Source organism: Paenibacillus sp. J22P51 (assembly GCF_059692215.1).
This window is the reverse complement of record NZ_JCAUAZ010000003.1, coordinates 403,701-567,822: the sequence shown is the minus strand read 5'-3', so window position 1 is coordinate 567,822 and position 164,122 is coordinate 403,701. Positions and strand designations below refer to the sequence as shown.

Here is a 164,122-nt window from a genome sequence, read left to right as displayed (position 1 = left end):
TGACCAAAGCCCAAGCACAACAAGATATGTTCGAGTACATTGAACTTTTTTACAATCGTAAAAGGATCCATGGCTCTTTGGGTTACCTTTCACCAGTTCAATTTGAAAAAAGCTATTACAGAGTCGTTGGTTAATTCTCTTAGCGAGTGTCTACTTAGTTGACAGAGGTCCATTTTCATCCTTACAGCAAGGGTATCCATCATTTGCAGCTCATTTTGGAGCTGTAACGGTGTTTTTCATCCTTACAGCAAGGACATCTATCATTTGGAGCTCTTTCTAGAGCTGTAACGGTGTTTTTCATCCTTACAGCGAGGAAATCTATCATTTGGAGCTCTTTCTGGAACTGTAACGGTGTTTTTCAACGTTACAGCATTTCACAACTCTCCCAACAACATAAAAACCTGAGGCATCGCCCCAGGTTTTCCTCCTTATTCGCAAACCCTTCACATCCACGCTCAAAAATACCGCGAGGTAATCATTTTCTTCTTCGTATAAAATTCGACGCCGTCCTTGCCATTGGCATGCAAATCGCCATAGAACGAATCCTTCCAGCCTGAGAAGGGGAAAAAGGCCATCGGCGCTGGTACGCCAACGTTGACACCTAGCATTCCCGCTTCTACCTCCTCGCGGAATTGACGCACAGCCTTCGCATTCTCGGTGTAAATAACCGCTGAATTCCCGAAGCGCGATTGATTTACTAATTCCAACGCACTATTCAGATCCACCGCACGGAATAAAGACAAGACAGGCCCAAAAATCTCCTCTTTCGCAATCGTCATCTCAGGCTTCACATGATCGAAGATCGTCGCCCCGAGGAAAAATCCCTCGCCTTCACATGCTTCCACGGTTCTCCCATCGATTAGTAGCTCTGCGCCTTCAACTATGCCTTTCTCAATATAGCTCGCGATTCGCGTCCGCTGCTCGTCTCGAATAATCGGAGTCAGCGTGACCTGCTCCTCCATCCCACTGCCAAGCACCAACTGAGCAGCAGCTTCTTGCAGCCCGCTCACAAACGCCTCCCCATCCCCTACAACTACGACAGCTGAACAAGCCATACAGCGTTCACCTGCAGAGCCAAACGACGACATAACGATATTCTCGATCGTTTTCTCCTGATGCGCATCGGGCATGACGATGTGATAGTTTTTAGCGCCTGCTAAGGCTTGCACTCTTTTACCTGCCGCAGATGCTCGCTCATACACATACTTGGCGACAGGTTGCGAGCCGACGAAGGATACTGCTTTGACAGAAGGTAACGTCGTCAATGCATTGACTACATCATGTGCGCCATGCACGACATTCAGCACACCATCAGGGAGTCCCGCTTCTTGCATCAGCGAGGCTAATTTCATGGCGGTTAGCGGGGTGCGTTCCGATGGCTTCAAAACAAAGGTGTTCCCACAGGCAATCGCAAGAGGAAACATCCAGCATGGCACCATCATTGGGAAATTAAATGGCGTAATGCCCCCTACAACGCCTAGCGGCACACGAAATAACTCGGAATCCATTTCCGCAGAAATGTTTGCGAGCGTAGCTCCCATCATATGCGAAGGTGCACCAGCAGCAAATTCTACACATTCGATGCCGCGCAGCACTTCACCAAGCGCTTCCTTGTAGCTTTTCCCGTTCTCCTTCGTGATCAGCTCAGCAAGCTCGTGCTCATGAGTCTGCAGTAGCTGCCAGTAATGAAACAAGACTCGCGCACGTTTTGGAACAGGCGTTCTACTCCATGCGTCATAGGCAAGTTGAGCAGCGTCCACAGCACGCTCCACATCCTCAGCCGTCGATATTGGCACACGCGCGATCACTTTACCCGTTGCAGGATTGATGACATCACTCATTTCACCGCCTAATGAATCCACCCAAACGCCATTGATCAAATTTTGCAGGTTCGTCATCTTCGTTCATCTCCTGGGGCTAGAAATTTTCACCACAAGTCATTGGACACATTATATAATATAGTTCATTCCCTCATTGTGCATTAGTACGTCAACTTACCTTCCATGGAAGTGGTGATTCGGATTGGTACAGACTCTTTTACAATTAACAGTGCATGATATTTTGCAGCGCCCTCTCTTTCATAAGGCAGAGGCCATTGCTACAGAAGAAGCTTTAGCTCGTAAAGTTCGCTGGGTTCATATCATGGAAGTTACGCAAGTCGGTCACCTTTTGAATGGGAATGAACTTATACTAAGCACGGGGATTGGTTGGCAGGACAACGAGGAAACGAGTCTTTCATTCCTTCAGCAATTGATTGACAGCGGAGCTTCAGGACTGTGTATCGAATTGGGTACTTATACGAAGCATCCGCTAGAGAGTATGAAGACGCTTGCCCTTCAAGCGAATTTCCCGCTCATTTTTTTCCATGAGCAAGTTCGTTATATTGATATCACGCAGGATTTACATACGCATTTCATTCATCAGCATCACAAAATGGTGTCCGATTTAGAATCGCTTTCGACGAAGCTGAATCAGCTGCTTTTATCTGGCAAAGGCTTACAGCCGCTACTAAAGCTGCTTCAAGAGACGACACAAGCGCAAGTAGCCTTCTTCCCTTTCGATACGGATGCCGCGGTTTTCGTCCCTTCACTTCCGAAGGAGGAGGGTGCTGCATTTTATGAGAAATGGATATTTGGAGAAATTTTTCACTTATCCGATGTCAAAAACAAGCTAGCCCATCGACCCATCCTCGCATTAGAACATTTGTTCGCAGACCTGCTTTTATATGCCGAACAGGAGCTGAGTGAGTACCAAATACTCGCGCTGGATCGCTGCGCGACCGCCATTGCGCAAGAAATGATGCGTACCACCTATATCGAGGAGAAAACCCGCTACAAACAGGACCTATGGGTGACCGATTGGTTAGGTGGTAAGCATTCTCTTCAGGATATTCGTGAGTATGTCATGTCCGTCAAGCCTGCAGTGAAGCTGGGTCCAATCATCGTTTGCGTATTCGATAAGGCCGCAGGAAGCGAGAGCTTCAAATCGCAAGAAACGCTCCTTTTTCAGAAGCAAATGATCGCCCGCTCCCTTTTTGAAAGAGATGGCTTCTATTTGCTGCCAACGGTGTATGATCAGCGTATTGTCTTCATTCTCTTAGATCAAACGCCATCTAATATTTGTCACGAACGAGTTCTGCGAACGATCCAGCGCTTGCAAAAAACGCAAGAATCCCATCTATTTCCGACGCTAATGGGCATTGGCAGGGCAGTCAGCGACCCGCTTCACATTCACATCAGCTATGAATCCGCCTTAGAAACAATAGAGATCCAGAAGGATATCGGCGTGCTGCCGAAGCCCTTCTATCACGAACTCCACGTCTACAAGGTAATCCTGCTCCTGAAGCAAGCCGGTCAACTGACCGCGTTCATTGAAGAGTATCTCAGTGGTATTTTAACGTATGATAGCGAGAAAAATGGTCAGCTTCTGAAAACGTTGCGCATGTATCTAACGCTGTCCGGCTCGAAACAAGAAACAGCGAAGGAGCTGTTCATTGTTCGGCAAACGTTATACCATCGGCTGGACAAAATCGCCGCTATTCTTGGTGACGATTTCATGCTGCCGCAGAAGCGAATAGCGCTGGAGCTCGCCTTGCATGGCTATGAATATCTGAACGGAGCCATCCGTTAAGCCTTGGATTTGCCTTGCGACAACAACACGTTTACGTAATACTTTCTGGCGTTGGCCGTCGTCAAATGCAGCCTAGCCGTTTCACCGCCGGGGTGCTCGAGATCCAGCCATGCCCCTTCTAGATCTTCGAGCACGCCGACTATTTTGTATTTCTGTGCGACGTAGTCGTCAAGTTTTTGTTTTTCCGCTTGAAAGAGCTCAAATTCAGACATAGGGGGCACCTCCCTGGACCGTTTCCTTCTTCGCTTTGTTCTCATCCGATGCAAATGGAACATATGTTCTTCTCTTGATGTATTGACCATTTCCCGCTTCTCCAACGAATTGTTTATCCTGAATGACGAACTCGCCACGAGATAGAACCGTCACAGGCTCCCCCGTTATTTCAAGCCCTTCAAACGGATTATAATCCACATTCATATGGTGGGTTTCGACGGAAATCGTACGCTTCGCAGTCGGATCAAAAATCACAATATCCGCGTCCCCGCCAACCGCAATCGTCCCCTTTTTCGGAAATAGGCCAAACAGCTTCGCACTTCGCGTCGACACAATATCTACGAACTGATTCAGCGTGATCCGCCCTTTCCCTACCCCTTCAGAGAACAGAATGGAGAATCGGTCCTCGATGCAAGGCCCACCGTTGGGAATTTTACTAAAGTCATCAAGCCCTAAGTCCTTTTGACCGTTAAAATTAAACGAGCACTGGTCAGAGCCCAATGTTTGCAGCTGTCCTGTTTTCAAGGCATTCCACAGCACTTCTTGATGGAACTTCGGCCGAAGCGGCGGGGACCACACGTATTTCGCGCCCTCAAAATTAGGCTTTTCCAGGTACGTTTGATCGAGCATCAAATATTGCGGACATGTTTCACCCCAGATATCGACACCGCGATTACGTGCTTCCGTAATTTGCTGAACAGCCTCTTCGCATGTGACATGAACCACATAGAGCTGAGAGTTGGCTAACGCCGTGAGCTTGGCTGCGCGACCCGTAGCTTCCCCTTCAATCAGGGATGGCCGAGTCAGCGCGTGATAGATCGGTTCAGTATGTCCGACTTCGAGGGCTTCTTTGATTAAATACTCAATCACATCGCCATTCTCCGCGTGTACCATCACGAGTGCGCCATGCTTTTTCGCTTCCAGTAAAGTACGATACAGTGTACCGTCGTCCGCTTGGAAGACATTTTTATATGCCATGAAAACTTTAAGAGACGTGATACCTTCGTCATGGATCATGGCCGGCAGTTCCGCCAGCACCTCATCGTTGATTTCGGCAATCATTAAATGAAAGCCATAATCAATGACGGCTTTCCCTTTCGCTTTCTGATGCCACGTCTGAACAGACTGACTTAGCGGTTTCCCCTTATTCGTTAAGCAAAAATCGATTACCGTTGTCGTACCCCCAAATGCTGCAGCCATCGTGCCAGTTTCGAAATCATCAGCTGTAACCGTCCCGCCAAATGGCATATCCAGATGGGTGTGCGGATCAATCCCGCCAGGAAATACATATTTCCCCGTGGCATCCACAATTTCAGCACCATCTTGGGTCAGGCTAAGTCCGATCGCCTTAATGATACCGTCCTCGATGAGAATATCACCCTGATACTGATCCGATGCAGTGACAATTGTTCCATTCTTAATGAGCTTGGCCATGACTACACAGCCTCCTTCTTATCGGTATCTTTACCCGCTGACAGCTTGGCAACGGCCTCTTGACGTTCGTTCCACGTCATTGGCTCTTCTGCCCCTTCGACCTCAACCATCGAGATCGCTCCATCTACCGGACAAACAATAGCACATAAATTACACCCTACACAGTCCTCTTCCCTCACCTGCAAAAATGATTTCCCTTGATCATCCGTATGCCTCTCAATACATTGATGCGAGGTATCCTCGCAGGCAATATGGCACTTATTGCAGTTAATACACGTTTCCGTGTCGATCTTGGCAACAACGGCATAATTCAAATCCAAGTTCCCCCAATCTGAGTAACGAGGAACAGATTTTCCGATGAGCTCCGAGACGCTGGCAAGTCCTTTTTCATCCAAATAGTTATTCAACCCGTCGATCATATCCTCCACAATTCGGAAGCCATGATGCATGGCGGCTGTACAGACCTGTACGCCTGTTGCACCCATTAGCATAAATTCAACCGCATCGCGCCAATTAGAAATGCCGCCAATACCAGAAATCGGGATGCTCACTCCTGGATTGCGTGCACAATCCGCCACCATGTGGAGAGCGATTGGCTTCACAGCAGGACCACAATAGCCGCCATGTGAGCCTTTGCCGCCGACATGTGGAATTGTGTTCCACGAATCGATGTCAACACCAGCTAGCGAATTAATCGTGTTGATAAGTGAAATCGCATCCGCTCCACCACGAACCGCCGCTAAAGCAGTGCTCGTGATATCTGTGATGTTCGGCGTCAGCTTCACAATCACGGGTGTCTGTGCAGCTTCCTTTGCCCACATGGTCTGCGCCTCGACGAGGTCTGGCTGTTGACCAGATGCCGAGCCCATCCCGCGCTCAGCCATCCCATGCGGACAGCCGAAGTTTAATTCGAGTCCATCTACGCCGACGGCTTCGACTTTTTTGACGATCTCGTGCCATTTCTCTCGTTTGGGCTCAACCATCAAGGAAACGACCAATGCATGATTGGGGAAGCGCTTCTTCGTTTCATAGATTTCTTTGAGATTGACCTCTAGAGGACGATCAGTGATCAGCTCGATATTGTTGAAGCCAGCAACACGTTGCCCGTTAAAATGAACAGCTGCGAAACGCGAGGACGTATTAATAATCGGATCGCCGAGCGTCTTCCACACCGCGCCACCCCACCCCGCTTCAAAAGCCCGCTGAACCTGATACCCCGTGTTCGTAGGTGGAGCCGATGCCAACCAGAAAGGGTTGGGTGACGAAATTCCAGCTAGATTCGTTCGTAAATCAGCCATGCTGAATCCCTCCTGATTCTGTAGTAATCCTGCTTCCTCAGCCGAGTACCGGAAGTACGATCCTCTATTTCGGCTTTTATTAGCAAATTTATTCAGTTGCGGAACGTCAGGGCGCTACTTTTGCATATTACAGGTCCAAAACCTATCATCTCGCATCAATAGCGAACTCACGTTCCGTATCTCACGGAAATCGCATATATAACATCAAATAGCGGAACGACGTTCCACAACGGCGGAGTCTGATTGGAGCAACTCCTACCTCAAGCCGACGCCTCTTGCCCCTTCACTAGCTGCTTATAAATGGCATACGCCGTCAGTTTCCCTTGCTGGGCTGCCGATACGACCATCGCTTCGCCCTGACCATCGCCGAAAATAACATCGCCTGCCGCGTAAACCTTCGGATTCGACGTCATTCCTGTACCAGGATCCACCAATGTCACCGTACCTCGTGAATGCGCGAGTCCGAACTGCTCGATAAGCGAAATGTGCTTCGTCTGGCCGATGGCTTTGATTACGGCATCCACATCAATAACAAACTCGGTGTCTGCAACAGGTATCGGACGTTTGCGCCCACCATCAACTTCCACAAGCTCCATCCGCACACATTCAATTCCAACGACATTACCCTGCTCATCACCGAGGATCCGTTTCGGCGCTGTTAACCACTGAAAAGCAACGCCATCAAGCTTCGCGAACTCGTATTCAAAATCATACGCTGTCATTTCTTCTTGTGTTCGTCTGTACACGATTTGTACATGTTCCGCGCCAAGTCTAACTGAACATGTAGCCGCATCAATTGCGGTATTCCCAGCGCCAATCACGGCTACCCGCTTCCCAACGAGAAACTCATCGAGATCCGGAGCGATTTTCGTCGATTCTACGAAATCAATGGCGTCATAGACACCCGTCAATTCTTCCCCATCAATGCCTAGCATTGGCACCTTAGACATCCCAACGGCTAATACAACAGTATCGTATTCGCTCAATAGCTCCGCAGGACTAACTTCAACACCTACACGTGTGTTCATACGAAACTCGACACCGAGCTGCCGAACTTGATCAACCTCCCAGAGTGAAATTTCCTGTGGAAGTCGGAACGATACAATTCCGTAAGTATCCAAGCCACCTGCCTGTTCCTTCGCTTCGAACACTGTGACCTTAAAACCGAAGCGGGCTAGCTCCCGAGCTGCCGATAACCCCGCAGGTCCGCCTCCCACGATCGCGACCGTTTTGCCATTACTTGCACCTGCTTTAAATAATATCTGTTCATTCTTGATCGCCCAATCCGTCGCGTATCGCTGTAATTGACCAATCAGGATAGGCTTGGACGAATGATTGAGTACACAAGCCCCTTCACACAATTCCTCCGTAGGACATACTCTTGAACATGAAGCACCAATCGGATTGGCCTCCATAATCGTTCTGGCGGAGCCTTTTAGATTGCCAGAGGCAATCTTTTTGATGAAAGAAGGGATATCAATGCCTGTCGGACAGGCGTTTATACAAGGAGCGTCATAACAGAACAAGCAGCGGTTGGATTCTTCGATCGCCTCTTTGGGCTTCATACCCGCCTTGACTTCGGCAAAATTACGCTTCAAATCCGTTAAAGAAATAAATGTCGTACTCATCTTCGCTCCTCCTCCCTCATTAAAGTTGCGTGATTTGATCATAGGTTTCAGGTCTGCGATCTCGATAAAACTGCCAGACATTACGGACTTCACGAATCAACGATTTATCCATATCCCCAATGATGACCTCGTCATGATCCCGGTTACCTATAGCAACAATAGACCCACGCGGATCCACCAAATACGACTGTCCGTAAAATTCACCCATGTTCCACGGTGCTTCCACCCCCACGCGATTAATAGCAGCAACATAATACCCATTGGCTACTGCATGCGCAGGCTGTTCCAGCTTCCATAGATATTCTGATGTACCTGCAACGGTTGCGGATGGATTAAACACAATTTCTGCACCGCCGAGCCCCAGCGCCCTAGCCCCTTCTGGAAAGTGACGATCATAGCAAATGTAGACGCCTACCTTGGCAAAAGTGGTATCGAATACGGGATATCCGAGATTTCCCGGCTTAAAATAGTACTTTTCCCAGAACCCGCATGATCCGCCGCCTGCCGCAACGTGGGGAATGTGATGCTTCCGGTATTTGCCTAAATACGCCCCATCAGCATCGATGACAGCCGCTGTATTGTAATAGGAGGCAATTCCTTCACGCTCGTAGATCGGTAATATGATCACAATGCCTAGTTCCTTCGCCACATCTTGAAAAAGCTTCGTCGTCGGCCCATTCGGGATTTCCTCAGCTGCATCATACCATTTCGTTGTTTGCTCAGCGCAGAAATAAGGACCATAGAAAATCTCCTGCAAGCAGACGACTTGCGCTCCTTGCGCAGCCGCACTACGCACCAAGCCTAGATGCTTCTGGATGGCCATCTCCTTATGCTTCGCGATCGGTTCATCCCCATGCACGTCATGCGAAGCTTGGATCAAACCGATTCTGACGATACTCATGCTTGGAAGCCCCCTTTGTCTACAACGATCTGGCGGGCCGTTCGATAGAGAAGCTCCGTTCCCAGTGTAATATCCTCTGGGCTAGCATATTCCTTCGGATTGTGACTAATGCCCTCGAGGCAGCGCACGAAAATCATTCCGTAGTCGCATACGTAGGACATAGTCAGCGAATCATGGAATGGACCGCTCATGAGCTCTGGAGGCTTAACCCCCATTAGACCTGCTTCCTTGTGAAGCGTATGCTTGATCCACTCCGCACAGTAGCGAGGCTCACTGTTCGTATCCTCTCGAATTGTGTAGGTGAGTCCATGCTCACAGGATACATTCTCAATGACATTTAGTAACTCAGCTTCAAGCGCGTTTCGGCGACAAATATCGATGTCGCGTAGATCAATCGTGAAGCTGACTTTCTCTGGGATGATGTTCCGGGAATCTGGAAACACCGAGAGCGAGCCAACCGTCCCTACTGTAGGTACACCTGGTTCTCGACGTACAAGCTCGTTTAGTGCGACGATGATTTTGGCACTGCCGAGCAATGCGTCATGACGCATCGACATTGGAACGGAGCCAGCATGGCCAGCGAAGCCAGTCATCTCCACCGTGAGCCATAATGGACCGGAGATTCCGCTAACGATACCAATCGGCTCATTCATGGACTCCAGCACGGGTCCCTGCTCGATATGCAGCTCCAGAAAAGCTCCGATTCGTCCCTCTTGGAACGTATATCCTTCGAAATCCGCTGGATCACAGCCGAATTCCAGCAGTGCTTCACGGCGGGTGACGCCGTTTTTGTCCATCCTTTCCAACTCATCCGCTTCGAGCTTACCGGTCATCCCCCTAACCCCGAACAACCCTTTGTTAAAGCGGCAGCCTTCTTCATCACAGAAAGCGACAACTTCGATATTACAAGCGGGTTTCACGCCTTCCTCCACCATTGTTTGCACCGCTTCTATAGCGCCAAGCACACCGATCGCACCATCGAATCGCCCTCCATAGGGCTGCGAATCGACATGCGAACCGAGCATAAGAACTGGTGCCAGCGGATCACTCCCGCGCCATACGCCGATCAGATTAGCGAAGGGGTCGATATACGTTTCCATCTCTGCTTCCTCCATCCAGGATTTCACCAGCTCCACGCCTGCTCGATCTTCCTTGGATAGCGCGAGTCTGCAGACACCTGTTTCACCTATTTTCCCAATTTGCGCGAGATCATGAATGTGCTGCCCAAGTCGTTCTGCGTTGATTTGGATAAGTGGCATTGTCGACAAGACCGATCATCCTTTCTCTTGCTCGTTTCCAAACACGGCTAGTAAGGTTTCAATGATAAAATTCACATCTTCGTCTGTTGAGGATAATGGAGGACTTAGTGTCACAATATTGGCGTAGCCAGGAACGGTGTCCCCATTCTTACCGACGAGCAGTCCCTTGCTTTTGCAGGCTAGGATAATATTCGTTACCTTTTCTACCGAAGCGGGAATCTTCGATTCTCGATCCTCCACCAGCTCAATACCCATCGCCGATCCGAAAATACGAATGTCACCGACGTGCGGATGCTGCTTCAACGGTTCTAATCGAGTACGGAACGCCTGCCCAATGTCAGCCGAACGCACGACCAATCCTTCCCGCTCGATAATCTCTAGATTCGTTAACGCGACTTTACAAGAAACGGGATTGCCACCAAACGTATTGATATGTCTAAAATGGCTCGTCGCCTCTTTCTCTTTGAAAGAATCGTAGAGCTCGGCTGAAACAGCGGTCGCAGAAAGCGGTGAATATGCGCTTGTTAACCCTTTCGCCATCGTGACGATGTCCGGTCTCACCTCATAATTCATATGCCCGAAGGGCTTGCCCGACCGACCAAAACCACAAATGACTTCATCTACGATCAGCAAAACATCATATTTGTCACATATGCTCCTAACCATCGGTAAATAATCATCGGGTGGAACGATCATTCCGCCGCCAGTAATCGTTGGCTCCAGGATCACACCTGCAACGGAATCGGCTCCCTCCCAAACGATGGCATTTTCGATCGCTTTCGCACACTGTAAGCTGCAGGTATCTTTCGTCTGACCGAAAGGACAACGATAACAATAAGGCGGAGGCACATGCTGGAACCCGACACCAAGCGGCTCGTATTTCAACTTCCGTTGAGCTTGGCCCGTTGCTCCCAAGGCGCCCATGGAATTCCCATGATAGGCACGATGACGCGAAATGAATTTATGCTTGCTTGGCTTTCCATTTTGATGATGATATTGCCTTGCAATTTTGAATGCAACTTCATTGGCATCTGACCCAGAATTGGAGTAAAATATGCGATACTCTCCATCGAGCCACTCATTCAATTTCGCTGCTAATTCAATAGCCGGAATGTGGGACTGGACCAGCGTTGCATAAGCGATTTTCATCATTTGCTCAGCGGCTGCCTCGGCAATTTCCCTCCTGCCATGACCAACATTCACACACCATAACCCGGACATGCCATCCAGATAGCGATTGCCATCAATATCCGTCACCCAGCTGCCCTCGCCGGAGGCGATGATCATCGGATTCTCATTATGCGCGGTCATATGATGCCACACATATTTACGATCTTTCTCGAGCAGCTCCTCTTTTACCAATAATGGATCAACATCTCCATGAGCACTCATAAGCAGTCCCCTCCTGTTGATAAAGCAAGAATCACAAAACCAGATATCATCTACGATCCACGGATTTACCTGTTCGTCTTATATCTGTTGTCTCTTAATATATTTCTATGTTTGAAAAGAGGTTGTCATCCCTAGCTTTTACTATTATTTTCATTTGGTAGAGTTAGTTTGTAGTAGAAATTGAAAGTTTGGAGTTAGATCGTTCGATGGTGGATGAACCATTAGCAGATAACCAAGTTAGTTCTCAGAGGGTTCATTTCCCTCGTAAACACACTTTTGAACAGCAGCGGTTAATTCTTGAAAAAGTGGGGATTCTCGCGTTTGCAAAGTTCGATCACCTAATGGGACTTGGTGGATTGCATGCACACGACCTGGATTTGCGGATAATACGATGATCCTATTTGAGAGGAATACGGCTTCTGTGATGCTGCGGGTGACATAAACGATGGTTTTGTTCATTTTTTTCTTAATTTCTAGTAAGTCAAGCTGCAATTTGTCTTTTGTAAATGTGTCTAACGCGAAGAAGGGTTCATCCATAAAGAGTATGGGAGGATCGAGGGATAACGCACGAGCCATGGCTACTCTCATCTGCATACCGCCACTGAGCTGCCACGGGTAATAATCTTTGAACTTTGCTAAGCCAACTGTGTCAAGCAGCTGGTCCACGCGTTCCTGAAAGGAGTTGCGACTCAGCCCCATAACCTCAAGCGGCAGCTCGATATTCTCTCGCACCGTTCGCCATTCAAACAAGTTGGGTGTTCGAAAAATAATGCCGAACTTTCTACGCAACCGTACCTCTTGGGGGTGTTCCTTCTGAATCGTAATCTGACCACTGGAGGGCTGAAGTAGATCAGCCATCAGTCGAAGTAACGTTGATTTGCCACAGCCTGAAGGCCCTAGTAAGGAGACGAATTCATTCTGAACTACATCGAAGGTGATATCCTGAAGAACAGTCACTTGCCTCCCTTTCTTACCGAACACCATACCGACGCCTTCCAAGGAAATTTCCACTTTCTGACGGGAAAAGTCTGAATTCATCGGGTTCCTCCTTATTGAAACTTGCGGGAGCGTTACGTATCTGTAAGTATAAATAACCCTATATGTTATATTATATAACGAATTTTTGAATTTTCATTATACATAGTGTTCCTAAATTAGTAACGCCATTTAACACAGTGTTACATCGGATACCGATTGCGCTCTTTCATCCGTCACAGTGGATACATAATAAATATTATGTAAACAAATGACCCACTCCCGCTTCCATATCCATATTTTGTTCATTTTCTCTATTTCTTCAATTTGATAGAATGTGTAAGTAACCACATTAAACATCTAGGAGGAAAACGATGAGAAAGCTCATTCTTACAACCGTAGTCGCTACAAGTCTCTTGTTCGGGGGAATGGCGAATGCCGCACCTTCTAATTCATATGTCACTACTGATTCCGACACTTTCTGGTCCATTTCACAGAAGTTTAATGTGCCTCTTAGTGAGTTAATCGCTAGCAATCCGAAAGTTAACGCGCAAAATATTTATGAAGGCGTTATCATTTCAATTCCTGTAAAAGCTGCTCAAAAAGCAAGCTGGGAAGTAAAAGCAGATGCGATCATCGCAACTGGGATGAAGCAGCTTGGCGTTCCTTATGTCTTTGGCGGCAACACACCTTATGTTGCTTTCGATTGCTCAGGCTTTATTCAATATGCGTTTAATCAACATGGCTTTAATCTGCTTCATTCTGCAGCACTACAGAGTCAATTAGGAACACCTGTGGAGAAGAGTAATCTGCGTAAAGGAGACCTAGTTTTTCTACAAGGAACTTATACCACTGGTGTTTCCCATGTTGGGATCTATCTAGGCAATAACCAAATTCTTCAGGCAGGTACGATGGGAACGAGAGAAGTTAAAATAAGCACTCTTTTCGGCACTCCCTACTATGATGAGCATTATTGGGGAGCACGTCGTTTAATTAACTAATAAAGAAAAATAGCCGCGGTTCATGCCGTCGGCTCTTCTTTATTGGGATCAACTTACATGTGCTGCGTTAGACTGTTACAGTCGGCTCAATTACAGTAAGACTATTCGTATTCGTATCGAGGTCGACCATAGCCCCAATGGGAATCGCTGCTTTATATAAGCCATGAGCTGTACTCAAGTTGGTCATCAGTGGTTTTCCTAATGGAGCAATCAACCCGGCAATTAGATCATTGTACGTGGTAAAATACGACACAGAGCAATCCGTGCATTGGCCCATCACCACACCGATGCAATCTCGAAATTTACCAGCCATAATGAGTTGAGTCAGATACCGATAAATCGTATTTGTAGGCTCATGCGTCTCTTCAATGACGATTATTTTCCCCTTGGTATTGACTTCGAATGGCGTTCCAAGTGTACCAACAAATGAAGTTAGGTTACCGCCAACAATCGGCCCTCTTACATTTCCTTTTACGAGGCTGCTCAATTGCATGCCTGGTGGATTTTGAATCGTTCTCGGACTCACAAGTGTTGATGTTGCAGTATAAAATTGATCGAAGTTATAGGCAGGTGTATTCGAGTTGAAGTCAATTAGCAAGAGACTTTGAAACGTAATGAGATTTGCAAATTGGTAGAGGATATTTAGTAAAATCGTAATATCACTGTATCCCGTAACGATTTTGGGATTACTATTTATGATCCTAAAATCCAGAAGAGGCAAAATATCCTTGACCCCTGTTCCACCTCTTGTGGGCAGTATCATTTTCACATTCGGATTTATAAACATATTCATGAGGTCCTCTGCTCGCTGCTGAGCGGTAGCTGCAACGATTCCCCCGTAAGCATACGCGTATTTACCCACGATGACTTTAAACCCCATATTCTCAAGTGTCTGAATCCTTGCATCAATCGTGCTTGCGTCAAGTGGACTTCCTAACGTAACAATGCCAATCGTATCTCCACTTTGTAATATGGGGGGCCGTATTGCCATTATTCTGCCTCCTACCCAAGACATCATTGTGAACTAGATTCTCTCTCTGTTGCCTTATATGCAGAAAATTTACATATTAGTACACTTAGAACCCCATACCAGTAGGAATAAACGCTGATACGCGATTCATCGCATCCTGCTTTTGTTTATCCCCTACGTGCGTATAAATTTGCGTTGTTTGAATGCTCGCATGTCCGAGCAGCTCTTGCAGCGTCCTGATATCCGTCCCTGCAAGCACCTGCATCGTAGCGAACGTATGCCTCAGCTTATGGCTGGAAAACGACTTGCCTTGCAGCTCGATATACTTCCCTTTCAAGCTGCCGAAATGCTTCTCGGCAATCGTTTGAATCATTCGGATACTTATGCGCCGACCGAATTGTGATACAAAGAATGGCTGCTCCGCACCATTCCTCGCTTCCATGCGCTCTTCAAGCGCGCGCTCGAGCACTTGAACGATTTCGCCTGGAAGCGGGATCACACGCCACTTGCGTCCTTTGCCGAGGACCATCAAAGATTTCGTACCACGATTGAAATCGGACATATTCAAGCGGTGAAGCTCACTGACGCGCAAGCCGGCATAGCTCATCAATAGGAACATCGCCACATTGCGAATCTGGTATTTCCCTTCAATAGACTGCAAAAAGACAGAGAGCAGCTCCTCACTCAGAAAGGTCGGAACTGGATTCTTCTCCACCTTCGATTTCTTGACGGTTATCGAGGGATTGTGAACGACAATCTGCAGCTCAACGAGCGCTGCAAAAAAAGTGCGGATCGACGAGAGATAACGATTTCTCGCCGCATCTCCTGCCCCTCCCTGACGCATTCTCGTCAAGAATCGCATAATGTCAATCGCCTCGATTGAAGGCAAAGCTTTCTCTCCGAGGCTCGCTAGAAATAAACGAACATCACCAAGGTAGGCTTGCTGTGTTCGTTTCGTGAACCCCTGGTCCTTCATCCAGGAGTCAAATAGCTCCAAATACTCGTCATCATACGCTAGTCTAGTGTCCATGCTGTTAATCTCCGTCCGTTACAAGCTAAATTGCGTTAAATATAGATTTAGTGCAATTTTTTTATAGAAAAAATCGCTTATTCTCCACTCTTATAACCAGTCATGAAGCTGACGTGGTCTGCAGAAGCAAAGAATAAGCGTATTGTAAGTTTCATTTCCATTCACACAACTTAATCCCGCGGATACTCTACCTTCATAATATCCATAAAAGGCACCTTATCCAACTCGCCCTTACAATCCATATGTACTCTGCCCGTACGTGAATCCATCGTCGCGATCGTGCCCCGTACCGTTTCTTCACGTCCCCAAACGGTCAGCACAATCTCGGAATTTTCCATCTTCGCTTCCGACAACTGGTTCCCGATTTCTTCTAGCACGAATTCATCTCGCGTAGGCCGCTTCGCTACTTTTGCTTTTGCCATGCTCTGCTCTCCTCCATGATCCGTCAGTTAGACGGCGTAATAATTTCCTTCACGCGACCTACCTGGCCATCCGTGAGTCTTACTTTTATACCATGGGGATGTGTCGGTGAATTCGTCAATAAATCCTTCACGATCCCGCGTGTAAGTTTCCCGCTTCGCTGGTCTTGCTTCAACACAATGTTCACTTCTCTGCCGGGCATAACATCTTTCCGATTTTGTCCATTCATGCTGCGTATGTCGCCTGCTTTCATGCCATAGTGTGATTTATTATACCATAGTTTCCCCATCCACCCCATCTCGAGGGACATTTTTCCGTGAAATTATATTTAACCACATTAATTATTTATTCCATTAATTAAATACGTGCACATAAAAAAAGCGGGAATCTATGATTCCACGCCTTGTATAACACTCTTCACAGCTGAATCATCGCTTTTTCTAGAGAAATAAGGGATTAACAAGGCGCTTGAGAAACTAAAGATCATCACAGCCTTGAATACGAATCCATCGAAGTCCTGAATCCCGAGGATCAACGCCAACAGGAACATACGAGAAATAACAAGCATGAGCTCTCGCCATACCATCACTCTCGTTTGATGAATGGGTTCTAATTGATAGGTCGCAAGAAATTGTCTGGAGCTCCAAATCGTAGCGAAGAAAAACAATCCGATCGTCGTTAATATGTTGGATAGAATCAGAATCATTGGCGTCGGGAATAGCGCTAACAAAAAGCCTGCAGCCGCGGCCCCCATGCCAAAGGTTAACCATTTGTTGTCACTAATCTGACGAGTACGACTAAACCGACGATAGATGAACACACACGCAATAGTGAACGTTGTGTACATGATTTGCAGCAAGGCGATGTTAAGCTTATCTTGTGTAACTGAAAAGGTGAAGATCAGCGAGAAAATTCCCTGAAACTGAATAAAAAATCCGCCAGCAACAAGTGAAGGAATCATCCATTTCAACTGTGGAGTTGAGAATACTTGACCCAAGCGGAACTTACGAAACACGGGTTCATTCGCTTCTTTCAAAGAAATGGGTGGAACGAAATACGATGTAAAAATCATAAGTGCGATAAAGATGAACATAATGAAGAAGGATGCTGTAAAACTTAACCACTTAATGATCACTGCGAATAGTAATGGATTTAGGAAAGAAATCAACTGACCGATCACACTAACAGCTGAAAAAAAAGCGGTAAACTCCTTCCCTTTTCCGAAAAGGGAGAGCCCCATATTTTGCGCAGAGCCGTAAAGACCATTCGTAAGCCCAACAGGAATTGCGATCAAAGTAATATACAGGATTTTAGGCTCAAAATGCACCCAAGAAAGAAGGACGAAGGTGATCCCTGCACCGACGGCAGCCACTCGCATAACTGAGCCGATCGTGAACTTGGATAAAAGATTCGCACCATACATAAAGGCAACGCCCCAAGCTAGAAACATGATCAGGTTGAACCATGCGACGTCAAAGATTGAATTTCCCTTCTCCCATATGAAAAGGTTAATAAAAATACCCATATAGTTAAAAATAATTCCAGAACTCAGACTCATCAGTAATAATCGTTTTAGCGCGGGTGTCATGTGTTCTCACTTTCTGAACGAAATTTTGGTAAACTGGGTTACGAAGGCATGAATTCTCATTTATAATGATAATAGACGAAAGTTAATGCGTTTTAACTTTCAATATCATACCACGGAGTTAGCTCGGAAGGAATGTATGTTATGCCCAGGTTCATGGACGATACGATAAGTCCCTATCCACTTCGAATCATCACTTTACCCATTGATGCCAGTAAATTAAAGCTGCAATCCCTCCGTATTCTCCATGTTGGACATTTGCCTGGTCGGATTATGTATCGGAGCCATGCCACGTTCGAGAGCTTTGCTATTGTATATATCGCAGGAGGCATGGGAACATACCAAGTTAATGAAGGGCCAGTTCAGAAAGTCGAAAGCGGCAGCCTATTCTTCTTCCGTCCGAATACAGTTTATCATTATGGTCCTGATCCAGGCGGCTTTTGGGACGAGTATTATTTCACTCTCGAAGGCAGCCGCGTGAAAGAATGGCAGGACAGCTGGCTCACAGAGCTAGATCAAGTAAAACAGGTTGCGCTTGAAGATGCTGCACAGCATAATCGGATTGAACGCATTTTCATCGGGATGGAAAGTGGCATTCCCGCCAATATTGATCGGGCAGCATTGCTTGTGGAGTCATTGCTATTTGAATTTATCCAACGGGCCGAAGCCACAATTGAAACGACGAAGACGCAGACATTCATTAATCTCATCGATGAACTCAGCAATTCGTTATATCAGCCATTTGATGCGCACAGTATCGCCAAACGCCATCACATCTCACTTTCTACCCTTCGCAGAATCGTCAGCGAATATTCCGGATATCCGTTAAATACGTACATGCACAGAATGAAAATGGCCGAAGCCAAAAATATTTTGTTGAATACGACCAATTCCGTGAAAGAAATAGCCGATTCACTAGGTTACAAGGATGTATTCTACTTCTCACGTATATTCAAAAAATATGTAGGTGTGTCCCCTCTCATATTTCGAAATACGATGCATACCTAGCCGCAAAAATTTCCGACTACATAGCACGACTTGTCACATTGCTGCATATGATAGATTGAAAGCAAATCTTCGTATGTGGAGGTGAATCAGACATGGCACTTACACTATCGGGTTTAATGCTTTATGCAATGTGGCTTGTCTTAGGGGTCATGGGTCTTAGTTTTGTAGTAGATTTGTTCAAATCGTTTGCATCTGGAACTTTTTCCGGCTCTACGGTTACGTCTTACTTAAAAGACCTATTGTACTTTGTTTTCCCTTTATTTTTGCTTTCCAACATGATGCCGCTTGATCATACCGATTTCATTCTGAAAATCGCGTACTATCTCGGTGCACTTGGCGTCGTATACCATTATGTCGGAGGCTATTTTAAAAAATAATGTGCAAACGCATTCAAAGCTGCTGAGTCCACTCAGCAGCTTTTTTTAATGCACAAAAAGCTGCTTACCCGAAACACATTGGTAAGCAGCAGCTTTTTAACCAAACGGTTTTAAAACCGTGGTAAATTCGATAGATTATTGCTTGGATCTCCATCGGGATAAGAACGCAAGGTTTTCTCTCCTTTTCGATTCACACCTGTATTCGCATCTTCGATTAGATCAGCTTCCGTCATCTCAATCGCAGTCTGAACATCCACCACTTGCCCATTTTGAAATTGAACAGCTTGGATACTCCCGTCTTCATAATGCACCGATTGAATCATCGCTTTATTCGGATCAATCGTATGTGGACCACTTTTACGTCGCGGCATAAAGATTTCCTCCTGTTCTATTGCGCATTTGAATAACCCCACGAAAGTGGGGCCTCAGCTTCTATGACTGCGTAGACTCACTCTGCGTCTTCATTTCTTGCTTTAAATCTTCCGTCTTCTGCTGCGCTTGCTTGATTTGGGTTTGAAGATCCTCCAACTGCTGCTCAGCCTCAGTGAGAGCGGCAGCCGTAGCTTGCGAATAGATTTGCTGTGCAACTTGCAGCGTTTGCTCTGCTGCTTGTTCTGCCTTTTGGGCAACTTCCTTAATTTGTGCTAAGCCAAGTTCCTTTTGTTGCGGCATGGTAATACCCCCAGCTGTTGTTTTGCATACCCAATTAATGTAGGCAACAATGTCCCATTTTATTCGGGAGAAAGATAAGCATGTGTGCTTAACAGATCAGTTAGAAGGTTGGTCGGTATGATGAATTCAGGTCCACCCATGTAGCCAGGCGTAACTTCATATTTCTGAAACACAATGACAAGCTTGCCATCCTTATTGATATAGAAGCTATGATCCTTTTTGATCGTCTTAAAGTAAAAATTCACGTTATTCGGAACACCCTCCACCCAATAGATTTTGGCAGGGTCATCCTTCATCCGTTGGACCATTTGTTGCTTAATGTACTCACTAATGATTTGAATATAACCCTCATGCTTAAATAAGCTTGGCAATGAAATAAGCAATTGGTTTTTCTTATCAATCGTGTCATATTGGAACGTCGTTGAGGAGGAACCTACCGTATTAACGACATATCTCCCCACTGCAAGGATTTGATCATTGTCTGTTTTAACAACATAACCACTATCTACCCCAAGATGTCCCTCTAAGCCACTTGCCTTCATTTTCTCGATATCTACCATAAAATCCGTGTAGAGCTTTTTACTTTCCTCCAAATACTTCGCATTTAAGGATTCCTCTAGCTCTTTATTTTCCATATCCGTAATAACAGGAACTTCTATTTTCGCTTGGTGCGCACCATCATCATACTGATATTCTCGAAAAGTCAGTACTTTCATCCATTTGCCAACTATGGGCATTTCGGATAAGGTTTGGGCCAACGCTGGGCTCGTATTAAGACCTGCTACCAGTACAATAACCGCTGCCGCGACAGCCGCTGATGACCACTTCAAATTAGTTCTCGGCTTTTTTCTATGTTGTTTAATGGCTTGATTGACAATGAAATCGAGTTCTGCAGGGATCGGAATTTCCATATAGTTTTGTTTCATTTGCTCTAATTTCTCGTCCATGGTTAGTTTACCTCCACTAGCTTATCATCGTCCATTTTTATCCGTAAAAGCTTAAGTGCCTGGTAGAGCCGCGTTTTGATCGTACTCGTATTTTCCTTTAACACCTCAGCGATTTCATCGATCTTCAAATCTTCAAAATACCGAAGCGTAATGACACTGCGATACATCGTCGGCAAATCCTCCAGTGCCCTTTCCAAATCAATATTCGTATAGGCATCTTCACTGCCAGGCGTGATTGCTTCCATCGTTACATCATCCATAACCGTAAGCTTCTTATGCTTTCGTAGGAAATCCAAGGAGGTGTTGACGACAATTCGGTAAAACCAGCTTTTGATCGATGCATTGTTTTTCAAAGAATTAGAGGCTGCAAAAGCCTTCTGAATCGCCTCTTGCACAATGTCGAGTGCATCCTCCTGATTTTTCACATAGCTGTAAGCAAGTCGATATACGTTCTCCTTGTGTTCCGTTATGCAAGTTATTAATTCGGTTTCTAGCTTCCTATTCATACTCATGTGGTTGATGACGCTCCTTTTACCGCGCGGTTTTGAGAACTGAATCTTGTTGTAGCTAAGACGTATCAGGGTCAAGAATAGTTTGATTGTCGTGCCTACCAATTTCATGATTCCACTGGTATACTTACAGCAAGACGCTTATGAGGTGAACTGCTATGAATATTATTAAAGTCAAAGATCGCCATGAGTTAGATCGACGCGTTCCTTCGATGCCGTGGTATATTGAGAAATTTATTAATTATAAGCTGCCAGACCTCTCACCCTCATCGCTACTTGAATATGTACGTGATTATGAAATCTTCCTGTCTTGGCTGCTAGCGGAGGGCTTAAGCACAGCAACTGTCATGAATCAGGTTCCACTTGAGGATTTAGAGAAGCTGCATATGGACAGCATCAATAATTTTCGCATGTTCCTTGCCACCCGTAAAGTACAAGCTAATGGTAAAACAACGATTAATCGCAAGCTTTCCGCACTTCGTTCCTTATTTCATTATTTGAGTCAAATTGCTGAGGATGATAACTTCTACCCGCTCCTGAAGCGGAATGTAATGGCTAAAGTGGAAATTAAGCGTTCACACAAGGCGAAAGACAGCGCGGCGAAACTCGAAGGCAAGCTGCTGCAAGAGGAAGAAATCGTGGAGTTTATTGCTTATGTGAAGGAAGGCTATGAGCACGATGTTGCGAAGAATAAACAGGCGCTTTACGCCTATGAATTAAATAAGGTTAGGGATGCTTGCATCGTTACACTCATCCTTAATTCAGGGTTGCGTGTTTCTGAGGTGTTCAACCTGAACGTTGATGATATTGATTTGAAAATGAAGCTCGCCCATGTCTATCGAAAAGGTAAAAACGACGATACGTTCAAAACGCCGGTATACTTTCGTCTCGATGCAATCCAAGCCCTCACGGACTACCTGGCTATTCGCTCCTCGCGATACAAGCCAGCCAAAAAAGAAAAAGCCCTCTTCGTTGCCATGGCAAATGGCAAAAAAGAAGGCGAACGTATGACGAAAAGAGCGATTCAAGAACTTGTGATCAAATACGCCAAACGCTTTGGCAAGCCGTACTTATCCGTACATAAACTGCGACATTCCTTCGCCACCGATTATTACTTACAGAACGACTTGTACAAAACACAAGAGCAACTCGGCCACGCCTCACCGGAGACAACGCAAATCTATGCGCATCTTACGGATCGAACGATGTCCGAGGCTATTGATAAACGACTGGAATCCTGAAGATTACTTCAGGATTTTTTCGATTGCAGCTAACTCTTCCGGAGCAAACTCCAGGTTTTTCAATGCAGCAACGTTTTCCTCGATTTGAGATACACGGCTTGCACCAATTAAAGCTGAAGTTACGCGCTCGCCGCGAAGCACCCAAGCAAGCGACATTTGCGCCAAGCTTTGACCACGGGAGCTAGCCAATTCATTCAATTGGATAATTTGGTTTAGCTTTTCTTCCGTAATGTCTTTTTCTTTCAAGAATTGGCTTTTACCGCCAGCTCTCGAATCTGCCGGAATGCCGTTCAAGTATTTATTTGTCAGTAAGCCTTGAGCAAGCGGACAGAATGCGATACTTCCTGCGCCGAAATCATCCAGTACATCCTGCAAACCACCCTCGATCCAGCGGTTCATCATGCTGTATGAGGGTTGGTGAATAAGAAGCGGTGTACCCAAGCCCTTAAGAATGGAAGCAGCTTCTTTCGTTTGCTCAGCTGTGTAGTTGGAAAGCCCAACGTAGAGTGCCTTACCTTGACGAACGATTAGATCCAATGTCGCCATTGTTTCTTCGAACGGCGTATTCGGATCTGGTCGGTGGGAGTAGAAAATATCAACATAATCTAGACCCATTCTTTTTAAGCTTTGGTCTAAGCTAGACACCATGTTTTTCTTGGAGCCCCATTCGCCGTAAGGACCTTCCCACATGTGGTAACCCGATTTTGTCGAGATGATAAGTTCGTCGCGATAAGCGCCTAGGTCACTCTTGAGTACACGCCCCATCAATTCCTCTGCGGAGCCTGGTGGCGGTCCATAGTTGTTTGCTAAATCAAAGTGCGTAATCCCCAAATCAAAGGAACGAAGAAGCATAGCTCTCCCGTTCTCGTGTAGATCTAGACCACCGAAATTGTGCCACATGCCCAAAGAAATAGCTGGAAGCTTAAGCCCCGATTTCCCTGTACGATTATATTTCATTTCTGCATAACGAGTTGAACTAGCTTGATAGACCATGATTGTCCTCCTTCACATTTCTAAGAAAACTTTCTTAGGTAAATAACTTATGTATTTACTAAAGTTTTCACAAGTATCCTGTAACCTATGTACTAGTATAGTTGAAGCCTTACAACAAAAAAAGAGCTGAAAAAAACGTGTCTTACTAACCAAAAGGTTAGTAGGACACGTTAAAAGGACTATATTTGTTCAAAACGAAGCCATGCGTTATGCTCTTGCAGCCATTTCGTTTTCTCATACGTATTTCGAATAATATCTACCAATACGCCTTGAGGATCCACCCCATCTAAGTAACGTCCCAGAAAATGAATAAAGACATCCAGTCGGCGGAGCTCAATTAACAATGGTAAAATGCTTATTTCTTCCTCTGACAATCGAACAAACTGACGATACCCTTCATAGAAAGCTCTGCTATTCGCATTGAGTCTCTCTTCCGCCAATGTTGGATCAACTAAATCCGACAAACATACGGCTAGCTCCATGACACGCGCATCAATCGTTACAAATTCAAAATCGAGAATGGCTGCTATACGCCACTCGTCATCCACCAGCATATTTGAGCCATTAATATCGCCATGAACGAGCTGATGTGGCAGCTGTCTTATCGTTGGAATCGCGGCATATATGGCCATATAGCGATTAAATATATAAGCAAGTTCATCCTGCTGATCCATGAAAGGTTCGGGCGGTTGCAGCGCAAACACGCGAATCGCATCCGGATTACAGCTTGGATGAATATGTTCAATTTCATAATAAGGTGCATATTCTGGCTTATCTCCAATAGAAATCCTAGCTAAGCTGGAAGATAATTGTCCTACCGCTTTCCCCATGTCTTGCAGCTGAAGATAACCTAATTCAATCGGATTATGGCCCTCCGTATAAGTAAATAAGGCCGCAAGCTTGCCACCATCATCCCCCAGTGTCACCACCGTTCCTCCCGTTGGCAGCTCTAGAGGCATAGGAATTTCGAAAGGAAGCTCATCTTTCATTTCAGCTAACCGAAGCAAGACGTTATGCTCAAACCTTATTTTGTTCCGGTCCCGGTGCGTTTCATATAACCGTAGAACATAAGTTCGATCATTCACTTCGACGAATCGTGTTGTATTATTCATCCCGCCTGCACCAACACGAAGCGTCCACGTTTGAGATGGAAACCAATTGGCGGGAAGTAACGCTAATTGTTCCTCTTGTTCAATGACTCGCATAATGCCTTGACTCAGCTCCTCTACTTATACCTGATTGTCGCCTTCTACTGCGAACTCAAAATCCTCCACATCGAATGCTTCTACAGGTATTGCAAACTCCACTAATCGCTCAATAAAATCAAACTGATCTGTTAGTAGAACAGATTGTTCCTTGATCGCGGTTAAAATTAATTCCGTTTCGATCGGGTCAAATTGATCCCCATAGGCCTCATTATCTATCGCATATACGATCTTCAGCGTCACATGCTCATTAATCGGTAACGGAGGGCTTTTCCCCCATGGAATGGACAATGCTTTTTCTATTTTTTTCTTATTAAAAGATTCCTCAAAGAACGCAATGAGCTCACCAATCATTTGTTTGACAAAACCATCATCCTCATGCTCTAACATAATGGGTTCAGGACTGCTGTGAAGTTCATATAGCTCTTGTATGGTCGTATAAGGAATCAAATAAGTCACAGGCTTTGATGGCAGCATGAGCTGGCCATGCACGGCTAACATCACAGCTTCGATAATAAACGTTTTGCTCATGGAATTCCCCCCTTATGCTACAATCATCATTCAGCAATACTTCGCTAGAAAGATCGGAAATCCTTTTTTCAGGCAGGTATGTATATCAACGCTCCAATAAAAATAAAACCGCTAGCTCCCTAGATCGCTTTGACCATCCGAGCTAACGGTTCTCTAAGCTGTTTATAAACTGCCATCAAACACCTCGTTGTCCTCATACAGGGGGCGAAATGGTTTCTTGGAATAGCGATTCGCATACGCTGACGCGACATAACAATCAGGTTTAATGACCGGAACCATTCCGACCGATTCCACACGTCGTACCATCTCTTGGACGAATTTTGCCGTCCGATTTCTATTCTCGTCATCTCCCGCATCAATATGAATGAACATATCGAAAGTGGCTCCTTGATACAGATGAGGAAGAACAATATTTTCCATATCTAATCGCTTGTTTTCGTCAAAATACATCGCAATCTCTTCACTTAAAGAGGTTTCCATAGAAAGTTTTTCTTTGATTGAGTGAAGGGCTCTTGGTACGATCACTTGACGATAACATGCCCACGCTCCTTTCCCTAGCCGCTGGATCACTACGCCGGTAATGAATTTCGTATGACCTGTGTGCACCTGACAATCCGTACCAATAATGAATTTATAGGTTGCCACGGGGTCAAGACGCATGAAATGAAGAATACGCTCGTGCACGGTATCCAGGTTAAGTCCTCTTTCCGATGTGTTCCTAAATTCCAGTGGTTGGTTCGTCGTCGAAGGTTTCAAGGATAAGGCTCTCCCTTTCTCCATAATCTATAGAAAAAGGCGGATGCTCAAGGCAGCACCCGCCTCTTCTATAGTATATGGCAAACCTTGCCTGTTCGAACCATCAACTTATTTTAAAACTGACCCACCGTACAAAAATCGATTTTCCCACTGCTTGCCATCAATTGTATCCACACGAACGCCGCCTGATTCAATGGAATAGGTGTGCAGCATTTGACCGTTGCCTAAGTATAAACCAACATGGGTAACCGGCTCGGTTAGTACATTGATACCATCGTAATCAGAAGCTTTGGATCCTTTATAGCTGCTGAAAAATAAGAGATCCCCGCGTTTTAAATTCGTCCATTCCTTCACAATCGGTCCCAATGATCTCACATAGCTGCCTTGAGCAGCAGAATCACTTGGCAAGGACAGACGAAGTGCCTCCCAGAACATCGTTTGAACAAAGTCAGAGCAATCGAATGTAGAGGGATCATTACGTTCGGAACCAAATTCATAGGGAGTCCCCATGTAGACTTCTCCCGCGTCAATCACAGCTTCGATCTCATCCGCTACTGGCATGTTAGGTTTGATAACGGAGAAATCCGCTGTTATGTATTTACTGCTGCTGCTCATATATCCACTGACGCCGTTAGCATCTTTCACTTTATACCAGTTATCATTCACTTTATCGGTGACGAGAACTTCTTCCCCTTTGCTCAGCATTCGAATCACCTTCGAACCTGAACTTGCATCTGATGACGGCAGCGTACGGAAATTAACGCCATAAATGATTTGAGCATTGCTGACAATCGTTATGTATTTGCTGTTTGTTGATACGTATCCGTTTACACCTTGCGCATCCTTAATTTGAAACCAATTCACAGTTGTATAGTCTGTCACGGTAACAATTTCATTCGCTTTCAGCATGCGAAGTACATTACTGGAGGTTGTTGGTTGATCTCGAAAGCTTACACCAGCAACGATCCGAGCCTTGGTCGTGACTCCCTCTTCAGCATGCGTTTCTTTGGGTAGTATAGTTGTCAATGCCACCATCAATACCGCAATAACCATCGTCCACTTTCTCACTGTATTTCCACCCACCCCATATGTTGTTAAATTCTTGAATCGTATCCTTATTATAGTTTGAGGGGGCCAAGCACGAATATAGGTGAATGGTAGGGTTTATTGCCAAATGGTGTATGGCGATTAGCCTATTGACGCCACGGTTTAATTTTCCAATTTGCGAACTTCAGCCTTTCTTGTTAATACAGACCAAAATAACTGCATCTGAGAGGAATTCTTTAGCTTTACATTCCCTATTTTCATCTCATTTTCTTCCAGTTCGATAATATCCCATTGGCTTGTATGACTAACCGACTGTGATTCTAAAAAAAGCAGTGCCTGCTCATTCGCTTCATCCTGCTCTGGCCAAAACTTCACACCATAATAAGCTAGACCATAATGATTAACTAGCATACACGTATAGATTTGTTCGGTTTCTTTGTTCTGCAAGACATAAGGCATTTCCTCTCTACCTCCAATGAAAAAGGCACATTCACCACGAGGGGAATGTGCCTTCGTTTGTTTGCTAATTACAAATACGCATTCTCATGCTTGGCTTTCAACATATTCCAACGACGCTCTACTTCCGTCTCAAAGGATTTCAGCGATCCCTCATACTCTGGTTTCGTGAGATGCTTCGTTTTACCCATCGTTTTCAGCCAGTCGGATAAAGGAATCTTCTTACTCTTATCTTCCGGATTGTACGTGATAGACGTGACACCATGCTCTACCTCATAGAGCGGGAAGAAACAAGAGTCAACCGCAGCCCCAACAATGTTAGAGCCTTCTTGATCATCCGACAGCCAGTTCAGTGGGCAAGCAATGAGGATTTTCCCATATACTAATCCCTCATGCTGCGCATACCACTGTGCCTTTGCTGCTTTCTTAACCAGATCCTGCGGGTACGCCTCGGAACCGGTAAATACATATGGAATATGAGTGGCAGCCATAATTTGGGCCGTATCTTTGTGATGGAACACTTTACCACCCTGATGCTTCCCAACGTTGGACGTGGATGTCCGATGTCCCATCGGCGTTGAATAGGACAGCTGAGCGCCTGTGTTCATGTAACCTTCATTATCGTACTCTAGAATAATCATTTTATGATTCCGTAAGGCAGCCCCAATAGCAGGACCCATCCCGATATCCATACCGCCATCGCCCGTAATCATGACGAAGGTGAAATCATCCTTCAATCCCAGATGATCAAGTTCACCGCGACGCTTGCGCTCCCAGAACATCTCTACAACGCCTGACAGCGTTGCTGCGCCATTCTGGAATAGATTATGGATATATGTAGCTTTATGCGCTGAATACGGATACCCCGTCGTAACAACCATCGCGCAGCCTGTATGGAAGATGGAAACAATGTCGCCTTCTATCCCTTTGAAGAACAGCTCAAGCCCAGAGAAAATACCACAGCCAGGACATGCGCCATGTCCCGGAGCTATCCGCTTCGGCTTCTTCGTTAAGGAGCGGAGTGGCGGAATGCGTACATTCAGTTTCCCCGTATTCTCGTCCGGTGTGACCGTGATAAGCCCTGTATTCAAATCCTCATACTTCATTGGTGTCAAAACCCGCTTCGGTGCTTTCGAGGGATCCCCCGGCGTGTGGCCGTAGTAATCGAAAGGCACGTCCACCTTGCCGCTCTCCATCGCGTCAATGGCGAATTGGAACAGATTATGCCCATCCTCGGCATAAAAGTCTTTGCCACCTAAGCCATAGATTCGGCTTATTACAAGCGTATCTCTGTTCCCATTCGTGAACAGCGCCGCTTTAATTTCGTTGACCATATTGCCGCCATGCCCGCCATAGGAATCCGCGCGATCGCCCACGGTGATCGCTCTGACATTCTTCAGCGCCTCTGCGATCTGCTTCGCTGGGAAAGGTCGGATCAGGTTCGGTGCGATCGAGCCTGCTTTAATTCCCTTCTCGCGGAGCTGGTCGACGACATCCTTGATGATTTCGGAAGCCGAATTCATCAGGAATACCGCGACTTCCGCGTCCTCCATCCGATATAGCTCAAGAATCGGATAGTCACGGCCTGTCAGATCGGCATATTCCTGCCGGATGCGATCATACACACCCTCAGCGTTATACATGGCCATCGACTGCTGGTAGCAGTTATTAATATAATCCGGTTCATTCATATACGGTCCAACCGTTATCGGATTATTGCGATCTAAGGTGTCTGGGAAGCCCTGTGGCTTCTCACCTACGAATGCTTGCACATCAGCCCGATGTGCGAAGGTTTGCACTCTGCGCTTTTGGTGAGAGGTGAAATAGCCATCTGAAGCGACCATAACTGGCAAACGCACCTCAGGATCCTCGGCTAATTTGAGCGCCATAATATTCATATCATACACGGCTTGAGGATCACGACACATTACGATCGGCCATCCCGTATTCAAGGCATAATAAAGGTCTGAATGATCGCCGTGAATATTCAGAGGTCCTGAAACGGAACGACAAACCAAATTCATAACCATGGGGAAACGGGTTCCGGATTGAACCGGCATTTGTTCCAACATGTACAAATAACCGTTAGCGCTCGTCGCGTTAAATACGCGGCCGCCAGCAGTTGAAGCGCCATAGCATATGCCTGCTGAACCGTGCTCACCGTCTGCAGGAATTAAAACAATGTCATGCTGTCCATTGGACTTCATGAGATCTAGAAACTGAGCTACCTCCGTTGATGGTGATATCGGAAAGTATCCCATGACATGATAATTAATTTGATGCGCCGCATAGGCCGCCATCTCATTCCCTGATTCATACACAATGCGCTGCTCGACTTTGGCTTGCCCTAATTCCTGTTTGATATCAATGGACATGCGAGTAGTTCCACCCTTCTCCCTAAATACTCTCTAAGAGTTTATAGCTAGATTGAATCGATGAGGCATGCGGTTTAGATCTGCATAACCATCTTCTTCCCGCTCACTGGAGAGCGCATCGGTTGGACAAGCCTGTACACATTTAAGGCAACCCTTACAGTACTGATAGTCTATGCCTTGCAGGAACATTTGGGGACGCCCCTTCTTGTCGGGTAGCTCATCCCATACAAAACAAAAATCAGGACACACATTATCACACGATGCGCAGTGAATACATTTATCTTCATGAAAATGCGGCATCATCCCTGCACGGGATATACTCAAATCTTTTAGAATACTATTACCAGGATTCGTAACGACACCGCCGATTGGCTGCGTAGCAAAGCCCAGAACTGGTGTATCATACCGTACAAAATCTGGCATGGATTCCCCTTCTGGAAGCGCATACGTTTGGAAAACCACTTCGTTATAGCCCCGATCGAATGTACGTAAGGCTGGAGCAACCGCAAGCGGGTATTTCTTCTCTAACGATTTCCGAATGACACCTCGCATGACGTCTGGATCCAGAAAATCACACAATCGGAACATCGCTCCTAGCATCGCCATATTCACGCGATTCTTCTCTTCGAGTGAAATACCAATGGCATCAATTACTGCAATCGTTCCCCCTCTGAGTTTCATCTTCTCCTTCAACTCATCAGGCGTTTTGGTTGAATTTACTAACACTGTACTATCCTCGTAGATGCCACTGATAACGTTTACAGTTTTGGAAAGCGATTCATGAAAAACACCTACAACATGCGGTCGCTCAACGGGCGAGGTATCCCGAATTTTCGTTTCCATGTCACAAAATCGAATATGTGCTTTTACTGCTGATCCTTTCTTCTCAGACCCATAGGAAGAGAAACTGACACCGTTTAAACCAACGCCAACGACTCCTGCTTCTGCCAGCATCTTACCCGCTAGATTAGCGCCTAGACCGCCGATGGATTCCAGTCTTATCTCGAAAAATCCGAGATCGTTCAATTTAGGTAAAGTTACCATGCTTGGTCTCCTTTCAAAAATGAACTGCATAAAGAGTGAATAGAGTGAATAGTAAATCTACTATTATTGTAACAAGAAATGGCTGGTAATCAACCTTTTTTTGAAGCAGCCATTTAAAGCAAATAATCAATGATCAGACCGCACTTCCCAAGATAAAAACATAAAGATTCTGGATCGGCTTCAACATCCATCTTTCGTTCCTCACAATCCTCACAAACGTCTACATAATCGTCTTCAATCGGATTAAACACTACACCGCAAACCTGTGAGCACGTCCGCATTCACATCTCTCCTCGGCTTCAAATCCCCCAAAATTGTAAACGTTTGCAAATCATGTTTTCTTTATTATACAGTGGTTTATACGCCCTTGACCATAAGTCTTTATGAAATCTTTAGCATTCTAATAAGCCCATTTCTCTTGATTCAAATCGCTTTTGTGAGATAATGTAGAAATAATTAGCAAATTGTCGAATTATGGAAAGGATGTTAGGATTGCTTCATTTCATAGTTTCCAATGAACTGCACAACCTGTTCTACATCATGAGTGCTGTGCTGCTTCACCTTATTCTTGCTCCACATTTCATTCATAAAGAACTGCATTTGAATTTCTTTTTCTCGTTGATTCTAAGTGTCTTCTTACTACTTTACTGGAACTTTGCGGACATCGACCCTCTGATTTACTCACTTCAATTAGTGCCTGTCTGTTTACTCTTCGTGACGTTAAGCGTTGGCATTGTGCCATCCATCATGACATGGCTCATTTTCAATTTCGGTTGTATGTTCGTTCTTCACTATTACTGGGAACCAGCCTTGCTAAGCAGCACCTTCCTGCTTATTTTCGGCTTTCTAATTCGAAATCGCATAGCTCTCGTATCTTTGCGGATAAAACTTGCTTATGCAACTGGCATACTCATCGTATATGAACTATTGTATGCTCCGCTTGCCCCTTATGTCTTAGCGCCAATTTCCTTATATACAGGGTACGTTGTATGCTTTGCCTTCATCTCACTATGGATCATGATCTCATTACTTTTTTATATTAACAAATATGAAATACAGAGAACGCAAATTGCTCATTTAGAGAAAAATCGCATGCTTGCTGAATTATCCGCAACGATCTCACATGAGATCCGAAATCCGCTTACCTCAACACGCGGTTTTCTACAATTACTGCTGAAAGCAGATTTGTCGAGTTCGGATCGTAGTCGTTATGTCGATCTTGCATTATCCGGTGTAGACCAATCAATTAACATTCTGACCGATTTCCTAAACTATGCGAAGCCATCACTCGACTTGAAAGAACATCTTGATATTAAAGAGGAATTAGATCATACCGTTCGCTTTATTACACCGTATGCCTTAGATTTTCAAGTTGCAATCGATATTTCACATGAATGTGAAGCTCCCCTTTATATTCTTGGTGAATCCCAAAAACTGCGCCAATGCTTACTTAATCTGATCAAGAATGCGATTGAGTCTATGCCTAATGGCGGAAGGTTATCCTTACGCACCTGGAAGCATCCTAGTGCGGTTCAGATCTCGATCACGGACACGGGTGTAGGAATGACGAATAAACAATTGAATTCCTTGGGTAGACCCTTCTATACAACCAAAGAACATGGCACTGGGCTTGGGCTTGTTGTTGTGATGAGTCTAATTAAGAAAATGAACGGCAAAATTACATTTTCAAGCAGCCTCAATCGCGGCACGCAATGCTCCATCATTTTCCAACAAAAGTAAACATACCAAAAAAGCAAGCTAGACAAGAGACTACTCTTTTCTAGCTTGCTTTTATTAATTTCTAATGAATTATGTAGCTAATTTTTCCTTCTCAACGATAAATGCGAGTAATCGGCTGCAGCTTTCCTCAACCATCTCAAACACTTCTTGAAACTTCCCGGTATAATACGGATCAGGCACGTCGGTATGCTCCTGATTACCTGAGAAATCCAACAATTTATGAATCGATGCTCTCTTCTCATCTCCCGCTAATTCAGGAGAAAATGTGGCTAGATTCACAATATTACTTTCATCCATCGCAATGATATAAGTAAATTGGGTGAAATCATCCGGCCTTACTTGTCTGGCCTTTAGGCCTTCATGACCAATTCGATAACGGTCAAGAATGTCCCTAGTACCTTGATGAGGTGGATGACCGATATGCCAATCCCCTGTGCCTGCCGAATCAATGGCAATGACACCTTCGAGACCCGCTTCCTTGACTTGATGACGAAACACAGCTTCCGCCATGGGGGAACGACAAATATTACCTAAGCAGACGAATAAGACCCTAATCATATTTGACCAAAAACAAGCATCTTTTCATTTAAAGTGAGCGGTCGAGCTGGAATATCCAATACAATACGGCCTTCCGACACACCCCAAATACGTGTTGCGAAACGCTCAGCTAGTTCAACCTTATGCAGAGTTGCGATGACACTCATGTTGCGTTCTTTACACAAGGACTTCAAATCTTGCAGGATGTACTCTGTAGACTTAGGATCAAGGCCAGAAACAGGCTCATCTGCGACGAGTACCTTAGGTCCAAGAATCAAAGCTTTGGCAATCGCGACACGTTGCTGTTCGCCACCGCTAAGCTGACCAACCTTTTTATCCCCTTTATCCAAAAGGCCAACCTTTTCTAGGAAATCCATACTATCCACATGTTCATTTCTGGACGTCATGCCTGTAAGAATACGTAGTGGGGCTTGATACACTCTGCCCATCAACACATTTTTGACAGCGCTTTTATTCCGATTTAGAAAAGGCTTCTCTTCCAAGTAAGCGAAATCCTTCCCTAATTTAAATCGATCCCAAGCACCTGGCTTCGTAATATCATTCGAGTTATAAATGAGCTGACCGCTTGTCCATTTCTCTTGATGACTAATACATTTAAGCAGCGTAGTTTTCCCGCTTCCACTGCTGCCGATCACCGCGATAAATTCTCCTGCATCTACCTGAAAGCTTATTTGCGATAGTACCTGATTGTCCGGAGGAAATACTTTACTTAAATTTCGAACTGTCAGCATGACAACTCTCCTTCACGTAAGTCCATATAAATGCTTATATTTCGGAAAAAATCGCCACTCAAATCAAGCCTACTCTGCTCGTTGAGGGCGATTTCCTTCTCTTTTACAAGATAACCTTAATCGCAAGAAGTCGGTGCTTCTGCCGCGCCTGCTTCAACATTAATTTTATCCGAAATTGTATCTCTGACTACCGACATAACTAATTGTAGCAAATAGTTGATATCTTCTTGCGTTTGCTTGAACTCGTTAACGATCGGAATTCCATCTAACTCATCCTGGAGAACTTCGATTTCATTCTCGATTTTTTCCACCATTTTCTTGTTCTGGAACGTTTCAAAAGCGACAATCTCTTTTTGCTTTTTCTTAATAGCACTAATAAGGGATTGAATATCGGGATTCGTTGCAATTTGCTTTTCAGCTTTTTGATAGAACTGAACTTCATTGGAAGTGGTTAGCAAATTAGCTAACTCCTTTGCTTTCGCCAAAATATCTTGGCGAACGATCATTTCTGTATTCGTAAATTCCTCTACTTTGAATGCATGAGGCAGGTTATCATCATGTGCATGATCACATTGGGACATTTCTAAACACGCTCCTATTTATCCAGTTCATAATTTATACGGACATTTGAAGAGGCTTGGGTACGATCTCGCCTTTCAAAATCCACGTTTGTGCATGTGTGACTTTAACATTAACCATTTGGCCAATTAAGGATGGGTCTCCTGTGAAGTGGATGAGTTTATTCGTCCGCGTACGGCCGGCAAGCACATCCGTATTGTTCTTACTTTCACCTTCAACCAACACTTCGACGGTTTGATGTAATAAGCGCTCATTGCTGTCTTTACTTAGCTTATTAACCAGCTCATTCAGTCGATATAGACGCTGCTTCTTCACTTCCATCGGAACATTATCCTCCATCTCAGCAGCAGGCGTACCTACTCTTGGTGAATAAATGAAAGTAAAAGCAAAATCAAACCCAACTTCCTCGTACAGCGTCATCGTATCCTCGAATTGCTCATCCGTCTCGCCTGGGAAACCAACGATAATATCCGTTGTCAACACAACGTCAGGCATTGTCGCCTTGATTTTACTCGCAAGCTGCAAATAATGATCTCTCGAATACTTTCGGCTCATCCGTTTTAAGACTTCTGTATTACCAGCTTGCACTGGCAAATGGATGTGCTCAACGAGATTACCACGTTTGCCTAATACCTCGATCAAGCGGTCATCGAAATCTCGCGGATGCGAAGTTGTGAATCGAATACGTGGAACATCAATTTTACGTATATCGTCCATCAAATCAGCGAACGTGTACGTTATATCTTCAAAGTCTTTGCCGTAGGCATTGACATTCTGTCCAAGTAGCGTAATTTCCTGAAAGCCTTGACGAGCCAAGTCTCTGACTTCAGCCAAAACGTCCTGGGGTCTACGGCTTCGCTCTTTCCCACGTGTATATGGAACGATACAGTAGGTACAGAACTTATCGCAGCCGTACATAATGTTAACCCAAGCACGGATACCTTCCCGTTTTTTGGGGAGATTTTCTACGATATCGCCTTCCTTTGACCATACCTCCACAACCATTTCTTTGTTGAAAAAGGCATCCTTCAAAAGGCTTGGCAAGCGATGAATATTATGCGTTCCGAATATCATATCGACAAACGCATGCTTTTGCATAATGCGATTGACAACGGATTCTTCCTGCGACATACATCCGCATACACCAAGAATAAGTCCTGGCTTTTGTGCTTTCAAGGTCTTCAAATGACCAAGCTCACCGAACACTTTATCTTCGGCATTCTCACGGATTGCACATGTATTCAGTAAAATGACATCTGCGATCTGTTTGTCTTCCGTGGCTGTATAACCCATCTGCTCGAAAAGACCCTTCATGACTTCGGTATCGTGCTCGTTCATTTGACAACCATAAGTTGTGATTAAATAATGTTTGTCCTTACCAAATTGCTGCATATCTTCCGGAATGGCAAAATCGTAATGAACCTGAATGTCCTCTTTACCACGTTGCTTCTCATCCTTATAGTTGGGTGCAGAATTAATTTGGATATTCCTACCTTTAATTCGATAAGTCGTTTTGCCCTCTTCTTGGCTTAACACTTTCGCATCCGAGAAGTCAAAGTATTTGGAGTAATCCTTAACCTTGTCGGATTTTAAGTCCGATGTATTTTGGTTCTCCTTCGACATGATGAATTCACTTCCCTTTATCTATAAATATAGCTCTAACTTGTATTAACCCAATATCAAATTATAGCACAAATGATACCTGTATATCCATATTAGCATCTTCAACACAATGAGGACAAAAAAACCTTCTCCTAAGAGAAGGCTCTGAAATCATTTTTAACCATACGTGTATTGCCGTTTGATAAGACCCGTCATTTCTTGTGCAGGAATTGGGCGGCTAAACAAGTAGCCTTGTGCTTCATTACATTCCTTTTGTAATAAGAACTGAAGCTGTTCCTCCGTCTCCACGCCTTCTGCAATAACCTTCAAATCTAAATTATGAGCCATTGAAATAATCGTATGTACAAGTGCAGCATCCTTGGCATCCTCAAACATATTCCGAGTAAAAGATTGATCAATTTTTAAACTGTCGATAGGAAAAAGCTTCAAATAATTTAAAGATGAGTAGCCTGTTCCAAAATCGTCGATCGATAAAAAGATACCCATCGTTTTTAGCTTATGCATGGTCTCAATCGCGTACTTCGAATCTTGGATTATACTTTCCGTTAGCTCAAGTTCAAGGTATTGAGAATCTAGCCCGGACTCTTTCAATGCGTGGCTAACCGTTTCTATTAGATTATTCTGCTTGAATTGCCTTGAAGAAATATTAACTGCCATTCGAAATGGCTCATAGCCTTGATTCTGCCATTCTTTATTTTGACGGCATGCTTCATTCAGAACCCACTCTCCGATGGGTATAATTAAGCCTGTTTCTTCAGCTAAAGGGATGAAATCAGCAGGAGGAATTTGACCCCACTCCGGGTGATGCCAACGAATAAGTGCTTCTACACCGATAACCTTACCTGAATTCACATCAATCTGCGGCTGATAATAAACTATAAATTCATTTCGCTCCAAAGCTTTACGCAGTCCAATTTCCATCTGCATTTTTTTGGTTACCGCTTCGTTCATCTCCGGTGTATAAAACTGAAAATTATTTTTACCATGTTCTTTCACACGATACATCGCAGTGTCTGCATTCTTAATTAATGTCTCAATATCCCCACCGTCGGATGGATAAAGACTGATTCCAATCGAAGGTGTCACAAATAGCTCGTGTTCAAGAATGGTAAAAGACCGTGAGAATATACGAACAATTTTTTGAGCATTTTTTATCATCTCATCAGCGTTGGTATGCGTCCATAATACGATAAATTCATCGCCGCCTTGCCGAGAAACCGTGTCGCCTTTCCCAATGCTAGCTTCGAATCGACTCGCAACCTCTATCAGTAGTTTATCGCCCATCGCATGACCAAGCGTGTCATTAATATATTTAAAACGATCCAGATCAATAAACATGATCCCGATGCTTTGTTGGTTTTCATGGGCTTGAACAAGAGCGAGCTCGAGGCGATCATTCAATAAGAGCCTATTTGGTAGACCTGTTAACGGATCGCGATATACCATCTGATTGATCTTTTCTTCAGCCCGCTTGCGCTCGGAGATATCTCGTATAATGCAGCTAAAATATGTGTTTCCTTCTTCTTTCCAAACTGCGATCGAAAGTTCGACAGGTAACTCGCTTTGATCTTTTCTTAATCCTTGTAATTCATGCATTTTGCCTAGCTCATTCGCTTCCTCAGTGGTAAGGAGAACTTCAAAACGTTCTTGATGAGTTGCTAAATAGCGATCAGGGAAAATAATATGTAATTTTTCACCGATTAGCTCCTGTTCTTCGTATCCAAAAATGAGCTGAGCACCTTTATTCCAAGTGATAATAGTCCCTTTGTTATCTGTTAAAATAATAGCATCATGAGCTGATTCTATGACGGATCGAAATCTTTTCTCTGACATCAACAATTGCGATTCAAATCGTCTATCGATGAAGGTGCTAATGAACGCTAATCCTAAAATGAATAAAACACCAAAACCAATCAAGTATGCTAATAATGACGTGTCAAATGTAAGCTCTGAAACCATGTTTGCATGATCGTGCTTAAAGGTTGCAGCTGCCATACCCGTATAGTGCATCCCGCATATGGCAATCCCCATAATTAACGAGCTGACTAGCTTACGTAACAAAATACGAGGTGAGGTCGCGTTCTGCTTTATGGAGAATAACAGCAGGAGTGCTACTAATGAAACAACATAGGCAATGATGGCAGAAAGAGCCCATAGAAAAGGGTTATATACAATGGTTGCACCCATCACCATCGCTTCCATACCGATGTAATGCATGGAAACAATCCCAGTGGCAATAAATGTAGCTCCAATAAAAACATGAGGCTTCCGCATGACAGGTCGACTGATGATATGTAAGGCTAACCACGATGCCAGCAGCGCTGGGATAATTGAATAAAACACCGTAGATAATTGGTAAGTGACGGATATATTTAAATGAAAGGCCAGCATAGCGACAAAATGCATCGACCAAATGCCCATCCCCATTGCAAATGCGCCGCCAGCTAACCAGGCTTGCCTTGCTGAACCTTTGGCCTTATGGATTCGAATGCCAAGATCCAATGCTGCAAATGAAGCAATGATGGCAATGAGGATTGAAAAGCCGACGAGTGGGATGTGATAAGTACTTGAAATAGTTTCCACAATGATGTCTCCTAACTTTAGAGGCATTGATAGTTACAAACCAAAGGAGTCACTGGTTCAGATATATTTGCCTATCCATACATTTAAATATGTATCTATTGAAAACTATTTTACCATGATTTACATGGAGCCTCTATATGTTTATGTCGAATGTACTCGAAAATATGCAAAAGTTACATCTTCACGTAATTTTCATGCAAAAGATGCAAATAAAAACATCCTTTACATGTCCGAGTAAAGGATGTTTTTATTTGCACAATTAGCCCGTTAAATAATTAATGACATTAACTTTAGAGAAGAAGTTCCGCTTCGTCTCCCGTTTTAACACCTGCAGCATTTCCTTCATCCGTATCAATATGCATGTCCAAAGCAAATTGGTCAGATACACGCGCAATCACATCTTCAAAAATTAAAGGGCGTTCTCCACGTAATAGAACTCGAAGACGTTGTTTATCTTGTATCCCCCATTGATTTGCATCAGAGGTATGGAAATGAATATGTCTCGCTGCAACGATGACGCCTTTTTCTAAGGTAACTTCCCCTTTTGGTCCAATCACACGTAATCCAGGTGTATCTTGAATTTGACCTGATTCACGTACTGGTGGATGGATCCCTAATGAGAAGGCATCTGTTCGCGAAACCTCGATTTGTGTTTGTGGTCGTATCGGACCTAATATCCGAACTTTATCAAATTGACCCTTTGGCCCTACAATGGCAACCGTCTCCTGTGCCGCGAATTGTCCTGGCTGTGAAAGGTCTTTGAATATAGATAGCTCATACTCATCACCGAATAATGTAACCAAATCAGACTGGGAAAGGTGGATATGCCTTGCTGAAACACCGATTGGGACCATGGGCATGGTGGGAATCTTCCTCTCATATAGATCATATTTGTCAGTATTACCGCTCATCAAAAAAGGCATACGGAATTTCACCGTATGCCTTCGTAGGAAATTGCTTATTTGAACTCAGTAAGCATTTTGCTGAAGTCAGCTTCGGAAAGCTTAAGGTCTTGTTTGCTAAGACCTTCTTTAGCAAAGCTAGGAATGGAATCTTCATAGCTCTTTTTATCTTTGTTTTGGTAGATGATACCCGTCAACATGGAGTTTGTTTCCATGATCTTCGTCATCGCCATCACACGGTTTGTGTAATCATAGTCTGGAATTTCATCCAAATCTACGATATTCTCTTTGAACCAGTCATACGTGTTTACTTTATTGAAAGTAACACATGGGCTGAATACGTTGATCAAGGAGAAACCTTTGTGGTTCAAACCAGCTTCAATAACAGCTGTTAACTGTTTCAAGTTACTGGAGAATGATTGTGCTACGAAAGAAGCACCAGCAGCCATTGCGATTTCTAATGGTGAGATTGCTGACTCAATTGTACCTGAAGGTACACTTTTCGTTTTGAAACCTTCCGCACTACGTGGGGATGCTTGACCTTTCGTCAAACCGTAGATTTGGTTATCCATTACAATGTAAGTAACGTCAATGTTACGACGAATAGCATGAACAGTGTGCCCCATACCAATTGCAAAGCCGTCTCCGTCTCCACCGGAAGCAATAACTGTCAAATCGCGGTTAGCCATTTTCACGCCTTGTGCGATAGGCAGGGATCTTCCGTGAATACCGTGGAATCCGTATGCATTGATGTATCCAGAGATACGTCCAGAACATCCGATACCTGAAACGATTGCTAAGTTTTCTGGCTCCAATCCAACGTTTGCTGAAGCACGTTGAATTGCTGCTTGTACGGAGAAATCTCCACATCCAGGACACCAGTTAGGCTTTACATTGTTACGAAAGTCTTTTAATGTTGCCATGCTAAAGTCAACTCCTTACATTTTTGTTCAATTTCTGCTGGCAAGAATGGGTTACCGTTATATTTAAGAACGTTTTTGATTTTATCTGCATGACCAACATGAAGTTTGATTTGATCTGCTAATTGACCAGTAGCGTTGTTTTCAACAACGATAACTGTTTTCGCTTTTTCAACAAGCGGTCTTAGTTGATCTGCTGGGAACGGGTGAATCAAACGAACTGTAGCATGGTTGGTTTTGATGCCTTCCAATTCAACACGACGTCTAGCTTCATCGATTGTTCCACCAGTTGAACCCATACCAATAATAAGAAGGTCAGGATTTTCATGAGGCGCATCGAATTTGATCGCGTCTGTCACTTGAATGTGTTTCAACTTCTCAAGACGCTTATCCATCATACGTTGACGGTTTTCAGTGCTTTCCGAAGGACGACCTGTTTGGTCATGCTCTACACCTGTTACATGGTGAATACCATGCTTAACGCCTGGAATGACACGTGGTGAAACACCGTTTTCAGTGAACTCATACCGTTTAAACAATTGATTAGGTTCTTGTTCAGGAGCTTCTGATACGAGTGCGCCGCGGTCAATAACGATGCGGTTGTAATCCAGCATTTCTGCAGATTGTTTACCAAGGGAAAGCTGAAGATCTGTCATAAGAATTACTGGTACTTGATATTTCTCAGCAAGGTTGAAGGCTTCAATTGTATCGTAGAAGCACTCTTCGATCGTGCTTGGGGATAGTACGATTTTCGGGATTTCTCCGTGTGTTCCGTAAACCATTGCGTTCAAATCGGATTGTTCTTGCTTCGTTGGAAGTCCTGTACTTGGACCACCACGTTGCGTATCAACGATAACAACTGGCGTTTCTGTCATACCTGCAAGACCGATTGCTTCCATCATCAAGGACAAACCAGGACCTGCAGAAGCTGTAAGAGCACGAGCACCTGCGTAGTTAGCGCCGATTGCCATTGTACATGCTGCAATTTCATCTTCCGTTTGAATAACAGTTCCACCCAATTTAGGAAGTACTTTTTGCAAGTATTCCATTACTTCAGACGCTGGTGTGATTGGATAAGCCGGCATGAAGCGGCAACCTGCAGCAACAGCTCCAAGAGCGATTGCATCATTACCGATCATGAACAATTTTTGTTGTCCATCAGCAGGCTCAAGTTGGAAGTCAGCGATAGGTCCGCCAGCAAGTTCAAGTACGGATTCTGCACCTTTACGAACTGCCTCGATGTTCTTCTCAACAACCGCTGCGCCTTTACGTCCAAATTCTTCTTCAACTGCTTTATTAAACACGTCAATCGGCAAGCCAAGTAGAGCCCATGAAGCGCCTGACGCGGCCATGTTCTTAAATAGGGAAGTTCCTAATTCCTCAGCGATCGCAGTGATCGGTACTGGGAACAATCTAGCTTTAATGCCTTCTGGTAAAACAGGGTTAAATTTAGCATCCGCAACAATAACACCATTGTCGCGAAGTTCGTGTGCGTTGAAATCGATACTTTCTTGGTCAAAAGCAACAAGAATATCTAAGTCGTCTGAAATTGCGCGAATCGGCTTGGTGCTGATGCGAATCTTGTTATTTGTATGCCCCCCCTTAATCCGTGAAGAGAAATGACGGTACCCATACAAATAGTAACCGAGACGGTTCAATGCAGTAGAGAAAATGCGGTCTGTACTTTCGACCCCTTCACCCTGCTGACCTCCGATTTTCCAAGATAACTGACTAATCACCGTACGTCCACTCCTTTTGATTGTAGCTGCATGAAGAAAATTTGATAAGCTTATTGTTTAGTATTTTAAGATGCTGCAATAAAAAAATTCTTTCACTTGTCATCCAAATTCTATGCCTTTAAAGAGTAAATTGCAAGAGGTTTCATCGTTTCTAAAAGATAGAGTTTTTAGATTGTATCCATATCAATATTAGATCGATTCCTTTCTATCATTGCGGAAGGTTCACCAACATGAAATTGCGCCAATTCCCATACAAAAATGCCTCTACTTGCGACTCCGTATAGTTTTTACACAAAGCTTCTATAATATTTCCGTATTGTCCAACATGTCTTAAATCTTTCACCCACTGCTCGATCCCATCAAAATCCGAACCAAAACCAATTTGGGACTCTCCACCTAATGCACAGATATGATCAATGTGTTTCAGGATCGATGGTATCTGAACCGTCGTATTCGAGTTATCCAGAAAGTATGGAACAAACGTAATTCCCATCAATCCATTACATCGTATGATAGCTTTAATTTGATCATCTGATAAATTTCTTGGATGGGGGCAGATGTGATAAGCATTGGAGTGCGATGCTATGAATGGTTTTTTGTAAACTTCAACGAGTTCCCAGAAGGCTGCAACGGAAAGATGGGACACATCGACTATTATACCCATAGTTTCGATTTCTTTTAACATCAGCTTCCCTTTTTTTGTAAACCCGCCTTTTCTCGGCTCCATGACTCCGTCCGCAGCCCAATTCGCGTAGTTCCACGTCAGCCCAGCGCAGCGTACACCTAAATGCGCGAGAATCCGTAAATGTGTTAAATTTCCCGCGAGCGCATCCAACCCTTCTAACGTCAAAATAGCCCCAACCTGCTGAGTCTGCTCCAACGCAACCCAGTCCGAAGCCGATTGAATAAACCTCATTTGTGGATGACTTATGATTTTCCGGTGGAAAACATCAACCATTTGCAAAATATGCTCAAAGCTTGGATTAGAGATGGAATCAGACAGATAGATTGCGAAATATTGTACCTTAACCCCTGCTTGCTGGAGCTTAGGAAAGCTTACATCGAGTTCTAGCACATCCTGATTGAAATCCAACTTATCGTTCATATACAGCTTCGTTAATGCGTCACAATGTCCGTCTACAATTTTCATCTCATAACCGCCTCTCGACATCGAAATTAGGTGTCTAAACAGCACAAAAACCTCTATACAGAGGTTTCTTAGGCAATGTGATAACATTTCGTTTTAACTTACTGTTAGTCATGAAAGTCAAATCTTATACTTTGCTTTGCCTTCTACCGAGGCTCGACAATCAATTTAATAGCTGTCCGGTCCTCCCCATCAATAACGATATCCGTGAAGGCTGGTACACATATTAAGTCGACTCCACTAGGCGCCACAAATCCTCTTGCGATAGCTACTGCTTTGATGGCTTGGTTCAACGCACCTGCACCTATCGCTTGAAGCTCAGCGGCTCCACGCTCACGCAATACGCCTGCCAATGCACCTGCTACGGAGTTTGGATTGGATTTTGCTGAAACTTTTAACACATCCATGAATAGTACCTCCTCGGAAATGATGGATAGCTTCCAATACCCATCATATTCGCAAGGTTGACTAAACATGCTAACTCATCCCATTATTACTGATTACTGATTACTGATTACACCAGAAAGCTCATCTAATCCATGAATACCTGATCTTCATCATATCGAATCAAGTTAATTCCTTTGGCGAAGCCTGTCTGATCATTTAAGTCTATGACTACCGCATGGAAATGCCATTTCCCCTCATCCGTAATGAAACGAACAGGAAGCTGTGTTTTGAACTTCTGGAGTACTGCGTTACGTTCTACCCCTAGAATGCCATCACGAGGCCCTACCATCCCCACATCTGTCACATACGCCGTCCCTTGAGGCAACACACGGTTATCATTCGTTTGCACATGTGTATGCGTTCCAACCACAGCAGAAACCCTACCATCCAAATGCCAACCCATCGCGATTTTCTCTGAAGTTGCTTCCGCGTGAAAATCGACAAAAACAAATTTATGTTTTTTCTTATCGCCTTCCAAAATTTCATCCACTTTACGGAATGGACAATCAATCGGCGGCAAGAATGTTCGTCCCTGTAAATTAATAATTAGAAGCTCTTGATCCTTCACTTTAATAATTGTATGGCCTCTTCCGGGAGTCCCTGGCGGGAAGTTCGCTGGACGTACCATTTTATCATCACGATCAATGAAATCGAAAATTTCTTTCTGATCCCATGTGTGATTCCCCATCGTAATCGCTTGAATGCCCATTTCATAAATTTCTTTCGCGATTGCTGCTGTAATCCCCTTGCCTGCCGCCGCGTTCTCCCCATTAGCAATGAACACAGCATGTGGATGTAATTGCTTAAGTCTAGGCATGATATTCTTCAATGCTTTTCTTCCAACAGAACCTACGATGTCACCGATAAATACAATTTTCATAACGTGAAACTAGCTCCTTTATGACCGAAAATGTTCTAATTAGTAGCACTTGAAGTTTACATTCGGCCTTGAAAATAAGGAAAAGTGGCTATGATAGCCACTTTTCGCATTTGGTTCTTATTTAGCGTATTCAACTGCTCTTGTTTCACGAATGACCGTAACCTTAATATGTCCTGGATAATCGAGTTCACCCTCGATTTTCTTCGTAATATCACGGGCTAAACGGAACGCTTCAGTGTCATCCACTTTCTCTGGCTGCACCATAACGCGAACTTCACGGCCTGCTTGAATGGCATATGATTTCTCAACACCTTCAAACGACTCTGAAATCTCTTCCAGCTTCTCAAGACGTTTGATATACGTTTCTAGCGTTTCTCTACGAGCACCTGGTCTCGCAGCTGACAATGCGTCTGCAGCACCGACTAGCATGGCAATAACAGAAGTTGCTTCCACGTCACCGTGATGTGAAGCAATACTATTAATAACGATTGGATGCTCTTTGTATTTCTTACCTATCTCAACACCGATTTCGACGTGAGACCCTTCAACTTCATGGTCTAACGCTTTACCAATGTCATGAAGCAGCCCGGCACGTTTCGCCAAAGTTACGTCTACCCCGAGCTCCCCGGCCATTAATCCAGCCAGATACGCTACTTCCATGGAATGTTTCAACACGTTCTGTCCGTAACTTGTTCTGAACTTCAGGCGCCCCAAAATTTTGATCAAGTCAGGATGCAATCCGTGTACCCCAACTTCAAACGTCGCTTGCTCCCCATATTCGCGGATACGTTCGTCCACTTCTTTGCGGGACTTCTCAACCATCTCTTCGATACGTGCTGGATGAATACGTCCATCCGCCACAAGTTTCTCAAGTGATGTGCGAGCAATTTCACGACGGATTGGGTCAAAACCTGATAAGATTACTGCTTCAGGCGTATCATCAATAATGAGGTCAATACCTGTCAATGTTTCCAATGCACGGATATTTCTACCTTCACGACCAATAATGCGGCCCTTCATTTCTTCATTAGGCAACGAGACAACTGAAACCGTGGTTTCAGCTACGTGATCTGCCGCACATCGCTGAATAGCAAGTGTGATGATCTCACGCGCTTTCTTATCGCCTTCTTCTTTGGCTTGTTGTTCGATCTCTTTGATAAGCTGCGCAGTTTCATGGCGAACTTCTTGCTCTACATTAGTAAGGATGATGCTCTTAGCTTCTTCCATCGTAAGACCAGAAATTCGTTCCAATTCTGAAACTTGGCTCTTATAAAGCTGATCAATCTGTGTTTGTGTATCTTCGATACGCTTCTCTTTGTTGGCTACTAACTCTTCTTTACGCTCGAGAGATTCTAATTTTTTATCCAGCGATTCCTCTTTTTGCAACAATCGTCTTTCTTGTCGTTGAATTTCATTCCGACGCTCACGAATGTCTTTTTCAGCTTCGGACCTAAGCTTGTGCACTTCGTCCTTTGCTTCCAGAACCGTTTCTTTTTTCAGTGCTTCTGCTTCCTTTTTGGCAGATTCTCTAATCTGCTCAGCGGCTGTTTCAGCACTGGAAATTTTCGCTTCTGCAAGAGATTTACGGATAAAATAACCAATCCCTAAGCATGCAGCTCCAACAACGAGAATGATCGCGATCCAGATGGCAGTCATCTTGTTCACCTCCTCGTTGGTTTCTCCAAGGTGTTAGCCTGGGGTACCTTCGGTTTTTTAATCCGATTTAATTGTTTGACTAGTCATACATACCCTTAACAATGTAGAGTATGGCTTTTAAATGAATGCGCACAGTGCGTTAGGGCACTATAGTGCTAATAATCCATAATCAACAGTGTAAAAATTGGCGGTTTTTACATCTGCCCTCTCAAAATCAATGAATTTAGTATGATTTTGAATACATTATGAAAATATACACTGTTATTTTATCTTTTGTCGAAGAAGCTTGTCAAGCGAATGTCCAAGAGATGATTAATTAGGCCCAATATTCACGAGGATATAATTAATGTCATTAAATAATATAAAATTAATTAATGTCATTAATTATCATCAAACTCATCTCCACTATAATCCATTTCCTCATCATCGGTTTCATTGCTGATCAATCCCAAAACCTTAGTAACAATTGACCCTGTATAACCTCTTCGCATTAGAAATGCCGCAGTCTTACGCTTTCTATCCATCAGTTTTCCTGACGTTTGCTTCCATTTCGTTCTGGCTATTTTAATTGCTCCCGCATATTCATCTTCTGGATTTATGGACTCCATGGTACTTTTAACCACATCTTGATGAATCCCTTTTTGTTGAAGTTCTTGTCGAATCAGGTTACGCCCTTTGCGTTGAGAAATCACACGATTGTCTGTCCACATCTTCGCGAATTCTTCATCATTGACGTACTTGTTCTCAATCAGCTTCTCACTCGCCCAATCTATGATTGGAGCTTCAAATCCCTTCTCTTTCAGTTTACGTTTCACCTCTGATAGAGAATGAGGACGTCTTCCAACCATATGCAGTGCCTTCACATAGGCCAAATTTCGCTCTTCATCCAAGATAATCGCTTCAATCGCTTGTTGATATAAGGATTCGCCTTTATTTAGACGATGTTTGATCAGAATATCCTCATGTACTGAAAAAGCGTACTCTTCATTTAAATAAATGTTAAAGCGATGTCTTCCTTGTTTTTGTTTTTCCACCTTGGTTATTACCTGCGATTGTTCTTCTTCGTGATTCATCTACAAACCCCCAATAATGGAGAAAAAGCACCCCAACACAAGGTTAAGGTGCTTCTTTCATCCTATCTTACAATCCTATTCGAAAGCTGTTTCCAACTCATCTTCATCATCATCCGCATTTGGACCAACCACTTTAATCAAGTTGCTGTTTTCTCTAATTCTTAGTTCAATCGTTTCAGAGATCGCTTTGTTATCTTTCAAGAATTGCTTTGCGTTCTCGCGACCTTGACCAAGACGCTCACCTTCATATGAATACCAAGCGCCGCTCTTATTCACGATATCCAGCTCAGTTCCGATATCAATAATGCTACCTTCGCGTGAGATGCCTTCACCGTACATAATATCGACTTCAGCTTGCTTAAATGGAGGCGCTACTTTATTCTTAACGACCTTAATTCTCGTACGGTTACCAACCATGTCATTTCCTTGTTTGATGGTTTCAATACGACGAACATCCAAACGAACAGAAGAGTAGAACTTCAATGCACGACCACCCGGAGTTGTCTCAGGGTTACCGAACATAACGCCAACTTTTTCACGCAATTGGTTGATAAAAATAGCGATAACTTTGGATTTATTGATTGCACCAGAAAGCTTGCGAAGAGCTTGTGACATCAACCGTGCTTGAAGACCTACGTGAGAATCACCCATGTCGCCTTCGATCTCCGCTTTAGGAACTAGTGCAGCAACGGAGTCGATAACAATAATATCTACCGCGCCACTACGTACAAGTGCTTCCGCGATCTCAAGTGCTTGCTCACCCGTATCTGGTTGGGAAAGCAATAGTTCATCTATATTAATACCAAGCTTACTTGCATAGGAAGGATCCAACGCATGCTCAGCATCAATGAAAGCAGCTTGTCCGCCTACTCTCTGAACTTCAGCAATTGCGTGTAGAGCTACAGTTGTTTTACCTGATGACTCTGGTCCGTATACTTCAATAATTCTTCCGCGTGGGAATCCACCTATTCCAAGTGCGATATCAAGGGCAAGAGCACCCGAAGAGATCGTTTCAACTTGCATATGTGTAGATTCTCCTAGCTTCATAATGGAGCCTTTTCCGAACTGTTTCTCAATTTGACGTAATGCGTTATCAAGTGCGGCACGACGATCTGACAAAACGACCACTTCCTTCTATCATTATAGGTATATGATAACTTGTTTTGGCATGTTTGCCAAGCATTTTTTCGAACATACATTCGTTTTTCTGCGAACAAACAAAAAACCGTAACAAAGTTATCGCTTTGCTACGGTTCTTCCGTTAACTATTTCTGATTATAGAGGATTTCTAGTTTTCTTTCAACTGTTTCCACAATTGATAGAGTGCACGCTTAGCGGCTCTTTGTTTGATAAACTCTCTATTCCCTGATAGTTGGAGAGTAAACACCTCTGTCTTCGCTTGCTTTTGTGCCAATCCAACATAGACAAGTCCCACAGGCTTCCCTTCAGACGGGCTTGGACCCGCCACACCGGTCACCGAGATGCCAAAGTCACTACCAGTCCTAACTAGCAGCTGTTCGGCTAAAATGACTGCTGTTTCGCTGCTTACAGCACCTGGAGCACCTTCTCCCTCTAAAACATCCATCGGAACACCAAGTAGTTTATGTTTTAAAGTGTTGGAGTACACGATAATTCCGCCAAGGAAAGATTCAGAGCTGCCCGGCACTGCCGTTATTAAATCACTGAGCAAGCCCCCTGTACAGCTCTCAGCCACAGCAAGTGTTTTCTTGCTCGCTGAGAGTAACTGCAAAACGATCGTCTCAATAGGGACGTCTTGATCCGCGTAAAAATACTCCCCTAACCGATTCGTAATTTCAGTTTCCGTAGCAAGTAATTTCTGCTCGCCTTCTACAGCCGAATGTGCACGCGTAGTTAAGCGAATTGTTACTTCACCCTCTTTTGCGTAAGGGGCAATCGTCGGGTCAGATTGCGCTTGGATCAAATCCAACAATTGATGCTCCAAATTGGACTCTCCAATACCTGCAAACTTCAACATTTTCGAATATAGCGGCACTTCATTTGTCATTAATAATTTAAGCCAAGGCACAGCATAATTGGTGAACATCGGCTTCATTTCCTTAGGAGGACCTGGTAAAAGTATAAAATGCGTCCCTTCGAACGTGATCGCATTTCCGACTGCCAAACCTGTATCATTATGTAAGGGATCGCTGTCTTCAAGCATTAGAGCTTGGCGTCGATTGCTTTCCACCATATGAATCCCTCTTGAAGCAAACAGTGATGTAATAGCCTCCATAGAAGGCTCATGAAGTACCAATTTACGCCCCGTAAACGCCGCTAATACATCCTTGGTCAAATCATCCAGTGTGGGCCCTAGCCCTCCAGTACAAATTACTACATCAGCTCGTGATGCAGCTAATTTAAGGCTATCTAACAGGCGCTGATCGTTATCTCCGACCACAGTTTGAAAGTAAATATCAATCCCTTGTGCAGCACACTCCCTCGATAAAAATTGCGCATTGGTATTCACAATTTGACCTAGCAGCAATTCCGTTCCAACCGCGATGATTTCAGCTTTCATCTACTGAACCCTCCTTAAAATGAGAAAACCTCTAACGCGATCGCTCAATTGATCGACTGCGTTAAGAGGTAAGTTTCGCTCTATTATGACTTTTCCGAAAAATCTATGACATGCTTATTTTTGACGAAATACTCCACACCTGAATAAACAGTAATAATTGCTGCTGCCCAACTAGCTATTACATCAAAGGGGAAATCTAGAAACGTAAATGGAAAATTATTAATTAACAGTGCAATGATGGCTGTAATCTGAGCCGCCGTCTTCGCTTTACCCCATTTGCTGGCCGCCATAACAGTACCCTCTAAGAGCGCAATTTGACGAAGTCCAGTAACTGCCCACTCTCTGCTAATAATAACAATAACGATCCATGCATCAACTTTATCCATTTCTACTAGTGAAACAAGTACAGCGGTAACAAGCAGCTTGTCTGCCAAAGGATCCAATAGCTTGCCCAAATTCGTGACAAGATTACGTTTCCTTGCAATGTAACCATCTAAGCTATCTGTACTCGCAGCAACAATAAAAATTAAAGCAGCAATAATTTGATTATACGTTATGCTAAACTCCTCTATCCGTATTTGAGGAAATTTCACCTTAATCAACAAAAAGAACATGATGATAGGTACTAATAAAATTCTCGCTACGGTGATGCGGTTAGCTAAGTTCATGCAATTACCTCCCCGGATAAGTCAAACTCATAGGAGTGGGTAATACGAACTTTGGCTAGCTCTCCAATGTTCAATTTCGCATTCGAAACGAACACTTCACCATCAATTTCAGGTGCGTCGAATTGGGAACGACCGATATAAACATCGCTTCTGCCATCGTATCTTTCAATAAGTACGTCAATTTCTTGTCCAATACGGCGACCGCCGCGGATATTCGAAATTTCACGTTGAATTTCCATAATAGCATTGGCACGGTATTCTTTGACATCATCCGGCACTTGATCCGGCAGTCTTGCTGCTGGCGTATCATCTTCCTTGGAGTAAGCAAATACACCAAGACGATCAAATTGAACATCTCTCACAAATTGTTTCAAATTCTCAAAATCTTGTTCGGTTTCGCCTGGGAAACCAACAATAAGAGACGTACGAAGGGCAACATCCGGAATAGATTCGCGAATTTTACGAACGAGCTCGCGAGTATCCTTTTGGCGTCCTGGTCTACGCATACGTTTAAGAATAGAATCTTCACTATGCTGCAACGGCATATCAATATACTTGCACACTTTAGGATTAGTTGCCATCACTTCAATCAATTCATCACTGAAGAAGCCTGGGTATGCATAGTGCAGACGCACCCACTCAATACCTTCAACTTCACTTACTTTGTTCAACAAAGTAGGAAGCATAAAGCTATCATATAGATCCGTACCATAGTTCGTAGAATCTTGAGCGATTAAGCTGATTTCTTTAACCCCTTGTGCAGCAAGGGTGGCTACTTCTGCAACAATAGATTCCATACTTCTACTTTTGAAGCTGCCGCGCATAATTGGAATTGAGCAGAATGTACAAGCGTTATCGCAGCCTTCCGCAATTTTCACGTACGCTGTATAACGAGGTGTCGTCATCAGTCTAGGAAGATCCGCGTCATAGTTAAATACCGGATTCCCTACTAGAACTGGTTTCTTTCCTCTGAGCGCTTCATCAACAATATGATTAATTTTATCAAAATCGCCCGTACCGACAATGCCATCAATCTCTGGCATTTCATCCATTAACTGCTTCTTGTATCGTTGTGTTAAACAGCCCGAAACGATAAGCGCCTTGAGATTCGCTGTTTGCTTCAGCTCTGCCATATCCAAAATTGTATTTACGGATTCTTCTTTTGCAGCATCAATGAACCCGCAAGTGTTCACGATAATGACTGTGGCATCTTCCTTGTTCTCTACAAGTTGAAAACCACGGCCATGAATTAAGCCTGACATAATCTCGGAATCGACTAAATTCTTCTCACATCCGAGAGTAACTACTTTAACCTTTTCTGTCATGAAAGAAACAACCTCCAATAGTCCTAAAAAACACTCCCTACCAGTATAATACAAGCCCAATGGGGTGTCAAAATGTAAAAACCCCCTGCATCCAGGGGGTTTTCCTTACTGTAACCTTATTTTCCTGATTATTTCATATTAACAAACTGCAAGTCCAATGGAATATCTGCTTTCCGAAGCAGAGCAATGACGGCTTGTAAATCGTCGCGACTCTTACCAGTTACGCGAATTTGATCTCCTTGAATTTGCGTTTTTACCTTCAGCTTTGAATCACGAATCAATATATTAATTTTCTTGGAATTGTCTTGATCGACGCCTTGCTTCATGCTAATTTTCTGTCTAACCGTGGAACCAGCGGCTGGCTCTACTTTGGAATATTCGAGATTCTTAATCGATATTCCGCGCTTCGTCATTTTCGCATGCATAATATCAAGGACATTTTGAAGCTTAAACTCATCATCGGATGTGACAACGAGCTGATCCTTATCCAATTTAATGCTGCTTTTACTTCCTTTAAAATCAAAACGGGTCAAAATTTCTTTCTCCGCTTGTTGAATCGCATTATTTAGTTCCTGCATATCCACTTTGGATACAATATCAAACGAACTCTCTGTACTCATCTACATCCCAACATCCCTTCCATCAAATTACATTAGCATTATAGCAAGAACGCCAAAAAAAAGAAATATCCTACCGCCAATGGGCTTCGAATATTTCCTAATAAGCTATTTTAATTACCCGGGAAAGCGCAGGAACTGCCAAATTGCTAGCTTTTTTGCAAATTGAGTTGTACCCGCTTCGGATTCGGCGTATCTCCAACAGGAACGAGTGTGCCATTGACCATGAGCTGCAACGCACTAGCCGCGCCAACATTCAAGAATGCTGAGGTTGCTAGATCAAACGTATCGGTTTCACCGGCATTATACAATTTCTGTCTTAGCAAGGCTCCCTTCTCACCCTCAGGAGTTAAAGCATTAACAGCAATCCAGCAAGAGCCGGTTATCTTGAATTGAATATTTAAATTTGCAGTTCCTGTAATGATGTAGTTGTCTACACCTTTTTCATTGGAGCTAAATTTAACCTGAACCGCTGGCGGCGTTGGTGTCGGAGCTGGTGTAGGGCTTGGCGTTGAAAGAACCGTAGCTTTACCATCCCCCGTAGCATTGACAGATGAGCTCGGCGACGGATTCGTGGAATCCGTTATCCGCGGCGATTGCGTTTGCGTCGGCTTCTCGTCTGCAGGTGTTCCCTTATAATTCTTATATGTATAGTAGTATACGATCCCAAATATAAGCAAAATAAAACAGACAAACATTAGGCTGGATGCCCAGCGGCTCATCTTTTCTGTGTTGCGAACGCTTGATCTATTCTTGCGAATCGCTTCGACAACAGGCTTCTCTATCGTTGGGGCAGGAAGCGTAGACTGATACATATTCAGAACTTCATTTGGATCAAGCCCCAATGCTTCCGCATAACTTTTAATAAAAGCCCTTACGTAGAAACTCCCCGGCAACACCTTGTAGTTTCCTTCTTCAATGGCTTCTAGATAGCGCTTGCGTATCTTTGTTACTTCCTGAAGATCATCCAGCGATATCTTTTTTTCCTGTCGTGTTTTGCGCAAAATATAGCCTAAGTCAGACATATGGTCACCTCCCCGAAGGAATTATGAATCCTGTTATTGACGTTTGAAATCTCAAAAAGGTTCGGACGTATACGTAAATGAATCATAATTAATTTCTTCATCCGGGCTATTCCGAAGCTCAATGATATAATCAAAGTGATTATAGGTGTATTCCGATTCACGAATAAAAATGTCTGGATGTTCGATAACCTTTGTTGAAGGCAGACCCATAATATCTTGTAACAAACTATAGTGCTTCTCATTGGAACGAATCGTTGAAACGATTCCGTCAATGATATACACATTGTTAGGGGCCATTTCATCCTCGGAAAGCTGGCTGCGAACGGTTTGTCTCAATAAGGTTGAGGAAACGAAAGTCCAACGTTTGTTTGCGCAAACACTGCCGGCAATGATAGACTCTGTTTTACCAACTCGCGGCATACCCCGAAGTCCAACGACTTGGTTTCCTTCACGCTTGAAAATTTCACCTAGAAAATCAACTAATAAGCCTAGCTCGTCTCGTGTAAAACGAAACGTTTTGCGATCATCAGAATCGCGTTCAATATACCTGCCGTGACGAACAGCCAGAATATCAACTAATTTAGGGGGTCTTAAAGCAGTAATAGTAATATTATCTACTTTTCTCAACATTTTACCCATTAAATCAATTTTTTCTTCATCATTTGTTTGAAGCAGCATACCGCGCGTACGATCTTCAACCCCATTAATCGTCACGATGTTAATATCCAGCATCCCCATCAAAGAAGCTATATCACCTAATAAACCGGGACGGTTCTTGTGAATTTTGTATTCCATATACCATTCTTTAACGTCCAATTCTTCCACCTCATCATTATCTCTGTCACACTTGTCAACAAATGAACTAGACAGTTCATGTCCATTTAATTAATTTCTACAAATTCCGCCATTTTCCTTCTCTAAAACCAAGATAAACTGACATTATTTCATCTTTAGTTCTTTTAGCTCTTGCGAATTGTAATTTTGGATCCCTTTTTGCCAAGCATGCGTTTTCATCATTGCGAGCCGGTTATCAAAAATTTGTTTCCAATTGAGATCAGCGGTTAACGTCCCCGTAAAGTCCATAACTGACACACCTAACGATTTCACTTTCTGAAGCTGCGCTTCTTCAACAGGACTATAGAAAATAACCCAAGCAGCGTGATGTTGATGTATTTGAAATGTCAGTTGCTGAAGCCACTGGCTATTGTTCAGCAATACAATGTGATCAGCTTCTTCTGAAGGTGCCCAAGCGGAGGGAATTGGACGATCGCTTTGTGTTACCCATTCTATGATCGCATTTTGAAATAAGAGATCCTGAATCGCTTTGGTTTTCATTGTTTCCATCTGTTGCGTATCCAATTGGAGCAAGGCTGCCTGATCATTCACAGCAATTGTGCTGCCCTCTGGGAAAGGCTGACTTTGTAAAAATGTCCATTTGCCCGATGAAAGTCCTAACGCAATCGTCTCATTAGCTGAAGGGAACAGTTCATTGCCGACAACGTATATGTAATCATATGATTTCGTTTTCAGTGTCGAAACCACGCTCTCATCCAATGCATTCAAATCTTTAACCCAGTCGAACGCAATCGAGTTTGCATCGCGCCAACCCTTTAATGTTTGTCCTAGAGCTTCCTTCGCTGATGCCGTTAACCCTGCACTCGAGATCATCAATACGGACATTTTCTGATTAAGCACTTCTTGTTTAATGACTGGAATTCCACGATTCCCGCACCCAGCAAGTAAAAATATTAATAGGATTAAAATAAGTAAGAATCGATTCTTATGCATACAATTATAATTCCTTTCCAGCTTATAAAGCATGCAAAAGCCTCCGAAAGAGGAGGCTTTCACATCATACCCTATTGAATTGTAAAACGGTTATTAGCCTTTGTCTACTAATTTTACCATCAGGCGGGCAAGTGTATGCTTTTCTTGATCATCGCCAGCGTCCCACAACTCTTTGAGAACTCTTTCTTGCTCATTTTGAGGATCTACTTTGTCTGCCAAAAACTCCCCAATTTGAAAAGCGAGCTTGGAGATGGTTTCATCATTCATCCCTGCTTGTCCCGCCTGACTCACGCGTTCAGCCAAAAACTCTTTCCATTTGTCGAACACCTTAAGTACAGTAGCCATTGTAAGAAGCCTCCTTCGAGTTATGAGAAATGGTCATTACATACGTAATATGCACTTCCCAAAACAGAATTATGCGTGGGCTTCGTTGCCAAGAAGACCTGCAATTAAGTTAGCCAGCCGCCATTAGGTGAGATGATTTGGCCCGTAATGTACCCAGATTCAGGCAAAGCTAGAAAATAGACTAGTGATGCAACCTCATGTGGGGACGCTAGTCGCCCAACGGGTATTTCGTTCGTAATGGCATCGATCTCCTCTGACTGAAAGCCAGCCATCATATCTGTCTGAACGGCTCCAGGTGCCACGGCATTAACCGTAACACCTGATGGAGCTAGTTCTTTGGCTAGAGCCTTCGTAAAGGCATTTAAGCCACCTTTTGCAGTCGAATATAAGACTTCGCAAGAAGCGCCCGAAATCCCCCAAATCGAGGATACGTTGATAATACGCCCATATTTTTGCTTAACCATTGCCGTCATGAAAGCCTGCGTGCAAAGAAAGGAGCCCTTCAGGTTGACATTCATGACACGATCCCAATCTTCTTCTGTCACATCAGATAGCATCCCATAATGGGAGATACCTGCATTATTAACGACGATATCTGGTATCATATTCATCTGCTCCAGCTTATCTCGCATTTTGAGAATCTGATCATGGGATTGAATATCCGCAGATACAGTCATTACAGTCGACCCTTGCTTCATGCAAGAGCGGGCTATTTCATTAGCTGCTTCATGTGAATCGCGATAATGAATCACAATCTGCATACCTACCGCGGCAAATCGTTGTGCTATGGCAGCTCCAATTCCTCTGCTTGCGCCCGTAATAAGCACGGTCTGTTCACTAAATGGCTTTACAACACTCACGACTTTTCACGACTCTGTACGATGGACACTGCGAGCTTACTCCAATCAAAATGCTCACGGAATCGACGATTAACATCTTCTAGAGTCAACTGTTCATAGACAGGCAAAATATCGAAGAGATCAATCCCTTTGAATCGATATTTCGTGTACTCATTGGCAATCGACTCAGGCGAATTCATCATTCGAAGGAAGCTGCCAATCTTTTTCTTCCTGCTGCGTTCGAATGTAACCTCATCGAGTCCAGTCGCTTTTCTTTTTTCAACCTCTTCACGAATCCTTGCAATCAATTGGTCTGGATCTTTGGTATCCCCTCCAACAATGGAGAAAGCATAGCCGTCACTGCAATTATATTCATGACCGAAATTATCAGATATAAGCTGATCATCATAAAGTGTTTGATAAATATCCGAGCTGGAGCTAAATAAAATATCTAACATTAATTTCGTGGTTAGTTCTCTTACTAATAAGGGTTTGCCAGTAATGTCTGGGGCTGTTTCCTTGAAGCCCATTAAACATTTGGGTAACGAAACTGGTAGTAAAATAAGCCTGCGTGCTTCCTTGACATCAACGGGCTCTTCAGGGAAAAACCTTTGGATATCCCCTTGCGGCGGAAAGGTTTTCGCTGCTTGATTTTCTTTTACCAGAGAAATAACCTCTTGTGGATCCACGCCGCCAACAACGAATAAGCTCATGTTGCTCGGATGATAAAACGTGTTGTAACACTCGTACAACGTCTCTTTGGTAATTTCCGCAATAGACGCTACAGTACCCGCAATATCAATATGAATCGGATGCTTCGCATACAGGGATTCGATCAAGCCATAATAACTGCGCCAGTCCGCATTATCCTCGTACATTTTAATTTCTTGCCCAATAATCCCTTTTTCTTTTTCTACATTTTCATCTGTAAAATAAGGATTTTGCACGAAATTAATTAATGTCGTTAAGTTTTCCAAGTACTGATTAGTTGAGGAAAATAAATAAGCCGTTCGATCAAAGCTTGTAAAGGCATTGGCCGATGCACCATTCGTAGCAAACGTCGCGAAGATGTCACCTTCGGGCTCCTCAAACATTTTGTGCTCTAAGAAATGCGCAATACCATCTGGTACTCGCACTGCTTCTTTTCCATGAACCTGGAAATGGTTATCGATGGAGCCATATTGGGTTGTAAAGGTAGCATACGTTTTCTGGAAACCTTCTTTGGGTAACACAAACACATGCAGCCCATTATCAAGCTTTTCATGATAAATGGTTTCACCGAGATGTGGATATGGAATACTCTGCATGGTCTACTCCCCCTTCTGATCCCGTAAAAAGTATATCGTGTCCAATTGTACCTTCTTCGCCGCTTCGGCGATGGCAGGTATATCTACTTGTTCAACAGCTGAGATCAAGCCCGCAACTGAGCGTTCTTTTCCTGATAAAATGGCATTAAAATCAAATGAAATCAACTCAAACGCAGAGTCTTGTATTTCACGTAATTGATTGGAAATCATAGCTCTTGTTTGACTCCATTCAATATCTGTTATTTCTCCTTGTTCCAATGCTTTAAGTTGCTTACGTATGATATCAACGGCTTTCTCATAGTTGGCCATCTCAATACCAGACTGAATCGTTAAAATACCTTTATGCCCATCAAATCGAGATGAGGCATAGTACGCGAGACTCGCTTTCTCCCGAACATTGGTAAATAATTTGGAATGTGGATATCCGCCTAGGACCCCATTGTACATGAGTGCAACCGGGTATTGATCATCGCTGTACGAAATATTCGTACGCAGACCCATATTCAACTTGCCTTGGTTAACATCCAACCGTTCGACGATCGTTTTCACTTCACCTGTTACACCTCGCGGCGCCGAAGTGACATAGCTTACGTCAGCATTACGCTCGATAGCGAACGATTGCTTCACGATTTCTTCTACCTCGCTAAGCGTTGTGTTGCCAACGACATAAATGTCCATTGGTGAAGTTTGGAGCCATTCTCTATATTGTTCGTAAAGCTTCTCCGCATTCATGCCGTCGAGGTCTTCAATTTTGCCTAATGGATGAAGACGGTAAGGTTCCCCGCTGCACATCTCTTCCATACAACGCTCTGCAGCATAGCGGATTTTATCATTGATGACGGATTCAATTCGTTTACGAAGTGTTTGCTTTTCTGCATCCACATATTTCGTACGAAAATGCTGATCTTCTAGAGCTGGACGAGTTAACGTTTCACCCACAAATTCAAGCCCCTGCTTCAGTAAGGAATCCGCCGATTTCACGAAACGATCATTAATAATGTCCATTCTTAATTGAACGATTTGGTAATCCCCACGCTTATAAATATCAAACCCAAATCCAGCGCCGTATAAATCATCTAAATACTCACGGAACTGCTTTGTCTCAGGACGCAATTCTGTACCTCTACGGAGAATAAATGGTGTTAACGCGGTGCTTGTGACCGTTTCCTCATCTAACTGACGGCCTATGTAGACGGAAATGGCAAATGTTTTGAAACGGTCTGTCGGCAGAACATGCATTCGGATATGCTTCCAACTGCTGCGCTCAAATTGATTAGGCTTCAAAGGTCAGTCTCCCTTCTATGTCCGTGTAATAAATCCATTATATTCCTATACGAAGAGGAGAAGCAACCAATGCTGGTTCCTTCTCCTTGTCCTTCTCTAAATTACACACAGAAAATGTGTTTACCGATTTTTTTAATCTGTTTTCTAGTCCAAATCCATTTGGACGTTGCCGTTTCGGGATTAAAGTAATAAATACAACCACCCGTTGGATCCAAACCATTCAAAGCATCCCTTACGGCTTTTTTGGATGATTCATTCGGTGTTAACCATATTTGACCATCGGCTACGGCTGTGAAAGCACCAGGTTGGAAAATAACACCGGAAACTGTATTCGGAAAACTCGCCGATTTCACTCGGTTTATGATAACTGCCGCTACAGCAACTTGTCCAATGAACGGCTCCCCGCGCGCTTCTCCATTAACGGCATTGGCCATTAAATTGATATCTTGCTCCGAATAACCAAGATTATTGGAAGGAGTTAGATTAGCGGGCTTAGAATCTGTTCCTGTACCTTTATTGTTAGCACCTTGATTATTGGAGGCTGTTTCTGGCGCTGAAGGTTTCCAGCTTTTCGTAGCTTCCCAGAGTTTCAGCTTAGTTTTCGGTCCAACAATGCCGTCTACCTTCATTCCAAACTCACCTTGGAATCGCTTCACTGCTGTTAATGTCTTGTAGCCATAATCGCCGTCTATACTGCCGTTATAAAAGCCAATGAATTTCAATCTGCCCTGCAGTTCATTCACATCTGAACCTGTGGCGCCATATCGAACTTCATTTTTGCTAAACGTTTCTTCCGTCGGCGGGTTTAACCTTCCCTTCAATTGAAAGGAAACTACCAAGACAAATACGATACAAAATGTAATGACGATTAGTCGTTTATTCATTCCCCTACTCAACCTCACTTTTCAAATTACAGCCTTTTCTTGCTTATTATGAGAAAGCGAGTCAATGATTATACAAATAAAAACACTCTCCATCGGAGAGTGTTAATCTGACCGGATTAGGAGCTAATCCGATTATGATGATATTGTTCAAGCGAGAGGAGTACTTCTCGCGGCTTACTGCCTTCATAGGGACCAACAACGCCCTTGGCCTCCATGGCATCTACAAGTCTGGCTGCACGTGTGTAGCCGACTCTCATTCGCCGTTGAAGCAGTGAAACCGAAGCTTGTTTCGCTTCCAACACAATTTGAACAGCTTGATCGTAAAGCTCGTCCTCAAATTCATTCTGCTGCTCTGGCATTTCCTCGACCTGTGGAACTAGCTCCTCGCGATAGTTTGCTTGTTCTTGCGTACGTACGAAGCCGACAACCTGCTCCACCTCACCATCGGAGAGGAATGCCCCTTGAACACGTACTGGCTTGGATGCACCTACAGGCAAGTAAAGCATATCTCCACGACCTAGCAGCTTCTCAGCTCCTACCATATCCAAAATTGTCCGTGAATCCACTTGCGACGAAACACCGAATGCAATACGGGAAGGGATATTGGCCTTGATAACACCGGTGATGACGTCAACAGAAGGTCGTTGTGTTGCAATAATTAAGTGAATTCCTGCTGCCCGCGCCATCTGAGCAAGTCGACAAATCGAATCCTCGACATCATTTGCCGCAACCATCATTAGATCTGCCAACTCATCTACAATAACAACATAATAAGGTAGAGGCGCTGATGTACCGCTCTCTGTCAACAGGGCATTATAGCCTTCAATATTCCGCGTTCCGCTCTTGGAGAATAACTCATAACGTTTCTCCATTTCGACAACGATTTTCTTGAGCGCTAAAGATGCACGACGCGGATCCGTTACGACAGGTGCTAAAAGATGTGGGATACCGTTATACACGTTCAGCTCAACCATCTTCGGATCGATCATTAAGAATTTCACTTCATTTGGCTTCGCTTTATACAAGATACTCGTAATAATCCCGTTGATACAAACAGATTTACCTGATCCAGTAGCACCGGCAACAAGTAAATGCGGCATTCTTGCAAGATTGCCAACAATCGGTTGACCAGAAATATCTCGTCCAAGCACAACGGATAAACGTGAGCTAGACTCCTGAAAAGCTGAAGTTTCCATTACTTCACGCATCGTAACAATGGAAACTTCCAAGTTAGGTACTTCGATACCAATCGCAGATTTACCAGGGATCGGAGCTTCCATCCGGATATCCTTCGCTGCAAGTGCAAGTGCGATATCATCCGTCAACGAAACAATTCTACTGACTTTCACACCAACATCAGGTTGAATTTCATATCGTGTAACCGCAGGACCTCTAACTACCTCTAAGACCTTAGCTCGAACACCAAAACTTTCTAATGTCGCTTCAAGCTTTCTTGCATTAGCCTTATAATCCGCCATCTCACTTCCCTTGCCTAAAGCAGGTCTTGCTAATAAATCAAGCGAAGGGATCTCATACGGACGTGACACAATAACGGGTGTATCTTCTTGAAACTCAAGTGTGACCGGCTCACTCTCATTGTCATTCCCAGTAGTAGCCGCTGTCTGTACATTTGTTGCCAAAGGCGTAGGTACTGCTGACGGTCTAACCACTTGTTGTGCTTCTTGAATAACCTGTTCTTGAAAATCACGAATAATTGGCGCACCAGGCTGATCACCTGAATTATGTATAGGTTCATCCGTTGTTAGTACCGGACTCGAGTAAACGACTTCCTCTTGGACTACATCATCTTCTGTAGCTGACATGTTGTCCTCGATATCATCTCGATCTCTTGCAACTGACTTCTTGCGACTCTCCTTGATTGGACGAAGGAGTTCCATGAACAGAGGAGATTTCTTTGCCCTCTTCACTGGTTGGAAAACCTCTTCATCAAACTCATCATCGATAGGCACATAGGCTGGCTTTTTCACTTTAGTCGGTGCATTCCCAGCTGAAGCTGTCTGCGGCCCACGACCTTCTCGGTCCTGCAGCCATTCCTTCATTCTGTCTTTGAAATTTTGCCCAACATTGCTGAAACGCCCCTTCACGATGTTACCTAAATCCACATAGGAAATACCAGTTGCTAGAATAAAACCCATCACAAAAAGCATATATTGGATTAATCTTGCACCAAGATAATCAAACAGGAAATAGAGTATGCTGTATAAAAATGCACCTACCATTCCTCCACCAATGCCGTGCTCTAATGAAGCCCTGCCAGCTTCCGTTGGATGCAACCCCTCTAGCATGGCAGACCAGGTTGAAGAAATCACTTTCCCTGACGTAAAATCGTTGTTTGGGTATAGCTGAGCGAATAAATCAATATGATTCTTGATTAATAATCCAAGAATGAATAATAAAATGCCCGCTTTCTTGGGAGTCACCATTTGCGGCCATGCTCGTTTGATCATCGCATACAGCGCCACATAAATGAATATGAGAGGTATGAGTGAATACCAAGTTCCCACAAAAAAACGAAACAAATAAATCAATGAATTCCCTACATGTCCTTGATGTGCAAGAGCAATGACAGAGAAAATCAAGATGAGGATTCCATACAGCTCGAATAATAAGCTGGTTTTTACAGCCTTCGTCTTTTTCCTGCGTTTCGCCAAAATTGTCACCCCCAAGTCCACATTATACCATAATTGACTTGAGGGATGATAGAGAACACGACTTACCGAGTTGAAATCGTCTCGATCTGAGGACGGTAGGAAATAATGCTTCCTGGGGCATATTGTTCATTCAAATAGTCCTGTGGATTGCAGCTGTATAGCCTTACAATACGCGCTTGATAGCCGCTTAGAGGTTCAATTTGCATCATGAAGCCATCCTGCTCGATATCTACGTATTGAGGAGCAAATGAATCGAATCCTTCAAATATGATTTCCATCGGAATCACTGAATAATGGATCATTGAACAAGCCCCCCAGAATTCGTCGTTTTCTTGGCTTCTATTCGGCTGTTCAGCTCCTTGATGGCATCACCTATACCTCCAACTTGATTGATTAATCCATATTTAACCGCGTCGATCCCAATCACCGTGGTGCCGATATCTCTCGTGAGTTCACCGGTTTTAAACATCAGCTCTTTAAACTTCTCTTCGGTAACGTTGGAATGCTTAGTTACAAAACGTACGACGCGCTCTTGCATTTTATCTAAATATTCAAAAGTTTGTGGCACCCCAATGACCAAACCATTCATACGAATCGGATGAATCGTCATCGTTGCGGTTTCGGCGATGATCGAATAGTCAGCTGAAACCGCAATCGGAACACCGATACTATGTCCACCTCCTAAAACTAAAGCAATGGTCGGTTTCGATAATGTCGAGATCATTTCGGCAATTGCAAGCCCCGCCTCCACATCGCCGCCAACTGTGTTTAAAATGATCATAACCCCTTCAATTTTGGGATTCTGCTCAGCAGCTACGAGTTGCGGAATTAAGTGTTCATATTTGGTTGTTTTATTCTGAGGAGGTAGTACGATATGACCCTCTACCTGCCCGATTATCGTTAGACAAAAAATATTCGATTCGCCAGAAACTGTGTTGGTTTGGCCTAATTGTTGAATATTCTCGAGAACGGCATTTTTCTTGGTTTCCTCTGTTCCCTGTTCTTGTTCCTTCGAGCCTGGTGCTGACGCCACTCCAAAATCCCCTTTCAAATTATGCTGCAAAGACAAGTTGTTCAATATCTCCCATAGTATGAATAAATTTGTATATATTCATGCATACTTCACTTGGCAGTAACAAGAAAAAGCTCCCTCCAATTGGAGAGAGCTTTACTATTTGCATAGGCTCAAGTGACTTGTTCGAGTACCTAAACTTCCATAATGATAGGAAGAATCATTGGTCTTCTTCTGGTTTGTTCATATAAAAAGCGTCCGAGAACATCTTTCACATTAGTTTTTAAAGATGCCCATTCATTTACATTTTCATTCATAAGTTTAGTTAACGTATTTGTTACGATACGATTGGCTTCTTCGAGAAGTCCTTCGGATTCACGAACATAAACAAATCCGCGTGAAATAATATCTGGGCCTGACAAAATTTTGCCATCTTGTTTACTAAGTGTAACCACGACAACTAGAATTCCATCTTGCGACAGTAATTTACGGTCACGCAATACGATATTGCCTACATCCCCAACACCTAGTCCATCAATTAGGATGTTACCGCTTTGAACTTTTGATCCTTTGCGTGCAGCACCATTTTGAATTTCAACCGTGTCCCCAATATCGCACATAAAAATATCTTCTTTAGCAATGCCGACAGACTCGGCAAGAATGGCATGTTGACGCAGCATTCGGTATTCGCCATGAATCGGAATAAAGTATTTAGGCTTCATTAGGTTCAGCATCAGCTTTAATTCTTCCTGACTACCGTGACCTGAAACGTGAACACCAGTTACTGATCCTGGTCCGTAAATCACGTGGGCACCGATACGCATGAGTTCATCAACTGTTCTGCCTACGTAACGCTCATTTCCTGGAATCGGAGTTGCCGCAATAATGACCGTATCCCCTGGTAAAATATCAATTTTACGATGAGTGGAACGCGCCATTCTTGTAAGAGCAGACATTGGCTCGCCTTGACTACCCGTGGAAAGAATAACTACACGATCGGCTGCAAGTTTATTAACTTCCTCTGGCTCAATCAACATGCCATCTGGAATGTGCAGGTAGCCTAATTCGCTAGCAATCGAAACAACGTTCACCATACTGCGACCAATAACCGTTACTTTGCGATTCGTTGCTGCAGCTGCATCAAACACCTGTTGAACACGGTGAATATTCGATGCAAAAGTCGCAATGACAACTCTTTGCTTCGCTTTACGGAACACTTCTTCAATCTCAATACCTACACCACGCTCTGAGCCTGTGTAGCCTGGACGTTCTGCATTCGTACTGTCTGAAAGCAAGGCAAGAACGCCTTTCTTTCCGATCTCAGCCATACGATGCAAATCTGCATATTGTTCATTAACTGGAGTTTGATCAAACTTAAAGTCTCCCGTATGGACAACAACACCTTCTGGCGTATCAAGTGCGACACCCACAGAATCCGGAATACTATGATTGGTTTTAAAGAATGTTGCCGTAAGTACGCCCAGGGGAAGAACGGATTCCGAATTGATTAGAATTCGGTTCGTCGTTCCGAGCAAGTTCGCTTCCTTCAACTTAGCTTCGATAAGTCCCATCGTTAACTTCGTTGCGTAGAGGGGAACATTAAGGTGCTTAAGCACGTAAGGTAAGCCACCAATGTGATCTTCATGGCCGTGAGTGATGATAATTCCGCGTACTTTATCCCGATTCTCCGTTAAGTAACCAATATCTGGGATGACAATGTCAATTCCGAGCATGTCCTCCTCAGGAAATTTCAAACCACTGTCAATGACGATAATATCGTTCGCATACTGAACGCAATACATATTTTTTCCGATTTCGCCCACGCCGCCAAGAGCGAAGATCAAAAGTTTATCAATATTTTTTTTGGACAAGAATATACCTCCTTCATAGATTGGACGACGAATTTTAAATGAAAAAACCGAACTAGTCACTTGCAACCATTATACATGAAAAAAAACAGCAAATACAAGTTAATACTGAATACGTCTAGATTTCCCAAAAAAAGAAAACCGATGCCGGAAGCACCGATTCATTAGGCCTGATCATACAAAAAGTGATTGAATGAATTGTCCCTCTTGCTCGGATACACGAACTAATGGAAGTCGAACGCCGCCTGTTTCAATGCCCTTGAGAGCCAGAGCATGCTTAATTGGCGCAGGGCTCGGTGCACAAAAAATACCAGTAAATACAGGATGAAGCTTACGATGAAGCTCTGCAGCTTGCTGAATGTTGCCTTCTAGATAATACTTTATCATAGTTTTCATTTCTTTTCCAATCACATGACTCGCAACACTGATAATTCCTTCGCAACCAATAGCTAAAGCTGGCAAAGTATTACTATCATCACCACTATAGACGAGGAAATTAGGAGCAGCATGCGTCAGAATCCGCGTCATCTGATCCGTATTCGAGCAATCTTTGGTTGCGACTATATTCGGAATCTGAGAAAGACGAATCGTTGTGTCGGCATCCAAATTAACACCTGCTCGACCTGGTACATTATAGAGCATGACTGGCGCCTTAACAGCCTCAGCGATCGCTTTAAAATGCTGGTACAACCCTTCCTGTGACGGACGATTGTAATAAGGTGTAACAAGCAGTAAAGCATCAACACCAAGTTGCTCAACTTTACGTGAAAAAGCGATTGTATGCTCGGTGTCGTTACTTCCAGTACCTGCAATGATCTTGCAACGACCAGCCGCAACTCGAACGGAAAGCTCAATAAGTCTCAGCTTCTCATCTTCTGATAATGTCGGCGACTCCCCTGTCGTCCCACAAATCACGAGACCGTCCGAATGTTGTTCTTCAATTAAATAATTAATTAGGGGCTCTACTTGATCCCAATTGACCTGTAACTGCTCGTCAAATGGTGTAACCATTGCTGTGACTACTCTTCCAAAACTCACTGGTACGCCTCCTGATTTACACATTTTTATTTATATAAATTAAATTTTCGATGAAGTGCTCGAACGGACTTGATCATATCCACACCTTGTACAAGAACCCAAATGGTAGTGTTCGAATCCGCAGATTGCAGAATTCGAATATCTTCCACGGTCAACGCTTCAACAATGTGTGCCATAATGCCAGGTACACCATTCATTCCGCCACCAATCACGGAAACCTTCGCACAGCCGCTCGTGAACTTTGGCTCGTAGCCCTGCACCTTGAGTAATTGAACTGCACGTTCTGCTTCGTGATCGAAGACGGTATATACCACGCCTGAAGGATTCACGTTAATAAAATCTACACTAATCTGATGCTGGGCCATTGTTTTGAATACACGTAGCTGAAGATCGAATTCTCCATCTACGGCTGCGACCTGAATCTGTGTAATATTCGTAAAATGAGCAATCCCTGTAACAAAGCGATCTTTAACATGGTTAACTTCTGATAACGTGTTGTCAGAAGCCGTGACAAGCGTACCTTCTTCTTTGGTGAAGGTTGACCTCACGCGAATCGGGATATTCGCTTGCATAGCAACTTCGACTGCTCGCGGATGAATGACTTTTGCACCATTATGGGCCATATTGCATATCTCACTAAAACTCACGCGCTGTAACGGTTTAGCGTCTTCAACGATTCTTGGATCCGCTGTCAAAATACCATTTACATCCGTGAAGATATCCACAATTTCTGCTTTGACTGCAGCGCCAAGAGCAGTTGCTGATGTGTCACTGCCACCGCGGCCCAGCGTTGTCAACTCATCAGAACTCGTTTTCCCTTGAAACCCTGTAACTATGACAACTTGGTCCTGTTCTAACAATTCAAGGATCCGATTGGGCTTCATCGCAATGATCTGAGCATTGCCATGATTCTCATTCGTGATCAGACCAGCTTGCCCACCAGTCAAAACTGTAGCACGAATACCTGTTTTGTGTAATAAACTGCACAAAAGTACTGCAGATATTAATTCACCGCAGCCCATTAACATATCGAGTTCCCGCGCGGGCAGCCCTTCCCCGTTCTTACGAACAAGGTCTAGGAGCGTGTCAGTCGCATAGGGTTCCCCTTTTCTTCCCATCGCAGATACAACAACAACTAATTTATAATGTTGGATTAGTGCATCTTGAATATGTCCAATAACGTGTTCTCTAGCTTGTGCGGTGGAAAGCGAAGTACCTCCGAATTTTTGTACAAGAATTCGCATGAGTTTCCCCCATTTTCACTGCTACAAGTAAGCAGTATGCTGATTATTGCTCTATAGCAATATATTCAGCAATTTGCACTGCATTCCAAGCAGCACCTTTTAACAAATTATCTGAAACAATCCACATGTTAAGCGCTTTAGGGTTACTCAAATCGCGGCGTACACGCCCAACGAAAGTTTCGAGCTTACCTGCAGCATCTGTAGCAAGTGGGTACTGTTGTTCTGCCGGATTGTCAACCAGGACAATGCCAGGCGCATTTGCAAGCAGAGTTTTCACTTCTTCAATATCAAAATCTTCTTTCAATTCTACATAAACGGATTCCGAGTGTCCGTAAACAACAGGAATACGCACGCATGTAGCAGTAACTTCAATGGACTCATCGCCCATAATTTTCTTCGTTTCAAGAATCATTTTCATTTCTTCATTCGTAAATCCATTGTCAAGGAATTTATCGATTTGCGGAATCGCATTGAAAGCGATTTGGTGCTTAACTGGCAAGGAACCGACTGGTAGAATATCCGGGTTCGCCTCATTACCTGCTAGTACTTCTTTGGACTGTCTAAGCATTTCATTAATTGCCTTAGCGCCAGCACCGGAAACGGCCTGATAGGTTGAAACGATAATGCGGGAAATACCAAAACGGTCATAAAGCGGCTTAAGCGCTGCAACCATTTGAATGGTGGAGCAGTTCGGGTTCGCGATAATCCCTTTATGTTCATTGATTTTCTCAACATTTACTTCAGGAACAACAAGTGGTGTTTCTGGGTCCATCCGATACGCACTTGTATTATCAATACAAATCGCACCTGCTTCTACCGCATGCGGAGCCAATGCTTTCGTAACATCGCCACCAGCACTGAATAGCGCAATTTCAACGCCTTGAAAGCTTTCAGGAGTTGCTTCTTGCACGACAACTTCCTGACCTTTAAATGAAAGCTTTACCCCTGCAGAGCGAGCGGAAGAAAGTAATTTCAATTCCTTGATGGGGAAATTCCGTTCTTCTAATAGACGGATGATTTGTTCGCCAACGGCGCCTGTAGCACCTACAACTGCAACGTTGAATAGCTTCTGGTTGGACATATGCTGGTCTCTCCCCCTCAAGTTGTTATCTATAAGTTAGTATTGAAATCTCTCAATAATCATAGGCTGCAATTGTTTACCTTCAAGGGCAGCTTCACAAGCTTCCATAATCAAGTCCATCCGAGCCACCAGCGAATTTGGTTTAGCTCCCGGCGCATCTTGACCATAGGGTACAAAATAAATATTCTTCGTTATCAACAGTTTCGCAATATTCATCGCATTTAAACCCAAACCATCATTCGTTGAAATCGCTAATACTAGCGGTCTCAAGTTTCTCATTTGTGCTTTAGCTGCCATAAGAACGGGACTTTCCGTCATTGCATTTGCTAGTTTACTAGTTGTATTACCCGTACAAGGAGCAATTACCATCACATCCAATAGCTTGGATGGACCTAGCGGTTCTGCATCTACAATCGTAGAAATAATCTTATTCCCCGTAATATCCTTCAGCATTTGCTGCCAATCGGCTGACTTACCGAATCGTGTGTCGGTCGTCATAATTGTATTCGATACAATCGGAATAACCCGAGCACCCGCATCTACGAATCTCTTAATTTGAGGCATGACCTCTTCAAGTGTACAGTGAGAACCGGTTAATGCATAACCGACTGTTTTCCCTTGCCAATTCATTCCACATCGCTCCTGTCTTTGAAGTCTTCCTCGATCAGCTGACTTAATGTGTTAGCCATAATTCGGCCAGCTGTTTTGGGGGCGACGATTCCAGGTAAACCGGGCGCTAGCATCGCTTTAATGCCTCTCTTCTCGGCAAATCGAAAATCGGTTCCGCCGGGTTTGGAAGCTAAATCGATAATAAGCGCGCGATGTGGGATATTGGTAATAACTTGCGCTGTGACTATCATAGTCGGAATTGTGTTAAAAAGCAAGTCAATATTCCCCACTTCCGGGTACAGATCCTTCGTATAAAAAGGCTGAAAACCCATCTCCCACGCCCTTGCATAATGCTCCGGCTTCCTGACGCCAACCTTAACGGTTGCCCCTAATCCTTGCAAGGTTTTGGCCATTGTAAACCCTGTTCGACCAAAACCCAAAACCATACAAACGGATCCATGAATTGTAATATCGGTGTTCTGGATGGCCATCATAAGCGCACCCTCTGCAGTTGGAATCGAATTATAAATAGCAATGTCATCACGATCTAGCAGCTCCACAAGTTCAATCCCATGTGCCAAAACGAGCTTCTTCAAGTAGCTCTTCGCCATACCGGTATACACCTTGGCATGCTTCGGCAGAGAAGATATGTGTTCATCCGTCAGAATCATTTCTTCGCTTGAGAATATTGATTCCACTTGTCCTGTCTCATCCGTACCTACAACTGGCAAAATAAGTGCATCCACATGTTGAAACAATTCCGGTTCTAGTTTCACATTCGTAACACCGTGAAATTGCCTCCCGAGATTGTCAAATCCGAGTAATATAACGGTAGCGTCTAGCTCAGTAAATTTCTGAATTACTTCTAGTTGCCGGGCGTCTCCCCCCATAATAGCAACCGAAATCCCAGTAAGCATTCTTGCTTACACCCCTTCCTCGGTCCGTTTCGATAAGTTATAGTATGCGTTCGCCTAAGGATGGGTGACTTCCGACTTTGCATCCTCGAAAACAAGAAAGAACCCCTTCCTAAGAAGAGGTTCTTTCTTGTACCTGTTATGTAACCGTCAGACTTACCGCCCTGTATGGCCAAAACCACCAGATCCGCGCACAGTTTCTGACAACTCACTAACTATGTTCAATTGAATTTGTGGAACAAGTTGGAAAACCATCTGAGCGATCCGTTCATTTCGCTGAATGACGAATGGCTCTTGCCCATGATTAATCAGTAATACTTTAACCTCACCGCGGTAATCTGCATCGATGGTCCCTGGTGAATTAAGCGTTGTAATGCCATGTTTAAAAGCAAGCCCGCTTCTTGGGCGAATCTGTGCTTCAAGTTCTGGCGGCATGCTAAGCGCGAAGCCTGTAGGAATCAATTGACGCTCACCAGGTGCAAGCACGACTGGTTCATTAACAGCAGCATGCAAATCAAAGCCACTGGCAGCTTCGGACATTTTCTGCGGTAACAGGATGTCTTCCTGACCCACCATGCGTTTCATTTGAACTTCAAAATCAAAGCGAGACAAGCTGATCCCTCCTGAAGCCGCTAATTACATCATCCGCATTTCCAACCATGGACAAAGCAAAAGGTGTCGAGAACAGCGTTTTCGTCAATTGCCGAATATGTTCCATATTCACACTTTCAATGCGTGCGATCATTTCGTCCAAGCTGTAATGCTTGCCTGTCATCAATTCATTTTTACCAAAACGGTTCATCCGACTGCTCGTGCTTTCTAAGCTAAGAATCAAGCTTCCTTTCAACTGCTCTTTCCCCTTCTTCAACTCAGAATCTGTCATGCCATTAACAGCAATGTCATGAAGCAGCTCCATCGTCACTTTCAGCACTTCTTCCGTCTGTTTGGGGGCTGTTCCCGTATAGATCGTAAACATCCCGCTATCAATATGTGAGGAATGATACGAATACACCGAATAGGCTAATCCGCGTTTCTCCCGAATTTCTTGGAAGAGTCTTGAACTCATGCCTCCGCCAATGGCATTATTCAACAATACCATCGGATACAGATTTTCCTCCTGAAGCGATAATCCAGGTAACGACAAACAAATATGATTTTGTTCTGTTTTCTTTGCATGGAAAATCAACTCGCTAAGGAAATCTGGCGCATCATAGCTCGTTTCAACACCAGACTGTGAAAACTCGCCGAAATGCTTTTCAATCAATTCTTTCACACTATCATCAATATTCCCAGCAATACTAAGTACAGTGTTCTCCGTATTATAATTTTGCTTCAAGTAAGAACGCAGATCATCAGATTTCATTTTGGACAAATTATCTTGCGTTCCTAGAATCGTATATCCCAGCGCATGAGTGCCATAAGATGCTTTCGCTAACAAGTCATGAACAAGATCATCAGGCGTATCTTCGTACATTGAAATTTCTTCATAAATGACATTCTTCTCTTTTTCTAACTCACCTTCATCAAAAGTCGAATTGAAAAACATATCCGATAGTACATCCATCGCTAAAGGCAGATGTTCATCCAGCACTTTGGCATAATAGCACGTGTATTCTTTGGATGTGAAGGCATTTACATTTCCGCCAATGCCATCAAAAATCTCCGCAATATCTTTCGCCGAATGACGTTCCGTGCCTTTGAACAGCATATGCTCAATGAAATGTGAAATACCATTATCCGTTTGCGACTCATTACGCGAGCCTGTCTTTACCCAAATTCCGAATGTTACCGATCGAAATGTAGGGATTTGTTCCATGACGACTCTCAAGCCATTATGTAAGCGATATTTGATCACCAAGGTTCCTCCTCGAAATGGTACACCTAAAAGTCCAATTCTCCTATTATACTTCCTCAGTCTAACAAAAATGTGCCTAGGACTCAAATTAGCGGCATTAATTCATGACTAATTCGTAATTTGCCCCTGCCCAGTGACCCTTTTTGAGGAAAGAAGGTCGGAAACTGTGCCAAGCACTAGCCCTTTTTTCTTAATCAGACTAATCATCCCTGGCAATGCATCTCGAGACGAAAAAGTTGGATGCATTAGGATGAGAGTACCGGGTTCAACATTGCTTGATAGGCGTTCAAGAATGCGACTGGCGCCTGGATTTTTCCAATCGATGGTATCAAAGGTCCAAAGTACCGTTTGCAGCTTGAATTCTGAGGCTACCTGAATCGTTTCTTGATTGAAATAGCCTGAAGGCGGTGCGAACAATGTATTTTTTACACCGAGCAGTTTAAGTAAATCTTCGGTTTTCGAAATCTCCTCAACCGCTTTGCTCCGCGAGATACTCCGCATGTCTTTATGAGAATACGCGTGGTTCGATATTTCGTGACCTTCACTCTGAATTCGTTTGGCCATATCTGTATTTTTCTTCAGCCAAGAACCATCAAAGAAGAATGTCGCATGGACATTTTCTTTACGAAGCGTCTCTAACATACTAGGCAAAAATTCATTGCCCCATGCGACATTTATCATAAAAGAAACCATCGGCTTCTTCGGATTGCCTTTATATACAGGATTAGGACCAAGATCATTTAATTGAATACTTGGCTCAACTTCCTTCATAACATAATTAATTTTATTAGGCGTTAATTGGTGCTCTGCTAACTTCAAAGTCTCCTCAATATCAACCTCTATGCCATTGTAACCAGGGATCGCTTTCCACACGGAATCTACCTTGGCATTAATAGGCGCAATTTTACGCTTCTCTGCTTCTTTGGTTATCGTCTCTAATAAGGTAGATTGCTTAGAAGACGCAAAAACAGGACGCGCTTCTTCCCTCGTCCAATCTTTCTCATCGACGATTAGAGCATGATCGTATTTCACACTTTGTATATAGGTTCCTATACTTGGGATCGAGTTCACTGTTATTAGAACCATAGCAAAAAAACTCCCAATCAGAATCCATTTTTTATGGCGCATACACAGGCCCCCATTCTTCATCTCCTGATTCTATGAAGGTTGGGACAAGAGTAGAACCTGTGCATGTCCTTCCATGCTGTGAAAAGCAAAAAAGAGACAGATAGCTCTGACTCTTTATCCTTTAACTATGAATGAAACGACTTCAAGAATTGAATTCTCTAGCTTTGGGCAGAGACTTGTGAAGTTAACGTTGCTTTGCGTGAAAGATTAACTCTTCCTTGTTGATCAATTTCCGTTACTTTAACTGTAATTTGATCGCCAACGTTCACAACATCTTCAACTTTTGCTACACGCTCTGTAGAAATTTGTGAAATATGAACGAGACCTTCCTTACCAGGTAAAATTTCAACAAATGCGCCAAATTTCTCAACGCGTTTAACTGTACCAAGATAAGTTTCACCAACGATAACTTCACGCACGATGCCTTCAATAATGGAACGAGCTTTCTCATTCATTTCTTGATTCGACGATGCAATGAATACGCGACCGTCTTGCTCGATGTCGATTTTCACGCCAGTTTCCTCAATGATTTTATTGATGATTTTACCGCCTGCACCAATAACATCGCGGATTTTGTCCGGATTGATGTTCATGGTAAGAATCTTAGGCGCATATTGAGATAGATTTTTGTTTGGTGTGGAAATACGGGATACCATTTTGCCCAAAATGTGCAAACGGCCTTCTTTGGCTTGTTGCAAAGATTGTTGCAAGATGCTGCGATCGATGCCATCAATTTTGATATCCATTTGTAAAGCCGTGATCCCCTCAGCTGTACCTGCAACCTTGAAATCCATATCGCCAAGGTGATCTTCCATACCTTGAATATCTGACAAGATGGAGAAATGATCGCCGTCTTTGATTAGTCCCATTGCAATACCCGCAACTGGAGCTTTAATCGGAACACCAGCATCCATAAGCGCAAGTATACTTGCACAAATACTTGCTTGGGATGTTGAACCGTTTGATTCCAACACTTCAGACACAAGACGAATTGTGTAAGGGAACTCAACTTCGTTCGGGATGATCGGCTCAATAGCTCGCTCACCTAACGCACCATGTCCAATCTCACGACGGCCTGGCGGACGCAATGGTCTTGCTTCCCCAACGCTGAACGGCGGGAAGTTATAGTGATGCATGAAACGTTTGGTTTCTGTCAGATCTAAACCATCCAAGATTTGAACATCACCTAACGCACCTAGTGTACAAATGCTTAGTGCTTGTGTTTGTCCGCGTGTGAACAAGCCAGAGCCGTGTGTACGCGGCAGCAAGTTGATATCGCATTCAATCGGGCGAATTTCTTCAGGTTTACGTCCGTCTGGTCTTACTTTATCATGTGTGATCAAGCGACGAACTTCCTCTTTGACGATATCATAGAGAGTTTCTTTCACGTCACCTAGAAGTCCTGGCGTTTCTACGTACAACGCAGTGAAATGTGCTACAGCCTCTGCATTCACAACATCGATAGCATCTTGTCTTGCGTGCTTTTCAGGGATTTTAATCGCATCAACTAATCTAGCTTGGGCAAATTCGCGAACCGCGCTATTTACTTCAGCATCAACCGCATGGAGTTTAACTTCCATTTTCGGCTTACCAACCTGCTCTACCAGTTCTTCAATTGTCGCAACGATCTTGCGAATTTCATCATGACCGAACATGATCGCTTCAAGGACAACTTCCTCTGAAACTTCTTTCGCGCCTGCTTCAACCATCATTATAGCATCTTTGGTACCAGCAACCGTCAGATGAAGATCACTTTTCTCCGCAACATCACCAGTTGGGTTAATAACGAATTGACCATCTACACGACCAACAATTACGCCACCTACGGGTCCATTAAAAGGAACATCAGAGATCGCAAGTGCCGCGGACGTACCGATCATTGCTGCCATTTCTGGCGGGCATTCCTGGTCTACGCTCATAACGATAGACACAATTTGAACATCATTACGGAAGCCTTCTGGGAAAAGAGGACGAATCGGACGATCCGTTAAACGGCTCGCAAGAATCGCTTTCTCACTCGGACGTCCTTCACGCTTAATAAATCCACCTGGAATTTTACCAACCGCATATAATCTTTCTTCGTAGTTCACTGTTAACGGAAAGAAATCTAAATCTTTCGGTCCGCTGGAAGCCGTTACTGTGCTAAGCACAACCGTATCGCCATAACGAACAGTTACTGCTGCATTGGCTTGTTTGGCTAGTCGGCCTGTTTCAAGAATGAACGGCTTACCGCCAAGTTCCATTTGTACCCTTGTCTCCATAAAATCCTCCTAAGGCGTGGTTTGAATTTCAATTCATATGTGTTGATTAACAAGTACAGAAATCATAAGATCCAGAGACCAATCCGAATCTACTCCGTATGTATGCAAATGGGTAGCTGTGGAGTTATCCTCTATTTCTGCGTTATGTCTAGTATTTCCTTCTTTTCCCGTTTTAAAAATACAAGAAAAAGCAACCTTTTGCTGCTCTCTGCCAGAGCTTTATCAAGCCTAGCAAAGGAGCAACAGGTTGCTTCTCATTGTCGGTTTTATCGACGCAAACCAAGCTTTGCAATCAAAGCACTATAGCGGCTTACATCTTTGTTTTTAACATATGCTAGCAACTTACGACGTTGTCCAACCATTTTAAGCAAACCACGACGGGAGTGGTGATCTTTCTTGTGCGTACGAAGGTGGTCTGTAAGGTTAACAATGTTTTCTGTAAGGATTGCTACTTGTACCTCAGGTGAACCTGTGTCGGTATCGTGTACCTTGTGAGTTTGAATCAGTTGTGTTTTGCGCTCTTGCGTAATTGCCATAATCGTTCATCTCCTAAATTCTATTAGTATCCCCGCTAGCCTAGAAAGCGCCGATGAAAACGTCAATCCAAGCTAAGGTTCATGCCAAAGGAACACGTCCATTTGACAACGTTAATCAGTATATCACAATTGACTAGTAGAAGTAAATGTATGATTACGCCTCTAAGGTCAATTTATGCTTAGCTTCTTCTGAGTCACGCTTAATTTGAGTAACTAATTCATCTAACGAGGAAAATTTACGCTCTGGTCGAAGGAAAGAAATAAGCTCAACCATCACAGTTTCTCCATAAATTTGCTCAGAAAATTCAAATAAATGCGCTTCAAACGACGGTTTTAATTCCCCTGTCTCGAAAGTTGGTTTCACACCAATATTCATGACACCTTGATAAACTTCCCCGCGAACAGTAGCTTTAATCGCGTAAACACCGTTTGTTGGACTGACATAAGGTTCGTCCAATTGAAGATTAGCTGTAGGAAAACCAAGCGTTCTTCCTCTCTTCGCTCCATCAACCACTATGCCGCTTAAACTGTATGGACGTCCTAGCAGCCTAGTCACAGTTTCAATTTCTCCTAGCTGCAATGCTTCACGTATACGCGTACTGCTTACTTTTTCACCATTCATATGAAAAGGTCTCACCACTTCAACAGAGAATTTCCCGTGACTCAACTCACAGAGAGAATCCGGAGTACCTTTACCTTGAAAGCCAAAGGTAAAATCAAAACCGCAAATGACACTGTCAACACCAAGTCGATCAAGGACTTGATCCACGAATTGTTCTGGAGATAATCGCATTAGGGAAGCATCAAACGTTACAATGTACGTATGATTCACTCCCATGCTCTCAAAAATCTCCATCTTCTTTTTCATTGGTGTCAGAAGATCCACGTATTTATCTTGACCCATTACGGCTCTAGGGTGTGGATAGAAGGTCATAATGGCTGTCTTCAGACCAAGCGACTTAGCCGTATGTAAGGCCCGTCCTATAACCTCTTGGTGCCCTAAATGTACGCCATCAAAGTCACCAATGGCCACCACTTGTTTGCCCACAAACTGGGTAAACTGATCCAGTTCCATCGGATATGATATTGGTATTATTTTCATATAAGTTCGTTCACCTATCCATTTCAACCCGTCCCGCGACGTTATGATTAAAGGAAAACTTTGGCCGGGACCAAGACGTGGCTAGTGCTTTTCCATTCAAACAGACCAAGAAATCGTTCATCAGGTGAATAGGCCCGAAATATGGTTTGTGAAGCATCTGCATGAGCCACCCGATTCGCAGCTAGAGCTATTTTCTTACCTTGTAATGAATGAACAGCTTCTTGATCAGTGAGTGCTATAGATGGAATATGCGAGATGGCAATGTCCATAGGAATCATATGCTGCTCTAATGTACCTGCTTCTTTCATTTGAACAATTTGCTCAAACGTTAAACATTGCTCTTCGCGAATATTCCCTGTCGACGTACGTATCAAACTTACCATGACGGCAGGATATCCAAGTGCTTTCCCGATATCTACACACAACGTTCTGATATATGTGCCCTTGGAGCACTTGGCGCGGAAACGAATTTCAGGATGCTTCTGATCTAAGTTGAGCTCGAGAATTTCTAGTCCAAAGATCGTTGCTTTCCGTGATTTCCGTTCAACTTCTTTACCTTCTCTAGCCAATTCATAAAGACGTTTGCCATCTATTTTGACAGCTGAGAACATAGGAGGAATCTGCTCGATGTCCCCGACGAAAGTTGCAAGAACTTCGCGCACTTGACCTTCCTCGAGTGAAACATGTGAAACTTCTTCCAACACGGTTCCCGTCATATCTTCTGTATCCGTAGATAAGCCAATACGTAATACAGCTTCATATTCTTTCGGAAGTTCTTGAATATATTCAACCATCCGAGTTGCCCGACCAATGCAAAGTGGCAGAACACCTGTCACTTGCGGGTCAAGTGTACCGGTATGACCAATTCTTTTAATACTCAAAATCCTTCTAGCTTTGGCGACAACATCATGCGATGTAAAGCCCGCTGGTTTCCAAACAGGCAAAATGCCTTCTAGCGTCATTTCAGCTTGTCCCCTACTTCCTTAACCATTCTAGCTATAGCTTCGTCTAGCGTACCATGGATTGTGCATCCTGACGCCCGAACATGCCCTCCACCGCCTAGCGATTGAGCAATAGCAGCAACATCAACTAGCCCAGAGGAGCGAAGACTTACTTTAATGACACCGGCTGCCTTCTCCTTAATCAGCATGCCCACTTCGACACCTTCAACATTACGCGGATAATTGACTAGTCCATCCAAATCATCACTCGACGCCCCCGTTAACTCTAAGTCAGCAAGTGAGACAGCTAGCCAAGCCAGTTTTCGATCATACGCAAAGGAAAGTGTGGATAGCGCTTTTTGGAGAAGTACAATTTGCGCATACGTCATTCGTTCAAGAACATGCTCTGCGATTTCGGCACCTTTGACACCTAACTCCAACATCGAAGCTCCGATTTTCATGACCTCTGATGTGGTATTGGAGTATCGAAAGCCGCCTGTATCCGTCAGCAATCCGGTATAAATGCATTCACCAAACGTAATGTCAGGTTGCAGCTTCATATGTATCGCCAAATCGAACAATATTTGAACAGTTGCCGCGGCGTCATGCTTAATTAAATGACAGGAACCAAAATGATCATTCGTTGGATGATGGTCAATATTGAGTAACTGTACCCGCTCATCAAAAAGAGTGCTGATCCTACCCATTCTGGAGAAATCAGCACAATCTACACTTATGATGGTTTGATAAAGTCGATTCGGTGCCAATTCGCTATAATCAATGGTTTGTTTACTTCCTTCTAAATAGGAAAATTTAGAGGGCATTGCGCCCTCATTAATCATAGTGAATGACTTCCCAAGTTGACTTAGAATCCAACCCGTTGCATACGTTGAACTGGCAGCATCTCCATCCGGTTGGATGTGAGACACGACCAGGAAATCATCATGCTGCTCGATAAATGCAGCTGCTGCTGCCAGCTGCTGACAGTATTCGGTGGCATGGATCATTCCGTTATTCATACGTTTGTATTTCCTTCCTGATTGAGCTTATACAACAATTGGTCGATGTGAGACCCATAGTCGATAGAAGCATCAAATTTAAACTGAAGCTCTGGAATTTTCCGCAAACGAATTCGTTTGCCTAACTCAGAGCGAATATATCCTGAAGCAACAGAAAGCGCCTTAAGGGTGGCAGCTTTCTCTTCTTCAGTTCCCATTACACTTAGATAAACACGAGCCAGGGATAAATCATTCGTCACTTCAACGCCTGTAACGGTCATGAAACCAATACGTGGGTCTTTCAGCTCCGCTTGAATGATTTGACTTAACTCTTTCTTGATTTGTTCACCAACTCGACCTACACGAACTCTAGCCATTTATTATCACCTCTCAACGGACTCCATGATAAAGGCTTCAATGATGTCGCCCTCTTTAATATCATGATAACGCTCAAGAGATATACCACATTCGTAGCCTTGTGCAACTTCTTTTTGATCATCCTTGAATCGTTTCAAGGAATCAATTTTGCCTTCATGAACAACGATTCCACTACGAACTAAGCGGGTTTGCGCATTACGAGCAATTTTGCCTGAAGTTACATAACAACCAGCAATCGTTCCTGAACCCGTAATTTTGAAAACGTTACGAACTTCGGCTTGACCAAGAACAACTTCTTTGAAGATTGGATCCAGCATGCCTTTCATAGCTTGCTCGATTTCTTCAATGACATTGTAAATGATGTTATGCAGACGGATATCAACTTTCTCTTGATCAGCTGTTGCTTTTGCAGCAGGCTCAGGACGAACGTTAAATCCAATAATAATCGCATTTGATGCAGAAGCAAGAATAATATCAGACTCTGTTACTGCGCCAACGCCATTGTGAAGAATTTTAACGCGAACACCCTCAACTTCAATTTTCTCAAGAGAGGATTTCAGCGCTTCAACAGATCCTTGAACGTCACCCTTGATAATGACATTCAGATCTTTCACTTCACCCTCTTTAATATGTTTAAAGAGATCTTCAAGTGTAACGCGAGAATTAGCTGTCATCTCGGATTGACGAAGTGCAATCGCACGACGGTCAGCAATGTCTCTTGCTTTACGCTCATCTTCATATGCCAAGAATGGATCCCCTGCTTGAGGAACTTCGGTCAGACCGGTGATTTCAACTGGTGTTGAAGGACCCGCTTCTTTCAATCGTTTACCTTTATCGTTCACGATCGCACGAACACGACCGAAGCATACACCGGCAACGAAGCTATCTCCAACTTTCAAAGTACCATGCTGGATTAGGATTCTAGCCACTGGCCCTCTTCCTTTATCCAATTCAGCCTCAATGACAGTCGCTCTAGCACGCTTGTTCGGGTTAGCTTTGTACTCTTGTACTTCAGCCACGAGCAAGATCATTTCAAGCAAGTTTTCGAGACCGATACGTTGTTTTGCGGAAATTTCGCAGAAAATTGTATCGCCGCCCCACTCTTCCGGAACTAACTCGTAAGCCGTAAGAGCTTGCTTGATTTGATCAGGATTAGCGCCTTCTTTATCAATCTTGTTCACAGCGACAATGATTGGTACACCAGCCGCTTTAGCATGACTAATCGCTTCTACGGTTTGTGGCATTACACCGTCATCTGCTGCAACAACGATAATCGTAATATCCGTAACTTGAGCACCGCGGGCACGCATGGTTGTAAACGCTTCGTGACCAGGTGTATCCAAGAACGTAATTTTCTTATGATTAACTTCAACTTGATAAGCACCAATGTGCTGTGTGATTCCGCCTGCTTCGCCTTCTGTTACACTCGTTTTACGAATGGCATCAAGCAAAGTTGTTTTACCGTGATCGACGTGACCCATGATCGTAACAACAGGTGGACGCTCTAGCAAATCAGCCTCGTCATCGATTTCTTCGAAAGTTTCGAAGTTATCTTCTTCGACTTTGATCTTAATTTCAACTTCAACGCCAAATTCAGTCGCAATCAATTGAATGGTTTCCAAATCTAGCTCTTGGTTGATCGTTGCCATTGTTCCAAGGAACAAAAGCTTTTTAATCACTTCAGAAGCATCTTTGTGAAGCAATTTCGCTGTTTCACCAACAGTCATATTGCCACGAACAATGATTTTCTTAGGTGTGTTATCCACTTTTTCTTTCTTAACCATATCTTGTTGGTAACGACCTCTGTTGTTTCCGCGTTGATTGCCTCTGTTGTTGCCACCAGGACCACGATTGCCGCCAGATCTGTTATCATCAAAACGTTTCGGCGTTGGTTTGGATTTCTTTGTTGTAATGATCCCAGCTTTTGCTGCTGCATCGTCCAACTCAGCTGCAGTTGCGCCTACATGGAATTGCGGCTTCGCTTCTTGAACAACCGGTCTTCCGCTTTGGTTATTGTTGCGGTTCTCAAATGGCTTGGACTGACGATTAGGGCCAGCACTGCGGTTTGGACTGGATTGAGGACGTCCGCTGTTCGCGCTTTGACCACTAACTGCTCCTGGGCCTCCTGCACCTTGATTAGGACGGGTACCTGCATAGTTACTATTCGTACGTGGCGCTCCGCCTTGTCCTTGTCCTTGGCTATAGCCTTGGCTAGCTGGACGGCTGCTGTTGTATCCACCACTGCTACCACCTGCTGGACGTTGTCCACCTGGGTTGGAACCCTGGTAACCCGTACGTTGTCCGCCTTGGCTTGAACCTTGGCCAGCTGGACGTTGTCCACCCGGATTGGAACCTTGGTAACCCGTACGTTGTCCACCTTGGCTGGATCCTTGACCATTTGGACGTCCACCATTCGGATTGGAGCCTTGATAGCCCGTACGTTGTCCGCTTTGGCTGCTAGGACGATTACCGCCCTGGTAGTTGCTGCTTTGACCACTTGGACGTGACTGTGGTGGGCGACTTGATGTGTTTTGTGTAGACTGACCTTGCGCTGGAGTAACTGCACCCGTTGTAGTCGTTGGTTGACTACTTGATTGTTCCGAAACTGCTGACGGCTTAGCCGCCGGAGTTACTGCACCTTTATTCTCTTGTGCTGGAGCCTGCGATGCAGGATTCTGATTCGTCGTAGATGAACTCACATTTCCTCCGTCCGTAGCTGCTCGTTTGGCAGCCGCATTAGCTTTAATATCTCTAAAAAACTTTTCCACACTGCTAACCGCGTCATTCTCCATTACACTCATATGGTTGTTAACAGGTATATTTAATCGTTTGAGAATGGTAATAATTTCTTTGCTGCTCATATTGAGCTGCTTCGCGTATTCGTACACGCGTGTCTTGTCTTTATTATCTTGTTTATTGGTCAATATGTTTCACCTCCGCAGGATTTTCTTGACTCTTCTGCAGCATCTGCGCGAAGCCTCCGTCCAATACACCTATGGTGACACGCATTTCTTTCCCAATGCTGCGGCCCAATTCATACTTTGTACCGATTTCCATGAGTTTCACCCCATAAAATTGGCATTTATCTTGAAATTTCTTACGTGTATTAGCTGAAGCGTCCTCCGCCATGATAACAAGCTTGGCTTCACCCGCGCGAATTGCTTTGAATACACCTTCATCGCCCGTTACGAGCTTTCCGGCTCTCATTGCCAATCCTAATTGATTAAAAAATTTAGGATTCATCTTCCGATTCCTCCTCTTTCGAAGATAGGAATTCATCTTCCACACGAATGAAATCTTGTTCCAGTTGGTCATAAATATCTGCGCCTACGGCATGCTTCAGAGCTCTATCCAGGGCTTTGCTTTTCTTTGCCAATTTAAAACAAGAAACTTTACCGCACAGGTAGGCACCGCGCCCAGACTTCTTTCCCTTGAGATCAATGAGAATGTCATCCTCAGGCGTTTTGACGACGCGGATCAAGTCCCTCTTCGGCATCATTTCCTGACAGGCAACGCATTTTCTCAGAGGGATTTTTCTCTGCTTCATTCCGATCACCCCTTGTTCCTAACAAAAACTTAATCGATGCTAATCGAATCCTGATGCATCTCTTCCGAGTAAGTTTTCACTCTACCATATTCTTGTTCTGCTTGTGTTTCGCTCTTGATATCGATTTTCCAGCCAGTTAGCTTAGCCGCTAACCGTGCGTTCTGCCCTTTAATCCCAATTGCCAAAGAAAGCTGATAATCAGGCACAATGACGCGCGCCATTTTTTCATTTTCATGAATTTGAACTTCAAGCACTTTAGAAGGGCTAAGGGCATTCGCCACGTACTCTTCAACGCTCTCCATCCAGCGAACGATATCAATTTTCTCACCGCGCAGTTCAGTAACGATCGTTTGAACACGTAATCCTTTAGGACCAACACAAGAACCTACTGGATCAACCTCAGGATTGCGAGAATGAACAGCAATCTTCGAACGGAAGCCTGCTTCACGTGCAACGGAACGAATCTCAACTACACCATCAAAAATTTCAGGCACTTCAAGCTCAAATAAACGCTTTAACAAACCTGGATGTGTTCTTGACAAAATAATTTGAGGACCCTTGGTCGTGTTCTCGACTTTTGTGATATACGCTTTAATACGATCTCCCTGCTTGAACTTATCCGTAGGCATAAGCTCCGTAAGAGGAAGAACAGCTTCTACTTTACCCAGGTCAACATAAATATTACGTTGATCTTGACGCTGTAGGATACCTGTTACGATATCTTCTTCTTTATCGATAAAAGCATTATAAATTAAGCCACGCTCGGCTTCGCGGATACGTTGCGTTACGACCTGTTTAGCGGTTTGTGCTGCAATACGTCCAAAATCACGAGGCGTCACTTCAATTTCAACAATATCATCCAATTGGTAGTTTGGATTAATTTCACGCGAAGCATGCACAGAAATTTCCAATCTCGGATCCAATACTTCCTCTGTAACGGTTTTTCGTGCATATACCTTGATAAGACCCGTATGTCGATTGATATCCACACGCACGTTCTGTGCCGTGTTGAAATTACGTTTATAACTTGAAATCATCGCCGCTTCAATAGCATCAATGAGTAGCTCCTTGGAGATACCCTTCTCACGTTCAATTTCCGACAGCGCTTCAATAAAATCCGTGTTCATTTGAACTGAGTCCCCCCCTTCAATAAGTAACGATCACTAAAATACGATAGCTAGACGTGCGCTTGCGACTTTAGCCACCGATATGCTGATTTTCTTTTTACCAATCTCAATCACGAGAACTTCCTCGTCATAAGACAGCAACAATCCTTCAAATTCCTTAGAACCATCGATCGGCTCATACGTGGTAACAAATACGTGACTATTCACGGCTTTATAAAAATCTTGTGTTTTCTTGAGCGGACGTTCTGCCCCTGGTGAAGAAACTTCCAAGAAATAAGCATCAGTAATCGGATCTTTCTCATCCAATTGAACACTTAAGTATTCACTGATGCGGCCGCAATCATCTATATCAATTCCGCCTTCTTTGTCAGCATAGACACGAAGGAACCAATTGCTGCCCTCTTTGACATATTCAATATCAACGATTTCAAACCCATTTTGTTCAACAAAATCCTTCAGCATGTCCTCAATGATGGATTTGATTTGCTCTTGTGTAGCCACAGATATGTGTACCTCCTAAATTGACTTCTCCTAGTCGTAACCGGAAAAGTCCTATATCAAAATGTAAAGAGTGGGTTTCCCCACTCTTTAATCACAAGATGATATCCTCATTATTGCCAATAAAAATTATACCATAACCATTCTTTGCATTACAATAGCAAACTTGTTAATCATTTTCACTTGACAGCTAAAAGTTTTTCAAAGAAAAACTGACTTCGTAAGCATCTACTTTAAAGTTTTTCGCGGAAAAACTGGCTTTGAAAGCATCCATTTTAAGGCATCCTTTAGGAAACTTGCTTCGGAAGCATACATCTCACTAGAACAATGAAAGTTGATTGGATTCAGGCAACCCGCGGAAGCATCCCATTTGACTCAACAATTCAATCACCGTTTTGGAAGCTTTGGAACGATTCTGGAAATCCTCAATAGATAAGAAATCCCCTTCATCCTTAGCGGCAGCAATGTTTTTCGCAGCACTTTCACCTATCCCCGACATCGCAGCAAAAGGAGGAATTAAGGAAGTACCATCGATGATAAACTTTGTGGCGTCAGAACGATATATATCAATTGGCTTGAAGCTAAACCCGCGTGATGTCATTTCTAATGACATTTCAAGAATGGAAACCATAGCTTTCTCTTTCGGAAGTGCTTGGAAACCTTTTTCCTCAATCTCGATCAATTTTCTAAGAATAGCCTCATAGCCTTGGCAAAGCAGTTCAAGATCAAAGTCCGCCGCACGAACACTAAAGTAAGTAGCATAGTAAGCGATTGGGTGATATACCTTGAAGTAGGCCGTTCGAACAGCAGAGATTACGTAAGCGGCAGCATGCGCTTTAGGAAACATATATTCAATCCGTTCGCAGGATTCAATATACCACGCAGGAACATTACAGCGTTTCATCTCATCTTTCCACTCGTCGGTTAGCCCCTTCCCTTTACGAACGCTCTCCGTAATTTTAAAAGCAAGACCTGCATCCATACCCGCTTTATAAATCAAATAGAGCATGATATCATCCCGACAACCGATAACTGTCTTAATGTTACAAATTCCTTTTTTGATGAGCTCCTGTGCGTTCCCTAACCAAACACCCGTTCCATGTGACAACCCTGAAATTTGCAATAAATCGGCAAAAGAAGAAGGCTGTGTTTCTTGAAGCATCTGACGAACGAATTTGGTACCCATCTCGGGAACCCCATACGTAGCAACCGGGGAACGGATCTGATCAGGTCTTACTCCGAGAGCATCCGTAGAATTGAAAATACTCATGGCTTTCGCATCATTCATAGGAATGGTAGTCGGATCGATACCTGTCAAATCCTGAAGCATCCTCATCATCGTCGGATCGTCGTGTCCTAGAATATCTAATTTAAGCAAGTTCGCATCGAAGGCGTGATAGTCAAAATGAGTCGTCATCCATTCCGAGTTTTTATCATCGGCCGGAAATTGAACCGGCGTGATATCATCAACCTCAATATAATCCGGAACTACGACAATACCCCCTGGATGCTGCCCTGTACTTCTTTTTACTCCTGTACACCCTGACGCCAATCGTGCAATTTCTGCTCCGCGCCATTTCTGACCTTGTTCTTCTTCATACTTCTTTACAAATCCGAAAGCGGTTTTCTCTGCGACAGTACCAATAGTCCCTGCCCGGAATACATTCTTAGGTCCAAAAATCTCCTTCGTGAAATTATGAGCAACGGGCTGATAAACACCGGAGAAGTTCAAATCGATATCGGGAACTTTATCCCCTTTAAAGCCTAGGAACGTTTCGAACGGAATGTCATGTCCATCCCCTTTTAAATTTCCGCCACAGGAAGGACATACTTTATTAGGTAAGTCGAAACCACTCGGAACGCTTCCGTCAAGGAACCACTCACTATGCCTACAGGAAAGACAAATATAGTGAGGAGGCAATGGATTAACCTCGGATATCCCCAACATCATCGCAACAACAGAAGACCCAACCGATCCCCGTGAACCCACGAGATAGCCGTCCGCATTCGATTTTTTCACGAGACGTTCAGAAATCAAATAGTTGGCAGAGAATCCGAATTTAATGATTGGAACAAGCTCTTTCTCTAATCGAGCAATAATCACTTCTGGCAGCTCTTCCCCATACATACTTTTCGCAGTATCATAGCATGTTGTACGAATCTCTTCGTCAGCACCTTCGATTATAGGTGTGAAAAGCTTATCCGGGAAAAGTTCGATGGATTCAAAACGATCTGCAAGATCATTCGTACTGCGAATGACCACCTCAATTGCCTTCTCTTCACCTAAAAACTTAAACTCTTCCAGCATCTCCTTGGTTGTGCGGAAATGCGCATCCGGCTTCTTCATCGCTTTCAATGGACTAAAACCTGTTATCCCATTAATCGTGATGTCACGACATACTTTTTCCCGCGGATTGAGATAATGAACGTTACCTGTCGCAATGACTGGTTTACCCGTTTTATAACCAATTTCACATACGCGCCGAACGGCATTCTCGAGATCTTCGACAGATCCTACCAGCCCCTTTTCAACGAGATGCATGTTATAGCTAACTGGCTGAATTTCTAGGATGTCATAAAATTCCGAAACTTGCTCGGCTTCTTCAATTGATTTATTAAGAACAGCTTCGAAAAACTCCCCTTTTTCACAACCAGAGGTAATCAATAGCCCCTCTCTATGCTCAACTAACACACTCTTGGGAATCGTCGCCGCTCGCTGTAGATAAGTTGTATGGGACATCGAGATCAGTTTGAATAAATTCTTCTTACCTACTGCATTTAGTGCATATACACAGCAATGAAATGGACGTTGATTGGACAAATCTTTACCTACATAGTCATTCAATTTCGCTAGGCTCGTAATCTGACGATCATTAGCCTCATTAATTAAATGATAAAGCACATAACCCAAAGCAATCGAGTCATCAATCGCACGGTGATGATTATCAAGACCTACTTTAAATTTATCTGATAGTGTATTTAAACGATGATTTTTCATGGATGGGAAGAGAAATCTCGCAAGCTCCAGCGTATCAAGCACCGAATTCGTAACCTCTGGCAGGTTCATCCGCTTTAAATTCGTTTGAAGAAAGCCCATATCGAATCGCGCATTATGCGCAACAAGTACGCAATCCCCAATAAACTCAACAAACTTAGGTAGCTCGTCCTCAATGTCCGGAGCATCCTTCACCATATCATCATTGATATTCGTTAATTGCTGGATGTTATACGGGATCTTTTCATGCGGATTAATGAAGGTGGCGAACCGATCGATTTCTTTGCCATCCTGCATTTTCACACCGGCTAGCTCGATAATGCGATTATTGGTTACCGATAGACCCGTGGTCTCCACGTCGAAAATAACATAGGTCGCTTGTTTCAAATCGATATCTCGACCATTCATAACAATCGGTACTGAATCATTAACAACATTCGCTTCAACGCCAAAAATCACTTTAATACCATGCTTTTTGGCCGCTTTACCCGCATCAGGAAAACATTGAATATTACTATGATCTGTCACAGCGATCGCTTTATGTCCCCATTTGGCCGCCATCTTCACATAATGATCTATAGGGGTCAACGCGTCCATTGTACTCATCGTAGTGTGCAAATGGAACTCTACACGCTTCTCAGCAGCATCATCCATACGATCCCTTGGAGCCATAACTTCATAGAGATCATTCGGGATCATCACTAGCTCAGGAATAGGCATGAAACGATCATACTCTACTTTCCCTCTAGCTCGAATCCAAGTACCATTAGCAAGAAGGCTCATGATCTTCACGTCATCTTTGGTCTTGGCAAAAACCTTCATAGCGAGTGAATCGCTGAAATCCGTAATGTTAAACGTAAATAGGGTGTTCCCATTTCTTAATTCCTTAACATCCAGCCCAAAAACAGTTCCTTGTACCGCAATTTTCTTCTCTTCTTCTTGAATATCCTTCAGAGGCGTTGGAACTTCCTTTATATCAATACCCATGACTAGCTTCAAATCACCCTCTGGCAAAGAGGACTCTTCTTCCTCCATGTCGATGGACATCATGATTTCTTGGGTGTATGTTTTCTCACCTTGTTCACGTTGCTTCGCAAATTTCTCATACTCCGCAACGATTTCAGTCGAATCACTCATAGCATATTTGATAGATAATTCCGTTTGGAAAAAATTATGGAAAAAGTTTCGAATAAACATATCGATATTTTTTTTCTTCGCTAGCTCAAGACCAATTGCATCCAGCATAACCAATGAAAGTGCATGCCCCTGTACATCGAACTTTGCCTTCGACATCCAGCCATTTACAGAGGGTACTTCCCGCTGCAGCCATTCCATAAATAAACCCCAGTACTCTTCAACAAGATCGGCTGGTTCAGCCTGCTCGAACTTCCAAATAAAGCGAATTTTTGCGATTTGCGCGAATTTCTCTTGAATCATTTTACAAAATGAACGATAAATGTTCAGAGGCACAAGGTCATTTTTAACCAAATAGAACGTCCAATCGCGATTTTTTCGACTAATTTCTACTTGATCAATGTACCCTTCTGCAAAATATGACCGTACAACATCGGCTGGAATCTCGGCTTGCTGCATCAAAAGCTCAAAGCGATTCCGTTTATCAGCCAAATTACTCATGAACAGCCTCCCCATAAACATACCAAGGGCAATGGAGTTAGACCTCCATATGCCCTTGATTGTAATTAATAGCTTCGACCAAAGACAACCGTATGTTTAGCAGCTTCGCCGCACACAAGACAAGTCGATTTGGTTTCGGATGGTGTGAACGGGATATTACGACTTGTTGCTCCTGTTTCTTCCTTCACTTGCGATTCGCAAGCGTCAGATCCACACCAGCCAGCCAAGGCAAATCCGCGTTTCGTCTCCAAAAACGTCTTAAATTCATCGATCGTATCTACCGCAATATAATGCTCGTCACGGAATTGCTTCGCTTTATCATACATCTGCTGATGAATCTCAGCAAGCATATTTTGAACTTCTTGCACGAAGTCAGCTTGTTGAACGATTTTCTTCTCTCCACTTACACGAGAAACAAGAACAACTACCCCATTTTCCATGTCACGAGGCCCTAGTTCAACACGAATCGGAACACCGCGCATCTCGTACTCGTTGAATTTCCAACCAGGACTTTGATCCGCACGATCATCTACTTTGACGCGAACGCCGGCTTTTTTCAACTCGGCAAAAAGCTCGTCCACACGCCCAATAACCTGTTCACGCGTCTTTGGAGGTCCAATTGGAATCATGATGACTTGCGTAGGTGCAACCTTCGGAGGTAGAACTAGGCCGCGATCATCCCCGTGAACCATGATAAGAGCACCGATTAATCGTGTACTAACTCCCCATGAAGTTGTGTGAGCAAATTGATGTTGATTCTCACGATCTAAGAATTTGATATCAAAGGCAACAGCAAAATTCGTTCCGAGGTAGTGTGACGTACCGGCTTGAACCGCTTTCCCATCTTTCATCATCGCTTCAATGGAGAACGTATCGATTGCACCCGCAAATTTCTCGGATGGCGTCTTTTGACCTACAATAACTGGGATCGCTAGGAAATCTTCTGCAAACTGACGATACACATCAAGCATTTGCATGGTTTCGCGGCGAGCATCCTGCTCGTCCTCATGAGCTGTATGCCCTTCCTGCCACAAAAACTCAGTTGTACGAAGGAATGGAAGCGTCCGCTTCTCCCAACGAACCACGTTCGCCCATTGATTAATCAGCAACGGTAGATCACGATAGGAATTAATCCACTCGGCATACATATGACCGATCATCGTTTCGGAGGTTGGACGAATTGCCAGACGCTCTTCTAACTTCTCTCCACCAGCTTCAGTTACCCAAGGCAGCTCTGGATTAAAGCCCTCAACGTGCTCTTTTTCCTTTTGGAAAAAGCTCTCCGGGATAAACAACGGGAAGTATGCATTGCGATGTCCCGTTTCTTTGAATTTGCTATCTAGCTCACGCTGAATATTTTCCCAAATCTCGTAACCATCCGGTTTAAATACGATACATCCACGTACCGGAGAATAACTCATCAAATCTGCTTTCTTAATGACATCTATGTACCATCGGGAGAAATCTTCTCCCTGCGGTGTAATTTCTTTGACAAATTGCTTATCGTTTGACATAAACCCTCCCACAAATTAGGACTAGCCCTTAATCAATCGTAAAATATCATTGTACGTAACTGCTACCATTAGCAGCATTAGCAATGCAAACCCGACAAAGTGAACCATACTCTCTCGATTCGGATCAATCGGTTTACCTCTCAATGCTTCTAAGCCCATAAAGAGTAGACGACTTCCGTCTAGAGCTGGAATTGGCAATAAATTGAAAATACCAAGATACAAGCTTAATGTAGCTGCCCAAGAAATTAAGTAGGTCAGTCCCATTTTGGCAAATTCAGCTGATACCTGAGCAGTTCTAACCGGACCGCCGAGATCATCAAGTTTGAACTGCAGCATGACAAGCTTCTGCAAGCCCGTTACAATTCCTATGGTTGTACCTACAACTTGGTCATACGTCCCAGTAAATACTTCACCAAGCGTTGCACTTCTACGATCACCGCTAATGACAACACCAAGCTTGCCTGCTCCTGCTTCCATTTCAGGTGTTACTTGGAGTGTAATTGGATTGCCTGCACGATCAATGACCCATGTCATGGGTTTCCCTGCAGAGGATTGTATCGCGGTAACGAGTTTCTCGCGATCATCCCCGATAGGCTGCTTATCAATGGACATGATAATGTCGCCCTTCAGTAGTCCAGACTTCTCACCTGCTTTGCCAGCAAGTACGGAATCCAGCTTCACATTCGTGAAAACTCCTGACATTATCACTACAATGAAGAATAGGACAATAGCCAAAATGAAATTCATCACAGGTCCCATAACGATTGCGAGTGCTCGCTTCCCTACCGATTTGGATCCAAATTGACGATCGTAAGGAGCGATTTGTGTTTCGGTACCTTTCGTAACCATCATCGCTTGAGGATCAATCGGGTAGGTCACTTTCTCTCCGTCGACATCAAGTGATAATCGAAGAGCTCTCTCTAAATCAATTTGTTCCACGACACCAATGATGACATTGGAACGTCGATCTAATTGATCAAGATATAAGAACGTTACTTGATTAAGTTTGTTTAATTTAATGGCAACCGTCTGTCCAGGATTTACTTGCACAATCTCCGGGTCTTCTCCAGCCATACGAACAAAGCCACCAATCGGTAAGATTCGTAACGTATATCGGGTCTCCCCTTTTTTATATGAGAAAATTTTGGGACCGAAGCCAATTGCAAATTCACGAACTAAAATACCTGCTCGTTTTGCAAAGTAAAAATGACCCCATTCATGAATCGTAACAAGAACGAAAAACAACAAAATAACCTTTAACCCAACTTCTATGGCCGACAAGTCGTATTTCCTCCTTCGGGTTTTCTTCAGAAAACTATCCTATGTACCAATGACCAGATGCTTTCAGTTAAAACCTACCTTCTAAGCATCAACTTAAGATCAGCTGTTCTTGTTCTTAGATTACCACTATTGAACTGCTGAATACAAGCTATGCCCGCTCAGGTCAGTATACGAAATCAGAGAAATAATTAGACTTCACTTACCAGTCCAGGTCTGGGAAATTGAAAAAAAAGAGCTGAGCCACGTAACTGACCTTAGCTCTTCCTAACATTTAGAAGCGGATTGATGCAGCAAATGATCTAGCCCATTGATCTTGCTCGTGAATGAACTCGAGTGTAGGATTCGCATAGACCTCATGTTTGTCCAACACTGCTTCAATAATATCTTCAATTTGTAAAAATGAAATGTCTCCCTTAAGAAAACGGGCCACCGCAATCTCGTTGGCAGCATTATAAACGGTAGGTGTTATTCCACCTTGTTTACCACTTTCAAACGCCATACGCAAACATGGGAATCGAGTGTAATCCATTTCACGGAAATGAAGCTTACCAATCGTTGCAAGGTCCAGTCTTGATGTTGGTGTCGGATAACGATCAGGATAGGTTAAAGCATATTGAATCGGAACCCTCATATCGGGATTACCTAATTGTGCAATGACACTATTATCCACAAATTCAACATAAGAATGAATGACGCTTTCTGGATGAAGTATGACATTGATATCTTCATATGACAACCCGAAAAGCCAATGTGCTTCGATCACTTCAAGTCCTTTGTTTACCATCGTAGCGGAGTCAATTGTAATTTTGGCACCCATGGACCAGTTCGGATGTTTGAGTGCGTCCTCCACTGTTACTCCCACTAATTGTTCCCGTGTACGATCACGGAAAGAACCGCCAGACGCTGTAATAGTAATCTGAGCGATTTGGGAAGACTTTTCACCATTCAAGCATTGAAAAATAGCAGAATGCTCACTATCAATAGGCAGCAACGCAACACCTTTACGAGCCACGGCTTCTGTTACGATATGACCAGCGCTTACTAATGTCTCTTTGTTGGCAAGTCCAATATCTTTACCTGCTTCAATCGCGGCTAAAGTAGGTTTTAAACCTTGACTACCAACGAGTGCACTCACAAGTAAATCTGCATCTGTGGAAGCAGCAACTTCTAATAGCCCTTCTTCACCATAAAGAACTTTGATACCTGAAGGTAGTTGACATGCAACCTCATCTGCCAATTCCTTTGTGGCAACCGACACAAGTTTGGGACGAAATTGTTTGGCCTGCTCAATAACGAGATCACGGTTATAACCAGCTGATATCGCTTCGACTTGAAACTTTTCAGGCGAATGTTGCACAATATCCAAGGTTTGAGTCCCAATGGATCCTGTTGATCCCAGGATGGCAATTTTCTTCATATGTTTCAACCCCGCTTATGAGAATTAGTTAGGAATTAAATCGAGCAGATAGATAAAAGGAAAAACGATTAACCAACTATCCATCCGATCGAGTACGCCGCCATGTCCTGGCAACAGTGTTCCCGTGTCTTTAATCCCTTTTACACGTTTATACGCGGATTGAATTAAATCACCAATTTGTCCTACTACAGCTATGACAAATCCTAATAATAATGCTTTCCCTACAGTAAGAAGATCTGGGGAATACCAGGCGAATCCTAACGCCAAAATCATTGCGATGACTACACCACCAATGGCGCCTTCAATAGACTTCTTAGGGCTAATTTGAGGCCACAGAGGGTGCTTACCAATCTTAGAACCGACAAAATACGCACCGGCATCAGATGCCCAAATACAAACGAATACCATAATCGTCCAAAATAAGCCATTTTCCGCCAATCGCGCCTCAATCATATAGTTAAAGCCAAATCCAATGTAAACGACACCAAGTAAAATCACGGATACTTGATCGATCGTAATTTTGTTTTTGGAGGCAACCGTGATAAAGAGCAGTAAAAACATGGCAAGCCATATAACTGCAGTAAACGACAATGTGAAGGTTACGCCTAACAGACCCCATGGAATCGTTAAACATAAAAGTGCTATGAGCCCTACAGCAGCTGTAAGTTTAAACGGCATATACCCATTCATTTGTAAATACTCGCGATATCCAATAATCGAAACCAGTACAATTAAACCTGCATACCACAAATTGCCGAGCACTAGAAGTGTAATAAATGCGAGACCGGCAATAACGCCTGTGATGATCCTTTGTTTCAAGTTGAATCCCCCTAGATGAACAACGTTTATCTCTAAGCCATCCTTTTTTAGTGACAAAACGATTACACAATCAGATGTCAAATACCACCGTATCTTCTCCCGCGGCGCTGATATTCAGCAATGGCTTGCATAAATAAGTCCTCTGTAAATTCTGGCCAATAGGCATCTGTGAACCATAATTCCGAATAAGCTAATTGCCACAACAAAAAATTACTTAAACGTAATTCCCCGCTCGTTCGAATTAACAAATCTGGGTCTGGTAAATCCGACGTTAACATGTAGGAAGAAAAGAGTGCTTCGTCCAATTCATCCGGCTTCAAGTTTCCACTTTGCAGGTCTTTCATCATATCCTGAACACCTGCCATGATTTCCTTACGTCCGCCATAATTTAAAGCAAAATTCAGAATGAGACCCGTGTTATCCTTCGTCCGCTCGATCGCACCTTCTATCGCTTTCAATGTATAGTCAGGTAAACCTTCCTTCCAACCGGTCATACGAATACGCACATTGTTCTGAATTAATTCTTCTATTTCCAATGGGAAAAATTCTTGTGGCAGCTTCATCAGAAATTCTACTTCATCTTTCGGTCGCTTCCAATTTTCCGTGGAGAAAGCATACATCGTCAATACTTTGACACCAATGTCATTGGCTGCCATCGTAATTTTCTTTACATTTTTCATGCCCGAATGATGACCTGCAACGCGAGGCAGGCCTCTCTGTTTGGCCCATCGGCCATTACCATCCATAATAATCGCAACATGTGCCGGGACTTTGTCCAGCTCTATCTCAAGGGCTGCCGCAGTTGCAGGCTTACGCGTTTGTTTTAACCATTTCTTAAATAGCTTGAGCACAATCGTTCCTCCCAACAGGGAAAGATGAAAAACCCCCAGCGAATGAATACCCGGGGGCATATCTATCTTATACTTCCATGATTTCTTTTTCTTTAGCAGCCAAAACTTTCTCAACTTCAGCTACGAATTTATCAGTGAATTTCTGAATATCCTCTTGATGCTTACGGGATTCATCTTCAGAAATACCTGCTTTCTCAAGCTTTTTAATTTCGTCGTTCGCGTCACGGCGAATGTTACGAATAGCAATTTTGGCTTCTTCGCCAAACTTTTTCGTCATTTTCACCAAGTCACTGCGACGTTCTTCTGTTAATGCGGGAATAACAATACGAATAACGATACCGTCATTCGATGGTGTTAAGCCTAGGTCAGACTTCATAATTGCCTTCTCGATAGAAGACATAGAGCTTTTATCCCATGGTTGAATGAGAAGTGTACGTGAATCTGGTGTAGTTAAATTAGCTAGTTGATTAACAGGGGTCATCGCACCATAGTATTCCACTTGAATGCGATCCAATAAAGATGGCGTAGCACGTCCCGCACGAAGGGAAGTTAAATCTCTTCTAAGCGCTCCAATAGCTTTGTCCATCCGATCTTCTGCGTTCTTCTTCACTGATTGCGGCATGGTTTATACACTCCCTTTAACTGTAGTCCCAATTTTATCGCCAAGGACCACTCGTTTGATATTCCCTTTTTCCGTGATGTTAAACACAACCAACGGAATGTTGTTATCCATACAAAGGGAAGATGCGGTGGAGTCCATGACACCAAGATTGTTACTAATAACTTCCATATAGGTTAACGTATCGAATTTCTTAGCTGTTGGATCTTTGAAAGGATCGGCCGAATAGACACCATCCACTTTATTTTTGGCCATAAGAATAACTTCAGCTTCAATCTCAGCAGCTCTTAAGGCAGCTGTTGTATCCGTGGAGAAGTAAGGGTTACCAGTACCCGCGGCAAAAATAACAACTCTACCCTTTTCAAGATGGCGCATAGCTCTCCTGCGTATGTAAGGTTCAGCGACTTGTTGCATAGTAATGGAGGACTGGACTCTTGTGGGTACCTCAATGTTTTCCAATGCATCCTGCAAAGCCAGTGAATTCATGACAGTTGCAAGCATCCCCATGTAATCCGCTGTTGCACGATCCATACCTTTCTCACTACCTGCGATTCCGCGCCAAATATTCCCGCCGCCAACAACGATAGCAACCTCAACATTTAATTCTACAACATCCTTCACTTGTTGAGCAATGGAGGTGATTACTTCTGAATCAATGCCATATCCCTGCTGTCCTGCTAAAGCTTCGCCGCTCAATTTAAGAACTATTCTTTTATAAAAAGGTTGACCCAACTTGTATGACCTCCGTTTCCATGCATAACTCCATGTCTTTAAGGGCTAAAAAAGAAGGAACACCAAGTGTTCCATCTTTTTGAATACCTATTATAGTTTAACTTGGGACATAACTTCTTCCGCAAAGTTTTCTTGTTTTTTCTCAAGACCTTCACCAAGACCGAAACGAACGAAACGACGAATGGAGATGTTCTCACCGATTGCAGCGACTTTCTCATTCAACAATTGGTCGATTGTTTTGTCTGGATCTTTAACGAATTGTTGCTCCATCAAGCAGAATTCTTCGTAGTATTTTCCAATACGACCTTCAACCATTTTATCAATGATTTTCTCTGGTTTACCTTCATTCAAAGCTTGGTTGCGAAGAATTTCTTTTTCTTTTTCCAAAGCTTCAGTTGGTACTTCTTCACGACGGACATAAATTGGGTTTGCTGCTGCAATGTGCATAGCAATGTCTCTGCAGAACGTTCTGAATTGCTCTGTTTTACCAACGAAGTCTGTTTCACAGTTGATCTCAACTAGAACGCCAACTTTACCGCCAGCGTGGATGTAAGATTCTACAGCGCCTTCTGTAGCGATACGTCCAGCTTTGTTAGCTGCTGCAGAAAGACCTTTTTCACGAAGAATTTCACCAGCTTTAGTGATATCGCCGTTTGCTTCTTCAAGTGCTTTCTTGCAATCTAACATTCCTGCACCTGTTCTTTCACGTAATTCTTTTACTTGTGCTGCTGTAACTGCCATTTAAGTAACCTCCTGAGAAATAGTTATTGTCTATATGTAACACCAGTTTATTCTTTAAAAAAAGGGTGGTGACAGGCTGTTACACCTTCCAACCACCCTTTTCACATTGCTATAATTTAAGCTGTTGTTTGCTCGCCTTGGTGTGCTTCGATAACTGCATCAGCAATTTTCGCTGTTAACAATTTAACTGCGCGGATTGCATCATCGTTACCTGGAATCACGTAATCAATTTCGTCTGGATCGCAGTTTGTATCAACGATACCAACGATTGGGATACCCAATTTACGAGCTTCTGCTACAGCAATACGCTCTTTGCGAGGATCGATAATGAAAAGTGCACTTGGCAAACCTTTCATGTTCTTGATTCCGCCTAGGAATTTCTCAAGACGCTCTTTCTCTTTGCGAAGAATGATAACTTCTTTCTTCGGAAGAACTTCGAAAGTGCCATCCTCTTCCCATCTTTCAAGAGTTTTCAAGCGATCGATACGTTTTTGAATCGTTTGGAAGTTAGTCAATGTACCACCCAACCAACGTTGGTTGATGAAGTACATGCCACAACGTTCTGCTTCTTCAGCAACGGAATCTTGGGCTTGTTTTTTAGTTCCTACGAAAAGGATTGTACCATTGTCTTCAGATACGGATTTAACAAAGTTGTAAGCTTCTTCAACTTTTTTAACCGTTTTTTGAAGATCGATGATGTAAATACCGTTTCTTTCAGTAAAGATATACTTGTCCATTTTCGGGTTCCAACGACGTGTTTGGTGACCGAAATGTACGCCAGCTTCTAAAAGCTGTTTCATGGAGATAACTGCCATCCCCAATCCCTCCTCTAAGTGGTTTATTTGGTATCCGCCGCCCCTCGCATCTTTGCATAAAACCTACAAAAGTAAGCACCATTATGCAAATTGACGGGCGTGAGTTTTTAACACCGTGAATAAATATACCACAACTGAAAACAAGGTGCAACCTTTTATCCTGAATGTCATTCTACCCTTGAAATGGATAGTTTATGTATAAGAATACAAACAAAAGATCTCTGTGAAAGATCCTTTTGGTCGTCGAACTATTGTTTTGTAATCAGATTCGCTACAATGGATTGCACATCCATTCCACCAACAAACTCATGGTAGCCAACTTGAATTTTGGTGTTACCACCCTGTTTCTCAAGTTCAGTAACAAATGCTTTACGATCTGAAATCACTCCAGAATTAACAAGGAGTTCCGCAACAGCCGTTGCATCAAGGTTTGGCTGCACATATATAACGATCTTTGTCAGCGCAGCTGGCGAAGTCGCTTTAGGTTGATCTTGTGGCTTATTCGCTGCTAACTTATCTGCTTCCTCTTTAAGTTTCTTCTGGATCGCTGCATCCAATTCCGCTTGCGTATATACCTTTACATTTTTCTCTAAAACTTGATAGTATTTGGATGCTTCTACCTTTAGCTTCTGAGGATCCATTTCTTCCAACGATATACCTGTTTGACTTGGTGAGGTAGGCCGAATTAGCATCACTTGTAGAAGGATTGCTCCCACAATAATTCCTATACCTATACCCGAAACTAAAGCTCTATTTTTAAACACGAGTCCGTTCCTCCTGTCTTGAAAGCTGAAGGATCAAACTTACCTCGCCTTTATTCATACTGAGTTTTTTGGCAATAGCCTCGACGCTTTTACCCTGATCATGCAAAGTAAATAATTCGGTATATCTGCTTTTCATACTTAAGCCTACATAGACCGGTTCCTCTGCGATAGGATCTGGAACAATCGAATCTACATTTGTAGTTGTATGAGTTTCTTGTTGATTCGGCATACTCAAAGCACTAACTATCTCGCTTGGGGCAGCTGTTGGATGCTGGTTGACATGAATAGTCGTAATTTCTTTCGACAGTTCATGCTTTTGTCTCTCCAATGTCTCCAAACGTCCAGCTAATTTGGCGAGCTCCACTTCATAATCTTGCTTAGTTTTTGAAAATAGATCAAGCATCGCTTGATTTTGTTCATCCATTTCAGTCGCGAAGTGTTCAATCGTATCTTCGATTTCTTGCACAACTGTAGCTTTAGCGGATGAGGCCGTCGTTAGATCCTTCGGTATAAATCTTGCATAGACAATCAATACAAGACCAAGAAGGATGACGTATAACACCGGCTGCATAACCATGAGGTTCACCTTTTTCTATAGCAAGTTAGAGAGATAAGTCGATATGATGACCTTTATAGGGATGTCCCGGCTGGTGTGCAGTGTCCGTTGAAGCACTCTCTACTGGCCCTCTGGTCTTACTTTTGACCAATTGCGTTTTCTTCTGTTCACGACGATCCAGGATATCTGAACGCCCACTCTCTTCGAGTTTGCTAGTCCGCCCCCGATCACGTTCCGTTGATTGTGTGGCTTGATTTTCTAAAATGATGCCATCCTGCCGCGGTTTCTGCATCAACTGATTTTGCTTAATACCCGCCTCATCGTTCTTGTGTACAGCGAATTGTAAATCGATGGCTTTGAAACTCATCGTTTACTTCCTCCTCACTTACACGTTTGCACTCATGGTAATATCGCCATCACTTAATCGGAATGTCATTCGGTTCGTTGGATCTTTAATGAATTTCGTGTAACGTCCAATTACTATTTTCGTCCCACCATAAATAGTAGATACAACCTGAACCTTGGCATTCTCAGAATCCTCAAGAGATTTCTCGATTTCCAAAATACGTTCCTTAATTGTGACTTGTTCGTCTATAGATTGTTTATTAGTATTATTGAGTTTAATTCGCATTGCGAGCTTATCAGGACTTAACTGACCCGCAGCAGCCAATTGATCTAACAAAGAAAGCGCTTTACTTGACTTTTCCATATTCTCCATCAATAACTTTAGTTGGTTACGAAGTTGAATCATTTCATTACGAAGCTCAGGCAGCACGCCTACTTCAATAACCGTTGTCGTTGACATTGAATTTCCAATTGTTCTAGCCGTAACACGTTCTCCAGCTTGAATAGTCCCCCCTACGATTAGACCTTTTGCTCCTACACAATTGACATTTTTACCTGCTCTCACCGTAGAGTGCATGATACTTTGAGACACGGTAAGTTCACCTGCAGCTTCAATCGTTGCGTCTTGAATGAAGGAGCTCTTCACATTTTTACCTGCTTTTATGAAAGCTTTGTTCTGTCCTACAATGCCTGCAGATATTTCAATCGATCCTTCGGCCTCAAGTTCCGCGGCTTCTACACCGCCTGTTACACGAATGTCTCCAGCTGCCCTTATTTTGAAACCTGGAAGAACATTGCCTCTAATAACAACAGTACCGATAAAATCAATATTCCCTACATTATAATCAACATTCCCATTTATCTCATAAACGGGGAAAACATTGATTTTGTCCCGATCAGTTCGAACCACCATGCCATCAATGGTAGCATAAAGCCCCATTTGCTCAGCATCCGATACGACATTTTTACCTAATTTGAATCTAGCTTCTTTGCCTGCTTTTGTAAAAAGCGTCTCGCCAGTAACTGCACGACCTGGAGAGCCAGCTGTAGCTAAAAATCGTTGGCCGATTAATTGACCTTTTCTAACGTTATGCAGTGATACGACTTCTTTATAATTGACCCGGCCGTCTTCCAGCTCCAGCGGTTTTTTTTCATTTTCATCAAAGTCAAAAGATAATTTAATATACCCATTTTGACCTTCAACCGGTTTAGTTCCCGTCGCAATTAATGTCTTTATAAGAGAAAAAGATCTTGGGTTTGCAGCAATTTCTGCAAGAACAACTTGATTTACACCATGAATAATTCGGCTTTTTTGAACTAAATCCAATAATTGCCCAATTGAGACTTTAAACGTATCATCCGTATTACTAATCAGTAAATGAGCAGATAATTTGTCATCTGACACAGTAATACTAATGAAGTAATCCAAAGGCATGTTCCCTTCACTCACGGACATACCACCTTTCCATACTTTCAGAATAAGTTTAATTATCTTGAAAAAGTTGATTTTTAAAGCGTCCGAGTACACCTTTAAGTCTTAAGATCGCTTTGGAATGAAGCTGTGAAATGCGTGATGGAGATAAACACATTACTTCAGCAATTTCACTTAAGGATAATTCTTCGAAATAAAATAGGGAAACAACCGTTCTCTCTTTTTCAGTCAATCGGTCTATCGCTTTCGCTAACGATTCTTTGAGATAAAACTCATTCACTTGAGCTTCTGGATTTTTGGCTTTCTCGTCAACAATAAGGGAAAGTCTTGTTTCCGATTCTTCTTCTCGAATAGGATCATCAATCGAACAAATCGTCGTAATGGAAATATCCTGTAGCATTTGCTGAAAATCCTGCTCACTGATTTGCAGATAAGTGCTAATCTCTATATCCGTAACAGATCGAAGATATTGCTGTTCGAGCTTTTGATAGGCTTCTTCTACTTTTTTGGCTTTTTCCCTAACGGACCTAGGAACCCAATCCCCTTGTCGTAAACCATCAATAATAGAACCACGAATTCTCCATGAAGCATAGGTTTCAAATTGTAAGCCGCGTGCATAATCAAACTTCTCGATGGCATCAATTAATCCCATGACCCCAAAGCTAGATAAGTCGTCTTTAGAAACACTTTTAGGGAGTCCAATAGCTAATCTACCTGCAACATACTCTACTAATGGCAAATAGTTTTCAATAAGTGCTTGTCGAGCTGCAATTATGCCCTGTTCCTTCCAATGTTTCCACAATTCAATATTCGCAAGTTGAACTTGCTTTTGATCAATCATGATTTAAGATTCACCATCCTTAATCTTCAGACATACGCCTCAAGGCACCCGCCAGTTGTTCAGGGTCCAAATTATTCTTGGTGACTAGCTTAGGTGGATTCAATGGTGAAAATTGCATTTCATTTGAATGTGCATCTTTAGTATTGTTCGTGTGGTTTGCTTTCATCATTTCCCGTGTTTCCTCATCCTCATCAGGTGTGCTCAAATCCAGGTTTTGACCAACCGCGGATGAGGAGTTCTCATGTGATGAATCATCTATTGAAGTAACAGGTCCAATTAATAAACCTAACACCCATCTAAAACCAAATGTTATTACGAATAAAATAAGAAAGCTGTATCCACTTTTGATGCAAGATGATAAGAATAAATTATTACCAATCGACAATGCAAATGTGAAGATTCCTGCTAACAAAGCAACGATGAGATTTATTCGTATAGTTCCAATCATCATTAAATTTCCTTTACTCCCAATTGGACACTACGGATCAGTAAAATGCCAGTCGCACTAGAAAATTCAATCGTACGACCATAATTAGCTCCTGTATCCTCAGCTAGAATTGGAATCTTGTAACGATTCAACATTTCCTTACAAGATTCTACATTCCTCGGTCCGATTCTCATCGTATCATTATTTCCTGCAAATGCAAACATTTGAGCGCCGCCAGCAAGCTTGGCTTCTAATTTGTTAATATTTGCTCCTAGCTTTTCCATTCTAGAAATTAGTTCAGGAATCGCCGTATCTGCATACTTGGCTATGTTCAAAGAGCCTTCCCTAGCTATTTCGGATGAAGGCAGCATGACATGTGCCATTCCAGCTACTTTTGATCGGCTATCGTATAGCGTAACCCCTACACATGAGCCCAAACCTGTTGTCTTCAATACACCGACTTGATGAGCAACATTTAAATCAGCCATACCTACTTTAATTAAGTTTTCTTGCGTCATGGAGAGACTACCCCTAATGCCGAAAAGATTTTACCAAACGATTCCGGATCAGGGATTAGGAAGAAGTGCCCTTGCACTTCGTTCTCCCCTTCCAAAAATTTAGTTTCAATGAGAAGAGCCTGGTCTCCCATCTGACCAAATTGCAATAAACCATAGCTTAAAATTGCACCAGCCATGTCGATCGCCAGCGCTGGAACCGTCGGCTGCATATTTAAATTCGTAAAATCAGCAAGTGAGGATAAATAAGACCCGGCAAGAATGTTGCCAATTTCATTCAATGCAGATAATTCAAGCTCTGAATATTCTTCTTGATCAGGAAGTGATAAACCGACCAAATCTCGAAGCATATTTTTGGCTGCATACAAGTCAAGGATGAAAAACATATTCCCTGGAGCATCCCCATCAACACGTAAGAAGATGGCCAAGACCACAGTCTCAGCACCGCCAACACTCTCGCAAATTTCTTCGAAAGGCAGCATTCTTACTTTCGGCACAAGCATATCGATTGGCTTATCCAGTAAGGTAGAAAGCGCAGTTGCTGCATGCCCCGCGCCAATGTTCCCTACTTCCTTAAGTACATCTAATTGAAAATCCTCTAATTGGCTAAAAACGTCCACGAGCTATTCCTCGAATCTTTCTAGTTGCTGAATTTCGCTGCGATTCAAGACTTGCTCTAGGTTAAGGAGTACCAACAATCGATTATCGCCTACACGCGCAATGCCATCCAAGTACTTGGCTTTTATACCACCTACAACTTCAGGCGGTGTATTAATATTATCCGTATCGACATCAATAACATCATTTGCAGAATCAACAATCAGTCCTACTTCAAATTCTGCAGCAGAAACGATAATAATCCGAGTTGCATCCGTGCTTGATACCTCTTCAAGTCCAAATCTTGCACGTAAATCAATAATCGGAATAACGACACCACGCAAATTAATAACACCTTTAATAAATTCCGGTGCTTTGGGCACACGTGTCATTGGCTGCATTCTTTCTATTGTTCTAACTTTTTCTACCTCAACACCATACTCTTCCGATCCAAGTGCGAAGACAATTACTTTTTTTTCTTCTCCCATTTTGAAATCCTCCTTAACGAATATGGTTTTATTTAATCAATGCATTCGGATCAATGATCAAAGCAACTTGTCCATCCCCGAGAATGGTTGCTCCTGAAATTGCGAAAATTCCAGTTAAGTATTTGCCTAACGTTTTTAACACGATCTCTTGCTGACCGATAAATTCGTCCACCATGAGCGCTACTTGCTTATCACCTTTGCGAACGACAACGATTTCTGTTTCTTCTTCCAAATCCTCATTGAAATCAGGAACCTGGAATAAGGTGCTCACAGATACTAATGGAATGACTGATTTGCGATAATCAATCATTTTCGTTCCTTGGATGTTACGGATCTGAGACTTCTGAATAGCAGATGTTTCAACAATTGAAGATAAAGGAATTGCATACTTCTCACTACCCAGACGCACTAGCATCGCAGAAATAATAGATAGAGTCAGTGGTAGCTGTACGGAAAATTTGCTCCCGAAGCCAGGCTTCGAATCAACTTGTACATGTCCACCTAGCATTTGAATCTTCGTCTTAACTACGTCTAATCCAACACCGCGACCAGAAATGTCAGAAATTTTCTCAGCCGTACTAAAGCCGGAAGCGAAGAGCAAGTTATAAACTTCATGATCCGTTAATTTTGCAGCCTGTTCGGCCGTCACAAGACCATTCTTCAAAGCAGTTTTCAAAACCTTCTCACGGTAAATACCTCTGCCATCTTCCTCAATCTCAATAAAGACATGGTTTCCACTGTGGAATGCACGAAGCTGAATTGTTCCTTGCTCTGATTTGCCTACTGCTACACGATCACTGATTGACTCAATACCGTGATCGACCGCATTTCGCAATAAATGAACTAGCGGATCGCCGATTTCATCGATAACCGTACGGTCTAATTCAGTATCAGCACCTGTGATCACAAGATCTACTTTCTTATCCAAGGATTTCGCTAAGTCTCTAATCATCCGAGGGAATCTATTGAATACCGAATCTACTGGAACCATGCGAAGCTTCAAAACGATATTTTGCAAATCGCTGCTAACACGCGACATGTGTTCAACGGTTTCCGTCAAATCATTTCGTTTCACTTCACTCGCTAATTGCTCTAAACGAACACGGTCAATCAATAGCTCACTGAATAAATTCATAAGCGTGTCTAAACGCTCAATATCTACACGTATCGTGCGACTCGCAACCGGTGCTCCGCCTGCAACTGGTTTAGCAGCAGTGACTACTGCATCGGCAGCTTTTGGTACTTCTACATCTGGAGTCGTCACAGTTGCCACAACGGCAGCTGCAATTTCTTTGTGTGCTGATTCAATTTCCGTAATCGGTCGTGATAATTCTGCAAGAGATTCTGTATCTACGGTAATAATAACGGCAGATGCAATCTCCGAAACATTTAAAATCTCTTTCTCTAGCGTTGCTTGATCTACTTTTGAAATAAAGTAAAGTGAGAACGAGCGGTCAAATTTCTCTTGCTCAATTTCTTGCACGGAAGGCGTTGACTTAATGATCTCGCCCATTCGTTCCATTGCTTCGAATACCATGTAAGCACGTGCAGCTTTCAACACACAGTTTTCATTAACGCTGACTTCGATATAGAAAACAAGAAACCCAGAATCGATAGACTGTTGGAGTATGGAGTACTGAAACTCATCCACTTCAATACCTTTAGCAGGTTCTTTTACAGCAATAGCAGTTGTAGGGGCCTGTGTTTTTTTGTAGTCACCTGTCACGATGGATCTCAGAGAAGCGACAATCGGACTAACGTCCGCTTTGCCTGTACCGCCTTGAATGATATCTTCCACCATGGATTCCAAGGAGTCCAAGCTTTTGAAAATACAATCGAATATGTAGGAGTCCATCTCAATTTTACTATTACGTACGAGGTCAAGCACATTTTCCATATCATGTGTAAGTGCAGCGATGTCCTCAAATCCCATCGTTGCGGACATCCCTTTTAACGTATGAGCTGAACGAAAAATATTATGTACTATACTTATGTCTTTTGGATTACTTTCTAAATTGAGAAGATTTTCATTCAATGATTGCAAGTGCTCTTTTGATTCATCGATAAACATCGACAAATATTGACTAAGTTCCACTACCACACACCTCCAATAGAATCATCCAGTACCCTAGTTTGCTTCAGTTTACTTCATTCACTACACACCTAGATAATCGAACTGCAATATCCTGTTGGGGTAAAACATGCATCGCAGCTTGGTTTTCTACAGCGGCTCTTGGCATCCCATATACGACACAGGTTTCTTCCGCCTCGGCAATTGTTGTTGTTGCACCTGATTGCCTCAGAGAAAGCATTCCTTTGGCTCCATCACTTCCCATTCCAGTCATCAAAACGACATGTCTCTTTAATTCATGCATGTTGAGTAAGGAATCAAACATCACATCAACAGATGGTCGATGACCAGAAACAGGTTCATCTTTGGTTAGTCGGATTTTGTACGTTCGGTTCGGATCTTTGTAGATAACCATATGCCATCCTCCCGGAGCCACATAAGCAGTAGCGGTTTGAAGGACTTCGCCATCCTCCGCTTCAACAACCCTAATTTGAGAAATATCATTCAAACGCTGGGCTAGTGATTTGGTGAAATTGGGTGGCATATGCTGCACAATTAAGATTGGAGCTGGGAAACCTGCGGGAATATTGGAAATAACCTGATGTAACGCTCGCGGACCTCCGGTAGAAGTACCTATCGCAACTACATGATTAAAATTCGTAGTAGCTTGGGTAACCGGAACATTCGCGTCTGAGTGTTTCAAAGTCTCTTTAATCAGCTTTGATCTTAAAGACAATGGATTAACCTTTATCAATGGTGACTGAACGAGTGAAGGTTGAATAACTTTCATTTTCGAACGAACTGCCATTAGCAGTTTCTCATGCAGTAAAAGTTTAACTTTAAACAGATCCAGAGAGATGGAACCCGAAGGCTTTCGAATAAAGTCTACTGCTCCCAACTCCAAAGCTTTAATCGTCTCAGCTGCCCCCTCTTGTGTCAGGGAGCTTAGCATGATGACAGGGGTTGGTTGCTCATCCATGATGTGTTTAAGCGCATCCAATCCATTCATTACAGGCATTTCTATATCCATCGTAACAGCATCTGGTCGAAGCAGCTTAACTAGTTCAATTGCTTCTTCGCCATTTTTGGCAGTACCAATGACCTTAAATTGTTGATTTTCAGAAATTAAATCACTAACTATTTTTCGCATAAAGACGGAGTCATCTACGACAAGAATGTTATATATTGCCAAGCTGCTTCCCCCCTCTATCTGCTTATTCGACACGATTTTCAAAAATCCTATTTCAATAGCTTCAACATTTTATTTAGAAAGCTCTTGACACCAGTAGAAGGTGCTTCAATAACTCGATATCCTTTTATATAGTTATCCGTAAGCGTTTTGATACTTTTCGTAGCTGCGGAATAAGGAAATGCGAGAGAAAAAGGAATTTGCCTCTTCACTGCTTTCGAAACAACCGGATCATCATCAACAAAACCTAAGGTTGGGATATGAATATCCAAGAATTGTTTGGCTACTAACGAAATTTTGTCAGCCGTCTGCTTCCCTTCTCTTGCATCAGTTACGCGATTAATAACTAGTTTAAATGATACATCGTGTCCCATTGAATTCACCATCTTGATAATGGCATAAGCATCTGTAATCGATGTTGGTTCAGGAGTTGTAACGACAATCGCTTCTTCAGCTGCAAGAATGAACTTTAACGTCTCTTTGGATAAGCCTGCTCCTGTATCGAAAATGATAAAATCTACATACCCGTTCAGTTGCATAACTTGCTCTGCAAAATAATCTAACTCTTCTTCGCTTAATCGCAATAAGTCATTAAAACCAGAACCGCCAGCGATAAACTCTAAATCATTGGATCCCTTTTGGATGATTTCCCAAATCGTCTTGTCCTTCTTTAACAAGTGATAAAGACTGTACGTTGAGGATACGCCCATTAAAACGTCAATGTTAGCTAGCCCAATATCTGCATCGAAGACAAGTACCTTATAACCGAGAGACTGCAGTGATAAAGCGAAGTTTAGCGTAAAATTGGATTTACCTACCCCACCTTTTCCACTAGTCACGGTAATGATCCTGGTTGTTCTTGTGCCTTTATCAACCTGCGTCTGAACCAGATTCCGTAACCCTTCTGCTTGATCCTTCATGTTCTAGGCTCCTCCAATAACATATCAATGATTTGCCACTCGTTCATTTCCGCAATATCATCGGGAACACTTTGCCCAGTTGTAACATATGAAAGTTTGAGAGAAAACTCATGAACAACATTCAAAATGGCTCCATAGGAATCTGTTTCATCCATTTTGGTAAAGAGTACTTTATCTAGCTTAAATTTACTAAAGTTATTCGTTATCGCCCGTAAATCACGATATTTGGTCGTTAAACTAAGTACGAGTATTGTTTCACTGTTTCCTTGGGTCTTCAACAATGAGTTCAATTCTGAAACATACATTTCGTTCCGGAAATTACGCCCTGCTGTATCCATGAAAATGATGTCGCATTCTGCTAAATTCTGAAACGCTTTCGTCAAATCCTGCGGAGAAAACACGACTTCGAGCGGCACATTTAAAATAGTAGCATACGTTTTTAACTGCTCAATTGCAGCAATTCGATATGTGTCAGAGGTAATAAAACCAACTTTACGGTGATATTTCAAAACTTGCTCTGCTGCTAGCTTGGCAATCGTTGTTGTTTTACCAACTCCGGTTGGACCAACAAAATGAACAACACGAGTTTGTGCAGAAATATGCTTACTTTGATCAGTTTGAAAAATTTGACCAAGCTTCGAACGTACTAGCTGGTGAGCTGACTCTTCGGTAACTGGTTCATCCGCAAGTTGAAAATCCGCCATGACCTCATCCATAATTTGACGAACCAGTGTAGGATTTACTTCTTGATCATATAGTCGCTGTTCCAGCTTTTGTAAGGCTTCTGGAAGCTTACCCTCATCAGTCACTTGCGTAAGCTTCTTCATCATTTCTTTCATTTGTTTGAGTTCATCCATTAATTGCTCATCTTTAACCGAAGCTCTAGTAGAAGTTTGAACAGATGAAGGTGAGTAAGCTTGATGCTGTGCGGGATTCATGATTATCTTCTCAGGTACAGGAACGGCATTTACCGCTACTGGCTCGTTCTTCTTTGCCACAGGTACAATAACATCAGGAACATCAGGAAAGTCAGATTGGTGCATATTATTCTTGAGCTGATTAGCCGAGCTACTTACATTAGGCTGAAGTGCCAGCTTTGCAGATACCCGTTGCGGAGCTGGAGCTGGTTTTGCATTTGCGCCATCTATCGCTGCAATAACTTCAATCTTTTTCTTCCCAAACATGCCAAGAAAGCCGCCTGTGCGAATTTCCTTTGTGTTTAGGATTACGGCATCCTTGCCAAGATCCGAACGAATTTTTTGCAAAGCGTCAGGCATGGAATCAACAACATATCTTTTTACTCTCATAAATTGACTACCCCCATGCTTTGGATTTCAACGCTAGGCTCTAATTCACTGTAAGATAAGACAGGAATATCTTGTAGCGTTCTCTCTAAAAGCTGTCTAACATACATCCGAATCGTAGGTGAAGTTAAAATGACGGGCTGTTGCCCGGATTGGATTAATTTCGTTACTTGCTCGGTAACACGATGATAAATGATTTGTGAAGATGATGGATCCAGCGCCAGATAGCTCCCTTGATCTGATTGTTGCACGGAATCTGCAATTTTCTTCTCTACTGACGGGCCTACCGTAATTACTTTCAGCGAATCACCTTGTGAAGTAAACTGCTGAGTGATTTGTCGAGATAATGACTGTCTCACATACTCTGTTAAGATCTCAGGATCTTTCGTGTAGGTGCCATAGTCGGCTAGTGTCTCTAAAATTGTGACCAAGTCACGAACAGATATTTTCTCACGTAAAAGTTTGGATAGAACTTTCTGAATATCTCCAACAGCTAATACGGAAGGAATTAAATCATCAACAAGAGCAGGATACGATTCCCTTACATTTTCGATAAGCGCCTTCGTTTCCTGACGACCCAGAAGCTCATGAATATGTTTCTTAATAATTTCAGTTAAATGTGTGGCCACAACTGATGGTGGATCTACGACAGTATAGCCTGATAGCTCTGCTCTCTCTTTGTTCATTTCATCGATCCAAATAGCTGGTAACCCGAAAGCAGGTTCCGTTGTCTCAATTCCTGAAATAGAATCATCATCAAATCCAGGACTCATCGCCAGATAATGATTTAGGAGTAGTTCGCCGCGCGTAACCGTGTTGCCTTTAATTTTGATGATATACTCATTCGGTCTTAATTGGATATTGTCACGGATTCGTATAACGGGCACTACAACACCAAGCTCCAAAGCACATTGACGTCGGATTAAGATAATACGATCCAATAAATCGCCGCCTTGCTGTGTATCAGCTAGAGGGATAAGCCCATAACCAAATTCAAATTCAATCGGGTCTACTTGCAGTAAGGAAATGACACTTTCAGGACTTCGTACTTCCTCAATCTGTTTCTCTTCAACCAACTGCTCTTCTTTAATCGCTTCACGGTCCAAATTCTTTTGCATTTTAAATGCAGCAAATACTAAAAGACCAGCTATCGGAAAAGTTGTAAACCAGTGGATCGGTGTGAACGTTCCTAAAACAACTAACGTTCCTGCAACGATATACATGAGCTTAGGTTGTGCCGTTAATTGTTTCGTTACATCATGACCTAAGTTACCTTCAGACGATGCCCGAGTTACAATGATACCAGCTGCGGTTGAAATTAATAGTGCAGGGATTTGGCTTACCAATCCGTCACCGATTGTTAGGATCGAGAAGGTTTGAAGTGCCTCTTGAAAATCCATCCCTTTCATTGTCATCCCAATAATAAATCCGCCGATTAGATTGATAACAAGAATAATGATCCCGGCAATCGCATCACCTTTTACAAACTTACTGGCACCATCCATGGCACCATAGAAATCAGCTTCTCGTTCAATCTTTTGTCTTCGTTCTCTAGCTTGAATCTCATTGATCAAGCCCGCATTCAAATCAGCATCAATACTCATTTGCTTACCTGGCATCGCATCCAAGGTAAATCTAGCTGCAACCTCGGCAACGCGCTCAGAACCTTTGGTAATAACAATAAACTGAACTAAGACAAGGATGAGAAACACGACGAATCCCACAACGATATTGCCTTGCGCTACGAATGAACCAAAAGTTCTGACTACGTCGCCTGCTTCAGCATGCGCTAAAATATTACGAGTTGTTGATACGTTTAAAGCTAATCGGAAGAGCGTGGTAATCAATAACAAGGAAGGAAAAATTGAAAATTGGAGCGCTTCTTGCGTATTCATTGCAACCAAGATAATCATTAAAGCTATTGAAATATTAATAATTAGTAAAAAGTCCAGCAAAGGGATAGGAACAGGTACAATCATCATCAACACGATGCCAATAATACCGACTAGAACTAATAAATCTTTGATTTTCATCAGATTGCACCTCCCTCTACGTTAATTCGTCTTACCCTTCATCTTATATACATACGCTAGTACTTCTGCCACAGCCTGGAATAGGTCCGCTGGTATCGCTTCACCAATTTCCACCTGTGCAAAAATCGCTCGAGCAAGCGGCTTATTTTCCATTGTCATGACGCCATTTTGTTTGGCGACCTCTTTAATTTTTAAGGCTACATAGTCTGCCCCTTTTGCAATTACAGTAGGAGCCTGCATATTTGTCGAATCATATTTAAGTGCAACTGCAAAGTGAGTTGGGTTTGTAATGATGACATCGGCCTTAGGAACATCCTGCATCATTCGTTGCATGGCCATTTGGCGTTGTTTGGCACGGATCTTCCCTTTAATTAGAGGATCGCCTTCACTTTTCTTATATTCATCTTTGATATCCTGTTTGGACATCTTAAGACTTTTCTCATGTTCATACTTTTGATAAATGTAATCAAAAATAGCTAAAACAATTAAAATTGCACCTATTTTAATTCCTAATCTCAATGTAACCGAAGCAATAAACGAAAATGTATTCTCTAAGGGTGCATGTCCTAAGCCAAGAAGCCTGTCCTTCTGCCCCATTAAAGTCGTATATACGGCATAACCGATAATCAACATTTTCAATGTTGACTTTAAAAAGTCAATCACTGTTCGCAAGGAAAAGATTTTCTTGAATCCAGCAATTGGATTAATTTTGTCAAACTTCATCATTAAAGGTTCACCGATAAACATAAAACCAACTTGTGCATAATTCGCAATAAAGGCGACGAGGACTACAAAAAGAAAGATTGGCGCCATAATTATCAACCCTTGTTGAGTTAAATCCACAAATAACACTTGCACATTCCCTATTGTAATGTCCATTCCAAGTTGATTCTCATATACATTACGAAAAATATGAATTAGCTTTCCTTTCATAAAGGAACCAAACATTAGAAAAGCTACGAAGGAAAAAAGTAAAATGGAAGCCGCGGGCAAGTCCATACTTTTTGCAACTTGACCCTTTTTTCTGGCATCCTGTCTCTTCTTCGCTGTAGCAGGCTCCGTCTTTTCCCCAGCAAACCATTGTAAATCTAGCTGTATACGAAGTTGTTGGGACACGGTACTCCTCCTACTTAGGTGATGTCTGCGATGTTCCAGCTATAATTTGAAGCATTTTCTCCATGTAGTCAAAAATGATTCCGAATAATTGTTGGAATTGTGAAATTAACTCTGGAAATACAATAACGAGTAGAAAAAAACCGAGAATCATTTTAAGAGGGGCACCTATTACAAATATATTGAATTGCGGTGCGACCCTTGTCAAAAGGCCTAAACCTAAATCTGTTAAAAATAACGCTGCTACTATTGGTGCTGCCAGTTGGAAGGACAAATAAAACATTTTGGAAAGCGAATGAAATAAAAAATCTGATATTTGTCCGTCATAAATGCGGCTAAATAAATCGTTATCGATCGGCACCCATTTATAACTTTCAATAATTGCCCTGAGCAAGTAATGATGTCCGTCGAAAGACAGAAATAACAAAACAGCAATCATATATTTCAGATTTCCTAGCATCGGCGTTGATGCACCTGTTAAGGGATCAATTACACTCGCCATACTAAATCCAATTTGCATATCCATAAATGAACCAGCTGTTTGCACAACTGTGAAAAACAAATATGCGAGAAATCCTAATAAAACACCGATTAGCATTTCACGAATAATCAAAAGCACGTAGACGCCATCAATCGGTACGGACTTCTCCATTCCCATCGTCGCGAAAATTATTAAAGAAATAAAAACGGAAAGTCCCACCTTGAACATCATGGGAACATTTCTGGAAGAAAAAATAGGAACCACGACAAAAAATGATGTAATTCGACAAAAAATAAGCAGAAAGATAGGGATCGCTTGAATAAATGTTGGCATTTCACTCACAACCTAACCAACGAATTTGTAAAGATTGTTGAGTAGATTAAAGGTAAAATCAACCAAAGTATTCATAATCCACGAACCAAAAATGAGGATGGAAAGCAGAACAGCAACAATTTTCGGAACAAAGGCCAATGTTTGCTCTTGAATCTGAGTCGTTGCTTGAAAAATACTTATGGCAAGACCAACGATTAAACCTATAAGAAGCATTGGCGCACTAGCTTTAAGAACGGTGTAAACAGCCTCGCCAGCAATTCGTATTACAAATTCCGAACCCATCTAGATTCCCTCCGATATCTTGGTCATTAACCGTAGCTTAAGAGTAACGATCTCACCACAAGATACCAACCATCTACAAGAATAAAAAGAAGGATTTTAAATGGGAGTGAAATCATTACGGGCGGGAGCATCATCATCCCCATAGCCATTAACGTACTGGATACAACCATATCAATAACCAAAAACGGAATAAATATCATGAATCCCATTTGAAATGCTGATTTTAATTCACTAATCGCATAGGCAGGCACTAATGAAGTGATGGGTATGTCTTCAACCCCTGTAGGCGCTTTTGCTTTGGAATAGTCAAGAAACAGCTTCAAATCCTTTTGGCGCGTATGCTTAAACATAAACTTCTTCATGGGTAGTGACGCAGTCTGAAAGGCCTGCGTTTGGTTGATTTCACCCTTTAAATAAGGCTGAAGTGCTGTTTGATTAACTTCCCCTAAAGTTGGAGACATAATAAAAAAGGTTAAAAACAGAGCGAGTCCGATTAAAACCTGGTTAGGTGGCATTTGTTGAGTTCCTAAAGACGTTCGAACAAAACCCAGCACAATAACAATTCTTGTGAAGCTTGTCATTAAAATTAGAAAAGAAGGAGCTAAACTTAACACAGTAAGCAACAAAAGGAGAGTTACTGTATTCGATGATCCCCCTGTTGCCGTACTTGTACCGATATTGACATTCAAACCTGGAATCGGATTCGTAACATCCGTTTCGGCAGCAGAAGCAGTTAAAGATAATAGGAAAATGGATATCACGACAAGCAGCAGTACACCAACTAGTTTATTTCTTTTCATTCTTCATTCAACCGATCTGTTTGTTTTTGATCAGACAACCATTCTTCTACATTCTTATTGCGATCCGTTACTCGCCGTAATTTATCATGGAACACTTGTTGAAAAGAAGTTGTAAATTCTACTTCCTCTTCCACGTCGTTCTTTTTTAGAGGCAGCTTGTTGAACCATTTACTAATTGTACTGAACCCCATTCGATCGTCTTGTGACGAATTTAGAAGTTCTGAGATATAGGCTACTTCATCGGCGTCAATGATTTTATCCAATAATTGAATGTTCTCACCAACGCCAACTACGAAGAGCGAATGCCCAATTTCAACAATTTGAATAGATTTGTTTTGTCCAAGGGGAACTCCACCTAAAGAGCGAATCGAGTTCCCAAACAATGTACCTTTATTTTTCTTCGCCACATACCTCATCAATACATAAAAGAGAATGATAATGAATACAAGGACTAAAATAACCTTCGCAACCATAAACAATGAGTCCGCCTGGCCCAATGAACCCGGATAGTCTGAAATTGGAATCTCTTGATTTGGTTCTGTTTCAGCATATACAACTTGGCTTGTAAAGAGTAAAGCGATCAAACTAAGTATGTATAAGCAGGTATTATTCGATTGACGTCTTTTCATAAGAACAACCCTTTCGGTTTATGTAAGACTCAACCGAATTCGGACGGTTTAACCTAGAGTCTTTTTGATAGCTTCGATAACACGGTCAGCTTGGAATGGTTTAACGATGAAGTCTTTCGCTCCTGCTTGAATCGCATCAATAACCATGGCTTGTTGTCCCATCGCAGAACACATAATGACTTTCGCGTTTGGTTCAATCTTCTTGATTTCTTTTAGAGCTTGAATACCATCCATTTCAGGCATCGTGATATCCATAGTAATTAGATCAGGCTTTAACTCTTTATATTTTTCGATAGCTTGCGCTCCATCATTCGCCTCGCCACATACTTCGTACCCATTTTTAGATAAAATATCACGAATCATCATTCTCATAAAAGCTGCATCATCCACAATTAGAATACGGTTAGCCATTGAAAATATCCCCCTAAAATTAAATTATTGTAATTTTTGAATTCGTTCCCATTGATTAACAATGTCAGTAACACGAACCCCAAAATTCTCATCGATGACTACAACTTCACCTTTGGCAATCAACTTATTATTTACCAATATGTCTACTGGTTCACCAGCAAGCTTGTCCAATTCAATGATCGAACCCTGAGACAGCTCTAAGATGTCTTTAATCACCTTGTTTGTTCTGCCCAACTCTACGGTTACCTTAAGTGGTATATCGAGAAGTAAATTCAAGTTCGTATCATCCGCTTGCGCGTATGCACCTGATTGCAAATTACCAAACTGTACAGGCTGAACATTCACATTTCGATTAGGCATGCCACCAAACGCAGCTGGAGGCTGTTGATACATCGGCTGCTGCGGAGGATACATCGGTTGTTGTGGTGGATACATCGGCTGTCCCATCGGAGGCTGCTGATACATCGGCTGTTCATACATCATCGGTTGTTGGTATACAGGTTGCTCATACACTGGTGTTGGCTGCGGTTTATGAGTTTCTTGCACTGGTGTAGCTGCTACTGGTGGTGCTTGCGCAGCCGGTGCAGCTTCCATTGCTGATTCAGTATCACCACCACCCAAAAGGATCGATACCATTTCTTTGGCGAAAGGAACAGGCAATAGCTGCATGATGTTGGAATCAATTAGATCGCCAATGGCAAGTCGGAACGATATCTTTATAAATACGTCCTCGTCAGGCAGTTTTCCTTCTCCTTTCGACAAATTTAATATGTCGATTCCTGGAGGAGAGATATTGACAAATCGATTAAATATGGTAGACATGGATGTTGCTGATGAACCCATCATTTGATTCATCGCTTCTTGCACAGCGCTGATATGTATTTCGCTTAGATTTTCATCACCGCCAGTACCGTCTCCACCCATCATAAGGTCAGCGATAACTTGTGCATCCCGCGTTTGAATGACTAGCAAGTTAATGCCATCAAAGCCATCAACATAGTTGACATGAACGGCAACATGAGGTCTTGGAAACTGTTCTTCCAATTCTTCTTTGCCAATCACTGACACCTTAGGAGTCGTAATATCAACTTTCTTGCCTAGTAGCGTCGATAACGCTGTCGCCGCGCTTCCGAACGTAATATTACCTATTTCCCCAAGTGCATCCTGTTCGAGCGGGGATAAAAAATCTTCAACTTGCGGAGGCCCATGAAAAGAAGACACAGAGCTTTCTTCAGATGATTGTCTCAATAAAGCATCGATCTCTTCCTGCGACAAATAATCTCTGTTATTCATCATATTCTTCTTCTCCTTCATTAACGATTTCTGTAATTTGTACAGCCATCTTCCCTTTTACGGTACCAGGGCTTCCGAGATATTTCAGCTTCTCGCCCACTCTGACTTGAAGCGAATCTTCGACGGATTTATGCAGAGGGATTACATCGCCTATTGTTAATCCTAAGAAATCTCGGATAGAAATCTCAGACGATCCCAACTCTGCAATGAGAGGTAACTTGGTTTTCTCCAAGCGGGATTGAAGTGCTTCCACTTCTTCAGGAGCTCTCGTCTTCTTCTGGGAAACAAACCAGTGATGTACAGAAAGTCGAGGCATGATTGGTTCAATAACAACATGAGGAATACATAAGTTGATCATTCCTGTTGTGTCCCCGATTTTGGTGCTCAGCGATATTAATGCAATAGTTTCATTGGGAGAAACAATTTGCATAAACTGCGGATTCGTTTCTAGTGCCTCTAAGCGAGGTTGTATATCTATAACGGTCTTCCATGCTTCCTGCAAGCTATCGAATGCTCTACTGAAAATTCGTTCCATAACAATCGTTTCAATCTCGGTTAATGCATTAATTTTGGTTGGCGTTGTACCTGCTCCGCCAAGTAGTCGATCCAACATGGCAAAAGCAACATTGGGATGAACCTCAAGCACCATTCGACCCTCTAAAGGCTCTGCTTCAAAGATGTTCAAAATGGTCATTTTCGGGATCGAACGAATAAATTCATCATAAGGCAATTGTTCAACCTGGACTACACTAATTTGAACGAACGTACGCAGCTGAGCTGAGAAATAAGTCGTTAAAAATCGCGCAAAATTTTCATGAATCCGGGTTAAGCTACGAATATGATCTTTAGAGAAGCGTACTGCTCTCTTAAAATCATAAGCCCTTACCTTCTTCTGAGTATCCTCCTTCTTAAGCTCATCTGCATCCATTTCGCCAGAAGACAAAGCTGCCAACAAGGCATCGATCTCATTTTGCGATAAAACATCAACCATTCGAGTCACCTCCTTTAAGCAAAATCATTGACGAGTTACTGCAGTACTTTATCAGTTATCCAAATTTGTTTAATTTTACCTTCATGCATTAATTCGTTTAGTTTGTTCATAATTGAAGAAGTTAAACTGTCCGAACCTTTACTTCCTTCGATTTGTTCTTTCGTCATATCACCCAAAATTTTGACGATCGTTCCTTTAACAGCAGAATCGAGTAAGCTATCGAACTCAGATTTAGCTTTTGAATTTTCCATCTCAAATGCAAAGCTGATTTTTATGAAATTCTGTCCGCCTGATAAATTCGTCAAAACATCTTTGATAATGGATGTGTTAGCTTTCACAGTTTCTGCGGAAGGTGGTTTCGCTGGCTTCACACTTGCAACAGCTTCCTGAGCCTTCATAGCAGGATCCGTGGATTGATTGTTCTTCTCCATAAAATTCCACAACACAAACGCTGCAGTGAGAATGAGTGTGATTGCAATAAGTATGGAAACAATGAGAATAAATATTTTGTTCTTAAACACTTACGAACCCTCCGTATCCCTGGACTGTATTGTCGCTCGTACGGAACCAATGTCTTGCATGTAGGTCCGCACTAAGCTTACCACAACCTCTGCCTTTTCGAGAACTGTGATTTTCTTGCCTGTCGTCAATGTAATCATCGTATCCGGAGTTTCTTCGATAAGCTCTATTAGAATTGCATTCAAGATAAGCGGTCTACCATTTAAACGAGTGAGAGAAATCATCTTTCTCCTCCAGAATCAGGGTTAGGGGAGCTTAGCCCCCCCTTCTTTTCATTCAATTACTCATTATTGCTTAAGATTTACAACCTCTTGGAGTATTTGATCTGAAGTTGTAATAATTCTGGAGTTCGCTTGGAATCCACGTTGCGCAATAATCATTTCTGTGAATTCTCCGGTTAAGTCTACATTAGACATTTCCAATTGGCCTGAGATTATAGTTCCAGTACCTGTCTCTGGATTACCAGCGGCTCCAACTTCAATGTCTTCTCCTACTGGATTCGCATTCGCGGTCATTTGATACAAATTTCCACCGATTTTTGCAAGACCAGCAGGGTTGATAACTTTCACAACCCCAACTTTTTGACCTGTATTGACCGTTTCACCATCGGCATTTACACCAATAATGTCACCATTTTGAGAGATAGAGAAAGAAACAATATCCTCTGGAATAACAATTGGACCTGCACCCTCTGCGCCCATGACATGAAGCCCTTCCGAATTAACAAGATTTCGATTGGCATCTACTGTAAAGTTACCCGCTCTTGTCAAATAAGGAGCATCTACTTGCTCAGCTGTTCCAACTGCGAAGAATCCATCACCATTCACGCGCAAATCGGTTACAACATTCGTAGTCATCGCACTGCCTGCCGTATGTACAGTATCAATAGCAGACAAACTAACACCTAAGCCAACTTGCTGTGCGTTCACTCCACCACGGTTCTCATCGGCCGCACTCACACCAGACACTGTCTGACTAAGAATGTCTTTAAACATAACACGACCACCCTTAAAGCCGATCGTATTAACGTTAGCAATATTATTACCAATAACATCTAGCTTCGTTTGAAAGCCACGCATACCTGAAACACCTGAGTACAAAGATCTTAACATGAAATTGGCCTCCTAAATCGGATGTAAGTAATAAAAAATTTGAGTTGCTTCATTCGTTCCACAACTCCAGGCTTCCTAATCGGTCGAGCCCTATACTTATGAGATTATCATTGCGCTATCGATCTGAGTAAACACATGCTCATTCATAGCTTGGCCATCAAGCGCTGTCACAACGGTACGGTTAGGTACATTAACGATATACCCATTCCCTGCTAGAATCAGCAGCGCATCCTTGGCACCTTTAGAAGCAGCTTTATCAATGGCTTTGTTCATTTTCTCAATTTGTTCAGGTTTGAGTTGAATGCCACGCTCTTTTAACCTTACCTCAGCATGATGGCTAAACCGAACGAATTGATCTTGAAAAATCTTCTGAAAGCTAGGATTTCCGGTAGATGGTAACTGCTGCTGCGATGGTGATCGTCTTGGTGAACTAGGAGAAACCGCACTAGGATAAAGTTGACCTATGGATATTCTCTCTGTCATTGTGATTCTCCAACATTCTCAATTTTCTTTAACTTATCTAGTGCAACTTCCACACCATTTACACTGGCAAATTGATTTCCATCTTTAAAGGTTATGGAATCTACTACGCCAGATTTGTCTGTAACAACACCTGATGAATCTGTATCTGTCCATGAAATGGACTTACCAATTAATCCTGACACAAAACCAAGAGACTGTCTCATTAGCTTCATTTCACTTGCCATATTCGTCAATTGCTCAACGGACGTAAATTGAGCCATTTGAGCAATGAACTCTTTATCTTGCAAAGGCTGTGTTGGATCTTGATTCTGAAGTTGCGTTATCAGGATTTTCAGGAAATCATCCTTGCCTAGGGTTGTACTATCCTTATCCTTGGATTTCGCGTTAGTCCCTGTGTTGATCAGGTCAGAAACATTACCTACAATTGGGCTTGTAGCCATACGTTCACCTCCAACAACTTCTTTAATAAATCAGATTAAGCCGTAACATCGAAGGAATTACCATTTGCATTGTTGCGAATCTGTGCCAGTTGTTCCATGTCCTCTTTAAAATCAAGCGCATCCATTTCAATCTCATTCGACCGATTTTTGGGTTGACGTTGTGATTGATTAAAGCCTTGCGGCTGACGCTGTTCCTGGAACATGCTAGAAGACATATTTTGACTTTGTGTAACCTCGAGCTTTTCAACTTGTAAGCCCTGTGTGAGTAAAGCTTGACGTAATTGCGGAAGCTGACTTTCTAGCATTTGCTTTCCTACTAAAGTATCCGCTTCGAACTGTGCATACAGTTGTCCATCATGCATCGAAATTTTCACATCGACGTGTCCTAAATTCTTTGGAAATAAAGAAAGTTTAGCCTCAGAGAAGCCTTCGGACATCGTAATCTTCATGTATCTCAATACATGAGAAGTCATCTCATCCGTGAAATTTGCCGCTGTTAAAACTGGCGCTGGCGCCTTCTCAGCCGCAATCGTTACTTGCTGTACTTTCTGTAAATCACCAATTGTTACAATCGGATTCGAACTCGCATTGGCTTCAATTGGAAGATCAACAAGCGGTCGAGCCAGTGTTTCAGAAATGCTACTAGATTGTTCAATTACCGCAGTTGGAATATGCTTAACAGCAAATTTCTCTTGCTTTGGTTGAAACGATTGTTGAATCGTATTCGTGAGTTCTGAATTTAAATAGTTAAGAATCGGATTGTCAGGCTGCTGCTTAGATAAAGCTGACAGAGTTAACAACGTATTCTGGGCTTTCAGACTCTGAGATTCACTGGTTGGTTGTTGCCAAGAAACAAGTAGTCCAGCAGATGTGGTACTTGGCGTGTTACTAAGAGCATCTAACATAGCATCAGCGTTTTCGAACCATTTTTTCACTTTTGGATCTTGCAATAATTGGTCAGCAAGAGCAGGATTAGTATTCATCGCTTCTAAAAGTAATTCTGGAAGTGAATGATCTTCCGAACTCACTTTCGTTTCTTGATTTACTGTTGATTGAATCGGCATAACCAAGGTTTGCAGCATTTGAAGCATCATGTTCATAGAAAGCTCAGTCTCAGACGGTTGTCCATCAACCATAGGTACATTCTCTTGAGCGGTTTGATCTGAGAGAACTGCTGAGAAGGTATCCGTTGAAGCAGTTCCTTTGGATGTCCCTTTACCTACAACTGTTGAATTAATTGTGCCAGATTGCGTCACTGGTACTGAAGTCATTTGTACGTCCATTTTTTCCACCTCCCTTCAAAGAATCAACGCATATTAAGGTACAAGTTTTGCAGTTATGGAAGCTGCGATTTCCTTATTGGCATCTGAGAGGGCGGACATTACCTTAGAGCGAGAAGCATTATCCATTCCGCTTAAAATATTTAAAACCTTTATCTGATTTGTCTTATTCATCTCAAGTAAGACATTAGCGGCACTTTTTGGCGTCATATTCGCAAATGTTTGACCAAGATCCGAAGAACTGACAGTGCTTGTTGTCGCCTTAGCATCCTTCGTGTTATTCGTTGCTAATCTTTCTTGCAAAGCAGCAATTTCTTTATCTCGTACGGGTACGAGATCTTTCAAACCAATGGATGCAGCAGCTGCCTTGGCAGCGTCCATTTTTTCAAGAATGGCTCCTCGGCTATCAGCCTTCATCATAGAAAATACTAGGACCATTTCATTTGGAGTTAATGCCTCAATGATCGGTGCAACTTTACTAGGAGTCATTTTTGCGTACATATTTGCAAGCTGTGTGATTTGATTCGTATACTCTTCTTCCGATTGTGTTTTATCTTTTAACTTCTCCTCAAGTTCAGCAACCTTCGCTACAACTTCCTTCAGAGAATGATCCTTTTGCTCTGTCGTCGAGTCCGCCTTTTGAAGCGCTGTTGTTAGTTCAGTTACTCTGGCATTCAGCTTCGCAATCTCATCTTCTTTCAGCTTTACACTTTGTTCGGAAGTAGTTGCTTTACCCTCAGCTGTCACGGGAGCACTTTCTTTTGGTGCTGGAACAATTAATCCAATGACAGGTGTATTGTGCAATGCTTTTTGAATACTACTTTTGATATCATAATCAAAAATTGAAAGCAGCACGAAGAGTAGAACCGCCGTAAACACAAAGGGGATGACAAACCATATCAAAAATCGCTCCAGTGCACTATAAGATGCACCCTCTACGCTTGTATCGGCCATCTCTTCGTCCCTCCTTTTCTACCTTAATACGAAAGTCGCTTGAAACGATTCGTTGCCATTTCATCAAGAGCATCCTGCTCTTTTTTCGCGACCATGATCCTGAATTGGTTATGTGCCTTCTCTCTAGCCTTTGTCCAAACCTTTTCATCGATCATTTTCACTGATAAATGCTCTTGCTTCTCCGTCACAATATGTCTAGCTTGATTCACATCTTGGTTCTTACGAGCGATTTGTTTATCCACATGATTCATATAGCTTTGCATCATGAGCATGTTTGAAATCGTAACGGAATGGCTACTCGCTTGTACCATTTCATTGTGTAAGCTTTCTTTCTTCTCAAACAATCCATGTAAGCTCGTTTCTTCATTCCTTAATTGACCCATTGCCTCAGATAAAATCCATTCTGCTTGAGTTCTTTCATTATTTTTCAAATCGACAATTTGCTGGAAAGAATATCGAAAACTCATCTAGGACCCTCATCCCTTATAAAATTCTTGGATTAAACGTGCTTGAGCTTCTTCATATGTTAGTTTTTCACTCGTTTTTTGTTTCGTAAAATTCCAAATGGCTTCAATATTTTCCATCGCAATATCAATATTTGGATTTGAACCTTTCTGATACGCCCCAATATTAATAAGATCTTCCGAATCTTTATATATAGAGAGAAGACGCTTAAGTTGATCGGCAGCTTCCATATGTTCTGAAGGAACAATTTCTTTCATGACTCGACTTACACTGGATAATACATCGATTGCTGGATAGTGACCTTTGTTCGCAATATTACGATTAAGGACGATATGACCATCCAAGATTCCTCTAACGGCATCAGCAATTGGCTCATTCATATCATCACCGTCGACTAGCACAGTGTAAAATGCGGTAATTGAGCCCTTTGCTCCAGTACCAGAGCGCTCCAAAAGCCTTGGCAGCATGGCAAATACAGATGGTGTGTAACCACGTGTAGCTGGTGGCTCACCTACAGCTAGTCCAACCTCACGCTGTGCCATGGCAAACCGTGTGACTGAATCCATCATCATCATGACATTTAAGCCGCGATCTCTAAAATACTCAGCAATACTAGTTGCTATCATAGCGCCTTTAATCCGAATTAACGCAGGTTGGTCAGATGTTGCCACAATGACAACCGATCTTGCCAGACCCTCTGGACCCAAATCTCGCTCAATGAAATCCAATACCTCTCTGCCACGTTCACCAATGAGCGCAATGACATTGACATCAGCCGACGTATTTCGAGCAATCATTCCCATTAACGTACTTTTCCCAACACCGGAGCCTGCGAAAATACCAACGCGCTGACCTTTGCCAATTGTCAATAATCCATCAATACAACGAACACCAACAGAGATTGGGTTGAGAACACGCGGACGTGTCAATGGATTGCTTGGTTTATTGTTTGTAGAATACTGTGCCATCCTAGAAGGTAGAAATGAACCATCTAATGGCTGACCCAACCCGTCAAGAACCTTGCCTAGTAACTCATGCCCAACTTGGACGGTTAACGGTTTCCCCGTACCTACGACATCACAACCAGGTCCAATCGAGTCGAGATCACCTAGCGGCATCAAAATAACTTTATTGCTTCGGAAACCAACCACTTCGGCTTTTAACGGTTTGTTCGACTTGTGTGGATAGATGTAGCAAAGATCACCAACACTGACGTCGGGGCCTTCAGACTCCACGGTAAGTCCTATTACTTGAGTAACTTTTCCATTCACCCTAATCGGATCAATGGTTTGTAATACTTCTTTGTATTTATCCGCCTTCGGTATGGATGCCCGTGTCATTAAGTTTCCTCGCTTTGTAAGGCCAATTGCTGTAGCGCTGATTTGATTTCTTTCAGCTGTGTATCAATTCTGGCATCAATACTACCGTATGAGGACCGAATCACACATCCTTGATCTTGTACTGATGAGTCTGGGATAATTTCGAGTTCTGCCTGTGAATCAATAGAAGTAATTAATTCTTCTCTCGCATCCTGGATATACGCAAATTGGGATGGTGCCACACATAAAGTTATGATTCCCTTTTCTCGTCTACGTGCTAGAACTTTTTGAACGAGCTCTACCACCCAGACCGGTTCCAAAGATAATTGCCGTACAACAATTTTTTCTGCGATGGAAGTGCTTAACTCAATGAGAAAAGGCTCTGATTCTTGAATGATTTGCTGCTTTAGCTTATAAGATTGTTCGAGAATGGAACTAGCTTCGGCAAGCATATCGCTGTATTCTTTTCTCAATGCACTTTCCGCTTGTTCAACACCTTGTCGATAGCCTTCTTCGAATCCTGCTTGCTTAGATAGGTTGACTAGCTCTTCATCCTCAGCTCGCCTACTTTCCCACCAACTCGCAATATCTGATTCCGCTTGTTGGCGGACTAATGCACACTCCTGCATCGCTTGATCGATTTGTTCACTCGCAAATGCTTCAGCGTCTCCTATGATCCGATTCTTCAACGTTTTTGCATCATTGATCTCATTCTGCATTTCCTCTGTCAAACCACCATCGTCGATTTGCACATTAGCTTGTATATCAGAACGATGGGAAAGTGTTTCAACAATCTTTTTATCTTCAAGGGGATAATACGCGAATGATTTAATGACATTAGACAATAATATCATCTCCTCCACCACGTGCGATGATGATTTCACCCGACTCTTCTAAACGACGTATAGTTGCAACGATGCGAGTTTGAGCTTCTTCCACATCACGTAAACGAACAGGTCCCATGAATTCCATTTCTTCTTTGAAAGTGTCAGCCATACGTTTGGACATATTCTTGAACAACACATCGCGGACTTCTTCACTGGCAACTTTGAGAGCCAGCTGTAAATCAGCATTTTCAATATCTCGAATAATTCGTTGGATGGAACGATTATCGATATTAACAATATCCTCGAATACAAACATCCGTTTCTTGATTTCTTCGGCCAGTTCTGGATCTTGAATTTCTAAGGAATCGAGAATCGTACGTTCAGTACCACGGTCAACACCGTTCAAAATTTGAACGATAGATGCGATACCACCTGCATTTGTATAATCCTGTGTAACTGTAGAGGAAAGCTTCTGCTCTAACACGCGTTCAACCTGTGAAATAACCTCAGGCGACGTACTATCCATAAGTGCAATCCGCTTCGCAACATCTGCTTGTTTCTCCTGTGGGAGAGACGACAATATGATTGATGCTTGTTCTGCTTGCAAATATGACAACACGAGAGCTATCGTCTGAGAATTCTCATTTTGAATGAAGTTGAGAATTTGTGCTGGATCTGCTTTTCTAGCAAAGTCGAAAGGTCTTACTTGAAGTGTGGCAGTCAAGCGATTAATGATATCAAGCGCTTTTTGAGACCCAAGTGCCTTCTCCAAAATATCTTTGGCGTACGCAATACCACCTTGAGAAATAAATTCCTGTGCTAAACAGATTTGATGGAATTCTGCTAAAATCGCATCCTTTTCCAGCGAATCGACTTTACGCACATTCGCTATCTCAAGAGTTAATTGTTCAATTTCTTCTTCACGTAAATGTTTGAAAATTTGTGCAGAAACCTCAGGGCCTAAACTGATCAAAAGAATCGCTGCCTTTTGCCGTCCGGTCAACCCTTGTAAAGCGGCTCTGGCCATACAAGTGCACCTCTATTCATCTACTAACCAAGTACGCAGCAGGTTGACGAATTCTTCTGGCCGCTTTCTCGCGAGCGTTTCGAGCTGCTTACGCACTTGATTGTCATTCGTTACATTTTCGATATCGATCGTTGGAAGCTCTGCCTTTTGGGAAATGTTCATTTCCTGATCAATTAGTTGTTGCGCAGCTGCTTTCTTGCGTCTTCTAATTGCCAGTCCGATAAATGCTCCAATGGCTAGTGCCGCTAGAGCTAATGCTCCATAAGTCAAGTACGTTGTTGTTTTAGCTGCACTCGCATCTGATGGTCTCGCAAAAGAATGTGCAAACACGGTAACTCTTTTCTGTAATTCTTCGTCTGTATAAGTAGTTTTATTATCAGCAAGTGCGGTTCTGACGATATTCACGAGTGCATTCTGAACGGCTGTTTTCGTTTCTGCCGTTAATGAGTTCGGATCATCTCTAACGGGAGGCTCTATGCCGACATTAATACTTACATCCTTCACTACATAAGGCGTTGAAATGATGTCATTTGTTATACGATCCACTTCGTAATTGACGGTTTTGGTATTTTCCTCTGAGGTGGACTTCCCTGATGTTGATGATCCCGGATAACCCGGAACGTCCGTTCCACCCGTACCTGGAACACCACCTGTATCCGTGCCATTATTTTGATAGGACTTGCTAGCTTCCTGCAAAGAGATTTCTAACCCTTTTTGATCAGCTTGATTAGGAGCTCGGACAAGCTGTTCATGGGTTTTCTTCTGATCAAAATTCATTGTTGTAAACACACTGACACTAACCTTATCTCGTCCAAACATCGTGCCAAGCATGGAGTTGATATTCTTCTGCAAATCATTTCGGAACTGGGTATTGATATCCGTATTATTTCCCGTCGTTGCGTTTGAATTTCCATCATTAAACTTATATGACACTAAATTTTGATCCGAAATGGTGATGTTTTCAATCGGCAGATTCTTTATGCTATGTGAGACTAAATTATAAATCGTATCCACTTTAGGTTGATCCAATGAATAACCCTGCTTGATTTGCAGAACAACAGATGCAGTTGCCTTCTCTGCCTGTTGCTTTAAGAAGGGACCTTCTTCAGGAAGAGAAATGTTAACCTTGGAACTTGAAATGGCTTGGTTGGAATTAATAAGCTGTTGAAGCTCTCCTTGAATGGCGCTCAAGTATTTCACTTTAAATTCATTATCCGTGATACCGAATGAACTGCTACCGCTAAAAACCTCAAAGCCCAAGGAGCCGTTCTTATTCAAGCCTTGTGACTCTACGGCAAGTTTTACATTCGCGACTTCACTCGTCGGCACTTCTATACTTTTGCCGTCCTGACTCAAATGATAAGGAATTCTTGCTGTATCGAGATATGATTTAATATTTGAAGCATCGCTTGGCTGCAGTTCTGTAAACGCCAATGAATATTCTGTCTTCGACAAATTAACACTTATAATTGCAGCAGTTAGAATCAGTAAGAACACGGTTGCTAAAAAAATAATTTTCGTTGTTCGATTATAACGATTCCAGTATTGCTTCACCTTTTCCCAGTACTGGAGCAGGTTCTCGTTCACTCTGTCACCTCATTGACCCAAATTTAGCAGCATCTCTATACTTACAGCTGCATTCTCATAATTTCTTGGTACGCCTCTAACACTTTATTTCTGACTTGAACAGTAAGCTCAAGTCCTAATGAAGCTTTCTCAGAGGCAATTGTCAATTGATGAACATCGGAAAGTTCCCCTTTAATGAAGCTTTCGTTCAACTGATCAACTTGCTTTTGCTGTGCATTTAAATTGGTCATGGCATCGTTCAGAAATGAACCAAATTTCTTGCCAAGATCATCTGCTCCCTCACCCGTGTTATCCTTTGGCCCAATGGAACTCATTATATTTATCGGACTATAACTAATTTTGTCAATCATCCCGCAACCTCCTATAATTACTATCTACCAATTTCCAACGCTTTTGAAATCATCGATTTGCTAGCATTTAAAGCGGTCACATTGGCTTCGTATGATCTAGTAGCTGAAATCATATCTACCATTTCTTTGGTAATATCCACGTTCGGCATGTAAACAAATCCATTAGAATCTGCATCAGGATGCGAGGGATTATAAACTTGCTTTAATGGAGACTTATCTTCAAATATTTTGTTTACTCTTACTCCCTCGCCAGTCCCATCAGCCATCGCCGTATTCAGCGATTGAGCGAAACTTGGTTGAGACTTCGTCTCGAATGAAACTAACTTCCTCGTATAAGGCATCCATTTACCATCAACAAACTTTGCTCTCGTAGTATCCGCATTGGCAATATTGGATGACACAACATCCATACGCAGTCTTTGTGCAGTTAATGCGGATGCACTGATGTCAAATCCGTTTGTAAGTCTCATCGTTTATTACTTGCCCCCAATAACCATACGCATTTTTTTGAAGTCGTTGTTCATCTGTTGAATCATTGTATTGTATTTAAGCTGATTTTTTGCCATTAATGACATTTCATAGTCCATATCCACATTGTTCAAGTTGGTGTTAATTGCTGTTGAATTATCTGATTTAATTTCAGAATTTGGCAATTTCGTAGATTTACCAATCACAAAATGCCTTGGGTCTGTTCGAAAGCCATCTATGGAAGGTGTATTCGCATTCATTTGTCCTTGTAAAAGCTCTTCAAATGCAACATCGGAACGTTTAAAGTTTGGAGTATCCACATTGGCAATGTTATTCGCTACCACTTTTTGTCTTAGCGTCGATGCATCCAGCGAGCGCTCCATCATATTCCAACTTGGTTTGTCTAAAAAAGACATAAACGATTCCCCTTCACTCAAAAAATATTCAGTTACTACTTCAACATCGCGAGAATTGATTCCTTCTTATTTCGACATTATTCTCGATTTCCGATACAAAGTAGTTCTATATGTAGAATTATGTAAACCTGTGACTTATACTCTTTATCATCTAAGATATTGCGTTAAGTTACAATAAGAAAAAAGCCCTATCTTTTAACCAGATAGGGCTTTCCTATTTATTTACAATTTCGACTTCATTTGTTCAATGCTTTGCATTAATTGTTCATTTAATATACGGATATAAGTGCCTTTCATACCTAGAGATCGCGTTTCAATCACACCAGCACTTTCCAGTTTACGTAGGGCATTTACAATTACTGAACGTGTTATGCCCACACGATCAGCAATTTTACTCGCCACAAGCAATCCTTCTTTGCCATCCAGCTCCTCGAAAATATGTTCGACAGCTTCCATCTCACTGAATGATAAAGAGCCTATTGCGACTTGAACAACTGCTTTACTACGGGCTTCCTCTTCAATTTCTTCCGCACGTTCTCTTAATATTTCCATCGCAATTACTGTCGAACCATATTCCGCAAGAACCAAATCATCATCGATAAAGTGACCTTCACTTCGACTTAGGATTAAGGTCCCGAGACGATCACCACCGCCAATAATTGGTACCAGGGTCGTATGCGTTGAAGGAAACATATCTTTCATCTGATCCGTGTAATAAAAATACGGGCTGTCTGGCTCCGATGTTGAAGAAGTTTCCTCAATTTTTAACAGTAAATTATTAGACTCTATTGGGAACCTGCGTTCAATTAGAATGGTTTGATTCATTTCTGGCGATACAGGATCATTCGTAACCGCATAGCCTAAAATCTTACCTTTACGGCTGACTACATAAATATTAGCGATTACAACATCTCTCAGTACTTCTGCCATATCCATAAAGCTAACCGCATTACCCGCTTCTTTTTGGAGTAACCGATTCAGCCTTCTTGTTTTATTTAATAAACTCATGTAACTGCCTCCTACTAACTGCAACCTGCATGTTTCTTATAAAATATACTGACTTAAATCTCGATTTTGAACAATACTGCTTAGCTTCTCGCGTACATAAGCTGGGTTAATCACAATAGATTCTAATGTGATTTCTGGTGCCTCAAAAGATAAATCTTCCAGCAATTTTTCTAAAATCGTATGTAAACGACGAGCTCCGATATTTTCCGTTTGTTGATTTACTTCAACTGCAATGCGAGCAATTTCATGAATAGCTTCCTCCGCAAACTCAACAGTTATACCTTCTGTTTGCAATAAGGCTGTGTATTGTTTGGTTAATGCATTCTTGGGTTCTGTTAAAATAGATACAAAATCCTCTAAAGTTAAATCACTTAGTTCAACGCGAATCGGGAATCTTCCTTGCAGCTCTGGAATGAGGTCAGATGGCTTTGCAATATGGAATGCCCCTGCTCCAATGAATAACACATAGTCAGTTTTAACAGGTCCGTATTTGGTCACAACAGTCGAACCTTCAACAATAGGTAGAATATCTCTTTGTACACCTTCGCGCGAAATATCAGGTCCACTGCCGCCGCGGCTGTTACTTGCTATTTTATCAATTTCATCTATGAAAATAATGCCGCTTTGTTCCGCACGGTTAACCGATTCCTGGATGACATCATCCATATCAATTAATTTTTGCGCTTCTTCTTGCGTCAAAACTTTTCTTGCTTCTTTCACAAGCAATTTCCGTTTTTTCGTCTTTTTCGGGAGGAGACTCCCAAACATTTCTTGCATATTCATTCCGGCTTGTTCATTGCCCTGACCACCAAGCATATCTAGCATAGAAGGAGCCGTGTCTTCTACCTCTATCTCAACGTGATCATTCTCTAATTTACCATTGGATAATTGTTCGGCGACCTGAGCTCTTTTCGAAGCCAGATTAGGATCAGGCGTCGTCTCTTCTTGCTCCTCTTTGTTTTGCCCGCCAAACAGCATCTCAAGCGGATTACGCTGTGTTTTGGCGCGCGTAGGACTTGGTGCAAGCAAAGATACTAATCGCTCATTAGCAAGCTTCTCTGCACGATCCTTGACCTTCTCCATTCGCTCTGCTTTGACCATGCGTACAGCAGTCTCAACCAAGTCGCGCACCATTGACTCCACATCACGGCCAACATAACCGACTTCTGTGAATTTGGTGGCTTCTACTTTAATAAAAGGTGCGCCAACCAACTTCGCTAGTCTACGCGCAATTTCCGTTTTCCCGACTCCTGTAGGTCCAATCATGAGAATGTTTTTCGGCACAATTTCATCTCTCATGCTTTCATCGACAAGGTTTCTCCGATATCGATTTCGCAAAGCGATAGCAACGGATTTCTTTGCTTTTTTCTGTCCCACAATGTATCGGTCAAGTTCATGCACGATTTGTTTAGGTGTAAGAGAGCTGTTTGCCATATGTGATACCCTCCTTAAATTTAGGCTAAAGCTAATTGATCAATTGAGAGCGTGTGCGAGTTAGTATAAAGAAACATACGTTCTAGACTATTCAATCTCTTCAACAATAATATTATGGTTGGTAAACACACATATTTCAGCTGCAGTCGTCAACGCCGCGTGAGCGATTTCCTTAGCGCTAAGCTGAGGCGCATGTCGATGAAGCGCTCTGCCCGCCGAAAGTGCGAAGCTCCCGCCAGAACCGATAGCCAATATGCCATCATCCGGCTCAATGACTTCCCCGTTACCAGAGAGCAGCAATAGTCCCGAGGCATCCATCACAATCATCATGGCTTCCAATCTGCGGAGCACACGATCTTGACGCCAATCCTTGGTTAGCTCAACAGCTGCACGCTGAAGGTTACCATGGTGTTCTTCCAGCTTCCCTTCGAACTTCTCAAAGAGTGTAATCGCATCAGCGACGGAACCAGCGAAACCAGCAATGACTTTCCCTCTATGTAAACGCCGTACTTTTTTGGCCGTGCTTTTCATGATCATACTATTGCCAAATGTCACTTGACCGTCGCCTGCAATAGCTCCTTTACCTTGGTGACGGATCGCAAAAATCGTTGTCGCATGAAACGTTGCTTGATTGGGTTCCATTTCGATTCACCCCTCTATAAGAATCATATCCGTTAAAGAGATCTCACTTTGCATATGAGTCGCAAAAATGAGAGAAACCTCTAGCGAGGTCCTTTATGTTGAGAAGACCGCATCTAGAGGTAAATGTATGATCAAACGAATGAAAAATGCAATAAAACATTAATTTATAGTAACACAGCGGATCATCTTATGACAACTTATTCAACAACTGTTTTCACAAAATTCTGAATACTCTCTAATGCGCGGCTAGCCAGCTTTTCATATTTTTCTTTTTTATTACGAATACGCTCTGGCAGCGCTGGTAGAAGACCAAAATTTGCATTCATCGGTTGGAAATGTTTGAAGTCTGCTGTCGTAATGTATTGAGCCATACTGCCCAACGTTGTTTCTGCGGGTAAAACAACGCAATCTTGGCCTTTCGCCATACGACCTGCATTAAGACCAGCAATCAGCCCTGAAGCAGCAGATTCAACATAACCCTCAACACCAGTCATTTGACCAGCAAAGAATAAATTCTCGCGGCGTTTGTATTGGTAAGTAGGCTCAAGCAGCCTAGGTGAGTTGATAAACGTATTGCGATGCATTACGCCATAACGGACGAATTCCGCTTGCTCTAACCCAGGGATAAGCTGCAGTACGCGTTTCTGCTCTCCCCATTTCAGATGCGTTTGGAACCCTACTAAATTGTACAAGGTACCTGCGGCATTATCTTGACGAAGCTGTACGACCGCATGTGGCATTTTACCGGTATGCGGGTTAATCAAGCCAACAGGCTTCATTGGTCCAAATAACACCGTTTGTTTACCACGCTTAGCCATAACCTCAAGGGGCATACAGCCTTCGAAATAAATTTCTTTCTCGAATTCCTTTAATTCGGCAACCTCAGCTGTAATGAGCGCCTCATAGAAAACGTTAAACTCTTCTTCTGTCATCGGACAATTCAGGTAAGCAGCTTCCCCTTTGTCATACCGGGAAGCCAAATATACCTTATTCATATCAATTGAATCTTTCTCTACAATCGGTGCAGCAGCATCATAAAAGTATAAATACTCCTCACCCATTAATGCTTTGAGTTCTGTAGCTAAATCAGGCGACGTCAGTGGACCTGTAGCTACTACGGTAATCCCCTCTGGAAGCGTTTGAAGTTCTTCATTGCGAACCTCAATTAAAGGGTGATTGCGCAAGGTATTCGTCACCGCTTGAGAGAAACCGTCGCGGTCAACCGCCAAAGCTCCTCCAGCTGGTACTGCATGCTCGTCAGCACAAGCTAGAATGAGAGAATCCATACGTCTCATCTCTTCTTTTAAAACACCAACGGCATTCGTGAGGCCATTAGAACGTAATGAGTTGCTGCACACGAGCTCAGCGAACTGATCCGTAATGTGTGCTGGTGTTTTTCGTTTGTTACGCATTTCATATAAAGTAACAGGAACGCCTTGGCGTGCAATTTGCCACGCGGCTTCACTACCTGCCAATCCTGCGCCGATGACTGTTACTCTTTGATTTTCTGGCAAAATCAGACACCTCTAATCTTTCATATCATCTGTGTTTTCGGAATCATCAACAGCTTCTTCCTTAAAATCACATTGTGTACATTGTATCATTACCCCATTTTTGCTGCGCTTCTCAATCATCATCGAGCTGCAGGATGGGCATGGCTTATTGACTGGTTTATCCCAAGAGACGAAATCACAGGTTGGGTATTGATCACATCCATAGAATACACGACCTTTTTTGCTTCTGCGTTCTACAATTTTACCCGCATGGCAAGTCGGACAAGTAACACCAATATCCTTAATAATTGGTTTCGTATTACGGCAGTCTGGGAAACCTGAGCAGGCTAGGAATTTACCAAAACGTCCCATTTTATAAACCAGATGCTTCCCGCATTTCTCACAGATCTCATCAGAAACCTCATCTTGGATCTCAATTTCTTTCATTTCCTCTTCAGCAAACTCTAAACGCTTTTCGAAGGACGTGTAAAAGGTATCCAGTACTCTGACCCAATCCTCTTTCCCCTCTTCGACAAAGTCCAACTCTTCTTCCATATGAGCCGTAAACTCAACGTCCAGAATTTCCGGGAAAAATTCTTGCATTAATTGGATGACGAGCTCGCCTAGCTCCGTTGGCACGAACTTCTTCTCTTCAATTGCCACATAGCCACGCTTCTGAATCGTTTCTAATGTAGGTGCGTACGTACTTGGTCGCCCAATCCCCATCTCCTCAAGTGCACGGACTAAACGTGCTTCTGTGTATCGTGGAGGCGGTTGCGTGAAATGCTGCTTCGGTTCAACACTCTGCTTAGGCAATGAATCGCCCTTAGATAGAGGCGGCAGTAACTTATCCTCTTCTGTCGTGCCGTCATCATTACTTTCAACATACACCTTCATAAATCCAGCAAACTTCATTTTAGAGCCATTTGCTCTAAAAATTGTTTCTCCCGCATGCAAATCGATCGTCATCGTGTCTAGGATAGCAGATGCCATTTGACTCGCAATAAATCGATCCCAAATCAGCTTGTACAATCGGAACTGATCTTTACTCAAGAATTCCTTCATTTGATCTGGTTCACGAAGTACTGAAGTCGGTCTGATCCCTTCATGCGCATCCTGTGCATTAGCATTCTTCTTAAGATACTGACGCGGCGTCTCCGGATAGAAGGTCGGGCCATATTTCGTCATAATTAACTCTCTAGCTTCTTCTTGGGCAATAGGAGAAATCCGCGTAGAATCCGTACGCATATACGTAATTAAACCGACGGTACCTTCTTTTCCTAAATCGATACCTTCATATAATTGCTGCGCCACGGACATAGTTTTGGATGCACGGAAATTAAGCTTTCGCGCTGCTTCCTGTTGCAAGGAGCTTGTAATAAAAGGAGGGGAAGGATTACGTTGACGCTCTTTCTCTTTCACTTCTTTCACAATAAACGCATCGTTACCCATTGCAGCAAGAATCAAATCGACATCTTCTTGAGAGTGCAGTTCTTTTTTCTCACCATTGTGGCTATGATACTTAGCTTCGAAAACGGTTTTTCCCGCATCAAGAACGGCTGTAATAGACCAGTACTCTTCTGGTTCAAACGCTTTAATTTCATTCTCACGGTCTTGAATTAATTTAACCGCTACGGATTGTACACGGCCAGCCGATAGCCCTTTCTTCACTTTTTTCCAAAGCAAAGGACTGATTTTGTAACCAACAAGTCGATCCAATATTCGACGCGCCTGCTGTGCATTCACTAAATCTTGATTGATACGTCGAGGCGTCTTAAAAGCATCCTTAACGGCTTCCTTCGTAATCTCATTAAAGACTACGCGACAAAGCTCTTCAGGACCTACAGCCAAATAGTGAGCTAAATGCCAGGCGATCGCTTCACCTTCACGATCCGGATCCGCCGCCAGATATATTTTTTTCACTTTTTTGCTTGCGTCTTTGAGTTCTTTAAGGATAGAACCTTTTCCACGTATCGTTATGTATTTAGGCTCAAAGTTATTATCGACTTCTACGCCAATTTGGCTTTTCGGAAGGTCGCGAATATGACCCATCGAAGCTTTTACGATGTATTTACTGCCTAAATATTTGCCGATGGTTTTGGCTTTTGCTGGTGACTCAACAATGACTAACGAATCTGCCATGGTTCGTCCTTCCTCCCCTCTTGGTTTCAAGGTAAGTTTACTTGGCGAGAAGCAAAACTTCGTGATTAGCCTATGCTCGAATGTAAGTTGAACCTGGAAGCTGTTTAATCGCCTTTTTCAATAGTAAAGATAACAGAACTGCATGCAAATGTCCAAACGTAAATTGACTGTCTTCTAATATAGTATCTATTGAGATCGGTGTATCTGACATCTTTCGAACAATTTCGACCTCATCTTCAGTGAGTATATATGCCGGTTCGTGCTTTAAAGCAAGCCGTATTTCATCCGCATTTATGATGTGTTTATAATCTTCGACAATTTCCTCGACGCTGGTGACTAATTTCGCGCCATCCTTTAATAGCTTGTGAACACCGCTGCTTTGGCGAGAGTTAATTGGACCAGGAACAGCGAAAACATCCCGCGAGGCGTCTAATGCAAACTCAACAGTGATTAGTGATCCACTATCCTCCGCTGCCTCCACTACCGTAACTCCCAGAGATAATCCAGCAATGATACGATTCCTCTGCGGAAACATACCAGGGTGCATACCTGTGCCAATCGGATATTCCGAAATAATGACACCTTCTTGTTCAATGTGTCGATATAACAGGGCATTCTCGCGTGGATATATCGAGTTGATCGCACATCCAAGCACAGCCACTGTCTTTGCCTTCCCTTGCAGTGCTCCTATATGAGCTTTACTATCTATTCCTCTTGCTAGCCCGCTTACAATCCCAAACCCTGCTCGAGAAAGCGCAGCCGCCCACTCTTCGGCAATTTTCTTCCCGTACAGCGTTGGAGTTCGTGTTCCCACGATGCCAAGTAAGTGACCCTTTAAAAACGAAGGATCCCCTTTCACATATAACACCCAAGGAGGCTGCGCTATTTCCTTAAGAATAGCTGGATAATCCTCGTCGAACCGAGTCAAAATCTGAATGGCATGTCTTCTATACAGGTGTAGCTTTTGTTCAATGAACGAAGGGGTCAATCGTGTCGCTATTAGTTCTGCAACGGATGCACGGATTCCACATGAGGCGATCTCACCTGCTGTTAGCCCCACTAATACGCTCAACTCAGGGAATCGGCCTAAAAGCTGATCCATCGTTTTCCATCCAACACCCTCAAGTTCATGAAGCCCAATTAAACAATGACGATTATCCATTAGTATATACACTCCTTTCGCGAATAACAAATTTATGCATCAATATGAATAAAAAAAAAACCTTCCAAATCCCCATAAAGGGAGATGGAAGGTTGCTTACCTTCGTTAAAAGAAGCTTATTTTTTTGTGATAACTTTATCTAGCATACCTTTTTCTTCAAGTACGCTAACTAGTGTTGAACCCATTTCGGACGGCGTAGCCGCTACACGGATACCGCATCTTTCCATAGTTGCAACTTTCTCAGCTGCTGTACCTTTACCACCGGAAATAATGGCACCAGCATGGCCCATACGTTTTCCTGGAGGCGCTGTTTTACCGCCGATGAAGCCAACAACAGGTTTCGTCATGTTTGCCGCAACCCACTCTGCTGCTTCTTCTTCAGCCGTTCCGCCGATCTCACCAATCATGATCACAGCGTACGTATCTGGATCTTCGTTAAAACGTTTAAGGATGTCGATAAACTCGGATCCTTTAACTGGGTCTCCACCGATACCAACTGCGGAGGATTGTCCAATTCCACGAGTTGTCAATTGATGAACAGCCTCGTAAGTCAATGTTCCGGAACGCGAAACAACACCTACGTGACCTGGCGTATGAATGTAACCTGGCATAATACCAATTTTGCACTCGCCTGGTGTAATAACACCTGGACAGTTTGGTCCGATAAGAACGGTATTTTTACCTTCTAGGTAACGCTTAACGCGTACCATGTCAAGAACAGGAATACCTTCAGTAATACAGATAACCAATTCAAGTTCTGCTTCAATCGCTTCGATGATGGATTCTGCTGCAAATGCTGGTGGTACATAAATAACGGATGCTGTTGCACCTGTTGCATTTTTAGCTTCTACAACTGAGTTGAAAACTGGCAGCTTAACAAGCTCACCATTTTCCAAAGTAATATCTACTGTCGTGCCGCCTTTACCAGGAGTTACGCCACCCACCATTTGCGTGCCGTAGTCCAGACCGCCTTTGGTATGAAACAAACCCGTAGCGCCGGTAATCCCTTGAGTAATGACTTTTGTATGTTTATTGACCAAAATACTCATGATCGATTGTTCACATCCCTTATATATTTTTCAAACCGCTCAGGTTTGATTATTTAACAAGTGCAACGATTTTTTGTGCGCCGTCCGCCATGGAATCAGCAGCAACAATGTTCAAGCCGGATTCGTTAAGAATCTTTTTACCAAGCTCAACGTTAGTACCTTCTAGACGAACAACAAGCGGACGGGAAAGTCCTAGCTCTCTAGCAGCAGCTACAACACCTTCAGCGATTACGTCACAACGCATGATACCACCGAAAATGTTAACGAAAATCCCTTTTACTTGCTCATCAGACAAGATGATTTTGAAAGCTTCAGTAACTTTCTCTTTCGTAGCACCGCCCCCTACGTCTAGGAAGTTAGCAGGGTCTCCGCCGTAGTGCTTGATAATGTCCATAGTGGCCATAGCAAGTCCAGCGCCGTTAACCATACAACCGATGTTACCATCAAGAGCGATGTAGCTCAGGTCATATTTGGAAGCTTGGATTTCTTTCGCATCTTCTTCTTCAAGGTCACGAAGCTCAACGATGTCTTTGTGACGGAAAAGAGCGTTAGAATCAAAGTTTAATTTCGCATCAAGTGCCATAACGTCGCCAGAACCAGTTACAACCAAAGGGTTGATCTCAGCAATGGAAGCGTCTTTCTCAACGAATGCTTTGTACAATGCAAGCATAAATTTAACAGCTTTGTTAACAAGCTCGTTAGGAATGTTGATTGAGTAAGCAAGTCTACGTGCTTGGAAGGATTGAAGACCGATTGCTGGGTCAACAACTTCTTTGAAAATTTTCTCAGGAGAGTGCTCAGCTACTTCTTCAATCTCCGTACCGCCCTCTTCAGAAGCCATCATTACGACGCCACCTGTTGTACGGTCAACAACAACACCTACGTAATATTCTTTCTTAATGTCACAGCCTTCTTCAATCAAAAGGCGTTTAACTTCTTTACCTTCTGGACCTGTTTGGTGAGTGACAAGTACTTTACCTAGAATTTCGCTAGCATATGTACGAACTTCATCAAGGCTTTTAGCTACCTTAACGCCGCCTGCTTTACCGCGACCTCCGGCATGAATTTGCGCTTTTACTACGACAACGGATGTTCCAAGTTCTTTTGCTGCCTCAACAGCCTCATCAACTGTGAAAGCAACCTTTCCGTTAGGAACGCTGACTCCGTACTGTCTCAGGAGCTCTTTGCCTTGGTACTCATGGATATTCATTTCCTAAATCCTCCTATCAGTATGGACTTTCTATACGTGCTATACAGGGAAAAGTGTAATTTCCAATTGACGTTGTGCACGAGAATATATCTTGCTACCGGAATTAGTATCACACTTCTTCGCAAGCCCTAACCATTGTATCACATTATTTTCGACAGTTTCTTTATTTTTTTCGTGAATCCATTCAATTTTTCCTTTCACACTGAAAAAATTTAACTATCACGTCACAAATTAAAAAAACGTATTTTCCAAGAACAGAAAAATACGTCATGCTTCAAAACTTGATTAATTGTACGAAGTTGTTGGTGAATTTACCCTCGGCTCGCGCTCTGCTTGCTTAATAAAACGCATTTCATTCGCTGAAAAGTTACAGATCAAGCACTGAATCGTTGGCTCAGGCTCAGGAATGACGCCAGGATCATGGAATTCGGTAATATTCCCGGAAAGTGCATCCTTTAAAAAAGACTGCGAATAGCTCGTGATTACATTAAATTTAATGCGATTTGAACGGCAATTGGGACAAAAATATGGTTTTTCCTGCATATCATCACCTCATCTTCCAGTATGTGCATGTCGCACATTTTTAAAACGTAAAAGTTTATCGACAATATTTGCGTAATTTTACCAATTGCGATTATAATTAAGAACATATATCGGACAATAAGGAAGCACCTTTTATCCAATTCGAACACTCAGTCTAGTGGCTGTGAATTCCATGGAGAAGAAGGTGCTTTTTATGTATGGCAAGGTTATGAGTGCTTGTTTACAAGGAATTGAAGGGCGACCCATTGAAGTAGAGGTCGATATTTCAAGCGGCTTACCTCAAATCAATCTGGTTGGACTCCCAGACTCAGCGATTCGAGAATCCGTTGAACGCGTTCGTTCATCGATAAAAAACGGTGGTTTCACATTCCCCATGGATCGTATTACGGTTAATCTTGCTCCAGCTGATTTGCGCAAGGAAGGCTCATCGTTTGATCTCGCCATTGCTGTAGGAATTCTCATCACCACAGGACAGGTACATGTGGAAGGTTTTGCTTCCACATTATTTCTTGGAGAACTTGCTTTAGATGGTTCGCTACGTCCGATCCCAGGCGTACTGTCGATGGTACATGCGGCCAAAAAGATAGGAATTAAGCGAGTTTGCTTATCAACAGCTAACGCACCTGAAGCCGCATTAATCGAAGGTGTTGACGTATATGTCATTTCGAATCTTTCCGATTTCAAGACTTGGAACAAAAGTTCGTATCGTGAATTTCTTTATCAAATTCCTGATCGAGAAAGAAATGAGCCCTCGACCAAACTCAATCAACATGCTAGTTATTCGGAAGATTACGCCGATGTTAATGGGCAGCATCAGGTTAAACGGGCCATGATGATTGCTGCTGCAGGCATGCATAATTTGCTCCTCCTAGGTCCTCCAGGGACTGGAAAAACGATGTTAATTAAACGTTTACCTTCGATCCTTCCACCTTTGACAGACCGCGAGGCATTAGAGGTTACAAAGATATACAGCGCTTCAGGCAAGCTGACTGACCGGTCCACTCTTATGCGCGCTAGATCGTTTCGGGCACCGCACCACTCCATTTCAGCCGCTGGTCTCGTCGGCGGAGGCACCATCCCCAAACCTGGTGAAGTGAGTCTATCACACCGAGGTATTCTTTTCCTAGACGAGCTTCCGGAGTTTACACGCAATGCACTGGAGGTTCTCAGGCAGCCGCTTGAGGATCGCTATGTGATGATAGCCAGAGCAAGAGCCGTGTATACATTCCCTTCTCATTTTATTTTAGCTGCTGCTATGAATCCTTGTCCTTGCGGCTATTATGGCGCTGAAACTGAGGCTAATGCTTGCATCTGCAGTCCTGCAAAAATCGTCCAATATCGCTCCAAAATTTCAGGTCCACTTCTTGATCGAATCGATCTTCATGTTGAAGTCCCTAAACCAAGCTATGCCCAATTAAAAGACACTGCTTCTAATTTGTCTTCCGATGAAATGAGAGCCAAGGTGATGCAAGCCCATTTAAGACAGCAGAAACGTTACGCAGGAACAGACATTCAGCATAATAATGAATTAAGTGGAAGATTGATAAGGGAAATTTGTCGGTTAACGCCCGAAGGTGATCAACTTTTGCGGATTTCTTTCGAGGCATTGGGATTAAGTGCACGAGCGCATGATCGGATTTTGCGGCTCGCACTCACAATTGCGGACTTAGACGGTTATGATTCCATTCTCCCCGCCCATCTAGCTGAAGCCATCCAATATCGGAATCTGGATAAAAACCAACGTATGGAAGAGATTGAGATTTAACCAATTATCAATAAAGGGTCATGATGAAAATAAAAGCCTCTTGACTCGACATTATGTTAAATGACTGTCAAAAGGCTCCTTGTATATGTACAATCTTCGGTTCCGCGTTAAGGTCGGTCATTTCAACTGTAATGACATCGAATTGTATGGATTGTTCGTATTTCTGATAGCGATGCATATAAAATTGTGCAATGTCTCTGACCTTCGCCTGCTTGCGATAATCTACGGATTCTTTGGCTGTACCGAATCGGCTAGAAGGACGTCTCGTTCGAACTTCAACGAAAATGAGTTTATTCGCTTTGTCAGCTATGATATCAATTTCACCGGAACGACAGCGCCAATTTCGCTCGATAATCTGGTAGTCTTGTTCAACAAGGTATGCGAACGCCAATTCCTCACCCTGTCTCCCCAACAGCTTACGATCATCCTTAGGCTGATTACTCATCTATTCATGCCTCGAAGGTCTCATCCGTTGATCGGACCGATATATAAAGCTAAGTACCTCAGCTACCAATTGATACAGCTCTGGAGGAATTTCTTGATCCAGATCAAGTTTAGATAATACCTCAACTAATGATTTATCCTCTTGAATTGGAATGCCATTTTCCTTCGCTTTTTGTAAAATCGCTTCAGCCATATGCCCTTTCCCTTTGGCAATAAGGGTTGGGGCTTTCTGTACTTCAGGTGAATAGCGGAGCGCTACCGCCTTCTTTATCGGGGTTAGTTGTGATTCCTCGAGTGTTTTTTTGGGAGGACTCATGCGCGAACGTCAACCCCTTTATAGGTTCTCGGTCGATAAAGTTCACTTAAATCTACCCTTCCATCCAAAGATCCTATTTTACCAACCTCTTCCTTACCCTCCTGAACTTCAAGCGGCTTAGGATATGGCGAACATTTTAATGAAATGAACTGATAGCCGACACTGTTCATGGCAGCGGCAATTTCTTCTTTTGATGATTCCATCAAGCCTGTTAAAGCTGGATGATCATTATGAATGTTCAACGAAACAATTTTATTAACGACTTGAACATCTAGCAATGTATTGCCCATGACTTTCATTTGAAGATCAAACAAAAGCCGACAGTTGCTGGCATCTACCTCGCCACGGCTTCCTTTACGGGATTGAATATGAATAGCTGCCGTTTGCTGACCTGAACTGTCCAAGAATGGGACAAACATAGTCATCTGGGTAAACATCGCATTCTTGTCATTCGTCAGCATGAGCTGCTGCCCCGTGATTTGGCTTACAGCTTGTTGCGCGGCTTCTTTAAGTGGGGCTGGGGTATCGTCCGACGCTGTAAGCTGAAGTAATAGGCTTTTCAGCGTTTCCGTAGATGGCTTAACGGTATCGCCTTGTTGATCTTCAGAAGTGTTGATGCTAAAAAGCGAAAAGGCGTTATCCGTGGCTTGTTGGCGCACCGGCATAGGATTGCCGCGCTCGTCCAACTTGGCGGCGACATGAGATTCATGCTCAACGCCAACGGCTTTGAGCATCTTGCTGATCCAGTTTGTCTCTGGATCAGCCGGTTCGCCTTGCTTCACAGGCTCAGCGCTGCGCGCCTGAGCCTCCTGCAGGGCCGCCGGCTTCGCCGAGGCGGCAAGCGATCCCGCGCCAGCAGCTGGCGGCGCGGGAGGTACCTCGCCCGCTGCTGATGCGGCGGGCGGAGCTGCACCGGCAGCGGCCGCAGGCTCGCTGCCACGCGGCGCAGCCGCGTTACTGCCACCAGCCTGCGAAGCAGCTGGTGCACTAGCTGCCTGCGGCGGGGCTGCCGCAGGCTCGTCCACGGCGGAGGCTGGCGCAGCCGGCTCCGCAGGACGCACAGCTGCGGCCGTCGCGCGCAGCTCCTTCAGCAGCGACACAACCTGCTTGGCGGTATCCGCCGCAGGGTGTGTCGGGTCTTGCTCAAGCAGCGCGGTCGCCTGCTGCTCGAGCTGTTCTAACACCTGGCCCGCCGAAGGGCCGGTCGTCACTTGCTTTATAGCATCCACTGTCGTAGGTGTAAGCGGCAGTCCCTTTTTCGAGGCTAGTACAGCCGCTTGCAGCCATTCCTCTTTAGCCACTCCCTGTGGCATCTCACGCATGACAGACTCGAATGCTTTCACATTTTCTTTGGACACAGGAACGCCTTCCTGCTGTAATTGCTGAACCATTTGACGATTGCCAGCCGTATCCTTGACATCAAAAGCTTTGAGCAGCTCTCCAAGTGAGTCATCCGCAATCTGCACATCCGAAGCGACAAGCGGTTTTAATAGAATTTGACCGCCCTTGGATTCCGGCTGAACCTGCAGCATGGTAACATCACCTTGCTTTAGAGGTGTTTCCAGCTTTGCACGAACTAGCGTACCACCTATATTCACTAGTGCTTCCTGATCACTTAGGAGCTGAAGTACAACGCCTTTGACGATCTGTCCAACCTTTAATTCGAGCATCTTCGGATCAGCTGCTGTTAAATCCCCAACCAGGCTACGAATTAATCCACTAATATTCAAAAAGCTCACCTCAAATCTGATTACACGTATGTATATTATCGGCGTCTAATACCATTTTCGTTACTTAAGATTGTTTATATAAAGTCAAATATGAGTTGTTCTGTTTGCAAATCATTCTCTTGCGCTTCGAGCTGCGCCATAATATTGCGAATAAATAATTTCCGGTGTAAAGGCGTAGGACCATACCTAAGCAACATCTCTCTATGATGTTTCGTTGCATAACCCTTATGTACTGCAATTCCGTACTCTGGATACTGCTCGTCCCACTCCGCGCACATGCGATCTCTCGTCACTTTGGCGATAATTGAAGCAGCTGCGATTGATTGACTTAACGCATCCCCGTGTATAATCGCTGATTGAGGTAGGTCTATTTCCACATTTTCTGCGTCAACGAGCAAATAATCCGGCATGATATGTAGTTTTTCAACTGCTTGTTTCATAGCTAATCTTGATGCCTGCTTGATATTTAATGTCTCGATGCCATCGACATTTACAATGCCAATCCCCACTGAAATGGCCTCATCCATAATCTGATCAAAAAGCAGCTCACGCTTCTTTTCGGAAAGCTTCTTGGAATCATTGACCCCTTCAAGAACATATCCCTTTGGAAGAATAACTGCAGCAGCCACAACATCCCCAAACAAACACCCGCGTCCAACCTCATCAATACCAGCTATTGCTGTGAAGCCTTGTTGCCATATATCTATCTCATGTTCTAGCATGATATCCGCCCCTTTCCATCATTTCATTATAAAGGAACGGCGCTTCGTCAAGCCAGACCCATTTTTTACTACGTCCTATCCGCACAAAAAGAAAAACCCAAGGCTTGCGCCCCAGGTTCTTCCTGATTCTTCTGATTAAAATGGTCTTTCCAAGGAAATACGTCCCATTTTCCCTGCTCTGAGATCACGAATAATGATGAGGGAGGCTTTGTCCAAATCCACTTTACCCCCGCTCACAATAGCGCCGCGCTTACGCCCGATCGCCTCCATGACCTTCACCATTTCCTGAATATTATCCATATCCTCTGGCAGCTCCTGAACCCCGAAGCGTTCTTGGATGCCAGCTCCATAATGCTGAACCATATATTTAATGGTAAACAAAGCTACGTCATCCAAATGCAGAAGCTCTTCCTTGATAGCCCCAGTTGCAGCCAAACGCATGCCAACCATCTGGTCTTCGAATTTAGGCCACAAAATCCCCGGTGTATCCAACAGATCCATTTCGGTACCGACCTTGATCCATTGCTGACCTTTGGTCACACCTGGTTTATCTCCGGTCGCAGCAATTTTCTTGCCTGCTAACTGATTAATCAGTGTGGATTTACCGACATTCGGAATCCCAACAATGAGGGCTCTAATCGCACGAGGATTAATCCCTTTGCGCAGCATCGTCTCAATTTTATGGGCCCAAAGCTGTTTGACTCTAGGCAAAATCTCTTTGACATGCGTTCCGTTCGCAGCGTCAATCGGCAAGGCTGGCAAGCCTTGGTCCGCAAAGTATTTCACCCATTCAGCCGTCACTTGCGGGTCGGCTAGGTCATTCTTGTTCAGCAATACGAGACGGGGCTTGCCTTTTAAAATCTCATCAACCATCGGGTTCCGGCTGGAAAGCGGGATGCGGGCATCCAAGAGCTCAATCACGACGTCAATCAGTTTAAGCTTTTCTTCGATCTGTCTGCGAGCCTTGGTCATGTGACCAGGAAACCATTGAATGGTCATTTCTCTTCACCTCAAAAATGTATGAAACTAATTTTGTTCAGCGGCCAGAAAATCACTTCTGCGCGGCCTACGATTTTATTGTAAGGCACAAACCCAACACTTTTGGTTCTGCTATCCTTGGAATTCGGTCTGTTATCACCCATAGCGAATATCTCGCCTTCAGGTACTTTCGTTTCAGGGAAATCCAATAACGTATTATACGGATGCCCTTCTTTCACTGCTTGATCAATTGCTTCCTGAATATAAGGTTGGGCCAGTTCTTGACCGTTAATGTACACCTTGTCCCCTGCTACCTTGACGGTCTCTCCAGGGAGTGCGATGACACGCTTGATATAATCTTTGCCTTCAGGTGCATGGAAGACGATGACTTCGCCGCGCTTCGGATCACGAATATCGTACACTATTTTATTGACGATCAATCGCTCACCCGTAAAGAAATTCGGATGCATCGAATCTCCATCAACAATAAATGGGGAGAAGAGGAACCATCGAATAATAATAACAAGTACTCCTGCAATTACTAGCGCTTTAATCCATTCCCACGTTTCACTTTTTGTTTGCACGGTCTTTGCTGGTGTAGCACTGATCGGCTGATTAGGTTGCATTTGATCGTTATGTTCCATCACTGACGGCCTCTCTTCCAGTTTTGGTATGATCTCTATTATGTCCTATTATGTACAGAAAAAATGAAAAGGAGACTTGACTGAACAAGCCCCCCATTTTACTATCGAATTTCTTTAATTCTTGCTGCTTTACCACGAAGACCACGCAGATAATAAAGTTTCGCACGACGAACTTTACCACGGCGAGCCACTTCAATCTTGTCAATCTTCGGAGAATGGAATGGGAAAGTTCTTTCCACACCCACACCGTAAGAAATTTTACGAACTGTAAACGTTTCGCTGATTCCACCGCCGTGGCGTTTAATAACAACACCTTCGAACAGCTGAATACGCTCACGTGTACCCTCGATAACTTTTACGTGTACTTTAAGTGTGTCTCCTGGACGGAAATTAGGAATATCCGTACGGAGTTGCTCTTTCGTAATCTCTTGAATAAGATTCATAGTTGACTCCCTCCTTCCACACAGGTGTTCATTCCGCTAATAGTTAGTACATCTAAGTTGTTATGCGTAGAGGACCACCAGACTCGAACTGTTGAAAAAATCACAACAGAATATATAATATCATAGTCCAAGGATTAATTCAATAGAGAAGATTCCTAGGACTTATATATCTTGCGTTTGCTCTTGCTTCTGCTTTTTCCATTCGGCTACCCAGATCTTCTCTTCTTTAGACAGTGCTCGACCCTCAAGCAAATCTGGCCGACGCTCTAACGTCCGGATGAGTGACTCTTTAAGCCGCCATTTCTTCACATTGGCATGGTGTCCAGATAAAAGCATTTCTGGAACTTCCCAATCTCTGAACTTCGCAGGTCTCGTATAATGAGGATACTCCAGAAGTCCTGTCGAGAAAGAATCGGTCACAGCTGACATCTCATTCCCGAGCACCCCAGGCAATAGCCTCACTACGCTGTCTATAATGACCATAGCGGGTATTTCACCGCCGGTTAGTACATAATCACCGACTGACAGTTCGTCCGTCACTAGGTGCTGTCTAATCCGTTCATCATAGCCCTCATAGTGACCGCAAATAAAGACGAGATGCTCTTCACCGGCTAGTTCCTCCGCTTTCTTCTGCGTGAAGGTCTCACCTTGCGGACATAACAGGATGACCCGCGGCTTTACCGCTTCTCCCTCAGCTGTTAGATGCGGTGGCAAATCCTCGACCGCTCCAAAGATAGGTTCTGGCTTTAATACCATGCCCCCGCCGCCACCGTACGGGTAATCGTCAACCGTATTATGCTTGTTCGTGGAATAATTCCGAAAATTAACCGTGCTCAGCGAAACGATTCCCTTATCACGCGCTTTTCCTAATATACTAGAAGAAAACACGCCCTCAAACATTTCTGGGAACAAGGTTAAGACATCAATTTTCATTCCATTAACCCTTCCATCAGATGAATCCGAATCGTTTTATTAGGAATATCCACATGAAGAATCACATCATCTATAACGGGGAGTAACAGCTGTTTACCTTTTGGCAAAGAAACAACCCAAACGTCATTTGCTCCCGGTGTCAATACTTCAGAAATAAGGCCTAATTCTTGGTCTTCTTCCGTAACGACTTTACATCCGATGATTTCGTGATAATAATACTCTCCCTCTTCGAGAGGCTTTTGATTCTTCGCTTCGATCTTGAGCAGGGAGCCTTTAAATTTCTCAACATCATTAATATTCGAAAATTGATCAAACAGGACGATAAACACGTTTTTATGTAAGCGGGACGTTTTCACTGTCACCGACGTTTGCTTATTTTGAGAGTCTACAATGATCAAAGAATTTCCCACATCAAATCGTTCAGGAAAATCCGTTTCCGGTACTATTTTTAGTTCTCCACGAATTCCATGGCTATTTACAACTTTACCAACCGTCACTAATTTTTCCGTCATATGCGCTTGCCCAACCTCCACATTAAATTACCTACTTGTCTATATGCGAAAAAAGGCTAGGAATTAAATCCTAACCTCATTTCTTATGAAACGATTTCAACGGCTACCCGTTTCGTTTCTTTCACAGCTGCCGACGTGACTACCGTGCGGAGCGACTTCGCAATCTTGCCTTGCTTGCCAATCACTTTTCCGACATCGTCGGGATGAACAGAAAGCCTGTACTCGATCTTGTCCTCTTTCTCCACCACAGCGACACGTACCTCTTCCGGATGATCGACAAGAGCCTTAGCAATTACGGTGATAAGATCCTTCATGAACCCACCCTCCGAAAGATAACAGATTACTTCTGTAATTTCAGCTCGTGAAACTTAGTCATCAAACCTGCTTTTGAGAACAGGCTGCGAACTGTATCGGACGGTTGAGCGCCAGTTTGAAGCCATTTAAGCGCTTTTTCCTCATCAAGAACCACAGCTGCTGGTTCAGCAATTGGATTATAAGTACCGATTTCTTCGATAAAACGACCATCACGCGGGGAACGGGAATCCGAAACCACGACACGGTAGAAAGGAGCTTTATGAGCGCCTACACGTTTAAGACGAATACGTACTGCCATTGAAAAATCACCTCCTACTTAGAATAAACAACCTTATTTAAAAGGGAAATTTAAATCCCTTGCCTAACTTTTTCATGCCTTTGGCGCCTTTCGGCCCCATCATGCCTGAGAACTGCTTCATCATTTTGCGCATATCATCGAACTGCTTGATGAAACGATTGACTTCCTGCACCGAATTTCCGCTGCCCGCTGCAATCCGTTTGCGACGATTCGCATTCAGCAGCTCCGGTTTACGTTTCTCTTCAGTCGTCATGGACTTCACGATCGCTTCCACGCGAGCCATTTGCTTCTCGTCAACCTTCATATCTTTCATACCTTTAATCTTGTTCGCACCAGGCAGCATCTCAAGAATTTGGTCAAGAGGCCCCATCTTCTTCACTTGCTCCATCTGCTCAATGAAATCCTCGAAGGTGAATTCGGCGTTGCGCATTTTGCGCTCCATCTCTTTCGCCTTATCCATATCGATGCCGGCTTGTGCCTTCTCAATTAAGGAGAGCATATCGCCCATGCCGAGAATTCTTGAGGCCATACGGTCAGGGTAAAATGGCTCTAACGCATCCATCTTCTCGCCGCTGGCTACGAACTTGATCGGACAACCTGTCACCGCTTTGACAGAAAGCGCAGCACCACCGCGTGTATCTCCATCTAGTTTGGTTAACACAACGCCTGATAATTCAAGCTGTTGATGGAAGCTTTCCGCAACATTGACAGCATCCTGCCCTGTCATTGCATCGACGACTAGCAAAATCTCATCAGGACTCGTTGCTTCACGGACATTTTTGAGCTCGTCCATGAGGTTTTCATCAATGTGCAAGCGACCTGCTGTATCGATAATCACATAGTCATTGCCGTTATCCTTCGCATGTTGAAGTCCTGCTTTCGCAATCTCGACAGGATTCACTTTATCACCAAGGGAGAAAACAGGCACTTTCAGTTGCTCTCCGAGCACTTCCAACTGCTTGATCGCCGCGGGACGGTAAATGTCACATGCAACTAGAAGCGGTCTGTGATTCTGTTTCAACAACATTTTAGCTAATTTACCTGAGGTCGTCGTTTTACCTGCCCCTTGCAAACCCGCCATCATAATAACCGTCGGCGGTCGATTCGAACGCGCAAGCTTACTTTGTGTGCCGCCCATCAGAGCTGTAAGCTCTTTGTTCACGATATCAATAACAACCATGCCTGGCGTGAAAGATTTCAGAACTTCTTGTCCGATTGCTTGCTCTTTCACCTTCGCAATAAAATCTTTAACGACTTTAAAGTTAACGTCCGCTTCAAGCAGTGCCAATCGTACCTCGCGAAGCGCTTCGCCTACATCTTCTTCCGTCAGCTTACCTTTGCTTCTCAGCTTGCCGAACACATTCTGCAATCGGTTTGCTAATCCTTCAAATGCCATGCGCTTCACCTCCTGCTTCTAACTACGGTTTCAATCAATCCCCACTATTGTATCAAAAAGCTCTGTCACTTTCCTCTTTAGCGCCGGATCACAGTCATTCAATCCAACAACCAAATCTTGACGCAGCTTCATGCGTTGTTCGTGCTTATGTAGCAGCTGTAATTTATTCTCATATTCCTGAAGTGTCAATTCCGCACGCTTAATATGCTCATAGACCGCTTGGCGGCTAATTGTGAAGTTCTCCGCAATCTCCCCGAGGGAGTAATCATCATGGAAATACAATTCAAGGAATGTTCGCTGCTTATCGGTCAACAATGGTTCATAGAAATCAAACAGCAGGTTAATGCGGTTCGTTTTCTCCAACATAGGATCGACAGTCATAATCTACCTCCGTAAAGGTTGCACACTTGACAGCAGCACAACAGAACCTATCATACTGAATTCCAAGATGATTGTCAAGCATTATACCTTGTCAGTCTGATCGCCTATCCATTTGCCAAATAACGCATGCACAAACTGCTCGGAATCGAACGGCTGCAGATCATCCATTTTCTCACCAAGGCCTACAAATTTAACCGGCAGAGAGAGCTCTTGACGGATCGCCACGACGATTCCGCCTTTGGCTGTACCATCCAATTTGGATAATACTAAGCCCGTAAGACCTGTTTTATCACCAAAAAGCTTGGCTTGGCTGAGTGCATTTTGTCCAGTAGTCGCATCCAGAACGAGAATAACCTCATGAGGGGCGTCAGGCACTTCGCGTTGGATAACTCGATAGATCTTGTTAAGCTCCTCCATCAAATTCACTTTATTCTGCAATCGACCTGCTGTATCGCATAACAGTATATCAACACCACGCGTTTTGGCCGCCTGAACGGCATCGTACATGACCGCGGCAGGATCTGCCCCGGATTGTTGTTTAATTACATCGACACCAACGCGCTCTCCCCAAGTCTCGAGCTGTTCAATGGCGCCAGCACGGAACGTATCCCCAGCGGCCATCAACACCTTTTTACCTTGAGATTTGAACATATGAGCCATTTTACCGATTGTCGTCGTCTTACCTACGCCATTAACACCAACGAATAAGATAACCGTTAAGCCATTTGGATTTATGTTCAACCCCGCGTCTGCATCACCTTTCAGCAACTCAATCAATTTCTCAGAAAGGATCGGCTGAAGCTCGGCGGGATCTTCTATTTTGCGTTTCTTGACCTCTGCACGAAGCTCATCTATCAACTTCAGCACTGTATTCACGCCGACGTCCGCGCCAATAAGGATTTCTTCCAGTTCTTCGTAAAAATCTTCATCTATTTTCTTACGACGGCTAAATAAATCATCGACACGGTTCACGAACGCATCACGCGTTTTCGTTAACCCCTCTTTAAATTTATTCGTTACCGCTTCGGCCTTACCTGAGATACTTTCTTTTAATCGCTTAAAAAAACTCATAGTTCCTCCTAAATAAATCCTTTGATTTCACTTTAAGATGCTGTCATTGTCGCTTCCTCATCCTCTAAACGGACAGATACGAGTTTAGAAACGCCGCCTTCTTGCATAGTGACGCCATATAACACATCGGCCTCTTCCATCGTCCCTTTACGGTGTGTAACTACGATAAATTGTGTCATTTCCGAAAACTCTCGCAAATACTCGGCAAATCGAGACACGTTTGCCTCATCTAACGCGGCTTCTACCTCATCTAGTACGCAGAATGGCACTGGTTTCACGCGAATAATGGAGAACAAGAGCGCAATGGCAGTCAGTGCGCGTTCGCCACCGGAAAGCAATTGAAGATTCTGAAGCTTTTTGCCTGGCGGTTGAGCTACAATCTCAATGCCAGTATCCAGCATATTCTCTGGCTCGGACAGAATCAAATCTGCGCGACCGCCGCCGAACAATTTAGCAAAGACGACGCCAAAGTGGGAACGAATCGCATCGAACGTTGTTTTAAAGCGTTTGGACATTTCTTGATCCATTTCACGAATGACCTGATACAAGGTTGTTTTCGCTTCGATCAAATCATCCTTTTGCGAGCTCAAGAACTCAAAGCGTTCTGACACGCGCGCATACTCTTCAATAGCACCTATGTTCACATCACCTAGCGAAGCAATTTCACGTTTGAGCTCACGAACCTTACTTTGCGTACCTTGAATATCTTCAGGGACAGGGTACCGCATTTTCGCCAGCTCATAGCTAAGTTCATATTCTTCAGCAAGCTTTTTGAGCAGGTTCTCAAGCTCAACATCTAGGCGCGTCACGCGCACTTCGGTTTGATGGAGATTTTCTTCAACCTGCTTCAGCTGGATACGTTGCGTACGTGTCTCATTTTCACCGTGTTCTAGCTTCTGCAGCCAGTCTGCACGTTCTGCACGTTTGAACTCAATGCTCTCAGAGCATTGTTGCTTTCTCAGCTTCAAATCGTTCATCAGCTCGATTTGCTGTACCGTTTCCTGTTCGAGTGTTGCCATATCGCCATCCAATTGCGCAAGCAGGTTACGATTGACTTCAATCTCACGTTCAACTTCACTTAGATCCTGCTGTAAGCGCCTTTGTTGATCTTGAAGGGATTGCTTTTCTTGTGATGTAGATGCCACCTTCACTTTCAAATCCGTCAATTGACTTTGCAGCTCTTCTTTCTCTGATTCACTTGCTTTACGAGAGCTCTCGGCATCTCGAATCGCTTGTTGAAGTGAGGCTTCCTCTTCTTGAAGCTGAGCAAGTGCTGCTTCGCTTTCGACTTTTTTGCGAGCAAAATCCGCCCGTTCTTCCATCAAAGAGCCTCTGTCCTGACTATCCAGCGCAAGCTGCTCCTCCACAGTACGGCTTTCCGACTCCAGCGGATTTAATTCCGCACGAATTTGCTGCTCCGTAATACGCTGCTGCTCACCCAGTTGTCGAAGCTGTTCTACTTTCAACATTTCATCGGTGATCTCACGCTTCAATGAACTGGATTGGCTGCGTAAACCACTAAGCTGACCCTCAGAAGTAGCGATTTCTGCATCAAGCTCTTCGATTTGACGTTGGCGACCTAATAAATTCGTCGACTTCTTCTGCAAGCTTCCCCCTGTCATGGAGCCGCCTGGATTGACAACATCGCCTTCCAGCGTCACAACGCGATAGCGATATTGCGCTTTCGCTGCGATATGATTGGCATCTTCTAAACTTTCTGCTATAACAACGTTCCCTAATAAGCTAGAGAAAATATTGTGATAGGTAGATTCAAAGGAAACAAGATCAACCGCAATCCCGACAAAGCCCTTCGAAGCTTTCAATGTCTGACTCTCATGGTCAGAGATCGAACGCCCACGAATAACGTTCATTGGCAGGAACGTGGCCCGTCCCATTTGACGACGCTTCAAGAAAGCAATCGCTTCACGGCCGTCTGCTTCAGTCTCAACGACGATATTTTGCAGGGCGCCGCCTAGTGCTGTTTCAATCGCCACTTCCACATTGGCAGGTACTTTGACAAGTTCAGCAACTGCCCCGCGAATGCCCCGCAAATCCTTACGCGTTTTCGCTTTAAGTACTTCCTTGACACCTTGCTGGAAGCCATCGTAATCATTGGCCATTTCCTTCATGGTGTCGCGGCGGGAAATTAAGCCATCGAGTTTTTGCTCCCATTTGCGCACCATAGCCTGTGCTTCATCCAGCAGTCCTTGCTTACTTTTCAGAGCTTGCGTTAATTGGACATATTCTTGTCTAGCACGCTCAATGTCTCCAACCGTTTCTTCCAATTTAGTTGAAAGCTCTTGCTTACGGCGCGTAATACTTTCACGTTGATCCGCCCATTTCTGACGTTCTTCATCGAGTCTGTCCAAACGGCGTCCAATGCTTTCGATTTGCTGCTCGGCGTACCGAATTTCATTGCGAGACTGCGCCATACGATTGAGCGTTTCCAGCAATTCACCCTTCAACTGATCCTCAGGCGAAGAACTGATCCCTCCGCTTACCCCTTGCAAACGCTGCTCTTCCGCAGTCAGCTTGGCTTGGAATTCGAACAACTGCGCGCCAATTTGAATGATTTTCTCCCGTTGTTCGCTCAAATCAGCTTCTTTATCTAATTTACGCTGCTCTTGCATAGCGATTGTAGTACTTAGCTGTTGATGATTCGTCACATAGTTCTTTTTCCGTTCTTTGAGAACCTCACCGTGACCCTCACATTTCTCAAACTCTTCGCTCAGACCTAGCAAACTTTCTTGCAGCTTTTCTAGTTCTTCTTCTAGTCTGCGCGTTTCCCAACGATGCTTCTCCAAATGCGCATCATGCTGGCTCACAATCGTAGAGAGCTCCGTTTGCTCTTTCGTTAGCTTCTCTAACAGCTGTGTAGCGTCATTCCAAGCGACATAGATCTGATCGATCTGATGAACATACATGGAAATCTCGCTGCTCTTGAGCGTTTCTTTCAGCTCTTTGAACCGAATCGCTTTCTCCGACTGCTCACGAAGCGGTTCAACTTGATCCTCGAGCTCAGAGACTAAATCGTGGATCCGCAGCAAATTTTGCTCGGTATCATTCAATTTCTTCTCCGCTTCGCGCTTACGCGATTTATATTTAACAATCCCCGAAGCTTCTTCAAAGATACCTCGACGATCTTCCGATTTCGTACTCAAAATTTCTTCAATACGACCTTGTCCAATAATGGAATACGCTTCTTTTCCGATCCCCGTGTCCATAAACAACTCCGTGATATCCTTTAAGCGGCAAGGCTGTTTGTTTATCAAATACTCGCTATCGCCATTGCGATGAACTCTTCGTGTCACTGTAACTTCATTAAAGTCCAGCGGTAGCGACTGCGATGAATTATCTAATGTTAACGAGACTTCACCATAATTCACTGCACGACGTGCATCGCTGCCAGCGAATATGACATCTTCCATTTTACCGCCACGCAAAGACTTCGCGCTTTGCTCCCCTAATACCCAACGGATCCCGTCCGAGATATTACTCTTTCCACTCCCGTTAGGACCTACAACCGCGGTAATGCCTCGCACAAATTCGAGTTCCGTCCGGTCCGCGAATGATTTAAACCCGGATAATTCGATCCGTTTCAAAAACATGGTCTCACCTCAAAAATTATTGTAACATATCGCATGTCAAAATAAGAGAAAAATACAAAAAAGGCAGCAGCTGCCGCCTCTTCTGGTTTTTCACTATCGTTGTACCGTTACGTTTAATTTGGATAGCGCACCAGCAGCAGCCTGCTGTTCCGCTTCTTTCTTAGAACGACCTGCACCCGTTCCCAAAAGCTCGCTATCCATATGCACTTCAGCAACGAACTCTCGCTCATGTGCAGGACCCCGTTCATTCACAATCCGGTATTCCAAGGAACCCATATTGTGATGCTGGGTATGCTCTTGTAATTGCGTCTTGTAATCAATCACGAGCAGCTTGCCTTCACTGGAAATTTTGGGGAATACATGCTTCTGAAGAAAAGCTTTAACGGTGTCCAAGCCTTGGTCTAGGTATAAAGCGCCAACAAAGGATTCAAACACATCTGCCAACAAGGCTGGCCGTGATCGTCCTCCTGTTAACTCTTCCCCTTTACCAAGCAAGACAAAGGCACCGAAATCCAAATCTTCGGCAAAAGTCACGAGCGAGGGCTCACAAACAATGGAAGCCCTCAGCTTCGTTAATTCACCTTCAGAACGCCCAGGATAAGATTCATATAAAAATTCCGAAACTGTTAATTCAAGTACGGCATCTCCAAGAAACTCAAGCCGTTCGTTATCTTTATGTCCAGCAATACGGTGTTCATTCACATAGGACGAATGTGTAAAAGCTTGCTTCAGCAGCTCCGTTTTGCGAAACGAGACACCTATCTGCTTCTGTAAGTCCTTAATATCACGGTTCACGCCTTACTTCACCACCCGGAGAGAATGATATTCCGTTATCTTTCGTCGCAGGCATGGGAATTATGCTTCAAACTTTTTCATGATGATCGTTGCATTATGACCGCCGAAGCCGAAGGAGTTCGACATCGCAATTCCTACGTTTGCTTCACGAGCCGTGTTCGGCACGTAATCCAAATCACACTCAGGGTCTTGATTGTCCAAGTTGATTGTTGGTGCAATGAGGCTATTCGCGATTGTTAATCCACAAATTACAGCTTCCACACCGCCAGCAGCGCCAAGTAAATGACCTGTCATTGATTTCGTCGAGCTAACAGCAACCTTGTAGGCATGCTCGCCTAACGCTTTCTTGATAGCAATCGTCTCTGACTTATCTCCTACAGGTGTCGATGTACCGTGAGCGTTGATGTACGAAATCGCCTCAGGTGCAATGCCTGCATCCTTAATCGCTTTCACCATACAACGTGCAGCGCCATCTGGGTCTGGATCTGTCATGTGATACGCATCGCCGCTCATGCCGTAGCCGATAACCTCAGCATAGATGCGTGCACCACGCTTCTGAGCGTGCTCTAGGGACTCCAGAATGAGTACACCAGCGCCTTCACCCATGACAAAGCCATCACGGCCTGTATCAAAAGGACGACTTGCCAAATGCGGCTCTTCATTGCGAGTTGACATCGCGCGTAGTGCGCAGAAACCAGCTACACCAATCGGAGTAATCGTTGCCTCAGCACCACCGCAAATCATTACGTCAGCATCGCCACGTTGAATCATTTTGAAAGAGTCACCGATGGAATGCGTACCTGTTGCACAAGCCGTTACGGCTGTGGAGTTCGGCCCTTTCGCACCCGTGACCATCGATACGTGACCAGAAGCCATATTCGCAATCATCATCGGGATGAAGAAAGGTGATACCCGTTTAGGTCCTTTTTCCAACAAAATGCGATGCTGCTCTTCCCATGTGTTCAAACCACCGATACCTGATCCTACAGAAACGCCCACGCGCTCTGGATCGGCATCTTCCTTCACGTTCAAATTCGCGTCCTTGAGCGCATTGATAGCACCTGCAACCGCGAATTGAACGAAACGGTCCATACGGCGAGACTCTTTGCGATCCACATAATCCTCAATGTTGAAATCTTTGATCTCAGCCGCAATCCGTGTTGGGTATTCGCTTACATCAAAATTCTCGATCATTCCCACGCCGGATTTACCAGTAGTCAGGTTACCCCAGAATGTTTCTAAATCTTGACCAAGGGCAGTAACTACGCCCATACCTGTAATTACAACTCTGTTCATTTGTACCACCTTCTATGTAGTGTTTCATATTTTTTATTGGTGAGAATGGAGAGAAGTCCCGTCTTTATTAGAAACGGGACTCTGTAGACTATTACGTATGAGATTTTATGTAATTCGTAACTTCTCCTACTGTCGTAATCTTCTCAGCATCTTCATCTGAAATTTCTAAATCGAACTCATCTTCTAATTCCATTACTAATTCAACTACATCGAGAGAATCAGCACCTAGATCTTCTTTGAAAGATGCTTCGAGGGTGACTTCAGCTTCATCAACCCCTAGACGATCGACTACAATTCGTTTAACACGATCCAATACGTCGGACATCCGGTTCACCTCCTCATTTGGTATTATACGAGAATCTTTGACAGATTGCCAGTAGTCAATTTTACGATTCTCAATTTTCCAGAAACTTACATGTACATTCCGCCATCTACATGGAGCGTCTGCCCTGTCATGTAAGAGGCATCGTCAGATGCCAAGAAGCGAACTACCTTCGCAATTTCCTCTGGCTGCCCAAGGCGCTCCAGTGGGATTTGCTTCAGCATGTGTTCACGCATCTCAGCAGACAATTTGTCTGTCATATCGGTTTCAATAAAGCCTGGCGCGACGGCGTTTACGGTAATACCACGCGAGGATAGTTCTCTCGCAGTAGCCTTCGTTAAGCCGATTACACCTGCTTTTGCTGCTACATAGTTAGCTTGACCCGGGTTACCGAGCACGCCAACTACAGAAGATATATTGATAATTCGACCAAAGCGCTGCTTCATCATTGGACGTGTAACAGCTTTGACACAATTGAACACGCCTTTGAGATTCGTAGCGATAACTTGATCGAATTCTTCTTCTTTCATTCGCATGATTAAATTGTCTCTTGTTATGCCCGCATTATTCACGAGAATATCAATTTTACCAAAAACTTCTAACGTTTGCTTCACAAGATCGTCAGATTCTTGATAGCTGCTTACGTCTGCACGCAATTTAATCGCTTTGCGGCCCATCGCCTCAATTGCCGCTACAACCTCACCAGCAGCAGCTTCACTCCCGGCGTAGTTCACAACAACATCAGCACCGTGTTCAGCCAAATGCAAAGCAATTGCACGGCCAATACCACGCGATGCTCCGGTAACTAGCGCTACTTTACCCGTTAACATGATTGTGCACCTCCTGCGTGTACTTGTCCAGTGCTTCAAGGCTGCCAATCGACACGGTTTTCACCGTTTTGTCGACTTTTTTGATCAAGCCAGCAAGCACCGTTCCCGAGCCCAGCTCGATGAACGTATCCACGCCTTGGCTGATCAGGTACGTGATCGTGTCTTCCCAAAGTACAGGGGAATACACCTGCTCCACCAGCAAGCCGCGAATATCGCTCGGCTGGGTCACAGGACGAGCCGTTACGTTGGCGACAACGGGCACGGCTGCATCCCTCATCTCGATGGATGCGAGCACCTCTGCGAGGCGCTCCGAGGCTGGCTTCATGAGGGAAGAGTGAAACGGCCCGCTCACCTCGAGCGGGATGGCACGCTTCGCGCCAGCTTCCTTGCAGCGTTCGACAACCGCTGCAACGCCTTCCTTACTGCCCGAGACGACAATCTGTCCCGGGCAGTTCACATTGGCGAGCTCCACGACAGAGCCGCCGCTTGTGATAGCCGCGCAAAGCTCCGTCAGCGCTCCGCGCTCGGCTCCGAGCACGGCTGCCATGGCTCCCAGGCCGCCTGGGACGGCCTGCTCCATGAACTCGCCACGGGCCCGCACAGTGCGGACCGCGTCTTCGAACGCGAGCACGCCCGCTGCGACGAGCGCGCTGTACTCGCCAAGACTATGTCCTGCGACATAGTTTGGCGTGATGCCAGCAGCCTTGAACGCCTCCAGACAAGCGATGCTTGTCGTCAGTAGCGCAGGCTGCGTGTGGTACGTGATCTTCAATTGGTCCTCTGGACCTTGGAAGATCAGATCAGACAAGGAAAAGCCCAGCGCTGTGTTCGCGCGGTCAAAATAATCTTTGGCCGCTGGCAGCGATGTGTATAGGTCTTGTCCCATACCCACGGACTGTGAACCTTGACCAGGAAATACAAATGCTATTTTACCCATACGAGAAAAGGATCCCCTTCCACGGTATATTCAGTCATTTTTTTCTCAGAAATAAGTCCATCTAACGATTTACCAAACTAATGCTGTCGCACCCCAAGTGAGTCCGCCGCCAAAGCCAACTAAGACAAGGCGATCACCTGCGCTTAATCTGCCTTGCTCGGAAGCTTCTGCTAGTGCTACTGGAATCGAGGCAGCCGACATATTACCATACTTGTCCAAGTTAATCATACATTTATCTTCGGACAACTCCAAGCGATTCAGTGACGATTGAATAATTCGCATGTTGGCTTGGTGTGGGACAAGCAGATCGATGTCTGTTTTCTCCCAGCCCGCTTTACGCAGAGCTTCATCCGCAGCATTCCCCATAATGCGAACTGCAAACTTGAAGACCTCGGCACCGGCCATGTAGATGTAATGCAAACGCTGGTCAAGCGAGTTCTGTGAAGCAGGATTACGGGAGCCGCCGCCTTCTATTTTCAGAAGAGGACCTCCGGTACCGTCCGCACCTAGTTCAAAGGATTTAAAGCCTCGTTCTTCAGGCACCTCGCCAATCACAACAGCTCCTGCCCCATCACCAAATAGAATGCAAGTATTGCGATCTGTGTAATCCGTGATTTTGGACAGACAATCTGCGCCGATGACGAGCGCGTATTTATATGTACCTGTGGCAATAAAATTGGCCGCATTCGCTAGTCCATACACGAAGCCTGAGCAAGCCGCCGATAAGTCGAATGCCGCAGCTTTCTTCGCTCCCAATTTTTCTTGAAGAATACAGGCCGTAGACGGAAATGACATATCCGGTGTGATGGTAGCTACAATAATTAGATCAAGTTGATCCGCTGTAATGCCAGCGTTAGACAAGGCAACCAAGGAAGCTTCATAGCAAAGATCGGACGTAGCTTGTCCTTCTGCTGCTATTCTTCTTTCGCGGATACCTGTTCGAGTTACGATCCACTCATCATTCGTTTCGACCATTGTTTCTAGTTCTTGATTCGTTAAAATACGTTCTGGTACATATTTACCCGTTCCGAGTACCCCAACTGGTATTAAGTTCATGTTGTTATATCTCGCTTCCCGCGGCTAATTTCGGCAGATATGGTGCCAACCAAATCATTTTGTAACGCAATTCTTGCTTGACGAACGGCATTCTTAATGGCATTTGCATCTGAGGAGCCGTGACTTTTGAGTACCAATCCATCGATACCCAGGAATGGAGCTGCCCCATGTTCATTATAGTCCAATTTCTTGCGAAATTGCGTCAACCCTGGCTTCAAAACGGCTGCTGCAAGCTTCGAGAAGATGGATTTCGTGAATTCTTGCTTTAATGCTGAGAAAATGGCGGATGCTGCGCCCTCTAGTGATTTCAACATAATATTTCCAGCAAAGCCGTCGCAGACAATCACATCGCATTTCGCGCGAAGCACCTGTGAAGACTCCACATTGCCAACAAAATGAATCGGAGCTTGTTCCATTAAAGGATATGCTGTTTTGGTTAATTCATTCCCTTTGGTCGATTCCGTTCCGACATTCAATAAACCTACGCGAGGCTTGGTAATACCATGCACTTTGGAACGATAAATGCTGCCCATAATCGCGTATTGGATCAATTGCTCTGGGGTTGCATCCATGTTCGCTCCTAAATCTAATGCAAGTACACCATGACCGTCCATAGTAGGAATCATCGGTGCTAATGCTGGACGTTCAATACCGGGAATTCTTCCTACGATTAGCAATCCAGTCGTCATCAAGGCTCCTGTGTTGCCTGCAGAAATCATGGCTTCGGCTTCCTTCTCCCGCACCAGTCTTCCTGCCACGACCATGGAAGCGTCTTTCTTGCGACGAACTGCTTTGACAGGCTCATCCTCGGCTTCGATGACTTCTTCCGCATGATGGATCGTTAGGTTATCCGGCCTCTCTGTGAGGTGAGCTTCTATCGCGGCGCTGTTACCGACTAAAATAATATGTACGTCCTTCCACTCTTTGGCCGCTGCGAGAGCACCCTCAACTACGATCTTAGGCGCATGATCTCCGCCCATTGCATCAATCGCGATCCGCATGGAGCTTGTCCTCCCTATCTAGATGTTGCTCTTTCTTCGAATGAAAGATGACAAAGTTGCCTCGAAACACCGTTTCTTCTCCCACATAAGTGAACACCTCAACACGTGCTTTCCCTTTGGATACAGATCGCACATAAGCTTTGGCGACACATTTCTCTCCCAGCTTCACTGATCGTACAAATCGGATATCTGCCGAAGCTGTTAATGCAATCGGATCGTCGATGACAGCAACAGCCAATGAGTTGGCTTGTGAGAAAATATGATGGCCTCTGGCAATTTTAGTTCTGGAAAAAATATGGTCTTCTTTAATTTCAAAAATCGAAATACCGCTCTGATCCAACTGCAAATCAATAACTTCTCCAATCACTTCATCTATTGGAAGTGAACGCACAGGATCATACGTTTTGACGGCCATATGCTTCATGCGTTCCCGCAGTTCAGGAATACCAAGCTCTAATCGATCCAAGCGGACAGTTTGGATACTAACCCCAAACGTTCGCATCAATTCCTCATCCGTCATAAAAGGGTTCGCTTCAATGGCTTGCAACAGCTGCTGCTGCCTTTGTCGTTTAGGAAGGCGTTCGATGGTAAGCACCACCTTATCTCGTGAGATCTCATCTTATTACCAGATACTAAACTGTAGTATATTAAATTTACAACTAAAAAGAAAGCAAAAAAAATAGCACCTCACCTAGGATGAAGTACTATGTCTAATCTTATGCTTTTACGATCTCTCTGCTTTTGTATGTTCCGCAAGATTTACAAACGTGATGCGCTAGCTTAAGCTCTGCACATTGTTCACATTTCACCATGCCTGGAACTTCCAATTTAAAGTGAGTACGGCGCTTGTCGCGACGAGTTTTGGACGTTCTTCTTTGAGGTACTGCCATATTCAAAACACCTCCTTATACGAATTTCGGCGTTGCCTTATTCTTTGTTAAAAAAGTCCGCGAGACCTGCAAGCCTTGGATCAATCCGATCCTGCTTACAGCCGCAATCACGATCATTGCGGTTTTCTCCACACACCGGACAGAGACCTTTGCACGCTTCGTCACAAAGTGGTATGTACGGTAAACCGACCACTACATTCTCTACAACGTAAGGCTCTAAATCGACTTTATCCCCAACCACCAGATGAATATCCTCGTCAAGCTCTGGATCTTCTTCTTCCGGCTTTTGCATGAAAACTTCCTTAAATGGAAGCTTAATTGTTTGGTTAGTGTGCGTTAAGCATCGAGAACAACTTAACTCCAAGTCTAGCGTTAAATGACCGTTAACTTTGACTACCCCATCTTCATATCTCGCATGAAGATCGACATTGACTGGTCCATGCCCAAGAATGTCTTGACGACCCTCAAAAGGTTCCGTCAAATTCATAACTTCGCTCATGTGTACAGACTGCGATTGAAGAGATAGCTCTCTAAAACGAATTTGCATGATATATCACCCCAAACAAACAAAGATTATTATATCCACTTTGCATACCTCTTGTCAATTTAAAATAATTTACTATCGCTAGATATGACTTATTTCAGAGGCAATGCTGCTAGATATTTCAGTGCGTCTTCCATGGTGCCAATTTCGACGATTTTCATCTTCGTCTTGATTTGGTTGGCTCTCTTAACCGCATCGGAATAATTCTCGATTTTGGTCCCGTCTTTGTAGGTTATATTTTTGGGAGCAAAGAAAATCTCTGCTTTTTCCCGATCTGCAGCAATAATTTTGTGTTGAATGCCGCCAATCGGACCCACGGTGCCATTGGCTTCTATTGTTCCTGTCCCAGCAATCCGATAGCCCTTCGTAATATCTTCGGGTACAAGCTGATTAAATATCTCCAAAGAGAACATCAAGCCTGCTGAAGGCCCCCCAATATCGCCTGCCTTAATCGACACCTGTTGATCTTCCTTATCGGCTTTCACCGACTGCATACCTGCTGGCACTACACCAATCCCTGCCCGCGGCACCTTTTCCCCCTCTTGAAGCGGCAATGCCCCCAAAGTCAATGTCGTCTGCAACTCGGTCTTCTTTCTAGCATACGTAATTGAGATGGTTTCTCCTGCTTTCTTGCCTGCGAGCGAGTCCAGTAGATCCTGTGCAACCTTCACATCTTTATCCCCGGCCTTTAAAAGCACATCACCTGGCTTAAGCACCTTCTCACCTGACATGCCTGGCACGGTCTGCAGCACCATCACGCCCTCATGGTCAATATGAAAAGGAACCTTGGCCTCGGTATAAGCAGCTTGAATCGCACTTGCTTGTG

At 43.5% G+C, this 164,122-nt stretch carries 166 protein-coding genes (1 of these 166 running past the window's edge); 8 read left to right on the top strand and 158 right to left on the bottom strand.

Features of this window, described 5'->3' with window-relative positions; genetic code table 11:
• Window positions 1–134, top strand: a 134-nt coding sequence (locus AC58QC_RS10880; RefSeq protein WP_497415174.1) for an IS3 family transposase, incomplete at its 5' end; no start/stop codon positions are given.
• Window positions 135–455: 321 nt separating this feature from the next.
• Here AC58QC_RS10880 and AC58QC_RS10875 read toward each other — a convergent pair.
• Window positions 456–1,898 carry a CoA-acylating methylmalonate-semialdehyde dehydrogenase gene (locus AC58QC_RS10875; RefSeq protein ID WP_497415153.1) on the bottom strand — a complete coding sequence of 481 codons (1,443 nt, stop codon included), beginning with the start codon at window positions 1,896–1,898 and terminating at the stop codon, window positions 456–458.
• A 124-nt stretch (window positions 1,899–2,022) separates the two neighbouring features.
• On the opposite strand from AC58QC_RS10875, the gene AC58QC_RS10870 reads away from it, so the two are divergent.
• On the top strand, window positions 2,023–3,630 hold the full coding sequence (locus AC58QC_RS10870) for a PucR family transcriptional regulator (protein WP_497415152.1): 1,608 nt from the start codon (window positions 2,023–2,025) through the stop codon (window positions 3,628–3,630).
• Here the strand turns inward: AC58QC_RS10870 and AC58QC_RS10865 are convergent.
• The 8 genes from AC58QC_RS10865 to AC58QC_RS10830 all read right to left on the bottom strand — a co-directional run bounded on the left by AC58QC_RS10865 (window position 3,627) and on the right by AC58QC_RS10830 (window position 12,793).
• Complete coding sequence (locus AC58QC_RS10865) at window positions 3,627–3,842, bottom strand: hypothetical protein (RefSeq protein WP_497415151.1); 216 nt, start codon at window positions 3,840–3,842, stop codon at window positions 3,627–3,629. The genes AC58QC_RS10870 and AC58QC_RS10865 overlap by 4 nt on opposite strands.
• Window positions 3,835–5,277 carry a dihydropyrimidinase gene (gene hydA, locus AC58QC_RS10860; protein ID WP_497415150.1) on the bottom strand — a complete coding sequence of 481 codons (1,443 nt, stop codon included), beginning with the start codon at window positions 5,275–5,277 and terminating at the stop codon, window positions 3,835–3,837. Before hydA ends, AC58QC_RS10865 begins: the two co-directional genes overlap by 8 nt.
• Window positions 5,278–5,279: 2 nt before the next feature.
• Window positions 5,280–6,575 carry an NAD-dependent dihydropyrimidine dehydrogenase subunit PreA gene (gene preA / locus AC58QC_RS10855; RefSeq protein ID WP_497415149.1) on the bottom strand — a complete coding sequence of 432 codons (1,296 nt, stop codon included), beginning with the start codon at window positions 6,573–6,575 and terminating at the stop codon, window positions 5,280–5,282.
• Between the two features lie 260 nt (window positions 6,576–6,835).
• Window positions 6,836–8,203 (bottom strand): NAD(P)-dependent oxidoreductase, encoded by a 1,368-nt coding sequence (locus tag AC58QC_RS10850; protein ID WP_497415148.1) that lies wholly within the window; start codon window positions 8,201–8,203, stop codon window positions 6,836–6,838.
• Between the two features lie 19 nt (window positions 8,204–8,222).
• Entirely contained in the window at window positions 8,223–9,104 is an 882-nt protein-coding gene (locus tag AC58QC_RS10845; RefSeq protein WP_497415147.1) for a nitrilase-related carbon-nitrogen hydrolase, read from the bottom strand.
• On the bottom strand, window positions 9,101–10,363 hold the full coding sequence (locus AC58QC_RS10840; protein ID WP_497415173.1) for a M20 family metallo-hydrolase: 1,263 nt from the start codon (window positions 10,361–10,363) through the stop codon (window positions 9,101–9,103). The genes AC58QC_RS10845 and AC58QC_RS10840 overlap by 4 nt, the downstream gene beginning before the upstream one ends.
• A gap of 15 nt (window positions 10,364–10,378) precedes the next feature.
• On the bottom strand, window positions 10,379–11,755 hold the full coding sequence (locus AC58QC_RS10835; protein WP_497415146.1) for an aspartate aminotransferase family protein: 1,377 nt from the start codon (window positions 11,753–11,755) through the stop codon (window positions 10,379–10,381).
• Between the two features lie 237 nt (window positions 11,756–11,992).
• Entirely contained in the window at window positions 11,993–12,793 is an 801-nt protein-coding gene (locus tag AC58QC_RS10830; protein WP_497415145.1) for an ABC transporter ATP-binding protein, read from the bottom strand.
• Between the two features lie 311 nt (window positions 12,794–13,104).
• Between AC58QC_RS10830 and AC58QC_RS10825 the strand changes: the two genes are divergently transcribed.
• Window positions 13,105–13,731, top strand: a complete 627-nt coding sequence (locus tag AC58QC_RS10825; RefSeq protein ID WP_497415144.1) for a C40 family peptidase — start codon at window positions 13,105–13,107, stop codon at window positions 13,729–13,731.
• A gap of 67 nt (window positions 13,732–13,798) precedes the next feature.
• Here the strand turns inward: AC58QC_RS10825 and AC58QC_RS10820 are convergent, their stop codons facing one another.
• The 5 genes from AC58QC_RS10820 to AC58QC_RS10800 form a co-directional block, all read right to left on the bottom strand.
• Window positions 13,799–14,722 carry a S66 peptidase family protein gene (locus AC58QC_RS10820; protein ID WP_497415143.1) on the bottom strand — a complete coding sequence of 308 codons (924 nt, stop codon included), beginning with the start codon at window positions 14,720–14,722 and terminating at the stop codon, window positions 13,799–13,801.
• Between the two features lie 85 nt (window positions 14,723–14,807).
• A complete protein-coding gene (locus AC58QC_RS10815) occupies window positions 14,808–15,731 on the bottom strand; it encodes a tyrosine-type recombinase/integrase (protein WP_497415142.1) in 924 nt (307 codons plus the stop codon).
• A 170-nt stretch (window positions 15,732–15,901) separates the two neighbouring features.
• A complete protein-coding gene (locus tag AC58QC_RS10810; RefSeq protein WP_173108267.1) occupies window positions 15,902–16,153 on the bottom strand; it encodes a YolD-like family protein in 252 nt (83 codons plus the stop codon).
• Between the two features lie 23 nt (window positions 16,154–16,176).
• The gene (locus AC58QC_RS10805) at window positions 16,177–16,380 is read right to left on the bottom strand and encodes a YwbE family protein (protein WP_477596430.1); all 204 of its coding nucleotides are present in this window, start codon (window positions 16,378–16,380) and stop codon (window positions 16,177–16,179) included.
• Between the two features lie 159 nt (window positions 16,381–16,539).
• Window positions 16,540–17,739, bottom strand: coding sequence for an MFS transporter (locus AC58QC_RS10800; protein WP_497415141.1), 1,200 nt, complete (start codon window positions 17,737–17,739; stop codon window positions 16,540–16,542).
• Window positions 17,740–17,880: 141 nt separating this feature from the next.
• Between AC58QC_RS10800 and AC58QC_RS10795 the strand changes: the two genes are divergently transcribed.
• Both AC58QC_RS10795 and AC58QC_RS10790 read left to right on the top strand, forming a co-directional pair.
• Window positions 17,881–18,744, top strand: a complete 864-nt coding sequence (locus AC58QC_RS10795; RefSeq protein ID WP_497415140.1) for a helix-turn-helix domain-containing protein — start codon at window positions 17,881–17,883, stop codon at window positions 18,742–18,744.
• A gap of 92 nt (window positions 18,745–18,836) precedes the next feature.
• Entirely contained in the window at window positions 18,837–19,121 is a 285-nt protein-coding gene (locus tag AC58QC_RS10790) for a hypothetical protein (protein ID WP_497415139.1), read from the top strand.
• Between the two features lie 110 nt (window positions 19,122–19,231).
• Here the strand turns inward: AC58QC_RS10790 and AC58QC_RS10785 are convergent, their stop codons facing one another.
• The 4 genes from AC58QC_RS10785 to sigV all read right to left on the bottom strand — a co-directional run bounded on the left by AC58QC_RS10785 (window position 19,232) and on the right by sigV (window position 21,252).
• Window positions 19,232–19,492, bottom strand: a complete 261-nt coding sequence (locus AC58QC_RS10785; RefSeq protein ID WP_497264218.1) for a DUF3892 domain-containing protein — start codon at window positions 19,490–19,492, stop codon at window positions 19,232–19,234.
• Window positions 19,493–19,553: 61 nt separating this feature from the next.
• Window positions 19,554–19,793 carry a hypothetical protein gene (locus AC58QC_RS10780; RefSeq protein ID WP_497415138.1) on the bottom strand — a complete coding sequence of 80 codons (240 nt, stop codon included), beginning with the start codon at window positions 19,791–19,793 and terminating at the stop codon, window positions 19,554–19,556.
• 59 nt (window positions 19,794–19,852) lie between these two features.
• The gene (gene rsiV / locus AC58QC_RS10775) at window positions 19,853–20,740 is read right to left on the bottom strand and encodes an anti-sigma-V factor RsiV (RefSeq protein WP_497415137.1); all 888 of its coding nucleotides are present in this window, start codon (window positions 20,738–20,740) and stop codon (window positions 19,853–19,855) included.
• 2 nt (window positions 20,741–20,742) lie between these two features.
• Window positions 20,743–21,252 (bottom strand): RNA polymerase sigma factor SigV, encoded by a 510-nt coding sequence (gene sigV, locus AC58QC_RS10770; RefSeq protein WP_497415136.1) that lies wholly within the window; start codon window positions 21,250–21,252, stop codon window positions 20,743–20,745.
• Window positions 21,253–21,407: 155 nt separating this feature from the next.
• Here sigV and xerS point away from each other — a divergent pair, with 155 nt between their 5' ends.
• Window positions 21,408–22,490, top strand: a complete 1,083-nt coding sequence (gene xerS / locus AC58QC_RS10765) for a tyrosine recombinase XerS (protein ID WP_497415135.1) — start codon at window positions 21,408–21,410, stop codon at window positions 22,488–22,490.
• A 3-nt stretch (window positions 22,491–22,493) separates the two neighbouring features.
• On the opposite strand, the gene mgrA is transcribed toward xerS, so the two are convergent.
• The 9 genes from mgrA to AC58QC_RS10720 all read right to left on the bottom strand — a co-directional run bounded on the left by mgrA (window position 22,494) and on the right by AC58QC_RS10720 (window position 31,178).
• The gene (mgrA, locus tag AC58QC_RS10760; RefSeq protein WP_497415134.1) at window positions 22,494–23,483 is read right to left on the bottom strand and encodes an L-glyceraldehyde 3-phosphate reductase; all 990 of its coding nucleotides are present in this window, start codon (window positions 23,481–23,483) and stop codon (window positions 22,494–22,496) included.
• A gap of 179 nt (window positions 23,484–23,662) precedes the next feature.
• Complete coding sequence (locus AC58QC_RS10755) at window positions 23,663–24,688, bottom strand: phosphotransferase (protein WP_497415133.1); 1,026 nt, start codon at window positions 24,686–24,688, stop codon at window positions 23,663–23,665.
• 24 nt (window positions 24,689–24,712) lie between these two features.
• Window positions 24,713–25,219, bottom strand: a complete 507-nt coding sequence (locus tag AC58QC_RS10750) for an ADP-heptose synthase (protein ID WP_497415132.1) — start codon at window positions 25,217–25,219, stop codon at window positions 24,713–24,715.
• 162 nt (window positions 25,220–25,381) lie between these two features.
• Window positions 25,382–25,999 carry a ribonuclease H-like YkuK family protein gene (locus AC58QC_RS10745; RefSeq protein WP_497415131.1) on the bottom strand — a complete coding sequence of 206 codons (618 nt, stop codon included), beginning with the start codon at window positions 25,997–25,999 and terminating at the stop codon, window positions 25,382–25,384.
• A gap of 84 nt (window positions 26,000–26,083) precedes the next feature.
• Window positions 26,084–27,043, bottom strand: coding sequence for a C40 family peptidase (locus AC58QC_RS10740; RefSeq protein ID WP_497415130.1), 960 nt, complete (start codon window positions 27,041–27,043; stop codon window positions 26,084–26,086).
• Window positions 27,044–27,184: 141 nt separating this feature from the next.
• A complete protein-coding gene (locus AC58QC_RS10735) occupies window positions 27,185–27,481 on the bottom strand; it encodes a hypothetical protein (RefSeq protein WP_497415129.1) in 297 nt (98 codons plus the stop codon).
• A gap of 68 nt (window positions 27,482–27,549) precedes the next feature.
• A complete protein-coding gene (locus AC58QC_RS10730) occupies window positions 27,550–29,853 on the bottom strand; it encodes a thiamine pyrophosphate-dependent enzyme (RefSeq protein WP_497415128.1) in 2,304 nt (767 codons plus the stop codon).
• Between the two features lie 33 nt (window positions 29,854–29,886).
• Window positions 29,887–30,897, bottom strand: coding sequence for a 2-oxoacid:acceptor oxidoreductase family protein (locus AC58QC_RS10725; protein WP_497415127.1), 1,011 nt, complete (start codon window positions 30,895–30,897; stop codon window positions 29,887–29,889).
• A 113-nt stretch (window positions 30,898–31,010) separates the two neighbouring features.
• The gene (locus AC58QC_RS10720) at window positions 31,011–31,178 is read right to left on the bottom strand and encodes a hypothetical protein (RefSeq protein WP_497415126.1); all 168 of its coding nucleotides are present in this window, start codon (window positions 31,176–31,178) and stop codon (window positions 31,011–31,013) included.
• A 211-nt stretch (window positions 31,179–31,389) separates the two neighbouring features.
• On the opposite strand from AC58QC_RS10720, the gene AC58QC_RS10715 reads away from it, so the two are divergent.
• Window positions 31,390–32,637 (top strand): ATP-binding protein, encoded by a 1,248-nt coding sequence (locus AC58QC_RS10715; RefSeq protein ID WP_497415125.1) that lies wholly within the window; start codon window positions 31,390–31,392, stop codon window positions 32,635–32,637.
• A gap of 69 nt (window positions 32,638–32,706) precedes the next feature.
• On the opposite strand, the gene AC58QC_RS10710 is transcribed toward AC58QC_RS10715, so the two are convergent.
• The 105 genes from AC58QC_RS10710 to AC58QC_RS10190 form a co-directional block, all read right to left on the bottom strand.
• Entirely contained in the window at window positions 32,707–33,195 is a 489-nt protein-coding gene (locus AC58QC_RS10710; protein ID WP_497415124.1) for a low molecular weight protein-tyrosine-phosphatase, read from the bottom strand.
• The gene (locus AC58QC_RS10705) at window positions 33,192–33,926 is read right to left on the bottom strand and encodes a phosphonate ABC transporter ATP-binding protein (protein ID WP_497415123.1); all 735 of its coding nucleotides are present in this window, start codon (window positions 33,924–33,926) and stop codon (window positions 33,192–33,194) included. The genes AC58QC_RS10710 and AC58QC_RS10705 overlap by 4 nt, the downstream gene beginning before the upstream one ends.
• Before the next feature lie 116 nt (window positions 33,927–34,042).
• Complete coding sequence (locus AC58QC_RS10700; RefSeq protein WP_497415122.1) at window positions 34,043–34,507, bottom strand: YlbF/YmcA family competence regulator; 465 nt, start codon at window positions 34,505–34,507, stop codon at window positions 34,043–34,045.
• A gap of 34 nt (window positions 34,508–34,541) precedes the next feature.
• Window positions 34,542–36,128 carry a tRNA (N6-isopentenyl adenosine(37)-C2)-methylthiotransferase MiaB gene (miaB, locus tag AC58QC_RS10695; protein WP_497415121.1) on the bottom strand — a complete coding sequence of 529 codons (1,587 nt, stop codon included), beginning with the start codon at window positions 36,126–36,128 and terminating at the stop codon, window positions 34,542–34,544.
• A 156-nt stretch (window positions 36,129–36,284) separates the two neighbouring features.
• Window positions 36,285–38,711, bottom strand: a complete 2,427-nt coding sequence (locus AC58QC_RS10690) for an EAL domain-containing protein (RefSeq protein WP_497415120.1) — start codon at window positions 38,709–38,711, stop codon at window positions 36,285–36,287.
• A 290-nt stretch (window positions 38,712–39,001) separates the two neighbouring features.
• Window positions 39,002–39,571: a phosphate propanoyltransferase gene (gene pduL, locus AC58QC_RS10685; RefSeq protein WP_497415119.1), complete on the bottom strand. Its 570-nt coding sequence runs from the start codon at window positions 39,569–39,571 to the stop codon at window positions 39,002–39,004.
• A 98-nt stretch (window positions 39,572–39,669) separates the two neighbouring features.
• Window positions 39,670–40,536 carry a 2-oxoacid:ferredoxin oxidoreductase subunit beta gene (locus AC58QC_RS10680; protein WP_497415118.1) on the bottom strand — a complete coding sequence of 289 codons (867 nt, stop codon included), beginning with the start codon at window positions 40,534–40,536 and terminating at the stop codon, window positions 39,670–39,672.
• Window positions 40,524–42,272: a 2-oxoacid:acceptor oxidoreductase subunit alpha gene (locus AC58QC_RS10675; protein WP_497415117.1), complete on the bottom strand. Its 1,749-nt coding sequence runs from the start codon at window positions 42,270–42,272 to the stop codon at window positions 40,524–40,526. Before AC58QC_RS10675 ends, AC58QC_RS10680 begins: the two co-directional genes overlap by 13 nt.
• Window positions 42,273–42,480: 208 nt before the next feature.
• Entirely contained in the window at window positions 42,481–43,422 is a 942-nt protein-coding gene (locus AC58QC_RS10670) for a dipeptidase (protein WP_497415116.1), read from the bottom strand.
• A 143-nt stretch (window positions 43,423–43,565) separates the two neighbouring features.
• Window positions 43,566–43,826 carry a stage V sporulation protein S gene (locus AC58QC_RS10665; RefSeq protein ID WP_028558349.1) on the bottom strand — a complete coding sequence of 87 codons (261 nt, stop codon included), beginning with the start codon at window positions 43,824–43,826 and terminating at the stop codon, window positions 43,566–43,568.
• 125 nt (window positions 43,827–43,951) lie between these two features.
• A complete protein-coding gene (locus tag AC58QC_RS10660; protein WP_497415115.1) occupies window positions 43,952–44,746 on the bottom strand; it encodes a TIGR00282 family metallophosphoesterase in 795 nt (264 codons plus the stop codon).
• 117 nt (window positions 44,747–44,863) lie between these two features.
• On the bottom strand, window positions 44,864–46,402 hold the full coding sequence (gene rny / locus AC58QC_RS10655) for a ribonuclease Y (RefSeq protein WP_028558347.1): 1,539 nt from the start codon (window positions 46,400–46,402) through the stop codon (window positions 44,864–44,866).
• A 380-nt stretch (window positions 46,403–46,782) separates the two neighbouring features.
• A complete protein-coding gene (locus tag AC58QC_RS10650; protein ID WP_497415114.1) occupies window positions 46,783–47,475 on the bottom strand; it encodes a regulatory protein RecX in 693 nt (230 codons plus the stop codon).
• Window positions 47,476–47,550: 75 nt separating this feature from the next.
• Window positions 47,551–48,594 carry a recombinase RecA gene (recA, locus tag AC58QC_RS10645; RefSeq protein WP_497415113.1) on the bottom strand — a complete coding sequence of 348 codons (1,044 nt, stop codon included), beginning with the start codon at window positions 48,592–48,594 and terminating at the stop codon, window positions 47,551–47,553.
• Window positions 48,595–48,763: 169 nt separating this feature from the next.
• Window positions 48,764–50,014 (bottom strand): competence/damage-inducible protein A, encoded by a 1,251-nt coding sequence (locus AC58QC_RS10640; protein WP_497415112.1) that lies wholly within the window; start codon window positions 50,012–50,014, stop codon window positions 48,764–48,766.
• An 83-nt stretch (window positions 50,015–50,097) separates the two neighbouring features.
• Window positions 50,098–50,682: a CDP-diacylglycerol--glycerol-3-phosphate 3-phosphatidyltransferase gene (gene pgsA / locus AC58QC_RS10635; protein ID WP_497415111.1), complete on the bottom strand. Its 585-nt coding sequence runs from the start codon at window positions 50,680–50,682 to the stop codon at window positions 50,098–50,100.
• The gene (gene rimO, locus AC58QC_RS10630) at window positions 50,679–52,007 is read right to left on the bottom strand and encodes a 30S ribosomal protein S12 methylthiotransferase RimO (protein WP_497415110.1); all 1,329 of its coding nucleotides are present in this window, start codon (window positions 52,005–52,007) and stop codon (window positions 50,679–50,681) included. The genes pgsA and rimO overlap by 4 nt, the downstream gene beginning before the upstream one ends.
• A 128-nt stretch (window positions 52,008–52,135) precedes the next feature.
• A complete protein-coding gene (locus AC58QC_RS10625; RefSeq protein WP_065853810.1) occupies window positions 52,136–52,627 on the bottom strand; it encodes a YajQ family cyclic di-GMP-binding protein in 492 nt (163 codons plus the stop codon).
• 146 nt (window positions 52,628–52,773) lie between these two features.
• Entirely contained in the window at window positions 52,774–53,649 is an 876-nt protein-coding gene (locus tag AC58QC_RS10620) for a helix-turn-helix domain-containing protein (RefSeq protein WP_497415109.1), read from the bottom strand.
• Window positions 53,650–53,700: 51 nt separating this feature from the next.
• Entirely contained in the window at window positions 53,701–54,444 is a 744-nt protein-coding gene (locus AC58QC_RS10615; RefSeq protein WP_376769543.1) for a DUF3388 domain-containing protein, read from the bottom strand.
• Between the two features lie 144 nt (window positions 54,445–54,588).
• Window positions 54,589–55,437 (bottom strand): hypothetical protein, encoded by an 849-nt coding sequence (locus AC58QC_RS10610; RefSeq protein ID WP_497415108.1) that lies wholly within the window; start codon window positions 55,435–55,437, stop codon window positions 54,589–54,591.
• A gap of 93 nt (window positions 55,438–55,530) precedes the next feature.
• Window positions 55,531–55,782, bottom strand: a complete 252-nt coding sequence (locus AC58QC_RS10605) for a DUF3243 domain-containing protein (protein WP_497415107.1) — start codon at window positions 55,780–55,782, stop codon at window positions 55,531–55,533.
• 104 nt (window positions 55,783–55,886) lie between these two features.
• The gene (ymfI, locus tag AC58QC_RS10600) at window positions 55,887–56,642 is read right to left on the bottom strand and encodes an elongation factor P 5-aminopentanone reductase (RefSeq protein ID WP_497415106.1); all 756 of its coding nucleotides are present in this window, start codon (window positions 56,640–56,642) and stop codon (window positions 55,887–55,889) included.
• A complete protein-coding gene (gene yfmH, locus AC58QC_RS10595; RefSeq protein ID WP_497415105.1) occupies window positions 56,639–57,928 on the bottom strand; it encodes an EF-P 5-aminopentanol modification-associated protein YfmH in 1,290 nt (429 codons plus the stop codon). The genes ymfI and yfmH overlap by 4 nt, the downstream gene beginning before the upstream one ends.
• A 3-nt stretch (window positions 57,929–57,931) precedes the next feature.
• Window positions 57,932–59,212 carry an EF-P 5-aminopentanol modification-associated protein YfmF gene (gene yfmF, locus AC58QC_RS10590; RefSeq protein ID WP_497415104.1) on the bottom strand — a complete coding sequence of 427 codons (1,281 nt, stop codon included), beginning with the start codon at window positions 59,210–59,212 and terminating at the stop codon, window positions 57,932–57,934.
• A gap of 101 nt (window positions 59,213–59,313) precedes the next feature.
• Window positions 59,314–60,096, bottom strand: coding sequence for a spore cortex-lytic enzyme (sleB, locus tag AC58QC_RS10585; protein ID WP_497415103.1), 783 nt, complete (start codon window positions 60,094–60,096; stop codon window positions 59,314–59,316).
• 116 nt (window positions 60,097–60,212) lie between these two features.
• Window positions 60,213–62,768 (bottom strand): DNA translocase FtsK, encoded by a 2,556-nt coding sequence (locus tag AC58QC_RS10580; protein WP_497415102.1) that lies wholly within the window; start codon window positions 62,766–62,768, stop codon window positions 60,213–60,215.
• A gap of 62 nt (window positions 62,769–62,830) precedes the next feature.
• Window positions 62,831–63,070, bottom strand: coding sequence for a YlzJ-like family protein (locus AC58QC_RS10575; RefSeq protein WP_497415101.1), 240 nt, complete (start codon window positions 63,068–63,070; stop codon window positions 62,831–62,833).
• Window positions 63,067–63,801, bottom strand: coding sequence for a ClpP family protease (locus AC58QC_RS10570; RefSeq protein ID WP_497415100.1), 735 nt, complete (start codon window positions 63,799–63,801; stop codon window positions 63,067–63,069). The genes AC58QC_RS10575 and AC58QC_RS10570 overlap by 4 nt, the downstream gene beginning before the upstream one ends.
• A 173-nt stretch (window positions 63,802–63,974) precedes the next feature.
• Complete coding sequence (locus tag AC58QC_RS10565; RefSeq protein WP_497415099.1) at window positions 63,975–65,651, bottom strand: ribonuclease J; 1,677 nt, start codon at window positions 65,649–65,651, stop codon at window positions 63,975–63,977.
• Between the two features lie 171 nt (window positions 65,652–65,822).
• Complete coding sequence (gene dapA, locus AC58QC_RS10560; RefSeq protein ID WP_497415098.1) at window positions 65,823–66,686, bottom strand: 4-hydroxy-tetrahydrodipicolinate synthase; 864 nt, start codon at window positions 66,684–66,686, stop codon at window positions 65,823–65,825.
• A gap of 26 nt (window positions 66,687–66,712) precedes the next feature.
• Entirely contained in the window at window positions 66,713–67,930 is a 1,218-nt protein-coding gene (gene dapG, locus AC58QC_RS10555; protein ID WP_497415097.1) for an aspartate kinase, read from the bottom strand.
• Window positions 67,931–67,973: 43 nt separating this feature from the next.
• A complete protein-coding gene (locus AC58QC_RS10550) occupies window positions 67,974–69,011 on the bottom strand; it encodes an aspartate-semialdehyde dehydrogenase (protein ID WP_497415096.1) in 1,038 nt (345 codons plus the stop codon).
• A gap of 36 nt (window positions 69,012–69,047) precedes the next feature.
• On the bottom strand, window positions 69,048–69,641 hold the full coding sequence (locus tag AC58QC_RS10545; protein ID WP_497415095.1) for a dipicolinate synthase subunit B: 594 nt from the start codon (window positions 69,639–69,641) through the stop codon (window positions 69,048–69,050).
• Window positions 69,638–70,537 carry a dipicolinate synthase subunit DpsA gene (gene dpsA / locus AC58QC_RS10540; RefSeq protein WP_497264178.1) on the bottom strand — a complete coding sequence of 300 codons (900 nt, stop codon included), beginning with the start codon at window positions 70,535–70,537 and terminating at the stop codon, window positions 69,638–69,640. Before dpsA ends, AC58QC_RS10545 begins: the two co-directional genes overlap by 4 nt.
• Window positions 70,538–70,690: 153 nt before the next feature.
• On the bottom strand, window positions 70,691–71,119 hold the full coding sequence (gene dut, locus AC58QC_RS10535; RefSeq protein WP_497415172.1) for a dUTP diphosphatase: 429 nt from the start codon (window positions 71,117–71,119) through the stop codon (window positions 70,691–70,693).
• A gap of 13 nt (window positions 71,120–71,132) precedes the next feature.
• The gene (locus AC58QC_RS10530) at window positions 71,133–72,389 is read right to left on the bottom strand and encodes a M16 family metallopeptidase (protein ID WP_497415094.1); all 1,257 of its coding nucleotides are present in this window, start codon (window positions 72,387–72,389) and stop codon (window positions 71,133–71,135) included.
• A 108-nt stretch (window positions 72,390–72,497) separates the two neighbouring features.
• Window positions 72,498–73,475, bottom strand: a complete 978-nt coding sequence (locus AC58QC_RS10525) for a polysaccharide deacetylase family protein (RefSeq protein WP_497415093.1) — start codon at window positions 73,473–73,475, stop codon at window positions 72,498–72,500.
• Window positions 73,476–73,675: 200 nt separating this feature from the next.
• The gene (locus AC58QC_RS10520) at window positions 73,676–75,778 is read right to left on the bottom strand and encodes a polyribonucleotide nucleotidyltransferase (protein ID WP_497415092.1); all 2,103 of its coding nucleotides are present in this window, start codon (window positions 75,776–75,778) and stop codon (window positions 73,676–73,678) included.
• A 266-nt stretch (window positions 75,779–76,044) separates the two neighbouring features.
• Entirely contained in the window at window positions 76,045–76,314 is a 270-nt protein-coding gene (gene rpsO / locus AC58QC_RS10515) for a 30S ribosomal protein S15 (RefSeq protein ID WP_028558319.1), read from the bottom strand.
• Between the two features lie 154 nt (window positions 76,315–76,468).
• A complete protein-coding gene (locus AC58QC_RS10510) occupies window positions 76,469–77,416 on the bottom strand; it encodes a bifunctional riboflavin kinase/FAD synthetase (protein WP_497415091.1) in 948 nt (315 codons plus the stop codon).
• Between the two features lie 47 nt (window positions 77,417–77,463).
• Window positions 77,464–78,378: a tRNA pseudouridine(55) synthase TruB gene (truB, locus tag AC58QC_RS10505; protein ID WP_497415090.1), complete on the bottom strand. Its 915-nt coding sequence runs from the start codon at window positions 78,376–78,378 to the stop codon at window positions 77,464–77,466.
• The gene (locus AC58QC_RS10500) at window positions 78,375–79,376 is read right to left on the bottom strand and encodes a DHH family phosphoesterase (RefSeq protein ID WP_497415089.1); all 1,002 of its coding nucleotides are present in this window, start codon (window positions 79,374–79,376) and stop codon (window positions 78,375–78,377) included. The genes truB and AC58QC_RS10500 overlap by 4 nt, the downstream gene beginning before the upstream one ends.
• Window positions 79,373–79,732, bottom strand: coding sequence for a 30S ribosome-binding factor RbfA (rbfA, locus tag AC58QC_RS10495; RefSeq protein ID WP_056625044.1), 360 nt, complete (start codon window positions 79,730–79,732; stop codon window positions 79,373–79,375). The genes AC58QC_RS10500 and rbfA overlap by 4 nt, the downstream gene beginning before the upstream one ends.
• Before the next feature lie 6 nt (window positions 79,733–79,738).
• Complete coding sequence (gene infB / locus AC58QC_RS10490) at window positions 79,739–82,657, bottom strand: translation initiation factor IF-2 (RefSeq protein ID WP_497415088.1); 2,919 nt, start codon at window positions 82,655–82,657, stop codon at window positions 79,739–79,741.
• Window positions 82,647–82,976: a L7Ae/L30e/S12e/Gadd45 family ribosomal protein gene (locus AC58QC_RS10485; RefSeq protein ID WP_497264170.1), complete on the bottom strand. Its 330-nt coding sequence runs from the start codon at window positions 82,974–82,976 to the stop codon at window positions 82,647–82,649. The genes infB and AC58QC_RS10485 overlap by 11 nt, the downstream gene beginning before the upstream one ends.
• Window positions 82,966–83,280, bottom strand: a complete 315-nt coding sequence (gene rnpM / locus AC58QC_RS10480; RefSeq protein ID WP_065853834.1) for an RNase P modulator RnpM — start codon at window positions 83,278–83,280, stop codon at window positions 82,966–82,968. Before rnpM ends, AC58QC_RS10485 begins: the two co-directional genes overlap by 11 nt.
• 29 nt (window positions 83,281–83,309) lie before the next feature.
• Window positions 83,310–84,407, bottom strand: a complete 1,098-nt coding sequence (nusA, locus tag AC58QC_RS10475) for a transcription termination factor NusA (protein ID WP_497264169.1) — start codon at window positions 84,405–84,407, stop codon at window positions 83,310–83,312.
• Between the two features lie 36 nt (window positions 84,408–84,443).
• Complete coding sequence (rimP, locus tag AC58QC_RS10470; protein ID WP_497415087.1) at window positions 84,444–84,908, bottom strand: ribosome maturation factor RimP; 465 nt, start codon at window positions 84,906–84,908, stop codon at window positions 84,444–84,446.
• Between the two features lie 316 nt (window positions 84,909–85,224).
• On the bottom strand, window positions 85,225–89,535 hold the full coding sequence (locus AC58QC_RS10465) for a PolC-type DNA polymerase III (protein WP_497415086.1): 4,311 nt from the start codon (window positions 89,533–89,535) through the stop codon (window positions 85,225–85,227).
• A gap of 65 nt (window positions 89,536–89,600) precedes the next feature.
• A complete protein-coding gene (proS, locus tag AC58QC_RS10460; RefSeq protein ID WP_497415085.1) occupies window positions 89,601–91,049 on the bottom strand; it encodes a proline--tRNA ligase in 1,449 nt (482 codons plus the stop codon).
• Between the two features lie 21 nt (window positions 91,050–91,070).
• The gene (rseP, locus tag AC58QC_RS10455; RefSeq protein WP_497415084.1) at window positions 91,071–92,330 is read right to left on the bottom strand and encodes an RIP metalloprotease RseP; all 1,260 of its coding nucleotides are present in this window, start codon (window positions 92,328–92,330) and stop codon (window positions 91,071–91,073) included.
• Window positions 92,331–92,601: 271 nt separating this feature from the next.
• Window positions 92,602–93,747 (bottom strand): 1-deoxy-D-xylulose-5-phosphate reductoisomerase, encoded by a 1,146-nt coding sequence (locus AC58QC_RS10450; protein WP_497415083.1) that lies wholly within the window; start codon window positions 93,745–93,747, stop codon window positions 92,602–92,604.
• Between the two features lie 24 nt (window positions 93,748–93,771).
• Window positions 93,772–94,566: a phosphatidate cytidylyltransferase gene (locus tag AC58QC_RS10445; RefSeq protein ID WP_497415082.1), complete on the bottom strand. Its 795-nt coding sequence runs from the start codon at window positions 94,564–94,566 to the stop codon at window positions 93,772–93,774.
• A gap of 77 nt (window positions 94,567–94,643) precedes the next feature.
• Window positions 94,644–95,417, bottom strand: coding sequence for an undecaprenyl pyrophosphate synthase (gene uppS, locus AC58QC_RS10440; protein WP_497415081.1), 774 nt, complete (start codon window positions 95,415–95,417; stop codon window positions 94,644–94,646).
• Between the two features lie 67 nt (window positions 95,418–95,484).
• Window positions 95,485–96,039 carry a ribosome recycling factor gene (frr, locus tag AC58QC_RS10435; RefSeq protein ID WP_056625017.1) on the bottom strand — a complete coding sequence of 185 codons (555 nt, stop codon included), beginning with the start codon at window positions 96,037–96,039 and terminating at the stop codon, window positions 95,485–95,487.
• 3 nt (window positions 96,040–96,042) lie between these two features.
• The gene (gene pyrH, locus AC58QC_RS10430) at window positions 96,043–96,768 is read right to left on the bottom strand and encodes a UMP kinase (RefSeq protein WP_497415080.1); all 726 of its coding nucleotides are present in this window, start codon (window positions 96,766–96,768) and stop codon (window positions 96,043–96,045) included.
• A gap of 90 nt (window positions 96,769–96,858) precedes the next feature.
• Window positions 96,859–97,509 carry a translation elongation factor Ts gene (gene tsf / locus AC58QC_RS10425; protein WP_497415079.1) on the bottom strand — a complete coding sequence of 217 codons (651 nt, stop codon included), beginning with the start codon at window positions 97,507–97,509 and terminating at the stop codon, window positions 96,859–96,861.
• Between the two features lie 116 nt (window positions 97,510–97,625).
• Window positions 97,626–98,324: a 30S ribosomal protein S2 gene (gene rpsB / locus AC58QC_RS10420; RefSeq protein ID WP_056625008.1), complete on the bottom strand. Its 699-nt coding sequence runs from the start codon at window positions 98,322–98,324 to the stop codon at window positions 97,626–97,628.
• 248 nt (window positions 98,325–98,572) lie between these two features.
• A complete protein-coding gene (locus AC58QC_RS10415; RefSeq protein ID WP_497415078.1) occupies window positions 98,573–99,088 on the bottom strand; it encodes a hypothetical protein in 516 nt (171 codons plus the stop codon).
• A complete protein-coding gene (locus AC58QC_RS10410; RefSeq protein WP_497415077.1) occupies window positions 99,081–99,659 on the bottom strand; it encodes a hypothetical protein in 579 nt (192 codons plus the stop codon). Before AC58QC_RS10410 ends, AC58QC_RS10415 begins: the two co-directional genes overlap by 8 nt.
• Window positions 99,660–99,690: 31 nt before the next feature.
• Window positions 99,691–100,011 (bottom strand): hypothetical protein, encoded by a 321-nt coding sequence (locus AC58QC_RS10405; RefSeq protein WP_497415076.1) that lies wholly within the window; start codon window positions 100,009–100,011, stop codon window positions 99,691–99,693.
• Between the two features lie 18 nt (window positions 100,012–100,029).
• Entirely contained in the window at window positions 100,030–101,445 is a 1,416-nt protein-coding gene (locus AC58QC_RS10400; RefSeq protein ID WP_497415075.1) for a flagellar assembly protein A, read from the bottom strand.
• A 28-nt stretch (window positions 101,446–101,473) separates the two neighbouring features.
• Window positions 101,474–102,262 carry a FliA/WhiG family RNA polymerase sigma factor gene (locus AC58QC_RS10395; RefSeq protein ID WP_497415074.1) on the bottom strand — a complete coding sequence of 263 codons (789 nt, stop codon included), beginning with the start codon at window positions 102,260–102,262 and terminating at the stop codon, window positions 101,474–101,476.
• A 19-nt stretch (window positions 102,263–102,281) separates the two neighbouring features.
• Window positions 102,282–102,713: a hypothetical protein gene (locus AC58QC_RS10390; protein WP_497415073.1), complete on the bottom strand. Its 432-nt coding sequence runs from the start codon at window positions 102,711–102,713 to the stop codon at window positions 102,282–102,284.
• Complete coding sequence (locus tag AC58QC_RS10385; protein ID WP_497415072.1) at window positions 102,713–103,207, bottom strand: chemotaxis protein CheD; 495 nt, start codon at window positions 103,205–103,207, stop codon at window positions 102,713–102,715. Before AC58QC_RS10385 ends, AC58QC_RS10390 begins: the two co-directional genes overlap by 1 nt.
• Window positions 103,204–103,824 carry a chemotaxis protein CheC gene (locus AC58QC_RS10380; RefSeq protein WP_497415071.1) on the bottom strand — a complete coding sequence of 207 codons (621 nt, stop codon included), beginning with the start codon at window positions 103,822–103,824 and terminating at the stop codon, window positions 103,204–103,206. The genes AC58QC_RS10385 and AC58QC_RS10380 overlap by 4 nt, the downstream gene beginning before the upstream one ends.
• 3 nt (window positions 103,825–103,827) lie before the next feature.
• Complete coding sequence (locus AC58QC_RS10375) at window positions 103,828–104,289, bottom strand: chemotaxis protein CheW (RefSeq protein ID WP_497415070.1); 462 nt, start codon at window positions 104,287–104,289, stop codon at window positions 103,828–103,830.
• 28 nt (window positions 104,290–104,317) lie between these two features.
• Window positions 104,318–106,384, bottom strand: coding sequence for a chemotaxis protein CheW (locus AC58QC_RS10370; protein WP_497415069.1), 2,067 nt, complete (start codon window positions 106,382–106,384; stop codon window positions 104,318–104,320).
• A 43-nt stretch (window positions 106,385–106,427) separates the two neighbouring features.
• Complete coding sequence (locus tag AC58QC_RS10365; protein WP_497415068.1) at window positions 106,428–107,552, bottom strand: protein-glutamate methylesterase/protein-glutamine glutaminase; 1,125 nt, start codon at window positions 107,550–107,552, stop codon at window positions 106,428–106,430.
• 47 nt (window positions 107,553–107,599) lie between these two features.
• A complete protein-coding gene (locus tag AC58QC_RS10360) occupies window positions 107,600–108,469 on the bottom strand; it encodes a MinD/ParA family protein (RefSeq protein WP_497415067.1) in 870 nt (289 codons plus the stop codon).
• On the bottom strand, window positions 108,466–109,776 hold the full coding sequence (flhF, locus tag AC58QC_RS10355) for a flagellar biosynthesis GTPase FlhF (protein ID WP_497415066.1): 1,311 nt from the start codon (window positions 109,774–109,776) through the stop codon (window positions 108,466–108,468). The genes AC58QC_RS10360 and flhF overlap by 4 nt, the downstream gene beginning before the upstream one ends.
• Entirely contained in the window at window positions 109,773–111,806 is a 2,034-nt protein-coding gene (flhA, locus tag AC58QC_RS10350; RefSeq protein ID WP_497415065.1) for a flagellar biosynthesis protein FlhA, read from the bottom strand. The genes flhF and flhA overlap by 4 nt, the downstream gene beginning before the upstream one ends.
• 21 nt (window positions 111,807–111,827) lie before the next feature.
• Complete coding sequence (flhB, locus tag AC58QC_RS10345; RefSeq protein WP_497415064.1) at window positions 111,828–112,922, bottom strand: flagellar biosynthesis protein FlhB; 1,095 nt, start codon at window positions 112,920–112,922, stop codon at window positions 111,828–111,830.
• 10 nt (window positions 112,923–112,932) lie between these two features.
• The gene (fliR, locus tag AC58QC_RS10340; protein WP_497415063.1) at window positions 112,933–113,733 is read right to left on the bottom strand and encodes a flagellar biosynthetic protein FliR; all 801 of its coding nucleotides are present in this window, start codon (window positions 113,731–113,733) and stop codon (window positions 112,933–112,935) included.
• 12 nt (window positions 113,734–113,745) lie between these two features.
• Entirely contained in the window at window positions 113,746–114,015 is a 270-nt protein-coding gene (gene fliQ, locus AC58QC_RS10335; RefSeq protein ID WP_028558285.1) for a flagellar biosynthesis protein FliQ, read from the bottom strand.
• Window positions 114,016–114,041: 26 nt separating this feature from the next.
• Window positions 114,042–114,815: a flagellar type III secretion system pore protein FliP gene (gene fliP / locus AC58QC_RS10330; RefSeq protein ID WP_497264145.1), complete on the bottom strand. Its 774-nt coding sequence runs from the start codon at window positions 114,813–114,815 to the stop codon at window positions 114,042–114,044.
• Complete coding sequence (locus AC58QC_RS10325) at window positions 114,812–115,444, bottom strand: flagellar biosynthetic protein FliO (protein ID WP_497415062.1); 633 nt, start codon at window positions 115,442–115,444, stop codon at window positions 114,812–114,814. The genes fliP and AC58QC_RS10325 overlap by 4 nt, the downstream gene beginning before the upstream one ends.
• Before the next feature lie 48 nt (window positions 115,445–115,492).
• On the bottom strand, window positions 115,493–115,855 hold the full coding sequence (locus AC58QC_RS10320; RefSeq protein WP_028558282.1) for a response regulator: 363 nt from the start codon (window positions 115,853–115,855) through the stop codon (window positions 115,493–115,495).
• Between the two features lie 24 nt (window positions 115,856–115,879).
• Window positions 115,880–117,148, bottom strand: a complete 1,269-nt coding sequence (gene fliY, locus AC58QC_RS10315) for a flagellar motor switch phosphatase FliY (RefSeq protein ID WP_497415171.1) — start codon at window positions 117,146–117,148, stop codon at window positions 115,880–115,882.
• A complete protein-coding gene (fliM, locus tag AC58QC_RS10310; protein ID WP_497415061.1) occupies window positions 117,141–118,139 on the bottom strand; it encodes a flagellar motor switch protein FliM in 999 nt (332 codons plus the stop codon). Before fliM ends, fliY begins: the two co-directional genes overlap by 8 nt.
• Before the next feature lie 35 nt (window positions 118,140–118,174).
• Entirely contained in the window at window positions 118,175–118,660 is a 486-nt protein-coding gene (locus AC58QC_RS10305) for a flagellar basal body-associated FliL family protein (RefSeq protein ID WP_497415060.1), read from the bottom strand.
• A complete protein-coding gene (locus AC58QC_RS10300) occupies window positions 118,661–118,882 on the bottom strand; it encodes a flagellar FlbD family protein (RefSeq protein WP_497415059.1) in 222 nt (73 codons plus the stop codon).
• 63 nt (window positions 118,883–118,945) lie between these two features.
• Window positions 118,946–119,770, bottom strand: a complete 825-nt coding sequence (gene flgG, locus AC58QC_RS10295; RefSeq protein WP_497415058.1) for a flagellar basal body rod protein FlgG — start codon at window positions 119,768–119,770, stop codon at window positions 118,946–118,948.
• Between the two features lie 96 nt (window positions 119,771–119,866).
• Window positions 119,867–120,253, bottom strand: a complete 387-nt coding sequence (locus AC58QC_RS10290; protein ID WP_497415057.1) for a TIGR02530 family flagellar biosynthesis protein — start codon at window positions 120,251–120,253, stop codon at window positions 119,867–119,869.
• Entirely contained in the window at window positions 120,250–120,693 is a 444-nt protein-coding gene (locus tag AC58QC_RS10285; RefSeq protein WP_497415056.1) for a flagellar hook capping FlgD N-terminal domain-containing protein, read from the bottom strand. The genes AC58QC_RS10290 and AC58QC_RS10285 overlap by 4 nt, the downstream gene beginning before the upstream one ends.
• Window positions 120,694–120,728: 35 nt before the next feature.
• Entirely contained in the window at window positions 120,729–121,976 is a 1,248-nt protein-coding gene (locus AC58QC_RS10280; RefSeq protein ID WP_497415055.1) for a flagellar hook-length control protein FliK, read from the bottom strand.
• A gap of 33 nt (window positions 121,977–122,009) precedes the next feature.
• Window positions 122,010–122,927: a MotE family protein gene (locus tag AC58QC_RS10275; protein WP_497415054.1), complete on the bottom strand. Its 918-nt coding sequence runs from the start codon at window positions 122,925–122,927 to the stop codon at window positions 122,010–122,012.
• 23 nt (window positions 122,928–122,950) lie between these two features.
• Window positions 122,951–123,394: a flagellar export protein FliJ gene (gene fliJ / locus AC58QC_RS10270; protein WP_497415053.1), complete on the bottom strand. Its 444-nt coding sequence runs from the start codon at window positions 123,392–123,394 to the stop codon at window positions 122,951–122,953.
• 9 nt (window positions 123,395–123,403) lie between these two features.
• Window positions 123,404–124,732, bottom strand: coding sequence for a flagellar protein export ATPase FliI (gene fliI / locus AC58QC_RS10265; RefSeq protein WP_497415052.1), 1,329 nt, complete (start codon window positions 124,730–124,732; stop codon window positions 123,404–123,406).
• Window positions 124,732–125,565, bottom strand: a complete 834-nt coding sequence (locus tag AC58QC_RS10260; protein ID WP_497415051.1) for a FliH/SctL family protein — start codon at window positions 125,563–125,565, stop codon at window positions 124,732–124,734. The genes fliI and AC58QC_RS10260 overlap by 1 nt, the downstream gene beginning before the upstream one ends.
• Window positions 125,549–126,565 carry a flagellar motor switch protein FliG gene (gene fliG / locus AC58QC_RS10255; protein ID WP_497415050.1) on the bottom strand — a complete coding sequence of 339 codons (1,017 nt, stop codon included), beginning with the start codon at window positions 126,563–126,565 and terminating at the stop codon, window positions 125,549–125,551. The genes AC58QC_RS10260 and fliG overlap by 17 nt, the downstream gene beginning before the upstream one ends.
• A gap of 12 nt (window positions 126,566–126,577) precedes the next feature.
• Window positions 126,578–128,152 (bottom strand): flagellar basal-body MS-ring/collar protein FliF, encoded by a 1,575-nt coding sequence (gene fliF / locus AC58QC_RS10250; RefSeq protein ID WP_497415049.1) that lies wholly within the window; start codon window positions 128,150–128,152, stop codon window positions 126,578–126,580.
• Window positions 128,153–128,193: 41 nt separating this feature from the next.
• Window positions 128,194–128,466, bottom strand: coding sequence for a flagellar hook-basal body complex protein FliE (fliE, locus tag AC58QC_RS10245; protein ID WP_497415170.1), 273 nt, complete (start codon window positions 128,464–128,466; stop codon window positions 128,194–128,196).
• Between the two features lie 56 nt (window positions 128,467–128,522).
• Entirely contained in the window at window positions 128,523–128,972 is a 450-nt protein-coding gene (gene flgC / locus AC58QC_RS10240; RefSeq protein ID WP_497415048.1) for a flagellar basal body rod protein FlgC, read from the bottom strand.
• A 6-nt stretch (window positions 128,973–128,978) separates the two neighbouring features.
• Window positions 128,979–129,386: a flagellar basal body rod protein FlgB gene (gene flgB / locus AC58QC_RS10235; RefSeq protein ID WP_497415047.1), complete on the bottom strand. Its 408-nt coding sequence runs from the start codon at window positions 129,384–129,386 to the stop codon at window positions 128,979–128,981.
• Window positions 129,387–129,608: 222 nt separating this feature from the next.
• Window positions 129,609–130,394 (bottom strand): GTP-sensing pleiotropic transcriptional regulator CodY, encoded by a 786-nt coding sequence (gene codY / locus AC58QC_RS10230; RefSeq protein WP_477596325.1) that lies wholly within the window; start codon window positions 130,392–130,394, stop codon window positions 129,609–129,611.
• Between the two features lie 36 nt (window positions 130,395–130,430).
• Window positions 130,431–131,828, bottom strand: a complete 1,398-nt coding sequence (hslU, locus tag AC58QC_RS10225) for an ATP-dependent protease ATPase subunit HslU (RefSeq protein ID WP_497415046.1) — start codon at window positions 131,826–131,828, stop codon at window positions 130,431–130,433.
• 87 nt (window positions 131,829–131,915) lie between these two features.
• Entirely contained in the window at window positions 131,916–132,470 is a 555-nt protein-coding gene (gene hslV / locus AC58QC_RS10220; protein ID WP_057315711.1) for an ATP-dependent protease subunit HslV, read from the bottom strand.
• A gap of 197 nt (window positions 132,471–132,667) precedes the next feature.
• On the bottom strand, window positions 132,668–133,984 hold the full coding sequence (gene trmFO, locus AC58QC_RS10215; RefSeq protein ID WP_497415045.1) for an FADH(2)-oxidizing methylenetetrahydrofolate--tRNA-(uracil(54)-C(5))-methyltransferase TrmFO: 1,317 nt from the start codon (window positions 133,982–133,984) through the stop codon (window positions 132,668–132,670).
• Between the two features lie 12 nt (window positions 133,985–133,996).
• Window positions 133,997–136,105, bottom strand: coding sequence for a type I DNA topoisomerase (topA, locus tag AC58QC_RS10210; RefSeq protein WP_497415044.1), 2,109 nt, complete (start codon window positions 136,103–136,105; stop codon window positions 133,997–133,999).
• A 70-nt stretch (window positions 136,106–136,175) separates the two neighbouring features.
• Window positions 136,176–137,267, bottom strand: a complete 1,092-nt coding sequence (dprA, locus tag AC58QC_RS10205; RefSeq protein WP_497415043.1) for a DNA-processing protein DprA — start codon at window positions 137,265–137,267, stop codon at window positions 136,176–136,178.
• Between the two features lie 116 nt (window positions 137,268–137,383).
• Window positions 137,384–138,316 carry a succinate--CoA ligase subunit alpha gene (gene sucD / locus AC58QC_RS10200; protein ID WP_497415042.1) on the bottom strand — a complete coding sequence of 311 codons (933 nt, stop codon included), beginning with the start codon at window positions 138,314–138,316 and terminating at the stop codon, window positions 137,384–137,386.
• A gap of 49 nt (window positions 138,317–138,365) precedes the next feature.
• The gene (sucC, locus tag AC58QC_RS10195; protein ID WP_497415041.1) at window positions 138,366–139,526 is read right to left on the bottom strand and encodes an ADP-forming succinate--CoA ligase subunit beta; all 1,161 of its coding nucleotides are present in this window, start codon (window positions 139,524–139,526) and stop codon (window positions 138,366–138,368) included.
• A 285-nt stretch (window positions 139,527–139,811) separates the two neighbouring features.
• A complete protein-coding gene (locus AC58QC_RS10190) occupies window positions 139,812–140,069 on the bottom strand; it encodes a hypothetical protein (RefSeq protein ID WP_497415040.1) in 258 nt (85 codons plus the stop codon).
• Between the two features lie 193 nt (window positions 140,070–140,262).
• Between AC58QC_RS10190 and AC58QC_RS10185 the strand changes: the two genes are divergently transcribed.
• Window positions 140,263–141,834 (top strand): YifB family Mg chelatase-like AAA ATPase, encoded by a 1,572-nt coding sequence (locus AC58QC_RS10185; RefSeq protein ID WP_497415039.1) that lies wholly within the window; start codon window positions 140,263–140,265, stop codon window positions 141,832–141,834.
• Between the two features lie 67 nt (window positions 141,835–141,901).
• On the opposite strand, the gene AC58QC_RS10180 is transcribed toward AC58QC_RS10185, so the two are convergent.
• The 26 genes from AC58QC_RS10180 to AC58QC_RS10055 form a co-directional block, all read right to left on the bottom strand.
• Entirely contained in the window at window positions 141,902–142,279 is a 378-nt protein-coding gene (locus tag AC58QC_RS10180; RefSeq protein WP_497415038.1) for a YraN family protein, read from the bottom strand.
• Window positions 142,280–142,594, bottom strand: a complete 315-nt coding sequence (locus tag AC58QC_RS10175) for an EscU/YscU/HrcU family type III secretion system export apparatus switch protein (RefSeq protein WP_497415037.1) — start codon at window positions 142,592–142,594, stop codon at window positions 142,280–142,282.
• Complete coding sequence (locus tag AC58QC_RS10170) at window positions 142,591–144,324, bottom strand: TP0910 N-terminal domain-containing protein (RefSeq protein WP_497415036.1); 1,734 nt, start codon at window positions 144,322–144,324, stop codon at window positions 142,591–142,593. Before AC58QC_RS10170 ends, AC58QC_RS10175 begins: the two co-directional genes overlap by 4 nt.
• Window positions 144,325–144,398: 74 nt before the next feature.
• Window positions 144,399–145,046, bottom strand: a complete 648-nt coding sequence (gene rnhB, locus AC58QC_RS10165) for a ribonuclease HII (RefSeq protein ID WP_497415035.1) — start codon at window positions 145,044–145,046, stop codon at window positions 144,399–144,401.
• Window positions 145,047–145,181: 135 nt separating this feature from the next.
• Window positions 145,182–146,045 (bottom strand): ribosome biogenesis GTPase YlqF, encoded by an 864-nt coding sequence (ylqF, locus tag AC58QC_RS10160; RefSeq protein ID WP_056624869.1) that lies wholly within the window; start codon window positions 146,043–146,045, stop codon window positions 145,182–145,184.
• A gap of 11 nt (window positions 146,046–146,056) precedes the next feature.
• On the bottom strand, window positions 146,057–146,668 hold the full coding sequence (gene lepB / locus AC58QC_RS10155) for a signal peptidase I (RefSeq protein WP_497415034.1): 612 nt from the start codon (window positions 146,666–146,668) through the stop codon (window positions 146,057–146,059).
• Window positions 146,669–146,769: 101 nt separating this feature from the next.
• A complete protein-coding gene (gene rplS, locus AC58QC_RS10150; RefSeq protein WP_028558249.1) occupies window positions 146,770–147,111 on the bottom strand; it encodes a 50S ribosomal protein L19 in 342 nt (113 codons plus the stop codon).
• A gap of 162 nt (window positions 147,112–147,273) precedes the next feature.
• Entirely contained in the window at window positions 147,274–148,044 is a 771-nt protein-coding gene (gene trmD / locus AC58QC_RS10145; RefSeq protein ID WP_497415033.1) for a tRNA (guanosine(37)-N1)-methyltransferase TrmD, read from the bottom strand.
• Entirely contained in the window at window positions 148,041–148,556 is a 516-nt protein-coding gene (gene rimM / locus AC58QC_RS10140; RefSeq protein ID WP_497415032.1) for a ribosome maturation factor RimM, read from the bottom strand. The genes trmD and rimM overlap by 4 nt, the downstream gene beginning before the upstream one ends.
• A gap of 83 nt (window positions 148,557–148,639) precedes the next feature.
• Window positions 148,640–148,870 carry a KH domain-containing protein gene (locus tag AC58QC_RS10135; RefSeq protein ID WP_028558246.1) on the bottom strand — a complete coding sequence of 77 codons (231 nt, stop codon included), beginning with the start codon at window positions 148,868–148,870 and terminating at the stop codon, window positions 148,640–148,642.
• A gap of 26 nt (window positions 148,871–148,896) precedes the next feature.
• Window positions 148,897–149,169, bottom strand: coding sequence for a 30S ribosomal protein S16 (rpsP, locus tag AC58QC_RS10130; protein ID WP_028558245.1), 273 nt, complete (start codon window positions 149,167–149,169; stop codon window positions 148,897–148,899).
• Between the two features lie 37 nt (window positions 149,170–149,206).
• Window positions 149,207–150,565, bottom strand: a complete 1,359-nt coding sequence (gene ffh / locus AC58QC_RS10125) for a signal recognition particle protein (protein ID WP_497264117.1) — start codon at window positions 150,563–150,565, stop codon at window positions 149,207–149,209.
• Window positions 150,566–150,595: 30 nt separating this feature from the next.
• Complete coding sequence (locus AC58QC_RS10120) at window positions 150,596–150,946, bottom strand: putative DNA-binding protein (RefSeq protein WP_497415031.1); 351 nt, start codon at window positions 150,944–150,946, stop codon at window positions 150,596–150,598.
• Between the two features lie 81 nt (window positions 150,947–151,027).
• A complete protein-coding gene (ftsY, locus tag AC58QC_RS10115) occupies window positions 151,028–152,017 on the bottom strand; it encodes a signal recognition particle-docking protein FtsY (RefSeq protein WP_497415030.1) in 990 nt (329 codons plus the stop codon).
• Between the two features lie 32 nt (window positions 152,018–152,049).
• The gene (gene smc / locus AC58QC_RS10110) at window positions 152,050–155,625 is read right to left on the bottom strand and encodes a chromosome segregation protein SMC (RefSeq protein WP_497415029.1); all 3,576 of its coding nucleotides are present in this window, start codon (window positions 155,623–155,625) and stop codon (window positions 152,050–152,052) included.
• A gap of 93 nt (window positions 155,626–155,718) precedes the next feature.
• On the bottom strand, window positions 155,719–156,420 hold the full coding sequence (gene rnc / locus AC58QC_RS10105; protein ID WP_497415028.1) for a ribonuclease III: 702 nt from the start codon (window positions 156,418–156,420) through the stop codon (window positions 155,719–155,721).
• A gap of 60 nt (window positions 156,421–156,480) precedes the next feature.
• Window positions 156,481–157,716, bottom strand: a complete 1,236-nt coding sequence (fabF, locus tag AC58QC_RS10100; RefSeq protein WP_497415027.1) for a beta-ketoacyl-ACP synthase II — start codon at window positions 157,714–157,716, stop codon at window positions 156,481–156,483.
• A 91-nt stretch (window positions 157,717–157,807) separates the two neighbouring features.
• Window positions 157,808–158,041 carry an acyl carrier protein gene (gene acpP / locus AC58QC_RS10095; protein WP_028558238.1) on the bottom strand — a complete coding sequence of 78 codons (234 nt, stop codon included), beginning with the start codon at window positions 158,039–158,041 and terminating at the stop codon, window positions 157,808–157,810.
• An 86-nt stretch (window positions 158,042–158,127) separates the two neighbouring features.
• Window positions 158,128–158,868, bottom strand: coding sequence for a 3-oxoacyl-[acyl-carrier-protein] reductase (gene fabG / locus AC58QC_RS10090; protein ID WP_056625525.1), 741 nt, complete (start codon window positions 158,866–158,868; stop codon window positions 158,128–158,130).
• A complete protein-coding gene (gene fabD, locus AC58QC_RS10085; RefSeq protein ID WP_497415026.1) occupies window positions 158,855–159,805 on the bottom strand; it encodes an ACP S-malonyltransferase in 951 nt (316 codons plus the stop codon). Before fabD ends, fabG begins: the two co-directional genes overlap by 14 nt.
• Before the next feature lie 69 nt (window positions 159,806–159,874).
• A complete protein-coding gene (locus AC58QC_RS10080) occupies window positions 159,875–160,861 on the bottom strand; it encodes a beta-ketoacyl-ACP synthase III (RefSeq protein WP_497415025.1) in 987 nt (328 codons plus the stop codon).
• A complete protein-coding gene (gene plsX, locus AC58QC_RS10075; protein WP_497415024.1) occupies window positions 160,858–161,862 on the bottom strand; it encodes a phosphate acyltransferase PlsX in 1,005 nt (334 codons plus the stop codon). Before plsX ends, AC58QC_RS10080 begins: the two co-directional genes overlap by 4 nt.
• Window positions 161,846–162,460, bottom strand: a complete 615-nt coding sequence (gene fapR / locus AC58QC_RS10070; protein ID WP_164483581.1) for a transcription factor FapR — start codon at window positions 162,458–162,460, stop codon at window positions 161,846–161,848. Before fapR ends, plsX begins: the two co-directional genes overlap by 17 nt.
• Window positions 162,461–162,578: 118 nt before the next feature.
• Complete coding sequence (gene rpmF, locus AC58QC_RS10065) at window positions 162,579–162,752, bottom strand: 50S ribosomal protein L32 (RefSeq protein ID WP_056624823.1); 174 nt, start codon at window positions 162,750–162,752, stop codon at window positions 162,579–162,581.
• 37 nt (window positions 162,753–162,789) lie between these two features.
• On the bottom strand, window positions 162,790–163,299 hold the full coding sequence (locus AC58QC_RS10060) for a YceD family protein (protein WP_497415023.1): 510 nt from the start codon (window positions 163,297–163,299) through the stop codon (window positions 162,790–162,792).
• Window positions 163,300–163,388: 89 nt separating this feature from the next.
• Window positions 163,389–164,122: the 3' portion of a SepM family pheromone-processing serine protease gene (locus AC58QC_RS10055; protein ID WP_497415022.1), read on the bottom strand. Its footprint extends 388 nt past the window's final position; only the last 734 of its 1,122 coding nucleotides appear in the window; its start codon lies beyond the right edge, outside the window — the gene reads right to left on this strand; the stop codon is at window positions 163,389–163,391.

Excerpts from the sequence above, each read along its gene's own strand:
- fliI (WP_497415052.1), bottom strand. The coding sequence starts at position 124,732 with ATGACACGGGCATCCATACCGAAGGCGGATAAATACAAAGAAGTATTA.
- AC58QC_RS10865 (WP_497415151.1), bottom strand. The coding sequence starts at position 3,842 with ATGTCTGAATTTGAGCTCTTTCAAGCGGAAAAACAAAAACTTGACGAC.
- AC58QC_RS10550 (WP_497415096.1), bottom strand. The coding sequence starts at position 69,011 with ATGTCCAACCAGAAGCTATTCAACGTTGCAGTTGTAGGTGCTACAGGC.
- proS (WP_497415085.1), bottom strand. The coding sequence starts at position 91,049 with ATGTCAAACGATAAGCAATTTGTCAAAGAAATTACACCGCAGGGAGAA.
- AC58QC_RS10700 (WP_497415122.1), bottom strand. The coding sequence starts at position 34,507 with ATGTCCCAATGTGATCATGCACATGATGATAACCTGCCTCATGCATTC.
- AC58QC_RS10750 (WP_497415132.1), bottom strand. The coding sequence starts at position 25,219 with ATGAGCAAAACGTTTATTATCGAAGCTGTGATGTTAGCCGTGCATGGC.
- fliR (WP_497415063.1), bottom strand. The coding sequence starts at position 113,733 with ATGCCAACATTTATTCAAGCGATCCCTATCTTTCTGCTTATTTTTTGT.
- dapG (WP_497415097.1), bottom strand. The coding sequence starts at position 67,930 with ATGCGAATTCTTGTACAAAAATTCGGAGGTACTTCGCTTTCCACCGCA.
- AC58QC_RS10180 (WP_497415038.1), bottom strand. The coding sequence starts at position 142,279 with ATGAGTAATCAGCCTAAGGATGATCGTAAGCTGTTGGGGAGACAGGGT.
- AC58QC_RS10835 (WP_497415146.1), bottom strand. The coding sequence starts at position 11,755 with ATGAGTGCTCATGGAGATGTTGATCCATTATTGGTAAAAGAGGAGCTG.
- rny (WP_028558347.1), bottom strand. The coding sequence starts at position 46,402 with ATGACTGCCATCTGGATCGCGATCATTCTCGTTGTTGGAGCTGCATGC.
- AC58QC_RS10390 (WP_497415073.1), bottom strand. The coding sequence starts at position 102,713 with ATGATGATTGGAACTATACGAATAAATCTCATCGTTGCTTTGTTAGCA.
- AC58QC_RS10575 (WP_497415101.1), bottom strand. The coding sequence starts at position 63,070 with ATGATCCATTATTCAGTGATTCCGATGGAAATCATATTTGAAGGATTC.
- AC58QC_RS10190 (WP_497415040.1), bottom strand. The coding sequence starts at position 140,069 with ATGCAGGAAAAACCATATTTTTGTCCCAATTGCCGTTCAAATCGCATT.
- AC58QC_RS10785 (WP_497264218.1), bottom strand. The coding sequence starts at position 19,492 with ATGCCGCGACGTAAAAGTGGTCCACATACGATTGATCCGAATAAAGCG.
- AC58QC_RS10545 (WP_497415095.1), bottom strand. The coding sequence starts at position 69,641 with ATGAATTGGCAAGGGAAAACAGTCGGTTATGCATTAACCGGTTCTCAC.
- AC58QC_RS10485 (WP_497264170.1), bottom strand. The coding sequence starts at position 82,976 with ATGAATCCTAAATTTTTTAATCAATTAGGATTGGCAATGAGAGCCGGA.
- hydA (WP_497415150.1), bottom strand. The coding sequence starts at position 5,277 with ATGGCCAAGCTCATTAAGAATGGAACAATTGTCACTGCATCGGATCAG.
- AC58QC_RS10400 (WP_497415075.1), bottom strand. The coding sequence starts at position 101,445 with ATGTCCGTGAGTGAAGGGAACATGCCTTTGGATTACTTCATTAGTATT.
- AC58QC_RS10405 (WP_497415076.1), bottom strand. The coding sequence starts at position 100,011 with ATGAGTTTCAAAGCCATCGATTTACAATTCGCTGTACACAAGAACGAT.
- AC58QC_RS10735 (WP_497415129.1), bottom strand. The coding sequence starts at position 27,481 with ATGCCTTATGTCTTGCAGAACAAAGAAACCGAACAAATCTATACGTGT.
- AC58QC_RS10175 (WP_497415037.1), bottom strand. The coding sequence starts at position 142,594 with ATGAGTCCTCCCAAAAAAACACTCGAGGAATCACAACTAACCCCGATA.
- AC58QC_RS10120 (WP_497415031.1), bottom strand. The coding sequence starts at position 150,946 with ATGACTGTCGATCCTATGTTGGAGAAAACGAACCGCATTAACCTGCTG.
- lepB (WP_497415034.1), bottom strand. The coding sequence starts at position 146,668 with ATGGAACATAACGATCAAATGCAACCTAATCAGCCGATCAGTGCTACA.
- rbfA (WP_056625044.1), bottom strand. The coding sequence starts at position 79,732 with ATGGCTAGAGTTCGTGTAGGTCGAGTTGGTGAACAAATCAAGAAAGAG.
- AC58QC_RS10520 (WP_497415092.1), bottom strand. The coding sequence starts at position 75,778 with ATGGAGACAAGGGTACAAATGGAACTTGGCGGTAAGCCGTTCATTCTT.
- fliM (WP_497415061.1), bottom strand. The coding sequence starts at position 118,139 with ATGGTTGATGTTTTATCGCAAAATGAGATCGATGCCTTGTTGGCAGCT.
- tsf (WP_497415079.1), bottom strand. The coding sequence starts at position 97,509 with ATGGCAGTTACAGCAGCACAAGTAAAAGAATTACGTGAAAGAACAGGT.
- fabF (WP_497415027.1), bottom strand. The coding sequence starts at position 157,716 with ATGAACAGAGTTGTAATTACAGGTATGGGCGTAGTTACTGCCCTTGGT.
- AC58QC_RS10615 (WP_376769543.1), bottom strand. The coding sequence starts at position 54,444 with ATGGAATACAAAATTCACAAGAACCGTCCCGGTTTATTAGGTGATATA.
- AC58QC_RS10845 (WP_497415147.1), bottom strand. The coding sequence starts at position 9,104 with ATGAGTATCGTCAGAATCGGTTTGATCCAAGCTTCGCATGACGTGCAT.
- AC58QC_RS10830 (WP_497415145.1), bottom strand. The coding sequence starts at position 12,793 with ATGAATTCAGACTTTTCCCGTCAGAAAGTGGAAATTTCCTTGGAAGGC.
- AC58QC_RS10375 (WP_497415070.1), bottom strand. The coding sequence starts at position 104,289 with ATGGGAGAAGAAAAAAAAGTAATTGTCTTCGCACTTGGATCGGAAGAG.
- plsX (WP_497415024.1), bottom strand. The coding sequence starts at position 161,862 with ATGCGGATCGCGATTGATGCAATGGGCGGAGATCATGCGCCTAAGATC.
- AC58QC_RS10810 (WP_173108267.1), bottom strand. The coding sequence starts at position 16,153 with ATGGCAAAAGCAAAAGTAGCGAAGCGGCCTACGCGAGATGAATTCGTG.
- sleB (WP_497415103.1), bottom strand. The coding sequence starts at position 60,096 with ATGAATAAACGACTAATCGTCATTACATTTTGTATCGTATTTGTCTTG.
- AC58QC_RS10725 (WP_497415127.1), bottom strand. The coding sequence starts at position 30,897 with ATGGTAACTTTACCTAAATTGAACGATCTCGGATTTTTCGAGATAAGA.
- AC58QC_RS10665 (WP_028558349.1), bottom strand. The coding sequence starts at position 43,826 with ATGGATGTGTTAAAAGTTTCAGCAAAATCCAATCCAAACTCCGTAGCA.
- AC58QC_RS10875 (WP_497415153.1), bottom strand. The coding sequence starts at position 1,898 with ATGACGAACCTGCAAAATTTGATCAATGGCGTTTGGGTGGATTCATTA.
- fabG (WP_056625525.1), bottom strand. The coding sequence starts at position 158,868 with ATGTTAACGGGTAAAGTAGCGCTAGTTACCGGAGCATCGCGTGGTATT.
- fliG (WP_497415050.1), bottom strand. The coding sequence starts at position 126,565 with ATGGCCAGAGCCGCTTTACAAGGGTTGACCGGACGGCAAAAGGCAGCG.
- nusA (WP_497264169.1), bottom strand. The coding sequence starts at position 84,407 with ATGAACACGGATTTTATTGAAGCGCTGTCGGAAATTGAACGTGAGAAG.
- mgrA (WP_497415134.1), bottom strand. The coding sequence starts at position 23,483 with ATGGTCTATCAAGCTAGTTCAACTCGTTATGCAGAAATGAAATATAAT.
- dprA (WP_497415043.1), bottom strand. The coding sequence starts at position 137,267 with ATGGATAATCGTCATTGTTTAATTGGGCTTCATGAACTTGAGGGTGTT.
- rpsO (WP_028558319.1), bottom strand. The coding sequence starts at position 76,314 with ATGGCAATTACGCAAGAGCGCAAAACACAACTGATTCAAACTCACAAG.
- AC58QC_RS10705 (WP_497415123.1), bottom strand. The coding sequence starts at position 33,926 with ATGCTGACAGTTCGAAATTTAAGTAAAGTATTTCCTCCGGACAATCAG.
- hslV (WP_057315711.1), bottom strand. The coding sequence starts at position 132,470 with ATGGAACCCAATCAAGCAACGTTTCATGCGACAACGATTTTTGCGATC.
- rplS (WP_028558249.1), bottom strand. The coding sequence starts at position 147,111 with ATGAATCTTATTCAAGAGATTACGAAAGAGCAACTCCGTACGGATATT.
- AC58QC_RS10260 (WP_497415051.1), bottom strand. The coding sequence starts at position 125,565 with ATGATATTATTGTCTAATGTCATTAAATCATTCGCGTATTATCCCCTT.
- topA (WP_497415044.1), bottom strand. The coding sequence starts at position 136,105 with ATGGCAGATTCGTTAGTCATTGTTGAGTCACCAGCAAAAGCCAAAACC.
- AC58QC_RS10790 (WP_497415139.1), top strand. The coding sequence starts at position 18,837 with ATGGCACTTACACTATCGGGTTTAATGCTTTATGCAATGTGGCTTGTC.
- AC58QC_RS10385 (WP_497415072.1), bottom strand. The coding sequence starts at position 103,207 with ATGACGCAAGAAAACTTAATTAAAGTAGGTATGGCTGATTTAAATGTT.
- AC58QC_RS10275 (WP_497415054.1), bottom strand. The coding sequence starts at position 122,927 with ATGGCCGATACAAGCGTAGAGGGTGCATCTTATAGTGCACTGGAGCGA.
- hslU (WP_497415046.1), bottom strand. The coding sequence starts at position 131,828 with ATGGCAAACAGCTCTCTTACACCTAAACAAATCGTGCATGAACTTGAC.
- ftsY (WP_497415030.1), bottom strand. The coding sequence starts at position 152,017 with ATGAGTTTTTTTAAGCGATTAAAAGAAAGTATCTCAGGTAAGGCCGAA.
- yfmH (WP_497415105.1), bottom strand. The coding sequence starts at position 57,928 with ATGCAGAGTATTCCATATCCACATCTCGGTGAAACCATTTATCATGAA.
- AC58QC_RS10755 (WP_497415133.1), bottom strand. The coding sequence starts at position 24,688 with ATGCGAGTCATTGAACAAGAGGAACAATTAGCGTTACTTCCCGCCAAT.
- AC58QC_RS10840 (WP_497415173.1), bottom strand. The coding sequence starts at position 10,363 with ATGCCACTTATCCAAATCAACGCAGAACGACTTGGGCAGCACATTCAT.
- AC58QC_RS10625 (WP_065853810.1), bottom strand. The coding sequence starts at position 52,627 with ATGAGTACAGAGAGTTCGTTTGATATTGTATCCAAAGTGGATATGCAG.
- rpsB (WP_056625008.1), bottom strand. The coding sequence starts at position 98,324 with ATGGCAGTTATCTCCATGAAACAGCTTTTAGAAGCTGGCGTACATTTC.
- smc (WP_497415029.1), bottom strand. The coding sequence starts at position 155,625 with ATGTTTTTGAAACGGATCGAATTATCCGGGTTTAAATCATTCGCGGAC.
- AC58QC_RS10820 (WP_497415143.1), bottom strand. The coding sequence starts at position 14,722 with ATGGCAATACGGCCCCCCATATTACAAAGTGGAGATACGATTGGCATT.
- fliJ (WP_497415053.1), bottom strand. The coding sequence starts at position 123,394 with ATGAGTTTTCGATATTCTTTCCAGCAAATTGTCGATTTGAAAAATAAT.
- sucC (WP_497415041.1), bottom strand. The coding sequence starts at position 139,526 with ATGAATATCCATGAGTACCAAGGCAAAGAGCTCCTGAGACAGTACGGA.
- ylqF (WP_056624869.1), bottom strand. The coding sequence starts at position 146,045 with ATGACCATTCAATGGTTTCCTGGTCACATGACCAAGGCTCGCAGACAG.
- flhA (WP_497415065.1), bottom strand. The coding sequence starts at position 111,806 with ATGAAAATCAAAGATTTATTAGTTCTAGTCGGTATTATTGGCATCGTG.
- flgC (WP_497415048.1), bottom strand. The coding sequence starts at position 128,972 with ATGAGACTTACAAACGGATTTGACATCAGTGCATCCGCATTAACTGCA.
- AC58QC_RS10290 (WP_497415057.1), bottom strand. The coding sequence starts at position 120,253 with ATGACAGAGAGAATATCCATAGGTCAACTTTATCCTAGTGCGGTTTCT.
- AC58QC_RS10825 (WP_497415144.1), top strand. The coding sequence starts at position 13,105 with ATGAGAAAGCTCATTCTTACAACCGTAGTCGCTACAAGTCTCTTGTTC.
- truB (WP_497415090.1), bottom strand. The coding sequence starts at position 78,378 with ATGACGCTAGAAGGCATTTTGCCTGTTTGGAAACCAGCGGGCTTTACA.
- trmD (WP_497415033.1), bottom strand. The coding sequence starts at position 148,044 with ATGAAAATTGATGTCTTAACCTTGTTCCCAGAAATGTTTGAGGGCGTG.
- fliE (WP_497415170.1), bottom strand. The coding sequence starts at position 128,466 with ATGAGTTCCATTGGGCCAAAGGATAACACGGGTGAGGGAGCAGATGAT.
- dut (WP_497415172.1), bottom strand. The coding sequence starts at position 71,119 with ATGAAACGCATGGTGGGTCAGGAAGACATCCTGTTACCGCAGAAAATG.
- AC58QC_RS10730 (WP_497415128.1), bottom strand. The coding sequence starts at position 29,853 with ATGTCCATTGATATCAAACAGGAATTAGGGCAAGCCAAAGTCGAGCAG.
- codY (WP_477596325.1), bottom strand. The coding sequence starts at position 130,394 with ATGAGTTTATTAAATAAAACAAGAAGGCTGAATCGGTTACTCCAAAAA.
- AC58QC_RS10800 (WP_497415141.1), bottom strand. The coding sequence starts at position 17,739 with ATGACACCCGCGCTAAAACGATTATTACTGATGAGTCTGAGTTCTGGA.
- AC58QC_RS10285 (WP_497415056.1), bottom strand. The coding sequence starts at position 120,693 with ATGGCTACAAGCCCAATTGTAGGTAATGTTTCTGACCTGATCAACACA.
- AC58QC_RS10185 (WP_497415039.1), top strand. The coding sequence starts at position 140,263 with ATGTATGGCAAGGTTATGAGTGCTTGTTTACAAGGAATTGAAGGGCGA.
- AC58QC_RS10720 (WP_497415126.1), bottom strand. The coding sequence starts at position 31,178 with ATGCGGACGTGCTCACAGGTTTGCGGTGTAGTGTTTAATCCGATTGAA.
- AC58QC_RS10060 (WP_497415023.1), bottom strand. The coding sequence starts at position 163,299 with ATGCAAATTCGTTTTAGAGAGCTATCTCTTCAATCGCAGTCTGTACAC.
- fliQ (WP_028558285.1), bottom strand. The coding sequence starts at position 114,015 with ATGGGTTCGGAATTTGTAATACGAATTGCTGGCGAGGCTGTTTACACC.
- rpmF (WP_056624823.1), bottom strand. The coding sequence starts at position 162,752 with ATGGCAGTACCTCAAAGAAGAACGTCCAAAACTCGTCGCGACAAGCGC.
- AC58QC_RS10325 (WP_497415062.1), bottom strand. The coding sequence starts at position 115,444 with ATGAAAAGACGTCAATCGAATAATACCTGCTTATACATACTTAGTTTG.
- dpsA (WP_497264178.1), bottom strand. The coding sequence starts at position 70,537 with ATGCTTACTGGGATTTCGGTTGCTATTATGGGGGGAGACGCCCGGCAA.
- AC58QC_RS10780 (WP_497415138.1), bottom strand. The coding sequence starts at position 19,793 with ATGCCGCAACAAAAGGAACTTGGCTTAGCACAAATTAAGGAAGTTGCC.
- pgsA (WP_497415111.1), bottom strand. The coding sequence starts at position 50,682 with ATGAACTTAGCTAACCGCATCACCGTAGCGAGAATTTTATTAGTACCT.
- fliY (WP_497415171.1), bottom strand. The coding sequence starts at position 117,148 with ATGAATAACAGAGATTATTTGTCGCAGGAAGAGATCGATGCTTTATTG.
- AC58QC_RS10680 (WP_497415118.1), bottom strand. The coding sequence starts at position 40,536 with ATGGCAACATTAAAAGACTTTCGTAACAATGTAAAGCCTAACTGGTGT.
- flgG (WP_497415058.1), bottom strand. The coding sequence starts at position 119,770 with ATGTTAAGATCTTTGTACTCAGGTGTTTCAGGTATGCGTGGCTTTCAA.
- AC58QC_RS10620 (WP_497415109.1), bottom strand. The coding sequence starts at position 53,649 with ATGTCTGACTTAGGCTATATTTTGCGCAAAACACGACAGGAAAAAAAG.
- sigV (WP_497415136.1), bottom strand. The coding sequence starts at position 21,252 with ATGAGTATGAATAGGAAGCTAGAAACCGAATTAATAACTTGCATAACG.
- miaB (WP_497415121.1), bottom strand. The coding sequence starts at position 36,128 with ATGTCGAAGGAGAACCAAAATACATCGGACTTAAAATCCGACAAGGTT.
- preA (WP_497415149.1), bottom strand. The coding sequence starts at position 6,575 with ATGGCTGATTTACGAACGAATCTAGCTGGAATTTCGTCACCCAACCCT.
- rnhB (WP_497415035.1), bottom strand. The coding sequence starts at position 145,046 with ATGCTAGAACATGAGATAGATATATGGCAACAAGGCTTCACAGCAATA.
- flgB (WP_497415047.1), bottom strand. The coding sequence starts at position 129,386 with ATGTCTTTTTTAGACAAACCAAGTTGGAATATGATGGAGCGCTCGCTG.
- flhF (WP_497415066.1), bottom strand. The coding sequence starts at position 109,776 with ATGAGAGTAAAAAGATATGTTGTTGATTCCATGCCTGACGCTTTGCAA.
- AC58QC_RS10080 (WP_497415025.1), bottom strand. The coding sequence starts at position 160,861 with ATGAACTTAATACCAGTTGGGGTACTCGGAACGGGTAAATATGTACCA.
- AC58QC_RS10280 (WP_497415055.1), bottom strand. The coding sequence starts at position 121,976 with ATGGACGTACAAATGACTTCAGTACCAGTGACGCAATCTGGCACAATT.
- AC58QC_RS10300 (WP_497415059.1), bottom strand. The coding sequence starts at position 118,882 with ATGATTTCTCTCACTCGTTTAAATGGTAGACCGCTTATCTTGAATGCA.
- fabD (WP_497415026.1), bottom strand. The coding sequence starts at position 159,805 with ATGGGTAAAATAGCATTTGTATTTCCTGGTCAAGGTTCACAGTCCGTG.
- fliP (WP_497264145.1), bottom strand. The coding sequence starts at position 114,815 with ATGAAAAGAAATAAACTAGTTGGTGTACTGCTGCTTGTCGTGATATCC.
- AC58QC_RS10320 (WP_028558282.1), bottom strand. The coding sequence starts at position 115,855 with ATGGCTAACCGTATTCTAATTGTGGATGATGCAGCTTTTATGAGAATG.
- AC58QC_RS10605 (WP_497415107.1), bottom strand. The coding sequence starts at position 55,782 with ATGGCTACTGTACTTAAGGTGTTCGACAAATGGAAAGAGTTTTTGGCT.
- AC58QC_RS10660 (WP_497415115.1), bottom strand. The coding sequence starts at position 44,746 with ATGAAAATTGTATTTATCGGTGACATCGTAGGTTCTGTTGGAAGAAAA.
- AC58QC_RS10450 (WP_497415083.1), bottom strand. The coding sequence starts at position 93,747 with ATGAAGAAAATTGCCATCCTGGGATCAACAGGATCCATTGGGACTCAA.
- rnpM (WP_065853834.1), bottom strand. The coding sequence starts at position 83,280 with ATGAAGCAGAGAAAAATCCCTCTGAGAAAATGCGTTGCCTGTCAGGAA.
- sucD (WP_497415042.1), bottom strand. The coding sequence starts at position 138,316 with ATGAGTATTTTGGTCAATAAACATACAAAAGTCATTACTCAAGGGATT.
- AC58QC_RS10610 (WP_497415108.1), bottom strand. The coding sequence starts at position 55,437 with ATGCATAAGAATCGATTCTTACTTATTTTAATCCTATTAATATTTTTA.
- AC58QC_RS10640 (WP_497415112.1), bottom strand. The coding sequence starts at position 50,014 with ATGAAAGCTGAAATCATCGCGGTTGGAACGGAATTGCTGCTAGGTCAA.
- AC58QC_RS10395 (WP_497415074.1), bottom strand. The coding sequence starts at position 102,262 with ATGATTGATCAAAAGCAAGTTCAACTTGCGAATATTGAATTGTGGAAA.
- AC58QC_RS10850 (WP_497415148.1), bottom strand. The coding sequence starts at position 8,203 with ATGAGTACGACATTTATTTCTTTAACGGATTTGAAGCGTAATTTTGCC.
- AC58QC_RS10360 (WP_497415067.1), bottom strand. The coding sequence starts at position 108,469 with ATGAAGGATCAAGCAGAAGGGTTACGGAATCTGGTTCAGACGCAGGTT.
- AC58QC_RS10745 (WP_497415131.1), bottom strand. The coding sequence starts at position 25,999 with ATGGAGAAAGGGAGAGCCTTATCCTTGAAACCTTCGACGACGAACCAA.
- rimM (WP_497415032.1), bottom strand. The coding sequence starts at position 148,556 with ATGACGGAAAAATTAGTGACGGTTGGTAAAGTTGTAAATAGCCATGGA.
- xerS (WP_497415135.1), top strand. The coding sequence starts at position 21,408 with ATGAATATTATTAAAGTCAAAGATCGCCATGAGTTAGATCGACGCGTT.
- AC58QC_RS10805 (WP_477596430.1), bottom strand. The coding sequence starts at position 16,380 with ATGAATGGACAAAATCGGAAAGATGTTATGCCCGGCAGAGAAGTGAAC.
- rsiV (WP_497415137.1), bottom strand. The coding sequence starts at position 20,740 with ATGGACGAGAAATTAGAGCAAATGAAACAAAACTATATGGAAATTCCG.
- AC58QC_RS10465 (WP_497415086.1), bottom strand. The coding sequence starts at position 89,535 with ATGAGTAATTTGGCTGATAAACGGAATCGCTTTGAGCTTTTGATGCAG.
- AC58QC_RS10135 (WP_028558246.1), bottom strand. The coding sequence starts at position 148,870 with ATGAAGGATCTTATCACCGTAATTGCTAAGGCTCTTGTCGATCATCCG.
- ffh (WP_497264117.1), bottom strand. The coding sequence starts at position 150,565 with ATGGCATTTGAAGGATTAGCAAACCGATTGCAGAATGTGTTCGGCAAG.
- AC58QC_RS10795 (WP_497415140.1), top strand. The coding sequence starts at position 17,881 with ATGCCCAGGTTCATGGACGATACGATAAGTCCCTATCCACTTCGAATC.
- AC58QC_RS10815 (WP_497415142.1), bottom strand. The coding sequence starts at position 15,731 with ATGGACACTAGACTAGCGTATGATGACGAGTATTTGGAGCTATTTGAC.
- pduL (WP_497415119.1), bottom strand. The coding sequence starts at position 39,571 with ATGCCCATGGTCCCAATCGGTGTTTCAGCAAGGCATATCCACCTTTCC.
- AC58QC_RS10410 (WP_497415077.1), bottom strand. The coding sequence starts at position 99,659 with ATGCAGCCGGTGTTATACGTCATCCTTCTTGGTCTTGTATTGATTGTC.
- AC58QC_RS10525 (WP_497415093.1), bottom strand. The coding sequence starts at position 73,475 with ATGGTTCTAATAACAGTGAACTCGATCCCAAGTATAGGAACCTATATA.
- acpP (WP_028558238.1), bottom strand. The coding sequence starts at position 158,041 with ATGTCCGACGTATTGGATCGTGTTAAACGAATTGTAGTCGATCGTCTA.
- AC58QC_RS10650 (WP_497415114.1), bottom strand. The coding sequence starts at position 47,475 with ATGAATCACGAAGAAGAACAATCGCAGGTAATAACCAAGGTGGAAAAA.
- AC58QC_RS10710 (WP_497415124.1), bottom strand. The coding sequence starts at position 33,195 with ATGATTAGGGTCTTATTCGTCTGCTTAGGTAATATTTGTCGTTCCCCC.
- rpsP (WP_028558245.1), bottom strand. The coding sequence starts at position 149,169 with ATGGCAGTACGTATTCGTCTTAAACGTGTAGGCGCTCATAAAGCTCCT.
- AC58QC_RS10510 (WP_497415091.1), bottom strand. The coding sequence starts at position 77,416 with ATGAAAATAATACCAATATCATATCCGATGGAACTGGATCAGTTTACC.
- rimO (WP_497415110.1), bottom strand. The coding sequence starts at position 52,007 with ATGACAGAAAAGGTTAAAGTAGTTACTCTCGGATGTGAGAAGAATTTA.
- AC58QC_RS10500 (WP_497415089.1), bottom strand. The coding sequence starts at position 79,376 with ATGAATAACGGAATGATCCATGCCACCGAATACTGTCAGCAGCTGGCA.
- frr (WP_056625017.1), bottom strand. The coding sequence starts at position 96,039 with ATGCCGCAATCAGTGAAGAAGAACGCAGAAGATCGGATGGACAAAGCT.
- AC58QC_RS10670 (WP_497415116.1), bottom strand. The coding sequence starts at position 43,422 with ATGAAAATTGTAGACGGACATTGTGACGCATTAACGAAGCTGTATATG.